The sequence below is a fragment of the Roseovarius mucosus genome, from assembly GCF_002080415.1.
GTDB classification, from domain to species: Bacteria; Pseudomonadota; Alphaproteobacteria; order Rhodobacterales; family Rhodobacteraceae; genus Roseovarius; species Roseovarius mucosus_A.
In genome coordinates this window covers 3811351-4034063 of the sequence record NZ_CP020474.1, presented here as the reverse complement: position 1 = coordinate 4034063, position 222713 = coordinate 3811351, and the positions used below count along the sequence as shown (strand labels likewise).

Below are 222713 nucleotides of genomic sequence, written 5' to 3'. Positions count from 1 at the left end.
CCCTTGGCGTTCCGCCTTGCGCATGTTGCTGATCCGTTTTTGGCGGCATGTCTTGAGCGGGTGGGTGAAATCTCTAGTTGGGGCAAAACGCCTGCGTTCTCCGAGGGTCTGCGGGTAGGACGCGGTATCGCCTGCGGCACCTACAAGGAGACCAGCCATACGGCGGCCATTGCCGATGTGGCCGTCGATGCCCGTGGTCGGGTGCGGGTCACGCGAATGTGGTGCGTGCATGATTGCGGGCTGGTCATCAACCCTGATCAGGTCCGTGCGCAATGCGAAGGCAATCTAGTCTGGAGCCTTGCCATGGTGCTAACCGACGATCTGCCCACGGAAGACGGGCGCGTCACGGCCCAGACCTTTGCGGATGCCCCAATCCCGCGCATGACCGATACACCCACACTCACCGTTGATCTGATCCAAAGCGATCGTCCGCCACAAGGCGCAGGCGAAACCGTCATGGTGGCAGGCCCCGGCGCCATCGCCAATGCGATCCGCGCAGCCACCGGCCGACGCCTGGTCCGCCTTCCGGCGCGGGCCGGGGACCTCGCGTTATGATGGCGTTCGGCTACAAATGTGCCCTGACCTTTCGTGTTTTGCCCTGCCTCCGAAAGAGGGCGCCGGACCTTCGTTCTTTTGAACATCCCCCTGTTTTGGACTACCCTCTGGCTGGAAAGGGGTAACGTGCATGGCCCAACGCATTGAAGGACAGGATTTCGCTTCGGCCGCCATGATGCGCCTGGTCGCAATGGGGCTTGCACGGCAGGGCATTTCCATTCCCGTGCCGACGTCCCCGACCGCGCATGTTTCGCTTGGGGACAAGCGTGCGGTCCTCAGCGCTGTCTTGGCATGCCATGGCCCGTTGGCCATCCTGTCCATTGCAGACGCCGCATGCGCCATGGCCCCCGAGCCGGTCGTCCAAGCCTTGACCAATGCAAGGGACATACCTGATCTCATGGAGCGCTGGCACAGGCTGGAGCGCTTCAGCCATGGGCGACACAGGGTCGAGATAGAGCAGCTTTCTCCGCAACGCTTTCGACTGACCCACCGCGCGCGTGACCATGGCCCGCCGCCATCCATGGCAGAAAGCTTGTTGGTGCTTGGGCTTCTTACAATCCTGACCGAGATGACCGGATCGACGGATGTGACGATGAAAACTGACGCGGGCGCGGTCTGGCGCAACGAGGGTAAATGGCATGACGCGGGCACGTCACAAGGCGTCGGCAGTGTCGTCCTGACAGCGGCATCGGCAAGCAGAACGGTCGAAGTGCGTGGCAATAACCCGGAGACCGATCTAGTATCACGGTTGCGAGGCCGTCTTGTTGCAGACCCGGTGCGCCGCTGGACAGTGGCCAGTCTTGCGGCCGAAGCTGGCGCCGCGCCCCGCACCCTTCAGCGCCGCCTGACCGAAGGATTGGCTTCCTTTTCCCGCCTTGTGACCGATGCGCGGATCGAGGTCGCTGCAACCCACCTGTGCAAATCCAATGGCCCAGCACTTGCAGAGATCGCCTTCATCGCAGGCTTTGCCGATCAGGCCCATTTTGCTCGCACATTCAGCCGAACCGTAGGCACAACCCCGAGCAGCTATCGCGCAGACTTTGGCCAGTAGCAGATCTGAAGCCCGCCATCTGCCTGAACGTATTACAAAGTTTCACCTGCAGAATGAGCCTTACACATTGCGGACACTCAGGTCTCATTTGCTGATCGGCCGCTAAGGGCCGGGAGCGTCGAGACAATCGGAAGCGCATAGGGCGTTCAAGCCGAGGAGGAGCGCACCAGTTTGAGGTGAGGATAGTGGCTATTTGCTCCACAATGCCCAAACGTCGGACATGCGGACAGTTTCACCATTGATTATGGAAATGTGGCTGGAGCATCTAATCCCATGATTGTCATGCTATCGATTTCTTTCATGGTTCCAGACAGGACGCGTTACTCCACACGCACATTCGCGGAAAACTGGTGGAGATCATGGGTGTGACAGATCACCAAGCCATTCGCAGCGTTGTGGTAATATGCTATTAGCTCAGGTGACAGCCGAACAAAGAGCCGGTCACAGCTGACCGATCGCGACAATAATGGACAAGCTTTCTGTCATGCAAGCCTTCCGCCGCATCGTTGAGCGGGGCAGCTTCGCACGTGCGGCGGAGGATCTTGGTGTCTCGCCTGCACTGCTGAGCCGCGAGATAAAGCTGCTTGAGGAAAGTCTTGGGACCACGCTGCTGACGCGCACCACCCGATCCATGTCCCTGACCGATGCCGGGCGGCTCTATTATGACGAGGCCAATGCCATTCTCGGCGCCATGGCCCAGGTCGAAGACCGCATCCGGGACGGCGCGGGCGTGGTGCGCGGGCATCTCAAGGTGAACGCCTCCAGTTCCTTCGGGCAGACAGTCATCGCACCCATGTTGCCAGATTTTCTCGATACCTATCCCGATCTGCGTCTGTCACTGTCGATGGACGACCGGGTGCTGGACATGGTCGAAGGTGGGTTTGATGTCTCGATCCGCATCCGACCCGCCATGCCGGACTCGGCGCTGGTCGCCCGCAAGATTGGAACGATGCGACAGCGCATCTTCGCAGCGCCCGCCTATCTGGAAAAGGCTGGTGCTCCGCAGGTCCCCGAGGATATCGCGCAGCACCGGGTCATCGGCTTCCTGCTCGCGGATCATCTGACGTCATGGACCCTGCACGGTCCCTCGGGCACAAAAATCATCGACCTTGATCCACCAGTCCGCGTCGGCAACAGCCTTGTTCTGCGCGATCTTTTGATCGCGGGTCAGGGCATCGGCACCTTGCCGGATTTCGTCTCGAAAGAGCCTGAGGCGCAAGGTGAACTTGTTCGTATCCTGCCGGACTGGGAACTTCCTGCACCGGAGATCTTCGCCGTGACGGCCTCGCGGCTGAGCATGGACGCGAAGGTCACGGCGTTCCTCGATCACCTGCGCGCGGCGCTGTAACCCTGACATTCTTCAACCAGCGTAAAGAATGAAGTGAGCGCCGGCTGGTTATTCCGGCGCCGAATATCCCCCATCCTCTCGGACAATGAAACTGCAATCCCCGAGAGGATCCCATGACCCGCGTTCTTGTTCTCTACTATTCCAGCTACGGCCATGTCCGCGCGCTTGCTCAGGCCGAGGCCGAAGGTGCGCGCTCCGTGCCCGGCACCCTTGTCGATCTGCGCCGCGTGCCCGAAACCGTCCCGGAAGAGGTAAGGCAAAAGGCTGGCTTCGCCCCGGATGACACGCCCTTGGCGACTCCGGCCGATCTGGAGGCCTATGACGCCATCATCTTCGGCACGCCCACGCTCTTCGGCATGATGGCCGGACAAATGAAGTCCTTCCTCGATCAGGCAGGTGGGCTCTGGGCGCGTAATGCGCTTGTGGGTAAGGTTGCCGCTGTCTTCGCCTCCACAGGCTCGCAGCATGGCGGGCATGAGGCAACGCTGCTGTCCACGCAAATCCCGCTCCAGCACTTTGGCATGCTGATCGTGGGCATGCCCTACAGCTTTGCCGGTCAAACCACAGCCGATGGGATCGTCGGCGGCGCGCCCTATGGCGCGGGAACGATCGCAGGTGCTGACGGTTCGCGCACGCCTACCGAGACCGACCTGGCCGGAGCGCGCTTTCAGGGCGCGCATGTGGCGCGCATCGCGGCGAAGCTCGCCGGGACCGTCAAAGTTGAGGAGGCTGCGTGATGGCGTCATTGACCATCGACTTCTTCCACGATGTCGTCTGCTGCTGGTGCTTCAACATCTCTTCGCGGATGCGCAACCTTGCGGCAGAGTTCGATCTCGACGTGCGACACCGCACTTTCGTCTTGCAAGCCAGCCGCGCCGAAATGGCCGCGCGCTGGGGCTCACCTGAAGACGCCCGCGACACGATCCTCGGTCACTGGGCGGTCTGCCGTCAGGTCAGCGATCGGCCGGAGCTTGTCGGAATCAACGAGATGCGGGCCGCGACCTTTGACTACCCGCACGGTATGACCGCCGCGTTGGGGTGCAAGGCTGCGGAACGCCTTGGTGGTCAAAAAGCCCATTGGGACATGTTCGACCTGCTGCAGCGCGCCCATCTGACCGAGGCGCGGAACGTTGCCGATCCTGCCACAGTATTGGATGTGGCGCGAGAACTGGGGTTCGAGGCATCTGCCTTCGCCGAGCTTTTCGATGACCCAGGAACGCTTAGTTCCGTCGAGACTGACCGGCAACAGGCCCGCAAACTACAGGTCCGGTCCATTCCCACCCTGATCGTTCGCGAAACCGGCACCCGCCTCGTCAATGGTCCACGCGAGGATCTGGCCGCACAACTGCGCGCAGCCCTCCGCCTCATCGCCTGAAAGAACGCGTTTCATGCCCGAGAGATGGCCAACATTTTCCAATTCCTTGAGATCGAGACAACCGATGTCACGCACCACCGATGTTCTTCTTACCGCGCTCGCCCCGGCCATCTGGGGCAGCACCTATCTTGTCACGACCGAGGCATTGCCTGCCGGCTATCCCGTGACGCTGGCGGCGCTGCGCGCGCTTCCTGCCGGGCTGTTGCTGCTCGCCATCACGCGCTGTCTGCCGCCGCGTGTCTGGCTTGGTCGCGTCTTTCTACTTGGCGCATTCAACTTCGCGCTGTTCTGGGTGCTGCTCTTCGTGGCCGCCTACCGGTTGCCGGGAGGTGTCGCTGCGACGCTGGGGGCGTTGCAGGCGATGATGGTAATCCTGATGGCCCGGGGCTGGCTTGGAACACCGATCCGGGCGGGTGCTGTCGTTGCAGCGGCGACCGGTGTTCTGGGTGTGGCGCTTCTGCTCATCGGACCCGAGGCCGCGCTCGATCCCGTTGGCATCGCGGCCGGCTTGGGTGGTGCAGCTTCCATGGCGGCGGGCACCGTTCTCAGCCGGAAATGGCAGCCGCTAGTTTCAGCACTGAGCTTCACGGCCTGGCAACTTACCGCGGGCGGCGTCCTTCTTCTACCGCTTGCGCTGATCGTCGAACCGGCGCTTCCGCCTCTCTCTGCCATAAACCTTGCCGGTCTCGCCTGGCTTGGCCTCATTGGTGCCGCTGCGACCTATGCAGTGTGGTTCCGGGGGGTTGCCCGACTTGAACCGGGTGCGGTCTCGATGCTCGGCATGATGAGCCCGGTGACGGCAGTCATCCTGGGTTGGATCTGGCTGGGCCAGTCCTTGTCGCTTTTGCAGGGCGTTGGGGCTACGATCGTTCTTGGGTCTGTCTGGTTCGGACAGCGAGCGAACCGCGCGCCTTCCACGCATGCGCCCCCGCGCCCTGTATCGCCGCAAACGAACGCCGCATGACTGACGCACAGGCAAGGAGATGTCACATGGTCACTCACACACTCACCCCCGAGCTTGCAGGCAGGGTCCGGCTTGCCGGACTGCTCTATCTGGTCATCATTATCGCGGGCCTTGGCGCCGAACTTGTTCTGCGCGGTCCTCTGATCGACCTTGGCAATGCAGAGACAACCGCCACTGCAATCATTGAGGCACCGGGCAGGTTTCGGTTGGCCATCGCCGCCGACCTGCTCATGGCTTTGTGCGACGCAGGACTGGCGATCTTGTTCTACCTGATTTTCCGCGTCATTGCGCCCGGTCTGGCCCTGTCTGCAATGGTGTTCCGCCTGATCCAGACCGTGCTGATTGCCGCCAATCTCATGGCGCTGCAGACTGCGTGGTTGCTGCTGGCAAAAGCGCCCGGCATGGCCGACGCTCACAAACTTGCACTCGTGTTTCTTGATTTGCACGGCCATGGCTACGACCTGGGGCTAGTGTTTTTCGGTGCTAGCAGCCTCATGATGGGGGGGCTTGTATGGCGGTCGGGGCTTTTTGCAAAGGCCTTCGGAGTAGGACTGGCTGTTGCAGGGCTCGTTTATCTGGTCGGGAGTGGGCTGCGGTTCTTCGCACCTAGCCTGTCTTCTGCTTTTGCACCCGCGTATGCGATCACGATCCTTGCAGAGGTGGCGTTCTGCCTACGGTTGCTTCTACAACGGAATCCAGTTTGAAGCGGCTTCCCTGACCGAAAACTCTGTGTGGGATGCGAATGACAGGTATGCTGTAGCCGCAGCGCAGCATCTGAGTGATGTGTGAAAGTCGGCTTTGGGCCGGTCACGTCTTGAAGGGCGACTAAGGTTCCCGACTTTGCAAAGCCCGCTTCCTGCGCCACTGCGGCCATTCGTGACCTTCGCAGCGAAAGTCTGCTCCGGGTCGTTAGTCGACATATCAAGCACGCTCTGCGGTCTTCTCGGTCACCGCCGTCAAAGAGCCCAGATAATGCACCATGAGCTTTCTTGTCAGCGGAACAATCAGCCTGATGTCAAAGCGAAACACCCACGCCAAAAGGCGCGCCCGGAGGCTTTTTCCACGACTGTCTCAAAAGGCTGGAAACAACCAGCTGCGCCGATTTGCGGGTGATCATGGCGCCGATGTTGAATTTCGCGAGGAATTGATCCACGTTCCTGAGCCACTGCGAGCCGCTGGTTTCAACAATTCCGCCTCTTTTTCATGAGATTATCATGTTTCAGAGGGGGCCGCGCCAAATGGAAAAACGGGTCAATTCGACGCGAAAATCAACAATTTGCATATCGACTGAGCGCAATGGCAGATCCTCAGCCGCCGGGGCTCTGTCGCAAAACCCGGATGGGGGACACCGTCAGGATCTGATCAATCAGAGGGGACGTATCCTCTCCAAAGCGACCTGCGCTGTTCAGTCCCGCCCCGATCAGTTGGACGACATCCGGCGAACCGGCAAATGCCGAATGGCTTCCGGAGCTAGAATCGTTGATGTCTGACAGGTCGATCACGGTCAGCCCGAATTCCTCAAGATCCCTGAGCGGGGCAGCCCCCACACGGGGCACACCACCGGCAAGGCGGGCAGAAACACGCAAAGCGGCGTCCCGCTCTGAGATTAGCAAAAAGATCGAGCGCCGGATTTCGGGGGATAACCGGTTGAGCTGTGCTCGGAACAGATCAATGTCGATATCGGGCGCGGCCAGAACGATGGTATTCAGATTTTTTCTACGGCCCAGCTCACCGCTTCGATCACGCTCCACAAGACCTTCCATAGTCAAGAGACTGCCCATGGAATGCGCGAAAACATCAACGCTATGCGCCTTGGTCTGTCCCAGAATCTCGGCTATTTCAGGCACCATATCCCGGGCAATCAGAGCGCTGTTGAGATCGTGAACATACCGGATCGTGCGTGCCGCAGATGCCCAGCTCAGCAAGACAGGCACGCCCTCAAAGTTGCTATCCTCGACAAACTGACCCAACCGCAACAGGGAATCTGTTGGCGTATTGTTGAACCCGTGGACAAAAAGCAGGATCGTCCGCTTGTCGGCGGGGCGGCTTTCAAGCTCTCGGTTGATCGCGTCAACAAAGGCAGCATCACCGGCATAGGTCACCGGATCAACGGCCATGAACTCTGTTCGCGGGTCAGGCGGCAGGCGTCTTGCCCGTTTCAACCTGCCAATTGAGTGGTTCGGAGGAACCAGCACATCCACAGAGGCAAGGCCAAGTGTCCGCGCGCGGTTGGCCGACAAGAACGCTCCGGGTTCCTCGGACGGCGCGCGGCCGCTTGTGATAAAAATTCGGTGCCGCGTGCTCTCGGCCTCAACCGCCGGGCGGAGTGCCGGATTGTCGATGCCAATGATTTCAGGAGGACGGCTACAGGCCGCTAGGATCAGTGTCATCAAGACACCGATAATCAAGGTGCAGCGACGGTACACAAGGACAGGCGCAGGAACTCTGGATTCGTGTGCAAGCCCCATGTCGCCCCCGCTAGGTTGGAAGTTTCCCAAGCACATTCGGTCAGGCTCCCGAAGTTGTCCAGACGAGGATTGACCCAACCGGGTTGATCCTTAGGGCGGCGTTGGGCCGTCGACCCTGTTTACGCAGCGCGGATCAACGGTCCCGATGGTCCTGACCTTCGCATCACCATCAATCCGGGCATTTGGGCTGGATTGTCAGGTGGCCATGGTGCCATGTAATGCGGTAGACTGTCACTCCGAGGTACAGGGATGCGCGACAAGGAAAATCGCCCCGATGGCGTGATTCAACTGCTGCCGAGACTGTTCGGGCCGCTCTCTCCCGCGGGCATTCTGGTTGGAGCCGTGCTCTTTGCCGTGTCGCTCACGCCGTCGATGGTGCCGCGCGGCCCCGAGATACAGGGAGCACTTGGGGGTCTTGTCTTTGCGATTGGTTATGCGGCGGCATACGTTGTCAGGTCAGGCGTTTACTGGCTGGGTGTGCAACCGGCTTTCCGGCCATCGCGCGTGCAAATCTACGCGATCTATGCGCTCGCGCTGATGATCTGCGGCTTTGGCCTCTGGATGGGCACAGAGTGGCAGAACTCGATCCGCGTAGTCTGGGGCCTGCCCGAACTCGACGGCTTTGCCACGACCTTTGTTGTCGCAATTGCCCTGGCCGTTGCCGCGCTACTAATTTTCGCGGGGCGACTTTTTGAGCTGCTCGCGGCCAAATGGTATCGTCGCACCGCGCGGTATCTGCCACCGCGTGTCGCACGGGGGGTCGGGCTGCTGCTGGCGCTGGGGATCTTCTGGGCTGTGATCGACGGGATTGCCTTTCGCTTTGCCCTCAGGACGATCGACACCACGTCGCGGATCGCCGATCTGGTGATCCCGCCTGATCTTGCACCGCCGACGGACGCGGACACGCCGGGGAGTGCGGCCTCGCTGATCGCATGGGAGGATCTGGGGCGTTGGGGGCGCGGCTATGTGATCTCGGGCCCCGACCGCGCCGAGATCGCGGCGTTCTGGGAGGAACCGGCCCGCCAACCGATCCGGGTCTATGTCGGGCTCACCGCCTCGGGGACGGTTGAAGAGCGCGCGAAGCTCGCCTTTGACGAATTGGTGCGGGTGGGCGGATTCGAAAGGAAATACCTTGTCATCGCCACGCCCACCGGGTCCGGCTGGCTCGACCCCGGTGCGATGAATACGCTGGAGTATATCACGCGGGGGGACGTGGCCACGGTCGCGATCCAGTATTCCTACCTGTCCAGCCCGATGTCGGTGATCATCGACCCTGAGAACGGGCTCGCGGAATCCCGCGCACTCTTTGATCTGATCTATGGGCACTGGACCGCGCAGCCACCGACAAACCGCCCCCGCCTCTATCTGCACGGTCTGAGCCTTGGGGCTTTCCTGTCACAGGAAACCGTTCCCCTGCTGAATATGTTCGGGGATCCCTTTCACGGCGCTCTGTGGACCGGCTCGCCGTTCCTCAGCGACATGTGGCGGATGGTGCAGGACCGGCGCCATCCCGACAGCCCGGCATGGCGTCCAAAATTCGGAAACGGGTCTTTGATCCGCACCGCCAATCAGGATGGCGGGCTGGAGCGGTTTGAGGCCCCATGGGGACCGATCCGCCTTGTGTTCTTGCAATATGGCAGCGATCCCATCGTCTTTTTCGACTATTCTCTGGCTTGGCGGCGTCCCGACTGGCTCAGAGCGAACCGCGCGCCTGATCTGGGGCCGGACATGCGCTGGGTGCCTCTTGTCACGATGTTGCAGGTCGGTTTTGACATGGCGGTTGCGGTTGGAACGCTGGGCTATGGCCATGATTACGCCGCACGCCACTATATTCCCGCCTGGGCCGAAACGCTGGAGCCTGCAGGCTGGACCCCCGAAATCGAAGCGCGGCTCATCGACCATCTGAGGGATCTCACCCCGCGCTAAAGCAATTTCAGAAAAAGTTGATAGACTTTTTGGGTTTGAAATTTCGCCAATTCAAAGGGTTAAAGCGTGTTGGCGTTTCAGCGAAATGCTGAAAGGCTTTAGGCGGGAAAGCGGAGCCTAACCCGCAGACCCGGCCCCGCATCTTCGAGGGTCAGCGCCGCGTCATGCACCTGGGCGATGCCCGCCACCAGGCTCAGCCCCAGACCGTTTCCGGGGGTCCCGCGACTGCGATCCAGCCGGTAGAGACGGCGCAGCACCAGATCCCGCTCTGCCTCGGGAATGCCGGGGCCGTTATCCGTGACCGACAGGTCGATATGGGTCTCTGCCTCTGATAGGGCAACGGTGATCGTGGTGCCTTGCGGGGTGTGGTGCATCGCATTCTCGATGAGATTGGCCAGAACCTGCCCCAAGAGGGTGCGGTCCCCCATCACCGGGCGCACGGGCGCATCCGGCAGGGCGCAGATCAGCATTTGCCCATTCTCGGCCGTTGCAGGATCGTAAACATCACAGAGCGTCTGGCACAGTTCTGACAGGTCCACCGGCGCAAACCGCCCTCGTGGCGAGCCGCTTTCGATTTGCGACAGTTGCAAGAGCGCGTGAAAGATCGCCACGATCCTGTCGAGTTCCGCCTGAGCCCGGCCCAGCATCTCCCGCGCCTCCTTGGTCAGATCCGGGCTCTGGCTCAGATCGTCCAGATGCACGGCGGCGCACTGGATCGGGGTCTTGAGGTCATGGGCAATATCCGAGGACACCTGCCGCAGGCTCTCGACCGCATCCTCTTGCGCGCGGGCCATCTGATCGACCTTGGTGGCGATGCGCGCCAGATCGTCTGACCAGCCTGTGACATCCCCCACCCGCGCCTCTCGGTTTCCCGATGTCAGGTGATCCAGCGTTCCGCTGATGACCGCCACATGTCGTGCGCCGCGCCGCGCCAGCACCCACCCGCCCGACAGCGCCACAAGAACCGTGGGCAGCAGCGAGATACCCAGAATGTTGAGAAACGCGTCCCGCAGCGCGTCGATATGCGCAAGGCTGCGCGCCACGGTCAACTGGCCAGCCTGCAGCGATGTGGTCAGCGCCAGAAATCGCCCCTCAATCTCAGGATTGCCCGGAAGATAGGATATGATCCGATATCCATCCGCATCGCGCGCCACCAGCGCATTGCCATAATGCCGCCCGTTCGGGGCGAAATAGCTCAGCACGACCCGCTCAGGATCGGTGCTGCGTGCCTCGGCCTCGACCAGTGCGGCGAGGGCGGCGGCAGACGGGGCCGCGCGAAAACCCGCCATATCCTGCGTAAGATCGGCGCGGAGCGTCTGCTCGAAAGAGGACCGCGTGTAGAGGTAACTCGCCCAAAGCCCCAGCAGCGATACCAGCGCGAACAAGAGCACAAGCCCCGCCGCCAGCCGGATCGGCATAGAGCGCAGCAAAAAGGCGCGCCTCAAGGTCATGCGTCGATCCGGTAGCCGGCACCGCGCACCGTCTTGATAAGTTCGGTTGTAAAGGGTTTGTCAACCTTGGCCCGCAAGCGGCTGATATGGGTTTCGACCACATTGGTCATCGGATCGAACGAGATATCCCAGATCGCCTCGAGCAGCATCGTGCGTGTCTGCACGCGCCCCTTGCGGCGCATGAGATGTTCGAGAATGGCAAACTCACGTGGCAAAAGGTCAATCTCCTGCCCCTCTCGCGTCACCTTGCGGGCGATCAGATCCATTTCCAGAGGGCCTGCGCGCAACACGGTCTCTTGCTCCAGCGCATGCGGACGCCGCGCCAGCGCCGCAACCCGTGCCGATAACTCGCCAAAGGCAAAGGGTTTGACCAGATAATCATCCGCCCCCGCGTTCAAACCGCTGACACGTTCGTCGACGCTGCCAAGCGAGGTCAGAAAAAGAACCGGCGTTTGGTTGCCCGCGCCGCGCAGGGTCTTGACCAGTGTCAGCCCGTCGATTTCCGGCAGCATTCGGTCGATGATCAGAACGTCATAGGGTCCGCTCGTTGCCTGAATCAACGCATCCCGCCCGTTGCTGACCAGGTCGACGCTCTGCCCTTCCTCGCGCAGACCCCGCGCGATATAGGCCCCCGTCGTTGCATCGTCTTCGACCACAAGCAGCTTCATGTCATCCTCGTGATTTCCTTGGCCTGTGAACCGGCTATCCCCGTTGAAACCGATTTGCACCCGTTTTTGGAAGCGCCTGCCCTACCTAAACTATTTGTATAGTTGGGCACATCCGGCTGTGAGACCCGCGCATCATATGGGCACCATCGCACGCAACACAACGGAGCTTTCAATGATGTCCTCCACACCTCTTTCCCGTCGCCTTGCAGGGTCCGCAGCCCTTGCCGCCGTCTTGGGCGCAACAGGCCTTTCTCTCGGCATCGCCAGCCCAGCGCTGGCTGTCCCTGCGGGGGGATATGGCGATCTTGTCGCCGCCGTCTCGCCCGCAGTGGTCTATATCGAAGTCACCGCCAAGGCACAGCCGACCAACATGTCCGGCCAATTGCCCGAAGACCTGCCCGAAGAGCTGCGCCGTCAATTCGAGCGGATGATGCCCGAGGGTGAGATGCCAGCCCGTCAAGGTCTTGGATCGGGCTTCATCATTTCCGAAGACGGCAAGATCGTCACCAACAACCACGTGGTCGAAGGTGCCGAGACCGTGACCGTCAAATTGGCCGATGGCCGCGCCTTCGAAGCCACCGTTATCGGCAGCGACCCGCTGACTGATGTGGCCGTTCTTCAGCTTGACACAGAGGAACCCCTGCCCTTCGTGCGTTTCGGCAAGTCGGACACGATGCGGGCCGGGGATGAGGTGGTTGCAGTTGGCAATCCCTACGGTCTGGGCGGCACGGTGACATCCGGCATCGTCTCGGCCCTGTCGCGCAACATCAATTCTGGCCCCTATGATGACTATATCCAGACCGATGCCGCCATCAACCGGGGCAATTCCGGCGGGCCGCTCTTCAACAATGCAGGCGAGGTGATCGGCATGAACACCGCCATCTTCTCGCCGGATGGTGGGTCGGTCGGCATTGGCTTTGCAGTCCCGTCGGACCTCGTGCAGCACATCGTGGCGGACCTGTCGGATGACGGCATGATCACCCGTGGCTGGCTGGGCGTGCAGATCAAGCCGATGCCCGAGGATATCGCGCAGGTGCTGGGTTATGACACCCCCAGAGGCGCTGTGATCGAGAATGTGACGCCCGACAGCCCCGCGGCCAAGGCGGGCCTCATGCAAGGCGACATCATCCTCAGCTTCAACGAGACCGCGATTGCCGAGTTGCGCGATCTGACCCGCGCCGTGGCTGCGACCGATCCCGAGGCCGTCGTGCCGGTCACCGTGCTGCACAAAGGCACGGAAAAGACCCTCGACGTGACGATTGGCACATTGGCTAATCCGAACGCCTGAGGAAAATCCGTGTCGGCGCATCCATGCGGCGCCGACACGGACAACCCACCGGACATCTTGCGCAAACCCGCCCCTCCCGATCCGTGCCAGCTCATTTTGGAAAGAGGAATGTCGCCCCAAAGCGTATCCCCCAACCATCGGGACCTGCGGCTGGGCTGTCGGCCCAATAGCGAACGCCGCCGAACAGGCTGACAGGCTTGCCCCCGATCCGCACCAGTTTTGAGGCCACTGCATTGACTGGAACCGCCCAGTCCTCGGCCTCCCAGTCATAGGCAGTCTCAGTCTGCAAGGTGAAGGTCCAAGCATTCTCTGTGGTGTATGAGATGAAGGGTTGCACAAAGGTCCTGTTGATATCCGCGCGCGCGTCATCACCGGCAAAGGACCAAATGTGGTTGGCCAGCCCCCCCACTGTCCAGGGCCCGCGTTGAACCAGCACGACGCCAGTCGGCCCTGCCCCCCATTTCTCGGAACCGAGCAGATCATCGGTCGCAGTCGGAAAGAGCACGACAGACCCCAGTCCCCAAATGACACCGCCCGCCGTGGGGGCCTTGGGCGAGAAGAAGAAACTCTGGAGAATGTCGCCAAGGCCGCTCTGCGATCCTGATCCAGGCACGACATCATCCTGATGGATGATCGGGACAATCGTCCGCGAAATCAGGTTCCAATTCTCGCCGATAGAAAAGGGAATAACCGGCTGGACGTTAAGAACCAGTCGCGATCCATCGCCATTTGGTCCGATGCCGTCGTCCTGATTGAACTGGAACGGCACGCTGATGAGCGAGGCGACCGGATTTGCCAGTTGCTGGGCAAGCTCTTCGGCGTCTTGGGCCAAGGCCTGCCCGCCCCATGGGCCAGCAAGCAAGAGGCTGAGGCCCACAGCGACAAGATGTCGGCGCATGGATCGTCTCCTTTTTGAGGTTGATCTGCTCCGGGGTGTCCTAAGGCGGATGCTGCGCCTCCGGCGTTCTGCCGTCGTCCCGGAATGCAAGGTCAAGCGAACAAGGGGGTGGCAAGCGATGATCCTGCGCTGACCACCAGAGGTTTACTCGGAAATGACAGCCCCGACCGTAGCCGCGTAGGGGTCTGTATCCGCCGCATCAGATTTTGCCTTGGTGCCGGGCATGATTTCGAACCTTGGATCGAAATCTACCATCAACGCCGCAAGCTGTCCGAGGATTGCCAGATCGCCCTCGGCCGTTGCCGTGCCATCGGCAAGCTGTTCGTCCAGCGGCTTGATCCCCGCCATCGTCACCTCCAGATCGGCACGGTTGATCGTTAGCGTCAGGTCCGCCGCCGGGTCCTGGAACCCCTGAATGTTGGTCAGCGTTGCGTTCCGTAACTCGACGATGAACTGCTCACCATTGTCCGGCGTCACAAGATTGATGCTGAATTCCAACCCCTCCGCCCTTTGGCTGTCCATCCGGATGCCAAGGAAGTTGAGAAAAAGCTCGGTCGACATGGCCCGAATGATATCCGGCCCGGTCGAGCTTGCGGTTGCGCCCTGAGGAATACCTGTCCGAAGCTCGTAGGCCGCCGCGAGGAAACTGTTGCGCAGCCCAGGATTCTCTTGCTGATAGCCAAGCTGTTCAAAGACGTCGGCCAGCAGGTCCTTGGCCTCGACATTGCCCGGCTCCGCCTGAACCAGCTTGTTCATGATCTCCGAGGCAAGCAGGTAGTCGCCCGCGTCAAACAAGGCGCGCGAGCGCGCAATGATCTGCGCGGAGCCACCCATCATGTCGACATAAAGCGGGGCCGAGTCGGCGGGCGATAGCGGGATCAGCGTCGCGGGGTTACAATCCCAGAACCCGAGAAAGCGCTGTGCCACACCACGGGCGTTATGTTCAGGAGAGCCGTGATAGCCCCGGCAATGCCATTTCGCCTGAAGCCCCTTCGGCACCTCATAGACATTGTGGATCTGGTTGATGGTCACACCCTGATTGGCATAATGCAGCACCTGATTGTTGGCGTTGGCATAGAGATCGCGCTGGTCGCGGAGCACCTCCTGAATGCGCGCGTTGCCCCAACGTGGCCAGTGATGCGAGGCGAACATGACTTCGGCCTCTTGCCCAAAGCGGAACAGCGCATCGGCGATATATTTCGACCAGTTGAGCGGATCGCGCACCGGAGCACCGCGCAGCGTGTAGATGTTGTGCAGCGTCGCGGTCACGTTCTCGGCCATCCACAGCGCCTTCATCTCGGGGATATAGGTGTTCATCTCCCGAGGGGCTTCGGTGTTGGGCGTATTCTGAAAGATCATCCGCAACCCGTCGATCTCGACCTCCTCGATGGGCTCGGTGATCGAGCGCGTGGGCGCGATCAACCCGGATGCCCCGGCAGGCACAACATGGCCAAGGCCCTGCGTCACAAACCCGTGCGGGGCCACCGGCAAAAGCAGGCCGTATTGGTAGAACAGCCGCCGGTTCATCGCATTCCCGGCATAGACGTTTTCCGAGATGGTAAAGTCCATGAAGCCGCCCGGAGCGATGATTTCGACCCGGCCCGAGGTCACGTCTTCATCGCTGACAATGCCACGCACCCCACCAAAGTGATCTCCGTGCGTATGCGAATAAATCACCGCCTTGAGCGGGAGACCCTCCCCAACCTCGCGCTGGAACAACTCCCAAGACGCCCGCGCTGTCTCGGCCGCTGTCATAATGTCAAAGATGATCCAGCCCGTCTTGCCGCGCACGAAGGTAATATTGGCAAGATCGGGGCCACGGACCTGATAGATGCCCGGAATAACTTCGTAGAGCCCATAGTTATTGTTCAGCCGCGCGATCCGAAGAAGCGAGGGATGGATGCTGTCAAAGGACTCTTGCGTCTCGTTGAATAGAAATCGCTCGTGATCCCAGGCGACGTTGCCCGCATCCGCCATGATCTTGAGGTCAGGCAGGGGGGCAAGGAAGCCGCGCGCCTGCTCTTCGAAATCCCGCGTATCCGAGAGCGGCAGATTTGCCACTGACGCCTCGAGCGCCCGGATGGTGTGAACGCTGGGCGCCTTGCCTTTGGGGTGGAAATGACCCGCAAGCGGTGGCGGCGCTTCCTGAGCCAAGGCTGGCCCCTCGTTGAATAGCGCACCGCTCAGCGCAAAAGCTGCGCCCGTAACGGGGATGGCTCCGATGAATTGGCGCCTTGTGGTCATTGTGCTCTCCTTATTGCGTTATCCTCAAGTGTCAGAACCGTGCGGTCAGACCGATCAGCGGCCCTCCGAGATCAATCTCGACGTCGCGTCCCTTGATCTCTCTGTCGATCGTCATGTGGCGCCAACCGCCCTGCACCGACCAACGGTCGTTGATCTGGTAGCCCAACATCCCAACGGCCTGCCAAGTGCGGTCGTCCCCGCCCCCCGAGCCGCCAAAGTCGGCCAGGACGGTGAGATACCAACGCGAGTTGAGGGCGACACGAATGCGCCCGCCCAGAACTGGGTCAATCCAAGTGTCGCCCAAGTTGAACCTCTGCCCCGGCAGCGTGCCCGGTGCGAGCCTAACATCCAGATCGGCGCTCACAGCACGGAACCCGCCCATCAGATCGACCGACACCTGTGCGCCCTCCTTTAGCCGATAGGCCGCATAGCCGCTTGCCACCCGCAGTTCAGTTTCCACCGTCGCACGCGAAAAGAGAGCGCCGAACGGGGCATTCTGGCGCTCAGAGAGATCGGTATAAACAAGATCGGCGATCAGGCTCCAAGGCCCGCGCCGCGCCTCAAACACCCCCATAAAGGCGAAATCAGTTGCCGAGAGGACGTCACCAACACCCGCATCGGCGTCAATCGTGCCAAAACCAGTCTCGATAGATGTAGAGGCCCCGGGCGTCCAAACATACGGAGAGAGGGTGAATTCCCAGGATGCTTCTTGCGCTGCCCCCACCGACGCCAGTGGCGAAACCGTCAACGCGGCAATGATGCACGCTCTCCAAGACATCCTCCACGCTCCCCAGTTGCGGTCAAAACGTGTCGCCTGCTCGTTTCCGATATGAAAGCTTTCCCCCTCGGCTGCGGACCCGTCTCGCCGCCCGAAAGCCCAATTGATATCTGTCAACGAAATTCAGACGTCATTCGTATTTAATGAATCATACCGACTTTATGGGGAGGGTTTGCGACGAATGAAGCAATCAGATGAAAAAGCCACCATTCAGCTCTCCAGTTTGCCCACTGAGGGCTGGCTCCACGAGCAGCCATTGGCATTCCAGACCCGCATGGCGATGGCCGGTCGTTGGATGACGGTTCCGCGCGGCGGAATGATCTATACGATTGGTGATGCCCCGGACGCGCTCTTTGGTTTGGGCCAGGGCCTTCTCGATGTTTCGATTGCAATCGGGGGCGACGAGGAAGTGACCATCTATCGGGCAAAGCCCGGCTTCTGGATCGGCGACTCGGCGCTTTTGGCGGAGAAGAACCGGGGCGTGACCGTTTCGGCGGCTACGGATTGCCGCGTTTTCCGCATCCCGATCAACGCCGTGCGCCGCAACCTTGCCAACAATCCCGAAGATTGGCCATGCTTTTTCAGGCTCAGCCACAACAACACGATGCTTGCCCTGAGGGTCCACGCCGAGACGCTTTCTCTACCCCCGCGGGCCCGGTTCGCCCGGATGCTGCTGCGTCTGGCAAGTGACGATGGAACCGTCCGAGTGACACAAGAAGACCTCGGAAGAATGGCGGGCATGAGCCGTGCCGCCTTTCGCCGCGCTTTTGCAACGCTGATCGAGGTCGGCGCGGTGCGCACGGACTATGGCGGTCTGCGGATCGTTGACCACGCCGCCCTAGAACGCGCCGCCCAACCAGACTGAAATGCGTCAATACACCAGGCTCTCTCCGGGGTGCGAAGTTTGGCGGCATGCACGTGTCGGAGGCCAAGCGGCTGAAGGCTCTTGAGGCCGAGAACGCCAAGCTCAAAAAGCTGCTGGCCGAGCAGCCGATGAATGTATCAACGCTGAAGGGATAGCGGCAGCGGCGAGCCTGCGGTTTGGTTGGCATCAATCCGCGTGTCTATCGGCAACTGCCTACCCGATCAGAAGATGCTGACCTGCGGGGCTATCCCTGCATGATGGTCGCTCACAATGGGACCGAACGGACTTCAAACGCTATCCTGAAATGGCAGGAGAGCCGCAAGCTCGAGGGACCGCCAAAACCTGAACAAAGCTACCTCATGAACGAGGACTCTCAGGGCAGCAGGCCACATCCAAAGAATTTACGGGCTGATTGCTTAATACCGCGTGACGGTAAGCTAATTGTTCAGACACGCGAGTTGCAAAAGCTGATTGAGCAAAGCGGCTGGGCCTCGGACTAGTATCGGACAGCCAAAAGCCGGTAAGCGCGTCTTCTATGTGGGGCTTTAAGGGGGGTAGTATTCAAAAAAACTGATTTTACCCAATAAAACTATGGGTAATGGCGGAGCCGATGGGATTCGAACCCACGAGACCCTTCCGGGCCTACTCCCTTAGCAGGGGAGCGCCTTCGACCACTCGGCCACAGCTCCGTTGACGCGTATAGCCGCCCCTGTAGGAGAGTTACAAGGCCAAATTTCGACTGTCTGTCCGATCCTTTGCGCATGCCCTGGAAAAGATAAAACCGCCCCTCGTGAGGGGCGGTCAGCTCTATGGGTCTCTGGTTCCAGAGTACCTTGGGCCCTCTTTACAGAGCGCGTGACACCCTCAATTCGCCATCAATGCCGGGACAATCGTGACAATCGACGGAAAGAACCACAAAATTCCAAGCGCCCCAACCTGTATCAGCACAAAGGGGATAACCCCGCGATAGATATGGCCCGTTGTGACCTCCTTTGGTGCCACGCCGCGCAGATAAAACAGCGCAAATCCAAAAGGCGGGGTCAGGAACGAAGTCTGCAAATTGACCGCGATCATGATCGTCACCCATTTCGGATCAAACGTGCCGCCATAGATCACCGGCCCCACGATGGGGATGACGATATAGATGATCTCAAGGAAATCGAGCACGAAGCCCAGCACGAAAAGCACCAGCATCACGATCAGGAAAACCTTGAGCTCATTGTCAAAGCTCTTGAGGAATTCCTGAATGTAATGTTCACCCCCAAAGCTGATGACCACGAGGTTCAAGAGTTGCGAACCGATCAAGATGGTAAAGACCATGCTTGTGACCTTGGCCGTCTCGCGCACCACGGGCGTCAGCACACCACCGGTGTAAAGCACCCAGCAGGCGAACAAGAGCCCGAACACCGCATAGAGATAGGCGGCATAGGCAAAGAAGAACGCCACCCAAGATTCAAAACTCACTCCGCCCTGATTGATCCGGAGGTCAAAGTTGATGCCGATCAGGATCGACAGAACCACCGCCAAGGTGGCAAGGATGATGATCTTGGGCGACCGGTCCTGATCGCGCAGCTTGCGATAGGCCGCAAGCATGATGGCCCCGCCTGCCCCCAGCGCTGCCGCCGGGGTCGGGTTGGTGATCCCACCGAGGATCGAGCCCAGAACCGCCACGATCAACACCAAAGGCGGAAAGACAACGCGGATCAAATCGTTCTTGGCCATCCGCACCGCACCGTGGGCACAGCCGTAGCAGGCCATGGCCAATGGGATGAGCAACAACAGCACGGTTACCCCCGCAGAGGTCGACGGGCGGATGAGCGCGATATCCACCAAAAGCCCAAGCAAGATACCAAGCGCCCCGATCAAGAGCGGAGCCGGATTGGCCGAAGGAGCGACGCCCCGTGCCACCGCCAGCGTCAGGGCCAGCATCACCATCAACGTGGCCACCCCTGTGCCGATGGGGGCGGCATCCACCTCTTTCTGTGCACGCAGCGCGGCAATTTCTTCTGGAGTCAGTCGCACGCTTGCCGCCACCCCACCGGCGGCATCAATCGTCTGCTGCTCGGCCACCGCCGCATCCCATTTGGATTGCCCGTGCAATTCGATCATCGCCGCCTGACACTCGGGGCTTACATTGGTACGCAGCGACGCGGAACTGCCCTGATCGCTGAAACTGTCCACAATCAGGCTCTGACTGCCGACCACCCCCAATGTCGAGAACAGCATCACCCCGGCAATCAAGGCCACCGGAACACCCAGAAACCACGTGAACCCCTCACCGCGGGTAATCACCTCGCCGCGTGGGCCACTGGCGATCTGCACCGCCGGGGCCTTGGACGGGTTCACCAGCGCGTAGCCAAAAGCGTATAGCCCATAGAGCAAAGCCAACATGACACCCGGCAAGAGCGCCGCCTGAAAGAGCGTGCCGACCGAGACCACTGCCGGTTCGCCCAGATAGGTCAGCGCATCGGTGCAGCCCACGGCTTGCGCCCGGTTTTCCTGCGCCACGGAATAGAGATCCCCGGCCAGCGTGCCCAAAAGCACGATCACAATAGAGGGGGGGATAATCTGCCCCAGCGTCCCCGAGGCCGCGATAACCCCCGTCGCCAGTTGTGGGCTATAGCCCGCGCGCAGCATCGTGGGCAGGCTCAAAAGGCCCATGGTTACCACGGTTGCGCCCACAATCCCGGTCGACGCCGCAAGGAAGGTCCCCACCACCACGACCGATACCGCCAGACCGCCCGGCAGCGGGCCAAACACCCGCGACATCGTGGTCAAAAGATCGTTGGCGATCTTGGAGCGTTCCAGCGTGATGCCCATCATCACGAACATCAGCACTGCCAGCAGCGTCTCGATAGAGGCCCCCGCCAGAACCCGTTCGTTGATCCGGTTCACAAGGAACGACACGTTGCGATCCAGCGCCACTTCCCAGCCCTGCGGAAACACCGGCTGCGCGGCACGCGGCAAATCCGGGTATCGGAACACCGAAATCGCATCGGGCCTCACACCGCTGGCCACGATGGCATTATAGGCTTCACTCGATGTGTCGATGGCCTGATGGATGAGCAGCCCTGCGCTGTCCAAACCGGCAATAATGCCAAACGCCACGACACCCGCACCCCCAATGGCAAAGGCCACGGGAAAGCCGGATAGAATGCCCCCAAAGAGGCATAGAAATACGATGATCAGCCCGATCTCGACCCCGTCAAGTCCGAATAGCATTGGTCCCTGCCCCTTTAATGTGTGCCTTCAAAGGCTTCTTCGCCCTGACCCAGCGTGTCGCGGTCGAGGTATTTGCCCAGACTGTCGGGGCCTTCCTTGAACTCCAGATAAGAGCGCCAGAAAAACGCCATCGCATGCAGGAACACCATCCCCGCAAAAAGCACCAGCAACACCTTGAAGAGGAAATAGCCGTTGAAACCGTTGGGGCTGAACCCGATGGTTTCAACATTCCAGCGCAGCGCGCGGGATTTCATCAAGAGCCGGTCCAGTGTCTCACTGGCCGAAGGGTTGGGCACGATCAAATGCCGCCACATGAAGAACCAGCCATACATCCACGTCAACACCGCCATCGGCATCATGAAAATGAGACTGCCCACCATATCAATGATCTTTTTGGTGGTGTGACTGACCGGCGCATAGATCAGGTCAACCCGCACATGCCCGCCTTGGACAAAGGTGTAGGTGGCGCAGAGCGTCACGATCAGCGCGTTGTAAAGTTTAAGTTCTTCGGAATACCAACTGATGTCGAGTTGCAGCGGAATACCGATGCCAAACACCATATCCGGGCGCGCAAAGATGCGCTGGATAAACACGATAAGGATTTGCTGGATCACCATGATCAGCCCGGCCCAAGCGGCAAAGCGGCCAACCGTATTGGCCATCCCCTCTAGCCCGCGCACACAGCCCCATAGAAAAGCGTTCTTCCACATACCCACGGCGGTAATCACAAGAAACACCGTGAATGCCACAAAGAAGAACTCGACCGAGCCACCGTAATAGACGACCCGCATGATCGCCTCTTTATCGGACCAATCCAGCCAGCTTGCGGGATGGCTGATGGCATAGGCCAAATTGTAAAAGGCCATGCCGATATTCTGGAAAATCCAGAGAACTGCGTCCAGCATCCTGTCCCCCTGACACGCGGTGCTGCGGGCCCGCGTGGCCCGTTATCCGATTGTGACAGGCCCCGGCAACCGGGACCTGTCAATCAAACCAACCTGCCGGGACTTAGCCCAGAACGCGGTCGCGCTGCGCGGTATAGGCCCCGTCAGACTTGTTGATCCAAGCTGACGAAGACCTCATGGATGCCATGTAGCTGTCATAGACGCGCTTGTAGATCTCATCGCCCATGTTTTCCTGATGCACGGCGTCAGACGCTTGGCCAAAGGCATCCCAGACGCTATCGGGGAACTCCAGCGTCTTGACGCCATTGGATTGCAGGCGTTGCAAGGCCGACGAATTGTTGGACAGGAACTGTGCCAGATTCCACTGATGCGCTTCGGCACAGCCGATCTCGATGATCTTCTGTTGGGCCGGGGTCAGGCTCTCGAACACTTCGCGGTTCATACCGATCGACAGGCCCGCGCCCGGCTCGTGGAACCCAGCGGTGTAATAGAACTTGGTGATCTCTTGGAACCCGGCCTTTTCATCGGCCCAGGGACCGATCCACTCGGTGCCGTCGATGGCACCCGAGGCCAGCGCCTGATAGACTTCGGCACCCGGAATGTTCTGCACGCTTGCCCCCAGCTTGCCCAGCGCAAGACCGCCGAGGCCGGGCATCCGGAACTTGAGACCGTTGAAATCCTCTGGCCCGTTGATCTCTTTCGAGAACCAGCCACCTGCCTGCGCGCCGGTGTTGCCCGCAAGAAAGGATTTGAGACCAAAGATCTGACCCAGCTCGTCGTGAAGCGCGGCACCGCCGTCATGGTAGTACCAGTTCACCAATTCCTGCGCGGTCATGCCAAAGGGCACCGAGGTGAAGAAGCCATAAGCCGGGTGCTGGCCAACGAAATAGTAATCGGCCCCGTGATACATGTCAGCCTGACCCGCGGTCACAGCGTCGAACACTTCGAACGCGCCCACCAGTTCACCGGCACCTTTCACGTCGATCACGATGCTGCCATCGGCCATGCCGTTGATATTGTCGGCGGCCCGCTGCGCGGCGTCAAACACGCCCGCAAGGCCCCTGCCCCATGTCGTGACCATGGTCAGATTGCGCGCACCCTGCGCATAAAGCGGCGCGGCCAGCGTCGAAGCCGCAACAGCAGCACCGCCACCCAAAGCGGTATTTTTCAGAAAAGAACGACGATCCATTTGGTTTCCTCCCCATTTTTATGACAGTGCCGCCACCTCTTTGGCAGCACCCGGACCCTGTGTAGTGGGCAGACCTTAGCGACGGGTTTTGCATCTGCAAATACCGACTACTGCGTAGAAACCGTAGCGAGTCTCAAACTTTCCGTGATGATTTCCGGGGTCACACACTGACTTTGCATGCAATTGTGCACGCTGCTCGCTCTTTGTGCTTGAAACCGGATCGGCGCGGGTGTTGAGATTCGCACATGACACCCAAGCTGTTCACCACCCTACCGGGCTATACCGGGGCCCTGTTCCGTGCGGACCTCTTCGCAGGGATCAGCGTGGCTATGGTGGCGCTGCCGCTCAGCATCGCCATTGCCATCGCGTCGGGCGCGGACCCGGCATCAGGGCTGACAACGGCGATCATCGCGGGCTTCCTTATTTCGGCCTTGGGGGGCAGCCGGGTTCAGATCGGCGGACCCACCGGTGCGTTTATCGTGGTGGTTTACGGCGTTATCGCCGAACACGGGCAGGACGGGCTTATCATCGCCACGCTGATGGCTGGCGTGATCCTTGTGGTCGCGGGTCGATTGCGCGCCGGCAGCCTTGTGCGTCACATCCCTGAGGCGGTGATCAACGGCTTTACCATCGGTATTGCCATCATCATTGCCACCAGCCAGATCAAGGATTTTCTGGGCCTCACCACAACAAGCCTTCCCGCCGAATTTCTTGAAAAGATCGAAACGCTCTGGCAGGCCCGCGACACGTTCAACCCACAAGCGCTGGTGATCGGATTGGCAACCATGGTGCTGATCGTGGGGCTGCGTCGCGCAGCACCTCGGTATCCGGGGCTGATCGTGGCGGTCGGGCTGACCTCGGCTGCAGTGGCGCTTTGGCATCTGCCAGTGGATACGCTTCTCTCTCGCTTTGGTCCGCTGCCCAATACGCCCAACCTGCCCGTGGTGCCGGATCTCAGCCTTTCGCGGATGATCGACCTTCTGCCATCCGCCCTTATCATCGCCTTTTTGGCGGGCGTGGAATCGCTTCTTTCCGCAGCCGTGGCCGACCGGATGATCGGCGACAAATCCCAACCCAATGCCGAGGTCGTGGCCAATGGCGTGGCCAATATTGGCTCGGCGCTCTTTGGTGGGCTGCCTGCCACGGGCGCGATTGCCCGAACCGCCACCAATGTGCGCGCCGGTGGGCGCACGCCCGTTGCGGGCATGATCCATGCGCTGGTGATCTTGCTTGTGATGCTGCTTGCAGCGCCCTTGGCAGGGTATTTCGCCATGCCCGCCCTTGCCGGGCTCTTGATATTGATCGCATGGAATATGTCAGAGCCGCATAAATGGCGCGGTTACATGGCCGACCGTCCCTCGGACCGCGTGCTGCTTGTGCTGACGCTTGTGCTGACCGTTCTGGCAGACCTGACAGTTGCCATCGGGGTGGGCGTGGCCTTGGGGCTTGCGCTGCGCCTGCGCCGCGGCGATGTGCCCCCCGCCGATTGGCACCCGCCCGAGCACTGATACACGAGAGGCTGGAAATGCCGCGCATTTGGCCCTATCGCTGATCCATGCAACGCCTCTTCGCCCGCATCCGGCTCAATTATGGCCAAAAGCTTTTTCTGATCGCCACCCTGCCGCTGATCCTGACGGCGCTGGCGATTTCTGTCGTCGTCACGCTTCAATCGCGTCAACTGGCCGAACGCGAGATCGAAACACTTGAGGCGCAACTGATCGAGGCCAAGCGTGCGGAGCTCAAGAATTACCTCTCCATTGCCAGAACCGCCTTTGTGAACATCTACGGGCGCGCGGCCCCGAATGACGAAGCCGCGATGGAACAGGTCAGCCAGATCCTCGCGGGCATGCTCTATGGTCAGGACGGATACTTTTTTGTGTTCAACTATGACGGCATCAACCTTGTCAGTCCCCGCCGCACCGAACTTATCGGCCGCAACTGGACGGGGCTGGAGGATGAAGGCGGCCAGCCCATCACCGATGAGTTGATCCGGCTGGCGCGCACGGGCGGTGGCTATCACAGCTATGAATGGCCAAAACCCTCGACCGGCGAGCGTGCGCAGATGGTGACCTATGTCATCGGGCTCCAGGACTGGCGATGGGCGGTGGGCACGGGCGTTTTCATCGACGATGTGGTGGCCACTGTCACGGCCTCTCGCCAGATGGTCGAAGCGCGGGTAGAGCGCACCTTCTTCTATATCGGTGCCGCGATGCTGGCAGCGCTGTTGCTGGTCTTTGTCTCCGGTCTTTTTATCAACATCCGCGAACGTCGCCTTGCCGATGCCAAGCTCAAGAAACTGACACAGCGGGTGTTTGATGCCCAAGAAGAAGAGCGCCGCCGCGTTGCGCGCGAACTCCATGACGGTATCAGCCAAATTCTTGTTGGCGTGCGCTATGCGCTCGATACCGCCAAGCGGCGGCTGGCGGCAGGCGACGCCCGCGCCGCCGACACGCTGGAACGCGGTATCACCCATCTCTCAGGGGCCATTCAAGAGGTTCGCCGCATCAGCCGCGACCTACGCCCCGGTGTGCTGGATGATCTGGGCCTTGGCCCCGCCCTCAAAACCCTTGCCGAAGAGTTTGGCAAACGCACCGGCATCACGACCGAATTCAGCACCGTGGTTTTCCGCAACCGGCTGGATGACGAAGCCAAGATTGCGCTCTACCGTGTCGCTCAAGAGGCGTTCACGAATATCGAGCGTCATTCCGGCGCCACCCGCGTGACCGTTGATGTGCGCGGCCATACACATGGCGCCACGCTGCGCATTGCGGATAATGGCTGCGGCCTCGACCGCGCCAAACCCTCGGGCACGCCCGGCGGCGGGCTTGGCCTGCGCAACATGCAGGAACGTGTCGAACAGTTGGACGGCACGCTGACCGTGATCTCGGGGAAAACCGGAACGACCATCGAAGCCAATGTGCCCCTCACACACCTTCTGCCGCCACAAGAGCGGCCAAACCCCAAGGAAAAGGCCCGCGCATGAGCCCAAGACCGATCCGGATCGTAATCGTGGACGACCACCCAATGGTCGCCGAAGGCATCCAATCCATTCTCGAAAGCTATGAGGATGTCGAAATCCTGGCCACGCTGGGCAACGGTCAGGCCATCATCGACCGGGTCGAGAGCCTTGCGCCCGATGTGATCCTGCTTGACCTCAACATGCCGGGGCTGGGGGGGCTGACCACGACAGAAATCATCCTCGAGAAACGCCCCGAGACCCGCATCCTGATCCTGAGCATGCATGACAGCCCCGAGTATATTTCCTCAGCGCTCAGCCATGGCGCGGCGGGCTATGTGCTCAAGGATGTGCCCACGGATGAGATCAAACGCGCCATAGACGCTGTGATGACCGGGCAACGCTATCTGTGCACCGGGGCCAAAGGCTCGCTTGAGCCCTATGAAAACCCCGAGCGCGAACAGCTGACCAACCGCGAGCAGACGATCCTGCTGCAACTCGCCCAAGGCAAATCCAACAAAGATGTGGCGCAAGCGCTCGATATTTCCGTGCGCACGGTCGAGACGCATCGCAAGAACATCAAGCGCAAGCTTGGTATCGCCTCAACGGCGGGGCTGACCCGCTATGCGCTCGAACATGGCGTTTTGCAGGGCACCGGGGTGCGCCTTTGATCCCTGCGGCCAGATTGGGGGCCAGCCCCCAAACCCCCGAGGTATTTCAGGCCAGATGAAAGCCGCGCGCATGGCACCAGCATCACGGGGCGATTCCCGAAAAATGCGAGCCTGACATGCACTCAAAACGGGAAACACACGTCCGCGCCTCTTTTTGCGCAACAAATGCAAAGATTTCATCCCGTTTTGCGACATTTTATCCACCAAATCGGCTTGACGCCCCCTGCCCCCGCACCTAATGTCCCGGCCACGCAGAACGGAGTCGCCCGCATGGACACACTCGTATTCATCGTAGGTAAGTGGCGCATGGGCCGGTAACGGACACCCTTCGGGTCCCCCATGCGCCCCCGGAAAACCGGGGGCTTTTTTATGCGACTTGAATTGACGTCATATACGGAGCACGAGCACATGACACGTCAGATGACCGGAGCGAAAATGGTGGTCCAAGCCCTCAAGGATCAGGGCGTGGATGTCGTATTCGGGTATCCCGGCGGTGCCGTACTACCCATTTACGACGAAATCTTTCAGCAAAATGACATCCGCCACATTCTGGTGCGTCACGAGCAGGCCGCAGTGCATGCCGCCGAAGGCTATGCGCGCTCGACCGGCAAACCGGGCGTGGTGCTTGTCACCTCTGGTCCGGGGGCAACCAACGCGGTGACAGGCCTGACTGATGCGTTGATGGATTCCATCCCGCTGGTGGTGCTGACCGGGCAGGTGCCAACCTTCATGATCGGCAATGATGCCTTTCAAGAGGCCGATACCGTCGGCATTACCCGCCCCTGCACCAAGCATAACTGGCTGGTAAGCGACACCGCCCGCTTGGCGGATACGCTGCATCAGGCGTTTCATGTTGCGACCACCGGCCGCCCCGGCCCGGTTCTGGTCGATATCCCGAAGGACGTCCAATTCGCCTCGTCCACCTATACGGCACCGCATCAGGCGCGCGTGTCGCATTACCAGCCCCGCGTAAAAGGCGACATCGAAGGCATCACCGATCTGGTCGCGGCCTTGGAAAAGGCCAAGCGCCCCGTGTTCTATACCGGTGGCGGTGTCATCAACTCTGGCCCAGAGGCCACGCGCCTCTTGCGCGAATTGGTCGAAGCGACCGGCATCCCCACCACATCCACCCTGATGGGTCTGGGGGCCTATCCTGCCAATGGCAAGAACTGGATCGGCATGCTGGGCATGCACGGGCTTTATGAGGCCAACATGACCATGCATGGCTGCGACCTCATGATCAACATCGGCGCGCGCTTTGACGACCGGATCACCGGCAGGCTCGATGCCTTTAGCCCGGATAGCATCAAGGCGCATATCGACATCGACCCCTCGTCGATCAACAAGGTGATCCGCGCCGATATTCCGATTGTCGGCGACATCGCCAATGTTCTGTCCGATGTGCTCGAGGTTTGGAAGGCGCGCGGTGCCAAGGTCAACCGTGAGGCAATCGCCAAATGGTGGGAGCGCATCAATGAGTGGAAAAAGGTGGACTGCCTCAAGTTCACCCAAAAGGGCAAGACCATCAAACCGCAATACGCGCTTGCCCGGCTCGAAGCGCTGACCAAAGATCACGACCGCTATATCTGCACCGAGGTGGGCCAGCATCAGATGTGGGCGGCGCAGTATCTCGGCTTTAACGATCCGAACCGCTGGATGACCTCTGGCGGGCTTGGCACCATGGGATACGGCTTTCCGGCCTCTATCGGCGTCCAGATCGCCCATCCCGAGGCGCTCGTGATCAATGTCGCGGGCGAGGCGTCTTGGCTGATGAACATGCAGGAAATGGGCACGGCGATGCAGTACCACCTGCCCGTCAAACAGTTCATCCTCAACAACGAGCGTTTGGGCATGGTCCGTCAATGGCAGGAATTGCTGCACGGAGAGCGCTACTCCTCAAGCTGGTCGGAATCCTTGCCCGATTTCGTAAAACTGGCCGAGGCCTTTGGGGCCAAGGGCATCCTGTGCAACGACCCTGCCGATCTTGATGACGCGATCATGGAAATGCTCAATTATGACGGGCCGGTGATTTTTGATTGCCTCGTGGAAAAGCATGAAAACTGCTTCCCGATGATCCCGTCCGGCGAGCCGCATAACAAGATGATTTTGGGTGAGGCCTCGACCAAGGACGCCATCAAAGAGGGCGGTGCCGTTCTGGTGTGATGGTGGGTTCACCCATCCTGCGCCCATCCCCTAGGGTGGGCGCCCACCCAACAGCCGCCAAAGCCCGACAAGAAGGAACTGCATAATGTCCCCCCTGCAAATCAAAAAAGGCTCGTCCAAACACTCCGCCTATAACCTGCGCCCAACCTTTTCGGATGTGCAGGAAACCCATACTTTGGCGGTTCTGGTCGATAACGAACCCGGCGTTCTGGCCCGTGTCATCGGTCTTTTTTCCGGCCGAGGCTATAACATCGACAGCCTGACAGTGGCCGAGGTGGACCATACCGGCCACACCAGCCGGATCACCATCGTGACCACCGGCACGCCGCAGGTGATCGAACAGATCAAGGCGCAGCTTGGCCGTATCGTGCCCGTGCACAAGGTCAATGACCTTACCGTGGAAGGCCTCAGCGTCGAGCGCGAATTGGCGCTGCTCAAGGTCGAGGGCAGCGGCGACAAGCGCGTCGAGGCGCTGCGTCTGGCCGATATCTTCCGCGCCAATGCCGTGGACAGCACGCTCACCAGCTTTGTGTTTGAAATCACCGGCGCGCCTGAAAAAATCGACGCCTTCGCCGAGTTGATGCGTCCTCTGGGTCTGGTGGAAATGGCCCGCACCGGCGTGGCCGCCCTGCCGCGCGGTCTCTGACAGGGGCCACAATCGCAGGCTTGTCGCGGGATAGACGCGCCGCGTCGCAGATAGGCGCGTTCGAGGTTGGGGCTCTGGCAGAGTATGCGCCAGCCCCAACCCCGGAGACGCCCAATGCCCGCGCTGACTGATCTCACGAATGTCCGCACGCCCGTAGAGCAGGCCAACGGCCTGCCCAACGCCCATTACATCGACCCCGCCGTGTTTGAGGAAGAAAAGCATGCGCTTCTCTTCAGCCAATGGGCTGGGCTTGCCGTGGGGGCCGATGTGCCGGAACCGGGTGACGCCAAGCCGCTGGAATTTCTTGGCATGCCGCTCCTGCTTTTGCGCGACAAGGACGGTGAGGTCCGCGTTTTCCAGAATATCTGCCGCCATCGCGGCATGATCCTTGTCGAGGAACCGCGCAAGATCGAGGGGGCCATCCGCTGCCCCTATCATTCGTGGTGCTATTCCACCAAGGGCGCATTGGTCTCTACCCCGCATGTCGGCGGACCGGGGCATAACACCCACGCCAGCATCAAGCGCGACGAGTTGGGCCTGACCGAGATTCGCAGCCATATCTGGCGCGATGTGGTCTGGATCAATGTCTCGGGCGATGCCCCCGCGTTCGAGGTGGCCATGGCCGATCTCATCGCCCGCTGGGGTGAATTCGATCTGCCGGTCTATCATGGCGGTGCTGACAGCCGCTTTACGCTTGAGGTGCAAACGAACTGGAAGCTCGCCGTCGAAAATTACTGTGAGAGCTATCACCTGCCTTGGGTCCACCCCGGCCTCAACAGCTATTCCCGGCTCGAAGATCATTACCACATCGAGAAACCGGGCGCGTATTCGGGTCAGGGCACCATGGTCTACCGCCAATTGACCAATGAAGCCGGCCAGACCTTCCCTGATTTCGCCGAAGTGGGCGCGAAATGGAACGAACAGGCCGAATATGTCGCGGCCTACCCCAACGTCCTTTTGGGCGTGCACCGCGACCACGCTTTTGTCATCATACTAGAGCCGAAGGGCCCCGAGCGCACCGTCGAACATATCCACCTCTATTACTCGGTTCCCAATGCCGATGGTGGGCTACGCCTGCGCAATACCCAGCTTTGGAAAACCGTGTTCGAAGAGGATATCTTTGTCGTCGAAGGCATGCAGCGCGGCCGCCACGCCCCCTATTTCGACGGCGGGCGTTTCTCTCCGGTGATGGATAGCCCCACGCATTGCTTTCACGATTGGGTCGCAGGCCGCGTCGAGGCACATCGCGCCATGGGCCGCGCGGCGGAATGACTGATCTCGACAGTGCGATGATCCGCGCCCATGCAACAGGCGACCGGGCAGCGCTGATCTCGCTCTATACGCAGGCGGCGGACCGGGCCAATACGCTTGATGCCGCCTGCTTTTTTCTCACCCATGCCTATATCTTCGCACTCGAAGCCGGGGCGCTCGAGGCCACGCCTCTTCACGCCCGCCTTGTCGCCCATGGTCGCGAGGCATAGCGCGCCCACCCCGTTTCTTTATGGCTCAAATACTCCAGGGGGTCCGGGGGGCAGCGCCCCCCGCCTCGCAAATCAGCGTATAGAGATGCCATGTCGCATGGCCCAAGAGCGGCAGCGCAAAGAAAAGCCCCAGAAACGCAGGCAACATCGCCAGAAATGTCAGCCCCGCCACTAGGGCCGCCCAGACCAGCATCGGCAGCGGATTTTCGATCACCACCCGCAGGCTTGTCAGCATCGCGGTAACAAAATCAACCTCCCGGTCCAGCAACAGGGGCAGCGACACCACCGTCAGGCTATACAGCAACAGGGCAAAGACCGCGCCCACGCCTGTGCCCACCGCCAACATGCTCAGCCCCTCCGGCGTGAAATAGACCTCCAGCGAGCTTGAGACATTGGTCATGGTCGATAGCCCCAGGAACAGGGCGAAAATCATATGCGCCAGAAAGAACCAGAACAGGAACACCATGATGATGATGGCGCAGATCGAAGGCAATTGCCGCCGTCTCTGATGGGCGATGACGCCGAAAATCTCTGACGCCACCAGCGCCCGCCCCATGCTCAGGCGATGGCTGACTTCGTAGAGCCCCACCGCCGCGAAAGGCCCCACCAAGGGAAAGCCCACAGCAGCAAAGATCAGCCAGTAACTTTTGCCCGTAACCCATGTAATCCACGCAAGAATCAGCCCGATTCCCACATAAACCCCGGCAAAGATCACCGCAAAGCCCGGCGCGCGGCGCATATCCGCCCAGCCCCGGCGCAGCGCCTCTGCCAGCATGTCAAAACGGACATCGCCCATCTCCGGCACGCCCAGCGGCTTGACCTCGTTCTGCGGCATGGTGCCCTTCCTCCCTTTTCGGGAGAGCCTAGAGCAATTTCACGGCCATAGGATAGGGCTTTTCTGTGCAGAGCCCGGTTGTGAATTGCAAAGCAGGTTACCGCGCCGCATCCGGGTTCAGCCGCAGCACCGCAAGATTGAGCATGCCCGCCACGCTGACCCATGTCAGATAGGGCACAAAGAGCAGCCCCGCGATCCAGTCTACCGACCAGAGCGCCACCAATGTGAGCGCCACCGAAGCCCAAAGTGCGCAGAGCACAATCAGCCCTAACCGCATCCGTTGCAGCCCGAAAAAGACCGGCGTCCACAGCCCGTTCAGCGCGATTTGCAACGACCAGAGCGCCATAGCAATGCCGTTGTCGGGGCTTACCGCCACCCGCGCCCCTGCCGCCGCCATGCAGATATAAAGCGTGGTCCAAGCCACCGGAAACAACCAGTTGGGCGGCGTCCACCACGGCTTTTTCAGCCGGTCATACCAATCGCCCGGCGGAAACAGCCCGCCTGTCGAGCCTGCTGCGAAACAAGCCGCCAGAAAAATCCCGAAAATGAGCCATATCATGCGGTCTCTCTAACCCGCCCGACATCTCGGCTCAAGCCCGCTTCGCGCGCGACGTCCTGCGCTTTAAGACGCGCCAGCGCCTCATAGAGCGTATCGCTCCAATCGGCGGCGCGCGGTGCGTCCTGTGCCGCAGCACGCACCAGATATTCCGTTTCGGGCAGCGCCTTGGCATAGATCACGGGCGAGCCGGGCAGGATCACACTGCCCGCCGCCCGCAGCAGCGCCAGCATCAACCAGCCCAGTTTTTGCGTGCCATTGGTGCGCGCGCGGCGCGTGATACTGTCGTGGCCTGCGCCGCGCACCTGCGCGCCGATGCCCGCGTAGATATAGCGCGCGGCATAAATTCCGGGCCGCGCAGAAAGTGGCAGCACAGCAATCCCCGCCTCAGAGCGGGCATAAAGCGTGTCCGCCTCCATCAGCAGGCGGCGCACCATCCGTCGCACCTCGGCATCCGGGGCAGGTGTGCGCAAGAAGGTCTCCGGCGTCATGCCAGCCTCAGACAGCCACTCGAGCGGCAGGTATAGCCGCCCTTCGCGCGCATCCTCGCCCACGTCTCGGGCGATATTGGTCAATTGCATCGCCACGCCCAGATCACAGGCCCGCGCCAGAGCATCGCGCTCGCGCATCCGCATGAGCACGCACATCATCGCCCCCACCGCAGAGGCGACCCGCGCCGAATAGGCCCGCAGCTCTGACAGGGTCTCGTAACGGCGCCCTTCGGCATCCCAAGCCAACCCTTCGAGCAGCGCTTCGGGCAAAGCACGTGGCATGTCAAACCCGTCTATGATCGCGGCAAAGGCACGATCAGCCGGCGCATTGCGGGGCCTGCCCGCATAGACCAAATCCAACCGTTCATGCAGCGACAGCACCGCCGCCGCCTTTTCGCGATTCTCATCCACCGCGTCATCCGCCAGACGGCAGAACGCGTAAAGCGCCAAGGCCGGATCACGCACCCGTCGCGGCAAGAGCTTGGAGGCGGCGTGAAAAGACCGCGACCCATGGCGGATCGCCTCGGTACAATGCGCCAGATCCTGCGGCGCAATCATGGCATCACCCCGACCGGCACCGCATCCGGCACCAGTTGCGCCAGAACTTCGGCGCTCGAAATCACCCCCGGCAATCCAGCCCCGGGATGCGTGCCCGCGCCCACCAGAAAGAGGCCCCGCACCTCTTCGCTGACATTATGAGGCCTAAACCACGCGCTTTGCAGGATGCGTGGCTCGATAGAAAAGCCAGCGCCATGCGGGCTAAGATATCGGTCGCGGAATGTCTCGGGCGTGAACACCTCAGAGGCAGACAGATGCGCCCCAAGCCCCGGAAGCAACTGATCCTCCAGCACCTTTTGCACCTTTTGGCGATAGGGCTCGGCTTCGACGGCCCAATCCACCGGATTTGAATGGCCCAGATGCGGCACCGGGCTGAGCGCATAAAACGTATCGCCACCTTCGGGCGCCACACCCGGATCGGTCACAGAGGGGCGGTGCACATAAAGGCTCATGTCATCGGCCAGAACGCCGCGCCGAAAGATGTCGCGCACCAGCCCTTTGTATCGGGGACCGTTGAGAATGGTGTGATGGCCTGCATCGGGCCACATCTCCCGCGTGCCTGTCGTGCCGAAATACCAGACGAACAGGCTCATCGACCAGCGCGACCGCTTCAGTCGCGCCGTGGTCCAGCGCCGCTTTTTGTGATTGCGCAAAAGATGATCATAGGTATGGCCCGCATCGGCGTTAGAGATCACGATATCGGCGCTGATCACTTCGCCGCCGCTTAGCCGCACCCCCGTGGCCCGGCCCTCTTTGATAACGATTTCATCAACCTCGGCCCCCTGCCGGATGACCCCGCCCTGTCCCTCGATCACGCCTACCATGGCGCGGGCGATCGCATCGACGCCACCGATGGCATAATGCACGCCAAACGCCGCTTCGAGATGGCTCACAAGCGCATACATCGACGTTACGTTGAACGGATCACCGCCGATGAACAGCGGATGAAACGACAGCGCCATACGCAGGCGTTCGTCTTTCATCCGCCCCGCCGCATGGGCATAGACTGACCGATCCGCCCGCAACCAGGCGAACTTTGGCAGGACCTTGATCAGATCTCCCAGCCGGTGCATTGACCTGCGCCCCAGATCCTCGAACCCGAACCAATACCGCGCCTCGCTATCCTTGACGAAGCGGTCATAGCCCGCCAGATCACCCGGCGAGAGGCGAGAGACCTCGGCGCGCATGGCATCGCGGTCCTGCCGCGCGGTAAAGGTGCTGCCATCCGGCCAGCGAATTTCATAGAACGGATCAAGGGCGCGCAGATCGACATCTGTGTCAAAATCCCTCCCACAGGCGGCCCAGAGTTCGCGAAAGAGTTGCGGCACGGTCACGATGGTCGGCCCAAGATCAAACCTGTGCCCGTCCTTGGTGATACTAGAGCCGCGCCCCCCGGGGCTATCCAGACGATCCAGAACCGTGACCCGGTATCCCTTGGCCCCAAGCCGCATGGCCGAGGCCAGACCGCCCAACCCTGCCCCAATGACCAGCGCATGCGGGGCATCGGCGCGTGTGGCCTGTTCAATCAGGCGCGGATCGACTCTTGTCAACATAGGTTTAGACTACAGGTGTCTAGTTTAATTGACAATCCTTTCTCGCACCTCTTTTCTTGGGGTCAAAACCATGTCAAACTTGCCTTACAGTCCCTCAAGGAGCGGTGCCATTCAAACCGTCAGCCTCAGCTTCTTTCGCTTTTCCCGCGGCATTGACCGGCTCTGGGCGCTGACGATGATGGGCGCTGCGCGCTTCATGCTGCCGGGCGTGCCGGGTATCGGCTTTTGGAAATTGCTGGGATCGGGCACGGGCGAGGGGTTCACCCCCATTCCCAACACCGGTGTCTATGCGATTCTCGCGGTCTGGCCCGATGCCGCCACAGCCCGTGCGCAGACCAAGGGCGCAGGCGTCTTTCGCCGCTATCTCGCGCGCGCCAGCGAAAGCTGGACGCTCTTTCTCTCCCCCACTTCGGTGCGCGGGCAATGGGCCGGTGATACGCCGTTCGAGATCACCACACCCGTAGAGAAAGGCCCCCTTGCCGCGCTGACACGCGCCTCTGTGCGCCCGCGCAAGGCCTTGAAATTCTGGCGGCGCGTGCCCGATATCAGCGCCGTGATCGGTGCCGACCCCAACGTCGCCTTCAAGATCGGCGTAGGAGAGGTGCCTCTCCTGCATCAGGTGACATTCTCGATCTGGCCCGACAGCCAAAGCATGGCAGACTTCGCCCGCCGCGATGGCCCACATGCCCGCGCCATCGCCGCCGTGCGCGACGGCGATTGGTTTCGCGAAGAGCTTTACGCCCGGTTTCGCGTGATTGGCGAACGGGGTACATGGGGCGGGACGAGCCCACTCGAGCATATCAAGGAAGAACAATGACCGCAGCCTTTCCGTTTTCCGCCATCGTCGGTCAGGACGACATGAAACGCGCCATGATCCTTACGGCGATCGAGCCGGGGCTTGGCGGCGTGCTGGTCTTTGGTGACCGGGGCACCGGCAAATCCACGGCTGTGCGCGCTCTGGCCGCGCTCTTGCCGCCCATCCGCATGATTGACGGCAGCCCGATCAACGCCGAACGCCCCGAGGATACGCCCGACTGGTCCACCGCCCCCTTGGGCGAGATAGTCGAGCGGCCTACCCCAGTGGTCGATTTGCCCTTGGGCGTGACCGAGGATCGGGTGACCGGCGCGCTCGATATCGAGCGGGCGCTGACCTTGGGTGAAAAGGCGTTTCAACCCGGTCTTTTGGCCCGCGCCAATCGCGGCTATCTCTATATAGACGAGGTGAACCTGCTTGAGGATCACATCGTCGACCTGCTGCTCGACGTGGCCCAATCCGGCGAAAACGTGGTGGAGCGTGAGGGTCTCTCGATCCGCCATGCGGCGCGTTTTGTGCTGGTGGGCTCTGGCAATCCCGAAGAGGGCGAGTTGCGCCCACAGCTTCTGGATCGTTTCGGTCTCTCGGTCGAGGTGCGCTCGCCCCAGAACATCGAGGAGCGCATCGAGGTCATTCGCCGCCGCGACGCCTATGAACGCGACACCGAGGCCTTCATGGTGACATGGCAGGCCGAGGATGCCTTGATCCGCGACCGGATTCTGGCGGCGCGCAGCGCGCTGCGAACCGTTCAATCCCCCGACGAGGTCTTGCGCGACTGCGCGACGCTCTGCATCGCCATCGGCGCGGATGGGCTGCGCGGCGAGCTGACACTGTTGCGCGCCGCGCGTGCGCTTGCGGCCTATGAGGGCGATGCCGCTGTGACCCGCGCACATCTGACCCAGGTCGCGCCGCTCGCGCTCAGCCACCGGCTACGCCGCGATCCATTGGACGAGGCGGGCAGCGCCACACGCATTGCCCGCGCCATGGCCGAGGTCTGGGGATGACGCCCAGCCCCGCATGGGCGCGCGCCCTGCGGGCGCTCACCCTTTTGGCGATTGATCCTGAGGGGTTGCGCGGGCTGACGCTGCGCGCCCGTGCCGGTCCGGTGCGGCAGGCGTTCGATACGGCGCTCGCGCGTTTGCCCGGCCCTGCCCGGCGCATCCACCCCGATCTTAGCGATACGCAGCTTTTTGGCGGCGCGGATATCGCCGCCACGCTCGCCGCCGGTCACCTGATCCACAGCGCTGGACTGGCCGATAGCCCGGCGCGCCTGATCCTGACCATGGCCGAACGCACACCGCCCGCCCTTGCCGCCCGGCTGGCACAACTTCTGGATCAAAGCCCGCTTCATACGCTCGTTCTGTTTGACGAGGGGATCGACGCCGAGGAAACCGCCCCGCAAACCCTCTGCGAACGGCTGGCGCTGCATGTGACACTCGACGACATCCGCCATGACGCGGCCCCTGCCCTCATGCCCGCCGCCGCTGATCTGGCAGAGGCCCGCGCGCGGCTTGGCGGCGTTACCCACACACCCGAGGATATCGCCACGCTCACCGCGCTGGCCGCCAGTTTCGGCATCGACAGCCTGCGCGCGCCTTGGCTTGCCCTGCGCGCCGCCCGCGCGCTGGCCGCATCAGAGGCCCATCCACAGGTCACGCAGGATGATCTGCGCGAGGCGGCAGAGCTCGTCTATCCCGCGCGCGCCACGCAACTGCCGCAAGATCCCGAACCAGAACAACCCGACACACCGCCCGAACCCGAAGATCAAAGCCAAAGCGAAACACCCGACATCCCAGATGACTTGCTCATCGCTGCGGTGGCAGCCCTTTTGCCCCCCGCGCTGCTGGATCAACTGGCCCAACGCGGTGCCACGCGGCGTGCGGCAGGCTCGGGTGCCGGTGCCCGGCGCAAGGCGCATCAACGCGGTCGGCCCCTACCTGCACGGCAAGGTGCACCGGATGGGCGCGGGCGCATTGATCTCATTGCGACGCTGCGCGCCGCAGCCCCGTGGCAGCCGCTGCGCCGCCGCGCCCGCCCCGATGCACCGGGCGTGATCATCCATGCCGCTGACATCCACCTCAAACGCTATGAGGATCGCGCCGACCGATTGGTGATCTTCGCGGTCGATGCCTCTGGCTCTTCGGCGCTGGCACGGCTGGCCGAGGCCAAGGGCGCGGTTGAGCTCTTGCTGGCCGAGGCCTATTCCCGGCGCGACCAAGTGGCGCTGATCGCGTTTCGCGGCATGGGCGCCGACCTCATTCTGCCGCCCACCCGCGCGCTGGTGCAGGCCAAGCGGCGTCTGGGCAGCTTGCCCGGGGGTGGCGGCACCCCGCTTGCGGCGGCTCTTGGCGCGGCGCTCACCCTTGCCCGCCAGTCCGAGGCGCATGGGCTAAGCCCAACGCTTGCCCTGCTGACGGATGCCCGCGCCAACATTACGCTCGACGGGCGCGGTGACCGCGCCGAGGCGGCCAAAGACACCAGCACGATGGCGCGGCTCTGGCGCGCGCAGGGCCTGCCCGCCATCGTGATTGACATTTCCGCCCGTCCGGGGCCAGAGCCCGCCCATCTCGCGGCGGAAATGAACGCCCGCCACCTGCCCTTGCCGCGCGCGGATGCCCGGCGAATTTCGACGGCTGTCACCTCAGCCCTCGGGGTCTAGGCGATGGACTGGCAGCGCGATCTGGCGACTTGGCCGCTCAACGCCCAGTCGCGCCGCATTCACCATCCCCCCCACCAATGGCATCTGCAGGAAATGGGCAACGGTCCTCTTGCCCTTTTGCTGCACGGGGCGGGGGCCTCGACCCATAGTTGGCGCGATCTGATGCCGCTTTTGGCGCTAAGCCACCGGGTCATTGCGCTGGATCTTCCCGGTCAGGGGTTCTCGCGCGCGGGAGACCGGCGGCGGCTGGGCCTGCCCGGCATGGCCGGGGATATCGCGGCGCTTTGCCAGTCGGAGGGGTGGCACCCCGATCTGATCCTCGGCCATTCCGCAGGCGGGGCCATCGCGCTGGAACTCGCCACGCGGCTGAGGACGCCCACAGACCAGCCGCCCGATATTGCCTGCGTCAACGCGGCCCTTGGCCCGTTCGAGGGCGTGGCGGGCTGGCTCTTTCCGGTTCTCGCCAAGGTTCTGGCACTCAATCCGCTGACGCCCACGCTCTTTACCCTTGGCACCGACAAACTCACCCGCGCCCGCCGCCTGATCGAGAGCACCGGATCGCGCCTCACGCCCGAGGGGCTGATGCTCTATGCGCGGCTGATCGGGGACCGTGCGCATGTCGATGGCACCTTGCAAATGATGGCCCAATGGGATGTCGCCCCGCTTCTGACCCGGCTGGGCGCGATCCCCAATCGCTGCCTCTTGATCACGGGCACCAGCGATCTGGCCGTCCCGCCAGAAACCTCCGCGCGCGCCGCCGCGCAGATGCCACGGGCGCGCACGCTGTCTTTGGATGGCCTTGGCCATGTGGCCCAAGAAGAGGATGCCGCGCGCGTTCTGGCCGCAATCCTTGATCCGGGCAACTGGCCCGACTGATGCGCTTCGGGTTTACGGTGAAACACCGAAACGGTGTGGCTGTTTGATTTGGCGCGATGTCCTACAGGGAAAGCCTGTCAACTTTCTCTGAAACTGCGTTAAGCGCTCAGGCGATGCCATGCGCCGGGGCCGCGCGTGGCAATGGGCTTTCGTGAAACCGCGCACAGCCGCGACCCCGCCCCTTGGCAGCATAGAGCGCCAGATCGGCATCGGCCATCATCCGCACGGGTTCGGGGCTGTCATAGGCACAGCTAAGCGTGATGCCGATACTGCCGGAAATCCGACAGTGCTGCGCGCGATAGGGAACCGGCTTTTCCAGCCGGGCAATCATCCGATCTGCCAAATCGCCCACGGGTGCCCGCTCTGTCATGCCAAGCAGCAGGATCACGAATTCATCGCCCCCCACACGGGCAATCAAATCATCGCTGCGCACCTCGTCGCGCAGGCGCCGCGCCACCTCTTGCAGCACATGATCGCCCGCCGCATGGCCCAATGTGTCATTCACCTGTTTGAAAAAATCGAGATCGAGATGCAGCAGCGCGAAATCCTGCTCACTCTGCATCAACCGATCCAGCACATGGTCAAGGGCGCGGCGGTTCCGCAGCCCCGTCAACATATCCGTAAACGCCTGCTCTTCCGCGGCAATGCGTGCGCCCTGCAAGCGCAGGTTCAGCTTGCGCGAGGCGTCCATCGCGGCGGATTTTGCCTCGATCAAATAGAGCATCTCGGTCGTCAGATCCGTCGCCGCAAAGTCAGCGCCGGTCAGGTCAAAGTCGCGCACCGCCTCGACCACGGAAATCCCGAACGAGAGATTCACCACCGCCCCGCCCCCCGGTAATGGCAAAAGCACGCCCTTGAGCGCCGTATGGGGGGCCGCGCGCAGCCGCAGCCGAAGCCGCGCCCCGGCGGAGGCCAGAAGATCCGCCATATTCCCCGCCTGATGCGGGCGGCGCAGTTCGATCAGATCCAGAAACCGCATGCCCTGCAGCGCGCGCGCACCAAAGAGCTTGGCAAAGGTTGGCCCCGCCTGCACCAGATGGCCCTCGGCATCCAGAACCGCATGCATCGGGCAAAGCCCCGCAAGCAGCGGCAAAAGCCCCCTATCCTGAACAGTCATGCCGCGCTTTCCCCAAGCCCCAGAGCAAAGGCCCGCCCATGCGCGAACCCCTCATCCAACAAACGCACCTCAATGATTTCATAGTCCGCGCCATCCCCCTGATGCTCGACCAGCGCAAGCGCGCCATAGTCATCCGCCATGGCGCGCAAAAGCCCGACCACCACCGGGCCAAGCCGCAGATCATGCCCCTTGGGCAGCCCCACATGCAGAGCATAAACCCCCGCCCCCCGGTCTTGTAATTCCAGCGCAGGCAGCCCCAGATCGGCGACTGCAAGGCGCGCGCGCTCTGGCAGATCATCAAGAGAATGCAGAAACTCCACATAATCCACCCCCCCAAAGCGCAACAGACGGCGCAGCGCCTCGGTCGCGGGGTGCGAGACCAGATAGGTACCGATATCCTCAAGCAGATCGTCACGCCTGCGCGCCAATCGCGCGCCAACCGCGATCAACACCTGTTCGGTGATGCGCGCCTCGTAGACCATCATCGCTTCAAACTCGGTAAAACCCAGGTCCAACCGTTGAATCGTGCCGATCCAGACATCGCGCCCATAGGTATCCCTGACAAATCGCTCAATCGCGCGGTTGACCAGCCCGTGCATGACACCCTCCTCTCAGATGCCTGCATCCTGACAGCCAAGGGTTAAAGCCCCCTGAACATCTAAAATCCTCAGTATATTGCAGCCCCTATCGCGCCCTTGTCATCTCAGAGCGCTGCGGCTACATCTGAGGCATCCGTTGGGGTGCCCCTTGGGGCTGAGAGGTCTTGCACCAACCCATCGAACCTGATCCGGCTCGCACCGGCGGAGGGAACGGAAACCGCGCAGCGGCGCGCCATCCCCCTGCCCGCGAGCCCTGTTTGAAGAGGCCGCGCATGTCCGCCCCGCCCAGTCTGACCCTTGATGGCCACGCCCGGATTGGCGCTGTACCGGTATTTGGCCCACTGCGGCTGACCTTGTCCGCCGGGCGCATCACTTGCCTGCTCGGCCCTTCGGGCGTGGGCAAAACCACGGTGCTGCGCCTGATCGCCGGGGTGGATGAGGTGACAGAGTTTACTGGCACGATCACAGCCTCTGATGGCGGGCCACTGTCAGGGCGCATGGCGCTGATGGCACAGGGCGACATGCTGATGCCGTGGCTCGATGTGCTGGGCAATGTAACGCTTGGGGCGCGGCTGCGCGGGATGTCGCGCGACGTGGCGCGCGCGCGCGAGATGCTGGCGCGGGTCGGTCTGGCCGACCATGCAGACAAGCGGCCTCATGCGCTCTCGGGGGGGCAGAAACAGCGCGTGGCACTGGCCCGCACGTTGATGGAGGACCGCCCCATCGTTTTGCTGGACGAGCCGTTTTCGGCGCTCGATGCCCGCACCCGCGCGCAGATGCAGGATCTTTCGGCCACCCATCTGGCAGGACGCACAGTCCTGATGGTCACACATGACCCGGCTGAGGCCGCGCGCATGGGCCATGCCATCCACATCCTTACCGAAACCGGGCTAGAGGATGTGACCCCGCCCGCAGCCCCGGTGCCACGCGCCGTGGATGACCCCGAAACTCTCGCGGCGCAGGGCCGTCTTTTGGCCCGCCTGCGCGCCCCCGCCTGACAGGAGAAAAAGATGCACCCCACCGAACACCTCAAATCCCTTGTGGCCACCGATTGGCAGGCCGCCACCCGGCACCCCTTCACCGATCAGCTTGCGGCGGGCACGTTGCCCAAGGCCCGCATGCTCGCCTATCTGCAACAGGATTACCTTTTTATCGAGGATTTCGTGCGGCTTCTGGCCTCTGCCATCGCCCATGCGCCCAGCCTGCCCGATGCGATCCCGGCGGCACAGTTTCTCGGGCTGATCTCGGGGCCAGAGAATACCTATTTCCTGCGCGCAATCGCGGCGCTTGGCGGAACAACTGAGCCGCCTGTAACGCCCCATCCGATCACAGCCGAATTTCAGGCACTGATGCGCGCGGCGGCAAAATCAGGCAGCTATGCGCAGATGATTGCGGTCCTCAGCGTGGCCGAATGGACCTATCTGGATTGGGCCAGCCCGCACGCGAACCGCGCCGCAGACCTGCCGTTCTGGTTCGGGGAATGGATCACCCTGCACAGCGGGCCGGGGTTCGAGGGGGTTGTGACCTATCTGCGCGGTCAGCTTGATCAGGTCTGGCCCAGCCTCACCCCCGAGGATCAAGCCGCCGCGCAATCCGCCTTTGTTACGGCAACACGTCTCGAACGCGCCTTCTTTGACGCGGCCCTTGCCGGATACCCCGCCGCATGAGCCGCCTTGTCACCATCGCAAGTTCGACAGCCCTTGCACTCGTGCTTTGGCAGGCGCTGGTGACGCTCGCGGCGCTGCCGCCCTTCATTCTGCCCGGGCCGGGCCGCGTGGCGGAAACCCTCTGGGCCAGCCGCGCGCTGATTGCCCATCATGCCACCATAACGGCGGCAGAGGTGTTGATCGGTCTGGCCCTGGGCGCAATCTTGGGCGGTCTTTCGGCGATTGGTCTGGCCTCTTCGCCCATGGCGCGCCGGCTCATCCGCCCGATCATGGTATTCTCCCAAGCGATCCCGGTCTTTGCCCTCGCGCCCATCCTCACGCTCTGGTTGGGCTATGGCCTCTGGTCCAAGGTCGCGATGGCGCTCCTCATCATCTATTTCCCGGTCACATCGGCCTTTTTTGACGCGCTGATGCGCACGCCGCCGCAGTGGCTCGACCTCGCGCGCGTCATGGGGGCGAACCGCGCGCGGCTCATGTGGCATATCCGCGTGCCCGCCGCCCTGCCGGGCTTTGCCTCGGGTCTGCGCCTCGCGGCCGTCTATGCCCCCATCGGGGCGATCATCGGCGAATGGGTGGGGGCCTCCAAAGGGCTGGGCTATCTCATGCTGCTGGCCAATGGCCGCGCCAAGATCGACCTCATGTTCGCGGCCCTCATCGTGCTGGCAGTGCTGACGCTCCTCCTGCACGCCGGGGTGGACCGTGGGTGTCGAAAGTGGCTGGATGGCAAGGCGGTGGGGTGAGGAGAAGCGTTTCGCGCGGTATCGCGGCCTAACGTTGGATTCCGCTTTGTGTCCAAACTGCATGATGCTAAGCTTTGCGCGAATGGCCGGATTTCAGGAATGGGCCCAAACCTGCCAAAATCAAGTTGAGTTTCGCCGAGGGCTTGTGGACAAGATTCTGCAAAGATTTCGAAAGTCGAACCGTAATTATCAAGAACGACCGTTTTTGGCCATACAAGTCAGCCGTCGTCCTGAGGCTTTGCAAATACGGCGTTGGTATAGGTATGATAAGCTTAAAAAGCTTAAGGCCACCCTTTGGGCGGCCCAGCTAGAGCGTCGGGGGTCCGTCACGAACAAGCGCGCTGCCGACCGTATCCCGACGTTTCAATGCTGAGTTTAGTGAGAAGCACAGTAAATGTCAAGATTTCTGTCAGCGGCTGACATGCAGGTAATACAAAACTTGCTCTCAGCTGAAAGGCTAGCGACCTTCCAGGGGCTAACGAAGTCAGGGGCTCCCGAGGATGCGATAGAGCTCCATCAAACTACCATGAGCTTGGGTGTATCGATCATGGCCGTCACAGGGTTAATCGAAGTTTCCCTGCGTAATGCCGTTTGCCACGCCATGAACAACAAATTTGGAGGGAGCCATTGGTTACGCACACCTCCCCCAAACACGTTCAGGTGGGCGTCCTTGGAAACCGGGTCCATCGGGAAGGCCACGCAGCAAGCACAACGAGCAGCGTATTCGAAAATGACTGGGGATCAAAAGACCGCCTTGGATGTCCAAGCATATTCCAATGGTGTGCCACAAAATGTAAATCACCGAACGATTGCCAAAAGGCGCCAATCCATGATCACCGTGCCCGACAGTCAGGTGATCGCTCAGCTCACTATCTTCTTTTGGAAGCGGATGTTTTCAGAGAATTACGAAAAGACGCTCTGGAAGCAAGTTTTGAAAAAGGTCTTCCCCAACAAGACGCTTGATCGATCAGATATCGCAGACCACCTCGAAGTCATTTACGAAATGCGAAACCGGCTGGCCCACCATGAGCCGGTGTATGGAGCTCGCCTTAGAAAAACTCTTGAATCCATCGATTTCGTCACACTCAATCTTTACAGCACAAAGCCTTCAGTTGAGAGTCCATTCGCTAAACTGATCATGCCCCAGCGTGATTTGCTGCATGGGCAAGTGGCGATTTTTGAAGCTACATTCATGCGTCTTGCGCGATGAGATAGGCTACTTTCACTCAGAAATTCACTCCCAATCCCCCACTTACCTTTATCTTGCCCCAAATACCCCTACCGCGCCCGCCGCCCCACGCTCCGCCGGAATACCGACGCGGGTAAAGCACCCCGTTTCCGGCCCGATATCAGAAATCCGTCGGTGCCCCACCCTCAGCCTTACGCCGCGCCACGAAATCTGCCAGTTCCTCGCGCACCGCGTCCTCCATCGGGGGGGCCTCGAACCCGGCAATGATGTCCTGAAACACCTGATGCGCGCGCGCCGGGGTCCAGACTGCACCTGCCGCCTCCCATGCCTCGTAATTGCGCCAATCACTCAGGAAGGGTTGATAGAACGCCGTCGTATAGCGGTCCTGCGTGTGCTGGATGCCAAAGAAATGCCCCTTGTCTCCCACCTCTCGGATCGCCTCGATTGCGATATCGTCAGGTCCGGTGGCGGTCAGCATCGGGTCCATATAGCGCTGAATTTGCTGCAATATTTCGCAGTCCATGATGAATTTCTCAGGGCTTGCAATCAGCCCACCCTCGAGCCAACCGGCCGCATGATAGACCATATGCGCCCCCGCCTGCACCGCCGACCAGAGGCTGTTTGACGTCTCCCACATCGCCTGCCCATCGGGCACGTTCGCGGCGCAGACGCCAGAGGCACGCATCGGCAGCTTGTAGAACCGTGCCAATTGCCCGGTCATCTGTGTCGCGCGCATATATTCGGGCGTGCCAAAGGCAGGTGCCCCGGATTTCATGTCGACATTGCTGGTGAAGGTGCCAATCGCACAGGGCGCGCCGGGGCGGATAATCTGCGCGAGAACCACCGCGCAAAGCGCCTCTGCGATCGACTGCGCAACCGCCCCCGCCATCGTCACCGGCGCCATGGCCCCGGCCAAGGTGAATGGCGTCACCACCAGCCCTTGACCGCGCCGCGCCAGGCGCATCCAGCCATCCAGCATCGGATAGTCATGCTTCAAAGGAGAGGTCGAGTTGATGTTGGTATACATGCGCGGGCTGGCCTCGAATTTCTCGTGGGTCAGCCCCCCCGCGATGCGCACCATTTCCATCACATCATCGACCCGCTCTGCGCCCAAGCTATAGGCGTGCATCGCCTTGTCGGTCAGCGTCAGCTTGTCATAGAGCACATCAAGATGCCGGACGCTGGCATGAATATCCTGCGGTTCCACCGGGTAGCCGCCTGCAAAGTGGATACAGTTGAAATACTGCGTCAGTTTCAACAGGTTCTGGCACATCTCGCGCGTGCCCGCGACCTTGCGCCCGATCTTCATATCCCAATAACTCGGCGGTGAAGACACATTGCCGAAATTCAGATGATTGCCGCCCATGGTAATCGTGCGGTCGGGATTGCGCGGCGTGATGGTCCAGCTTTCCGGGGCCCTGCCAATGATCTCCATGACGAAATCTCGGCCCATGCGGACATTCTCGCCATTGATCTGGCAGCCGCCAGAGGCGCGCAGGATCGCCACCGCTTCAGGGTTGAGAAACTCAATCCCGATCTCTTCGAGGATCCGCATCGCGCCATCATGGATGGCCAGAACGCCCGCATCCGTCAATGGCTCTGTCGGGCGGTCGCGGTTGATGGGCGGGTTCCACGGCATCTGTTCGATCACGGCACTGCCGCGCCGGGCAACCCCGCCTGCGCGCCCGCCACTGCGTGTCCTGCGTTTGAGATCTTCGGCCATCTGATGCCCCTCCGGTGCTCGTTTGAGCTAACGAAACACCGCTCAGGGCAGCCTCACATGCCGCTTAGCGACGTATCCTGTCGTTTTTGCTTTTCACGGATCACGATTGCAGCGCCATGCGCCGCCGTCCCGTCTGCCAGAGGTAAATCGCCAGGCTCACCACCACAATCGTACCGCCCAAAAGCATCATTGGTGTGGGCCCCTCACCCGTGCCCAGCCAGACCCAGAGCGGACCCATCACCGTTTCAAGCAAGAGCAGCAGGCTCACATTCGAGGCATGGGTATAGCGCGACGCGAGCGAGAGCGAAAAGAACGACACCGGCAGGATCACAAGCCCACAAATCGCAATGGCCCACACTTCGCCCTGCATCATCGCGGCAGGTCCGGTCACGATCACGCCCGTGGCCCCCGCCAGAACCGCCCCCAACCCGATCACCAAGAGGATCGGAACCTGCGGCTGCGCCCGCAGGATCACAAAGTTAAGCGCCAGCACCATCGCCACGCCCAATCCCGCAAGCGCCCCCCAAAGGGCGGCGCGGTCCAGCGTGACATCGCCGTGACCTCCGCCAAAGACTGCCAGCGCAATACCTCCCATCACAACGGCAATGGTGATCCATGTGGCCAAGCGCGTCGGCTCTCCGATGATGGCCCGCGCAAAAATCGCGGCAAAGACCGGCACCGTCGCCACGGCAAAGAGCACGACAGCAACCGGCGCATTGGCGATGCCAAGACTGAAAAGCGTTGCATTGGCATATTGGCACACCACGATACCAATCGCGTAACCACTGGCCAGAATGCTCAGGTCGCGCAGCCGGTGCTTGGAGGTCAGAGCCCAGAGGATCAGAAACACCAGCCCCATGAGCAACCCGCGCCAGCCGACCATCTGATAACCGCCCATGCCCGACCACCGCATGAAAAGCGCATCCGGCGTCAGCATCAGCGCGCCGAACGTCGCCAGCGCCAGCCCAAACAGCGGGTGTTGCCTCATGCGGTCAGCCAAGCCGGGATATGCCCGATGTCAGGCAGGACGATATCAGCCAGCGGCTCAAGATCGCTGCAAGTGGCGGTGCCGGTCAGCACGCCCACGCATTGCATCCCGGCCGCACGCCCTGCCACAAGGTCATGTGTGCTGTCCCCCACCATGACCACACGAGCAGGCTCGAGCGCCATGGCGCGCGCAAAGGCCAAAAGCGGCCCCGGCGCGGGCTTGGCCCCATAGCCGGAATCAAACCCGGCGATAAAATCGAAATGCCCAAGCACACCGGCCGCCCCCAAGTGCGCGCGCGCGCCGTATTCCGTGTCATTGGTCATCACGCCCAGCCTTAACCCCCTCGCCGCAAGCCCTTCGAGATAGGGCGCGAGCGGCACAGCCGGGGCCAGAGGGGCCGAGCCTGAGGACATCATCAGATGTTCTTCTATTTCTTCTATGGCGCGGCCCGGCAAGGCCCGCCCAAGACATTCGGCCGCCTCGCGGTTGGTGCCCGCGATGATCGGGCTTGTGGGGTGAAAGCGCCGCGCCACCAAATCATAATGCGCCTCATCCGCCATTCGCGCCATGACATCGGCATCGCCCGCCGAGAGATCAGAAATCACCCCATGGGCCCAGACGCTCCAGGTGGCGTGGAAATCAAACAGCGTGCCGTCCTTGTCAAAGAGAATTCCGTCAGCCCTGCTCATGTCCAGCTCATCTGCGCCCCGCCCGGCAGCGCCGCGCGCGCCATCATCGGCGTTTCGTATTTCAACCCCTGCGCATCGCAGAAGCCTACGATCCATGCGTCATCCATCATCAGGAAATCCAGCACGGCCCCCAGAAATTCGGGTTCCGTAGCACGCGCGCGCACATCCTGTTCCGAGGCCCCCGTCGCCCCCAAGAAGACCGGCAAAAGATCATCTTGCGTCGCAAGCCAGCCCAGCGCCTGCAAGGCAATTGTTTCGGCGGTTTCCTGCTGCATCGTGATCCCGGTTAATTTCTGGAAAGGTTTTCTTAACCTCTGCCATGGATAGTGAACCAATCGTAAAGGGCAAGAGCAAAGGCGTCGCGTCCATGTCAGGAAAAATTCTGATCGTCGACGATCTTGCAACCAACAGGATCGTGTTGAAGGTCAAATTATGCAGCGCACATTACGAGGTCGTGCAGGCGGCGTCGGCAAAAGAAGGTTTGCGCCTTGCTGCCGTCGAGCGGCCCGATCTCATTCTGGCCAATGCGCAGCTGCCTGATGCCACTGCGGCAGACTTCGTCAAATCCCTGCGCCGCTCGGATGAAACAAGGGCCACGCCGATCATGATTCTCCAGATGACGCACTGTTCAGCAGAACGTCGCCTAGCCCTCAGCGCCGGGGCGGATGACGTCCTGAGCAAGCCCGTGCCCGAAGCGCTGCTTTTGGCCCGCCTGCGCAATCTGCTGCGTCAGCATCATGGTGAACAGGAACTCAGCCTGCAAATCGGCAGCACGCAGGCTTTGGGCTTTGCCGAGGCCCCTCCAGGCTTTGACGCGCCCGGTCGCATCGGCATCATCGCGCGTACCCGCGCCGGGGCCTTTGGCCTGCAAACTCTGCTCGCGCGCTATTCACCCCATGTCACGTCCGTTATCGACGCAGATCGCGCCCTTTCGTTCTCAGATGCCCCACAGCAGGCCGATGTCTATTTGCTGCAGATCACCGGCGCCGAGGCCGAAGAGGGCCTGCGCCTTCTGGCTGACCTCAAGGCCGCCCCGCGCAGCCGTGCCCGCCCGATCATCGCGCTTGTAGAGGCCGATGCCGCGGCCCTTGGCGTGACCCTGCTCGACATGGGCGCGGATGACGTGATCACAGGCCCTCCCGACGCACGAGAGCTGATTTTGCGCCTCTCCGCACAGCTGCGCCGCAAACGGCGCGGCGAACGACTGCGCAGAGCATTGCGCGACGGGCTGAATGCGGCCATGCTCGATCCGCTGACCGGAGCGCATAACCGACGCTTTGCCCTACCGTTCCTGCAACAGCTGATCGAAACCAGTCAGCTTTCGGGCGAAAGCTTTGCCGTCATGTTGGCCGATCTCGATTTTTTCAAACAGGTCAACGATCGCCACGGGCACGCAGCCGGTGACCGGGTGCTTTGCGAGGTCACGCACCATCTGCGCGCGCATTTGCGTGAAGGCGACATGCTTGCCCGGATCGGTGGCGAAGAGTTTTTGATCGTGACCCCGGCCACCAGCCGCAGGCGCGCCCAACGCACCGCCGACCGGCTCTGCGCCATGATCGCGCAGACTCCAATTCCGCTGGCCAGTGGCCTTGCCCCACTGCATGTGACCATCTCAATCGGTGTGACCATGGCAACACCAGCACCCACCCGTCCGGCAGCAAGCGTCGGGCAATTGTTGGAAGAGGCGGATCGCGCGCTCTATGCGGCCAAGGCGCAGGGGCGCAACATGGTCACATTCTGCGCCCGCTCTGCCGCGTAGTCACCGCTCTTTCCCCAGCCGAAACGCGCGCGGCGACTGCCCCCACGCCTCGACAAAGGCGCGGCTAAAGGCGCTGCGGCTGGCAAATCCCACCATCTGCGCTACCCGCTTGACCGGCACGCGCTGATCCACCAAGAGCTGCGCCGCGCGCGCCAAGCGCAGCGCGCGTAGAAAACCCATCGGCCCCTGCCCATAGGCCGCCTGAAACCGCACCGCAAAGCGCGACCGGCTCATTCCCGCGGCCTCAGCCAGACTTTCCAGAGCATGCGGCGCACCGGGATCGTCGAGCATGGCACAAAGCGCGCGCCAAAGCCCCGGATCAGCCAAGGCGCCCAGCCACATGACCCCCGGATCACCCGCCTCAAGCCGCCCTCGCAACATCTCGATCACACATTGCAAGAGCAACACGCGCACCATGGCCCGCCCGCCGGTGCGGTGCTGCACGACCTCACCCAACAGCGTCTCCATCGCCCGCGCGGCACCCGGTGTCGTGGTCAAATCCAGACTGAGCGGCGCGCGCATCAGGTCAATCAGCCCATGCGTGCCCCGCAATCCCAGATGCAGTCGTGCGCAAAGCACCACCATCGTGCCCTCGCCCTCGCCCCGCGCCACATGCTCTTCAAGATCAAGCCCGGCAGGCCTGCATTCAGGCACCATTGTTGCGCCGGCACCGGTGTGGCTCAGCGAATGCCGCGCACAAGACGGCACCAGCACCAGACGCCCCGGGGCCAGCAGGATCGGCGCATGGCCTTGCAGGCTTAGATACCCCTCGCCACTCAGCACGTAATGCAAGGTCGCCCCCGGCACCCGCCCCAACCCAAGGCTACACACCCCCTCCAGCGCGCAAAGCGCAAAGGGCTCGGGCTGTATATCGAGCTCGCTCAGGATACGGTCATGGGTCTCTGTGATCTGCATGGTCGATAGACTGGCACGGCTGCGGTCGTATTGGCACAGAAATAATTGCTCACGCCCGAATTCGGGACGCAAAGGCACATAGCCCCTGTCAGACATTCTTTATTCAACACCCACTCAGGAGAGACAGACCATGTGCAACAATCATGACCACGACCACGAGCCGAAACTCACCCGCCGTCAGGCGCTGACCGGCACCGTGGCCATTGCCGCCGCTGCAACCGGCCTTGCCGCCACCGGCGCACAGGCGCAGGAAAACCCCTACGCGGAACCTGCAGAGCCCGCCCTTCCGCCCAGCGATATGAAAATTGACCTCTCCCGCGTCGCCCTTGTCGTCACCGATCCGCAGAACGATTTTCTCAGCCCCAATGGCGTAACCTGGGGTGTGGTCGGTGCCAGCGTCGAGCGCAACAACACCGTCGCCAATATCGAAAGCCTGTTCAAAGCGGCCAAGGCTGCGGGCATCACGGTCGCCGTGTCGCCGCATTATTACTATCCCGTCGATCACGGCTGGAAATTCGAAGGCGCATTGGAAAAGCTGATGCACAACATCGGCATGTTCGATCGCAAGGATCCCCTGTCACTGGAAGGCTTCGAAGGCTCCGGTGCCGATTTCCTCGATCTTTACAAACCCTATATCCATGACGGCAAGACCATCGTCACCTCACCGCACAAGCTCTACGGGCCAGAGCATAATGACCTTGCCCTGCAACTGCGCAAACAGGGCATCGACCAAGTGATCCTCGCGGGCATGTCCGCCAATCTGTGCACCGAAGCCCATATGCGCGAACTGCTGGAACAAGGATTCGAGGTGGCCGTGATCAAGGACGCCACCGCCGCCGCGATGCTGCCCGAAGGCGATGGTTATCTCGCGGCGCTTATCAATTTCCGCTACATGGCCAACGCCGTCTGGACCACCGAAGAGGTCGTGGCGATGCTGGGCTGACGCCCGCCGCCACAGCGCCCGCCTGCCGAGGAGGACAGGCGGGCAGGCCCGCGCGGATCACGGACCGCGCGGGCATTTTCATTTGCCGCGAACCGTCGTAACCATGGCAGAAAGAGGCACCAAACAGGATAGCGGCACATGACAAAGACCATGATCGGAGTGATCGGCGGCTCCGGGCTTTACGAGATCGACGGGTTGCAAGGGGCCGAATGGCGCGCAGTAGAAACCCCGTGGGGCGCGGCCTCTGATGCGATCCTGACCGGGACGCTTGATGGGGTGCCGATGGCCTTTCTGCCCCGCCATGGGCGTGGCCATGTGCATAGCCCTTCCTCTGTTCCGTACCGCGCCAATATTGACGCGCTCAAACGGCTGGGTGTCACGGATGTCATCTCGGTCTCGGCCTGCGGCTCGTTCCGCGAAGATCTGGCACCGGGCGACTTTCTTGTCATAGATCAGTATATCGACCGCACCTTCGCGCGCGAGAAATCCTTTTTTGGCCCCGGCTGCGTGGCGCATGTCAGCGTCGCGCATCCCACCTGCCCCCGCCTCTCGGACGCCTGTGAAACCGCAGCACAGGACGCGGGCATCACCGTGCATCGGGGCGGCACCTATCTGGCGATGGAAGGCCCGCAATTCTCGACACTGGCCGAGTCAAACCTCTATCGCACTGTCTGGGGCTGCGATGTCATCGGCATGACCGGCATGCCCGAGGCCAAACTCGCCCGCGAGGCGGAACTGTGCTACGCCTCTGTCGCCATGATCACCGATTATGACAGCTGGCATCCGGATCACGGCGCGGTCGATATCACCGCCATCATCGCGACCCTCACCGGCAATGCCGACAAGGGGCGCGACATGGTCCGCCGCCTGCCCGCTCTCCTCGGCCCAGACCGTGCGCCTTGCCCGCATGGCTGCGACCGCGCACTCGACTTTGCCCTTATCACCGCCCCCGAGAAACGCGACCCCGCCGTTCTGGCGCGGCTCGATGCGGTTGCGGGTCGGGTGCTGGGCTGATCGCCAGCGTTCACTCTTTAAAACGCAGGGTGTCACCTCACGGGACGCCCGCGCGCGCCATGCCCGATAACGCGGGCATGGCCTATCGCATCGAGAAACTTACCAATTGTCACCATTACCCATTGGGCCTCACCCTCAGCGCCCTCGCGGATCAAGGCCATCGCGCTTTACCGGATCACGCACTCAGCCCTTGCATCTACGTACCACCCGCGCCACAACATGCGCCGCACATAGCCGGAGCCACCCCATGCCGCCCCTCAAGACCGTTCAGGATTACATCCGCACCATCGTCGATTTTCCGCATGACGGTATCCTCTTTCGCGATGTGACCACGCTCTTTGCTGATCCGCGCGGCTTTCGCATGGCCATCGACCAGATGCTGCACCCCTACGCAGGCCAGCCGATCGACAAGGTGGCAGGGCTCGAGGCGCGCGGCTTCATCCTTGGCGGTGCCATCGCGCATCAGCTCTCGGTTGGTTTTGTGCCGATCCGCAAAAAGGGCAAGCTGCCCGGCGCAGTCATCTCCGAGGAGTATCAGCTCGAATATGGCGAGGCGGTGGTTGAACTCCATGATGACGCCATCCAACCCGGCGAGCGCGTGCTTTTGGTCGATGACCTATTGGCCACCGGCGGAACGGCGGCGGCAGGCATTCGCCTCATCGAGCGTCTGGGCGGAATTATCACCGGGTGCGCCTTTGTCGTTGATCTGCCCGACTTGGGCGGCCACAAGCGGCTGACAGATATGGGCATGGACGTGCACACCCTCTGCGCCTTCGACGGGCTCTAACCCCAACCCGCCACGGGCCAAAGCGATCAGCCTATTTCAACGCTTCCCAAAAGAGCGCCAGATGCCGTTGCACGATCTCGCCGTAGCGCCCGCTCTCGCGCAGCTTGGCCAGCCCCGCATTGAGCCGGTAAAGATGCGTCGTGCCGCGCCAATGGGTTTTGGAAATCACCGCATAGAGCGCCTCACGCGATAGCGGCTGATCGACCGGCACCACCTGCCCGCGCAGCCCCATGGCAACGATCTTGGCCGCACCTTCAAAGACATCAAGACTGACGGCATCCACCGCGCCCGCCATCAACAGAGCAAAGCATTCCTCGGGGCTACCGGGCTGGGTCAGGCTGATCTTGCCGTCCGCCATCCAGCGCCGGTCGGCCCGGTCCAGATCATGGGTAAAGCGCCCCATCGGACGGCAGAGCCGCTTGCCAAGAATATCAGCATCCTCGCCATAGCGAAAATCGCTATCGGCGCGCCGGAACAACATGACCGGCAGGTCCATCAAGGCCTCGGAAAAGTGAAACTCTTTGCAGAGCGTCACCTCTGGCGTCAGGCCGCAGTCGGGCTTGATCCAAGGAAAGCCCACATCATAACGTTTCTGCCCCAGCAGCGGCTCCAGATGCTGGCTGAGATCCGGGTCCCACACGATTTCATAAGGAACCGGCGAGGGGCTCAGCTCCAGCGCGGCATTGACCAGTTCCGTGATCATGCCGCCGCCGGGCCAATCCTGATCGGCAAAGGGCATATCCCCCCCGGCAGTGAGCAAAGTCAGCTCCGCCCCGCTTTGCCGCAGCGGCGTGGCATCTGGCACCGGATTCTCTGCCGGGCATGGAAGATAGAGGTCGCTCCCCGCAATCAGCGTTTGCCCCTGCCCCGCAAGCACGGACTGATTGGCGTAGTAAATCAGTGTCCATTGCTCGGCGTCGTCGTAATGCGTCTCGGCCACCTTAGCCAGCGTATCGCCGGGCTGCACCCGGTAGGTCACATCGCAGAGCGCGCGCGCAGCCTGCGGCAGCATCAGACCAATCCCCAGAATTGCGGCTGCGATCCCGCCCCGCATCACCTCAGAACCCCGCCCAAACGCGGCTCATATGCGCCTCGATGATGCTTTGATAGCGTCCGTTCGCGCGAATATCGGCCAGCCCCCGCTCGAACACCGCCAGAAATGCTGGCCCATCGGGATGCGACCGATGCACCACCATATGCATGCCCTCGATCGAAATCGGCTTACCTTCGGCCACGCCAACACGCTCGCCCAGACCCATGTCCTTGATCTTACCCCGTCCCAGAAACTCGTTAAGCACAACGCCGTCGACCTCGCCCTCGACCAAGAGCCGCAGGCAGTCGCCGGGCGATTGGGGCGTCTTCAACGTGATCACCCCGTTCTTGAGCCAGTTCCGCCCGCGTTGATCCAACATGAAGGTGGGATAGCCCGCAGGCCGACACAGGGTCTTGCCCTGCATATCCGCGTCCGATTGAAAGGCCATTGGGCGCGACTTGTCGACAAAGAGCAGCATCAGCACTTCAAACATCGACCCAGAGTAGAGCAGATTGGCACAGCCATAACTCTCGGGGTCATTGGCGCATTCCGGTTTGAGCCAAGGAAACCCGATATCCAAAAGCGCATTGGACAAGAGCGGCTCTTGATGCGCCGCCCAGTCATCAACCCAATGGATGGCAAAACCCTGCGTCGGATTGGCCGACTGCATCGCCGCCTGCACCACCTCGGTCAGCATCCCACCATTCGGCGCGTCCCTGTCGGTGAAGGGCCAGAAATCGCCCCCTGTCAGGATATTGATCTTGCGCCGGGTGGCGGCATTGCCGGGGGTTACAACCAGCGGCGCAGCGGCGGCAAGTGGCAAAGCTGGCGCGGTCGTACCGCCCTCCAGACCCGTTGGCCTGCCGTCAATACAGCGCAGCCGCAACTGCATACCCGCCCGCAGGTTGTTGGGGTCTTCGCCGATCTGATCTATGTTGGCAGAGTGGATCGCGGTCCATTTGCCCGCATCCTGATAAAAACTGGCTGCAATCAGCGTCAGGCTATCGCCGCGTTGCACCACATAGCTGCCGCCACAGCCCTGCGCCTGAGAATGCCCGGCCAAAACCCCGGCCAGAAGCAACACCACCCCACCAATAGCGTTCCTCATTAAACATTCCCCCAGATACGGAGGCACTAAGGCCAATCCGGCAGATTCGGTCAAGACGTTTCCGTCCCGCCGCCGCGCTTTGCAAGCTCAATGCGCGCCGCTCTGCCCAAGCCGGGCCGCCAGCCGCAGCGCGTGGCTTGGCTCTTGGCTGACCATGGGCAGGACCGGATCATAACTGGCCCGGATCAGCGCCCCAATCTCGGGCCGCAACACCACAGCGCCCCCCGGCAGGGCCGCCAGAGCCGAGCGATCCTGAAACGCGGCATCCGACCATAGCAGCACGCTCTGCACGATCTGGCTCAGCGCCAATGTCTCGGCGGGAACCGCACTCAGATGCACGTCCATCCTCAGAAAGACGAAACAGGCCCGGATCGCGCCCCGCTCGTCAAAGCGAAAAATGCGGTATTGATTGGCCTCGGTCGCCTCCAGCTTGGCCACCAGCGGGCCAAGATCGGGGATCAGCCGGTCCAGCCCCGGCACCTCAGGCAATTCCCGCCAGTCGCGAAAGAAAAAGAGCATGAGGTTCGCCCCCAGTTCCGGGTCGGTCTCGGCCATTTGATGCCCCGCCAGCGCCACCACCGCCTCGACCGCGCCCTTGACCACGCTCAGCGTCGCGTCATCCGTGCCAAACACCACCGGCACAATGGGCCGCCCCCAGCGAGCAAAGAGAAATTGCCCATCCGCACGCGTAAACAGCGCCGCGATCTCGTCAGGTGTCAGGGTGTCGGTCATGGGCAGGTCTCCGATTTTTGCGCCCATGTATCAAGCCAAGTTGCGTCTCGCAAATCCAGCATTCTTCTTGGTGAAAATACTCACCTTCAACGCCCGCCCCCGACGCGTCACTTGCCGAAAAGATCACTCTGCCCTTTCGGCCCAGGTGCGGCCAGCCCCAGATGCGCCCAGCCACCTTGCGCCAGCATCCGCCCGCGCGGGGTGCGTTGGATCAGGCCCTGTTGCAAGAGAAACGGCTCGATCACCTCTTCCAGCGCATCGCGGCTCTCACTCAGCGCCGCACTGATGGTCTCGATTCCCACCGGCCCGCCCTGATAAGCCTCGGCAATCAGGCGCAGATAGCGCCGGTCGGCGCCATCCAGCCCCAGATGATCCACTCCCAGCCGGGTCAGCGAACTATCGGCCAGCGCGCGGCTGATCTTCCCGCCCCCTTCCACCACGGCAAAATCCACCACGCGGCGCAGCAAACGCCCAGCAATACGCGGGGTGCCGCGCGCGCGGCGGGCAATTTCGCGCGCGCCATCAGGATCGGTGGGAATGTTCAAGAGCTTGGCGTTGCGCGTCACGATCTCGTGCAGCTCGTCAATCTCGTAGAATTGCAACCGCGTCGGGATGCCGAACCGATCCCGCAAGGGCGTTGTCAGCAGGCCCAGCCGCGTCGTCGCGCCCACCAAGGTGAAGGGCTGCAATTCGATCCGCACGGTGCGCGCCGCTGGCCCCTCGCCGATCACCAGATCCAATTCGAAATCCTCCATCGCGGGATAGAGCACCTCTTCCACCGCTGGGTTAAGACGGTGGATTTCGTCGATAAAGAGCACATCGTTGCGCTCCAGATTGGTCAGGATCGCCGCCAGATCCCCGGCCTTGGCCAGCACCGGGCCAGAGGTCATGCGAAAGCCCACCCCCAATTCGCGCGCCATGATCTGCGCCAGCGTCGTCTTGCCCAGGCCGGGGGGGCCGTGAAACAGCGTGTGATCCATCGCATCGCCGCGCTGCCGCGCCGATTGGATGAACACCGCCAGATTGGCCCGCGCCTCGCGCTGCCCGATGAATTCCGACAGGGCTTGGGGCCGCAGGCTGCGGTCCTGATCCTCTGGCAAAGCTGCGCCGCGCAGGGTCGGGTCTGGCTCAGTCATGCTTTACCCTTTCGGTGCCAGCCGCCGCAACGCGGCGCGGATCAACTCCGCTGTGGTGGCCTCGGGCGTCTCACCCGCCACCTGCGCCACGGCACCCGCCGCCTCGCCGGGGGTATAGCCCAGATTGGTCAGCGCCGACAGCGCCTCGGCCTGTGCCCCGGGGCTGGGGGGCACAGGGGGTGTGGGCACAGATGCAGTCTCGATCACCTCGCCTGTGTCCGGCGCGGCGGGCATAGGGGCCGGGGCCGCGCCCATCGCCATCACCAGCGGGGCCTTGTCCTTCAATTCGTTGACCACGCGCTGCGCGGTCTTGGCCCCGATGCCCTTGGCCGCCGTTACGGAATTCCAATCCCCAATCGCAATCGCCCGGCCAACGCCATCCGGTCCAAGCGCCCCCAGAATAGCAAGCGAGGCCTTGGCCCCCACCCCCTGCACGCTCATCAGCAGGCGGTGCCATTCCTTTTCCACCAGCGTGGGAAAGCCGAAAAGCTGCAAGAGGTCTTCGCGCACCAGCAAATCCGTATAGAGCGCGGCCATGCCGCCGACTGCAGGCAGCGCCGACAGCGTCCGCTCGGAACAATAGACCAGATAGCCGACCCCGCGCACGTCGATCAGCACATGATCGGTTCCGCGATAATCAATCCGTCCGGCGACACGCCCGATCATGCGCTGGCCCTCGCCACCGCCCGCGCCAGCATGTCTGAGGACCGCGCGTGATGCGCATGACAGATCGCAATCGCCAGCGCATCCGCCGCGTCCGGCCCGGCCAGCACAACGCCCGGCAATTGCACCTTGACCATATGCGCCACCTGTTCCTTGGCGGCATGGCCCACGCCCACCACCGTTTTCTTGACCGTGTTGGGCGAATATTCCCCCACCGTCAGCCCGTATTGCGCCGGCACGAGCAAGGCAATGCCCCGCGCCTGTCCCAGTTTCAGCGTGCCCGCCCCATCCTTGTTGACAAAGGTCTGCTCGACCGCCGCCGCCTGCGGATCAAACCGGTGCAGAATATCCGTGAGCTGCTCATAGAGCGACAAGAGCCGCGCCGCGAGATCAGGGCCGCTTGAATGGCAGATGCCATTGGCCACATGGCTTAGCCTGCTGCCCGACACCTCAATCACGCCCCAACCGAGGTTGCGCAACCCCGGATCAATGCCCAATACCCGCATCTCACTGCCCTGCCCGTTCTGGTTTTTTTCAGCAATAGCACGAAACGAGAACAAGCACCAAGCAGAATGCGCGTTCATAAACTGCCCGTTTTGCCATCGCTGCGTTGCAGAAATGTCGCGCTTTGGGATGGCACGCATGTGCGGCGAAATATTAAACCCTTTAAAAACAATGTGGTTACGCCTTGTTATACCCATGCATAAAACGCATAAGAACTATGCAATAAACTCGCCTTGCGAGAACGATAGGTGGGGATTACCTGCGGCTCAGAAACAGACATGCTCTGTCCCCTCATTCACTAGGAATAAAATCATGGCCGCTCTTGATAGCACCCGCTCACACGCTTCTCACGCCGGTTTCGGCGCAATCTTTGCCCGCGCCTTCTCGGTTCTTGCTGCATGGAACGAACGTCGCGCCACCCGCGCCGCCCTGTCGCGCCTTTCGGATCGCGAACTTGACGACATCGGCCTGAGCCGTGGCGACATCGATCTGGTGGCACGCCAGATCTGATCACTGCCTCAGATCACATGAAAAAGCCCGCGCCGGTATCAACCGCGCGGGTTTTTTTCTGTCCAGTTCGCCTGCGTTCAGCGCAGGATCGGCCGAATATAGGTCGAAAGCAGTTCACTGACCGGATCAGTCTGCATCACAACGGCGCCCGCCTGTTCCACAATGCTGCCTTGCGCCAATTGCGCCAGCCGATCACCATAGAGCGGCGCGCCCAAATGCGCGATGATCACCGCCTTGAAAAAGGTAAAACCAAGCGCGAGATAGAAAAGACCGCGTAGGGGAAGTCCGCTCTTGCGCCGCTTGGGGCGGAAAATGATCAGACCGTCTTTGCCGACTTTGCTGACATAGCCCTGCGCCAGTCGCGTGCGCTTGCGGCCAATCGCCTTAAGGCGCGAGTCGAACCCCTGAAATGCGTCACTCATATCGAGACATCCCATTATCACGACCCCCACCGCGATGAGGAAAAGCTAGGTCCAAATTGTGGCAAAACCAAGGCAACCGTGCGGGTCAGCCCCAATCCTGACGCATTTTTATAGACTTTTAGATAGGGTCAACGTGGTCCAGTCACCAATCTCTTCGCGATGCTCAAGACTGTTTCCAAGCGCGCAATAAACGTCGCGCACTTCATCCGCTTGCTCGTTCAAAATACCCGAGAGAATCACCTTACCGCCCGGCGTCAGCGCCGCCGTGATCCCCGGTGCCAGCAGGATTAACGGCCCTTTCAGGATATTGGCAAAAACCAGATCATAAGGTGCCGCAGCACTCAGGCGCGGATGCTCCAGCCCTTCGGCTTCGATACACTCCACCCGCCCCTCCAGCGCATTGGCCGTGACATTGGCGTTCGCCACTTCAACCGCCACCGCGTCGATATCGCTGGCCAGCATCACACCGGGCCAGATCCGTGCCGCCGCCATCGCGAGCACCGCCGTGCCGCATCCCAGATCGAGCACCGACCGCCCAACAAAGCCGGTATGCGCCAAACGATCCAGCGCCTTGAGACAGCCCTGCGTCGTGCCATGATGCCCGGTGCCAAAGGCCATCGCCGCCTCGATCAAAAGCGGCTCGCAATCCTGGGGCACCTTATCGGCATCATGGCTGCCATAGACAAAGAACCGCCCCGCCACGACGGGCGTTAAATCCCGGCGTACCTTGGCCACCCAATCCACCTCGGGCAGTTCGGAGATAACAAAGGGCTTGGCCCCGTGCATCTTGGCCAAAAGCGCCAGCGCCACCTCATCGGGGGCCGTCTCGAAATAGGCACCGATTTCCCAAAGGCCCGATCCATCCTCCATCTCGAACGAGCCAACTCCGGTTGGTTCCGGCTCCAGATGTTCCAACGCTTCGGCCAGCGCCTCGGCATTGGCGCGTCCGGGCAGGGTAGTGAGGGCGGTATAGGTCGGCATGCAGTTTCCTTTTCAGAGGATCGGGATCATTCGGCGGGGGCAGGCAGAAACCGGGCAAAGATCGTCTCATTGCCTGGCTCCGGATGGCGCGGGATCAACAGCGCAAGGCCAAAGGAAATTCCCGCCATGCCCGCCGCCCCAAAAAACACCGCCGCAGGCGACACCAGCCACAGATAGCCCAGTGCCGCAGGCAGAAAAACCGCCGCAATATGGTTGATGGTAAAAGCCACGGCCGCGGTGGGCGCAATATCACCGGGATCGGCAATCTTCTGAAAATAGGTCTTGAGCGCCAGAGCCAGCGAAAACAGGATATGGTCGATCACATAGAGCGTCGCCGCCAGCACCACGCCCCAACCAAAGAAATAGATGCCACCATAGGCCAGAAACACAATCGCCAGCCCGGCATATTCAAACATCAGCGTGCGCCGCTCGCCAAAGTGGAACACGGCCTTGCCCATCAGCGGTGCGAAAATCATGTTGACCACAAGATTGATGAGAAAGAGCGCTGTCACCTCATGCACCTCAAAGCCGAATTTCTCGACCATCATGAAGCCCGCAAAGACGATGAAAATCTGCCGCCGCGCGCCCGCCATGAATTGCAACGCATAATAAAGCCAATAGCGCCGCCGCAGCACCATCTTTTTGAGTTGCGGATTGGGGGCCTCGAACCGGGGATAGGCCATCAGACAGAACACCGCGATCACCGCCGTAAAGCCGCCCGAGACCATGTAAACGAAATTATAGCTCAGATCAAAGGCCTGCCACGTCAGCACAATAAGAACATAGGCCACCAGCGTCGCCGCCGATCCCCCCGCCATCAACCAGCCCAGCATCTGCGGCGCACGCAGCTTGTCCAGCCATTGCAATTGCAGCGATTGGTTCACCGTCTCGAAATAGTGAAACCCGATGGAGCTGAGCATGGTGATCGCAAGAATTCCACCGAGACTTGGGAAATGGGCGGTAATCGCGGTCGCCACCCCCAAAAGAAGCAACGACACCAGCGCGAGCACCTGCTCATGCATGAACATGATCAGCGCGATCACGCCAATTGCCAGAAATCCGGGGATTTCGCGCACCGTATGCAGCCAGCCGATATCAGAGCCGTTGAACCCGGCCACTTCGATCACGAAATTATTGAGCAGCGCCGACCACGTGGCAAAGGCCACCGGCATCGCGGCAGCCATCAGAAAGAGCAGCGTGACAGGCCTGCGCCAGAACGGCAGCTCTTGCGCTCTGCCCAAGGGAAACTGTGGTCTCATGGGTTCCCTTTACGCCCAAGACGCTGGCTTGGCGAGAGGCTGCGCCATGGTCCCCTTCAATAAAAACTCTGCGGATCAATATCGACCGTCAGGCGCATTTGCGCAGGCAACCGCACCTGCGCAATCCACTCGGACACCGCCGCCTGTATCGCCGCCCCCTTGGGGGCCTTGACCAACAGACGCACCCTGTGCCGCCCCCGGATACGGGCAATGGGTGCTGGTGCCGGGCCAAAGACCTGCGCCCCAACCGCCCGAATGGGCCCGTCACGCCGCGCCAGCGCCTCGCCCAGATCGAACACCGCCTGCATATCGGGGGAACTGAGGATAATCCCCGCCATGCGACCGTAGGGCGGCACCCCCGCCTGCCTGCGCCCCTCGGCCTCGGCGCGCCAAAATCCCTCTTCATCGCCGGCCAGAATGGCGCGAATGACCGGATGCTCGGGCTGAAACGTCTGCAAAAGCGCGCGCCCGGCCCGCTCTGCCCGGCCTGCACGCCCCGCCACCTGCCGCATCAACTGAAACGTCCGCTCGGCGGCGCGCAGGTCAGAGCCTTGCAGGCCCAAATCGGAATCAATCACCCCCACCAGCGTCAGCAGCGGAAAATTATGCCCTTTTGCAACCAGTTGCGTGCCGATGATGATGTCGGCCGCCCCTTGGGCAATCTCGACAATCTGCTCTTTCAAGGCCCGCGCAGAACCAAACAAATCCGACGACAGCACCGCAATCCGCGCCTGTGGGAATAGCGCTGCCGCCTCTTCTGCCAGCCGTTCCACCCCCGGACCGACCGCCGCCAGCTTGCCCGCGACACCACAGGCGGGGCAGGCCTCGGGCATGGCGGTACTCTCGCCACATTGGTGGCAGATCAGCCGCTTTTGGAACCGATGCTCGACCATCCGCGCATCGCAGTGATCGCATCCGATCTGATGCCCGCAGGCACGGCAGATCGTCGTCGGCGCATAGCCGCGCCGGTTGAGGAACAAAAGCGCTTGCTCTCCTGCCGCCACCCGCGCATTGACCGCCGCCTGCAATGTGGGCGAAATCCAGCGGTTTGACGGCAGCGTTTCCGCCCGCATGTCGATCGCCGCCAATTCCGGCATCACCGCAGCGCCGAACCGGGCATCCAGATCAAGCCGCTCATATTTTCCGGCCTCTGCATTGGCCCAGCTTTCAAGGCTTGGCGTGGCCGAGGCCAGAACCACCCGCGCCCCACACAGGCTTGCCCGCAAGACCGCCATATCGCGCGCATGATAAAGCGCGCCGTCCTCTTGCTTGTAGGAGGTGTCGTGTTCCTCATCGACCACGATCAGCGCGAGGTTCTGAAACGGCAAGAACAGCGCCGAACGCGCGCCCACCACCATCTGTGCGCCCCCCTGCCCGACCATTTTCCACACCCGCCGCCGCTCGGTCATGGTGACGCCGGAATGCCATTCTGCCGGGCGCGTGCCAAACCGCACCTCGACCCGCGTCAGAAACTCTGCCGTCAACGCGATCTCGGGCAAGAGCACCAGCGCTTGCCCCCCTTGGCGCAGCGCCTCGGCCACCGCCTCAAGATAGACCTCCGTCTTGCCCGATCCGGTCACACCGCGCAAAAGCGTCGTGCCATAGCTGCCTGCCTGCAACCCCATGCGCAACCGCGCCGCCGCCGCCGCCTGATCCTCGGTCAGCGCCTTGGCGGGCAGGTCAGGATCAAGCGGGACAAAGGGCGTATCGCGCGGCGTGTCTTCTTCGAGCACAGCCCCTTGCGCCACCAACCCCTTGACGACCGAGGATGTCACCCCCGCCAGATCACTCACCTCTTTTAGCGTGAACCCAAGCCCGCCATGATCGCGCAGCACCTCCAGCACCCGCGCGCGGGCATCGGTCAGGCGCGCAGGCTCTGTGTCGCCCAGACGGTAAATCTTTTGCATCGAGGGCGGATCGCTCAGCCCCGGTGCGCGTGTGGCCAGCCGCAGCATCGCAGGCAGCGGCGTCAGCGTATACTCGCCCGCCCGGCGCAGAAACTCCTGCATCTCGACGCGCATCGGGGCCACATCGAGCACACGGCCAATGCCGCGCGCCTTCTTGAGGTCAAAGCCGCCACGCCCCGGCCCCCAGACCACGCCCAATACCCGGCGCGGGCCCAGCGGCACCTCGACAAAGGCCCCGGCCATCACGCCCCCCTCAGGGGCCAGATAGTCTAGCGGCCCCTCCAAGGGCTGCGCGGTCAGCACGGCCACCAATGTGCCCTCGTCGTAAAAGTCGGGCGAAGCTTGGGTCAACGGGCGGCTCCTGTCGCATGAGGGGTTTCGGCTTGCGCCCCCATGAGGTAAACGCTTCGCCAAGCAAACCCAACCCGCCACAGAGGGCCCTCCCATGAAATTCTTTGTCGATACCGCCGAAACCGATCAAATCGCCGAACTCAATGACCTTGGCATGGTGGACGGCGTCACCACCAACCCGTCGCTCATCCTGAAATCCGGGCGCGACATTCTCGAAGTCACCAAAGAGATTGCCGAAATGGTCGATGGCCCAGTCAGCGCCGAGGTTGTGGCGCTTACCGCCGACGAGATGATTGCCGAGGGGCGCAAACTTGCGGCCATCGCAGGCAATATCGCCGTCAAGGTGCCGCTCACATGGGATGGCCTCAAGGCGTGCAAGGTGCTCTCGGGCGAGGGGCATATGGTCAATGTGACGCTGTGCTTTTCCGCCAATCAGGCGCTCTTGGCGGCCAAGGCGGGGGCCACGTTCATTTCCCCCTTCATCGGGCGGCTGGATGACATCAACCTCGACGGGATGGAATTGATCGCCGATATCCGCACGATCTATGACAACTACGGGTTCGAGACCCAGATCCTCGCGGCCTCGATCCGCACCGTCAATCACGCCTTTCAGGCCGCTCATATCGGCGCAGATGTGATGACAGCGCCCCCGTCCGTGATCAAGAAAATGGCAGAGCATCCGCTGACCGATCAGGGGCTCAAGACCTTTATGGCCGATTGGGAAAAGACCGGTCAGAAAATCCTCTGATCTCGCTTTCGTGGACAAAGGACAGACGGATCAAGGGGGGCTCTCGAGCGCCCCTTTTTCTTGCGGGGATCAGCCGCATAGACGCCTCTCGCCGCCCCTTCTATACATCGGGCATCGTGGCCCACTAGGGCACGCCCCCGCCACCCGAAAGACACATGAGGACAGTCATGAAACAGCTTGCCTTGGCCATTTTGGCGACATTGTCGCTTTGCGGCGCGGCCCAAGCCCATAGCGTCAAGAAAGACGCAATCGAAATCATCCATCCCCATATCAACGAACCCTTCGCCGGGGCCAGATCAGCGGCGGCCTATATGGCCATCAGCAATGAGGGCGAGATCGCGATTCGCCTGATTGGCATCGACACCGCCGCCGCCAAAGTAACCTCCCTGCACACCACCGAACATGGCAGCGACGGGGTGGCGCGGATGCAGCCGATTGCCGGGATCGACATCCCCGCAGGCGAAACCGTGGTGCTGGAGCCGGGTGGCATGCATGTGATGCTCATGGGCCTGACCGCCCCACTCAAAGAAGGCGATATGGTGCCCGCGACCTTCCTTTTCGAGCAGATGGGTCCGGTTGAGGTCGAATTCATGGTCGATCCGACCGATGGCGTGGATCATTCCAAGATGGGTCACTGACCCCCACACGGGCGCCTGCATGTTGCATCCGATCAAATTCACATCGCCCCGGCCCCAAGCCGGGGCCTCTGCTCTGCGTCGAAGAGGTCCTAAGTCAAGCCCGGGACGGTTTTTGATCGGGCGCGACACACGTTAGACAGAAAAAGAGGGGGCACTAGGCCCCCTCGAGTCTCGCGAACCGGGTGTCATTCACTGCCCGACTATGGTTGTTGCCTGCTTCCGATCCGCGTCCGGGGCGAGCGCACCCGCCCCGTGTCTCTGATTCATGGATATGTTTTCTAGCGTATCACTCGTCGAGAATACCGAAATAACGGCCTACATCGGCAGCCGCGTTGACGAATTTTTTTGCCATCTGAATATCCATGATGACGCACTCGTCATTGACTTTAAGGATTATGCTATCGGTTCCTTGACCTGACTTCACGTCACATCCCGAATAAAACGAGCACCGACCAAACTCGACGTTCATGCTGCATCGTTCATCCTGATCCTTGATCGTTTCGTCAAAGTATGTCGTTGTCGCCATAACTTGTCCCCTCGCGGTCAGCACTGAATGTTAGCTACACCCGCTTGTCGCACCACAGTTGTTGCACCTCATGCAGGTCCTGTTGCGCACCAGCGTGTAGTTAGCGCAACCTTTCGACTCTTACGGGACATCGTATTCCCGGCAGAATAACTTCTCGATCATCAATGATCGTGGCTTGAGGGCGATACTGATAGTGGTACTCGTAATAGTAATGTGTCTGCCGATAAATTGACCCGTCAGTCATTACCAAGACCGTGCTCCCATCAAATCCAGTAGATTCTCCATCCACAATTTTTGTTACCGTTCCCATGTCCCAATCTCCTCAGCTACACCCGCTTGTCGCACCACAGGTGTTGCACTTCATGCAGGTCCCGTTGCGCACCAGCGTGTAGTTGCCGCAATCGCCGCAGGCCTCGCCTTCGTAGCCCTGAAGCCGCGCCTTGGTGCGGGCATCCATGCTGACCGAGCCAGAGGCGACCGCCGTTGTCGTGGTCATCGCCGCCGACACGGTGGCTGTTGCCGTCTCGGGCACCAGCGTGGCCAGCATGGTCATTGGGTCCATGCCATCGCCTGCGGCGCGGGCGAGGGTCTGACCGCCCTGAAACACCACCAACTCTTGCGGAAGACGCTTGCGCAGATAGCCCGTTGAACTGATCTGCTTGAGCACTTCCAGCGAACGGCTGGCCGCGGCCTCGCTCATCTCCGAGACATTGCGCACGCCTTCTTCCTCGCCGCGCCCCAGATCGTCAAACGACGCGCCCGAGGGTTTGACATGCGCCAGATCGGTGCGATCCAGATAGCTTACCGCCAATTCGCGGAAGATATAGTCAAGGATCGAGGTGGCGTTCTTGATGCTGTCATTGCCCTGCACCATGCCTGCCGGCTCGAACTTGGTGAAGGTGAAGGCATCGACGAATTCCTCCAGCGGCACACCGTATTGCAGGCCAACCGACACGGCGATGGCGAAATTGTTCATCATCGCCCGGAACCCTGCACCTTCCTTGTGCATGTCGATAAAGATTTCACCCAGCTTGCCATCTTCATATTCGCCGGTGCGCAAGTAAACCTTGTGACCGCCGACAATGGCCTTTTGCGTATAGCCCTTCCGGCGCTCCGGCAGCTTCTCGCGGTGCGATTTCTGGATTTCCTTGATGATCACCTTTTCGACGATCTTCTCGGCCAGCACCTGCGCCTTTTGCTGCGGCGTGCCGGATTCGAGGATTTCGGCGGCCTCGTCATCATCCTCAACCAAACTTGCCGCAAGCGGCTGGCTCAGCTTCGATCCATCGCGATAGAGCGCATTCGCCTTGACGCCCAGCGACCACGACAATTCATAGGCTTTCTGACAATCCTCGATCGTGGCGTCATTGGCCATGTTGATGGTCTTGGAAATCGCCCCCGAGATAAACGACTGCGCCGCCGCCATCATGGTGATATGGCTCTCGACGCCAAGATAGCGCTTGCCCTTCTTGCCGCAGGGGTTGGCGCAGTCAAAGACGTGGTAATGATCCGCCTTGAGATAGGGCGCGCCTTCCAATGTCATCGTGCCGCACACATGGTCGTTGGCCAATTCGACATCGCGCTTGGAATAGCCCAGATGCGCCAGAATATCGAACGTCGGATCGTTCAGCTTTTCCGTCGGGATGCCCAGAACATTGGTGCAGAACTCCGCGCCCAGCGTCCACTGGTTGAACACGAACCGGATGTCAAAGGCAGAGCCGAGCGCGGCATCCACCTTGGCCAATTCATTGGGACCAAAGCCGTGGCCAATCAACGACGTGTGGTTGATCCCCGGCGCATTGCCGATAGTGCCATGGCCCACCGCATAGCTTACGATTTCCTCGATCTGCGCCGGACCATAGCCCAGCTTTTCCAAGGCGGCAGGCACCGACTGGTTGATGATCTTGAAATAGCCACCGCCCGCCAGTTTCTTGAACTTGACCAGCGCGAAATCAGGCTCGATACCGGTGGTATCGCAATCCATCACAAGACCGATGGTGCCCGTGGGCGCGATGACCGAAGTCTGGGCATTGCGGTAGCCGTGCTTTTCGCCCAGCTTCAGCGCCTCGTCCCAAGATGCCATCGCCAGATCAACGAGCCGCGCATCCGGGCAATTCTTGTGGTCGAGCGGCACAGGTTTCACCGCAAGCCCTTCATACCCTTCGGTCGCGCCATAGGCGGCGTTGCGGTGGTTGCGGATCACGCGCAGCATATGCTTGCTGTTGCGCTTGTAGCCCGCAAAGGCCCCCAACTCTCCGGCCATCTCGGCACTTGTGGCATAGGCCACGCCGGTCATGATCGCGGTCAGCGCCCCACACAACGCGCGGCCCTCGTCGCTGTCATAGCCAAAGCCCATGTTCATGAGCAAACCGCCGATATTGGCATAGCCCAGACCCAGCGTGCGGAACTCATAGCTGAGTTGCGCGATTTCCTTGGACGGGAACTGCGCCATCGTCACCGAGATTTCCAGCGTCACGGTCCAGAGCCGCGTGGCGTGCATATAGGCATCGGCATCAAACTTGCCGTCCCCAAAGAATTTCAACAGGTTCATCGACGCCAGGTTACAGGCGGTATCGTCGAGGAACATGTATTCCGAACAGGGGTTGGAGCCCCGGATTTCGCCATCCTCCGGGCAGGTGTGCCAGGCGTTGACGGTGTCGTGATACTGAATACCCGGATCGGCACAGGCCCAGGCCGCGTGGCCCACATCTTCCCATAGATCGCGCGCCTTGATCGTCTTGGCAACGGACCCATCGGTGCGGTTGATCAGCGCCCAATCGGCATCATCCTTGACCGCCTTCAGAAACGCATCGGTGACGCGGATCGAATTGTTGGAATTCTGACCCGACACGCTGGCATAGGCCTCTGAATCCCAGTCTGTGTCATAGGTCGGGAATTCGATGCTCTCATAGCCTTGCCGTGCGTAATCCAGCACCCGCTTGACATAGGTCTCGGGGATTTGCACCTGCTTGGCACCACGAATGGCCGCTTTCAGCTGCTCGTTCTTCTTGGGATCAACCGCATCCTCAGAGCTGCCATCCCAAGCGCGGATCGCAGCGAAAATCTGGTTGAGCTTCTGCTCGTGCATCTTGGACCCGGCCACGATGCTGGCAACCTTCTGCTCTTCCTTGACCTTCCAGTTGATGAATTCCTGAATATCGGGATGGTCGGCGTCACAGATCACCATCTTGGCCGCGCGCCGCGTGGTGCCGCCCGATTTGATCGCCCCCGCCGCGCGGTCACCGATTTTCAAGAACCCCATAAGGCCAGACGACTTGCCACCACCCGACAGCTTTTCGCCCTCGGCGCGCAGGCTGCTGAAATTGGTGCCAGTGCCAGAGCCGTATTTGAACAGCCGCGCTTCACGCACCCAAAGGTCCATGATGCCGCCATCGCCCACCAGATCGTCTTTGACCGACTGGATAAAGCAGGCATGCGGCTGCGGATGCTCATAGGCCGAGGTGGATTTGGTCAGCTCGCCGGTTTGGAAATCAACGTAGTAATGCCCTTGGCTCGGACCGTCGATACCATAGGCCCAATGCAGGCCGGTGTTGAACCACTGCGGGCTGTTGGGCGCAGCCATCTGGCGCGCCAGCATATAGCGCATCTCGTCGAAATAGGCGCGGGCATCGGCCTCTTTGGTGAAATAACCACCCTTCCAGCCCCAATAGCACCAGGCACCCGCCAGCCGGTCAAATACCTGCTTGGCGCTGGTTTCGCCGCCAAAACCGTCATTGTCCGCTGCCGGAACGGACCGCCACAGGAACTCGGGCACCCCCTCTTCCTTGACCTTTTCGATGCGGTTCGGAATGCCCGCCTTGCGGAAATATTTTTGCGCGATCACGTCGCTTGCAACTTGGCTCCAGCCGCGGGGCACCTCGATGTCATCCAGCCGGAACACCGTTGTGCCATCCGGATTGCGGATTTCGGAACTCGTGGTCACGAACTCAAGCGCTGCATAGGCGTCTTGTCCGGCGGTGGTGAATTTTCTTTCGATCTTCATGTCTTCTGCCCCATCGCAATCGTTTTTCAGGCCTTTGGCCCCGTGTGATTTTCAGGCGTCTCGCCTGATGTGAGTCGGTCGTTTCAACCTTGAACGGTGGCGGTTTGGCGCCCTGAAACGCCCTCTGGCCATGCCGTGCGGAGTGGTCGCTATCTCGTCGTCCTGAGTGTTGGTGTCATGTCCCTGCCGGGGCGAGCCACTATATGTTGTGGCCTTGCTGCCCGTCCACACAAACTGACGTATATTGCCATAGGCGGTCAACGAAAACTTTTCGGATTTTGGCAGAAAAATCGTTTGACTATGTCTCAGGTCACGCCCCCCCGGACGCGGACATGATTCATCCACAGGCGGCCCCGCAAAGAAGCCGTTATTTCCGGCACATTTGCCGGGCATAGCTGCAAAAGAGGTTGAAGTTTGGCGCGCCAGGCGTTTGTCGAAAATTGCGGCGCGCGCACCCAAAGGCGCAGACCCCAGAGGGTCTTTGTTATGCACTTGTGGGTAAAATGGTCGGGGCGATAGGATTCGAACCTACGACCCCCTGTTCCCAAAACAGGTGCGCTACCAAACTGCGCTACGCCCCGGACCGTGCGCCTGCATACTGAGGATTACTGGGCTTGAAAAGCCAAAAACAGGCCTCGCGCTGCTTTATTGGCTTTCAGAGCAGGGCCAAGCGGCCTTGCTCTGATCAATCGCGGCGTGCCGCATGGTCCAGCCCTCGGAAATACCGATTTTTCGCGCCAGACCACCATTGATTTCCAACACTGCCAGAATGTCCTGGCCCCCAAAAATCGGCGACTCGTCCAAGGGCTGTGCTTCGTGATGCACTTTTTTCACGGTGCCAGTCTCGTCCATGAAAATCATGTCGAGCGGAATCAAGGTGTTCTTCATCCAAAATCCGACCGCTTGCGGTTCGGGATAGACAAAGAGCATGCCCGCGCTCATCGCCATACTCTCGCGATTCATCAGGCCTTGGGCACGCTCCGCCTTGTCATCGGCAACCTCCACACTGAAGCGGGCGCTGCCGGCATCACTGCGCAACATCACCACATCCTCACGGCAGGTTTCAGCCGCTGCTGTGCTCGCCAAACCGGCAAGCACAACCGCCGCTATCATTCGGACAATTTTACCGCCGTTTCCCATCCACATACCTCGGTTGCCATCCGCCCCCTTTTACCATCAATCACGCGGATTGCCAGCGCCTCACCGGGCTGAACATCCGCAAGACCAGAGCGGCGCAAAACCTCGATATGCACGAAAACATCTTCGTCGCGACCAAAGGTATTGGCAAAGCCAAATCCTTTGCCTTTGTCGAACCATTTCACGCGCGCGGGTTGCAACGGAGCATTGCGAATGATCTCGGGATCAATCTCATCGAGATCAGCAAGCCCTGTGTGTTCAAGATCATCGGGCGGTGAAATCGTATGCACCGCCACTGCTTGCCGACCGCGCTCGGTCTGCTGAACATCCAATTCCACCCCGGCGCGATCCGCAACCGAACTTTGCCCAAAGTTCCTAAGAACATTGGCATGAAGCAAAATATCCGGGCCGCCTTCATCGGCAATTACAAACCCAAACCCTTTAACAGGGTCAAACCACTTAACACGCCCCTTTATTCTGCGAATATCATCATCCTGTGTCGTCACTTTTTCCTACCTAACAGCCTTCATCCCCAAGACTGCATTACACTTGCGTTATATTCACCCCCGCTTGCAAGTGGTTAATAATCAATAACTTCAATGCATTGCATTTCACGCAACGTGAAATTCATGGGTTCAGTCGTTGAATTTTCCAGCTTTCCCCTATGTCCGAGCGCCGCCAGACAAACCGATCATGCAGGCGAAACGCCCCATCCGCCCAGAATTCGATTTCGACCGGCGTGATCTTGAAACCGCCCCAAAACGGCGGTCGCGGCGGATTCGGTCCTTTCTGCGCGGTGATCTTCGCGACTTTCGCCATCAAGGTCGTCCGGCTGTCGAGCGGCTGCGATTGTTCCGACGCCCAAGCACCAAGCCGGCTCTTGAGCGAGCGCGACGCATAATACGCATCCGCACCCTCACCCTCCTCGCGACCCACCATACCACGAATGCGGACCTGACGGCGCAAGGATTTCCAATGCAGCACCATCGCCGCCTTGGGGTTGGCCGCGAGCTCCCGCCCCTTGGCGCTGTTGTAATTGGTGTAAAACACAAATCCGTCGTCGGAGATTTCCTTGAGCAACACCATCCGCACATTCGGCAACCCGTCGGCATCCACCGTGGACAGCGCCACAGCATTGGGGTCGTTCGGTTCTGATTTCTCTGCCTCGGCCAACCAGCCTCTGGCAATCTCAAAGGGGTCGTCGCCTGCAAAGTGTCCGTCGCGTTCCATGAGATCTCTTATTCCTGTCTGCGAATTCTCGCGCATATGTTTCCATATGTGTCAAACTAGTGTTCCCAACGGCATTTGACACCGCGCCAGCAAAAATGACCAGCCCTTGATGCAATCCCCCCAATCGCCTAAAGGTCAGAAAAATCTGATGGTCGGGGGCTGGGAATGTCGAACAATCTGATGGCGGGAAAACGCGGGCTCATCATGGGGCTCGCCAATGACAAATCAATCGCCTGGGGCATTGCCCGCGCCTGCGCCAATGCGGGGGCGGAACTGGCGTTCAGCTATCAGGGCGATGCTCTGAAAAAGCGGGTTGATCCGCTGGCGGCTGAGCTGGGTTCGACCATCGTATTGCCCTGCGATGTCGGCAATATGGCCTCTGTCGATCAGCTCTTTGTCGATCTGGGCACCCATTGGGACAGCCTCGACTTTGTTGTTCACGCCATCGGCTTTTCCGACAAGAACGAATTGCGCGGGCGCTATGTTGATACCAGCCGCGACAATTTCCTGATGACGATGGATATCTCGGTCTATTCCTTCACCGCCGTGATGCAACGCGCCGAAAAGATGATGGGTGAGGGCGGATCGGCCCTTACCCTCACCTATTATGGCGCCGAACAGGTCATGCCGCATTACAACGTGATGGGTGTCGCCAAAGCGGCGCTTGAGGCCTCTGTCAAATATATGGCCGAGGATCTGGGCAAAGACGGCATTCGCGTCAACGCCATCAGCGCGGGGCCGATCAAGACGCTGGCCGCCTCGGGCATCGGCGATTTCCGCTATATCCTGAAATGGAACGAATTGAATTCACCGCTGCGCCGCAACGTGACCATCGACGACGTCGGCCGCTCCGCGCTTTACCTGCTCAGCGATCTGGGCTCTGGCGTGACCGGCGAGACGCTGCATGTCGATGCGGGCTATCACATTGTTGGCATGAAGGCCGTAGACGCCCCCGACATCGACGCCACCTGAGAGGTTCGTACATGACCGCGCTCGATCTTTTGGCTTTCAACGCGGTTCTGGCCGCCGCCATTCTCAGCCCCGGTCCCGCCCTGCTCTTTGCCCTGCGCACCGCCCTTGCCGATGGGCGCGCGGCGGGTATTGCGGCGGGCCTGGGCCTTGGCCTTGTCGCAGCACTCTGGACACTGGCGGCGCTCTTGGGGCTAGAGGCGCTTTTTACCCTCTTCCCTTGGGCCTATATCACCCTCAAAATCGCGGGCGCGGCCTATCTGCTCTGTATCGCGTGGACCACGTGGCGTGCCGCGCGCCAGCCCGTGAATGAAGGCCCACGCAAACCGCGCGGGCGGGCCTTTCTTGACGGGGTGCTGATCAACCTCGGCAATCCCAAATCGGTGCTGTTCGCGGCCTCTGTGCTTGTGGTGATCTTTCCCAAGGGCCTTACAGCCTCGGAAATCGCCCTCATCACTGTTAATCATATGCTGGTCGAATGGCTATTTTACGCAGGCTTTGCCACGCTTCTCAGCGGCGCTGCGGCGCGTCGCGCCTATCTGGGAGCGAAACCGATCATCGACCGCACGGCGGCCCTATTGCTGGGCGCGCTCGGGCTGAAACTTCTCTTGAGCAGGTAACACCATGATGGACCGCCTCCCCCATGAAAAAGGCTTTCACGTAAGCTGGGACCAGTTGCACCGCGATGCCCGCGCGCTTGCATGGCGGCTCCAGAGCGAGGCCCCCGAAGGTGGGTGGCGCGCAGTGGTGGCCATCACGCGGGGCGGCATGGCCCCCGCGATGATCGTCGCACGCGAATTGGACATTCGCACCGTCGATACGATCAGCGTCAAATCCTACAACCATCAGGCCCAGACCGCCCCTGTCGTGATCAAATCGCCCGACATGTCGATCATCGGCGACGGCGCGGGCGTGCTCATCGTCGATGACCTTGTGGATACCGGCCGCACGCTTGAGGTGGTGCGCCAGCATATGCCGCGCGCCCATGTTGCCACCGTCTACGCCAAGCCGATGGGCCGCGCGCAGGTCAACACCTTCGTGACCGAGGTCAGCCAGGATACGTGGATTTTCTTTCCGTGGGATATGGCCCTGCAATATGTCGAACCCTACCGGGGCGCCTGACATGATCAATCCGCCCCGCACCGCCTGCACCTTTTCGCCCCCTGTCATGGAGGCGCGGCGCTGGCTGGACGGGGTGACATTCCCGCCCCATCGCCCGCTCATCAATGTAAGCCAAGCCGCCCCCGTGGCCCCGCCCCCCGAGGCACTGCGCCGCGCGGTGGCCGAAGCGGCACTGAATGAGCCGCAGGCGCATCTTTATGGCCCCGTGCTGGGCCTGCCCGACCTGCGTGCCGAAGTGGCGGCGCAGTGGTCCGCCACCTATGGCGGCAGCATCGCACCCGCAGAGGTCGCCATCACCTCTGGCTGCAATCAGGCCTTTTGCGCGGCGATCACGACCCTCTGCGCCGAAGGGGATGAGGTTATCCTTCCAACCCCATGGTATTTCAATCATAAAATGTGGCTCGATATGGCGGGCGTGCGCGCTGTCCCGCTGCCTGCGGGCGCGGAACTTTTGCCCGATCCGGATCACGCGGCGGCGCTCATCACGCCCCGCACCCGCGCCATCGTGCTCGTTACCCCCAACAATCCGGGCGGCGTGGAATATCCCGCCGACCTCACACATGCGTTCTACACCTTGGCCAAAGAGCGCGGTCTTGCCCTTATCGTCGATGAAACCTACCGCGATTTCGATGCCCGCCCCGGCGCGGGGCACGACCTCTTTCACGATACCGACTGGGCCGATACGCTCATCCAACTCTATTCCTTTTCCAAGGCGTACCGCCTGACCGGCCACCGCGTGGGCGCAATGGTCGCCTCTCCGACCCGTCTGGCCGAAGTCGAGAAATTCCTCGACACCGTCACGATCTGCCCCAACCAACTGGGTCAGATCGCGGCGCTTTGGGGCATGCGCAATTTGGGGCAATGGCTGGCAGGCGAGCGCGCCGAAATCCTCGACCGGCGTGCAGCGATCCATGACAACATGCCGAAACTCACAGGCCAAGGCTGGCGGCTTTTGGGATGCGGTGCGTATTTCGCCTACATGGCGCATCCTTTCGCGATGGGCTCGCATCACTTGGCGCAGGCGCTTGTGCCCGAGGCGGGCGTTCTCTTGCTGCCCGGCACCATGTTCCGCCCGTCTGATGACCCGCAGGGCGCGCGTGAGTTGCGCGTAGCCTTCGCCAATCTTGACCGTGCCGGGATCGACACGCTCTTTGACCGGCTGGCTGCCCTCCGCTGGCCTCTTGTCCAGACCGGCCACAGCGCGTAGACAGTCGCCCAAGCAGGGCACAAGCCACAAACGGACAGGGGGCCACCATGGCAGGCAACAGCATATCCAAAGGCGCGATGTGGGTTCTGATGGGCCTTCTGATTGTGGGCCTTGCCGGATTTGGCGCAACCAACCTTTCTGGCAATGTCCGCAGCATCGGCCATGTTGGCACCGCCGAAATTGATGTGACCACCTACGCCCGCGCCCTGCAAAACGAAATCCGCGCGCTAGAGGCGGAGCGCGGCAGCGCCATGAGCTTTGCCGAGGCGCGCGCCGCCGGGGTTGATACCGACGTGCTGGGCCGTCTGGTGGCCCGCGCAGCCCTAGAGCATGAGGCAGACCGCCTTGGCCTGTCCATCGGCGATGAGAACCTGCGCGAGCAAATCCTCGACATTCCCTCCTTTCAGGGGCTCGATGGCAGCTTTGATCGCGAGGCGTATCGTTTTGCCCTCGATCAGGCCGGCCTGAATGAAGGCCAGTTCGAAGAGAACATCCGCGCCGAAACCGCGAGCACACTGGTGCAGGCCGCAGCCCTCGCCGGTCTGCAAACGCCAAGCACCTATATGGACACGATGATGACCTATCTGGCCGAGCGGCGCAGCTTGGCCTTTGCCGTGCTTGACCGCGCCGCGCTGCAATCTGGCCTGCCCGTCCCGTCCGAGGACGACCTCAAGACCTATCATCAAGGCAATCTGCCCAATTTCACGACACCCGAAACCAAAACCATCACCTTTGCATGGGTCACGCCCGCGATGATCCTTGATAGTGTCGAGGTCGACGAAGCCGCCCTGCGCGAGGCCTATGCCGAACGCGAGACCGAATTCAACATGCCCGAGCGGCGGTTGGTCGAACGTCTGGTCTTTGCCGATTCCGCGGCCGCGACCCGCGCGCGTACCCGGATCGACGACGGGATCGCGCTTGAAATGCTGGTCTCTGAGCGCGGGCTGGATATGGCCGATATCGACATGGGCGATGTCAGCCGCGAGGATCTGGGCGCTGCCGCGGATCCCGTCTTCTCCGCTCAGGCGGGCGAGGTGGTCGGACCGATCGACACAAATCTTGGCCCGGCCCTCTTTCGCGTCAACGCCGTTCTCGCGGCGCAGATCACAACCTTTGAAGAGGCGGAACCGCGCCTGCGCGAGGAACTGGCCGCCGACCGCGCGCGCCGCGTCATCGAGGCCAAAATCGACACGGTCGATGATCTACTTGCTGGGGGCGCCACGCTCGAGGATGTGGCCAAGGAAACCGATCTCGAACTTGGCAGCATCGACTGGCACCCCGGCCTGACCGAAGGCATGGCAGGCTATGACAGCTTTCGCGCCGCAGCGCAGGCCGTGGCAACGGGCGACTATCCCGAGGTTGAACAACTGGCGGATGGCGGCATCTTTGCCCTCCGTCTCGACGGGATCGTAGAGCCCCGCATCCAACCGCTTGAGGATGTGCGCGACGCCGTCCTGCGTGGCTGGCGCGCTGAGGCGACGGTGACTGCCCTGCGCGCGCAGCTCGAACCACAGCTCGCAGAACTGCGCGCCGGTGCCAGCTTTGCCGATCTGGGGCTGACGGCAACGGAAGTGACCGACATGACCCGCCGCGATTACCGCCCCGAGGCCCCCGCAGAATTCATCGACACGGTGTTTGACATGGTCCAAGGCGAGGTGCGCGTGATCGAGGGCAATGGTCGCCTCTTTGTTCTGCGCCTTGACAGCATCGCGCCGCCCCTGCCCGCGGAAGAGGACGAGGATCTCGCCCGCCTGCGCGCCGCCCTGCAAGATCAGGCCGCCGCCGATCTGGGACAGGATCTGTTTCAAGTGCTGGCCAATGACATCCGCAGCCGTGCGGGCGTCGAACTTGATCAGGCGGCCCTCAATGCCGTGCACGCCAATTTCAACTGAGGACCGCCAAAATTGGAACTGACCCCGTCCTTTGAGGAATTTGCGCGCGCCTATGAATCGGGCGAAAATCAGGTGGTGCATGCGCGGCTTGCGGCCGATCTCGACACGCCCGTCTCGCTGATGCTCAAGCTGACAGGTGCCGCGCGCGATGCCTTCCTGCTTGAATCGGTGACGGGCGGCGAATTGCGCGGGCGGTATTCCATCATCGGCATGAAACCCGATGTGATATGGGAGTGTCACGGCACCACCAGCCGCATCAACCGTCAGGCCCGGTTCGATCACGACGCCTTCGAGGATCAGCACGGCGACCCTCTAGCCAACCTGCGCGCCCTCATCGCCGAGAGCCGTATCGCCCTGCCCGAGGGCATGCCCGCCGCCAGTGCCGGGCTCTTTGGCTATCTGGGCTATGACATGATCCGGCTGGTCGAACACCTGCCAGATGTGAACCCCGATCCGCTTGGCCTGCCGGATGCGGTGATGCTGCGCCCCTCGGTGATTGCCGTTCTGGATGGCGTCAAGGGCGAGGTCATGGTTGTGGCCCCCGCATGGGTCAGCAGCGGCCAATCGGCGCGCGCCGCCTATGCGCAGGCCGCCGAGCGGGTGATGGACGCGGTCCGCGATCTGGAACGCGCCCTGCCCCAATCCAGCCGCCGCTTGGGTGAGGCCCATGAAGATGCCGCCCCGGTCTCGAATTTCACCCGTGACGGCTATAAGCAAGCCGTTGAAAAGGCCAAGGATTACATCCGCGCAGGCGATATCTTTCAGGTGGTGCCCAGCCAGCGCTGGACCCAGACCTTTCGCCAACCGCCCTTTTCCCTCTACCGCAGCTTGCGGCGCACCAACCCGTCGCCTTTCATGTTCTATTTCAACTTTGGTGGCTTTCAGGTGATCGGGGCCAGCCCCGAAATCCTCGTGCGTGTGTTTGGCCAAGAGGTGACGATCCGCCCCATCGCAGGCACACGCCCCCGTGGCGCTACCCCCGAAGAGGATCGCGCCCTTGAGGCCGATCTTTTGGCCGACAAAAAGGAACTGGCCGAGCATCTCATGCTGCTGGATCTGGGGCGCAACGACGCCGGTCGCGTCTGCAAGATCGGCACCGTGCATCCGACCGAGAAATTCATCATCGAGCGCTATAGCCACGTGATGCACATCGTCTCGAATGTGGTGGGCGAGTTGGCCGAGGATCAGGATGCGCTCAGCGCCCTTCTCGCCGGTCTGCCCGCAGGCACCGTGTCGGGCGCGCCCAAGGTCCGCGCGATGGAGATCATCGACGAGTTGGAGCCCGAGAAACGCGGCGTCTATGGCGGCGGTGTCGGCTATTTCAGCTCGGGCGGCGATATGGATGTCTGCATCGCCCTGCGTACCGCCGTGGTCAAGGATCAGAACCTTTATATTCAGGCAGGCGGCGGCGTTGTCTATGACAGTGACCCAGAGGCGGAATATATGGAAACCGTCCATAAATCGAACGCCATCCGTCGCGCAGCTGCCGATGCCGCACGTTTTGGTGGCGACAGCAACGGCTAATCCCGTTTGACACAGGTCAAGGCGCGCGCGTGCAAGCGGACGTAGGTCTTTCCAATCATATTCCACTTTAGGAATGTAATGGAGGGAAGCCCAATGAACCGCATCACACGATTCGCCGCCCCGGCCCTCGTGGCCTTGGCCTTGGCACTCGCGCCGCTCGCAAGCGCGGCTGGCGGTGCCCTGACCCTACAAGAGCCCGTAGCTGTCGACACACTGAGCAAGAGCAAACAGACGGCCCCCGGCCTCTATATGATTGCCGCCGACGCTGCCCGCGTGCTGGCCGATCATCCCAACGTCGCCCTCATTGATGTGCGCACCCCGTCCGAGGTGACCCTGATTGGCTATGCCACGGCCGCTGCTGCGAATATCCCGTCAAAACTGATGGACCCTGCCCTGACCTTCGACGCCAAGAAAGGCGCTTACAAGATGGTGGACAACCCCGCCTTTGTTGACGAGGTCAAGGCATGGCTTGCCAGTGATGCCGCTGCAGGTGTGGATACGCTCTTGGTGATGTGCCGCTCTGGCTCGCGCAGCGCCGAGGCCATAGGCAAACTGGTCGACGGCGGCATTGACGTGACGCTCTACAACGTCGTGGATGGGTTCGAGGGCGACACCAACGAGGCCGGCGCGCGCGCCGTCAACGGCTGGCGCAACGCCGGTCTGCCCTGGACCTACAAGATCCGCCAAGGCCTGCGCCCCGGCTATAACTGAGACTTGCGGCGGGCCTTGCCCTCGGGCAAGACAGGGGCATGGCCCGCCTCATCCTCTTCAACAAACCCTATGACGTGCTGTCGCAATTCACCGATCGCGGCACCGAGGGCAGCCCGCGTGCCACGCTCTCGGATTTCATCGACATCCCCCGCGTCTATCCCGCCGGTCGGCTGGATCGCGACAGCGAAGGCCTCTTGTTGCTGACCGATGATGGCCAACTTCAAGCGCGCATCGCAAATCCCCGTTTTAAAACAGAAAAAACATATTACGCGCAGGTCGAAGGCCTGCCGGATGACACAGCCCTCGCAGCCCTGCGTGCCGGTGTCACGCTGAGCGACGGCCCGACGCGGCCCGCGCGGGTCGAGCGGACAGAGCCTCCGACCCTCTGGCCGCGCACCCCGCCCGTCCGCTTTCGCAAATCCGTGCCCGATTGCTGGCTGAAACTCACGATCTCCGAAGGGCGCAACCGGCAGGTGCGCCGCATGACCGCCCATATCGGTCACCCCACCCTGCGCCTCATCCGGTGGCGCATCGGGGACTGGACACTCGACGGCCTCGGCCCCGGAGAGTGGCGGGGCTAAGGCCGCGCGCTCAGATGAACTCTGCCTTCGCTTCCGGGGCGGCCCGCGCAATCGCCAGAGCCTCGCCCAGATCGACATCTTTGGACAAAAGCGCGCGCCCGATGATCGTGCCGTCGATATTGGGAATGTAGCGCAGCCGCGCCACGTCATCGACCGTCCGCACCGTGCCCCGCGCAATCACCGCATGCCGCGTCTTGGCTGCCAGCCCGGAAATCACCCCGAGACTGCCATCGCTATCCTCGATATCGGCATCAATATCTGTAATCAAAATCCCCGCCAGCGGCACACCGTCAAAGGCTGCGATCAACTCACCCGGACCAAAGGCAGAGGCCGTGCGCCAACCATCGGTCATCAACTGCCCCTGATAGATATCCACCGCCACGACGATCTGATCCGGGTGATACTTGGCCAGCGCCTTGACCGCTTCGGGGTTCTGAACCGCCATTGTGCCCAGCACGATCCGCCCCGCCCCCTTGTCGATCCAGCGCTCCACCGCTTCGCGTCCCCGAAACCCGCCCCCAAGCTGCACCGGAATACCCACGGCCCGGATGATCTGCTCGATAAGCGCATCATTGTCACCCGCGCCGCGCAGCCCGTTCATATCGGTGAGGTGCATCCAATCTGCCCCGGCGGCCACAAAACGGCGCGCGGTTTCGACCGGGTCCACATGCCAGAAGACCGGCTCATCCAGCCGCCCGCGCGTCAGAGTGACACATTTTCCGTCCAGTATTTCCAAGGTCGGATAGAGGATCATCGCCAGCACCTTTCGCTATGGTTGTGGTCCCAACCTGCGGTCATAGCGTCCCCCCGGCTGTCCCCGGTGCGGCATGATGCGGACCTTTCGCGGCCCAATGGGCCAGATCGGCGCAGCGCTCAGTATTTTCCGATGTCGACGTTCTTCAGCTCAGACAACACCTTGCCCGCGGCATCGACCGCCCGAATATCCACCGTATACCGATTGCCGCGACCGCCAGAGCATGGTGGCAAATATCCCGGGCTTGCGTAATCCCCGGTCGCGCGCGCAGGCTTGATGACCCGCACGCCACCGGGCAGCTTTGCGGTCATTCCGGGCACCGCAGGCAGATCGGCCGTGGCTCCTTTGACAGGATAGCCGATCGTGCCATGGCCCCCATTCTGCGACAGCGGGCCGTAAGACTTGTCGTTGTAATAGGCAATCAGCCAGACCGTGCCCGCAGGAATACCAGATACCGTCATCGGGGGCGTGCTGCCTTTGCCACCGGACAAAGGGCAATGCTGACCGGCGGGCACCTTGCGACCATCCCAGCCACCGCCCAATTGCACGGTCATATCCGCAAAGGCCGCCGATCCCATCAATGAAAGACCAAGTGCCAAAATCAATCTTTTGGACATCATAAAAACTCCATTTCGCATGACTATGGCCCAAGCGTAGCCGCGAACGGCAGCCCCGGTCAACGACCGCACAAGGCAGGCGCCCGGATCATTCCGCCCGAAGCACCGCCGACACAGGCGCCAAGGCCACGCTTGCGGCCCGGTCTGCCAAGCCCCAGAGGAGCAGGGCGCTGATCGTATCCGCCCGCAACCGGCCCAGCATAATCACGCCATCCTCCTGCTGATCCGCCCGCATCGCGGCCTGATCCAGAAACCGCCGGATGGCGGCAGCATTCTGTCCCTGCCCGTCAAAATCCCGAAACAGGCTGGCCGAGGGCACGCCCTCGCGCGCGATCAGCTTTTGCGCCGTGTTCAGCCCGTTGGGATGCATCACCAGCCCATGCCCGCTCTCTTTCAGAATCGGGGCCAATTGCGCCGTGGCTTCGCGGCTCGATTGCAGGCCCGCGCCTGCCCCTTCCAAAACCGCCACCGCCTGCGGCACCTGCGTAAACCAGGCCTGCATCGCCACTTCGGCATCCTCGGGCCGCGCCCCTTCGGGCAAATCGGCCATGGCCAAAACCTCGAATCCGGCGGCGCGGTAGCGTTCTGCCGCGTCCGCCGCCCCGGACCAGGTCACATCGACCGCGAAATTCAGCGGATAGGGAAAACTCTGAAGCGCCTCGATCCCAATCGGGCTCTGCCCGTCATCCATCAGAATGATCGCCATCAGCGGCTTGCCCTCGGGATTGTCGAACGCCACCCGATTGCGCACCAAGGCACCCTCCGCCGCCTCAGGCTCTGCGATGGCCTCGGCAACCTCGGGCGCAGGATCGCCAAGGCTGGGCAGGCGGTTGGTTGTCACCCCTTCGGCCCGGTTGCCGATCGTGCCCAGCGCAGGCAGGGTCTTGGCCACAGTCTCCGCGTCCGCTTCCGGCACAGGGGCCACTTCTGCCTGTGCCTCGGCTTCCGGCGACAGATCCGCCACGCCCTCGCCATCCGTGGCGTCAGGGATCAGCACCGGCGCAGGCTCCTCGGATGGAAAAATAGACTCGCTCTGCCCCGCCTCTGGCGCGCTCAACCCAGCACTCTCCTCGCTTGGAGGGGGTGCGGGCGGCTGCGCGGGATCGGTCGAAACCGCCACCGCGCCCTCGCTGTTCGGCACCACAGGCGCTGGCACTAGCGGGCTGGGCAGAACCGGCTCGTCGCTCTCGACCGCCACACCGCCACTATCGGCCGCCACTTCGGGGGCCTCAGCCAAGGCGGCCGCCTCCCCCGTTTCCGGCACCGCTGCCGGCGCAGTCTCGACTGCACCGATGCCAGCGCTGTCATCGGGCGCAGGCGGTGCGGCCTGCGACACTCCTGCCGTCTCGGGCGCGGCCTGCGTCTCGGGCAAGGCCGCCTCTGCATCCTCGCGCCGCAGATCGAACCCCGATCCCGCAGGCACCTCCAAACTCACCGCTTCGGGCCGCACCGTACCCGGTGCCCCGCTCAGCACAGACAGTGTGCCCAACGCCAGCCCCGACACCAGCGTTCCCGTCATCATGCCTGCCAATACTCCGCGTGCCACTGCCTTTGCCCCCACATCTGCCTGTTTTGCCTGTTATCCGGCCTAGCGCCCCTTGACGGTGCCGCGCAAGACTGAACAAGTATACCGCGACCGGCCCCTTGGCCTCCAGCCCCCTTTGCATGAGGACAGGCGCGAATGCTGCTCTTGATCGATAACTACGACAGTTTCACCTATAATCTCGTCCATTACGTAGGCGAATTGGGTGCCGAAACCCGCGTTGTGCGGAATGATGCGCTCAATGTGCAAGAAGCGATGGCGATGCGCCCCGATGGCATCCTGCTTTCGCCCGGCCCCTGCGATCCGGATCAGGCGGGCATTTGCCTGCCGCTCACCCTTGCAGCCGCCGAGGCGGGTATTCCGCTTTTGGGCGTCTGCCTTGGGCATCAGACCATCGGTCAGGCCTTTGGCGGCAAGGTTATCCGCCATTCCGAAATCGTACATGGCAAGATGGGCCAGATCCTTCATGAGGGCAAAGGCGTCTTTGCTGGCCTGCCCTCTCCCTTTGAGGCGACGCGCTATCACTCGCTTGTGGTCGAACGCTCCAGCCTGCCCGACTGCCTTGAAATCACCGCAGAACTGGCAGACGGCACCATCATGGGCCTGCAACACCGCGACTTGCCCATTCAGGGCGTGCAATTTCACCCCGAATCCATCGCATCGCAACACGGTCACGCGCTGCTCAAGAATTTCATCGACATGATGCAGGTTCCGGCATGAGCGAGCAGCTCAAACCGCTGATCGCTGCCGCTGTCGACCGCCCCCTCAGTCGCACAGAGGCCGAAACCGCCTTTGAGATCCTGTTCGAAGGCGAAGCGACACCTGCCCAGATCGGGGGCTTTCTCATGGCTTTGCGCACGCGCGGCGAGACGGTGAATGAATACGCCGCCGCCGCCGCCGTGATGCGCGCCAAATGCAACGCCGTGCGCGCGCCAGAGGGGGCCATGGACATCGTCGGCACCGGTGGTGATGGCAAGGGCACGCTCAATATCTCGACCGCGACGGCCTTTGTTGTGGCGGGCGCGGGCGTGCCCGTGGCCAAACATGGCAACCGCAACCTCTCCTCCAAATCCGGGGCGGCGGATGCGCTCACGGAAATGGGGATCAAGGTGATGGTCGGCGTGCCGGTGGTCGAACGCGCGCTGACGGAAGTGGGCATCGCGTTTATGATGGCCCCCATGCATCACCCGGCCATGGCACATGTCGGGCCGGTGCGCACCGAATTGGGCACCCGGACAATTTTCAACATCCTTGGCCCCCTTACCAACCCCGCAGGCGTCAAGCGCCAACTCACCGGCGCGTTTTCCCGCGATCTTATCCGCCCCATGGCCGAAACCTTGGGCCAATTGGGTTCAACCCGCGCCTGGCTTGTGCATGGCTCGGACGGCACCGATGAGATGACCATCACCGGCGTGTCATGGGTCGCGGCCCTCGAAGACGACGGCAGCATCCACGAGACCGAATTGCATCCCGAGGATTTTGGCTTGCCCGTGCATCCATTCGAGGCCATTTTGGGGGGCACCCCTGCGGAAAACGCCGCCGCCCTGCGCGCGCTTCTTGATGGTGCGCCGGGCGCCTACCGAGATGCTGTGCTGCTCAACGCCGCCGCCGCCCTGACGGTTGCCGGACATGCCAGCGACCTGCGCGTCGGCGTGGCCCAAGCCGCAGAAAGCATCGACAGCGGCGCAGCCCGCGCAAAAATCGCTGCCCTTGCGAAACTGACATCGGAGACTGCATGACAACGCCGACCATTCTGGACAAGATCAAAGCCTATAAACTCGAAGAAATTGCCGCAGCCAAGGCCGCGCACCCCTTGGCCGAGATCGAGACGCTGGCCCATGAGGCTCCGCACGTCCGCCCCTTCTCGGATGCGCTGCTCAAGGCCACCAAAACCGGCTATGGCCTCATTGCCGAAATCAAAAAGGCCAGCCCCTCCAAGGGCTTGATCCGTGCCGATTTCGACCCCGCCGCGCTGGCGCAGGCCTATGCGACCGGCGGGGCCACCTGTCTTTCGGTGCTGACAGATACGCCCAGCTTTCAGGGCGCGCCGGACTACCTTGAACAGGCGCGCAATGCCTGCGACCTGCCCGTGCTGCGCAAGGATTTCATGTATGATCCCTATCAGGTGGCCGAAGCGCGCGCTTGGGGGGCCGATTGCATCCTGATCATCATGGCCAGTGTCTCGGATGCGCAAGCGCTCGAATTGGAAGAGGCCGCAACCCATTGGGGCATGGATGCGCTGATCGAGGTCCATAACCGCGCCGAACTCGACCGCGCCAACCATCTCAAATCCCGGATGATCGGCATCAACAACCGTGATCTCAACACTTTCGAGACCACGCTCGACACCACGCGGCAACTGTCCAAATTCGTGCCGCCCGAACGCATGATCGTCTGCGAAAGCGGCCTCGCCACGCCCGAGGATCTGGCCGACATGGCCCGTTACGGCGCGCGCACCTTCCTGATCGGCGAAACCCTGATGCGCGCCGAGGATGTGGCACAGGCCACGCGCAACTTGCTGGCCAATCCGCTGACACCGGGCGGATTCTGATGTCCGGGCTCAGCCATTTCGACGGCCAAGGTCATGCCCATATGGTCGATGTTTCGGACAAGGATGTGACTGCGCGCGTGGCCGTGGCCGAAAGCCACATCAAGATGGCCCGCGAAACCTTTGATATCATTGCCGAAGGCCGCGCCAAGAAAGGCGATGTTCTGGCCGTCGCCCGCCTTGCCGGGATCATGGCCGCCAAGCGAACGCCCGACCTTATCCCGCTCTGCCACCCGCTTGCCATCACCAAAGTCACGGTGGACCTCACCCTTGACCCCGATCTTCCCGGCGTGCGCATCGCCGCAACGGTCAAGACCACAGGCCAGACCGGCGTCGAGATGGAGGCGCTGACTGCCGCCTCGGTCACCGCTCTCACGGTCTATGACATGACCAAGGCGGTGGATAAGGCGATGGAAATCGGCGGCCTTCGCGTGATCCTAAAAGATGGTGGAAAATCAGGACGGTATGAGGCGACATGATCACTGTTGACGCGGCCCTCGCGCATCTCTTCAGCCTTGTTCAACCGCTCGACATCGAAGAGGTGCCGCTCGCGCAGGCCGCAGGCCGCATCCTTGCCCGCGATGTGGCCGCGCGGCGCGATCAGCCGCCCTTCGCCGCCTCTGCCATGGACGGCTACGCGGTCTGCGGCGCTGATGCGGCCCCCGGCACCACCCTCACCGTGATCGGCGAGGCCGCGGCAGGCCATGCCTACGCCGGGTCCGTGTCGTCCGGCCAAGCGGTGCGCATCTTTACCGGCGCGCCCATTCCAACAGGGGCTTCCCGCGTGATAATCCAAGAGGATGTGACCCGCGACGCCGACCAGATCACCCTTGGCCAAAATCTTGACCGCAAGGATCATATTCGCCCCTTGGGCTGCGATTTCCGCAAGGGTCAGACCATCACCGCCCCCCGCCGCCTGCGCCCCGCTGACATTGCACTTCTCGCCTCGATGAACATCGCCGCCGTGCCGGTGCGCCGCAAACCACAGGTGGCGCTGATGTCCACCGGCGACGAATTGGTCATGCCCGGAGAGGCCCCCGGCCCCGATCAGATCATCGCGTCCAACACCTTTGGCCTTAAGGCGATGCTCGACGCGATGGGGGCAGAGGCGCGCATCCTGCCCATCGCCCGCGATACCGTGGCCTCGCTCACCGCATGTTTTGCCCTGACGCGAGGCGCTGATCTGATCATCACCATCGGCGGTGCCTCGGTCGGCGATCATGATCTCGTGGGGCGCGTGGCGGGCGATCTGGGCATGGACCGCGCCTTTTACAAGGTCGCTATGCGCCCCGGCAAACCCTTGATGGCCGGGCGTCTGAACGGCGCAGCCATGGTCGGCCTGCCCGGAAATCCGGTGTCGGCCATGGTCTGCGGTCATGTGTTCATCGCGCCCATGATCAATGCCATGCTGGGTTTGGGCACCGCCCCCGCGCCGCGTCTGCGCGCGCCCTTGGCGATTGCCCTGCCCGCCAACGGCCCGCGCGAGCATTACATGCGCGCGGCCCTCACGCCTGAGGGTATTCATCCCGAGGATAAACAGGACAGCTCACTCTTGACCATCCTCGCCAATGCCCAGGCGCTGATGGTGCGCCCGGTCAGCGATCCTGCGCGTGCAGCCGGGGAAATGATGGATTATCTCCCACTCTGACCGCGCGTGCCAAAGCTGATCACCTCCACCTCGGTCACGACCATATCAAGCGGCTGATCCGTGGGTTCAAGCGGCAGTTCCGCCGCCTCTTGCGCACCATAGGCAAAGCCGATGGCCAATGTCCCGCGCCGGGCACGCAGCATCTCGAGCGTGCGGTCATAAAATCCGCCGCCATAACCCAGCCGCCCGCCCCGGCGATCAAAGGCCACCAAAGGCACAATCAATATTTCTGGCTCGAAAAAATCGTCCACCTCGGGCACCATCGCGCCAAACGGCCCCTCGCGCAGCGCGCATCCCGGCCCCCAGCGCGAAAAATCAAGCGGCAGACCAGCGCCGCGAATGACAGGCACGCCAACCGGCCCATGCGCTGCCGCCTCTTCCATCGCGGTCAGCGGATCAATCTCGGACCGGATCGGCATATAGCCTGCCAGCGGCACGCCCCGATACCCCGCCAATACCCCCGACAAAAGCGCCGCCGTCCCCGGCATCCGGGCGCGATGCGCCTCGGCGCGCCGCTCAAACGCGGTCTTGCGCGCTGCGGCCTTTACCTCTGTCAAATCGGTCATATCAGAAACACCGTCGCCAGCCCCAGAAACGCGAAAAAACCCACCACATCCGTCACCGTGGTGACAAAGGTGCCCGAACCCAGCGCCGGATCAACGCCCATCCGGTCCATGATCACCGGTATGGCCGCCCCTGCCAACCCGGCAACGACAAGATTGATCACCATCGCGGCACCGATCACATAGCCCAATTCCGGCCCGCCAAACCAGACCACCCCAACCGCGCCCATCACCAGCGCGAAAATCAACCCATTGATCAACCCTACCAGCGTTTCGCGCCGCAGCACCCGCCAGACATTCGCGCCGGTCAGGTCTTTGGTCGCCAAGGCGCGCACTGCCACCGTCAGGCTTTGTGTGCCCGCATTGCCCCCCATCGAGGCGACAATCGGCATCAGGACGGCCAGCGCCACCAGTTGCGCAATCGCCAATTCGAACTGTGCAATCACCAACGAGGCCAGAATCGCCGTGCCCAGATTGACGGCAAGCCACGGCACCCGCTGCTTGGAGGTCTCGATCACGGAATCGTTGATCCCGCCCTCGCCCACACCGGCCAGACGCATGATGTCTTCTTCGTGCTCTTCATCCAGCACCGCCATCGCGTCGTCGATGGTGATCACCCCGACCAGACGTCCATCCTCATCCACGACGGGGGCCGAAATCAGGTGATACTGGTTAAACATATAGGCCACATCGCCGTCATAGCGCGTGACCGGAATAGTGTGGAATGTCTCCTCCACAATGTCTTTCAGCGGCACATCCCGACGCGAGGCCATGATCCGCCCCAGCGTGACATTGCCCACCGGGTGCAGCCGCGGATCGACCAGCACGATGTGATAGAACTGCTCTGGCAATTCCTTGGCATGGCGCATGAAATCAATCGCGTCGCCGACGGTCCAATGCTCGGGGGCCATCACCACTTCGCGCTGCATCAGACGGCCAGCGGAATATTCCGGATAGGTCAGCGATTGTTCGACCGCCGCACGGTCGCTGTCTTCCAGAACGCTCAGGATCGCTTCTTGCTGCTGATCCTCCAGATCCTCGACCAGATCGACCACATCATCGGAATCAAGCTCGCGCACCGCGTCGGCCAGAACCTGCGGCGTGAGAAGGTTGATCACCTCTTCGCGGATCGATTCGTCGAGTTCCGACAGAATATCGCCGTCGAACTCCTGCCCGTAAAGCGCGATCAAGCGCCGTCGGTCATAGGCGTTGCTCTGTTCCAGAAGGTCGGCGATGTCAGCCGCATGAAGCGGCTCCATCTCGGCCCAGAGCATTTCACGGTCCTGCGTCTCGACCGCGTACATGATCCGCGCAATCAAGGACCGCGTGAGCGGCGTATCATCCTCGTCCTGTTCCACCTCGGGGGCCAGATCGTCTTCGTGTTCTGCCATGTTGCCCCCCTGCGTTTCTGTTGCGCGCAGGATTAAAGAACCGTCTTGCGGAAAACAATCACAATGGGCCGATTTACCCCGGCCTTGTGCCCCCTTATCCTGCCCCCTGCGCAATCCTTAGCCCACGGGGGGCAAATGTCGTCACTCACCCTGATCACCGGCCAAGTTCTCGCCTTCGATCGTTCACCGTTCGACGGCGACCCCGCCGGGGCCTCGACCCTGCATGAGGCGCTCTTGATCGAAAATGGCCGGATCGCTGCCGTCGGCACCGCGCAGGAGCTACGCGCGCAGGCCCCACAGGCCACCGTGACCAACATGGGCAGCCGCCTCATCAGCGCCGGGTTTGTCGATGCGCATGTGCATTACCCCCAGACCGCGATCATCGCCAGTTGGGGCAAACGCCTGATCGACTGGCTCAACACCTATACCTTTCCCGAAGAAATGCGCTTTGCCGATCCCGCATATGCAGCCGACATCGCGGGCCGCTATTTCGACCTCATGCTCGCCCATGGCACCACCACCTGTGCCAGCTACGCCACCATCCATCCCGCCAGCGTGACCGCGTTTTTCGAGGCGGCGCAGGCGCGTGGCCTGCGCGCCGTGGCGGGCAAGACCTGTATGGATCGCAACGCGCCCGAGGGGCTGCGCGACACCGCGCAATCGGCCTATGACAACAGCAAAGCACTGCTGGAACGCTGGCAAGGCGTGGACCGGCTCTCTTACGCCATCACGCCCCGGTTCTCGCCCACTTCAACGCCGGATCAGCTTGCGGCCTTGGGTGCGCTCTGGTCGGAATACCCCGAATGCCTGATGCAAACCCACCTGTCCGAGCAGGTGGACGAGGTCGCCTGGGTCAAATCCCTCTACCCTGAGGCGCGCGATTATCTCGACACCTACGAATCGCACGGCCTTTTGGGGGCGCGCGGGCTTTATGGCCACGCCATCCACCTTGAGACGCGCGAGCGCGACCGCCTGCGCGAGATGGGCGCAGCCCTCATCCATTGCCCCACCTCCAACACCTTTATCGGATCGGGCTGCTTCAATCTTGCCGCGCGTGTGGCCGAAGGGCAGCGTGTGGGCCTTGCCACCGACACCGGCGGGGGCTCGTCCTTTTCCATGCTGCGCACCATGGCCGCCGCCTATGAAATCGGGCAATTGACCGGCACAGCACTGCACCCGGCACAGCTTCTCTGGCTCGCCACCGCAGGTTCGGCAAAGGCGCTGCACATGGGCGCGCATATCGGCACTATCGCACCGGGAATGGAGGCCGATCTGGTTGCCCTCGATCTCGCCTCAACCCCCGCCATCGCGCAACGCAGCGCGCAAGCAAACGACATCTGGGAGGCGCTCTTTCCCACGATCATGATGGGCGACGACCGCGCCATTGCCGGCGTTTGGGTGGCGGGCAAGGCGGTGCGTATCTGACCTTTTGTCAACGCTTGCACAAAGCGCCCCGCGCGGAATCAAGCCCGAAGGGTGCCACGCGATCGCCGGGCCGTCCCCGGCCCAGCGACTGCCCGCCTCACACCACTTTCGACAATATCTCCAGCGCCGCCTCATGCTGCGCGCGCCCGGCGGCGGCAATCGCCCGCCCACCCTGATGTGCAGGGCCGCCCTGCCAGTCGGTGACAATACCGCCCGCCGCCTCGATCACGGCAATCGGTGCCTGAATATCATAGGCCGCCAAACCAGCCTCGATCACCAGATCGACATGCCCCGCCGCAACAAGAGAATATGCATAACAATCAAGCCCATAGCGCGTTAACTTCGCGCAGGCCGCGACCTCGGCAAAGCCTGCGGCCTCTGCCGGGCTGCCCAACTCTGGAAATGTGGTAAAGACGATCGCATCCGACAAGGCCCGCGCGCCCAGCACCCGCAGATCCCGCGCGCCCATCGGCCCGGTCATCCGTGCCGTGCCCCAGCCGCCTTCAAACCGCTCGCCAATATAGGGCTGGTCGATAATCCCATAGATCGGGCCAGTCTCGTCAGAAACCGCGATCAGCACGCCCCATGTCGGGGCCCCAGACATAAATGCCCGCGTGCCGTCGATTGGGTCCAGCACCCATGTCAGGCCGCTGGTGCCCGAAACCGCGCCATATTCCTCGCCAAGGATTCCATCCTGCGGACGCAACCGCCGCAGAACCTCGCGCATGGCACGTTCGGTGGCACGGTCGCCCTCTGTCACCGGATCAAACCGCCCCTCAGGCAGCTTGTTATCCGCCGTCAGCCCGGCACTGCGAAAAAACGGCAAAACAGCCTCACGCGCGGCATCTGCCACAGCGTGGGCTGTCCTGACGATATCTGTCTTGTCCATTCCGGCCCGCCTTTCCTACCGCTTGCGCAGAGGGATAGACCCAAGGCCGGCTCGGCTCAAGCCACCTCGCTCAAAACCCGGGCAAGGTCGAACAAACGCCGACGCTGGTTTTCGGGAATGGCGTAATACGAACGCACCAGATCCAGCGCCTCTTTGTCGCCCATCAGGTCGGCCCGTGCTGGATCGCTCTTTTCGCGCTCCACACCGCCCTCTTGATCCAGGCCTTCAAAGAAAAAGCTGATCTCGACATCCAGCGATTCGGCAATGTCCCAGAGCCGCGACGCGCTTACGCGGTTCGCACCTGTCTCATATTTTTGAATCTGTTGAAATTTGATTCCGACGCTCTCTGCCAGCTGCTGCTGGGTCATTCCCACCAGCCAGCGGCGGTGCCGAATACGTTTGCCGACGTGCACATCAACGGGGTGCGGCATATAGTGTTCCTTCTTACCTACTCTGAGAATTACCGTAATTCGATCACCCGAAACAAATGCCCCGAGCAAGACGCCACGCATCCCAGCAGCGCGTGCCAGACCCTACCAAGATGGTGTTAAAATTCAAGAAATATCGCTATCCATTTGCGTGACCTATCCCAATGAAACACAATCTAAGCGGGCACCTATCCTTTTGGATAGGGTGTTTTCCACTTTTTGTGCTTGGCTTGCACAGGTTTGACAGGGCGAATCGAATTCGTCTAACCACGATCATAGTTTTATCTCGCCTCGTCAGAATCACAAGGGTTCAACATGCGCGCCTACCACCTGCCCGCGAAGGGCGCAGAGCCCCTCTTGACCGATCTGCCCCGGCCAACCCCGGGTCCGGGCGAAATCAGAGTGCGGATCGCGGCCTGCGGGCTCAACTTTGCGGATCTGCTGATGATCAAGGGGGCCTATCAGGACACGCCAGAACCGCCCTTTACCCTAGGAATGGAGGTGGCAGGCACGGTTGACGCCCTTGGCCCCGGCACCGATGGCCCCGCCCCCGGCACCCGCATCGCGGTCTTTGGCGGTCAGGGCGGGCTTGCAGACTATGGCTGTTTTCCCGCCGCCCGCGCGGTGCCCCTGCCCGATGCCATGAGCTTTGCCGATGCAGCGGCCTTTCAAGTGGCCTATGGCACCAGCCACGTTGCGCTGGATCACAAGGCGCGGCTGCAACCGGGGGAAACCCTGTTGGTTCTGGGGGCCGCCGGGGGTGTGGGCCTCACGGCTGTTGAAATCGGCAAGCAGATGGGCGCGCGTGTGATCGCCTGTGCTCGCGGCGCCGACAAACTCGCCGTGGCCCAAGAGGCCGGGGCCGATCACCTGATCGACGCGGCAACCCAAGATATCCGCGATGTCTGCCGCGCGCTTGGCGGCGTCGATGTGGTTTATGATCCGGTGGGGGGCGATCAATTCACCGCCGCACTGCGCGCCTGCAACCCCGAAGCGCGCATCCTGACGATCGGCTTTGCCTCTGGCGATGTGCCACAAATCCCCGCCAATCACCTTCTGGTTAAGAATATCACTGTGATGGGCCTCTATTGGGGCGGCTATCTCAAATTCCGCCCCGAGGTGGTAACCCAGAGCATGGCCACCCTCTTTGACTGGTATGCAGCCGGGCGCTTGCGCCCGCATGTCTCGCATCTTTTGCCGCTTGAACAGGCCGCAGAGGCGCTTGATCTGCTGCGCTTGCGCAAATCGACCGGCAAGGTCGTGGTCACGCTGACATAAGCACCGGCGATGTCAGCGCGCCAAATCCCTGCCGCAACATCCGCATCAATTCGGCGCGCACCGCATCGCGGCCCGCATTGCCGTACAGGTTGATCTTTTGAATCCCCAGATCCGGCAGCGCCCCGCCGGGATGGATCGCCTCGAGATGTGGCGGGATGCTGCTCTCGAGCAGCGCCCCAACCGCCAGATCGGCGCTCACCAATGCCTCAACCGCGCGATCATCCTCGGAATCAACCGCCAACTCCCAATCCACGCCCGCCGCATCCAGCTTGCGCAGCACGATGGGCCGGAAAATGCACTGACGGCAAAACGCCAACCGCAGCGGGCGTCGCTTCCACGACACGCCGCCTTGCGCACCGGTCCAGCGCAGATTCATCTGCGTCAAGGTCTCGCCCCCCTCGCCCACGCCTTCCTCGGTGGTCAGGATCACATCCACCTCCCCCCGCGCAAGCGCCTCGCGCAGCCGCAGCGTGCTGGATGAGCGCAGGTTGACCTTGACCCGTGGAAAGGCCGCGTTGAACTGCTTGAGCACACGTGGAACCACCGGATAAACGATGTCATGCGGCACACCGAGCGCCAATTCCCCCTCGAATGTCTCTTCGGTCAGCCGCCCCATCACCTCGTCATTCAGATCGAGCATACGCCGCGCATAGCCCACCAATTGCTCACCCGGCGCGGTCAATGACACCCGACGATTGGCGCGCTCTAAAAGCGTAAGATCCAGCATTTCCTCTAACCGCTTGATCTGCATCGAGACGGCTGATTGCGTCAGATTCAACGCCGTCGCCGCGCGCGTCACACCGCCATGGTCGGCCACCGCCACCAACGAGCGCAACGTAGTGATGTCGAGGTTTCGCATATATCACATTCCTTGATGATGAGTCGGCCAAACATTCATTTTCAAAATTGAACGAATCCGGGCAAAAGATCAACATCCGAAATGAAAACCCCAAGCCACATCACCAAAGGGAAAGGAAAGACCATGACCGTCCATGCCCAAACCTCCGTCCTCCGGTCCGCCCTGCGCGCCCCGCGGCTTGCCGAGATGCTGGCTGTCTGGACACAGCGCCGCGCCCTCTATCGGCTCGACGATGCCGCGCTTGAAGACCTTGGTCTAACCCGCGAAGCCGCGCTGCGCGAAGCAAGCCGCCCCTTCTGGGATTTGCCCCGTCGGCTGCATTGCTGACCTGCTCAAGCACAGTGTCAGGGCCCGCCCTGACACGGCCGCCCCACGGATATCTGAGGTGCCGCGCCGCGATACCGCCTCTCGCGTCAAGCGCGCGCCAAAAATCCCCGCATAAAACCTGTCTAAAACAAGCATGAACGCTTGAAATGTCGGACAGGCCTACCGATATTACTGGCAATGTCCCACAACGGGATCGCCATTCACATATCGGAGGGTTACATGGCAGAGTTAAACACGATCCGGACGGCGACGGGCACACGCACCGCCCAGATTGACGCGGGCCTACGCGCGCACATGAACAAGGTCTACGGCACGATGTCCGTGGGCATGCTCATAACGGCGCTTGCGGCATGGGCCATCGCGGGGCTTGCCGTGACAACCGATCCTTCCGCCGCCGCCGCACAACTTCCCAATGGCAAGATGCTGACGGGCCTTGGCGCAGCGCTTTACCTTTCGCCGCTCAAGTGGGTGGTGATGCTGGCCCCGCTGGCGTTCATCTTCCTTGGTTGGGGCGCGCTCGTGCGTCGGGCTTCGGCTGCCGCCGTGCAGCTTGGCTTCTTCGCCTTCGCCGCACTCATCGGTATTTCGATGAGCTCGATCTTCCTGATGTTCACCAGCTTCTCGATCGTCCAGACCTTTATCGTGACCGCCATCGCCTTTGCGGGTCTCTCGCTCTTTGGCTACACCACGAAAAAGGACATCTCGGGTTGGGGCTCTTTCCTCATCATGGGCGTGATCGGCCTTGTTGTCGCCATGGTAATCAACATTTTCCTGCAAAGCCCGGCCATGATGTTCGCCATCTCGGCCATCGGCCTCTTGATCTTCGCCGGTCTTACCGCGTTCCACACGCAAGAGATCAAGAACACCTATGTCGCCCACGCGGCACATGGGGATCAGGAATGGTTGGACAAATCCGCCTACGACGGTGCGCTGAGCCTCTACATCAGCTTCCTGAACATGTTCCAGTTCCTGCTGATGTTCATGGGGCAACAGGAATAGCAGCGGCCTGAACCGCAAACGCTAAAATGGAACCCGCCGGATCACTCTCCGGCGGGTTTTTTCATGTTCAGAAGCAGTCCCTGACCCAGATCAAGGCCCGCTCAATGGAGGTGCGGTACCATCAACGAACGCACCAAAAGGGAAAGTCTCCGCCATGTTACGCCTCGGCCTCATCCTGCATCTTTTCATCGGCTCCACGCTCTCTGGCTCTGCGGTGATCGCAGCCCTCGTCATGGGACAGGACACGCTGAAACCGATCCTGGTCGCCGCCCTTCTGGGATTTATCGCTGCCTTCCCGGTGTCCTACATCGTGGCCAGAAAGCTTTACGAACTGCGCTGAACCAAGGTGCCGCTCAGCCCAACCAGGTGCGCACCGCCGCCTCAAACTCGCGCGGCTTTTCGGCATGGAGCCAATGGCCCGCACCGGGAATTTTGGCAAACTGTGCCGCAGGGAACAGCGCCTTGATCCGGTCGCGGTGCTCGCGGGTCACATAGGCCGAGTCTGCCCCAGTGAGAAACATCACCTTCCCCTCATAAGGCCCTGAAATATCCGGAAAGCTCAGGATCTTCGGCATCTCGCGCGCCAGCGTTTCTAGGTTCAGCAACCACCGCTTTTCCGCCACATCCAACGCCTGAAGGAAAAACGGCACCAGCGCCGGATTGTCCACCGTGGCCTGCAATTGCGCGGCCGCGTCTGACCTTCGCTCAACCGTTGCCAGATCGACCGCCTGCATCGCCTTGATATACTGCACCTGACTGTGGCCATAGGACACCGGCGCAATATCCGCAACGATCAGCCGATTGACCAAGGCCGGTTGCGTCAGCGCCAGCACCATCGCCGCCTTGCCGCCCATTGAATGGCCCAGCACATCATATGGGCCGTCCAACCCCTTGATCACCTCAGCCAGATCGACAGCCATATCCTCATAGGAATGCGTTTCAAACCAAGGGCTTGCGCCGTGATTGCGCATATCCACCGCGATCACATGGCGCGTATCCGACAGCCGCTTGGCAATGACCCCCCAATTGCGCGCAGACCCGTAGAGCCCATGCACAATCACCAATCCCGGCCGCTCAGTCGGCGCGCCATGTTCGATCCGGTTCAACATATCCCCTCATACCGCCACAATCACAGCGTTTCCAGCCCTATTGCCGCGTAGCCCAGCAAGCGGTAAACTACCTCAAGAGGGATTTCCAAGTGATTGATACAGAAGAATTTAATACCAAGACTACGCGGCTACAGCAGGCCCTAACAGACCGGATGCGCCTGCGCGGTCCCACGCTTGAACGGCAATTGCGCCGTGCCGGGCGGCGCTTGCCCCGCCGTCAGCGCCGCGCCGGGGCAATTGTTCTGGGCGCACAGGATTGGATGGCCCATGCCAAACTCGCCCGCGTGCTCGACATGGGCCAAGTTGATCGCGCCTTTTCGGATCTGCACGCCTATCTGGATACGCTCGACCCACACGAGGCGCGCAAGACCGCCGTTCTGCGCCTCGTCGGGGGGATCGTACTTAACCTGATGCTTCTCGCAGGTTTGATCTATGCGCTGATCCGCTCGCAATCCCCGCTTTAAAAGCGCCCACCAATATCCTGAAATAAAATGGAAACCCCGCGCAAGCCTTGGCTCACGCGGGGCATGTTCCTGCGCAGAAATCAGAGGTTCGGATAGAGCGGGAACCGCTTGCACAGCGCCTCGACCTCGGCTTTCACCTTGGCTTCGACCGCGCCATTTCCATCGGCCCCGTTGGCCGCCAGCCCATCAACCACCTCAATAATCCAATCCGCGATCTGACGGAATTCCGCCTCTCCAAACCCGCGCGTCGTCCCCGCAGGCGAGCCTAAGCGAATGCCGCTGGTTACGGTCGGTTTCTCGGGATCGAACGGCACACCATTCTTGTTGCAGGTGATATGTGCGCGGCCCAACGCCTTTTCGGTGTCATTGCCTTTCACGCCTTTGGGGCGCAGGTCGACCAGCAACACATGCGTATCCGTGCCATGCGTCACCGTGTCCAACCCGCCCTTGATCAGCTGATCCGACAGCGCCTGCGCATTGCGGATCACCTGCTGGATATAGCTCTTGAACTCCGGGCGCAGCGCCTCGCCAAAGGCCACAGCCTTGGCCGCAATCACATGCATCAGCGGACCACCCTGAATACCGGGGAAAATCGCCGAGTTGAATTTCTTGGCCAGCGTCTCGTCATTGGTCAGGATCATGCCACCGCGCGGACCGCGCAATGTCTTATGCGTCGTGGTGGTGGCCACATGTGCATGGGGGAACGGGCTCGGATGCTCTTTGGCGGCCACCAGACCGGCAAAATGCGCCATATCAACAAGCAGATAGGCCCCAACGCTATCGGCAATCTCGCGCATCCGGGCAAAATTGATCTGGCGCGGAATGGCCGATCCGCCCGCGATGATCAGCTTGGGCTGATGCTCGGTCGCCAGCGCTTGCACCTGATCGTAGTCAATCAGATTGTCCTCGCGCCGCACGCCGTATTGAATGGCGTTGAACCATTTGCCCGATTGGTTCGGCGCTGCCCCATGGGTCAGGTGACCGCCCGCATCAAGGCTCATGCCAAGGATCGTATCGCCCGGCTGCAACAGCGCCGTGAAGACGCCCTGATTGGCCTGCGAGCCGGAATTGGGCTGAACGTTGGCAAAGCTACAGCCAAACAATGCGCAAGCCCGCTCGATCGCCAGATTTTCCGCGATATCAACATATTGGCAGCCGCCATAATAGCGCTTGCCGGGATAGCCTTCGGCATATTTGTTGGTCATCACGCTGCCCTGCGCTTCCATCACGGCGGCAGAGACGATGTTTTCAGACGCGATCAGCTCGATCTCGTCGCGCTGCCGCCCCAGTTCAGAGCGGATCGCACCAAAGAGGTCGGGATCGCGTGAGGCCAGAGATTCGGTGAAAAAGCCTTGATCTGCAACAGGCTGGTGTCCGTCATGGGGCATAGGGGCAACTCCGGAAAGGGGTGAATTGGTCATTTTCCTAAAGGAAACTCGTCCGGTTTGAAAGAATGTAAAGCGACGATTTCACCTGTATCACCGGCATGGCTGGTCTTGGCGGGGGAATTATGGTTCGATCCGCCGCATGCCATCGCCTTTTGGAAACAGGACACCCCATGCCCCGCAAGATCGCCTTCGTCGCCAGCGATGCGCCCATCGCCCAGACCGCGCGCGCCACCCTTGCCAGCCGCTTTGGTCATGCGCCCGAGGATGAGGCCGATGTGATCGTGGCGCTTGGTGGTGATGGCTTCATGCTGCACACGCTCCACCGCACACAGGCGCTCGATATTCCCGTTTACGGCATGAATCGCGGCACCGTTGGCTTTTTGATGAACGAATACAGCGAAACAGACCTGATCGAGCGCCTCGTCGCCGCCGCAGAAGAGGTGATCAACCCGCTGGCCATGCGCGCCGAATCCCTCGACGGCACCCTGCACGAGGCATTGGCAATCAACGAAGTCTCGCTCCTGCGCGCCGGCCCGCAAGCGGCCAAGTTGCGCATCACCATCGACGGGCGCCTGCGCCTCGAGGAACTCGTGTGCGACGGCGCGCTTGTCGCCACTCCGGCAGGCTCGACCGCGTATAACTACAGCGCCCATGGCCCGATCCTGCCTATTGGCTCGGATGTGCTGGCGCTGACGGCGGTGGCGGCATTCCGCCCCCGTCGCTGGCGCGGCGCGCTCTTGCCCAAGACCGCCGTGGTGCGGTTCGATGTGGTCGATCCCGAGAAACGCCCGGTCATGGCCGACGCCGACAGTCGCTGGGTTGAAAACGTGCTCTGGGTCGAGATCCGCTCGGAAAACCGCATCAAGCATCGCATCCTGTTCGATCCGGGCCATGGCCTGGAAGAGCGGTTACTGCGTGAGCAGTTTACCTAATCGAACTTTATTGTGGAACTATCCCCTGAAATAAGCCACTTTATTTACAAAATACATCAATACACCCCAAGCCACTGAAACGATAGATCGGCCTGATGATCCCGCCCATAGGCCACCGCTGCCAGGCTCTTGATATCGCCCGCACGCGGCACATCCCGCAGCATCGCCCCCGAGGCGCGAAAGACGGTAAAGGGCACGCGCAGCTCTTGCCACGCCGCTCCGCTTGGGATCGGGGCCTGATAATATTGCCAGGGTAGCATCGTGCCGCGCGTGCGCAGATGGATGAAATAGCCCTCGCCATTGCCCTTGACGCGCACCACAACGCCCTGCGCACCTTCGGGCAGAGGCGTCACCAAATCGCCGCGTATTTGAATGAAACCGCCCCGGTTGGCCGTGCTCACCGTGCCGCTCAGGTGCAGATACCGTGCCCCCTCTGGACCCGCGATCTGAGCCTGCCCCTCGGACACGCCCCCCATCACCTGATCGCTGACATAGCGCCAGTTCTCAGCCGGGGGTGGGATATACTCCAGCATGCCGCCCTCCTGCGCCACAGTGGGCGCTGCCAACAGTCCGATCAGCAGGGCCAGAATACGCCTCATTCCGCCCGCTCCGCCGTGCGCGCCAATGCCGCCGGATCACAGAGCACGATGCCCATGCCCTGTCGTTCGATCAAACCGGCCTGTTCCCAATCGCGAATCTGCCGGTTCACACTCTCGCGGCTCAGCCCGACCAGATCACCCAGATCCGATTGCGAAAACCGCTCTGCCAACCGCAACTTGCCCCCCGGCAAGGTCTCGCCCCATTTTTCCGACAGATGCAGCAATAGCCGCGCCAGACGCGCCTGACCATCCGCCAACACATGCGCAGTATACATCCCCGAGGTCTGGCGCAGACGCTGGCACAGCATGCCGATCACGTCGAGCGCCGCGTCGGGTTCCTCGCGCAGGCGTTGCAACACCAGCGCCCCCTCCAGAATACGGCCCCGCACTGCGGTGGCCGCCACCGCATCAGCACTGCGCGCGCCGCCATCCAGCGCCGCCAACTCGCCCAGCATGTCCCCCGGCCCCAGATGCGTCAGAATAGACCGCCGCCCATCAACCGAACTGCGGCTGATTTCGACCCGCCCCTTGAGGATCAGCATCATTGTGCTGTCATGGGCACCCGCTGCATAGATCATCTGGCCCTTGGGATAGTCAACCGCACGGCCATGCCGCTCCAGAATGCCGACCAGCCCCGGTGCGTCGCATTGTGGCGTGGCCCGAATTGACATCTGCCAGACTCCTTTTTTAACCATTCCTGTGAGATGCCTCACAGAACCTTCGCGCACAAGCTGCCATACAGTAAGGGTATCTCGCGTGTAGGGGTGTCCCAAGCCCTTTTCTTATCGCAAACCCTTACCCTTTTGTGCGGGATACACCGGTCAAGTGCCACCCGGACTTCATGACGGGAACTTATCGGCCGGTCTCGCTGTCTGGCCTGACGTTTGTGAGTGCGTCGCGCCAGACAGCATTTCTTCCAGATGTCCCTTCTGGGGGATGAGGGTTCCGGCTTCCTCCGGAACCCTCTTTTTTTGATTATTTCGCCAAACCAAGGCTTTGCAGGGCGCTCTTGATCTCGTCCAGAATGGCGGGATCGTCGATGGTTGCAGGCATTTTATACGACTGACTGTCTGCGATCTTGACCATGATCGCCCGCAGGATCTTGCCCGAACGTGTCTTGGGAAGCCGGTCCACCACCACTGCCAGCTTGAACGCGGCGACCGGGCCAATCTGGTCACGCACCAGCTTGACACATTCTTTCACGATCTCCTCATGCGCGCGGTTAACGCCCTTGGTCAAACACAGAAAGCCGACTGGCGTTTGCCCCTTCAACTCATCTGCCGCGCCGATCACTGCACATTCGGCCACATCGGGATGGCTGGCCAGCACCTCTTCCATCGCGCCAGTGCTCAGACGGTGGCCCGCCACGTTGATCACATCATCCGTGCGCGCCATGATCCACAGATAGCCGTCCTCGTCCTTCATCCCGGCATCGCCGGTCTCGTAATAGCCGGGAAAGGTGTTGAGATAGGATTTGCAAAAGCGCTCTTCAGCATTCCACAGCGTTGGCAGGGTGCCCGGCGGCAGCGGCAGTTTGACCGCAATCGCGCCCAAGGTGCCCGGTGCCACCTCATGCCCGCCCTCGTCGAGAATCCGCACGTCATAGCCCGGCATCGCCACCGTCGGCGACCCGATCTTGACCGGCAGCGCCTCACAGCCGGCCGGATTGCCCGCAATCGCCCAGCCGGTTTCGGTCTGCCACCAATGGTCATAGACCGGCACCTGCATCACCCGCTGCGCCCATTCGATCGTATCCGGATCGGCCCGCTCTCCTGCCAGGTAAAGCGCGCGCAGATGCGACATGTCGTAATTCTTGATCAGCTCGCCTTTGGGATCATCCCGCTTGATCGCCCGCAGCGCCGTGGGCGCGGTAAAGAAACTGCGCACTTTGTGTTCGGACATCACCCGCCAGAACGTGCCCGCATCGGGTGTGCCCACCGGCTTGCCCTCGAACACAATCGTCGTGTTGCCATGGATCAGAGGCCCATAGCAGATATAGCTGTGCCCCACGACCCAGCCCACATCGGACGCGGCCCAGAACGCCTCGCCGGGGTTCACGTTATAAATGTTCTTCATCGACCAGTTGAGCGCCACCAAATGCCCTGCCGTGGCACGGATCACGCCCTTGGGTGCGCCGGTGGTGCCCGATGTATAAAGGATATAGGCCGGATGATCGCCCGACACCGGCACACAGTCCGCAGGCTCCACCCCATATTGAAACGCATGCCAATCGTAATCGCGCCCCTCGATCAGCTTGGCCACCTCTTCTTCGCGCTGAAAGATCACGCAAAACTCGGGCTTGTGACTGGATTGCTCAATCGCACCATCCAAAAGCGGCTTGTAATGCACCACCCGCCCCGGCTCGATCCCGCAAGAGGCGGCGATAATCGCCTTGGGCTGGCAATCGTCGATCCGCACCGCCAATTCATGCGCGGCAAACCCGCCAAACACCACCGAATGCACGGCACCCAGCCGCGCGCAGGCCAGCATCGCCTCCAATGCCTCGGGCACCATCGGCATGTAGATGATGACGCGGTCGCCTTTTTCCACGCCTCGGGCGCGCAACGCCCCTGCCAGCCGCGCCACGCGGCTACGCAGTTGCGAATAATTGATCTTTTGCTTGATGCCTGTCACGGGGCTATCATGGATGATCGCGGTCTGCGCGCCCCGCCCCGCCGCCACATGCCGGTCAACCGCATTCCAGCAGGTGTTGACCTCTGCATCCTTGTACCATTCATAGAGCGGCGCGTTGGCCTCAAACAGCGCCTTGCTGGGCTTCTTCACCCAATCAATCGCCTCTGCCGCCTCCATCCAAAAGCCTTCGGGATCTGCAAGCGACCGCTCGTAAACCTCAGTGTATCCCATGGTATCCTCCTCCGATCCGTTGAATATGTGTTACGGATCACCCTGCCTTGGGGCAAGCATCATGCAGGGGCACGGGACAGATGGCCGCAGAAATTTTGCAGAAATGATCAAAGCCGCCCTGCAAATTTTTGCAAAGCGGCTTTGTTTGTTCATCTCACCGGAAATTGCCAGCGACTTTGCAAACCTGCAAAGAATTCGCCTGCAAACCCTGATTCTACCCGTAATGCGCCACCGGCGTCCCCGCGATGGCCGCCATATTGAGCAGCCCCCGCGCGGTGATCGACGGCGTGACGATATGCGCCCGGTTGCCCATCCCCATCAGGATCGGCCCCACTTCCAGACCGCCCGCTTTCATCTTGAGGATGTTACGCACCCCCGACGCCGCATCGGCATAGGCAAAGACCAGCACATTCGCCGCGCCCTGCATCCGGTTGCCCGGCAACAGCCGCTCGCGCAATTCGGGGTCAAGGGCGGCATCAATCGTCATCTCACCCTCATAGGTGAAATCGCGCGGCGCCTGATCCAAGAGCGCAATCGCCTGCCGCAACCTTTCCGCACCTTCATCCGGCTGGTTGCCGAATTGCGACTGCGAACAAAACGCCACCTTGGGCGCAATGCCGAACCGCCGAACATGCCGCGCCGCACCAATCGCGGTCTCAGCCAATTGCGCCGCATTCGGCGTCACGCGCACATGGGTGTCCGCAATAAAGAGCGGCCCGTCTTCGAGGATCATCATGCTCAATGCGCCATGCGGACGGCGGCTGACGTCTTCCAGAACATTGGTCACATATTTCATATGCCAGCGGAACTCGCCAAAGGTGCCGCAGATCAGGCTATCGGCCTCATTGCGATAGACCATTACCGCGCCAATCGCGGTGGTATTGGTGCGCATAATTGCCCGCGCCAGATCAGGCGTGACCCCTTTGCGCGCCATGACCCCGTGATAGGTCTCCCAATAGTCGCGATAGCGCGGGTCATCCTGCGGGTTCACGATATTGAAATCCCGCTCTGGCCGGATCGACAGCCCAGCCCGCTCGCACCGCCGCGCGATCACTTCGGGACGTCCGATCAGGATCGGCTGCTCTGTCGTTTCCTCCAGAATAGCCTGCGCCGCGCGCAAAACCCGCTCATCCTCACCCTCGGCAAAGACGATGCGCCGCGAAGCGGTGGAGGCCGCCTGAAACACCGGCCGCATCAGCAGCGCCGATTTGAACTTGCTGGCATCCAGACCCGCCTTATAGGCCTCCAGATCCGCCATCGGCCGCGTCGCCACGCCGCTCTCCATCGCCGCCCGCGCCACGGCGGTCGACACAACCCCGGACAGGCGCGGATCAAACGGCTTGGGGATCAGGTAATCCGCGCCGAATGTCATCTGCTCGCCATGATAGGCCGCCGCCGCCTCTGCACTGGTCGAGGCGCGTGCCAATTCTGCAATGCCCTGAACACACGCCACCTGCATTGCGTCGTTGATCTCGGTTGCGCCCACGTCCAGCGCGCCCCGGAAAATGAACGGGAAACACAGCACGTTATTGACCTGATTTGGGAAATCCGAGCGCCCGGTCGCAATAATCGCATCCGGCACCGCCTCACGCGCCAAATCTGGCATGATTTCGGGGTTTGGGTTGGCCAGAGCAAAGACAATAGGCCGCTTGCCCATCTTCTTTACCATCTCCGGCGTCATGATATTCGCGCCCGATAGCCCAAGGAACAGGTCCGCGCCCGCGATGACATCGTCAAGGCTGCGCAAATCCGTCGCCTGCGCAAAGGCCGCCTTTTCCCGGTTCATGTCTGCCTCACGGCCCACATGCACCAGCCCGTGAATATCGCACAGCCAGATATTCTCGCGCTTCACGCCCAGCTTGACCAACATGTTGAGACAGGCAATGCCCGCCGCCCCACCACCGGTCGAGACCACTTTGATTTCCTCAAACGTCTTGCCCGCAACATGCAACGCATTGGTGGCCGCCGCGCCCACCACGATTGCCGTGCCATGTTGATCGTCATGGAATACCGGAATATTCATCCGCTCACGGCAAATTCGTTCAACGATGAAACAATCCGGTGCCTTGATATCTTCAAGGTTGATCGCCCCAAAGGTCGGCTCCAACGCACAGACAATCGCCGCCAGCTTTTCCGGGTCGCTCTCGTTCACTTCGATGTCGAAACAGTCGATATTGGCGAACTTCTTGAAAAGGACCGCCTTGCCCTCCATCACGGGCTTAGAGGCCAGCGCGCCGATATTGCCAAGCCCCAGAACCGCCGAGCCATTGGTGACAACCGCCACCAGATTGCCCCGCGTGGTGTATTTCGAGGCATTGGCCGGATCGGCCTTGATCTCCAAACAGGCCTCCGCCACGCCGGGGCTATAGGCGCGCGACAGATCGCGTCCATTGGCCATCGGCTTGGTCGCGCGGATCTCCAGCTTCCCGGGCCGGGGCTGCGCGTGATAATCGAGCGCCGCCTGACGGGTGGCTTCCTTTTGGCTGTCGGTCATGGTCCTCATCTCCCTGCGGGCAATATAGTTTAATATTAAACTACCGCTACGGCATGCTCATACCATGCCCCCGCGATTTTTCAAGCCCGAGCTTGCACCGCCGCGCCGCGCCGCGCAATGCCGATTGCATGCCTGCATCGCAGCGTTGCCCTTGGCGGCGTTTTCTGGAATGACGGATTACACCGCAGCGCAAGAGGCCCGTCATGTTTCCGAATCTCACCATCGTCGATCACCCGCTCGTTCAGCACAAACTGACCCTGATGCGGCAAAAGGAAACCTCCACAGCCGTCTTCCGCCAGCTCCTGCGCGAAATCAGCCAGTTGCTCGCCTATGAGGTCACGCGCGAATTGCCAATGACCACCCGCGCCATCGACACGCCGCTTATGGAAATGGACGCGCCAGTCTTGGCCGGGCGCAAGTTGGCGCTCATCTCGATTCTGCGCGCGGGCAACGGCCTGCTCGACGGCATGTTGGAACTGATCCCCTCGGCGCGCGTGGGTTTTGTCGGGCTCTACCGGGACGAGGCAACGCTGCAACCCGTGAAATACTACTTCAAGGTGCCTGAACAACTTGGCGAGCGCCTCTCGATTGTGGTCGATCCGATGCTGGCCACCGGCAATTCCTCTGCGGCGGCTGTCTCTATGCTCAAGGATGCAGGGGCCCGTGACATCCGTTTTCTCTGTCTGCTCGCCGCCCCCGAAGGCGTCGCGCGCATGCAAGAGGCGCATCCTGATGTGCCCGTCGTCACAGCCGCGCTCGACAAGCGCTTGAATGACAAGGGTTATATCCTTCCGGGACTAGGGGATGCGGGTGACCGCATGTTCGGCACTAAATAAGCCAATCACTGTTTACTAAACGGCAAAAATAAGGCAACCTGCACCCAATTGATGTTGGGGGCGTAATGAGATTTTCATCACTTGCCATTCTGGCCTCGACAGTGCTGCTGCTTGGCACGGTCGACCTTTCCGCGCAGTCTCTTCGCGGCTCTTCGGAGCCGGCGGAGTTTCCACCCTCCAGCTTTCAGGGTCGGCAATATGTCGACAGTGCCGGCTGTGTGTTCGTGCGCGCGGGCGTTGCGGGAAATGTAACCTGGGTGCCACGCATGACACGTGGCCGCGACCATCTCTGTGGCTTCCAGCCTAGTCTTGCGCCCAGCGTTCAGGCCGCCGCCCCTGCCCCGGCGCAACCCGTGGCACAGGCCGCCCCACGCACGCAGCCAGCCGCCCCAGCGCCAAGCGTCGCCACGGCACCAGCCCCAGCGCCGCGCACGGCCACGGCACCTGCCCCCGCACCACGCGTCGCCACGGCACCGGCCCCCGCACCGCGCGTCGTCCGGCAACCGGCCCCCGTCGCTGCGGTCCAACCACAACGCCGCACCGCCTCTGCCCAAGCGCCGCTCAGCGCGCTTCGGCCCGAGGCTGATCCGCGCCCCTTGGCCCTTCGTCCCGTGACGGCCCGCGCCGCGGCACCGGCGACCGCGCCCAAAACCACACCAATTGCCAAAACCTCTGGCAAGGCCGTGCGCCTGACACAGCCTGACCCGGCACAAAGCGCTTGCGCGAACCTAACTGCGGTCTCGGCGGCCTATACTGTGCAGCATAATGGCTCGCCGGTGCGCTGCGGCCCGCAAAGATCACCGCATGTGACCTATGCCAGCGGCAGCAACACGGGCCGCACGCTTGCCCCACGCCCCGGCACCCCGGCCACCCCTGAAACCGTGCCCGCCTATACCCGCGTCGCCCCGGCGCGTGTCTATGCCAGCCAAAAGACCAGCCTCGTCGGTATCTCGGTTCCCCCCGGCATGCAGCCGGTGTGGGAGGATGACCGCCTCAACCCCTACCGAGCGCACCAAACCTTTGAAGGGCGCGAACAGATGTTGGTGATGTGGACAAACACCGTGCCGCAGCGCCTTATCGACCGGCGCACGGGTGCCGATGTGATTCACCAATTCCCCGGCCTGCAACCGCCCTACACCAGCTTCGAGGCGCAGCGCGCCGCCGGTGTCACCGTCGCAACCCAAGGGCGCCACGTGCCCGCCCCGATGACGACCCGGCAACTGGCGCAATTGCGCACCGAGCCTGCGCAAGCAGCCCCGCGCACCACAGTCTCGACCCGCTCAGCGCCTGCGACGACCGCCCAGACTGCGCCCAGCCATCGCTACGCTCAGGCCGGTCTCTTTGCCGATGCGGCGCAGGCTCAGGCCGCCGCACAGCGCATCGCGGCCGCAGGGCTTCCAGCGCGGCGTGGCACTGTGACACGCGACGGACGCGCCCTGACCCTCGTGCTGGCTGGTCCTTTTGCCACACAATCGCAGCTCGACGCCGGGGCTGATCGCCTGCGTGCGATGGGCTTTGCCAATGTGAGCTTGCGCAAATAAAATCCGGGCGGCGGCCTATCCCCGCCGCCCGATCAACCGCGCCATATCCAGCATACGGCAGGAAAATCCCCATTCGTTGTCATACCAGCCAAAGACGCGCAGCAATCCGCCCACCGATACAGAGGTTTGCGGCCCTGCTACGATCAGGCTCTCGGGACGCGCGCGCAGATCCGACGACACCAGCGGTGCCTCGGTCCAGCCCAGCCATATATGACGTTCCGCCGCCTCTTGCAAAAGCGTGTTGACCCCCGCGACCGTCACATCGGCCTGCAATTGCACCACCAGATCAATACAGGACACGCTCGCCACCGGCACCCGGATCGCCCGCGCCTCGATCCGCCCCTTCAACCCCGGCAGAACCAGCCCGGTCTGATGCTGGGCGCTTGTCGTCGTGGGCACCATCGACAGGGCGGCGGCACGGCTGCGCTCGGGCGCATCGCGGGGCTTGTCCACCGTAGGCTGGCTGCCGGTATAACAATGCACCGTCGTCATTTGCCCGCTGACAATGCCATAGGCCTCATCCAAGAGCCGCGCCAAAGGTGCCAGGGCATTCGTGGTGCACGAAGCGTTGGAGATGATCCGATGCGACCCAAGATCGCCCTCATTGGCCCCGATCACAAGCGTCGCATCCGCCTCTGCCGATGGGCCCGAAACCAACACGGCCCGCGCCCCCGCCACCAACCCCCGCTCGGCCACGGCGCGCGTGCCGCCCATACCGGTACACTCCAGCACCAGATCAACCCCGCTCAAATCGAGCGTGCTCAGATCACGAGCCGCATGAAACGGGATTTCCTGCCCATCCACGATCAGCACACCGGGACGGGTGGTTACGACACCGGGCCAGGGGCCAAAGACGCTGTCATATTGAAACAGATAGGCGCAGGTCTCTAGCGGCTCGATATCGTTGATGCACACCAGTTCAAACGCGGCCCCCTCGCGCATCAAGATCCGCAGGATTGTGCGACCGATCCGGCCAAACCCGTTGATGGCAATGCGAATGGGGTCCTCTGACATGGCATCCTCCGAGCAGACAGGTCAATACGTCTGACATTGCTGCGCGCCGTCTGGAAACACCAGCCCCGAAACACAATTTGATCAAATTCAGCGCATCGGCCTGCCGGTCAGACAAAAACCCTAGGGCCGGGCGGCGTCACCCCATCCTGCAGGGTCGTAGACGTCTCCAGCCGCGCCATTGCCAGAACCAAACCCCGCGCCTCGGCCAGCGGCAGCACGTGATACCGTGGCCCTGCATGCTCTTGCGCGTAATCCAGCAGGTTGCACGACGCCGGGCAAAGCGCCATCAACCCGTTTTCGGCAAAGATCACCTGTTCGCTCTCGAAATGCAACACGACCACCTCTGCGCCCTGCGTGGGCGGCACCCGCGTGACCCCCGGCACCGCCTCGAGCGCCACACCGGGCAAGAGCGCAAAGGGATCCCCCCAGAGCGTTTCAGCAAGATCGCTTTCAAGCATCAGCACCTGATGTGGCATAACCCGCACCGGCGCGCGGTTTCCCAGCACCCCGCGCCCCACATCCAGCGGCCAAAACCGCGAAGGGCAAGCGCCTTCACCCGTCCAGACCGGAATCCGCGTAACGCCACAGAGCGGTTGCACGCCCGCATCAAAGGTCACAACCCGGTCACCCGCACAGAGCGCCTGAACCGGACGCCAGCCATGGCCCGTGGCCACCCGCGTCCCGCTCAAAAGCCCGCTTTGCACGCCCGCAGGCTCTTCGACCTGCGTCCGCGCCGCCCCGCGTTCACTGATGCCAAACCAACCCAGCATACCCGCGTCGATCCCTTTCCCGATACAACCCATCCTGTTTCGTCAACAGGCCAACACTCCGATAAGCTGACTAAGCCATGGTTAACATGACCCGTTTTTGCTCGGATTCCGGCAGGAATAAGGCACCGTTGCGGCCAAGTGGACAACGCCGCCAAAGCCGTGCGATTGGCACAAACACCCCATGCAATCTTAACAAACGATCAAGGACGGTCAGAACTGATACCCGAATCGCGCGATGTCTTCGGCGGCACAATCCGCTACGATCTGCGCTGTGCGGCTGTCGTAATAGTCCTTATACGGCCCCCGCTCCGACGTATTGAACGGTGCTACCGTCACCGCGAATCCCAGATGCGCCCAGAGCGGGGCGGCATCGGTCTCCAAATGCTCTAGCCGGATGAAAAGACGGCAATATTCACGCCCATCCGCCGCCGTCACATAATGCCGCGCCGGGGTCGCGCGCAGGGCGGCCTGTGTCTCTGGCGCGGCCAGAAACGCAGGAAACGGCAGGTCCTTGGCCAGATGCACCGCCGAATGATCAAACTCTTGGCCGCGCAGCCAGTGATAATAGCTTACCATCCGGTCCCAAGGGTTGCGCACCAACGTAAAGACAAAGAACGCGCTCAGCGTCTCTTGGCTTACCAGCCCGTCGATATCGGCCAAGGTCGAATGTTTCCAAAGCCGCCCGCGCGCCTCAACCCCCTTCAACCGCGCCCGCCTGCGCCGCGCCTTGGGCGTGTCACCGATCAGGATGTCCTCGGCCTGCGCCCGCCCCTCCAGCGCCAACGCCATCGCGGTGCCGCCAGTCTTGGGGATATGCACAAAGATAAACTTGCGTCCGGGCGAAATAATCATGTCGCTACCCTAGCCGCTGCGCCGCGACGTGAAAGCCCTTTTCGCGCGCACCTCAACGCATTGCGTCAACCAACACCTGCGCCTCATGCGCCCGCAACCCAGAGCGCGCGCTTGGCCCATAGCCTGCCCCACCCTCGGCAAATATCACCGGAAAAAGACGCCGCAATTCGGCCTCTGTCGCGGCATCGAAACTGCCATGCGTCACCGGCCCGGGATGATAGCTCTCACTCCAGAGCCCGTTACCCCGCACGATCTCGTGCTGGTCAAACAGCAGATGCACATACACCACCGGCGCACCATCAACCCGCCGCGTGATAGAGCACTCATTGATCAGCGCCGCCGCCTTGACCAAAACCTGATGCGTGCCAAACAGCAATTCCGCATGTGGCGACGCCAACAGGATGCGGTGATTGGGCGACAGCTCCAACGCGTCATGCCGCCCCAGCGCATTGGCCGCAAGCGCCACCGGCGCATCCGCGCCCTCTGCCCGTCGCAGGCTTCGCCCGATCCAGCGCAGAGCTTGGGGGCCGTGATCCAGCGTCAGCACCAGATCCCCCGGCTTTAATGTCTCGATCGCGACTGCGCCCTCGGGCGTGTCAATCTGCGTGCCTTCGGTAAAACAGGGGGCCACCGTATTGATCGTGATGAACCCGACATCGGTGTTGCCGAACGTGTCTGCCACTGTATAGGACAGCATGTTCGACGCGCCCACCTCCTCTCCAGACGACACAAGAACAAAGCCCGTCGCCGTGATCTGAAGCGTCTCCCCGGTGCTGAGGATCACCGTATCGCCGGCAACCACCGGCTGACCATTGACCTCGGTGATCGTCAGCGTGCCGCCCGCCGCATTCGAATCATTCGCCAAAAGATCCGTTTCAACTTGCGAAAACCGCGTCACATCGATGATATCGTCGCCCGCAATAAGTGATGTCTGGATCGAGTTCCCGGCAATCAACAGGTTGCTGTCCAGCGCCCCATCGCCACCATCGGCAATACCGATCTTGATCGTGTTCACCTCGCCCGGCACCACCGGTGCCTTGAGGGTCAGCGTTACCGTGAACCCGTCCATCTCGGTGTTGTAGGTATCTGCGGACGAGGAATTGTCCATGTAGAGGTTAGAGTTACTTATATTGTTGATGTTGTTGATGGTGATGTCGCCTGTGCCCACCGTCAACTCGGCCTGCACCCCGTTGACCCAGACCCCGACCGAGTCGTTGAATCCGGTGTTGACCCATTCAAGATATTCCTCGGACGAGAACACGATCTGCATGGTCAGCGTGCTGCCTTCGGGGATGAACTCCGCCTCGAAAATCGCCGCGTCAAAGGTCTCCTGCCCCGAGATCGTCGATAGATCGGCATCCCCCGCCAAGCCATGATCGGTCGAGCTGTCCAGCAAAAGGTTCGGATCCCCCAGCAAATTAAGCAGGCTGACCTCGTTGGTCACCGACGTGGCCATGCCCGTGGATAGGATCACGCCCGTATCCGACGGTGTCAGCTCCGGCGAAACCGCGTCGCCATTGCTGTAAATCCCCGAGGCGCTGGCGGCCCCTGTATAGCTGGCCGAGACAATCGTGATGCCGTGACCGAACACGGCTTCGGCCATGTCCATTGCACTGGCAGAGGTATCAATCGGCAGTTCTGCGGCTGTGGCCATCTCATATCTCCGTCGGACTCAACGGAAAGCCTGCCGCGTAAACCCCAAGGACCGTTTAATGCCAGAGCACCCTCATGCCCCGATTACCTTGGATTTTAACGAACCCAGCCTCCCGCGAGAGGCTTGCAAGCGCCGTGCCAACCGCCATATTTGGCGCAGAAACAAAAGGGGGAACCCGATGGGCTATCTGCGCACAGGCATTTTGATGGCGGCGATGACCGCACTCTTTCTGGGCATAGGCGCGCTTTTGGGCGGCATGGGCGGCGCGCTCTTTGCGCTGATCGTGGCCCTCGCCACGAACGCCTTTAGCTGGTGGAATTCAGACCGGATGGTGCTGCGCATGCACAATGCCCGCCCCGCCTCTGGCCCCGAAGGCGCGGCGCTTACCCAAATGGTGCATGACATGGCCGATGCCGCCGGCATGCCGCGCCCGGCGGTCTATATCCTCGACAACGATCAGCCCAACGCCTTTGCCACCGGGCGCAACCCGGCCAATGCCGCTGTCGCCGCCACCACCGGCCTCTTGCGCCATCTCAGCCGCGAGGAAATCGCCGCCGTCATGGCGCATGAGCTGGCCCATATCCGCAACCACGACACTACGATCATGACCGTGACGGCCACCTTTGCCGGGGCCATCTCGATGTTGGCCAATTTCGCGATGTTCTTCGGCGGCAACCGCAACAACGGCATGGGCCTCATTGGCACGCTGGCGCTGATGATCCTCGCCCCCCTTGCGGCGGGCCTTGTGCAGATGGCGATAAGCCGTAGCCGCGAATACGAGGCCGACCGCATCGGGGCCGAAATCTGCGGCAACCCGCTCTGGCTCGCATCGGCGCTCGAGAAAATCTCGGGCCTCGCCGCCCGCATCGACAATGACGCCGCCGAGCGCAACCCGGCCACAGCGCATATGTTCATCATCAACCCGCTGCACGCCCATGCCCATGACAAACTCTTCTCCACCCACCCCAACCCCGCCAACCGCATCCGCGCCCTGCGCGAGATGGCAGGAGAGCGCGCCCAAAGGGGACCTTGGGCGTGAGGGGGAACCCCGGAGTCTTAATCCCAAGACCGCAGTTACGATAGCGGCCACACGCCCCAAATCCCAATGCGCGGAATCAAGGTGCCGCAGGCACCGCCGCGCAGCGGTCATGCCGAAGGCATGCCTCTGGCATGGTCCGCCCCCTCGGGCGGGCGCTTTTGCGACCTCACGCCAAACTGATACTGCGGACGGATTTGGTAGGCATAAACTGCCAGCCGATGAGGTTGAAGCGCCCACCCGGCGGACAGGCCCCGCGCGGCAGCACCTTGTGTCCGCTCATCGACGATACGAGTGCCAAGCGCGAGGCTGCCACGGCGCATCGGATCACGATAGCAATGCTGAACTACGCACCAAGGCCACCAATGCGCAGGAAGCGGAGTTTGCAAAGTTTGGGCAGTTTCCTGACACCAAACCTTCAAGCTGAGGGCTGCAAATTCCGGGTGAGAGCCCATTGTGTCGCTTGTTTTAGAACTCACACACGATAGAATAATTTCATTATGGATTTCCCCCCTTGGTTGCCTAAATCTGATTATTCAAAACGAGGCATGCTTCTTGAGCTAGCGCGATGCATTTTTGAGATGCATTACAGGGAAGAAATTCATGCCGTTAGAGGCCCCATGAGAACCTTCGACAACATGTGTAATGGTGATCTGGAAAGCGCAGCTTCGGTTTTGCAAATGTCAGGATTTATTCAATACATAGACGACATTTGTCGGCGAAGCGTATTTCTTTGTGAACCCTACGAATTTGAAGGGGTCGCAGACTCAAAGATGGCCAACGAAATTGATGCCGAAATAGTAAGAGAAGCTGTGATTAGGCTTGCTAATGGCAATGTTCGGTCGAGTTTGGGGATCCAGAAACTTGCTAAAGAAGCAACAAACGAACCTAGATCATGAAGGTCTGAAAACGCCCGCATTGCGTGAGTTCGCGATCTGCGCAGCGAAGGTCGACTGTCGCAAATTCGCATCAAAAGCCGTGTCCACTCCGGGCCGGAACCCGTCACACACGGATAAACCCCAAGGCTCCACTAACCCCCATTACCCCTCCCCCTTCAACACTTCCGGCCACCGTGCATCCCCCCGCGCGATGAACCCCGGCACATCCGCCTGCCATTTCGCGGCAATGTCATCGTTGTAATTGAGGTAGAGCTTGCCCTCCACAATCGCCCAATTCTCTGGCTGGGTGGAAAAGAGCTGGCCCTTCTCCGCCACCGCCCAGGCGCAGAACCCGCCATATTGCGGCGCGTAGCGGGCGGGGTCAGCGGCAAAGGCATCGCGGTTCTCGGCACTGGCGAAATGCCATGTCGCCCCGTTCCAGTCGAAACTATGCGCAGGCAATCCCGCCACCGGGCGGCCTTCGGTGAAATACCCCACCGGATCAGTGCCGCCCAGCGCCACGCCCTCTGTCGCAAATACCGGCACCGCTGCCAGTTCCTCTAACCCGGCCCGTCCCCAGACAAAATAGCCCAGCGCACCGGCCCCAACCAGAACCGCCCCCGCCAAAATCCTGCGCCGTGTGATCATCCTACCCATCCCGTCCTAAGCCATCCTGCGCCATAGCTAAGCACGCCGCCCTGAAATCCAAATCACGAAATCGCCAGTGCCCCCTTGCCATTGCCATTCCCGCCGCAAATCCCCTAAAAGGCTGGCAAACCAACCGCCCGGAGGCCCGATGCCAGACGCCCAGCCCTTCCTCTCCGCGTTCCACCCGGTCGAAGAGGGCTGGATCGACTATAACGGCCATATGAATATGGGCTATTACACCGTGCTCTTTGACCGCTGCGCCGATGAGGCGTTCGAAGAGATGGGCTTTGGCCCCGACTACCGCGCCACCCGCAACCTCACCACCTTCAGCGCTGAATTCCACATCCGCTACCTGCGCGAGGTGAAATTGGGCGATCAGCTGCGCAGCAGCTTTTATCTGCTCGACCATGACGGCAAACGCTTTCACTTCTTTCAGCAACTCTATCACAGCGACGGCTGGATCGCCGCCACCGGCGAGGGGCTGACCCTGCATGTAGACCTGAACGGCCCACGCGTCGTGCCCATGCCCGAGGATGTCGCCGCCCGCGTGGCCGCCATGGCAAAGGCGCATGCCGCCCTGCCCCGCCCCGATGGCATCGGCCGTCGTATCGGCCTCAAACCCAAAGGCTGACACAGGCAATGTCCGCCGTGCTGCTCATCGAACAGGCCCTCAACGGGCTGCAATTCGGGGTTATGTTGTTCCTCATGGCCGCCGGGCTAACGCTCATTTTCGGCGTGATGGGGCTGATCAATCTCGCCCATGGCTCGCTCTATATGATCGGGGCCTTTGCCGCCGCTTGGGTGGCGGGGCTGACCGGCTCGTTCCTCTTGGCCCTCGCCGCCAGCCTCGCCGCCGCCGCGGTGGCGGGCGTGCTCATTGAGCTGCTCGTCATCCGCCGCCTCTACGACCGCGACCACCTCGATCAGGTCTTGGCCACCTTTGCGCTGATCCTCATCCTGTCCGAAGGCACCCGCTGGGTCTTTGGCTCTTTCCCGCTCTATCTCGATACGCCCGACTGGCTGTCGGGCACGCTGCGCCTGCCGTTTGGCATCGACTATTCGCGCTACCGCCTTGCGATGATCGGCGCAGGGCTGGTGATCGCCGCCGCGCTCTTTGCCATGATCTCGAAAACCCGCCTCGGCATCCGCATCCGCGCAGGCGAAAATGACCGCGAGATGATCGCGGCCTTGGGCGTCAATATCTCGGCGCTCTATACGCTGGTCTTTGCCCTCGGTGCTGCGCTTGCGGGCCTTGCCGGCGCACTCATCGGCGCCATTCAATCGGTGCAGGTGGGTATGGGCGAGCCGGTGCTGATCCTTGCTTTCGTGGTCATCGTGATCGGCGGCATCGGCTCGATCAAGGGGGCCTTTATCGGCGCGCTGCTGGTCGGCCTCACTGATACCTTGGGCCGCGCCCTCCTGCCTTCAGCTTTCGCCACCTTCCTAGAGCCAGCAGCGGCCAATTCGGTCGGCGCGTCGCTGGCCTCTATGGCGATCTACATCCTCATGGCGGGCGTGCTGATCTTTCGGCCCCGTGGCCTCTTCGGGGCCGCGACATGAGCCGTGAAACCCTGCTCAACGCCGCCCTCATGGCCATACTTCTGCTTTTCCCCCTCTACGCTTGGGCCACGGACGAGCCGTTTCTCATCACCCTCACCACCCGCGCCGTGATCCTCGCCATCGCCGGGGTCGGCCTCAACATTGCGCTCGGCTTCGGCGGCCTCGTCAGCTTTGGTCACGCACTCTTCTTCGGGCTGGGCGGCTATGCCATGGGCATCCTCGCCTTTCACGCCCAGACCTACACCAGCGTCACCGACTGGCCCCTGACGATTCCCGGCACCAAATCCATGCCGGTGATCTGGATCATCGCCACACTCACCTCGGCTCTCGCCGCCCTCGCCGTGGGCGCGCTTTCGTTGCGCACAACAGGCGTCTATTTCATCATGATCACCCTCGCCTTTTCGCAGATGTTCTACTATTTCGCGATCTCCTGGCCCGCCTATGGCGGTGAAGACGGTCTCTCGATCTATGTCCGCAACGGCTTTCCGGGCCTCAACACCATGGACCCGATCCAGTTCTTTGCGCTCTGCTATGGCCTGTTGGCGTTGATCCTTTTCTTCACCGCCCGCCTTGCCCGCTCTCCTTTCGGCCTCATGCTGGGGGCCGCGCGGCAGAACGAGGCGCGCGTTGCCGCCGTGGGCCACCGCCCCTATCGGCTCTATCTCATCGCCTTCACGCTCTCGGGCGCGATCACCGGGCTTGCGGGCGCGCTCTTTGCCGATCTCAATCGCTTTGTCAGCCCGGTGATGTTCTCGTGGCAAACCTCGGGCGAGATCATGGTGTTTGTGATCTTGGGCGGTGTCGGCCGCGTCTTTGGCCCGGTCGCGGGGGCCGCGCTCTTTATCCTGCTCGAACACAGCTTGGGCGGCCTCAGCGACTATTGGCACATCTACTTGGGCGCGATCCTGCTTGGCACCGTGCTTTTCGCACGCGGCGGGCTCTTTGGGCTACTTGCCGGACGGGGGCAGCCGCATGACTGATCCCATTCTCGCCATATCTGGCCTCAGCAAAAGCTTTGGCGCGCTCACCGCCAGCCGCGACATCACACTCGATCTCAAACCGGGCGAAATACACGCCCTGATCGGCCCCAACGGCGCGGGCAAATCCACCTTGATTGCCCAAATCGCAGGCGCGCTGCGCCCCGACGCAGGCCGAATTCTCTTTGCCGGGCAGGATGTGACCGCCCTCGATACAGCAGCGCGCGCGCGGCTTGGCATGGCACGCACGTTTCAGATTTCGGCCCTGCCGATGGAGTATACCGTGCTGCAAAACGCCATTCTGGGCGCGCTTGGCCAGCGTGGCGATGTCGTGCGCTTCCTGCGCCCCGTGTTGCGCGATGCCGATCTGCGCACCCGCGCCGAAGCGGCCCTGGATACCGTGGGCTTGTCAGACGCCCGCAACACCCGCTGCGCCGAGCTGTCGCACGGCCAACGCCGCCAGTTGGAGGTGGCCATTGCCCTTACGCTCCGCCCCCGCGCCTTTCTCATGGATGAACCCATGGCCGGTCTTGGTGCCGATGGCACCCGCGCGCTGACCACGCTTCTGGATGGCCTGCGCGCCGAGGCCCCGATCCTGCTGGTCGAGCATGACATGGACGCGGTCTTTGCTCTCGCAGACCGGATCAGCGTGCTGGTCTATGGCCAGATCATCGCCACCGGCACCGTAGACGAGATCCGGCGCGACCCCGAGGTGCGCAGCGCCTATTTGGGTGACGACATGGACGAGGCCACGGCATGACACTCCTCTCCCTCCGCCAGATCACCGCCTCTTACGGCGCAAGTCAGGCGCTCTTTGATGTTAACCTCTCAGTCAGCGAAGGCGAGGTGGTGGCCCTTATGGGCCGCAACGGCATGGGCAAATCCACCACGGTCAAGGTGATCTGCCGCCTCCTGCGCCAGAGTGGCGGCACCGCCACCTTTGCCGGGCGAGACCTCAGCGGCATGCCCGCGCACCGCGCCGCCCGCGCGGGAATCGGCCTTGTCCCCGAGGGGCGGCGCTGCTTCGCCAGCCTTACGGTGCGCGAGAACCTGATCGCAGCCGCCCGCCCCGGCCCTTGGGACATGGCCGCCGTCACCCGGCTCTTTCCGCGTTTAGCTGAACGGCAGGATCAGATCGCCGCGTCCCTCTCGGGCGGCGAACAACAGATGCTGGCAATCGGACGCGCGCTGATGACCAACCCCCGTCTTTTGATCCTCGACGAGGCGACCGAAGGATTGGCCCCCGTTGTGCGTCAGGAAATCTGGGCAGCGCTCGCCCGCCTCAAATCCGAAACCGGCATGGCGCTTTTGGTGATCGACAAATCCATCCGCGAACTCGCCCGCGTCGCCGATAGCGCCGTGATCCTTGAAAAGGGGCGCTCCGTCTGGACCGGAACCTTTCGCGCGCTCACCCCAGAGATCACCGATACCTATCTTGGTGTCTAGAATATCGCCGGACCTTACAAAACTCGCCCCGATTTGTAAGCTCTGTAAGGTTTGCGCTCAAGAATTTCTCGACGGCTGCGTCACGACTGGTCTAGTCTGCCAGCAGGCGGGGGTTGGGGACCTTTGCCGCATTGGGGACAGAACAGATGTTTTCTCTGATTTTTAAGCGGTTGGCGCTTGGGCTGGTTACCATTTGGCTGGTCTCTGTCCTCATTTTCCTTGGGGTCGAGGCCCTGCCCGGGGATGCCTGCACCGCCGTTCTCGAACGCGATGCCCATGGCGAGGCCTTGGAAAAATGTCGTGAAGTCATGGGCTTAAACGCGCCTGCGCTCAGCCGCTATCTCTCGTGGGCGGCCTCTGCGGTACAGGGCGAATTTGGGGTTTCCGCCAATGGACAAGAACGCATAAGCAACCTGGTAGGCTACCGCCTTCGCAATTCCCTGATGCTCGCCGCTGGAGCGCTAAGTGTTGGAATTCCCTTGTCAATTTTTCTTGGTGCTGTGGCTGGACTGCGGCGCGACACATGGCTCGACATCCTCTTTTCAACTGGTGCGATCCTCGCGATGACGATCCCCGAATTCGTCGCCGCCACGATTTTGATCCTAGTCTTCGCGATCTGGCTTGGCTGGGTTCCGGCTATCGTCCTCACGCCGGCCGATGCCCAACCTCTTGAATTCTTTCCGGAATTCATCCTGGCAGCGGTGGTTTTGACCTTGCTTATGGTGGCCCATATCATGCGCATGGTGCGCTCTTCGGTAATCGACGTGATGGCCAGCGACTATGTGCAAATGGCCACACTCAAGGGCGTTCCCTACTGGCAAATCGTTTTTCGCCATGCGCTGCCCAACGCCCTCTTGCCCGCGATCAACATCATCGCGCTCACTGTGGCATGGCTTTTGGGCGGGGTGGTTGTGGTCGAAGTTGTCTTTAATTATCCGGGGCTTGGTCGATTGCTGATTGATGCGATTTCGGGTCGTGACCTGCCTGTGGTGCAGGCCATCACCCTTATTGTCGCCGCGACCTATGTGGCGATCAACCTTATCGCCGACATCCTCAGCCTCGCGCTCAACCCGCGCCTGCGCAGCCACCATATGAGGCAAGGGTGATCCGGCTTTTGGAAATCCTGCGCGCCATGACGCACCGCCCATCCGGCGCCATCGGGCTTGGCATTGTTGTCTTTCATCTCTGTCTGGCAATCATCAGCCCTTGGATTGTTCCCTTTGATTACAAAGAGATGAACGCACTCCAAACGCTCGCCGGTCCCTCATCCGAACATTGGTTCGGCACCGATCATCTGGGCCGCGACGTATTCAGCCGAGTGCTCTTGGGCGGGCGCGAAGCACTGCTGGTCACCGGCATCGCCACCCCCATCGCCCTTCTCTGGGGCGGTCTCTTGGGCGTCTACCTCGGCCTGCGCGGTGGATGGGAGGACGAAATCACCCTGCGCCTCGTCGATGCCTTTCTCGCCCTACCCGGCATCCTGCCTCTCTTGGTGCTCATCACCGTCTTTGGCAGCGGCGGCGAGGTCTTGTTGCCGACATTGGCGTTTTTCTTTGGGATTCCAGTGATCCGCGTCGCCCGCGCCGCAGCCCATGAGGTGGTCGCCCGCGATTTCATCGCCGCCGCGCGCGCACGCGGACATCGCCCGATTGACATCGTGCGCCGCGAACTCTTGCCCAATGTGACCGATGTCCTGTTGGTTGAAGGCGCAATGCGCTGGTCTTGGATGCTCTTGGGCTTTTCAGCACTGTCGTTTCTGGGCTTTGGCGTGGCTCCGCCCCGTCCCGATTGGGGGCTGATGGTCTCGGATGCGCGTGTTTATATGTCGCTGGCACCATGGGGGGTGATCGCCCCGGTTGTGGCCCTGTCCAGCCTGATCATCGGGATCAATCTCACGGCGGACGCGCTTGCCAAGACGCTTGGCCTTGATCAAAGCCGGGCAGCAGTGGTGTGACATGAGCCAGCCCCCCCTCCTCGATATCCGGCGGCTTTGCATTGGCTTTCGTGGGCGTTCAGGTCAGGTCTTGCCTGTGCTCCACGAGGTCGACCTGACTGTGTGTCGCGGAGAAACCCTTGGGATCGTTGGCGAAAGCGGCTCTGGCAAGAGTACGCTGGCGCTGGCCGCGATGGGCTATCTCAAGCACGGTCTGCAAAAGCTCTCGGGCGAGGTGATCTATGACGGGGCGGACATGTTCGCGCGTTCGGATCGGGAGCTCGCGAAAATCCGCGGGGGGCAATTGGGCCTCATTCCACAAAACTCGGGGCAATCGCTGACCCCGACATTGCGCATCGGGCGGCAAATTTACGAGGCTCTGCGCCTGCATTGCAACCTGCCTAGGTCGGAACATCCCAAACGGGCCCGCGATCTTTTGGCCCAAGTACGCCTGCCCGATCCTGACGCCATCCTGCGGCGCTATCCGCATGAGCTTTCTGGCGGGCAACAACAGCGTGTGGCGATCGCCATGGCCCTCGCTGGCGAGCCAGACGCGCTTTTGCTGGACGAGCCAACCACCGGCCTTGATGTCACCACACAGGCGCATATCCTTGACCTGTTGCACGATCTGGCGCGCACGCGCAACATGGCAATGGTCTATGTCAGCCATGATCTGGGCGTCATCGCGCGGGTCTGCGACCGGGTGCAAGTGCTCTATGCCGGTGAAGCCGTGCTGACAGGACCAACCCGAGACCTGCTGCGCCGTCCCGCACATCCCTATGCACGCAGCCTTCTGGCCTCTATCCCCCGCCTCGGAGACCGGACCCTGCCGCGCGCGTTGGAGGGACGGCCGCCAGGGCCTGCAACCGCCCGCTTGGGCTGTGCTTTTTCCCCGCGCTGTGCCTTGGCAACCGAAACCTGTCAGACAGTGCGCCCCCCCTTGGTAGAAGGTGAAGCGGGGCAAATGACCCGGTGCCATTACCCCGATCAGGTTGCGGCGATGCCCCCGGCGCAGGCAGGGCAGGCACTGACATGCTGCACGGGGGACAGTCCCCTTGCCCTATCGCTCGACAGCGTCGCAATCCGCTATGGCCGTCCCGGTGTTTTCGCGCGGCTCACAGGGCAGCCATTACCGCCCGCGACCGTGGATGGGATCACGCTGAACCTTCGGCGCGGCGAGACTTTGGGATTGGTGGGTGAATCCGGCAGCGGCAAATCCACCATCCTCAAATCCATCGCCGGTCTCTTGCCGCCTGCCAAGGGTCAGATCAGTCTTGGGGATGGCACGGCACTGCCCTCGATGGTCGAACACCGCCGCCCCGATCATCTGCGGCGCCTTCAGATGATTTTCCAGAACCCCGACGACAGCCTCAATCCGCGCCAGACGGTGCAGGACATTCTGGCACAGCCCCTCAGGCTTTATTTCGGGCTCAAGGATCGCGCCCTGCGCGACCGCGCCGCCGAATTGCTCGAAACGGTACGGCTTGGGGCACATTACCTTGACCGCCGACCGGGGCAGCTGTCGGGGGGCGAAAAACAGCGCGTGGCCGTAGCACGCGCCTTTGCCGCCGAACCTGACGTCGTGCTCTGCGACGAGATCACCTCGGCGCTCGATGTCTCGGTGCAGGCGGCAGTTCTGGAATTGCTGAACGATCTCAAAGGCCTGCATGGCACGGCTTTTGTCTTTGTCAGCCATGACCTGACCGTGGTACGGGCCCTGTCTGACCGGGTTGCAGTGCTCTATCAGGGGCGGTTATGTGAAATCGGTCCGGTTGCAGCGGTCTATACCGCGCCTTCACACCCCTATACCGAGGCGTTGCTGGGTGCAGTGCTGGAACCGGACCCGGATCTTGCACCCCGGCTTCTGGCACAGGATACGGTGGAACTGTCGCCCCCCGCGCGCGGGTGTCCGTTCCAACGCCGCTGCCCGGTCAAGCGCGGTGAGATTTGCGAAACCGAAACGCCGCCCGCGCGCGACGCTGGCAATGAGCATCTCATCCACTGCCATATTCCGGTTGCCGAATTACGTGATTTTCAATCCCTGACCCAGAAATCTTGAACGGATTTCGACAGGTTTTCTTTTTCAAAGCACGGCTCTCCCCAACGAAAAAGCCCGGTCAAAGGACCGGGCTTTTCCAAATTTCATCCGCAAATCTTACTGATCGCGGCTCTCCGGGGTTTCGACGAAATTATCAAACTCGTCGCCACCGACCACATCATTGTCGATCACAGGTGCGGCCAGAGCCGCAGCCGCAGCCGCCTCTTCCTGACGCGCCTCGATCACGATGCTGTCGCGCGCTGTCGCAATGCGGCGCATCTCTTGGGTCGCACCACCCGTGCCCGCCGGGATCAGGCGGCCCACGATGACGTTTTCCTTGAGACCGACCAGCTTGTCACGTTTGCCCTGAACAGAGGCTTCGGTGAGAACGCGGGTAGTTTCCTGGAAGGATGCCGCCGAGATGAACGACCGGGTTTGCAGCGATGCCTTGGTGATACCGAGAAGGATCGGTTCACCCATAGCCGGACGTCCGCCCTTGGCCTCAGCCTTGGCATTGGCCTCGTCAAACTCGACCTTGTCCACATGCTCGCCCTTGAGAAGCGTCGTGTCGCCCGAGTCCTGGATTTCCCATTTCTGGAGCATCTGACGCACGATGACCTCGATGTGCTTGTCGTTGATCTTCACGCCCTGCAGACGGTAAACCTCCTGCACTTCGTCGATCATGTAGTTGGCAAGCGCTTCGACGCCCATGATGGCAAGAATATCATGCGGCGCGGGATTGCCGTCCATGATGTAATCGCCCTTCTGGACATAGTCACCTTCCTGCACCGGGATGTGCTTGCCCTTGGGCACCATGTATTCCACGGGCTCAAGGCTTTCGTCGGTGGGTTCGATCGTAACGCGACGCTTGTTCTTGTAGTCACGGCCATAGCGAACATACCCGTCGATTTCCGCGATGATGGCGTGATCCTTGGGGCGACGTGCCTCAAAGAGTTCAGCCACACGCGGCAGACCACCGGTGATGTCCTTGGTCTTGCCACCTTCACGCGGAATACGCGCAATCACATCACCCGCTTGCACCTGCTGGCCTTCTTCGACCGACAGAATGGCATCCACGGACATCGGATAGGTCACAGGGTTGCCCGCGTCATTGCGCATGGGCTCACCATCTTCACCCACGATGAACACTTCGGGTTTCAGCTCGTTGCCGCGTGGTGCTGCCCGCCAATCGGTCACGATCTTTTGGGTCATGCCGGTGGCTTCGTCGGTCACGTCCCGCACAGAGACACCCGAGGTCAGGTCCACGAATTTCGCGGTGCCCGATTTCTCGGCGAGGATCGGCAGGGTGTAGGGATCCCACTCGAACAGTTTCTGACCGCGCGTAACCTTGGCCCCTTCTTTGACAAAGAGCTTGGTGCCGTAGCCGACCTTGTGGCTGGCAAGTTCAACACCCTTGTCGCCAATGATCCGGAGTTTCATGTTCCGGCCCATAACGAGGGTCTCGCCATTGGCGTTTTCCAGCGTCTGGGGTTGATCATAGGTGATCGTGCCCTCTTGGCTTGCCTCAAGGAAGGACTGTTGCCCCCCCTGCGCCACGCCGCCGATGTGGAAGGTCCGCATCGTAAGCTGTGTGCCGGGCTCGCCAATCGACTGCGCGGCGATGATGCCAACAGCCTCGCCGATGTTGACCATGGTGCCGCGCGCAAGGTCACGACCATAGCACATGGCACAGACGCCATCCTCGGCCTCACAGGTCAGCGGCGAACGCAGGCGCACAGTCTGGACAGCCGCTTCTTCCAGCGAATCCGCCATACGCTCGTCAATCAACTGGCCACGCGCGATCAAGACCGCATCGCTGATCGGATCAAAGATATCCTCAGCCGCAACCCGGCCAAGGCAACGCTCTGCCAAGGAGGCCACGACTTCGCCGTCGTTTACCGCCGCTTCAACCGTAACCGCGCGCTCGGTGCCGCAATCATGCTCGCGCACGATACAGTCCTGCGCGACGTCCACCAGACGCCGGGTCAGATAGCCCGAGTTTGCGGTTTTCAGAGCCGTATCCGACAGACCCTTACGGGCACCGTGGGTTGAGTTGAAGTATTCAAGAACGGTCAGACCTTCCTTGAAGTTCGAGATGATCGGCGTCTCGATGATGTCGCCGTTCGGCTTGGCCATCAGACCGCGCATACCGCCCAACTGCTTCATCTGAGTGACCGAGCCCCGCGCGCCCGAGTGCGCCATCATATAGACGCTGTTGGGTTCGCGGACAGCACCGTTCTCGTCCCGCAGTTCCGCCGAAATGGTGGACATCATGGCCTCGGTGACCTGATCGTTACACTTCGACCAGGCATCGACGACCTTGTTGTACTTCTCACCTTGGGTGATCAGGCCGTCCATATACTGCTGTTCAAAGCCTTTGACCTGGCTGCGGGTCTCTTCGACGATGCTCCACTTGTTGTCAGGAACGACCATGTCATCCTTGCCAAAGGAAATCCCCGCCTTGAACGCCTCGCGGAAGCCGAGGGTCATGATCTGATCGCAGAAAATGACGCTCTCTTTTTGGCCGCAATAGCGATAGACGGTGTCGATGACCTGCTGCACTTCTTTCTTGCGCAACAGACGGTTGACAAGGCTAAAGGGGGCCTTGGCGTTCTGCGGCAGAAGTGCCCCAAGACGGGCCCGGCCCGGCGTGGTGACAACCCGAACCATGACCTCGTTGCCATGCTCGTCGATCTGCGGCACGCGCACCGTCACCTTGGAATGCAGATGCACCTCGCCTGCGTCAAGCGCATGCTGCACCTCACCCAAGGACGAGAAGACCATGCCTTCACCTTTCATCCCGTCGCGCTGCAGCGTGACGTAATAAAGGCCAAGGATCATATCCTGAGACGGAACGATGATCGGCGCGCCGTTGGCGGGCGAGAGCACGTTGTTCGTGGACATCATGAGCACCCGCGCCTCAAGCTGCGCCTCAAGGCTCAGCGGCACGTGCACGGCCATCTGGTCGCCGTCAAAGTCGGCGTTGAAGGCCGAACAGACCAGCGGATGAAGCTGGATTGCCTTGCCTTCGATCAGCACCGGCTCAAACGCCTGAATGCCCAAACGGTGCAGGGTCGGTGCGCGGTTGAGCATGACAGGATGCTCGCGAATGACCTCATCCAGAATGTCCCAAACCTCGGGACGCTCTTTTTCGACCAGTTTCTTGGCCTGCTTGACAGTGCTGGACAGGCCCTTTGCCTCAAGCCGCGAGTAGATGAACGGCTTGAACAGCTCGAGTGCCATCTTCTTGGGTAGGCCGCACTGATGCAGTTTCAGTTCCGGACCGGTTACGATCACCGAACGACCCGAGAAGTCGACCCGCTTACCCAGAAGGTTCTGACGGAAGCGGCCCTGCTTGCCCTTGAGCATGTCCGAGAGCGATTTCAGCGGGCGCTTGTTGGCCCCGGTGATGACGCGGCCGCGGCGGCCGTTGTCAAACAGCGCATCGACCGATTCCTGAAGCATCCGCTTTTCGTTGCGCACGATGATATCGGGCGCGCGCAGCTCGATCAGCCGCTTGAGGCGGTTGTTCCGGTTGATCACCCGGCGATAGAGATCGTTGAGGTCCGACGTGGCAAAACGGCCCCCGTCCAGCGGCACCAGCGGGCGCAGTTCTGGCGGAATGACCGGGATCACCGTCATCACCATCCATTCCGGACGGTTGCCGGATTCGATGAAGGACTCAACCACCTTAAGGCGCTTGATGATTTTCTTGGGCTTCAATTCGCCTGTGGCTTCCTTGAGGTCAGCGCGCAGTTGCTCGGCCTCGGCCTCGAGGTCGATATTCTGGAGCATCTCGCGGATCGCCTCGGCGCCGATATTGGCGGTAAAGGCGTCCATGCCATATGCGTCCTGCGCATCCATGAACTCTTCTTCGGTCAGCATCTGGCCATAGGTCAGATCGGTCAGACCGGGCTCGATCACCACGTAGTTTTCGAAATAGAGCACCCGCTCCAGATCACGCAGCGTCATGTCCAGCATAAGACCGATGCGCGACGGCAGCGATTTCAGGAACCAGATATGGGCGCAGGGGGCGGCCAGCTCGATATGGCCCATACGCTCGCGACGGACCTTTTGCAGCGTGACTTCAACGCCGCATTTCTCGCAGACAACGCCGCGATATTTCATGCGCTTGTATTTGCCGCAAAGGCATTCGTAATCCTTGATCGGGCCAAAGATCCGCGCGCAGAAAAGACCGTCACGCTCGGGCTTGAACGTGCGGTAGTTGATGGTCTCGGGCTTTTTGATCTCGCCGTAAGACCAGCTCAGGATACGCTCCGGGCTGGCAAGGCTGACCTTGATTTCGTCGAACACCTTGGCAGGGGCCACCGGGTTGAACGGGTTGTTTGTCAGTTCCTGGTTCATTTTCAAATCCTTGAATTCGGGCGAGAGGAGGATGTGTGGCGCAGCAAACGGTGCGTTTTACCCACCCTACGTCGTGCCGTAGGGTGGGTGACAACGCACCATGCGATCCGCTTACTCATCCTCCTCCGCATCCAGGAGTTCCATGTTGAGGCCAAGACCCCGGACCTCTTTGACGAGAACGTTGAACGATTCCGGGATACCGGCCTCGAAATTGTCCTCGCCTTTGACGATGCTCTCATAGACCTTGGTCCGGCCTGCCACGTCATCCGACTTGACCGTCAGCATCTCTTGCAGGGTATAGGCGGCGCCATAGGCCTCAAGTGCCCAGACCTCCATTTCCCCGAACCGCTGGCCGCCGAACTGGGCTTTACCGCCCAGAGGCTGCTGCGTGACAAGGCTGTAGGGCCCGGTCGAGCGTGCGTGGATCTTGTCGTCGACAAGGTGGTGCAGTTTGAGCAGATACTTGATGCCCACGGTCACAGGGCGCGAGAACTGCTCGCCCGTGCGCCCGTCGAACAGCACCGACTGACCGCTCGTGTCAAAGCCTGCACGCCGCAGGGCGTCGTTGACATCCGCCTCTTTCGCCCCGTCAAAGACCGGGGTGGCAATCGGCACACCGCTGGTCACAGTGCCTGCAGACTCGATCAGCGTGGTCTCATCCATGCCCTCGATCCCTTCGGCATAGACATCATCGCCATAAGCAATGCGCATCGCCTCGCGCACAGGGGTCAGATCGCCGGAGCGGCGATAGTCCTGCAATGCCTCGTCGATCTTGAGACCGAGCGAGCGCGCGGCCCAGCCCATGTGGGTTTCCAGAATCTGACCCACGTTCATCCGGCTCGGCACGCCGAGCGGATTGAGACAGATATCAACCGGTGTCCCATCCGCAAGGAACGGCATGTCCTCGATCGGGATCACCTTGGAGACCACACCCTTGTTGCCGTGACGACCGGCCATCTTGTCACCCGGCTGCAGCTTGCGCTTCACCGCGATAAAGACTTTGACCATCTTCATGACACCCGGCGGCAGATCATCGCCGCGACGGACCTTTTCGACCTTGTCTTCGAACCGTGCATCCAGCGTGCGCTTTTGCGCCTCATACTGATCATGCAGCGCCTCGACGATTTTGGCGTCGGCCTCGTCCTTGAGGGCAAGCTGCCACCACTGGCCCTTGGTCAGCGTCGAGAGCAACTCTTCGGTGATGTCCGAATTCGCCTTGACGCCCTTGGGGCCTTTCACGGCAACCTTGCCCATGATCAGAGTGCGCAGACGGGCATAGATGTTGCGATCCAGGATCGCCAGCTCGTCGTCGCGGTCGCGCGCCAGACGCTCGACCTCTTCGCGCTCGATCTGAAGCGCGCGCTCGTCCTTTTCCACACCGTGACGGTTGAACACCCGCACTTCGACGACTGTGCCGTAATCACCCGGCTTGACGCGCAAGGAGGTATCGCGCACGTCGCTGGCCTTTTCGCCAAAGATGGCGCGGAGGAGTTTTTCCTCCGGCGTCATCGGGCTTTCGCCCTTGGGGGTGATCTTGCCCACAAGGATATCGCCCGGCTCAACGTCAGCACCGATATAGACGATGCCCGCTTCGTCGAGGTTGCGCAGAGCTTCCTCGCCGACGTTCGGGATATCGCGCGTGATCTCTTCCGGCCCGAGTTTGGTATCGCGGGCGGCGACCTCGAATTCCTCGATATGGATCGAGGTAAAGACGTCATCGCGCACGATCCGCTCGGAAATCAGGATCGAGTCTTCGTAGTTATAGCCGTTCCACGGCATGAAGGCCGTGATCACGTTCTTGCCAAGCGCCAGTTCGCCCATATCGGTGCAAGGACCATCAGCGATGACCTCGCCCTTCTGGACGGTATCGCCCACCTTGACCAGCGGCTGCTGGTTGATGCAGCTGTTCTGGTTCGAGCGCTGGAACTTGCGCATGCGGTAGATGTCCACGCCCGGATCGCCGATTTCAAGATCAGCGGTGGCGCGGATCACGATCCGCTGTGCATCGACCTGGTCGATTACCCCGGCCCGTTTCGCCATGATGGCAGCGCCGGAATCGCGGGCAACGACACCCTCGATACCGGTGCCGACCAGCGGCGCCTCGGCGCGCAGTGTCGGAACCGCCTGACGTTGCATGTTAGAGCCCATCAATGCGCGGTTGGCGTCGTCATTCTCAAGGAAGGGAATGAGCGAGGCCGCGACCGAGACAAGCTGCTTGGGGCTCACGTCGATCAGGTCCACACTCTCGCGTGGGGCGAGCATGTATTCGCCCGACTGACGGGTCGAGACCAGATCGTTAACGAACCGCCCGCCCTCGTCGAGATTGGCGTTGGCCTGCGCCACGGTGTGGCGCATCTCTTCTGTGGCGGACATGTATTGCACTTCGTCCGTCACCTGACCGTCGATCACCTTGCGATAAGGTGTTTCGATAAAGCCATATTTATTGACCCGCGCAAAGGTGGCGAGGCTGTTGATCAGACCGATGTTCGGCCCTTCCGGCGTCTCAATCGGGCACATCCGGCCATAGTGGGTCGGGTGCACGTCGCGCACCTCAAAGCCCGCGCGTTCGCGTGTCAAACCGCCCGGCCCGAGCGCCGAAAGACGGCGCTTGTGGGTCACTTCCGAAAGCGGGTTGGTCTGGTCCATGAACTGCGACAGCTGCGAAGAGCCGAAGAATTCACGTACCGCAGCCGCTGCCGGCTTGGCGTTGATCAGATCCTGCGGCATCACCGTGTCAATCTCGACCGATGACATACGCTCTTTGATCGCACGTTCCATCCGCAGAAGACCAACGCGATACTGGTTCTCCATCAATTCGCCGACCGACCGGACCCGGCGGTTGCCGAGGTGGTCGATATCGTCAATATCGCCCTTGCCGTCACGCAGTTCCACCAACGCCTTGACGCAGGCGACGATATCATCGCGATCCAATGTGCGCTGAGTATCCGGCTTATCGAGATTCAGACGCATGTTCATCTTGACCCGGCCCACGGCAGACAGGTCATAGCGCTCCGCATCAAAGAACAACGTATCAAAGAGCGCCGCCGAGGCCTCTTCGGTGGGCGGCTCGCCGGGGCGCATGACGCGGTAGATGTCCATGAGCGCGCTCTCGCGGTTCATGTTCTTGTCCGCTGCCATGGTGTTGCGGATGTAAGCGCCGACGTTAATGCCGTCGATATCGAGAACCGGAATGTCCGTGATCCCGGCGTCAAGCAGGTCTTGCAACGTGCCACCCGAAATCTCGCCATCCTTGCCATACTCAAGCGTCAGCTCATCGCCCGCTTCGACATAGATTGCGCCGGTCTCTTCGTCGATGATGTCGCGCGCCACGAACTTGCCAACGATATGCTCGAACGGCACCAAAAGCTCGGTGACATTGCCCTCGTCGATCAACTGCTTGACCGCGCGCGGCGTGATCTTTTTGCTCGCTTCAAAGATCACTTCGCCGGTATTGGCATCAATCAGGTCATAGGTCGGACGGGTGCCGCGCACGCGCTCGGGGAAGAACTTGGTGACCCAGCCCTTTTTCTTTTTCAGCTTGTAATCAACGGTGTCGTAATAGGCATTCATGATACCTTCTTGATCGAGACCAAGCGAATACAGCAGCGTTGTCACCGGCAATTTGCGGCGACGGTCGATACGGGCGAACACGATGTCCTTGGCGTCAAACTCAAAGTCCAACCACGACCCGCGATAGGGAATGATCCGGCAGGTAAAGAGCAGCTTGCCCGAAGAATGGGTCTTGCCCTTGTCATGGTCAAAGAACACGCCGGGGCTGCGGTGCATCTGGGATACGATCACGCGCTCGGTGCCGTTGACCACAAAGGTGCCATTGGGCGTCATCAGGGGCATATCGCCCATGAACACGTCTTGTTCCTTGATATCCTTCACCGATTTGGCGCCGGTATCTTCGTCGATATCGAACACGATGAGACGCAGCTTGACCTTGAGGGGTGCTGCATAGGTCATGTCGCGCTGCATGCATTCATCGACGTCATACTTGGGCTTTTCCAGCTCATAGCTGACGAATTCCAGCACGCTGGTTTCGTTGAAATCCTTGATCGGAAAGACCGACTGGAAGACGCCCTTGATGCCCTCGCCGTCCTGCGGCTGGGGCTGGTCGCCGGATTTCAGGAACAGGTCATACGAGGATTTCTGAACCTCGATCAGATTCGGCATCTCCAGCACTTCGCGGATTTTGCCGTAATATCTGCGCAAGCGTTTCTGGCCAAGGAAGCTTTGAGCCATGGTCGATGTCACCTTTCATTTCTCACCGGTCGCGCGTGCTGTTGGGGCTCAGCACCGCGTCCATCCGAGACGGCTGGGTTTGATCCATTCATGGCCATCGTCCCAATGACAGCCTCCCGATCATATAAACCTCGCCTTAGAAAAGCCCCGTCTTGTGCAGGGCCTCTCTGAGACAGGTTTGGCCGGAACCGGGAAACCCCGGTTCCAGCCTTAAAATCCTGTGCGGGTTGCCCCGACACGGATTACTTGATTTCGACCTCTGCGCCAGCTGCTTCCAGCTTGGCTTTGATGTCGTCGGCCTCGTCTTTCGAGACTTGCTCTTTGACAGCTTTGCCGCCTGCGTCGACCAGGTCTTTGGCTTCTTTCAGGCCCAGACCGGTGATTGCGCGCACTTCCTTGATCACGTTGATCTTGGAGGCACCAGCCGACTTCAGGATGACGTCGAACTCGGTCTGCTCTTCAGCATCCGACCCGCCAGCATCGCCCGCCGGGCCAGCCATCATGATCGCGCCGCCAGCAGCGGGCTCGATACCATATTCATCCTTGAGGATGGTTTTCAGTTCTTGTGCTTCGAGAAGCGTCAGACCAACGATCTCTTCTGCCAGTTTCTTCAGATCAGCCATTTTTGACTCTTTCCGTTTTCTAGATGTGTTCCAACGTCGGGAAGACAACCCCTACGCGGTGATTACAGTTTGCCTTACGCGGCCTCAGCCTTTTCGATGATCGTCGAAAGGATGCCCGCGATATTCGAAGCAGGCGCGCCAATCGCACCGGCGATGTTCGAAGCAGGTGCGCCGATGCAGCCCACGATCGAAGCAATAAGCTCTTCACGCGAGGGCATTTTCGACACGGCTTCGACGCCGGCCCGGTTCAGAGCCGTGCCACCCATGGCCCCACCAAGGATTTCGAACTTTTTGTTCGCCTTGGCAAAGTCCTCGCACACCTTGGCGGCTGCCACGGGGTCCTCGGAGAAGGTAAGCACGGTCATGCCCGTGAGGTAGTTCGCAATGCTTGCGCACGGCTTGCCCTCAAGGGCGATCTTGGCGAGCTTGTTCTTGGCTACACGAACTGATGCCTCTGCCGCACGGGCGCGGGCACGCAGATCCTGCATTTCGGCAACTGTAAGACCCGCGTAGTGGGCGACCACTACAACGCCAGAGCTTTCAAAGATCTGGCCGAGTTCCTCGACCACTTTCTCTTTCTGGGCTCTATCCACAGTTTCACTCCAAATTTGGGGGTCTCCCCCCGGCTCAGTTTTTGCCGCTCCCGAAGGGTCGGCGTTCGGGTCCAAAACACGGGTCCCGAGGCCAAGATCACCCGAGGACGCAAGCCCCGGCTGGAAATCTCATCTCGTTCCCCATCTCAGGAAGGATTTATTCAGGCGGATGCCTGAACCCTCCGTCTCGGACAGGACAAGGCCAAACTCGGCCCTGCCGTTTATCCCCGGATCAGTGATCCGGGAACAAATTCTTACTCGACAACAGCGCTGTTGACGTCGACCGTCACGCCTGCGCCCATGGTGGACGAGAGCGAGATTTTCTTGACGTAAGTGCCCTTGGCACCGGTCGGCTTGGCACGCTGCACAGCAGACACAAAGGCGCGCACGTTCTCGGCCAGTTTGGCCGCATCGAACGACGCCTTGCCAATACCGGCATGCACAACACCGGCTTTTTCAGCCTTGAACTGTACCTGACCGCCCTTGGCATCCTTGACCGCCTGCGCGACATCCATCGTCACCGTGCCAATCTTGGGGTTCGGCATCAGGTTGCGCGGGCCCAGAACCTTGCCCAGACGACCCACGATGGGCATCATGTCGGGGGTGGCGATGCAGCGATCAAAATCGATCTTGCCGCTCTGGATGGTCTCCATCAGATCCTCTGCGCCGACGATATCGGCACCGGCAGCCTGAGCCTCATCAGCCTTGGTGCCGCGTGCAAACACTGCAACGCGCACGGTCTTGCCGGTGCCATTGGGCAGGCCGACAACGCCGCGCACCATTTGGTCGGCGTGGCGGGGATCAACCCCGAGGTTCATCGAGATTTCGACGGTTTCGTCGAATTTAGCGGTCGCATTACCTTTGATCAGGGCAATCGCGTCTTCGACGCTCATGTTGTCCTTGCCGTCAAAGGCTTCACGCAGGGCGCGGGTCCGTTTTCCAAGCTTTGCCATCTTACTTCACCTCGATGCCCATGGACCGCGCGCTGCCCAGAATGATCTGCATAGCGGCGTCGATGTCGTTCGCGTTCAGGTCTTTCCACTTGGCTTCCGCTATTTCGCGCACCTGCGCGATGGTCACGGTGCCAGCAGACGCACGACCCGGGGTCTTGGACCCGGATTGCAGCTTGGCCGCTTTCTTGAGGAAATAGGACGCAGGCGGCGTCTTGATCGCCAACTCAAAGGACTTGTCCTGATAGTAGGAAATCACGACAGGGCACGGTGCGCCCGGCTCAAGATCCGCAGTCTTGGCGTTGAACGCCTTGCAGAATTCCATGATATTGATGCCGCGCTGACCCAATGCAGGGCCTACGGGCGGGCTGGGGTTGGCTTGCCCGGCTTTCACCTGCAGCTTGAGCGTCCCGATAAGTTTCTTGGCCATATGGCCTCTCCTTTTGGTCCAACACCATCGGGGCGCGCCCCTCTGGCTCTCGTGTTGTGTGGTGCGGTTCGGTGGCCGCGGCCACCTTACCTCCCACGGCTCTGATCCGGGCCACCGCTAGGTGGCACCGGACAACCCAAATCACATCTGTTTCGTGACCTGAGTGAATTCCAGTTCAACCGGCGTTTCCCGGCCAAAGATCGACACCGAGACCTTGAGGCGCTGGTTGTCTTCGTCCACTTCCTCGACCATGCCGTCGAAATCCTCGAACGGGCCGTCGTTAACCTTAACCTTCTCGCCGATCTCGAAGTGGATCAGGGTGCGCGGGCTTTCTTCACCCTCTTGCACTCGGTTCAGGATGGCGTTCACCTCGGCGTCCCGCATCGGCATCGGGCGGCCCTGCGGCCCCAGAAACCCGGTCACACGGTTAATCGAGCTGATCAGGTGATAGCCACGATCCGACATCTCCATATGCACCAGCACGTAACCGGGCATGAAGCGACGCTCGGCGGTCACTTTTTTTCCACGACGGATCTCGATCACCTCTTCGGTGGGAACCAGAACTTCGTCGATTTCATCCTCAAGGCCGTTCTCGGTGACGGACTGTCTGATTTGCTCGGCGATCTTCTTCTCGAAATTCGAGAGAACACTGACCGAGTACCACCGCTTTGCCATCGTCGCCCTATGCCTTTGTTCTTACCGATACAGTGATCGGATTTCCGTATTCTTTCAGACCCTTGAGCCTGCACCACCTAAAACAAAAATCGGCGCGCAACACGAATCGCCGCGCGCCATGTTTCAGAGTGTGGGGTCAACTACCCCTGATTGCCTGCGAATTCAAGAGCCTGAACAAGATTTTCGCCGTCTCAGCCGAACAGGCTCAGCACCCCTTGCAAACCACTACGGATGCCCAAGTCGACCAAGGCAAAGAAGATCGCCGTAATCGTGGCCATGATAAACACCATGACCGTGGTCAGCATCACCTCACGGCGGTTAGGCCAAACGACCTTGGCCACTTCCGAGCGGACCTGCTGAATGAATTGAACCGGGTTCGTGCGTGCCATCTGCGCTGTCTTCTCTGAATTTGATGCTCAGCGCGACATACGCGGGCTGGCCCGCGAATTCAAGGGCAGAAGGCAGCGGCCCCCTGCCCTGCTGTCTCAGCGTGTCTTGGGCGCGATCCGCTCGAACGGATCCGGACGATCGGCAAAAACATCAGGCTCTGGTTCGCGGCGCAGACGCAGTTCGGGCAAAGCGCGACGCTGTTCCAGCAAACGCGCCATCCGCCGCGTCACCCGCGACCGAAGATGCGTCATGCGTTCGGGGCCAAAGAGAGCATATCCGAGAAAGACCATCCAGAACCCAATGAACAAGGCGATCAACACCGGCATGGGCTGCCACAGGACCAAAGCGAAAGCGGCCAGCCATCCAGCATGATGCAGCTTCAGTTTTAAGGCACGAGGGCGCAAGTTCATAACGCGCGAAAGAACGGCGGCGCGCCGTTTGGGCGTTTGCGCCCGAACCGGCTCCAGATGTTCAACAGGCACATGCGGCGCGAGGTCTGGAAGAACGTGCCGGCGTGTCTTGCGCCTCTCTTCTGTCAGAATTTCGCGAATTGTGGACATCGCATTTTCCACTGCCTGTTCGGTCGAGACAGCATCAGCGGGTGAACGACCCGGCAATTCGGAATTGTGATGTGAAAAATACGTCTTTTGGTTCGGAACCCGCGGCAAATGCGTTTCCATGGCAGCTATCCCCTATTTCTTCCACGCCCCCACGCGGATCGGTCTCAGTCCCCCCGGACGTCGAAACCGATTAATGGTCGTGATGGGGCGCAATTGCGGCAAAAACATGGCAAACCGCCGGCGAAAATGCGGCATGTCCAAATAAAACCGTATTTGAGGCTGATTTTAAGCGCTTTTGACGCGCCCTGATCCGCCTCAGGTCACGACAAACGGTCAACGCGTGTTGAAAATTGGCAGGGGCAGCAGGGTTCGAACCCGCGACCTACGGTTTTGGAGACCGTCGCTCTACCAGCTGAGCTATACCCCTAAGGCCGAGCGCCGGATTACGCCAGCTTGGACCGGGAATCAAGCGCCCTGAGGCGGATTTCGTCATGAAATCCACAATTTCCTGTTCAGGCGGCCGGACGTGCCCCGAAGCGGGGGCTTTGTACGACGCCAGTATCAAAAAGCTGCGCAATCTCTGTGTCGCTGAGGCCAGCCACATCGCCCAAAACTTCTTCGGTATGCGCGCCAAGTTGCGGCGCGGGCTGGGGTGCTGCTCTTTCATGGGCCGAAAATGCCGCAGGATGCCCGGGCACCGGAAACCGGCCCAAACCCGGCTGCATCAAGAGTTTGAACATAGGATTATCTTCGCTCAGATCCGGATCTTCGGCCAAAGCCTCGCGCACGGTCCGAAAAACCGACCAGGTCAGGCCTGCCGCATCAAACGCCTCGGCAAAGCTGCTCAATTCGCGCGTCGCAAACCATGGGCGCAGGATCGCCGTGATCTCGCGGCGCAGGTGCCAGCGATTGCCCTCATCATTCAGATCGCGACCGCTGCGCGCGGCCAAGGCTGCCATCGCGGCCTCGGTGCCCGTGGCCTTGACCAGCCCGCGCCATTGGCGATGGGTCAGACCGATCACAATCACCCGCCGCCCGCAAGCACAGACGAAATCCTGGCCATACGCCCCGTATAGCGCATTGCCAGACTTGCCGCGCTCCTTGTCATTGAGGGCGGCATCACCGATCAGCCCCAGATGCCCGATGGTGGCCGCTGCCACATCCTTGAGCGACAGTTCAACCTCTTGCCCCCTGCCCCGGCGCAAACGCTCGCGCTCTGCCGCCAAGAGCGAGGACACCACCAAGTGCCCCGCAGCAATATCCCAAGCGGGCAAGGCATGGGCCACAGGCTCGGGCCAGCCCACAGGCCCCGTCATCTCGGGTATCCCAAGGGCGGGGTTGACGGTATAATCCACAGCCGGGCGACCGTGACGATCCCCCATGAGCGTGACCATCACCAAATCCGCGCGGTATTGGCTGAGGGTTTCATAATCCATCCAGCCGCGCACCCGAAGGTTTGTCAGGAAAAGGCCCGCATCCTCGCCCGGCGCAGTGATGATCCGCGTCACGAGGTCCTGCCCCTCGGGGCGGGTCATATCCACGGCGATGGATTTCTTGCCCTTGTTCAGCCCCGCCCAAAAGAGGCTTTGCCCAGACGGGGCCAGCGGCCAACGACCCGCATCAAGCCCGCCTCCCATGCGGTCAAACCGGATGACCTCGGCCCCCATCTGTGCCAGCGTCATTCCCGCCAGCGGCACCGCAACAAAGGCCGATCCTTCGACCACGCGCATTCCTTTGAGTATCCCGCCCATGCCGTGCCCTCCCGCGTGCCGGTCCCTGCACCGCGGCCAAAGGGCCGCATGCCGATATCATTTCAGACTGACAGGGATTGAAATAAAGTCAATATTTCAATGGCTTATGTGAATACAACGGTATGCCGCGCGGCCTTTGCTCCTGCAGCAAATCGGGCTGCGCTTGATTTTGATCGAGAATTCAAGGACCGGGGCGCGATCCGGCATGCTGGTGCTGCACCTGAAAACCGTTTTCCACAGGTTGGAAGAGGCGCGGCAGAATGACCCACCACGCCGCTTTCCCTCAATCCATCAGAAAGCCACCCGATTGCCGCGCCCAGAGGCGGGCATAAAGCCCGTCCTGCGCCAGCAGTTGCGCATGCGTGCCCTGCTCGACGATTCGGCCCTCGTCCATGACGATAAGCCGGTCCATTGCGGCAATGGTCGAGAGGCGATGCGCGATTGCGATCACGGTCTTGCCCTGCATCAGCCGGTAAAGCTGTGTCTGAATGGCGGCCTCTACCTCGGAATCAAGCGCTGACGTTGCCTCGTCCAACACCAACAGCGGCGCATCCTTAAGCGCCGCGCGCGCAATCGCGATGCGCTGACGTTGCCCACCCGAGAGCTTGACGCCGCGCTCGCCCACATGTGCCTCTAGGCCCCTGCGTCCGCGCGCATCCTCCAGCCCGGCTATAAACTCCGTCGCCTCGGCCAGATCAGTGGCGGCGCGAATTTCGGCGTCGGTCGCATCGGGGCGGCCATAGGCGATATTCTCGCGCACGGACCGATGCAAAAGCGCGGTATCCTGCGTCACCACGCCGATGGCCGCGCGCAGACTGTCTTGGGTCACCTGCGAAACATCCTGACCGTCGATCAGGATGCGCCCGCCGCTCAGGTCGTGAAACCGCAGCAAGAGGTTGATGAGCGTCGATTTTCCAGCGCCAGAGCGCCCGACCAGCCCCACCTTTTCCCCCGGTGCCAGCGTCAGATCAAGACCGTCGATCACCGGCACCTTGCGTGTGCTGCTGCTGTCGTAGACAAAGCGCACCGCTTCGCAGCGCACGGCCCCCTTATGCACCATCAACGGCGTCGCCGTCGGGCTATCTTGCACCGTGCGCGGCATGGCAAGCGTGGCCAACCCGTCGCGCGCGGTGCCGACATTTTCGAACAGCGCGGCGAATTCCCACATGATCCAATGCGACATGTTTCCAAGCCGCAAGGCAAGCGGAATGGCAACCGCGAGTGCGCCAAGATCAATCCGCCCCTGCACCCAAAGCCAAAGGCCAAGCCCCGTGACCGCCCCGGTCAGCAGGGCATTGAGCAGGTTGACCGACATATCCTGCACCGCCACAAGACGCATTTGCCGATGCACGGTCTGAAGGAACCCATCCAAACCGGCGCGGGCATACGCCTCTTCGCGTGCAGCATGGCTGAACAGCTTGACCGTGGCGATATTGGTGTAGCTGTCAACAATCCGTCCCGTCATATCAGCCCGGGCATGCGCCTGTTCCTGTGCAACCCGCCCCAGACGTGGCACGATGACGCCCAAAAGAGCACCATAGGCCAGAGCCCAGATGGCAAAGGGTGCGGCAAGGCGGATATCTTGCGTCCCCGCCAGAACGAGCGTTCCGATGAAATAGGCCAGAATATAGACCGCCACATCCATCAGTTTCATCACGGTTTCCCGCACGGCCAAGGATGTCTGCATCAGCCGGGTGGCAATGCGACCGGCAAACTCTTCTTGGAAATAGCCCATCGACTGCCCCAAGAGCCAGCGATGCCCCTGCCAGCGGATGCGCTGCGGGAAATTGCCCATCAGGGTCTGATACATGATCAGCGCGCCCATGACGCTGAGCAGCGGCAGCACGATCAAAAGCAGCACGCCCATGCCGCCAAGGCGCGCGGCCTCTTCGCCCAGAAACCGCTCTGGTCCAAGCTCCGACATGCGATTGACCAGCGTGCCGAGATAGCCGAGCAGAACAATTTCAACAGCCGCAAACACCGCCGAGATCACCGACATTGCGATGAGCCATGGCGCCACAGGGCGCGCGTAATGCCATAGAAACGGCCAAAATCGCGCCGGCGGCTGGCTGGGTTGCAACGCGGGATAGGCGTCGATACGCGCCTCGAAATACTGAAAAATACGCTTCATATCCGACTCCGAAATGCAAAGGGGGCGCGCAGTGACCCGCACGCCCCCTGTCAGTCAGAGCGGATCAGACGTTACTCGATGATCTTCGACACGACGCCGGCGCCGACGGTGCGGCCGCCTTCGCGGATGGCGAAGCGCAGGCCGTCTTCCATGGCGATGGGCGCGATCAGCTCAACCGTGAACTTCAGGTTGTCGCCCGGCATCACCATTTCGGTGCCCTCGGGCAGCATCACCGTGCCGGTCACGTCCGTGGTGCGGAAGTAGAACTGCGGGCGGTAGTTGGCAAAGAACGGCGTATGACGGCCACCCTCTTCCTTGGTCAGGATATAGGCCTCGGCCTCGAACTTGGTGTGCGGCTTGACCGAACCGGGCTTGCACAGCACTTGGCCGCGCTCGACACCTTCACGGTCCACACCGCGCAAGAGTGCGCCGATGTTGTCGCCCGCTTCCCCACGATCCAAGAGCTTGCGGAACATCTCGACGCCCGTGCAGGTGGTGGTCTTGGTGTCGCGGATGCCCACGATCTCGATGCTGTCGCCGACGTTGATCACGCCACGCTCGATACGACCGGTCACAACCGTGCCACGGCCCGAGATCGAGAACACGTCTTCGATCGGCATCAGGAACGGCTGGTCCACGGCGCGTGCGGGCGTCGGGATATAGCTGTCGACCGCTTCCATCAGCGCGCGGATCGAGTTCTCGCCGATCTCCGGCTGGGTGCCGTTCATCGCATGCAGCGCCGAGCCGCGCACGATCGGAATATCGTCGCCGGGATAGTCGTAGGAGGTCAGCAGCTCGCGGATCTCCATCTCGACCAGCTCGAGCAGCTCTTCGTCATCCACCTGATCGACCTTGTTCATGTAGACGACCATGAAGGGGATGCCCACCTGACGACCAAGCAGGATGTGCTCGCGCGTCTGCGGCATCGGGCCGTCAGCCGCGTTCACAACCAGGATCGCGCCATCCATCTGGGCGGCACCGGTGATCATGTTCTTCACATAGTCGGCGTGGCCGGGGCAGTCGACATGCGCATAGTGACGCGCCTCGGTCTCATACTCCACATGCGCGGTCGAGATCGTGATCCCGCGCGCCTTCTCTTCAGGCGCCCCGTCAATCTGGTCATAGGCCCGGAACTCGCCGAAATACTTGGTGATCGCCGCCGTCAACGTCGTCTTGCCGTGGTCAACGTGACCAATCGTGCCGATGTTCACATGCGGCTTGTTACGTGCAAACTTTTCCTTTGCCATATCTCAGGACGCCTTGTCAGTTGGGGGGCCAGGGTGGCCCGAGGGTTACATCGCGCGCCGTTTATTGGGTTGCGCCGGGAAAATCAAGCCTTACTCGCCGCCTTGGCGTCACTCTGCGGAAACGGGTGCGACAGTCGGTTCCTCAATCACCTCAGCGGCGGCTTGGGCCAGATCGGCCGCGCTTGGGGCTTCTGTCGCGCTCGCTGCGGGCGCGCTATCCGCATCCGGTGCGGGCGGTTCCACCGAACGCGCCTCGGGGCGCTCCTTGTCATTCGCGGGCACGCCATCGTCTTCGAACCAGCCAAACTCGTTATTCTGTTGCACCAACCAGTTCTGGATCTGCTTGGCGGCATTGCGGCTGAGGTTCTCGAGTTGCTTTTCCTTGCTCTGGGTCAGCCCCGAGCCAAGGAACGTATTGCCGGAAAAGCTCTCGACCACTGTCACCAGATGCGGCTTGGCGTTGAGCTTGCCGCCCTTGGCATCATCCCAAGCGGTGACATTGAGGATCAGCGCCGATTTCGGCGACGCAACCAATGGCACGCCCGGAATGGCCAGCACATAGCCTTCGACACTTACCCCCAGATGATAGAGTTTGGTGCCCTCATAGCGCCCGAACCGATCCGTCATCGCCTCGGTCATCGCGGCGATCCATTCCTCCTTGGACGCCTCGCGCGATGCGGGGCCCTTGGTTAGGTTCGGGGCCACCACAACATTATGCCCCAGATGGAAATTGCCCAAATAGGCCGGGGCCTCGTCAAGATCGTTGGGATTGGTGCAGGCGGCCATCAGGGCAAGCCCGAAGAGCGCGAAGAGACGGATCATCAAGCAATTCCCCAGAGGTGACAGTTCGGGCAGGGATAGCCCAGACATCGCCGACACGCAATCATTTGCCCCCGCCCCTCCTGCGCCCTATCTAAGACCCAGTTGCCCAGAGGTGCCCGATGTCCCCCATTCCCCGCCAGACGCCCCAGACTTTGCCCGCGCATGTGCCCTTGGTGACAGAGCCGATGGGCGTGCTGGCCAGCCTGAAGGCCGCGCGGCGCAACATTCTGTCGATCATCCCCGAGATTGCCACACGGCAGCCCATGGTTTCAGGGCGCACCGGCAAACGCTGGCACATGGTGATGGACCCCGGCGCGATCCGCCGGATGCTCTTGGAAGAGCTGGACAATTACCCCAAATCCATTGTCACAAAGAACCTTCTGCGCCCCGCCATTGGCGAGTCGCTCTTTATTGCCGAGGGCGCGCATTGGCGCTGGCAACGGCGCACGGCCGCGCCGGTCTTTTCTCATCGCAACGTGATGAACCTCGCGCCGATCATGACAGCCGCTGCCGAACAAAGTGCCGCGCGTGTGGCGGCAGCAGGCCCGCGTGCGGTGGATATGGCCGCCGAAATGGTGCGCACCACCTTTGATGTCATCGCCGACGTGACCTTTTCCGGCGACGGCATGTTCGATGTGGACGCCGTGCATCGCGGTATTGATGCCTATATTTCAGAGGCGGGCAAAATCTCGCTTTTTGATATCTTGGGCTTTCCCGATTGGGTGCCGCGCCCGGGGCGCGTGATGTCGGGTGGCTCGGTGGCTGAGATGAAGCGCGTGGCAGACGAGGCCGTCGAGGCGCGGCGCGCGCGCGGGTCAGAGGGCGTGCCAGACCTTCTTGATCTTTTGCTAGACGGCGAAGACCCCGAGACGAAACGCCGGATGAGCACGCCCGAGTTGCGCGATAACCTGCTGACTTTCATTGTCGCGGGGCACGAGACAACAGCGCTGACGCTGGGCTGGTCGCTCTACCTCTGCGCCTTTGATCAGGCTGTGCAGGACCGCGCCCGCGCCGAGGCGCAAGCCGTGCTGGGGGGCCGTGCCGCGACGGGCGCGGATGTGGCCCGCCTGCCCTATATTCGCCAGATCATCGACGAGGCGCTGCGCCTCTATCCGCCTGCGGGCATCATCTCGCGCACTGCGCAAGTTGCCGATACGCTGTGCGGGCGTAACATTCGACCCGGTGATACGGTGATCATCCCGATCTATGCGCTGCACCGAAACCACCAGCTCTGGCCAGAGCCAGACGCGTTCAACCCCGACCGTTTTGCCGATCGCAAGACCATCGAGCGCTATGCCTATCTGCCCTTTGGCGATGGGCCGCGTATTTGCATTGGTGCCAGTTTTGCCCTGCAAGAGGCGGTGATCATTCTCGCAACGCTGCTCTCGCGGTTCAGGTTCACCCCGGTGCCGGGGCGTGACCCCGACCCGGTGATGATCCTGACGTTGCGGCCCCAGGGGGGCGTCTGGCTTATGGCAGAGCCGGTGTGATCCGGGTTGGGATCACGCTGGCATACGTTCTTCGACGATCCCCGCCCACCAGCTACAACCCGCCGGAATAGCCTCGTCATTGAAATTGTAATCGGGGCTGTGGACCATGGCGGTATCGCCGTTACCGACCAGAATATAGGCGCCGGGGCGCTCTTCGAGCATGAAGGCGAAATCTTCGCCGCCCATGACCAAAGGTGCCTCTTCACACCCGCCGCTGACCTTGGCCGCAACGCTCGCTGCAAACTCTGTCTGTTCCTCGTGGTTGATCATCACCGGATAACCCCGGTGATAGCTTACTTCGGCCTTGCCGCCGAAACCCGCCGTCACATGCTCGCAGAGCGCGCGAATGCGCTGCTCGGCCAGATTGCGCATCTCGGGGCTCATGGTGCGGACAGTGCCACGCAGATGCACGCCTTGCGGGATCACGTTGAAAGCGGTCGAAGAGGTCTGAAACGACGTGACCGACACCACTATCTGATCCACAGGATCAGCGTTGCGGCTGGCGATGGTTTGGAACATCGTGACCAGATGCGCGGCCATGACAGTGGTATCCACGGTTTCATGCGGCTTTGCGGCATGTCCACCCTTGCCAGTCAGCGCGATGTCGAACTGGTCTGTCGCCGCAAAAAACGCACCGGGGCGAATGGCAAAGCTGCCCACCGGGCGGCCCGGCCAGTTGTGCATGCCGTAAACTTCCTGAATGCCGAAGCGGTCCATCATGCCATCCTCGCACATCTCGCGCCCGCCTGCCCCACCTTCCTCGGCGGGCTGAAAGATGACCACGGCGGTGCCATCGAAATTGCGGGTCTCTGCCAGATATTGCGCGGCCCCAAGCAGCATCGCGGTATGCCCGTCATGGCCGCAGGCATGCATCGCACCGGGGGTCTTGCTGGCATAGTCCACGCCAGTGGCCTCGTGAATGGGTAGCGCGTCCATATCGGCGCGCAGGCCGACCACCCGGCCCGATGCGGTGCTGCGGCCCTTGATCACCCCCACCACGCCGGTGCGACCAATGCCTGTCACCACCTCGTCACAGCCGAACGCCTTGAGCTTTTCGGCAACCAGTGCGCTGGTGCGATGCGTCTCATAGAGGATCTCGGGATGGGCATGGATATCGCGGCGCCATTCTGTTATGTCGGTGTGCAATTCGGCAAAGCGGTTCTTGACGGGCATCGGTCAGCCTCCTGTTCGCAAATTCGGGATTTTCCCCAAGGTGGCGCAATCCCGATGCGACCACAAGGGGCACTGCCAGACAGACGTATTTGCCATATACAACAGCGCGTGACTGAGCTATGCGTCGCGGCTTGACGCGCAAGCCGCACCCCTTTTTCGGAACCGACCTCCCCCATGATCCTGCCTGCCCTCTCCAATGCTCTTGCCGCGCGCGGCTATGAAACCCTGACGCCTGTGCAAGAGGCGGTAACGGACCCCGCGCTGTCTGGCTCTGATCTTCTGGTCTCGGCCCAGACCGGATCTGGTAAAACCGTAGGGTTTGGCCTTGCGATCGCGCCCACCCTGCTGGGGGGTGAGGACCGATTGCCGCCTGCCGCCGCACCGCTGGCCCTGATCGTGGCGCCAACGCGAGAGCTGGCGCTTCAGGTCATGCGCGAGCTGAGCTGGCTTTATGCCGAAGCCGGCGCGCGTTTGGTCACTTGCGTTGGCGGGATGGATGCCCGTGACGAGCGGCGCGCGCTGGAGCGCGGGGCGCATATTGTTGTCGGCACGCCCGGACGTCTGTGTGACCACATCAATCGCGGCGCGCTCGATATGACAAGCCTGCGCGCCATCGTGCTTGACGAGGCCGATGAGATGCTCGATCTCGGCTTTCGCGAAGACCTCGAATTCATGCTGGCCGCAGCGCCCGAAGATCGCCGCACGCTGATGTTCTCGGCCACCGTGCCGCCGATGATCGCCAAGCTGGCTGAGAAATTCCAGCGCGATGCGCAGCGTGTGACCACCCTGACCGGCGCGAAACAGCATGCCGATATCGCCTATCAGGCGCTGACTGTGTCACCGCAGGATGCCGAGGGCGCCGTGATCAACCTGCTGCGTTATCACGATGCCCAGAATGCGATTGTGTTCGCCAATACCCGCGCCATGGTGGCCCGCCTGACGGCACGCCTGTCCAATCGCGGCTTTGCCGTGGTCTCGCTCTCAGGCGAGTTGAGCCAGTCCGAGCGCACCCATGCCCTGCAGGCAATGCGCGACGGGCGGGCCCGGGTCTGTGTCGCCACCGATGTCGCCGCGCGGGGCATCGACCTGCCCAATCTCGATCTGGTCGTGCATGCCGAACTGCCCACCAATTCCGAAGGCCTCTTGCACCGCTCGGGCCGCACAGGTCGCGCCGGACGCAAGGGCATCTCTGCCCTTATCGTTCCGCTCAAATCGGCAAACAAGGCAGAGCGCCTGCTCAAATTCGCCAAGATCACCGCAGAATGGACCACGCCCCCCACGCCCGAGGATATCGAGGCCAAGGATCGCGAGCGCCTGTTGTCCGATCCGGTCTGGTCCGAAACGCCGTCCGAGACCGAAGGTGCCTTTGCCGCTGAATTGCTGGCGCTGCACAGCCCCGAGGTGATCGCCGCCGCCTATCTGCGTCTTTACAAATCGCGCTGGTCCGCACCCGAGGAACTGAGCGCCCCCGGCGCGCCCGCTCCGGCGCGCGAGCGGTCGGCCTTTGGCCCAAGCCGCTGGTTTGCGCTGTCGGTTGGCAATGACGACCGGGCCGAGGCGCGGTGGTTGCTTCCGCTTTTGTGCCGTGCTGGCAATCTCGACAAATCCGCGATTGGGGCCATCCGCGTGCAGGCTGCCGAAACCTTTGTCGAACTGGCAGAGGCCGCCGTTCCCGGATTTCTTTCGTCGCTCGGTGAGGGCGGGCAACTGGATGAGGGCATCACCGCCCGCGCCCTGGATAGTGCCCCGGCGTTTGCCCCTGCCCCGCGCGCCCCGCGCGAAGATCGTCCCGAACGTGCGGCCCGCGCCCCGCGAGAGGACCGCCCTGCGCGCGCGCCCCGCGAGTATGGCGGCTCGCGCGACCATTCTGCCCCACGCACCGCCCCAAAGCCGCGCCCGAAACCGGCAGGTGCGCCGCCCGCGGCAATGACCCGCGCGGTCGAGGATGGCACGGTAACCCCGTATCGCAAACCGCGTGCAGAGGCGGGCGATGCGCCGCGCCCGGCCAAAAAGCCTTGGTCCGGTGACAAACCCGCTGGCAAACCTGCCAACAAGCCCTTTGGCAAGCCCGCCGGGGATCGCAAACCCGGTAAATCCTTTGGCAAGCCCGAAGGTCGGCCCTATGACAAGTCGGATAGCAAACCCGGCGCAAAGCCCTATGGCAAGCCGGGGGCGAAACCGTCGGACAAACCCTTTGACAAGCCGCGCGCGCGCCCTGCGCCCCGTGACGCGGAACCAGCCGCGCCCAGACCCAATCTTGCGGCCGATACGTCCAAACGGTTTGTTCCACCCGGAGCAGCGAAAAAGCCCGGCAAACCCGGCACAGGCAAGACCTTTGCTGGCAAACCCGGCGCGGGAAAGCCTGCCGCTGGAAAGCCCAAAGGCAAAGGTGCTGCACCCAAAGCCCGCGCGGGATTTGGCGGCAGCACCCCACCGAAGCGCGGCAAGCCGTGATGTGCTGACATAGCTCTGAAAAGCAACAGGCCGGGATTTTCCCGGCCTGTGTGTTTGAGAGCGCTGCGAACCCTAAACCAAATCTTCGGGCAAGAGGGCCTCGGGGATGTTCTGGTAACAGACGGGCCGCAGGAAGCGGCGGATCGAGAGGGTGCCCACAGAAGTCGCGCCGAAATTGGTCGAGGCCGGATATGGCCCGCCGTGGACCATCGCATCGCAGACTTCAACGCCGGTTGGAAAGCCATTGGTCAGCACCCGGCCCGCCTTGCGTTCCAACACGGGCAACAGGCAGCGCGCAAGAGGCGTGTCGCCTGCGTCCATGTGCAGGGTGGCGGTCAACTGGCCCTTGAGGCTCTGCGCGACGGCTGCCATTTCCTCGGCATTCTCGGCCACAACGATCAGGCCAAGGGGCCCAAAGACCTCTTCGCCAAGCGCATGATTGCCCAGCCAGTCGCGCGCAGCGACCCGGTAGAGAAAGGGCTTGGCCTGACGTTGATCACAAATCGCGGTCAACAGGTCTTGCACCCCCGTCTGCGCCGCCATCTGCGCCGCACCCGCCACGTAGGCCGCAGCAATTCCATCGGTCAGCATCACTTGCGCACCGCTCTCACTCAGCGCCGCGCGCGTTGCTTCTGCAAAGGTCTCTGCCTCTGGTCCTTTGAGGACAACCGCAATGCCCGGATTGGTGCAAAACTGCCCCGCGCCCATCGTCAGCGATCCAGCCCAGCCGGTTGCGATGGCCGCCCCGCGCGCCGCCATTGCATCGGGCAACAGAAACATCGGATTGACGCTGCCCAATTCGCCGAAAAACGGGATCGGATCGGGGCGCGCCGCGCAGAGATCAAAGAGCGCGCGACCCCCTGCCAGAGAGCCGGTAAAGCCAACCGCCCGGATCAACGGATGCTGCACCAACGCCTGTCCAACCGCACGATTGCCACCCTGCACAAGGCTAAACACGCCGCTTGGCATCGCAGATTTCACAATCGCCGCATGGATGGCCTCGGCCACCACTTCGGAGGTGCCGGGATGCGCGCCGTGGCCCTTGACCACCACCGGACAGCCCGCCGCAAGGGCAGCCGCGGTATCCCCGCCTGCCGTGGAAAAGGCGAGCGGGAAATTCGACGCGCCAAAGACCGCCACCGGACCGATGGGCCGTTGCATCATCCGCAAATCGGGGCGCGGCAAGGGTTTGCGGTCTGGCAGCGCAGCATCATGGCGACGGTCGAGGTAATCGCCCTTCAGGATATGCTCGGCAAAGAGCCGCAATTGCCCGGTGGTGCGCCCACGCTCGCCCTCAAGCCGCGCAGCAGGCAGGCCGGTCTCGGCGCAGCCGATCTCGGTGATCTGTGCGCCGCGCGCCTCGATTTCATCGGCGATAGCATGCAGAAACGCCGCGCGCGTGGCCCGGCTGGTGGTGCCAAAGGTCCAGAACGCCTCTTCCGCGGCCCGCGCCGCCCTATCGACAAGGTCCGGCGTGCCGACCGAAAACGCATGGCCTGCGCCCTCTGCCGGATCAGACAGCACTGTCTCTTCGGTGCCAGTCCACGTGCCTGCAATCAGATGCTTGCCATGGGGGGTAAAGGTCATGGGAAATCCTTTCGGTCCGAGGGAAGATACGACCGCGATCAAAGGCCTGATGCGGGGTTTTCATGGCTTACCGATTTTTTTCCCGACATGCCAGTATTTTTCTTTTAGGAAAATTATTGCAAAAAAGAACCAAAGGCCTCATGCTTAGAACAGAATCAACAGAGAGGGGACCACCAATGAAAAAAGTGACGCTTTTTGCTGCCTTGCTGGGCATGACCAGCATCGCAGGCACCGCTCAGGCGGACAAACTCGATGACATTATTTCCTCGGGCACATTGCGCTGCGCTGTCGTGCTCGATTTCCCGCCAATGGGGATGCGCGATGCCAACAACGTGCCGATCGGCTTTGACGTTGATTATTGCAACGATCTGGCCGCCGCTCTTGGCGTAGAGGCAGAAATCGTCGAAACCCCCTTCCCCGAGCGTATTCCGGCGCTGATGTCTGGCCGCGTCGATGTGGGCGTCGCCTCGACCTCGGACACGCTGGAGCGGGCCAAGACGGTCGGTTTCTCGATCCCCTATTTCGCCTTTGAAATGGCCGTAACCGCCAATTCCGGCACCGGCATCACCTCTTACGAGGGGATGAAGGGCCACACCGTCGGCGCGGTTGCAGGCACCTACGAGGCCATCGCGCTTGAGGCACAGGTCAAGGAATGGGGCGAGGGCGAATTCCGCCCCTACCAGACGCAGGCCGATGTGTTCCTGGCGCTGAGCCAAGGCCAGCTTGACGCGACCGTGTCGACATCCACCGTCGCACAGGCCAACGTGCAGTCGGGCAATTACAAGGACATCACCGTTGTAGGTTTTGCCCCTTTCGACACCGACTATGTGGCGCTATTTGCCAAGCGGGACGAATACGGCTTTCTCAACTATCTCGATCTTTTCGTGAACCAGCAGGTGCGCACCGGTCGATATGACGAGCTTTACGAGAAGTGGGTTGGCGGCGAAGTACCGAAACTGATGGTGCCGAACGCCTATCGCTGATAGCTTGCGCTAGGATTGGCGGCGCGGACACCCCGCGCCGCCATTTGCTATTTCCCCTAGGGGCGGGGTGTCCTGATGTTCAACTATACCTTCCAATGGAAGCAGGCCCTGAACCGCCTGCCGCAGATGCTTGACGGGGCGCTGGTCACGATGGAAATCGCGATCCTCTCGATGGCCTTGGGCATAGCACTTGCCATCCTGCTTACCGTCTTCCGGTTATCGGGGTCACGCCCGCTGATGGCCTTTGCAACCACTTGGGTGGAAATTGCGCGCAATACGCCTGCGCTCTTTCAAATCTATATGGCGCATTTTGGCGTGGCCAGCTTTGGCATCCATTTCAGCCCCTTCGTGTCGATCCTGATCGGCATCACCTTCAACAATGCGGGCTATCTGACCGAGAATTTTCGCGGCGCACTCAAGGCGATCCCAGATACGCAGGGGCGCGCGGGGCGGTCTCTGGGCCTGACGCAGTTGCAATCCTTTCGCTACATCATCCTGCCGCAGATGCTGCGCATTTCCTTCCTGCCGATGACCAATCAGATGGTCTGGGCGATCCTGATGACCTCATTGGGCGTCACCGTGGGCATGAACAGTGATCTTTACGGGGTCACGCAGGATCTTAACGCACTGACGTTCCGCACATTCGAGCTGTTCGCGCTGGCCGCCGTGATCTTTTACCTGATCACCAAAACCATCACCATCGGCGGCCGCCTGATCGCGGCGCGTCTGTTCCGGTACTGAGGGGAGACGCGCATGTTCGACACCGCCCTCACCGCCAATGATCTGGTCTTTCTCGCCAAGGGCGCAGGGATCACGATCCTTGTCACGGCAATTTCCGTGGTCATCGGCACCCTCTTGGGCATCCTCTTTGGGGTGATCCGAATGCAGCTTGGCCCCGTTCTGGCCGCACCGCTGACCTTCTTTCTCGACATTTTCCGCTCTGTGCCGCTTCTCATTCAACTGGTCTTGGGCAACGCCTTTGTCGGCATGGTGCTGCAACTTCAGATTTCCGGCTTTACCGTGGCCTGCATCGTGCTGTCGCTCTACACCTCGGCCTATTGCGCCGAAATCGTGCGTGGCGGGATTGATGCGGTGCCGGAAATCACCCGTCGCGCGGCGCGGTCCCTTGGCCTGACATGGGGGCAGGACATGCGCTATATCGTGCTGCCGCTGGCCACGCGCGTCGCCCTGCCCTCGTGGATCGGTCTGGCGCTTGGGGTGATGAAGGACTCGGCGCTGGTCTATGTGGTGCAGGTTACCGAACTGTTGAAATCCACCCAAATCCTCATCACGCGCCTGCAAGAACCACTGTTCCTGCTGTTGATCTGCGGCGCGTTCTACTTTGTCATCAGCTTCCCGCTTGCCCGTTTCGGCGGCTATCTCGAAAAAAGGTGGTCCAATGATTGAGATCCAGAATGTCCGTAAATCCTTTGGCGATCTGGAGGTTCTCAAGGGGATCGACCTGACGGTGCAGCGTGGTGAGGTGGTGACCGTAATCGGCGGCTCTGGGTCAGGTAAATCTACCCTGCTGACCTGCATCAACGGGCTAGAGCCGATTGATAGTGGCCGGATCACCATCGACGGCACCGAGGTGCATGCCAAATCCACCAATCTCAACAAGCTGCGCCGCAAGGTAGGCATCGTTTTTCAGCAATGGAACGCCTTTCCGCATCTGACGGTGTTGGAAAATGTCACCCTTGCCCCGCGCAAGGTGCTGGGCATGGCCAAGGCAGAGGCCGAAGCGATCGCCGAAAAGCAGCTGCGACATGTCGGTCTGGGCGATAAGCTGACAACCTATCCCTCGCGTCTCTCGGGCGGGCAACAGCAGCGCATGGCCATTGCCCGTGCACTGGCCATGTCACCCGATTACATGCTCTTTGACGAGGTGACATCCGCGCTTGATCCGCAGCTTGTGGGCGAGGTTCTGGAAACCCTCAAGATGCTGGCCGAAGAAGGCATGACCATGATCTGCGTGACCCATGAGATGGGGTTTGCCCGCGATGTGTCGAACCGCGTGGCGTTCTTTCATCAGGGCATCATGGCCGAAATCGGCGCGCCGGATCAGCTCTTTGGCGATCCGCAACACCCCGAGACGCAGAAGTTTCTGGCCAATGTTCGGTAAGAGGGAAAGGCCGGGTTGGGGCGGTTGACGCCTCCCAACCCCGCACCCTTTAAAATCGCGCGGCGTCAAACGCCTGCAGTTCTATCGCCGGATCACGGTGTGCGGCAAGCGCCGCCACCAATTCAGCCGTGCCCGCCGATTGCGTCAGCCCCAGATGCCCGTGACCAAAGGCATAGATCACCCGGTCGGCGCGCGGCGCGCGCGAAATGATCGGCAGGCTATCAGGCAACGAGGGACGAAAGCCCATCCATTGCGTGCCGCCCTGTGGATCAAACCCCGGCAGGAAATCGCGGGCCTTGCGCAGCAGCGTTTCCGCGCGTTTGTAGTTGGGCGCAAGGCGCAGGCCGCCCAGTTCCACAGCCCCACCCACGCGCAGCCCCTCGCCGATCTTGCTCACGACAAAGCCGTGATCGGCAAAGGTCAGATGCGTGCGCAGATCGAAACTGGCGGTGGAAAAGGTGGTGTTGTAACCGCGCTCGGTTTCGAGCGGGATCGTGTCCCCCAGCGTGCGCGCCAGATGGTGCGACCAAGCACCGGCAGCCAGAACCACCTGATCGGCACGGATCGTGCCAGTGGCGGTCTCAATCTCGACGCCGTCGCTCGCCTGTCGCAGCGCGCGAATATCTGCGGTCGCGATCACGCCACCAGCGGCCACAAACTGTTGCGCCAGATATTCGGTCCACCGCGCCGGATCGACGGTGTTCATCCAGTCGGGGGTATAGCCCGCATGTGTAAACCGTGGGCTGAGACCGGGTTGAATCTCGGCCAAGGCAGCGGGGCTTTCCAAGAGGTCAAAGCGCACGCCATGCTGACGGCGCAGGGTCCATGCGGGCAGGCTCGCGCGATAGGCCGCCTCGCCCTCATAGACCTGCAACTGCCCTTCGCGGCGCATCAACGGCTCGCCGTCGACATTGGCGATCAAACGCTCCAAGGCCGCACGCGAATGGTGCATCAGGCTCGCCTGTGCCGCCACAGCCGCCGCGTAGCGATCCTGCCAACTCGCCCGCCAGAACCGCAGCATCCACGGCATAAGCGGCAGCGCATAGGCCGGTGGGATCGACAAAGGCCCCAGCGGATCGAGCAGCCATTTCGGTGCCTTGCGCAGGATGCCCGGCGTCGCCAGCGGCTCGATATCGGTATAGGCGAACGCGCCTGCATTGCCACGCGAGGTTTCTGCCGCCACGCCCTTGCGGTCCAGAATGCGGACGCGGTGACCCTCCCGTTGCAGCGCAAGCGCGCTGGTCACGCCGATGATGCCGGCACCGATGACGATGATGTCTGAGCGGGCCATGCGGCACCTTTGTTATAAGGGTTAGAGACGGATACCGTTGCGAAACGGATCGTTGGGATCAAAAAGCAATGTGCTTTCGGCCATCACATAGGCGCGCCCAGTGATCGAGGGGATCACGCCGCCGTTCGGGCCGGGGGTATAGGACAGCCGATAGGTGCTGCCGATCACGCTTTCCTGCATGATCTCTTGCCCTGCGTCCAGCCGCCCCTCAGCCGCCAGACAGGCGAGCCGTGCCGAACATCCCGTGCCACAGGGCGAGCGGTCATAGGCGTTGTCAGGGCAAAGGACAAAGTTGCGGCTATGCGCCGCCGCATCATCAGAGGGGCCGTAAAAGATCACGTGATCCACGTCTATTCCCTGCGCCTGCACCGCGTCGCGCACAGCGATGGTGGCATCAGTCAGCGCGCGGATATTGCTGGAATGGACCGGAACGGGGCTGGGATCGACAAGGAAAAAAAGATTGCCGCCATAAGCGACATCGCCAGTGACAGCGCCAAGTCCCTCAATCTCGACCGTGACGCCGGTATGGGTGCGGCGGCTCTCGATATTGGTGACGGTGACGGTGTTGGCGTCGATAAGATCGACGGTGACGATGCCTACGGGCGTCTCGATCCGGTGAATGCCCGGTTTGATCCGGCCCATATGTGCCAGAGTGACCACAAGGCCGATGGTGCCATGGCCACACATGCCAAGCACCGCCTCGGCGTCGAAATAGATCACGCCGGTCACGCAAGTCGGGTCTGTTGGCGGCACCATCAGGGCACAGACCATCGCCACCTGTCCACGCGGCTCGAGACTGACCGACTGGTAAAAATCGCGATGCTCCGAGGCCAACAGTCGAGCGCGCTCGGACAGGGCACCAGACCCAAGGTCCGGCCCCCCGTCCAGAATAACGCGCGTTGGCTCGCCGCCGGTGTGGCTGTCGATCACATGCATTCAGCGATCACCCCGCCCTGTTTGACCCAATTGGCGAACCATGCGTTGAATTGATGGAACTGCGCCTCGCAGAACCGCGCCTGAGAGGGCGAGAGCGCATCAGTCTCGTTGATGTTGAGGCGGTATTCCTCTTCGCCCTTCAGCACCATGAGGTGCTTGAAATAGAGCACCAGATCGACGCCTTCGTCGAACTTGGCAATCACGGAAAACGCATCGGCCAATTCGCGCGCGCGCATGTCCGCCTCGGGGCAACCCGTCGCTGCGCGGCGTGACAGTGCCACCTGCAAAAGCGCCTCTTTGGGGAACATCGTGCCGATGCCGGTAATGGCCCCGACCGCCCCGCATTTGACAAAGCCGTGGTAAACCTCGGTATCCACCCCCACCATCAGGATCACGTCATCATCCTGCGAGGTGATGTGTTCAGCGGCGTAGCTCAGATCATTCTTGCCGCCAAACTCTTTGAAGCCGATCAGGTTCTTATGCTCGGCGCGCAGGGCAAAGAAGAGATCGGCCTTGGTCGAATAGCCGTAATAGGGGCTGTTGTAGATGATCGCGGGCACATCTGGGGCCGCCTCTAAAATGGCCTTGAAATGGTTGCGCTGTGCGGCGACAGACAGGCCCCGCGACAGAACGCGCGGGATCACCATAAGGCCCGCAGCCCCCACCTTTTGCGCATGCGCGGCATGGGCCACGGCGGATTTCGTGTTGATGGCGCCAGTGCCCACAACCACGGGCACGCCGGCCTTGGTCAGGCGTTCGACGCCCTCCATCCGCTCGGCGTCCGTCAAAAGCGGCCAGTCACCGCAGGACCCGCAATAGACCACGCCCGACATGCCTGCCGCGATCATTTCCTGCCCCTTGCGCACCAGCGCGTCAAAATCGGGTTTGCGGTCCGGGGTGCAGGGGGTCAGCAGGGCGGGGATGGTGCCGTGAAAGACGTCTTTGTTCATCGAAAAACTCCTTTGGATGCGTGGCGTTGTGCCTGTGGAGGCGGATCAGTGGCCAGCAAGGGCTGGAGCCGCGGCAATCCACGGCGGTGAGGTTGTGGGGGCCATGCCAGATTGCGCGGTCTGCGCACATTGCGCGAGCGAGCCAAACCGCACGGCACGATTGCTGAGACCCGGCGCGTAATGCGCATATTTGCCAGAGTTGGTCATCAGAACCTTTGCCGAAGGCGGAAAAACCGGCTCGGAAATCGAACACCAGCAGATATCGGGCACGATGGTCACACCGGCGGCCTCAAGCCGTGCTTTGACGCCGCTCGCGGTGATGGTGTTTAGCGTGCCGCGACCAAGGGTGATGATCGTGGCTACGGCGGGATTGACCTGCCGCCCCTCCATCAATGCCGCAAAGGCGCTGCATTCGGCGGCGGAAAAATGCGGACTGCCAAGCGCCACCAGATCGACCTTATCCGCACCTTGATTGAACCCCGACCAAAGCCGGGCAAAATCAGCCGCCGTGATGCGGGCGTGATCGGCATCGGGCGTGGGCGGCATGTCCGCCTCGGGCGTGACCCCCTCAATATGCATCATCGGCGAGGCAGAGGTGGTGCCATAGGCCGCGCAAAGCGCCTTGAGATCATCCTCGGAGGGATTCAGCCCCTCCAGCCCGCGCAAGAGCGGGATGCGGTCAGGGGCGACCTGACCAACGATCCAGCCCAGCATCGGCCAAAAGGCATCGTCGATCCCTTCAGGCACGTCGATGTCGATGATCCGACGGGCTGCGCGGTTCTGGTCGAGATAGACGCCAGAGCGTGCGGCACGCCCTGTCAGCGCAATGCAGAGGTCCATGAAATCGGCATGCTTCACGGTGCGCGCGCCCAGAACCGTGTTGGCGTAGATCACCGCATTGCTTTCGGCCCAGGCAATATCCTCGCCCGCGACCGGCTTGTCCTCAAGCAGATAGGGCGCACAGGTGAAACTGGGACGCGCACCCATTTCGACATAGGCATCGGCCAGCTGGCTGGCGGCAAGGCCGAAATCTTCGGCCACGCCCTGCGCGCGCCAATTGGCGTGATCGACGGAAATGGCGTTCATCGTGGTGGGCACCCGCACCCGCCCGCCCTTGTCCGCCATGGCGCGGGCAAAGGTCAGAAAGGCAGGGCTGGCATAGATGCAACCGTCGATATGCACGCGGGTCACATCGGTCAGGCTGGGCGCGCCTTGGGCGGCGGCCAGCGTGGTGATGATCTCCATCGCCAGTTGCGCCGCCTCGCCATGCTCCCCGGCAAGAAAGGCGCGGTCGCTATCCGACAGGGTCAGCCCCTCGGAGGCCACAGAGGTCAGCGGCATCTCCAGATCACCTGCGCGCAGATGGGTGGCGGTGATCTTGGCATGGGATTGCTGGGCCAGACGGTCGTAGTCGGAGGCCGAGAGGCGCAGAACGGCAATCGGTCGATCAAAGAGCCGCGTGGCGACAAGCGCGCCCAAAGTCAGAATATCCTCGCCCTCGCGAAAGATCAGCGCCTTGGGCGCCGTGCCAGCAAAGGCCAGCCCCAAAAGTACGCCACTACCCGTGCAAGAGCCACGACTGGTCGGCATCATTACAACGTGACCGGCCAGCGATTGCCCCCGCTGCGGGTGATGCGCGTCAATGATCCGCCCGCTCTGGGGATCAACACCGCCCCAGACGCTCAGCCCCTCATCGCAGAGCAGGATTGGCCCCTGAACCTCGGCGGCAACAATCAGGTCTGGCATGAGATCACCCTTTGTTGAAGTTTGTTTCCTGAGAAATTCGGTCCGGACGACGGAAAAGTCCGATATTCCGTCTCCCCCTGCAATATCAGGATTGCTACTGTTGTGCCCAACACAAATATATGCTTAAACAATCATGACTGGTAAGAAAAGAAAAATTATGGCCGAAACAGAAAAAACCTCCGTCGAGAGTGCCGCGGATGATTGGGACGTAGAGCGCCATCAACTGCGCGCGGATTTGGGCGCACGCATGAAGGCCGTGCGGCAGGCCTGCGGCTACACGCTCGAAGTGGCGGCGCAGCGCACAGGTCTGGCGCTTTCGACCATCCACAAAATCGAGAACGGGCGCGTTTCACCCAGCTATGAGAACCTCATCAAGATCGCCCGCGCCTATGATATTGGCATGGAGCGGCTCTTTTCCGCCGATCATGACGCGACACAGACCACGCGCATGACCGTGACGCGCGCAGGCCAAGGACGCAAGGTGCGCGCCAAGAATTTCGAATACGAGGTGCTGTGCAACGCGCTGGCCGAAAAAAAGATCATCCCGCTGGTGACACTGGTCGAGAAACGCGCCCCCCTCACGCGCGACGAGTTGGAATCGCATGACGGCGAAGAGACGCTCTATGTTCTTTCGGGTCGCGTTGAATTGACGGTCGAGCATTACGAGCCGGTGATCATGGAGCCCGGCGATTGCGCCTATTTCGACAGCACCATCAAACACGGGTTGCGCGCGATTGATGATACCGAAACCAAGGTGTTCTGGGCCTGCACCTATACCGACGTGGACAAATAGCCCCCAATCCTGAAGGAGACCGCCCGCATGGCCGAGCCGACCGTGATTTCCGTTGATAGCCTTTTGGCGCGCGTGACGTCGATTTTCGAGTCCTGCGGCGTGCGCCCTCAGAGCGCAGTATCCGTGGCACGGGTCATCGTTGCGGGTGAGCGGGATCATTGCAAGTCGCATGGCATCTACCGGATCGAAGGCTGCTTGCGGGTGATCGCAGCGGGCAAGGTGGTGCCCGATGCTGTGCCGGTGCTGCAGGATACAGGCCGCGCGATGATCGAAGTGGACGCGGGCGGCGGATTTTCCAACCCGGCCTTTGACGCGGCTGTCGATGCCTTGGCCGCACGTGCGCGCGAGACCGGGCTGGCGGCTCTGGTGATCCGTGATTGCCTGCATTTCTCGGCGCTCTGGCACGATGTCGAGGCTTTGGCCGCGCGGGGCCTTGCGTCGCTCTCGATGTGCCCCAGCTATTCCTCGGTCGCGCCCACGGGCGGCAAAGAGCCGCTCTTGGGCACCAACCCGATTGCCTTTGGCTGGCCGCGCCCCGGCCCGCATCCTTATGTGTTTGATTTTGCCACAAGCGTCGCCGCGCGGGGCGAGATCGAATTGCACCGCCGCGCAGACACGCCCATCCCCGAAGGCTGGGCAATGGACAAGGACGGCAACCCCACCACCGATCCCGAGGCGGCATTGGCGGGCGCGATGCTGCCCTTTGGCGGGCACAAGGGATCGGCGATTTCGACCATGGTCGAATTGCTGGCCGGTGCCATGCTGGGTGAATTCATGAGCAAGGAAGCGCTAGAGTTTTCCGGCGGCACCAGCCTCTTGCCGCGTCATGGCGCATTGGTCCTAGCGCTCGATCCGGCGACCTTCGCCGCACGCAGCGGGCGCGATCCGATTGCCGAAGGCGAGCGCCTGCTGAGCGCCATCAGTGGCCAAGGCGCGCGCCTGCCCTCTGAACGGCGCTTTGCGGCGCGGGCAAACGCCCTGAGCGGCGGCATTGCCCTGAGCGATGCAGAACTGGCGCAACTGGCGCGGTTCGAATCCGAAGGGCTGGCTGCGGTCACAGTCTGAGTGCGGGGGCGCGTCCCGCCGCCCTGCCCCTTAAATGATCCGTGGCCATGTATCCGAAAGCCGATAACCGCCCGGCCACGGATCGCTGGGGTCCAGCATATGCTGTGCCGTGCCGGTGATCCACGCCCGCCCACTAATCTCGGGGCGAATGGCCTCTTGCCCGCCAACCTGCACCCGACCCAGAATCCGCCCGTGAAATTCTGACCCGATGATCGACACGCCGGTAAAGCGGTCGTCTTCGCCCATCTCGCCGCGCGCCGCGAGGATCGCCATGCGCGCCGAGACCGCCGTGCCGGTCGGCGACCGGTCCAGCTTGCCGGGCTGAATGGCGACCACCGATTGCGCGCGCAGGGCGCTCCCCTCGCGCGTGATCGGCCCGGCAAATAGGCAGAACGAATGATGCGCCCAATCTGGCTTTTCGGGATGCTCGAACCGGAACTGGGCATTGGCCGCATTGGTGATGCGGATGCCAAGCTCTGCAATCCGGCGCGCGTTATCCTCGACCAGATCGACGCCAAGCGCCACGGGATCGACCACCACGAAACTATCCCCGCCAAAGGCCGTATCCACAGTAATCTGCCCGACACCCGGCACATCAAGCGGCACGCCCAAACGGCTGGCAAAGGAGGGCAAGTTCTCGACAAAGATGCGCTCGGCCTTGCCGTTGGCGCACTCGGCGCGCACCCGCACAAGCCCACCCGGCGCCTCAAGCACCATATGCGTCACCGGCTCTTGCATCGGGATGATGCCGCTGTCTAGCAGCACGGTCGACACGCAGATCGAGTTTGATCCCGACATCGGTGGTGTATCCTCGGGCTCCATGATGATCCAGGCGGCCTGTGCCTCTGGGTGCTTGGGCGGCACCAGCAGATTGACATGCCGGAACACGCCGCCACGCGGCTCGTTCAGCATGAAATTGCGCAGGGTCTGATCCTCGGCAATCCATTTGCGCTGCTCCCAGATCGTATCGCCGGGGGGCGGGGTTACGCCGCCCACGATGACATCGCCCACCTCGCCCTCGGCATGACAGGAAACGACATGGATGATCTTGGTGCTGCGCATGGTCCGGCTCAATCTTTCTGGCTACCTAGGCTTTGATCCGCCGGGGCAGCATGCCTGTGTCAAAGCGTCGGGTCACCGCCGCTCTGCGTCGGTTATGCCCGGGGTGCCTGCATGGGTCAATGGAGGCGCGCGGGCAGTCTACCCGCCCCTGATCCACGTCAAGGCAGTTGCGATTTGCCCGCCTATGCTAGAGGAACAGGAGGCGGCGCAAAATCCGCCGCCCCCGGCATATGTGCCCTTAGCAAAGGAACCCCGTTTGGCCCCGGCTGACCAGAAACCTGCCCGACACAACGCGCCTGCGACCGCGCAGAAAGACCCTGCATCTCCTTCGCCGTTGCCAGTGCCGCGCCGGGACGCTCCTGTTCGGAAATCCGGGCGGCGGTGGATATGGGTGGCAGCGGCGCTTGTCGGCATGGCCATTGCTGGGCTCATCACCGCTCAGGCGTGGATGGCCCGCCCGCCAACCGTCTTGGTCGAGACGGCAGCGCTGGCCCCTGTCACCCGCGTCTTGGCTGTGAATGGCCGGATCGCGGCTGTCAATTCGGTTGAGGTGACGTCAACGGTCACCGGCACGCTTGTGGCGTTGCCTGTGATCGAGGGCGACCGTGTCGAGGCGGGTCAGATCTTGGCCCAAGTCGATGCCGAGGCGCAGAGCGCTAGCGTGCGACAGGCACAAGCCGCCCTAGACGCCGCGCGCGACGCACTCCGCGAAGCGCAGGCTGAATTTGATCGCGCCACGTCGCTCACCACCACAATCGCCCGCTCTGTGCGCGACACCTATGGCTACAGGCTCGAGGCCGCGACCCAAGAGGTCGCCCGCCTTGGTGCGGCGCTCGATCAGGCGCGCGTTTTGCTGGCCAATCACACAATCCGCGCGCCTGTCGCGGGCAGTGTTGTAATGCTCGATGTCGAGCAGGGCCAACTTGTCAGCCCCGCCACGCCCATCCTGACGCTTGCCGACCTCAGCGCGCTTTTGGTCGAGGCCGATGTGGACGAGGCCTATGCCACCCAAATCGCCGTAGCGCAGCCCGCCCTTCTTCAATTGGCGGGCGAAACGCAGACCCGCGCGGGACAGGTCAGCTATGTCTCAAAACGGGTCGATATCGCAACCGGCGGGCTGGCGGTCGAGTTGTCCTTTGACACGCCCGTCCTTGCGCCGGTGGGCCTGACCGTGGCGACCAATATCATCGTGGATCAGCGCGACGCAGCCCTGACCGTGCCCCGCACCGCATTGGTTTCTGACGCAGGCGCACCGGGCGTTTTCGTCATTCGCGACGGCACGGCGAGGTTTCAGCCGATTTCAGTGGTCGAGTGGCCCGCCGCTCGGCTGATCGTGACGGCGGGGCTGGCCCAAGGCGATACTTTCATCACAGAGGCCACCGGCATCGCGGATGGTCAGGCCGTCACAGCGGGGCCGCCCTGATGCTCTATGCGCTCAAGATCGCCGCACGCTATCTGACCGCCAGCAAGGCGCAGACCGCGCTTTTGGTGCTCGGGGTGGCGGTGGGTGTCTTTATCTTCATCTTCATGTCAGCGCTCATCGGGGGGCTGGCGCAATTCATCCTGTCGCGCACCGTGGGTGATATCGCCCATGTCACAATCGAGGCGGAACCGGATGATCCCACGCTTTTGTTCACGCCCGAAGGCCATGTGCTGATGGTCGCAGAACGGGGCCGCACACGCACCGCCTCTTTGGCCGAGGCCGCAACGTGGCTGCCGCTGATTGAGGCGGTGCCGGGGGTCAAGGCGGTCTCGCCACAGATCACCGGGGCGGGGTTTCTGACGCGCGGGGCACAAGTGGAGCAGGTCAGCGTGACCGGGATTGAGCCGGGGCGCGAATCCGCGATCCTCGATCTGGACGGGTATATGGTTGAGGGGCGCGCAAGGCTGGGCGCAGGTCTGATCGTGGTGGGGCGCGAGCTGGCCGATGATCTCGACCTGTCGCTCAATCAGCCGCTGCGCCTGCAAAGCTCTGAGGGGGTGACGGCCCTGCTGACCCTCTCGGGTATCTTTGAGACGGGCAACGGGGCCTTGGACGGGGCGCGCGCCTTTGTCAGCCTGTCGACTGCACGCACGCTCTTTGCCATGCCACAGGGCGTGAGCCAGATCGAAATCAAGCTTTTGGACCTCAACGCCGCAGATGCCACGGCGCTGCGCATTCGCACCCTGACCGGGCTCGATGCCGTGCCCTGGACCGATGGGGCCGAACAGTTGATGGAGGCGCTGAGCGCACAGGCGCAGACCGGCTATTTCCTCAAGACCTTCGCGCTTATCACCATTGTGATCGGCGTGGCCTCGGCGCTGCTGCTCTCGACCTACCGTCGCCGCCCGGAAATCGGGATCATGCGCGCGATGGGCGCGGGGCGCGGATTTGTCGTGGTGGTTTTCGTGACCCAAGGCGCGCTCATTGGGCTGATGGGGGGGATGATGGGCGCGGGGCTTGGGTATCTGGCGCTCCTGCCCTTCCCGCCGCGCGACGCGTTCAAGGCGGGCACCCTGCCGATGGACATCACCCAAGGCTCGTATGGGCTGGCCATTACCCTCACAGTGATCGGGGCCGTCCTTGCCTCGATCCTGCCTGCGCGCGCGGCGGCGCGGGTCGATCCTGTCACGGCGATTGGCCAATGAGCGCGCTTCTGGAGGTGCGCGATCTGGTCAAGACCTTCGGCACCGGAGAGGCCGCAACGCGGGTCTTGCGCGGGCTTTCGCTGCGGCTTGAGACAGGTGAAATGGCGGCTTTGCTGGGGCCATCCGGATCGGGCAAGAGCACGCTTTTGACCATTCTTGGCACTTTGATGAAACCCACCTCGGGCCGTCACGTCATGCTGGGCGAAGACCTGATCGCCGCCGATGACCGGGCCCTGACAGAGTTTCGCAATGCCCATATCGGATTTGTCTTTCAGTTCCACAATCTCTTGCCGGATTTTACCGCGCTGGAGAATGTGATCTTTCCCACCGCCGTGCGCGAGGGCCGGGAAACCGCGCCGGCGCGGGCGCGGGGCCGTGATCTTTTGGCGCGGATGGGCCTGGCGGAGCGGATCAATTTCCCCGCCACCAGCCTGTCGGGCGGGCAAAAACAGCGCGTCGCCGTGGCGCGGGCGCTGATGAACAGCCCCGAACTCGTGCTGGCGGACGAACCGACTGGCAATCTCGACCGTGTGTCAGCCATGCAGGTGATGGAGTTGATCACCCAGATCAACCAAGAGGAAGGCACCACCTTTCTGATTTCGACCCATGACGACAAGATCGCATCGCTCTGTCGTCGGCAGATCGTCGTCGGGGATGGGATGGTGACGGGCTGACCGGCAAAGGACCAGCCCACTCACCATAGAGTCACGCCGCTTTGCCATCCTTGAGACCATGTTGCGCGCGCAGGCCCAGCATCTGCCGCGCCTCGCGCCAGGTGGCCACAGGGCGGGCGTGGCGCTCGCAGATCTCGACCACCCGCCGCACCAAAGCGGCATTAGAGGGCGCGAGGGTATCACGATCCAGCCGCACGTTATCCTCAAGCCCGGTGCGGGCATGCCCGCCTGCCGCAACGGCCCAGTCATTCAACGTGACCTGATGCCGCCCGATCCCCGCCGCGCACCAGGGCGCATCCGGGCCAAACAGGCGTTTGACCGTGTGGATGTAATAGTCGAACACATCGCGGTCGACCGGCATCGCATTCTTGACGCCCATCACGAACTGCACATAGGGCGTGCCAAGAAGTTGGCCTTGATCGGCCATGTCCTTGGCCTTGAGGATATGGCTTAGGTCAAACGCCTCGATCTCGGGCTTGACCTCATACTCACGCATTTCCCCCGCCAGCCAGTTGACCAGATCGGGCGGGTTCTCATAGACCCGTGTGGGAAAGTTGTTGGACCCGACCGAGAGCGAGGCCATGTCAGGGCGCAAGGACAGCATCGCGCCGCGCGTCTGACCCGCACCAGAGCGCCCGCCGGTGGAAAATTGAATGATCATACCGGGGCAATGGGTCTCGATCCCCTCTTTGAGGCGCGCGAATTTCTCAGGGTCGGAGGAGGGCGAGCCATCGTCATTGCGCACATGGGCATGCACGATTGTGGCCCCGGCCTCAAACGCCTCATGGGTCGCTTCGACCTGTTCGGTCACAGTGATCGGCACCGCCGGATTGTCGGATTTCTGCGGCAAGCTTCCCGTGATTGCCACGCAGATGATGCAGGGATTGGTCATGTCGGAAACTCCTCTCAGGCCGCTTGCGCGGCCACGCGCGGCATCCGCGCAAGGGCATCAAGGAAAAACGGGCGAAACCCTTGCGGATGCTCGCTCATCGGGAAATGGCCTAGCTCATCCATCACCGAAACCGTCGCGCCGGGAATGGCGGCCGCCGTGCGTTTCGCATCCTCGGGCGTGCAGGTCAGATCATAGGCCCCGACCAGCAGATGCACCGGAGTTTTGCCAGTGTCGATCTGCGCCAATCGCCCGATCAAACTGTCATCGCGCGTGTAAAAGCTCAGATCCCCCCGAAACACGCCCGGCCCCGACTGCATGAACATCCAGAGCGTGTTCCAGCGTTCGGCATTTGGAGCATAGGGCGAGATATTGGCCGACACGAGCGCCGCGCCCATCTCGCCGCCATGGGCATCGGGACGGTGGAACCAGTCGATATCATACCATGCGGGCTGAAAATCCGATGCCTCGATGGCGATAAATCCGCCGAAATGCTCCGGGTGCAGCGCCGCCAGTTGCAACGCAATCCGCCCACCCATGGAACAGCCCGCCAGAATGGGGCGCTCCAGCCCCAATCCGGCCACTACCGCCAACACCGTCTCGATATAGTCTTCGGTCGTAAGCAGGTATTCTTCGGTCTCGAACCCCTCTGGCGGCAGGGATTTGCCATGCCACGGCATGTCAAAGGCGATCAGGCGATGGTCCGCTGTCACCTTGGCATCGTTCATCAGATGACGCCATTGCCGCGTATCGGCCCCGGCGGTGTGCAGGCACAGAACAGGCCGCCCCTGCCCCGCCTCTTCGAAATAAATGCGGCGCGGCGCGCCCGCGATCTCGACCGTGATGTAACGTCCAGTGATGGGCTCGATGCTCATGCGGCAGCCTCCTCTTTGCACCGCGCAAGCGCCATGACCTCTTTGAAAAACCGCAGGTTCTTGACCAGGCTCAGAATGTCGCCGTCGATCCGCCCACGCCCGATTTTGGCCAGCCCAAAGACATCGTGAAATCCGGGCGCGGGGCGCGCCTGCCAGAACTGCTCCAGTGCGTCAGCGTCAGTGCGCAACGCAAAGCGCCACGGCGTTTTGCGGCTTGGCCCGGCTACAACCGACACGATCCGGCCCGTGTCAAAGGTCAGATAAATTTCGTCGCCCTCAATCTCGATCAGCACCGTCTCGGAAAAGAGCCGCCCAAGGCGCAAGAGATGGGGCTGGTCCTCTAGCCGTGTCGCAATCTCGCGAAATCTGTCGATCACCTCTGCCTCCCTCATAATGCTAGGTCTGTGCTAGAGGTGGCATTTAAGGGGGCGATTGATCTATGCCGGAACGGGTATCACGCGATACCGCCTGCGGCATTGGTTTGACACCCGCCTTGATCGACAACGAGGACCACAGGGTGCGCCCCGGCCTGCCCCACGCCATATGAAACCCCGTTTGGAGGAGAACCCATGGGAATCGTAAATCTGGAGAACATCACCGATGTGGTGATCGCAAGCCTCGGCAAGCACGGTGAGATCACTGAGCGTCAGCGCGACATCATGACCGCGCTCATTCGCCACCTGCACGCCTTTTGCAAGGATGTGAACCTGCAACACGGCGAGTTTCTTGAGGGCTGCGAATACCTCAAGCGCGCAGGCCAGACCTGCGACGAGAACCGGCAGGAATTCATCCTTTTGGGCGATATTCTCGGCGTCGAAGTGCTGGTGGACATGCTGTCCAACCCGATTGACGGCCCCGAGAGCGAGTCGACCGTGCTGGGGCCGTTTTACCGCGAGAATCCACCTGTGCTGCCCAAGGGGGCATCGACCATCCAGAAACATTACGACACCGAGGAAACCGCCTATTTCGAGGGCTATATCCGCGACGCAGCAGGCAACGGCATTGCCGGTGTCACGCTTGATGTCTGGGAAGATGCGCCCAATGGCATCTACGAAAACCTCGATCCCGATCAACCGGAATACAACCTGCGCGGCCGGTTCGAGACCGATGAGAATGGTCACTACGCCTTTGTCGCCGTGCGCCCCGTGCCCTATCCGATCCCCGATACGGAAACGGCGGGCGAATTGCTGCGCTACATGGGCCATCATCCCTACCGCCCCGGACATATGCATTTCATCATCTCGAAAGACGGATATCGTCAGTTGATCAGCCAAATCTATGACGGTGACAGCAAATGGCTGGATGATGACAGCGTGTTCGCAGTCAAGGACAGCCTGATCGGCAAGTTCAAACCGGCCCCCAAAGAGCTTGGCACAGACCTGCATTTCGAATTCGACTTTGTGCTCAAGGCAGACGCTGCGGCGCAGGCCGTGGCCGCCGAATAACCCACCCTCCCTGCCTGGAACTTCAAGGCCCCCGTCACGCGGGGGCTTTTTTTATGCCCGCAACAGGCTAGGCTAGTTTTTGGGGCTGGAGGGTGCCATGAATTTCAAGCAACTAACCTATTTCATAGCGGTGGCAGAAGAGTTGCACTTTGGCCGCGCCGCGGAACGGCTCGACATGGCGCAGCCGCCGCTTAGTCGCCAGATCAAACAGATCGAAGAAGAGTTGGGCGCGATCCTGTTCAACCGGGGCCGCAGTGCCATCAGCCTGACACAGGCCGGCGAGCGCTTGCTCGAACGCGGGCGGTCGATACTTGCACAGCTCGAGGATACCAAACTTGAAGTGCGCCGATTAGGTCAAGGGGCAGAGGGGCGGCTGCGTGTCGGGTTTGTTGGATCGGCCACCTTTGGCATCCTGCCAACCATCATCAAATCCTTTCGCGCCAATTATCCCGAGGTCAATCTGAGCCTTAACCCGATGAACAACGCGCAGCTGCATCGCGCGCTTGTCTCGCGCGAGCTTGACGTGGCCTTTGCCCGGCCAGCGCTGCGCGATCCGGAATTCGTTACCAAGGAATTGATGGAGGAAAAGCTGATCTTGGCCCTGCCCGATACGGTCGACACCGGCGGTCGCACCGTGGCCAAGCTGGAGCGGCTTGAGACGCATAATCTTGTGCTTTACCCCGAACACCCCCGGCCCAGCTATGCCGACTTTGTGCTCAAGGCTATTGAGGGCGCAGGGTTCACCGCCCCTCTGCGCCTGTGGTGCATGGATTTGCAAACAGCACTCAGCCTAGTGGCGATTGGCGAGGGCGTGTGCATCGTGCCGGAATCGGTCTCGACCGCGCCGCGCAAGGGCATGAAGTTTCTGCGCATTGAGCCAGAGATTGCCCGCACCAGCCTATCAGTCAATCACCGCCTCGACGAACAGGGCGTGCATGTGCACAACTTTGTCAAAATCGCTCAGCGCGTGGCCCGCAAGCAGTTTTAAGGCGTGTTGCGCTCGACCGAAACCGCACATGCCCCGGGCTTGGCCCGGGACCTCGCCGAGGGGGCGTGGGGGCCCCGGCTCGGGGGCCGGGGCGATGTGACCCCGGTCAGGCGTCACAATCTCTACGCGGGGGCAGAACGCCGGCCGCCTCGGTTGTTAACACGGCACCGTGCGATAGGTGCCGTCGCCGTTGGAATAGGCGCATTGATTGCGCGCGGTGTTGCGCGCCACCAACGTGCCCGCCGCCGCCCCAGCGAGCGCCGAGACGACAGTCCAGCCGGAATCGGCATCAAAGGCCGAGGCGAGCAAGGCACCACCAGCGGCACCCGCGGCACCGCCGACCAGTTCGCGGTCACTGACGCCCTCCATGCAGCCTGCCAAGGCAAGGCTGGTGACGCTGGCAAGAATGAGACTGCGGTTCATGTTCTTTCCCTTTCCGTTCTTGGTTCAAACACATTGTCCAAGATAACGCAGGGGGATGGGTTTTGTTCCATCGGACGAACCCGTATCGGCAGCGGATTGCCGATCAGAGCATGGGTGGCGGCGGCCTGCGCCGCGCCCCGGACAAGGCATTACCTGCGATCGCCCCCAAAAGGATCGTTCCACCGATCAAAGTGTTGGTTGTCGCCGTCTCGCCCAGTATCAGCCAGACCCAGACCGGCCCCAGCACCACCTCGGCCAGCGACAAAAGCGTGAGTTCGGCGGCAGGCACTGTGCGCGAGCCAATCGTGTAAAGGATCAGCCCAAGCCCCACCTGAAACACCCCCATACCCAGTGAAAGCGCCGTATCCGCACTGGATATCCGCAGCGATAACCCCAGCCAGAAACAAATCGCCGCCATGAGCGCCATGCCGAAAAGCCCCGAGAGAAAGATCGCCGGCATCATCTCGGTTGCCTTGCCCCATCGCAGGGTGATGGTGAAGGTCGCAAACCCTACTGCCGATCCGATGGCGGCCAGATTGCCCACAAGCGCCGCTCCCCCGAACTTGTCCCAAACCATGACCGCAATGCCACAGGCCGCCACCACGATAGCCACCCAAGTTTGCGGGCGCACATATTCGCGCAGGACCACCCGTCCGAGGATCGCAGCCAAAAGCGGCGAGCAAGCAAAGAGCATCATCGCATTGGCGACAGAGGTGGTCTGAATGGCAAAGATTGCGCCGGTATAGGCCGCCACCAGCGACAGCCCACCAATCACCCCCGGCCAGCCCATCTGTAGCGCAAGACGCAGTGCATCTTGCCCCGTGCGCAATCGGATCACCACATAGAGCAGCAGGGTCATCGACGCGGAGCGGTAAAACAGAATTTGCCAGACCTGTGCTTCGTCAATCAAGCGAATGCCCAAGCCAACGGTAGACCAGACCAGCCCTGCAAGAAAAACAAGGACATAGCCACGCATATCGCGTTCAGGTTGGATCGTGACAGTGGTCATCGGCTGGTTTCTTCCTCGGGAATTTGCGGCGGCAGAGGGCTGCCGGGGGCAAAGATCGCCTCGGCCGTGACCGGCGTGGCATCACTATGACGCGAGGCTCGTAGTTCGCGCCATCCAAGGTACAGACCAGAGGCGGTGATGATCACCATGCCTGCCAGCGTATTCAGCGCGGGCACTTCATCCCAGAGCACATAGGCCAGCAGGGCGGCAAAGGGCAGATAGGTATAGTCAAACGGTGCGACGAGGCTGGCATTCGCCACCTGATAGGCGCGCGAGACAAGCGTGTAGGCCGCCATCCCGATGGCCCCCAACAGCGCAAGACGCGGCAGGTCGTCCAACGCCTGCGGCGGCATCTCCCAGCGCAGGTGATAGGTCGCCGGGGTGATCTCGATCACCTGATTGACCAGCCAGCCCATGGGCAGGATCAAGAGCCCCGCAAAGGTCAGGGTATAAAGCCCCACCGTAAGCGTGCTTTCCCGGTCGCCGATCTGGCGTGCGATGATCTGAGAAATTGCGTAGGTCACGGCGCACAGAAGCGGCAGGATCGCAACAAGGGAAAAGTTCTCGCCCGTTGGATTCATCGCGATGAGCACACCCACAAACCCCGCCACCAAGGCGACCCCGCGATGCCAGCCGATGGTTTCGCGCAAGAACACCGCCGCGAATAGCGCGGTGATAAGCGGCGCAGAGAAAAAGATCGTGCTGACCTCGGCCAGGCCCATGAACGGGAAAGCCGCATAGAACATCGAAAATCCCGAGGCAAAAAGGAACGCACGGATCAGATGCAATGGCCAAAGAGGCGTCAGCAGGCGATGCGGCTTGCCCAACCATAGAATGAGCGGTGTCATCACGAGAAGTGTCACGATGGAGCGCACGAAAATCAGCAGCCATACCGGATAGATCGTCAGCAGCGTTTTCATCATGGCGTCCTGCCCGACAAAGAGCAGCATGGCGATCTCGACGCAGAGTATCCCTTGCAGCGCGCGCGACGGCGCGGGGGCGGGCTGAGCCGAAAGCGTGGCCATGGGGTTCCATTTCTAGGCTGTTGGCACGAGGCCACTTTTCTGCAGGCTGAGAGGATCGGAACCGACTGTCGCGTCAATTTGCGACGTGAATGCGTAAAAACAGAGCAACCCGTTGCCAGAGCCGACACGGCGGATGAGGCGGTACCACAGCGGTTTGGACGGGATGTCTTGCAGGAAAGACCGCCTGCAGATAAACGCGAAACAATCTTGCGCAAAGCAAATATCTTATGGAATAAACGGCCTGTAAACTTATAGACAAATGCCGTGCGCCTATTGTAAAAAAATTCTCGCACCATCCCTTCTTCCCCGAAAAAGGACAGGCCAGATGCCGGACCGGCTCATGATCGGCACCAGAATCCGCGAGCGGCGGGTTCTGAACGGCATGCGGCAATCCGATCTGGCGCAGAGGGCCGGGATTTCGCCGTCTTACCTCAACCTGATCGAACACAATCACCGCCGGATCGGGGGCAAGACTCTGCTCAAGCTGGCAGAGGCGCTCAAGGTTGAACCGTCACAACTGACCCAAGGCGCTGAGGCCACGCTGATTTCCGGGCTACGCGAAGCGGCGGGCAAGCCCCGCAACGATGGGCCAGAACTGGACCGAACCGAGGAATTCGCCGGGCGCTATCCCGGTTGGGCCAGTCTCTTGAGCGATCTGCATCGGCGCACGCAGACGCTGGAGCGCACCATCGAGACCCTGACCGACCGGCTGGCGCATGATCCTTTTCTTGCGGATTCCCTGCACGAGGTGATTTCGGCCGTGACGGCCATTCGCGCCACGTCCTCGATCCTCGTGGAAACCGAGGCGATTGAGCCGGAATGGCAGGCGCGATTTCACCGCAACATCAACGAGGACAGCGCCCGCCTGACCGAAGGCGCGCAAGCGTTGGTGCGGTATCTCGAGGCGGCCCCCAATACCGAGGCGGAATTGACCTCGCCGCAGGACGAGATGCACGCCTATCTTGCAGCGCGCGGCTATCACCTGCCCGAACTGGAACGCGAAATGGCGGGGCCGCGGGATGTGGCGCGTTTGATCGACGCCGCCGCATCCGAGGGCATGTCGAGCCCAGCCCAAAACCTGACGCGCGAGGCGCTCTTGCGGTATATGGAGGATGCTGCAGCGCTTCCGCTTCGGGCGTTTCTGGCACGGGTCGCCACGCTCGGGCTGCGCCCCGACCGGTTGGCCGAGGCAACGGGCGCAGATATGGCGCGGGTGTTCCGGCGTCTGGCCAGCCTGCCGGAAACCGACGTCGGCGAAGTCGGGCTGGTGATTTGCGATGCCTCTGGCACGCTCACCTTCCGCAAGCCGATTGCCGGGTTTGCCACACCGCGTATGGCCGGTGCCTGCGCGCTCTGGCCGCTGTATCAGGTGCTGAGCCAACCACAGGTGCCCCTGCGCCTGCGCCTGCGACAGGCCGGACGCGGAGCCGAAGTGATCGAGGCCTTTGCCGTAGCCGCGCAGACCGGGCCTGCCGGTTTCGACCGCCCGCCCCTCATGCAGGCGTTGATGCTGATGCTGCCAGACCCCGGCGAGACAGGCGGCGCGGTGCGCCCGATTGGGGTGAGTTGCCGCATATGTCCACTGGCCGATTGCGCCGCACGACGCGAGCCGTCGATTGTCGCCGAAGGGATGTGACAGAATGGGCGCAGAGAAAATCAGACGCACGGCAGTGACCGCGCGCGCAACGGAGGGGAGGCCGGTTGCATGACGAAGAGGGTTCTGGTGATCGAGGACGAGCCGAACATCATCGAAGCTGTCAGCTTTATCCTCTCGCGGGATGGCTGGGAGGTAAAGACCCACGCCAATGGCCATGATGCGATGGACGCCGTGCGCGCCCGCGCGCCCGACCTCATCATTCTTGACGTGATGCTGCCCGGCAAAAGTGGCTTTGACATCCTTCAGGAAATCCGCGCCGATGCCGTCTATGGTGATACGCCGGTTCTGATGCTGACGGCGCGCGGCCAGACCAAGGATCGCGAGATGGCAGAGCGCGCCGGGGCCAGCCAATACATGACCAAGCCGTTCTCAAATGCCGATGTGCTGGCAGCGGTGCGGGCGCTGGTCGTGCCATGAGCGCCGAGCGCGGCCCGATGTTTCTGGCGCGGCGCACCTATCGGTTGCGGCGACTGTCAGACGCGGCGCGGATGCTGCCGATTGCCGGGGCGGTGCTGTTCTCGGTGCCGCTCTTGTGGGAAACCGAAGGGGTGCGCACCACGCGGGCCATGTTTTATATCTTTGGCCTTTGGATCGTGCTTGCCGTGATCGCAGGCGTGATTTCGGCGCGGCTGCGCCCAACGGACACCGAGGAAGACCCGAAGGGTTCACAGGAGCGCTAGATGACGACCTTGAACGTCCTCATCCTTGTTTGCATCCTCTACGTGGTCTTTCTCTTCGCCGTGGCCTTTGCTGCGGATCGCGCGGCGCTGCGTGGACGCGGAAGCTGGCTGCGGTCGCCCTATGTCTACACGTTGTCCCTGTCGATTTACTGCACGGCATGGACATTCTATGGCGCCGTCGGCTTTGCTGCACGCTCGGGGCTGGAGTTTGTGACAATCTATCTAGGGCCGACATTGATCATGATCGGCTGGTGGTGGACCCTGCGCAAGATGGTCCGCGTGGGCCGTAGCCAGCGGATCACGTCAATCGCTGATCTGATATCTTCGCGCTACGGCAAGTCCAACCTGCTTGCGGTGATTGTAACGGTTCTCGCGGTGATCGGCACGACGCCCTATATCGCGCTGCAGTTACAATCCGTCACCCTCTCCTTCGCGGCGTTTGCCGAAACCGATCTCACCGCCACAACCCTGCCTGACATGCACTCCACAGCCCTTTGGGTGGCGGGGGGGCTGGCGCTGTTCACCATTCTCTTTGGCACGCGCAATCTGGATGCGAACGAGAGACATCATGGCGTGGTCATGGCCATCGCGCTTGAGGCGGTGGTCAAGCTCTGCGCGCTGTTGGCGGTAGGAATATTCGTAGTCTGGGGCCTGTCGGGCGGAGTGGCTGCAACGCTCGACCGGATTGATGCCTCGGCCATTGCCCACTTTGAAGTCTCGGGCAGTCGCTGGATTGGTCTGACGATGTTGTCGGCAGTGGCCTTCCTGTGCCTCCCTCGTATGTTTCAGGTGATGGTGGTCGAGAACGAGGACGAAGACCATTTACGCACCGCAGCATGGGCGTTTCCCACCTATCTCATGTTGATGAGTCTCTTTGTCGTGCCCATCGCTGCGGTGGGGCTGGAATTGATGCCTGAAGGAGCGAACCCCGATCTTTTCGTGCTGACATTGCCCTTGATGGACGGACGCGACGGGCTGGCGATCCTGTCGTTTCTGGGTGGCTTTTCCAGCGCCACCTCGATGGTGATCGTCGCGGCGATTGCGCTCTCGACCATGGTGTCAAACCATGTGGTGATGCCACTTTGGCTTTATTTTTCGGGCGGGGCGGCAATGGTGTCCGGGGACGTGCGCCACGTGGCACTTTTGGCCCGTCGGCTGAGCATCGCGGGTGTCGTTCTGCTGGGATATGTCTATTTCCGGCTCTCTGGGGGCGGAACCGCCCTAGCAGCGATTGGATTGATCGCTTTTGCGGGCGTGGCGCAATTCATGCCCGCGCTGATGGGGGGGCTTTTTTGGCGAGGGGCCACGCGCACGGGGGCCTTGGCGGGCCTTATCGTGGGGGCGGTGGTTTGGATCTACTGCCTTTTTCTGCCCAGCTTTGGCCCCTCAATGGTGCTGCCCCAGGTGGTATTTGACGAGGGTCTCTTTGGGCTGCACTGGCTGCGGCCCCGCGCGCTCTTTGGCTCTGAGGGGATGGACCCGGTGGTGCATGCGGTGCTGTGGTCACTGCTGCTCAACACCGCCGCCTTTGTCCTTGGCTCGCTGCTCAGCTTTCCTCAACCTGTGGAACGGTTGCAGGGGGCGCAATTCGTCAATGTGTTCGATCATTCAGGTACGCCCGGCGGCTGGACCGGCGGCATGGCGCAAAGCGAAGATCTGTTGATCATGGCACAGCGCATCATGGGGGCGACCGAAGCGCAGGCGCTATTTGCAGAAGCAGCGCAGCGGCAAGGCTTGGCAGGCTATCTGCCCGAACCCAGCCCCACATTTCTGCAAGAGCTGGAGCGCGAATTGTCAGGCTCTGTCGGGGCTGCCACGGCCCATGCGATGATCAGTCAGATCGTCGGCGGCGCCGCGGTCTCGGTGGAAGATCTGATGGCGGTCGCAGATGAAACCGCACAGATCATGGAATATTCCAGCCAGCTTGAGGCAAAATCACAGGAACTGGTCCGCACCGCGCGGCAACTGCGACAGGCCAACGAGAAACTGACGCAGCTTTCGGTGCAAAAGGACGGATTCCTAAGCCAGATCAGTCATGAGCTGCGCACGCCGATGACCTCGATCCGCGCATTCTCGGAAATTCTGCGCGATACCGGCGATCTTACCCCTGAGGAACAAAGCAAATATGCCTCGGTGATCCATGACGAGGCCGTGCGCCTGACCCGGCTCTTGGATGATCTTTTGGATCTGAGCGTGCTCGAAAACGGCCAAGTCGTGCTGCATGTGCAGACCGGTTCGCTGGCTGATCTGCTGGACCGGGCGGAACGCGCCGCCGGGGTGCAGGGTGGCACGCTTCGTGTCATGCGCGACCGCATGGCCGAGGCGGTGGCCCTGACCACAGATCTGGACCGGCTGGTGCAAGTATTCATCAATCTCATCGCCAATGCGCGCAAATATTGCGACGGGCAACCGCCGATTTTGACGATTCGTACGGCGGTCGTCGATGGGGAACTGGTGATCGACTTTACCGACAACGGATCAGGCATCGCCCCCGCACAACAGGCCGTGATTTTTGAGAAATTCTCGCGTATCGGCCAGCACAAAGCGGGCGGCGCGGGCCTTGGCCTTGCGATCTGCCGCGAGATTATGGCGCGGTTGGGGGGCGCGGTCAGCTATTTGCCCGGGCAAAAGGGCGCCGCATTCCGCGTGACCCTGCCACTGAGCGCCCGCATGGCAGCGCAATAGGCCAAAGTTTCTGCTCCGCTTAAATGAAATCGTAACCAAGCCTGCCTAGGGTCCACCCGAGAGCTTCAGAAAGGGGCGATGGCGCAGGGTATGGGATCGCAGGATCACAGTTCGGTCATTCAACGGATGGCGCAGGCCGCAAGAGACGGATCCGACAGCCGCCAGATGACACCGGTCAAGGCGCTGCGCCTGTCCTTGGCGCGTGCGGCAGATACGCTCTTTGGCCTTGGCCTGACTGTGGCCACGGTCGAACAGATGCGCGTACCGCTTGCCCACGTGGGGCGCAGCTTGGGTGACGCGGGGCTCTTGGTGCTGCTCGAGGGGGATGGGGGCGCACGCGGCGCGCTCTGTCTTGATTCGCAATTCCTCGCCGGGCTGATCGAGGTGCAGACCACCGGGTCCGTGCGCCCCGGATTGGCACGGCCGCGCGCCGCCACACGCACAGACGCGGCGATGGTCGCGCCGTTGATTGATGCAGTTTTAACCGAATTTGAAAGTCAGCTGGCGCAAGAGCACGACGCGCCGCCACCGCGCCGTTTTGGGTTTGGCGTCATGGTCGAGGATCTGCGCGGCCTCTCTCTCTTGTTGGTGGCCCCGGATTTCGAATTGCTACGCCTCACCGTCGATCTGGGACCGGGGGCAAAAACGGGGCGTCTTGATCTGCTCTTGCCCGTGATCGCGTCACCGGCGCGTGCCTCTTCGGGCAAGATCGCAAACACCAAGATCGAGGCCCCTGCAAATCTTGAACAGGTTGTGAACAACGCACCGGTCATGCTTGACGCTGTCATGGCCCGGTTGCGCCTGCCCTTACGCGACATTCTGGCGCTCAAACCCGGTGATCTTTTGCCCTTCCAGCGTGAGACGCTGAACGACACACAACTTGTCGGCACGCGCGGCCGTATCGTTGCCACGGCAGAGCTTGGACAGATGAACGGATTGCGAGCACTGCGCCTGATTTCGGGCGCAGCGGCACCCCTGCCACCTTCTATCGAAACCGAGCCGGAGCCTGTACCGACAGAGCCGCGTAGAGGCACCGATCTAATCCCCATCGAGAGCCAAGACCGGCCTCGGGAGACCATATGATCCGGCGCCATGACGCCGATCTGCCCCCCTCTTGACCTGTATCAATGACCAAAACATGGCCGTCTGATAGGATACTCAAAATCATGGAGGCTTCGGATGCTAGACACAGAACGATATCGGTTGGCCTTGATGGCGCGGCTCGGTGAGTTGGACAAACGCCTGCATGCCATTGAAGCAGAACTCGACTCGGCGAAATCCAAAGATTGGGACGATGCCGCGATCGAGCGCGAAGGTGACGAGGTGCTTGAGCATTTGGGTCATCAAGGCCAGGACGAAATCAGCCGAATCCGTGCGGCGCTTGATCGCATTCGCAAAGGTAGTTTCGGCACCTGCACCCGCTGTGAGGAAATGATCGCCGTCGAGCGTTTGGATGTTCTTCCAGAAGCACCGCTTTGTCGGGTCTGTGCCGCACAGGTTTCTTGATCCAGTCACGCAGTTGTTACGAGGTCTCTATACTATCGCCAACGACAGCAAAAACACGCTATAGTTGTAATTTCACCAGGGAGGATGATCATGACCAACACGCGCACCGAGCTTGACCGCCTTGAGCATCAGATTGGGCAGGCCAATCCCGACATCCGCCACAAACTGGAACCGCAATTGCGCCGGATGATCGCGCGCTTGCATGACGAAGGCATAGCCGTTCCGGACCAAACCAAGAGCCTGCACGAGATGCTGTTATGCGAGGCCATTGAGGCGCAGTTCGACAACATGCCGGTCTGAATCCGCCGCTTTTTCCCTCCTACGCTTGCGCATGGGGAAATTCCCCGTAGAACTTGTGCGTAGAAGCGTTTCAGGGGTGAGGCAGTGTGACAGGGCAAATACGCCAAGACTTGCGTAACGGGGTGGCGGTGCTGCTGCTGGATCGCCCCGTGGCCAATGCCCTATCGGCTGAATTGCGCGCAGAACTGGCGGGCGCATTGGATCACGCGGCAACCGCCGCTGAGGTGCGCGCCGTGGTTCTTGCGGGGTCTGGAAGCGGGTTTTCTTCGGGTGTCGATCTTACCGAATACGACGGGTCGCTGGCAGAGCCGTGGATTGACGCGCTTTGCACGCGGATCGAGGACTTTCCCAAGCCAGTGATCGCCGCGTTGCACGGGCCAACCTTTGGTGCGGGCTTGGCGCTCGCCTTGGCAGCGCACGCGCGTATCGCACAGGCCGAGGCGCGATTGGCGTCGCCTGAAATCACGCTTGGCATGGTGCCCGGAGGCGGCGTTACCCAACGATTGCCGCGCCTTTTGGGGGCGCAGGTGGCGCTTGAGGTGATGTTGGCGGGGCAGACCCTGCGCGCCACCGATCCGCGGCTGCGCCGCCTTTTTTCCCAAGTCACCGCCGATGATCCCCTGCCCGCCGCGGTCGACCTTGCCGGCAAGCTGGCCGACCAAGGCCACTGGCGTCGCAGCCAAGAGGCCACGCGCGGCCTGTCCGACCCGGCGGGCTATCAGCGTGCCATCGCCACGGTGGCTGAGCGGCTCAAGGGCCAGAACGGTGCCGCGTCGGATATCTTGCGCGCGGTCGAGGCGGCGCAGCTTTTGCCCTTTGCGCAGGGGTTAGCCTTTGAAGCGACGCTTTTTGAGGATCGTTTACGCAGCCCCGAAGCCCGCGCGCAGCGGCACATCTACGCCGCCGAACGCCGGGCCTCGGGCATGCCCGAGCGCGCGCAGGCAGCCATCCGCGACATAAGCCGGATCGCCCTCGCCGGGGCGCGGTTGGGGGATGTGGCGCTGCTATTGCTAGAGGGCGGCAAAGTGGTGCGCAGCGATGCGCCCGACCTGCGCGCCAGCGTGTCACGCGCGCTCGACGGATTGGTCACGCACGGCAAGATAGAGGCCGCCACCCGGGCTGCACATATCGCGCGGTTGACAAGCGGGATGGCACCCGTTGATCTGGCGCTCTGCACACGCGGCTCAGAGGTTGCCGACGAGACGCTTAGCGTGCCTCTCGATGACGGGCGGGGGTTGGCGGGCGCGCCGCTGGGGCTACGGCTTTACCGACCGGCGCAAACCTTGCGCCTTGCGGAACTGGCCGTGTCCGATACCGCCGATCCTGCGATTGCGGCCAGTCTCGCGCAGCTTTGCACCGGGCTGGGCGTGACACTCGTGCGCGCGGCGCAACCTGCGGCGGGACCGGGGCTGGGTCACATTCTCATGGGCGCGGTTTGCCTCGCGGGGCTGGAAATGGTCCGCCTTGGCCTGACGCCCCAGCGGGTAGATCAGGCGGCACAGCGCCTTGGATTTCGCGCCGGACCCTTCCTCATGATGGATTTTGACGGGCTGCCGGTGGTCGCGAACCGGCTGCGTGCGGTGGCGGAATGGCTTGGGTGCCCTGCCCCCGGCGCGGATGACCCTCTGGCCGAGCGGCTGGCCAAAGGGGCCGTGGGCCGGGCGGTTGGGCGCGGGTTCTATGACCACCCGAGCGAGGGCCCACGCCCGCCCAAAAACCTAGCCGGACCGGGGCGCGATCCGGCTGAGGTATTGGGCACGGTGGCCCCAAGACACGCCTTGCAAGCCGCATTGGTTGGGGCCGCGGTGCAGCTTTTGGCGCGCGGTGCGGTGCAACGCGCCTCGGATCTCGATGTTCTGATGGTGCGCGGCTATGGCTATGACCGCGCGCGCGGTGGGCCGTTGTTTGCCGCCGATCAGCGCGGAATGCTCGCGATGTTGCAGGATTTCAAGGCTCTGGCCAGGATGGACACCCCGCTCTGGCAGGTGCCGCCTATGGTGGTCGAGATGGTCAAGAACGGTGAGGGAATGTTTGGCCGACGTCACGACTGAGGCGATCACCCCAGAAGAATGCCCACCACGACCATCATCAGGCCGATCACGGACAAGAACAATGCGCCGGTATTGAGCGGCACGATCCGTTGCACCACAGCCCGCAAGTCATCATCCGAAAGACCAGCCTTGCGCGCGCGCCAAACCTTGACGATGCACCACATCAACGTGGCCAGACCAGCCAGCGACAGGGCGGCCCCAGACCAGATCATATACTCCATCGCCACCTCCTTCACATGATATCGCCCCGGCGCTAGAGCAATTTTTCCGCCATTGCAAGCCGCGCCGCAGATGACCCTTGCACCGCATCCGGCACAGCGTTAGTCAGAAACCCCAACCGACCGGAGATCAGGCCATGGATGATATGAATTCTGACAGCAACTACCGCGTTACTGCCGATGAGTTGCGCCAGTTCATCGAGCGGTTCGAGCGGCTAGAGGCCGAAAAAAAAGACATCGCCGACCAGCAAAAGGAAGTGATGGCCGAGGCCAAAGGGCGCGGCTATGACACCAAGGTCATGCGCAAGGTGATTGCCCTGCGCAAACGCGACAAGGACGACATCGCCGAAGAAGAAGCCGTGCTTGAGATGTATAAAGAAGCGCTTGGGATGATGTGACCCCGCGCCATCCGCTGATTCAGTCAGAAGGCGTGCCCCAGTGGCGCGCCTTTCGTCTTTTTGGCAGGTCCGTGGCGCTCTGATAGGTTCCGGCAACCCTTCGGTTCGGGTATCACCCAAGACCCGCAGCATCATCGACTTGATGCCCCACCACAGGCAATTTGCACCTCAATGCAATACTGACATGTGGTGAACGCCGTGACCAAGATCGACCAGATCGAAACGATGATCCTCGATATTCCGACCATCCGGGGGCATGTCCTGTCGATGGCAACGATGCGGGTGCAGACCGCCGTTCTGGTGCGGATGCGGTTCTCGGATGGCTCCGAGGGGATCGGCGAAGGCACCACCATCGGCGGGCTGACCTATGGCCCCGAAAGCCCAGAGAGCATCCAATCCGCGATTGATACCTATATCACCCCCGCGCTTTTGGGCCGGTCGGCGGATGATGTAAACGGTGCCCTCCAATTGGTCGACCATCTGGTCAAGGGCAATCGGATCGCCAAGGCGGCGGTGGAAATCGCGCTTTGGGACGGGCTTGGCAAGCGTTTGGGCGTCTCTGTCGCGCAGCTTTTCGGGGGCGCGGTGCATAGCCGTTTGCCTGTGGCCTGGACGCTGGCCTCTGGCAATTCCGAAACCGATATCGCCGAGGCACAAGAGATGATCGCCGCGCGCCGCCACAACATCTTCAAGCTCAAGATCGGCAAGCGCGCCGTCGCCGAGGATGTGGCGCATGTGGCACGGATCAAGGCCGCCGTGGGCGACGCCGCCAGCATCCGCGTCGATGTGAATCAGGCGTGGTCGTTGCAGGATGCCCGCTGGGGCCTCAGGGGCCTTCAGGATGTGGGCTGCGAATTGGTCGAACAGCCAGTGCGCGCGCGGTATCTCAATGCGCTGCGCGAATTGACCCGCGCTCACGAGATTGCGGTGATGGCCGATGAGGCGCTGAACGGGCCCGAGGATGCCGTCAGCATCGTGGCACGGGGTGCTGCGGATGTCTTTGCCGTCAAAGTGGCGCAATCGGGCGGGATCAAACGCGCGTCCGAGGTGGTGGCGATTGGGCAGGCGGCGGGACTGGGCCTTTATGCCGGGACCATGCTGGAAACCGGGCTTGGCACAGCCGCTGCGCTGCAACTCTTTGCCGGGATTGAGGACTTGCGGTGGGGATCCGAGCTTTTTGGCCCCCTGCTTCTGACCGAGGATATTCTGGCCACCCCTATCGTCTATCGGGATTTCACCGTCGAGGTGCCGCAGGGCGCAGGCCTGGGCGTGTCGCTCGACCCCGACAAGATCGACTTTTTCCGCCGCGACCGCGCGCGGAGCCTAAAAACCGTGGCCGGTGAATAACTGGCCCAAGACCCAAGACATTTCCGGAGGAGGAAAGACCATGTTTACCCAATCCAATCTCGACGAACTGGAAGGCCGTCTTGACGGCATCGTGCAAGAGGATGCCGAGGCGGGGATTTTCCGCGCGCGGCGCGACATGTTCACCGATGAGGAACTGTTCGAGCTTGAGATCAAGCATATCTTTGAGGGCAACTGGATTTATATGGCGCATGAGAGCCAGATCCCCAATCCCGGCGATTATTTCACCCTGCACATGGGCCGCACGCCGGTCGTGATCACGCGCGACAAGGACGGCAATCTGAATGCGTTGGTCAATGCCTGCTCGCATCGCGGCGCGCAGCTTTGTCGGTTCAAGCGGCGCAACCAAAAGACCTTTACTTGCCCGTTCCACGGCTGGACCTTTTCCAACACCGGCAAGCTCTTGAAGGTCAAAGACCCGAATGGCGCGGGCTACCCCGAGCAATTCAACAAAGACGGCAGCCATGATCTGACCAAAGTGGCCCGGTTCGAGAATTATCGTGGCTTCCTCTTTGGCTCGCTCAATGCCGATGTGGCCCCGCTGGAAGAGTATCTCGGTGAGGCGCGCAAGATGATCGACATGGTTGTCGATCAATCCGACGAGGGGCTCGAGGTGCTGCGCGGATCGTCCACCTATACGTTTGACGGCAACTGGAAATTGCAGGCCGAGAATGGCGCTGATGGCTATCACGTCTCGGCGGTGCATTGGAATTACGTGGCCACCACCTCGCACCGCACGGCGGATGGCAAGGAAGACAAGATCAAAGCAACCGACGCCAGCAAATGGGCCAAGCAGAAGGGCGGCTTTCATTCCTATGTGAATGGGCACCTCCTCTTGTGGACCACATGGGCCGACTCGACCAACCGGCCCAACTATCCGCGTCTTGCCGAATGGACCGAGAAATATGGGGCCACCAAGGCCGAATGGATGGTGGGCGTGCTGCGCAATCTCTGCCTCTATCCCAACGTGTTCCTGATGGATCAGTTCAGCAGCCAGATCCGGGTGTTTCGTCCGATCAGCGTGGATAAGACCGAAGTCACGATCTATTGCATCGCCCCCAAAGGCGAGAGCCAAGACTCGCGCTCGCGCCGCATTCGCCAGTATGAGGATTTCTTCAACGCCTCCGGCATGGCGACGCCCGACGACACCGAGGAATTCCGCGCCACGCAACGTGGTTATGCCGGTGCCGCCCATGCCAAGTGGAATGACATTTGCCGAGGCGCGACCCAGTGGATTCACGGCCCAGATGAGGATGCCAAGGCGCTTGGTGTGAACCCGATCCTGTCGGGGGCCCGCACCGAGGATGAGGGATTGTTCGTGATCCAGCACAAGCAATGGTCCGAGCGCATGGCGCAGGCCATCACCAAGGAACGCGAAACCGCCCCCGGCAGCGCCGTTGCGGCAGAGTGAGGAGAGATGACCATGACCACCGCAACGCTAGACCGCCAGAGCACCGAGGCCACCATGAACTATGAGGAAATCCAAGCCTTTCTCTACGCCGAGGCGCGCGCGCTTGATGATCGCGACTGGGACAATTGGCTGACGTTCTACCATGCCGATTGCCCGTTCTGGATGCCCGCCTGGGATGATGAGGATCTCCTGACCGAAGACCCGCAAAACGAGATGTCGCTGATCTATTATCCCGACCGCTCGGGCATCGAGGATCGCGTGTTCCGCATTCAGACAGATCGGTCTTCGGCCACCTCGCTGCCAGAGCCGCGCACCAATCACAACCTTGCCAATATCGAGGTGCTGAGCCGCGAGGCAGGCACGATCACGCTGCGCTTTAACTGGCACACGCTGACCTATCGCTATGGCAAGACCGATCAACACTGGGGCACGTCCTATTACACGATTGATGTAACAGGGAAAAACCCGCTGATCACCGATAAGAAGGTCGTGCTCAAGAACGACCAGATCCACCATGTGATCGACGTTTACCACATCTGAGGCCAAGACCGGCGCGTGCCCGATGGGGACGCGCCACAAGAGGGGAGGAGCCCGCCATGACCAGCTATAATATCGCCCTGAATTTCGAGGATGGCGTGACCCGTGTCATTCAATGCGAGGATGACGAGAAAGTCACCGAAGCCGCGTTTCGGCAAAAGATCAACATTCCGATGGATTGCCGTGACGGGGTGTGTGGCACCTGCAAATGCTTTGCCGAAAAGGGCAAATATGAGCTGGAATTCTACCTCGACGAGGCGATGACCGAGGATGAGGCGGCTGAAGGCTATGTGCTGACCTGTCAGATGATGCCGCAGAGCGATTGCGTGATCCGGGTGCCTGCCTCCTCTGCCATGTGCAAGACCGCGCCCGAGGCGATATCGGCAGAGGTGTTGGGCGTTGACCGCTTGTCCGAGACCTCCTTTGGCCTGCGCGTCAAACTGGCCAAGCCGATGGGCTTTCTGCCCGGTCAATATGTCAATATCTCCGTGCCCGGCACCGAGGCGCACCGCTCGTATTCCTTTTCCTCTGCCCCCGGCGCGCACGAGGCCACATTCCTCATTCGCAACATTCCGGGCGGGCTGATGAGCCGCTATTTGGGCGAACGCGCCACGGCTGGCGATGCCGTCACGCTGACCGGGCCGATGGGGGCGTTTTACCTGCGGCCCATTGAGCGCCCGCAGCTGTGGTTGGCGGGTGGCACTGGCTTGGCACCCTTCCTGTCGATGCTGGAACAGGTGGCCGTGCAGGGCTCGGATCAGCCGATCACGCTCTACTACGCCGTAACCCGTGCCGCCGATCTTGTTGAACTCGACCGTGTCATGGCCTTGGCCGAGGCTATTGGCAACGTGACCGTGATCACGGTGCTGGCCGATCAAAACGAAGAGCACGCGCGCAAGGGATTTGTCACCGATCACGTGACGGCAGAGGATCTGAATGGCGGCGATTGCGATGTCTATCTCTGCGGTCCGCCCCCGATGGTGGACGCGGTGCGCGCGCATTTCGCACAACTGGGTGTCACACCCGCCGCGTTCCATTTCGAAAAATTCAACCCGACCGAGACAGAGGCCGCCGCCGCATGACACCGCGTTTTGCAGATAAGGTGATGGTCGTCACCGGCGCGGCCCAAGGGATCGGTCGCCGGGTGGCCGAACGCGCCGCCGCCGAAGGCGCGCGAGTGCTGGTCGTGGACCGCTCAGAGCATCGCGACACGGTGGTTACAGCGATCCGTGACGCAGGCGGCGAAGCCCAAGCGCTCAACGTCGATCTGGAAACATGGGAAGGCTGCGACGCGGCCATGGCGGCGGCGATTGATATCTGGGGTCGGATCGACATTCTGATCAACAACGTGGGCGGCACCATCTGGGCGAAACCCTATGAGCATTATGCGCCCCATGAGATTGACGCCGAGGTGCGCCGCTCGCTCTTTCCGACGCTCTATTGCTGCCGGGCGGCGATCGAGCGGATGTTGCCGCAGGGATCGGGCGTGATCGTCAATGTCTCGTCGATTGCCACACGTGGCCTCAACCGCGTGCCTTATGCGGCGGCCAAGGGTGGGGTGAATGCGATCACCGCCAGCCTTGCCTGGGAAGTGGGGGAACGCGGCATTCGCGTGGTCGCCACCGCGCCGGGGGGCACAGAGGCCCCGCTACGCGTGGTGCCGCGCAACCCCAATGCCGCCGAAGAACAGCGCGAAGACTGGTATCAGACCATCGTCGATCAGACGATCCAATCGAGCCTGATGAAACGCTACGGAACACTCGACGAACAGGCAGGCCCGATCCTGTTTCTGGCGTCGGATGAGGCCTCTTACATCACCGGCGTCACAGTGCCGGTGGGCGGGGGCGATCTTGGATAGGCCCTGAGGAGGGGTCTCAACACCAACTGGAGGAACTACCCTATGAAACGCGCATTTCTGGCGGCCCTCGGGCTTGCCACTGGCTTTGCTATGCCCGCAACAGCCCAGGACATCAAAGTTGGCCTGCTCTTGCCCTTTTCCGGCGTTTACGCCGCCCTTGGCAATGATATCGAGGCCGGATTCACCACAGCGCTTGAGCAATTCGGGTCTGAGACCGCGGCGACATTCGAGATCGTCCGCGAAGATACCGAAGTGAAGCCGCCAGTGGCCTTGGCCAAGGCCAAAAAGCTGATCCTGCAGGACAAGGTCGATGTGATTTCGGGCATCGTCAGCTCTGGCGTCTTGGGGGCTGTGCGCGACATGGTGCATGGCGCGGGCGTGCCGCTGATCGTTGCCAACGCAGGCAATGACGAGGCCACAGGCGAGGCCTGCTCGCCCTATATCACGCGCATGTCTTTCTCTAACGGGCAGGTCAACCGCCCGATGGGTCAGTGGATGTATGATCAGGGCATCCGCAAGGTCTATACGCTGGCCCCCGATTATGCCGCAGGTCGCCAGATGATCGACGGGTTTGTCCAGACCTTCACCGCTGCGGGCGGCGAGATCGTCGGACAGGATTTCACCCCCTTCCAGAAGACGCAGGATTTTGGCCCCTATATGGCACAGGCCAAGTCAAGCGGTGCCGAAGCGGTGTTCGTGTTCTATGCAGGCGGCGAGGCGATTTCCTTTGTCAAGCAATACGATAGCTTTGGTCTCAAGGCCGAGTTGCCGCTCTATGGTTCGGGGTTCCTGACCTCGTCGCTCTATGTCAATGCCCAAGGTCCGGCGGCAGAGGGTGTGATTACCGCCCTGCATTACGTGCCCACCATCGACAGCCCCGCCAACGCGCAATTCGTCGAGGCCTTCACGGCCAAGACAGGCCGCGTGCCGTCGGAATTCGCCGTACATGGCTATGACGCAGGCCGCGCCTTGATCGAGGCGGTCAAGGCGGGTGCCACGGATCGCGAGAGCCTTGCCAACGCCCTGCGCCAAGTGCGGTTCGACGGGCCGCGCGGCGCATTGTCGATTGATCCCGCGACCAACAACATCGTGCAGCCGATCTATGTCTACGAGACCGTCGCCGGCACCGATGGGCTGACCCAAAAGGTGCTGGCCGAGCTGCCCGCCGAGGCCGATCCGGTCAACGGCTGCGAGATGGCGGCCCCCGTCAGCAACTAAGACAGGCGGCCCGGCCATATCCTTGGCCGGGCCCTTTCGGGAGGAGGTTCCGCAATGTCACTCGATCTTGGTTTCTGGACACTACAGGCGCTCAATGCGTTGCAACTGTCCATGCTGCTGTTTCTCTTGTCTATCGGCCTGACCGTGATCTTTGGCCTGATGCATTTCGTCAACTTGGCGCATGGCGCGCTCTATGCGCTTGGGGCCTATTTCGCGGCCTCGGTGGCAGCGGTTGGCGGCTATTGGGCCGGGTTCTTTCTGGCCCCGGTGGCGGTCGCGGGGGTGGGCGTGCTGCTTTATTCCGGCCTCATCCAGCGGATGCGCAAATCGGGTCCGATGGCACAGGTTCTGGTGACATTTGGGCTGATCTTTGCCCTGCTCGACATTACCCGGATCGTCTGGGGCGATCTGGCGCTCGGGCTGGAAGTGCCAGAGCTTCTTGCCGGGCGCGTGGCGCTCTTGGGTGTCGAATATCCCGCCTACCGGCTGTTTATCATCGCTTTGGGATTGGCAATCTTTGGCGCATTGGCCTTTGTCCTCAGCCGCACACAGATTGGCGCGATGATCCGCGCGGGCGTTGACAATGACGCGATGGCGGCCTGCCTTGGGATCAATGTCGAGCGGCTGTTCTTTATCGTCTTTTGTGTGGGCTGCGCGCTTGCAGGGCTGGCGGGCGCGGTGGCGGCACCGCTCTTGAGCGTCACACCCGACATGGGTCTGCAAATCCTTATCCCCACGCTGATCGTGATCGTGATCGGGGGCTTGGGCTCGCTCAAAGGGGCCATCGCGGGCTCTCTCATCTTTGGGTTCGTGCAGACCTTTGGTGCGGTGCTGGCACCGCAACTGGCCTCGGTTCTGATTTACGCGCTCTTGGCGGCAGTGCTGGTGATCCGGCCTGTGGGCCTCTTTCCGGCGAAAGGATAAGGCGATGTTTCGACACACACCTCTGCGATACGGCGCGCTCGTGCTCTTGGCATCGGCGGCCCTTTTCCAGGCCTTTACGGCGGAATATTTCGGGCTGGAAATCCTGACCGAGATTCTCATCCTCGCCATGCTGGTGATCGCGCTCGATATGGTCGCAGGCTTTGGCGGCATGGTCTCGCTCTGCCACGGCGCATTGCTTGGCGTCGGGGCCTATGGCTATGCGATCCTGTCCACCAAGGTTGGGCTGACGCCAGTGGCCGCTATGGGTGGCGCGGTTGCAATAACCGGGGCCATCGCTTGGGTCATCGGTGCCATCTGCGCCCGCAGCCATGGCATCTATTTCATCATGGCGACACTGGCCTTTGGGCAGATGGGCTATTCCTATGTGTTCGAAGCGCCGCTTTTTGGCGGCGATGACGGGCTGGGTGGGATTGAACGGCTCGATCTTGCGCTGATCGGGCTAGACCTGAATGACGGGCGCAGCTTTGCTCTCTTCTGCCTTGCCATGCTGGCCGCGATCTATGGCGCGGCCGTGCTGATCCTGCGTTCTGGGCTAGGCCGGTCCCTGTCGGGCGTCATGCACAACGAACAGCGGATGCGCGCGCTTGGCCTCACGGTCTGGCGGGTCAAGGCGGATGTCTTTGGCCTCTCTGGCCTGATTTCCGGCTTGGCGGGCGTGATGGCAGCACAGCACGTCATGTTTGTCTCGCCCGGCCTTCTGTCTTGGACAGTCTCGGGCGAGGCGTTGGTGGTTGTGATCCTGGGCGGGCTTGGAACGCTGGTCGGCCCCTTGCTGGGCGCTGCGGTCTTTGTGCTGCTCAAGCATGAGGTGGGCGCGCTCACAAGCTATTGGCATCTGGTGGTCGGGGTCATCCTGATTGCCGTGGTGATGAGCCGCGCCAATGGCATCTTTGGCTGGATCGAGGCGCGGTTTGGCGCGCGGATAGAACGGCGTGCGGCGGATGCGGTGCGCGATATCGACCCAAGGGAGGTCAAGACCGATGCTTGAGACACGCAATCTCGACAAGAGCTTTGGCGCGGTGCATGTCACGCGCGGGGTCTCGCTCAAATTGGAGCGGGGCGAGCGGCGGGTGATCCTTGGCCCTAACGGCGCGGGCAAGACGACGCTCTTCAACCTGCTGGTGGGCGAACTTAGCCCCGATAGCGGATCGGTACATCTGGCGGGCGAGAATGTAACCGCCCTGCCCGTGGCCCGGCGCGCGCGGCAAGGTCTGTCGCGCAGCTATCAGAAAAACACGCTCTTTGACGGGCTGACCGTCGAGGAAAATCTGGGGCTGGCGGCGGCGATCCACACCGGCAACGCAACCCGGCTTTATACCGACAGCCTCGCACGTCCCGAAGTGCGCGAAATCGTGGCCGAGGTGGCCGAACAGGTCAATCTCATGCCCTATCTGCATGCGCGTGTGTCTGAGGTTAGCTATGGCGTGCGGCGGCAGCTGGAGGTGGGCGTGGCGCTGGCCACCCGCCCTCTCGTTCTCTTGATGGATGAACCAACAAGCGGTGTCGGCCCGGAAATGGCCAAGGGGTTTCACGACCTTCTGAACAACCTGCCGCGTGATCTGACACTTTTGATCATCGAGCATGACATGGATCTCGCCTTTGACGTGGCCGATACGATCACCGTGCTGAACTATGGAGAGGTGGTGTTTGACGGGCTGCCCGAGGCCGCACGCGGCTCCAAGCTGCTCAAGGAAATCTATCTGGGGAGTTGGGAAGATGCTTGAACTGAATGCCGTCAATTCCGGCTATGGCGAAACCCAAGTGCTTTATGGCATGGGTTTGCGCGCCGAGGCAGGCCGGGTTCTGGCCATTCTGGGGCGTAATGGCGCGGGCAAATCCACCACGCTGAAGACAGTGATGGGCCTCTTGCCGCTGCGCGACGGGCAGATCACCTTTGATGGGCGGGCCATGCCCAAACGGCCCTATGATATCGCCAAGGCGGGCATCGCCTATGTGCCGGAAACGCGGGATATCTTCCCCTCTCTGACGGTGCGCGAGAACCTTGAAATCGCGTCCAAGCGGTTTGACGGGGCATGGACAATGGACCGGGTGCTGGACCTCTTCCCGCGCCTTGGTGAACGCCTTGAGAATGGCGGCACGCAGCTGTCGGGGGGCGAACAGCAAATGCTGGCGATTGCCCGCGCGCTTCTGATGAATCCACGACTCTTGATCTTGGACGAACCCACCGAGGGGCTGGCCCCGATCATCGTCAAGCTGATCCATGACAAGCTGATGGAGCTCAAGCGCGAGGGGCTGTCGATGGTTCTGGTCGAGCAGAATTTCGGCTTTGCCACTTCGCTTGCGGATGATGTGGTGGTGGTCAGCAAGGGCCAAGTGGTCTGGACCGGCACCGCCGACGATATCCGCGCCGATACCGAGGCGCAGCATCGCTGGCTGGGTGTCTGAGGGGGCATGCGCCCGCCCGATCAACGGGCGGGCGAGATGCCCAAAGGCGGCTTAGCCGCGCCCGCGATAGGGCGGCACGCCCTGATCGGGAATCCACACGCCCTCTGGCATCGGGCCCGTCTGCCAGAACACATCAATCGGGATACCGCCGCGCGGATACCAATAGCCACCAATGCGCAGCCACTCTGGCTCCAGAAAGCCCACCAGCCGCCGCGCAATGGAAATCGTGCAATCCTCGTGGAAGGCCCCATGATTGCGGAAACTGGTCAGGTAAAGCTTGAGCGATTTGCTCTCGACCAGCCATTGGCCCGGCACATAATCAATCACCAAATGCGCGAAATCCGGCTGTCCGGTCATGGGGCAGAGCGAGGTAAACTCAGGCGCGGTGAACCGCACGTTATACTGCACATCCGCCTGCGGATTGGCCACACGCTCCAACAGCGCCTCTTCGGGGGTCTGCGGTATCTGCGCCGCGCCGCCCAACTGCTTGAGGTCTTTGTAAATATTCTCGCTCATCGCTTTCTCCTTCACACCCCGCGCTTGTTGCCCCAGAGCATCACATGCAACTGCGGCAAAACCTTTGCGTCAAACCATCCGTCACCCGTCACCCGCTCTACCAACCAGCGCATGCGCGCGTCGATGCCCGCCTGATCGACCGTGGCGGCATCATCCTCGGGCGGGGGCGGCGTGTGATTGCCCGGCTGCAAATAGAGGGGCAATTGCGGATAGCGCCCCGCCACCGCCCGCGCCCATTCATAATCCGCCTCGTCAAATACGACGATCTTGAGGACGCTCGCAGCACCCTTGGCCGCTGCAACGCAATCGTCAAAGAGCGCCCAGTCTACCTCCATGCCCGACGACGGCGGCTTGGGGCTGAGCACCAGCATATCAAGCGCCGCGAACCAGTCGCGCGCGACAGAGCCTTGGGTTTCCATCGCAAAGCGATAGCCGCGCGCATGGCCCAGATCAATCAACGCACCCAACGGCTGAATCGCCGGATTGCCGCCCGAGAGCGTCACCATGATGGGCCGACCGCCCGAGAGGCGCGCGACCTCGGCCAACACCGCGTCAGCACTCATCGGCACCCAAGTCTCGCGATAGGCCGACTCGACCGCGTGCAGGCTGTCACACCAGACACAGCGGTAATCGCAGCCCCCGGTGCGCACAAACACCGTCGGCTGACCGATCAGCGCGCCCTCGCCCTGAATGGTCGGGCCAAAGATTTCCGAGACCCGGATCGCCTCGGTCACGGGCGATACTCCGCCCATGTTTTCGGCGTCTCGCTGACCTTGACCGCCGTCACCTCGGGCCAGCGCGCATGGCACCAGTCAAAAAGATGTTTGGCCATCCGTTCAGCGGTCACGCAATCATCCCCCAGCACATCATTCAGATGCCGGTGATCGAGCGTGTCATCAATATACCGCTTCAGATCCCCCAGATCGAGGTAATCGCGCACAAAGCCATGCGCGTTCAACTCGGCGGCGGTCAGTTCGACCACCACGATGTAGTTATGCCCGTGCAGCCGCGCGCATTGATGCGTCTCAGGCAGGCCAAACAATTGATGTGACGCGGAAAAGTGGAATTCCTTGGTGATCCGATACATCACGCCCCCCGCCCGGCCACAGCCGCCAACCAGAAATCCCGGTCCTCATACTCGGTCGGATCAACGACCCCCGCCAGATGAAACGCCTCGCGCCGCTCGACACAGGTGCCACAGCGCCCGCAATGTTTGGCCCCGCCCTTGTAGCACGACCATGTTTCGGCAAAGGGCGTGCCATGCTTGGCCCCATCGGTGACGATATCGCCCTTGGACCCCTGCAAATAGGGCGTATAAAGCTTCACCTCGGCATAGCCCTCCAGCGCCGCATCCTGCATCGCCTGAAACGCGTTGATAAAACCGGGGCGGCAATCGGGGTAGATGAAATGATCGCCGCCATGCACCGCCGTGGCCACGGCATCGGCCTTTTCCGCCGCCGCCATGCCAAAGGCTATGGCCAGCATGATCGCATTGCGATTGGGCACGATGGTGATTTTCATGGTCTCTTCGGCGTAATGCCCATCCGGCACCGCCACATCATCGGTCAGCGCGGAACCCGACAGCGCCGCCCCGATCTGGCGAATATCCACCACCTTATGCGGCACACCCAGACGGCGCGCGCAAGCGGCGGCATATTCCACCTCTTTCACATGGCGTTGCCCGTAATCAAAGCTCAGAAGCCCCGCCAATTCATGCTCAGCGGCCACCTTATGGGCGAGCGATACGGAATCGAGTCCGCCCGAGCAGATAACAATCGTCCTCATCTTTTATCCTTGTTTTTTAAAGCGGGTAGGCTGCGACCGCTCGACCCCGCGCATCTAGCGCCTTTGGCGGGTGAAAACAAGGCTGCGCTAGGTGGTCAGACGCGCCCGCAATTCGGTCTTGAGCACTTTGCCGTAATTGTTCTTGGGCAACTCGGCGACCGTGATATAGCGTTTGGGCCGCTTGAACCGGGCGATCTGGCGCAGGCAATGCGCGTCAAGCGCTGCCTCATCGAGCGTCCCGTCACAGACCACAAAGGCCACCACCACCTCGCCCCATTCGGCATCGGCCATGCCCACCACCGCCGCCTCGATCACGTCAGAATGGGTCAAGAGCACCTCTTCCACCTCGCGCGGATAGATGTTGGACCCGCCCGAGATGATCATATCCTTGGATCGGTCCTGCAAGGTCACATAGCCGTCATCGTCCATCCGGCCCAGATCACCCGTCCAGAGCCAGCCGTCGCGCAGCGCCTTTTCGCTCGCCGCCGCGTTCTGCCAATAGCCCGGCATCACCGCATCGCCGCGCACGAGGATTTCGCCCACCTCCCCCGGCGGTACCTCTGCCCCCGTGTCATCCGCAATCCGCACCTCGACCACCGATTGCGCGCGACCTACCGAGGCCAGCCGTTCGCGCCAACGCGGATGGCTGCGATCCGCCACGTCGGCGCGGCTCAGCGCGGTGATCGCCATCGGGCATTCCCCCTGCCCGTAGATTTGCAGGAAGATTGGCCCGAACACCTCGACCGCCTCGAGAATATCTGCCAGATACATCGGCCCCCCGGCATAGACCACGCTGCGCAGACCCGCGCCGGTCTCGCCGCGCGCCCGCGCCTGTGCGGTCAACCGCTTGACCATCGTCGGCGCGGCGAACATATGCACCCGGCCATGATGCCGCGCGAGATCGAATATCTCGGCCTCGTCAAAGCCGCCCGACGCCGGACAGACATGACGCGCCCCGCGCAGCACATGGACCATGGCGTAGAGCCCGGCGCCATGGCTCATCGGCGCGGCGTAGAGCGTGGCATCGTCGCCGGTCACCTCATCGACATCCGCCAGATAGCTGAGCGACATCGCGACCAGCATCCGATGCGTGATCCGCACCCCCTTGGGCCGCCCAGTGGTGCCAGAGGTGTAAAACAACCACGCCAGATCGCCGGGCGCGCGCGTGGCAACTTCGGCCACCGCTGCGCCCTGCGTGACCGCCTGTGCCACGACCCCCTGCTCGGCCAAGGCATCGCGCCGAACCACATCCGCCAAAACCACCCGCGCGCCTGCATCTGCGATGATCCACGCCGCCTCTGCCCCGTGCAGCTTGGCATTGATCGGCACGGCAGCGGCCCCGGCATACCAGATACCGTAAAGCGCCAAGAGATAGTCCGGCGCATTGCCCATGAAAATCGCCACCCGGTCGCCAGCCGCCACGCCTTGCGCCGTCAACCCGCCCGCCACCTCGCGCGCGGCGCGGTCAAACCCGGCATAATCCGCCACCAGATCAACGCCGGTGAAGAGCGCCGCCCGCCTGGGCCAAGCCTGCGCTGCCCGCTCCAGCCAAATCCCGATATTCATCGCCCAATCCTCCGCGTCGCTACCAAAGCACCGACGCGGCCCCGGCACAATTCCGTAGAAACACGCAAACCTCTTGGCGCACCGCGTCCAGCGCGCCATAACGGGCCATGGACATCAAGGAACTCGCCTTCGATCATGCCCCTGTGGGCCTTGCTCTGCTGGAACACCGCATCATCCGGCAGTGCAATCAGAAATTTGCCGCGATCTTTGGCGATACCCCCGCCGATTATACCAACATCCCGCTGGCCCGCTATTACCCCTCGATCGAGGATTATCGCCGCATCGGGGCGGATGCGCTCGCCATCATGCGCAAAACCGGGCGTTATGCGGATGAACGGGTGATGAAGCGCCGCAATGGCACGCTTTTTTGGTGCCGGGTGCGCGGCCAGTCGCTAACGCCCGAGGCCCCGTTTCAGCGCGGCATCTGGTCGTTCTCCGATCTCTCGGACGAACGCCCCCTTGTCGAGCTGACCCAACGCGAACGCGAGGTGGCGATTCTCACCTGTCGGGGGATGACGTCCAAGGAAATCGGCCTTGATCTGGGTCTCAGCTACCGCACCGTCGAGGTTTATCGTGCGCGCCTGCTAGAGAAATTTCAGGCCCGCAAACTGGCGGAACTGGTGGCAAAACTTTCTGGGATGCCGCTCTGATGGCGTGCAGCTCTCGTAAAATTGCCCCCCTGCCCCCAGATTATAGGGTAATGGCCGCTTTTCTCAGCCTCCGCCTTGCCCTATAAGCGGCCAAAACAAAATGCCATGAGCCCGGAACGGGACATCATCGCGCTGTGGTCGAGGAAGATATGTCGAACAAATCCCATGAATCGGACGTGGCCTTTATCAAGGCATTGGCGGAACTGCTGAATGACAACGATCTGACTGAACTGTCGGTCAAGCGGGAATATGGCGAGGACGACACGCTTCAGGTTCGCGTCAGCCGCCGGGGTGAAACAGTTACCACCCACTACGCGCCCCCGCCTGCGCCTGCCTATGCCCCACCCCCGGCTGCCGCCCCGGCCGCGGCCGCCCCCGCCGCCGAAGACCCGGCAAGCCACCCCGGCGCAGTCACTTCGCCGATGGTTGGGACGGTCTATATGCAGGCTGAACCGGGTGCCCCCGCCTTTGTCAGCGTAGGCACGCAGGTGTCCGAGGGCGACACGCTCTTGATCATCGAGGCGATGAAGACGATGAACCATATTCCCGCCCCGCGCGGCGGCACCGTCAAACGCATTCTCATCGAAGACGGCGCAGCGGTCGAATATGGCGCGCCTCTGATGATCATCGAATAAGGCCGCGTGCAATGTTCGAGAAAATCCTGATCGCCAACCGGGGCGAAATTGCCCTTCGCGTGATCCGCGCTGCCCGTGAGATGGGGATCAAGACCGTCGCCGTGCATTCCACCGCCGACGCCGACGCCATGCATGTGCGCATGGCAGATGAATCCGTCTGCATCGGCCCGCCCTCCTCTTCCGAAAGTTATTTGTCGATTCCGTCGATTATTGCCGCCTGTGAGGTGACGGGGGCGCAAGCGATCCATCCGGGCTATGGCTTTTTGTCAGAGAACGCCAATTTCGTGCAGATCGTCGAGGATCACGGCCTGACCTTTATCGGCCCGTCTGCCGAACATATCCGCATCATGGGCGACAAGATCACCGCCAAGGATACGATGAAGGCGCTTGGCGTGCCCTGCGTGCCCGGCTCTGAGGGCGGTGTTGCCAATCTCAAGCAAGCGCAGGCGCTCTGCGCCGAGATCGGTTTTCCGGTCATCGTCAAGGCCACAGCCGGTGGCGGCGGGCGTGGCATGAAGGTGGCGCAAAGCGCCGCCGAGTTGGAAAAGGCCTTTCTCACAGCGCGTTCCGAGGCCAAGGCAGCCTTTGGCAATGACGAGGTCTATATCGAGAAATACCTGACCACGCCGCGCCATATCGAAATTCAGGTGTTCGGCGATGGCAAGGGCGGCGCAGTGCATCTGGGAGAGCGCGACTGCTCGTTGCAGCGTCGGCACCAAAAGGTGCTGGAAGAAGCCCCCGGCCCCTGTATCACCGCCGAGGAGCGCGCCCGTATCGGCAAGATCTGTGCCGATGCCTGCGCGAATATCCAGTATCGCGGTGCAGGCACCATCGAGTTTCTCTATGAAAAAGGTGAGTTCTTCTTCATCGAAATGAATACGCGGTTGCAGGTCGAACATCCCGTGACCGAGGCGATCTTTGGCGTGGACCTTGTCCAGGAACAAATTCGCGTGGCCGAAGGCATGCCGATGTCCTTTACTCAGGATGATCTGATCATCAACGGCCACGCCATAGAGGTGCGTATCAACGCTGAGAAGCTACCTGATTTCGCACCGCGTCCGGGCCGGATCACCCAATTTCACGCGCCCGGCGGTTTGGGCGTGCGGATGGATTCGGCGCTCTACGATGGCTACAAGATACCGCCCTATTACGACAGCTTGATTGCCAAGCTGATCGTGCATGGCAAGGACCGGCACAGCGCCTTGCGCCGTCTGGCCCGGGCGCTTGGCGAGTTGATCGTGGATGGCGTCGACACTACCGTTCCGCTCTTTCACGCGCTACTGCAAGAAGATGATATCCAGTCCGGAAATTACAATATCCATTGGCTGGAACATTGGCTGGAAACAAATCTGAGGGATTGAGGGCGCGGCACGCGCCGCCGCGCAACGCACATCCGCCCCCTCGGGCGGGCGCTGCGCGGCTCATCGTTTGGGGCCAAACTCAGCGCAAGACCTGCCGCTGCGAACCGCCCCCTAGCTCTTCCCTGAAATCACCCGTGCTGCCGCCTCAAGTCCGCCCGCGCCATGCGGAATATCAAGCGCAGTCAATCCTGCCTCGATTGAACCCAACGCACCCAAAACCATATGGGCGTTCACGTGTCCCATATGGCCTATGCGAAAAAATCCGTGCCACGCCGGATCACCCGGTTCTGCCATTCCAAGGCCAATCCCAAGCGTTACGCCTGCATAGTCTTGGACCCAGGACCGCAGGCGTGACCCATGCGGTGCCCCGATCCGAAGCGCTGTCACGGCGCGGCTGCGCAGAGCGGGATCACTGATGTTAAGCTCAAGCGGCCCGCTCTGCCCCCATGTCTCACAGGCGGCCCAGATGGCACGGGCCAGCGTTTCATGGCGGGCCCAAACCGCCTCGATGCCGCCCTCAGCCGCGATCAAGTCAAGCGCCGCGCGCAGGCCGTAAAGATGATGCGTCGGGGCTGTGCCGCCGAAGTATTGATAGAACATCTGCGGATCGGCGCGATGGGTCCAATCCCAATAGCGACTGACCAGCGGCAACCGCTTGCGCGCCTCCGCCGCCTTGTCCGAGAAGAACACAAACGCCAGACCGGGCGGCACCATCAGCCCCTTTTGGCTGCCTGCTACCATCACGTCGACGCCCCATGCGTCCATCTCGAACCGGTCACAGGCGAGAGAAGCAATACAATCAGCCATGAGGAGCGCAGGATGCCCCGCCGCATCCAGGGCCGCCCGCACTCCGGCGATGTCATTGAGCACCGAGGTCGAGGTATCGACATGGGTCGCCAGAACCGCCTTGATTTCGTGACGCGCATCGGTGCGCAGCACCTCTTCCAGACGGTTAAGATCAATGGGCGAGCGCTTGCCGAAATCGAGCATGTCGACGATGATCCCCTGCCCCTGCGCCACCTCGGCCCAGCCATGCCCAAACCGCCCCGTGGCCGGAACCAGCACGCGGTCGCCGGGGTGCAGCGTATTGGCCAATGCCGCCTCCCACGCCCCATGCCCGTTTGCGATATAGATCGTCGCATGTTGGCGCGTCTGCGCCACGGCACGCAGATCCGGAATAAGACTCGCCGTCATCTCAATCAGATCGCCCTCGTAGATATTCGGGGCAGCACGATGCATGGCCCGCAACACCTCTTCGGGCATGACCGAGGGACCGGGAATGGCCAGATAGGCGCGACCGTGGGCGAGGCTCATTTGGGGGATCTCCTGCTTCTTCGCGCCGCACCTTACGCCCTTGGCACGCGGCGTCAATCGCGGCAACGCTTGCTTGGCCCTGTGCGGCGGCGGCGTTTGCACGCCGCACCTCAGCAAGAAAATCCAAATTTTCTTGTATGAGAGAAGCTATGGAGTTCCTGCGCGTCTAGCCCTTACGCCGATACGCCTTGGCCAGCTGCACGGGGTCCGTCCCGCAGAGATAGCGGATCAGCGTCCAGAGATTGCGCGCGCCCCGCCGCACCCACCCCTCGCGCCGATACCGCGCCGAAGAGGTTGTCACAGCCAAGGGCATCACCGAGATGCGCCCTTTCAGTGCGCGCGCCATGGCCACATCCTCCATCAGCGGTATATCTGCGTATCCGCCTGCCACGTCATAGGTCGCGCGCGGGATTAACAGCGCCTGATCCCCGTAGGGCAGGCCCAACACCCGGCTGCGCAGATTGGCCCAGCCAGCAACCAGCTGAGGCATAGGCCCGGTTGCATCAAACGACAGCCGAAAGGCAGCAGGCCCGCCTTGTTCAAATTGCGCGCTGACGGCATTTGCCCATCCGGCAGGCAAGACCGTATCGGCATGCAAGAACAGCAACCATCCCCCACCGGCCACGTGCGCCCCGCGGCGCAATTGGCCGCCACGGGATGCGGCCCCCTTCACGACAACCGCCCCGGTGGCCTCGGCGATTTGCAACGTGGCATCGTCCGATCCGCCATCACTGATAATCAACTCTCGGATCAAGCCCGCCTCAAGCCCCTCCATCAGCGCGGCAAGGCACGCAGGTAGAACCGAAGCAGCGTTGAGTGTCGGAATCACCACCGAGAGTGCTGCGCGCATGATGACCCCTGTTGTGTCTGTTCTCGTGACCTATATTACAGGCGTACAACACGGGGGAAGAGGCATGACGCGCCGTATTCTGGAGATCACCGGCAAAGACGCCCTGCAATTTTTGCAGGGCCTTGTCACCAACGACCTGCAAAAATTGGATCATGGGCTCGTCTATGCTGCGATCCTGACACCGCAGGGCAAATATCTGGCGGATTTTTTGCTGTCGCGTCACGACGATGCGATCCGGCTTGATGTTGACGCAAGCCTTGCCCCGATGCTTTTGCAGCGGTTGACGATGTATAAACTGCGCGCCGACGTGACGATTAAAGAAACCGATCTCAAGGTGCGGCGGGGCACAGGCCCGGCTCCGCTTGGCGCACTCGTAGACCCGCGCCATGCCGATTTGGGGTGGCGTCTTTATGGCGAAACCGGCGGCGACGATGGCAGCGATTTCGACAGAATTCGCGTGGCGCATTGTATTCCCGAAACCGGAATCGAGCTGACCCCCGACACCTTTATTCTAGAGGCCGGGTTTGAACGCCTCAATGGTGTGGATTTCCGCAAGGGCTGTTACGTCGGTCAAGAGGTCACGGCCCGGATGAAACACAAGACAGAATTGCGCAAGGGTCTGACACTTGTAGCGGTGCATGGCGCGGCCCCTGTTGGGAGCGAAATCTTCACCCCTGAAGGCAAGGCTGCAGGCACGCTTTATACGCAGTCGGGCGGTCGCGGCATCGCTTATCTACGCCTCGACCGTGCGGCGGCAGGAATGACCTCAGGCGAGGCGCGCGTTGATCCCTTGTCGATCCCTACGCAATAGGGCCGGGGATCACCGCCAACACCCTGTTTCACATCACAAAATAGGAGATAATGGTGGGTGATAAGGGATTTGAACCCCTGACATCTTCGATGTGAACGAAGCGCTCTACCACTGAGCTAATCACCCGCCGTGGGGGCTTTTAGCGTCACTCTTCGCCCTGTGCAACACCCTCTTTCATATCTTCGTCACTGTCGTCGTCGTCAGCTTCGGTGTCGGGTCCGGCACCGGGTTTCGCTTGTCGGATTTTGGCGATGATGATGCGGGCATTGGCCATGTCACGCACCCGGTTGATTTTGATCTTGCCCAGGGGCGGCAGGTTGATTTCGCGCCCCTCCGCCAGAACTTCGCCCAAGACTTCTAGCACCGCCTCGACCACGGGCTTGGCATTCTTTTTCTTGATGTCACCCTTGGCCAGAACCTTGTCGATCAGTTCCTGCTTTTTCAACTCCGGCCCGCTGTCTGTCGGGATAGCCTCGGCGACGGCCAAGGTGATGACATTTCCGGTGTCGGTCTCGGCGCTCACAGTCTCGGCCACAACCGCGATCTCCGCCTCGGGTGCAGCCTCCTGAGGTGGGGCGACCTTTCGGGTAGTCCGGGGTTTGGCCGCACCAGTCTTGGTCGTGGTTCGGGTCGTCGTCTTGCGCGGGCTCTTGGTTTTGGCCTTGGTCGTCATGATGCGCCTCTATTGTTTCGCTGCTGGAAACACGCTAGCGCGCGGCGCGGCGTAACGCCAGTAAGAGTTGCACCGCGTCGCAGACAGACTGCTTAGCTGTCCATCTTGAGTGCGGAAATGAACGCCTCTTGCGGGATGTCCACCTTGCCGAATTGGCGCATCTTCTTTTTGCCGGCCTTCTGCTTTTCCAAGAGCTTCTTTTTCCGCGTGGCGTCGCCACCATAGCATTTGGCGGTCACATCCTTGCGCAACGCCGAGAGCGTCTCGCGGGCGATCACCTTGCCACCGATGGCCGCCTGTATGGGGATCTTGAACATGTGGCGCGGGATAAGATCCTTGAGCTTTTCGCACATCGCCCGCCCGCGCATTTCAGCGCGGTCACGGTGGACCATCATCGAGAGGGCATCCACAGGTTCGTCATTCACGAGAACCTGCATCTTGACCAGACTATCCTCACGATACCCTTCAAGGTGATAGTCAAAGGATGCATAGCCCTTGGTCACGGATTTCAGCCGGTCGTAAAAATCAAACACGACCTCGTTGAGCGGCAAGTCATAGACAACCATCGCCCGCGCCCCGGCATAGGTCAGATCCATCTGGATGCCGCGCCGATCCTGACAAAGTTTGAGCACATCGCCAAGGTATTCATCCGGCACCAGAATCGTCGCCTTGATGCGCGGCTCTTCGATATGACCCACATAGGTCAGATCGGGCATATCGGCAGGGTTGTGCAGGTCGCGCCGCGATCCGTCCTTCATGTAGAGGTGATAGATCACCGACGGGGCCGTGGTGATCAACTCGATGTTATATTCCCGCTCGATCCGGTCGCGGATCACTTCGAGGTGCAAGAGCCCGAGAAAGCCACAGCGAAACCCAAAGCCAAGCGCCGCCGATGTTTCCATCTCATAGCTAAAGGAGGCGTCATTCAGCGCCAGCTTCTCGATTGCGTCGCGCAGATCCTCGAACTCGTTGGAATCTACAGGGAAAAGCCCGCAGAACACCACCGGCACAGAGGGTTTGAACCCCGGCAAGGCCTTGTCGCACGGGCGTTTTTCATGAGTGATGGTATCGCCCACCTTGGTATCGCGCACCTGCTTGATCGACGCGGTGATAAAGCCGATTTCGCCGGGTCCAAGGCTCTCGACCTTTTCCATCTGCGGGCGGAAGACGCCGATCCGCTCGACATTATAGGTGGCCTCGGTCTGTATCATATGGATGCGGTCGCCGCGTTTCATGCGTCCGTCCATGATCCGCACCAGAACGACCACGCCCAGATAGGCATCATACCAGCTATCCACCAGCATCGCCTTCAACGGCGCATTCTCATCGCCTTTCGGCGCGGGCAAATGTTTGACGATAGCCTCGAGCGTTTCAGCGATGCCGACACCAGTTTTTGCCGACACGCGAATGGCGCCGCTTGCGTCAATGCCAATCACATCCTCGATCTGCTCGGCCACCCGGTCGCACTCGGACGCGGGCAAGTCGATCTTGTTGAGAATGGGAACAATTTCGTGACCTGCGTCAATCGCCTGATAGACATTGGCCAGCGTCTGCGCCTCGACGCCTTGCGTGCTGTCCACCACCAGAAGGCTGCCCTCGACCGCGCGCATGCTGCGGCTGACCTCATAGGCGAAATCCACATGTCCGGGCGTGTCGATCAGATTGAGCACATAAAGCTCGCCATTCTGCGCCTTGTAGTCGATGCGCACCGTATTGGCTTTGATCGTGATCCCCCGCTCGCGCTCGATGTCCATGGCATCCAGCATCTGCGCCTTCATATCACGGTCCTGCACCGTGCCGGTCGATTGGATCAACCGGTCAGCAAGGGTGGATTTGCCGTGGTCGATATGAGCCACGATCGAAAAATTGCGGATGTGAGCAAGGTCTGTCATAGCTTTGGCATATGTATGGGAATAGGCGTTTGGTCAAGGTGGGATGATGTGCCCAAACACGCGCAAATGCAGCCCCGCAACAGCGACGGTGCAGTCTAGGCTTTTTTCCCGTCAGTTCGGGGGCTAAGGGATCACAGCCCTCTCTTGAACCGGAGTTTCCCGTTATGCCTTGCGCCCTTTGTGCCGCCGATGCCCCGCTTCGTCCTTATGCCGTGTCGGGCGGGCCTGAGGCGGCCAGTGTCGATCTCTGCGCTCTTTGCGCCGATCAGATCGACGGCACGCTTGAGCCTGAGCATTGGCGCTGTCTTGCCTCGTCGATGTGGTCCGAGGATACCCCGGTTCAAGTTCTCGCGGCGCGCATCTTGGCCCGCCTCTCTGATCACGATTGGGCGCGGGATTTGGTCGATCAACTTTGGCTTGATGAGGACACCCGCGCATGGGTGGACAACCTGCCCCAAGATAGCGGGCATCGCGACAGTAACGGCGTGCCATTGGCGCAGGGCGATACCGTTGTTCTGATCAAGGATCTGCCGGTCAAGGGGGCCAATTTCACCGCCAAACGCGGCACGGCAGTGCGCGGCATTTCCCTTGTTCTTGACAACCCGGCCCATATCGAAGGCCGGGTCGAGGGGCAGCGTATCGTGATCCTGACCGAGTTCGTGAAGAAGCGCTGAGCGCTACCCCCGAAACACCGGCGCGCGCGCCGCCAGATTGGCCGAAATCTGCTCCATCTGATCCGGCTTGCCAATCAGGGCCGCCTGCTCGCGGCTCTCAGCCATCAGAATTGCGGCCTCATCGGCCCCGCTCTCGGCCACACCGATCAGGCGCTTTGCGGCGCGAATAGCCGAGGGGCTGCGGCCCGCAATCTCAGTTGCCAGATCTTGCGCCGCCGCCAGCGGATCATCCGCCAGTTCCGTGACCAGCCCCCAGGCCAAAGCCTGCGTCGCCGAAATCGGCCGCGCCGTATAGGTCATGCGCCGGATCACATCAGAGCCGGTCAAGTGCGGAAGGAGCGCCATGCCGCCCATGTCGGGGATCAGTCCCCATTTCATCTCCATGATCGCAAGCTCTGTATCGGGTGCCGCAATCCGGATATCCGCCCCAAGCGCAAGCTGAAAGCCCGCGCCATAAACAACCCCATGCAACGCCGCGATAACCGGCACTGGCACCTGCCGCCAGACCATCGCCACCGCTTGAAAGAGATTGCCCGTGCCATGGCTGCGCGGCAGGATAAGCCCCTCTGGATCCCCCGCCGCCAATTGCGCAAAGCTCATCACATCAAGACCGGCACAAAATGCCTTGCCCTCGCCGGACAACACCACGGCACGAATATCTGCCTCAATCAGCGCCTGCCCTGCGGCCACGATGGCCTCGGCCATAGTAGGATCAAGCGCATTGCGTTTATCCGCGCGGGTCAGCGTCACATGTGCGATGTGATCCCTGATCTCGGTCGTGACTCGGACCATGGCCATTCCTCCCTTTTGCGCCATGAAACACCACTCCCCTTGCTCAGACCAGCACTACGTCGCGGCACACCCTTGCAAGGCGGCGCGGCATCCCTTTAACTGCGCGCCATGACATATCCGCGCTATACCCCCTTGATCGAGAGCCTGCCCGCATCTGTCCCCTTTGTCGGGCCAGAGGAACAGGAACGCCAACGCGGCGCGCCTTTTGCCGCGCGCCTCGGGGCCAATGAAAATCTCTTTGGCCCCTCACCCCACGCGCTCGCCGCGATCCGGGCCGAGGCCGAGAATGTTTGGAAATATGGCGACCCCACCAGCCATGATCTGCGCGCAGCGCTTGCCGATCACATGGGCGTAGCGCTTGAGAATGTGCTGGTGGGTGAGGGCATAGACGGTCTTTTGGGCAATCTCGTGCGCCTGCTGATTGGCACCGGCGATGCGGTCGTCACCTCTGACGGGGCTTATCCCACCTTCAACTACCATGTGACTGGGTTTGGCGGGGCGCTGCACAAAGTGCCCTACCGCGATGATCACGAAGATTTACCCGCGTTGGTCGCCCGCGCGCATGAGGTCGGAGCGAAATTGATCTATTTCGCCAATCCCGACAATCCGATGGGCACTTGGGTGCCGGGTGCGGATGTGACCGCAGCGCTCGACACCCTGCCCGACGGCTGCATTCTGTGCCTGGACGAGGCCTATGTTGAATTCGCACCCGAGGGCACGGCAGCCGATATTGCCCCCGACGATCCCCGCGTCATCCGCATGCGGACATTCTCCAAGGCCTATGGCATGGCCGGGGCCCGCATCGGCTATGCGGTAGGGGCGGCTGCACTGATCAAAAGCTTTGATAAGATCCGCAATCATTTCGGCATGAACCGTATGGCACAGGTCGGGGCACTGGCCGCTCTCCACGACACCGGCTGGCTTGCGCATGTGCAGGCCGAGGTGCGGCGCTCTCGGGACAGTATTGCGCAGGTCGCCAAAGAAAACGGGCTAAGCGCGCTGCCCTCTGCCACCAATTTCGTCACGGTCGATTGTGGCTGCGACGGGGCCTATGCCCGTCGTGTTCTGGCCGGACTGGTGGCACGTGGTGTGTTTGTGCGCATGCCCTTTGTCGCGCCGCAGGATCGCTGCATCCGCATCAGTTGCGGTCGGGCAGAGGAGATGGAGGTTTTGGCCAAAACCCTGCCAGAGGCGCTGCGCGACGCAGATCAAACCGGCTGATCTAAGGCGCGGCCCTCAATCATTGTCGCTCGATTGCGCCCCGGCACGTTGCCGGGACACATCCGATGCGGGAACGGTCGTCAAAAGCGCCAAACCATCCAGTGTTGTCCACACATCTCGGTCAATGCGCCCGTCGAACTGGCCCGGCGCAGCCGCTGCGCTGGATTTTGCCAAACTGATCGTCACCTCTGCCCCAGAGCGGTCGCCCGCCCCGCGCATCGCGGACAAATCCGGCACTGGCTCTGACTCAGTCAGACAGATCGTTTGTGACCCAAGGTCCAAATCCAGCGGCGCACCCAATCGCTCGGCCACCCGTGCCAAGAAGGGCACAAGCAGCAATGGCTCGACCACATCCTGAAGCGTTACCGGCAGCACGCATGGCCCCTCTGGCAATCCGGCGTGGTCCATCAGTACGATGCCCTTCAGCAAGGGACAGGTGGCATCGCGCCGTTCCAGAACCCGCAACAGCATCGCTGTCCCCGGCAAGCCAGCCCGCGCAAGCCAGCCGCAGGCCCAGCCCGCCTCTTCCGCCTCACCCCAGCTTAGCCCCGCACCGCGCGCCGCCTTGGTCGCGAGTGCCGTAATTTCGGACAGGGAGAGTTGCATCACCTCCCTTGCCCAGTCTGGCGGCTCTGAGCCCGCGCGCGTCGGGTCTTGGGCGCACTCGGTCATAGGCTCGCCCCCATTGCCATATCCTGCGGATAGGGCGCACCCTGAAAGAGACTGATCCGCACCCAGCGATCCGAGCGGGGATCGAACCGCGTCGCGCCAAAGAACGCCAGCTTGCAGCGCAAAAGATCAATCGGCAGTACATCGGCGGCAATCAGATTGTCGCGCACCTCGGCCAAGGGGCGTGTCGCCGCCATCTGCACGCGGCGCAGCATAAGCCTATGCTCTGGCGCGGCCAGCAAGACCTTTGCAATCGGCGCATCCTCGGGCCACTCCATGAGTGCCCGCGCCAAGGCCGCCGCCTGCCGCGAGATATCCAGTGGCAATTCGCGCTCTGCGCCCGGCTCTGCCGCCCGTTCGCCCAAACGCGGCTCGAGCTTTTCCTCGGAGACATACCAAAACCGCGCGCAGCCCTCGGGCGTGTCATGATCCAGCGCCATTGCCCAGCCATACCGTTCAGACAAAATCGCCCGCGCCCGCGCCACCGTCATCGCACCGTCGATGCCAAAGGCGCTGTCTTCGTCGGCGGCCATGCAGTCGGCCAGACCATCCACCAGATCACCATGCGGTTCTATCATTGCGGCAGCCAGCGCCTCTTGCGCCTCAAGCGGTAGCAGCCTCTCAGCCCAGCGCCAGAGCGCATCCCACGGATGATCGCCGTGGGGGTCCCAACCCGCGCGCAGATGCGCGCAGACCGCAGCCAAACCGTCGCGCAACTCCAGCAACCGCGCCTGTTGCACCGGGTGTCCGCTCTGCCAGCCTTGCGCATTCACCTGCGCGGCCTTCAGCGCCACCTCGAATCCCGCCAAAGTCTCGGGTGTGGCCGTCGCTTGGGCGCGCACCCGCGCCAACGCTTCTTCCCGCGCCATCATCCAGTTGTTGAGCAAGACCGGATGCCGCACCAAAAAGGGGGCCATCCCAAGGCCGGTAGAATTACCTACGCCCAGCATGCGCCGCAGCTCCGGGGCCAATGGCACCGCAAGCGCGCCACCCCGCACCCGAGCCAGATGCTCGACCAGATCAACCGTGTAGGCCCGTGTCAGCCAGACCGACAGCATTTCGGCCTGAAACGGTGCGCGCATTTCGGGGCGCCCGGCAATCCGTGCGCGATCCGCAGCGCCGAACTTGCCCGAGCCATAGACCGCAGTTGTGCGCATCAAATAACCGGTCTCGGTCAGCTCTGCTGCATCAGGCTGCTGCCCCGCCGCCAACCGTGCGACCACATGGTCAAAGAGGCGAACAGACTTGTTTGCACGGCTCAGGCTCAACTCACGCGGACTGACGCGCCCCGCCTCTTGCACAGGCACATTCAACGCCAGCCGCTCCAAATCCTCGGCATCAGGCGTTCCATCAAAGAGTGTGAAGGTCGCGTCCCACGCCGTCGCGATTACCCGATCCGAGCGCATCTCGTCCGGCAAGTCATGCCCAAAGGCCACAAGACTATAGGTCCTCTCAGGACCAATGGCGCGGTAGAGCGCCCGCCCCTGCCCACGCGCGTCAAATTCCCAGACCGGGCGGTCAAACTGCCAGCCCTCTTGCTGCACGCGCCGCAACATCTGGCGCAGAAAGGACAGCCGCGTCGGATGCGCAGCCCCCATCCGTGCCAGACGCATCACAACATCCGGGCTTCGCCGATACTGCGCCGCCTCGGGCATCGGATTGAGCGCGCCGCAAGTCACAGCGCGGCCTCGTTCGGCCCGAAACTCTCGCGAAAGAACCGCAGCCAATTGCCACCCATGATGGCCTCGACTTCTGCAATGCTCATTCCCACGGCGCGCAATCCGTCAGAGATCGCGCCGAAATGCCGGTTATCCTGAAACCACTCTAGCATCGGCGGAAATCCGGGAGCGTCAGCGCTGCCCTCGCCGTAATCGACCGCCTTGGTCCAACGCCCCGACCGCATCCAGTCCACCACCGAGTCGGGCTGATCCTGACAGAGGTCGCTCCCGATTCCGAGCCGCTCGACCCCCATACGATCGACCGTGCGCGCCACCATCTCGCAAAAGGATGACACGGTGCAGCCCCCGCCACCCTGCAAGTGATGTGGATAGAGCGAGAAGCCCAGCATGCCACCCGATTCCGCCAAGGCACCCAGCACGCGGTCAGATTTGTTGCGCCGCGCAGCATGCCACGTCGCGGGATTGGCATGGGTGATCGCAATCGGGCGGGTTGAGTGGGCAATCGCCTCAAGTGTAGAGCGCTCGCTCGAATGGCTCATATCGACCACCAGCCCGACGCGGTTCATCTCTGCCACCACCTCGCGCCCCATCCTGGTCAAACCCGTATCCTCTGCCTCATAGCAACCCGTCGCCAGCAGGGACTGATTGTTATAGGTCAATTGCATGAACCGAAGTCCCAGCCGGTGCAGAACCTCGACCAGCCCGATATCATCCTCGATACAGCTTGGGTTCTGGGCACCAAAGAAAATCGCCGTGCGCCCGGTCTCTTTTGCACGGGTCACGTCCTCGGCCCCAAACCCCTGAAAGATCAGATCCGGAAACCGCTCGAACTGCCGGTTCCACGCCTCGATGTTCAGGACTGTTTCGCGAAAACTCTCATGATAGGTGATGGTGACATGCACCGCATCCACGCCACCCGCGCGCATCTGGCGGAATATCTTTTCCGACCAATTGGCATATTGCAGCCCGTCGATCACCACGCTCATTCCGGCAGCCCCCGTGCCACATAGGCAGTTTTGATGGTCGTGTAGAACTCGGCGGCATATTGCCCCTGTTCGCGCGACCCAAAACTGGACGCGCCGCGCCCGCCAAAGGGCACGTGGTAATCCGTGCCCGCCGTGGGCAAGTTCACCATCACCGTGCCCGCCCGCATATTGGCACGAAAGTGGTTGGCGCGCGCCAAGCTGCGGGTCATGATTCCAGCGGTCAGACCGAATTCGCTGTCATTGGCGATGCTCAGCGCCTCGTCATAACTGGCGGCTTTGATCACACAGGTGATTGGCGCGAACATTTCTTCGCGGTTAATCGCCATATCGTTGCGCGTGCCCGCAAAGACCGCCGGCGCCATGTAATATCCATCGGTCGCGCGTTCCAACCGTTCTCCGCCACACAAAAGCTCTGCCCCCTCTGCCTTACCCTTTTCGATATAGGCCAGATTTTGCGCGAGTTGGTCGGCGCTGACAACTGGTCCGATCTGTGTGCCTGCGTCCAACGCATGCCCAACCTGAAGCGCCCGTGCCGCATCCGCCAGCCGCGCCACGAATTCATCATGCACCGCCGCATGCACGATCAATCTTGAGGCGGCCGTGCATTTCTGCCCCGTGCCGCCAAAGGCCGCCCCCGCCGCATGGGCAACCGCCATATCGAGATCGGCATCATCCAGGATCAGCATCGGGTTCTTTGATCCCATCTCCATCTGCAGCTTGGTCATGTTGGGCACCGCAGCCGCGGCAATGCCCCGCCCGACGTTGACCGAACCGGTAAAGCTGATGGCATCAATGCCGGGATGCGACACCAGCGCTTCGCCCACCGCGCGCCCCGGCCCCATCACAAGGTTGAAAAGACCGCGTGGCATATCCTGTCGCGCAATGATCTCGGCCAGCGCCACCGCGCTTGCCGGCGTCAGATTGGCCGGTTTCCACACCACCGCATTGCCAAAGGCCAAAGCGGGCGCGATTTTCCACGCAGGCGTCGCCACCGGGAAATTCCACGGGCTGACAATCGCCACGACGCCCACAGGTTCGCGGCGCACATCAATGTCAATCTCGGGGCGCACACTCTGGGCGAAATCCCCCATCTGGCGCTGCACTTCGGCGGCGTAGTAGCAAAAGAACTGCCCGGCACGATAGACCTCGCCCGCACCCTCGGCACGCGGCTTGCCCTCTTCTCGGGCGACCATGCCACCAATCTCAGGGCTGCGCGCCATCAACTCGGTGCCAATGGCAATCAGCACATCATGCCGCTTTTGTATGCCAGCCGCCCACCAGGCAGGCTGCGCCGCCCGCGCCGCTGCAATCGCCTCGTCCAGATCGGCGCGGTCGGCCTGTGCATAGGTGCCGATCAAATCCGATACGTCCGACGGGTTGCGGTTCTCGATCCGCGTGTCTGACCCGCGCCAATCGCCTGCAATGAAATTTCCGGTCTGTGGCACCGTCATACGCTCGTCCCTTTCCGTCGATCCGTCACTTTGCGGGGCTTCGCCCGCCTCGCCAGACGATCCGCGATTGACCGAATTAAGGCAAACAAATATAACTGCATCCAACTTCAGTTTCCCTGAAACATCCAACAGGCCAGCCATGATCCGGACCGAAGCCCTGCGCGCCTTTGTCACCGTCACCGAACATGGCAATATCCGCGATGCTGCGGAAATCCTTTGCCGAACACAGTCGGCGGTCTCGATGACCCTCAAGCAGCTTGAGGCGGAATTGGGGGGGCCGCTGTTTGAAAGCGACCGCAAAAGCAAGCTGACAGACCTCGGAACCTTCGTGCTCGATGTTGTGGGGCCCTTGTTGCGCGACCATGACCGTGCGCTAGAGCTGATCACCGGCTATGCGCGGGGGTACTCGGGCCGTCTGCGGATTGCGGCGGTCCCCTCGGTGGCGGCGCTGATCCTGCCCGCCATTCTCAAGACCTTTGTAGAGGCCCGCCCCGAGGCCGAAATTGATCTTTACGACACCGACAGCGCCAGCGTTCGCGAAATGCTCTTGCGCGGGGACACTGATCTTGGTCTGGCCAGCCCCGCAGCAGAGCCCGACGGGCTGCGCGCGATTCCTCTTTTCACCGATGCCTTGGTCTTTGTGTGCAACTCGGCACATCCGCTTGCAGCCGAGACGCGCCCGCTTGCGTGGCATCAACTGAGCGGCGAGCGCTTGATTTTGAACGAAACCCTCAGCGCACTATCGACGCCCGAGTTCAAAACCCTCGCGGCGCGTGCGCGCCTCTCGGTGCGCAACCTGACATCGCTTTTGGCGATGGTGCAGGCCGACGCGGGCGACACGATCCTGCCCGGGCTGGCCACCCGCGCCTTGCCCGACGGCGTTGTAACGCGACCGCTGGCCGATGCCGCCTGTCTGCGGCGCGTTAGCCTGCTGGTGCGCGACGGACGCACACCCAGCCCGGTAGCGGCTGCCTTCATCGACATGCTCTGCGACGCACTGCCCGATATGGCGCAGCGCTTTGGCCTGCGCGAACCCTGGAGCTAGGGGCGTCGGCGTTACTCCGCCTGCGCCGCCTCGATCAAGGCGCGCAGGTGCGGCCCCAAGCCCTCGACGATGCGCGCCACACCCTCGGCATTTGGATGAATGCCATCCGCCTGAAACCATTGCTGCAAAGCCGCAGGATCGCCGCCGCCCAGCCCCGCAAAGAAATCCGGTGCATAGAACGCACCATAAGCCTCTGACAGTTCTGGATAAATCGCATCGAAAGAAGATTTATACTCGGCCCCATAATTGCCCGGAGCCGAGAGGCCAACCAGCAAAACCTCGACCTCATTCGCCTGCGCTATTCTCAGGATACTCTCGAGATTGCGGCGACTGACCGCCGGATCAATGCCGCGCAAAAGATCATTGCCACCCAAGGTAACAATCATCGCATCCACCTCGGGCGTTAGGCTCCACTCCACCCGCGCCGCCCCGCCCGCCGTGGTATCGCCGGACACGCCCGCATTGATCAATTCCGCCTCAACCCCTTGATCCTCCAACCATTTCCGCATCTGCGGGACCAACCCATCCTGCTCTGGCAGGCCGTAACCTTGGGTCAAACTGTCGCCAAGGGCCAGAACCGTGACCGGCTCTGCCGCCATCACGGGGCTGACAAGGCAGAGAAACGCCGCTACCACCTTGCCCAAGGGCCGTGCGGCCCCATATGTCAGAAAACCTTTGTAAATCAGGCGCAAACGCATGAGTTCTCCTATCCTGTCCCTCACCGACGTCACGCTGTCACTGGAGGGGAATGCCGGTCTCGTGCGCATACTTCACGGGATTTCACTCGATGTCCACAAGGGCGAGACCTTGGGCCTGATCGGGCCCTCCGGCTCTGGCAAATCTTCGCTGTTGATGCTCATGGGCGGATTGGAGCGCGCCACCTCTGGGCGCATCACGGCCTTGGGCCAAGACCTTTCGGCGATGAACGAAGATCAACTGGCGCGCTTGCGACGTGAGAATTTTGGCGTGGTGTTCCAGTCTTTTCACCTTATTCCAACGATGACAGCGCTCGAAAATGTAGCAACTCCCCTCGAACTTGCGGGCGTTGCAGATGCCCATGGCCGCGCGCAAGAGGAACTGTCAACCGTAGGGCTTGCGGCGCGCGCAGGCCATTACCCCTCGCAGCTATCGGGTGGCGAGCAACAGCGCGTGGCCCTTGCCCGCGCCGCAGCACCCCGCCCGGCCATCATCCTCGCGGATGAGCCGACCGGCAATCTCGACAGCACGACAGGGGCGAGCATCATCGACCTGCTCTTTGGCCTGCGTGACCGGCATGGGGCGACACTTGTGCTTGTCACCCATGACCCCGAGCTTGCGGCACGCTGTGACCGCGTGATCAGCCTGCGCGATGGCCGCGTCGAGGCCGCCGCATGAGCCTGCGCATAGCGGCCCGCCTTGCCCGGCGCGAATTGCGCGGCGGCCTGCGTGGCTTTCGCATCTTTCTGGCGTGCGTGATCTTGGGCGTGGCGGCAATCGCCGCAGTGGGCACCCTGCGCGAGAGCATCCGCGCAGGCATGAGCGAACAGGGCGCAGCCATTCTCGGCGGTGACGCGGAACTGGAGCTGACCTACCGTTTCGCCAGCGAAGACGAATACGCGTGGATGGCCCGCAACGCCGATGCCGTCTCGGAAATTGCGGATTTCCGCTCTATGGCGATTGCCCCTGGCGGACGCCGCGAACTGACACAGTTGAAAGCCGTGGATCACGCGTATCCATTGGTGGGCACTGTGGTTCTATCCCCCGACATGCCACTGGATGTGGCATTTGGTGGCGCGGGCGGTGTGCCCGGCGCAGTGATGCAGCCGATTTTGGCGGCCCGGTTGGGCATTACGGTGGGCGACACCTTTCGCTTGGGCGAACGCGAGTTTCGACTGATGGCTGAACTTGTGAAAGAGCCGGATCAAACGCGCGCAGGATTTGGCCTTGGCCCCCGGACTATTGTCAGCCGCGCCAATTTGGACGGCTCTGGCCTGCTCAGCGCAGGCTCGTTGTTCACCACCAAATATCGCCTCGATCTTCCAGAGGGTACTGATCTGGCTGCATTTGAAGCGCGCGCGCTGCAAGAGCTTGATGGCTCCGGCTTTCGCTGGTCGGATGCCCGAAACGCCAGCCCGCGTGTCGCAGAATTCGTGACCCGCCTTGGGGCGTTCCTGGTTCTTGTCGGGCTCTCCGGGCTTGCGGTCGGGGGGGTTGGCATCTCGGCAGCGCTGCGCGCCTATCTTGCAGGCAAAGTGCAGGTCATCGCGACATTGCGCACCCTTGGGGCCGATCAACGGACGATTTTCCTGACCTATTTCATTCAGGTCGGCGTGCTGGCGCTGCTTGGCATTATTGGCGGCCTGATCCTCGGCGTGGGGCTGCCGGTACTCCTCGGGCCTGTGATCGCGGCGCGGCTACCCGTGCCTGCCATTTTTGCCCCCTATGCCGCCCCCATGGCAGAGGCCGCGCTCTACAGCGTGCTCAGCGTGCTGATCTTTACACTCTGGCCCCTTGCGCGCGCGCGAAACATCCGCGCGGCCGCCCTCTACCGTGAAGCAGCGGGCGCAACACGTCGCTGGCCCGGTTGGCCTTGGATCGCGACAACCCTTGGGCTGATCGCGCTGCTTCTTTTGGCTGCAATGCTCTTTTCCGGCAACACCCCGCTCACCCTATGGACAGCGGGCGGTATCGGTGCTGCGCTCTTGGTTCTCACCTTGGCGGCCATGCTTGTCCAACGGCTGGCCCGCAGCCTGCGCCCGCGCCTGCGTGGTCGACCTGCCCTTGGCTGGGCGCTTGGCGCAATTGGCGGGCCGGGTACGACGGCAGGGCCTGTCATGCTCTCGCTTGGCCTTGGTCTGGCTGTTCTGGCAGCCGTGGGGCAAATCGACGGTAACCTGCGCCGCGCCATCGCCGCCGACCTGCCAGAGCGCGCGCCCTCCTTTTTCTTTGTCGACCTGCAAAAAGATCAGATGGACTGGTTCCTGGACCGGCTAGAGACCGACCAAGCCGTCAGCCGCATCGACAATGCGCCGATGCTGCGAGGCATCATCAGCCGTATCAATGGCCGGCCCGCAACAGAGGTGGCACCGGGGCATTGGGTGGTCGAGGGCGACCGCGCCGTGAGCTACGCCGATGCCCTGCCCGCCCGCACCACAATCACCGCCGGCACGTGGTGGGGTGAAGGCTATAGCGGTGCACCGCAACTCAGTTTTGCCGCTGAAGAGGCGATGGAAATGGGCATCGGCATTGGTGATGAAATCACCGTCAACATTCTGGGCCGCGACATCACAGCCCCCATCACCTCGCTGCGAGAGGTGGATTTTTCCAGCGTCGGGATGGGCTTTGTCCTTTTGATGAACCCGGCGGCGGTGGCCGGCGCGCCACATACCTTCATCGCCACAGTCTATGCCGATGACCAAGAAACCGAGGAAAACATCCTGCGCGACGTGACCGACCGGTTCCCCAATGTGACCGCGATCAACGTTCGCGATGCGCTAAGCCAAGTGACCGACCTCTTGGCGGGTCTGGCCTCGGCCACCTCATGGGGGGCGTCAATCACACTGCTTACCGGTTTTCTGGTGCTCATTGGCGCGGCAGCGGCCGATCAGCGCGCGCGCACCTATGAGGCAGCCATCCTCAAGACCCTCGGGGCCACACGCGGCCGGATCCTCACCAGCCTCGTTTTGCGAGCCCTTATCCTTGGGGGTGCCGCCGGGGGGGTGGCCTTGGGCGCTGGCATCGGTGGTGGTTGGGCCGTCAGCCATTTCGTGATGGACACCTCATTTACCGTGATCTGGCCCTCTGCCATAGGGATCATCTTTGGCGGCATGTTGGTCACGCTATTGGCGGGGCTGGTCTTTGCCTTGGGCCCGCTGCGCGCGCGTCCGGCACGGACCCTGCGCGCGCGCGAATAAGCCCGCGACGAGCAGGTTTCTTTTTGGCTAAAATACTCTGGGGGTCCGGGGGTGAAACCCCCGGTCTTTAAGGCCAATGCCGCGTTGATTTCAGTCCCCAAGGCTGGCACTCCACCGGAGTCCCGACAGGAGATGACATGACCGATTCGCTGCCTATCCCGCTCTCTGCTCCGCTCACGCCAGCGCAACAGACCATGCTGGTCAATCTCGTGCGCCGCGCCGCGCGGGCCGAAATCATGCCACGGTTTCGCACGGTGACACGGGCCGACGCCAGCACCAAATCCGGGCCGCATGATCTGGTGACCGAGGCCGATCATCAGGCCGAGGCGATGCTGGCGCGGGGGCTGCAACGGATGTTTCCCCATGCGCTGATCGTGGGCGAAGAGGCGGTGGCAGCCAAGCCGACCCTGCGCGAGGATGTGTCCGAGGCGGAACTGGCCTTTATCATCGACCCGGTGGACGGCACCTGGAACTTCGTGCACGGCCTGCCGCTTTTTGGTGTGATCATCGCCGTCACCCGCTTTGGCCGCCCGGTGCTGGGCCTGCTGTATGACCCTGTCTCGGATGACTGGGTTATCGCCGATGAGGCTGCGCCTGCGAGAATGGCGACGGTTCAGGGTGCAGAGCGTCTTGTGCGCGTGTCAGGCGGCGGGGCTTTGGCAGAATTGCAAGGCTATATTCACTTCTCTCTTATGCCGAAGGACCGGCAAGAAAAGCTGGCCCCCCTGTTACCCGCGCTCGGGCGGTGTAACGCCCTGCGCTGTTCTTGCCATGAATACCGTCTTTTGGCGCAAGGGGCCGTCGATTTCGTCATGTCAGAGGTTCTCAACCCCTGGGATCATGCGGCGGGCGTGCTCATCTGTCAGCAGGCCGGCGGCGTGGCGCGGATGCTGGATGGGCGCGATTACAATACTTCAATCACTCAGGGAACTCTCCTGAGTGCTGCAAATGAGGCAACTTGGCTCAGTTTAAAGGATCATTTCGCCTGTCTTTTGGAAAGCTGAAGCCAGAAAATCTTTTCATTTGCCTTTGATACGCCATTTCTGCATGACTTAATGGTGGCTTCGGCCAGTTTTAATCTCATCGGATTTCAGGCATGACATCGAACCGGCACACGGCGGATAAAGTCGACGTTGTCACCCTGTCCGACGCGGACCGGGCGGCGACCCTCGACCGTCTTTATGATGTCGCGCTCGATCCCGTGCGCTACGAGGCGCTTCTCGACCATTGGGAAAGCGCGATTGGCCCTCTTCGTGCGCAAGTCGATTTGGATGCGCCGCGTCTGTTGGACGAACCCCAGATTTCAGAACATTTTCGCCGCGCCACCGCATTTCTTGATCGCCTTGCGCCTGAAGACGCGGATCATGATGGCCTCGACGCCATGCTGGCCCCGTTTGACCGTGTGCCTGCCCTCTTGCTGGATCGCTGCCGTCACATCCGAGCCGCAAATCCCGCCGCGCATCAGGCCATGGCCCTGCCTGAAAACGCGCGCCTCTTCGATCTGCCGATCCATGAGGCCGATATGGACGCGCTCGCGGGTGCCCTCGACATTCTTTTCGACAGCCGGGAAAAAGATACCGCCGTGCTTCGGGTGCGTTCGGTGCAGGCGGGTCATCTGATCGTATTCCGGTTGCAGCGCTGTGTTGCCCCCGATGGCTCGGTTCTGGTTCTCGCCGCCTCAAATGAAATAAGCATGCCCCCCGGGTTTTGTGAGATTTTGATCGAAGCCTTCGATCTGACCCAGACCGAGGCGGATATCCTGTGCCATTTGGTGGATTGTCGCGGCGTCAATGAGATTGCCGCCGAGCGCGGGCGCTCCGTGGATACGATCCGGGCGCAAATCAAGTCGCTGCTCGCCAAGACTGAGACCCACTCACAATTAGAACTGGTGCGTCTCGCGCTCTCGATGATCGACATGACCGCTATGACCGTGCGCGCGGCACCGGGTCCACGCGTGGTCAGCCGCGGTTATGCAGCGCTTTCAGAGCGGGATTTCAAATCACTGGTCATGCCCGACGGTCGGCGCGTGGATTATCTCATCCTTGGGGCACCAAGGGGGCGGCCCGTGCTTTACCTCCCCTTAGATTTTGGGTTGGTCCGGTGGCCTGCTTCGGCCGAAGCCTGCGCCACGTTACGTGGCCTCAAAATCATCGTGCCGCTGCGCCCGGGATATGGCCTGTCGGATATGGTGGCACAGGGGGCGGATTATGATGCGGCGCTCTACGATGACACCATGCGCGTCCTGCGCGCCGAGAAGGTGACGCGCTGTCCCATCCTTTGCCTGAGTGGCGATGCCTATTACGCGGTGAAGCTGGCCCGCTTGAATCCTTTGGCCTTCAGTGGGATCGTGGCCTGCTCTGGCATGTTGCCCCTTACCCGCCGCGAACAGTTCGAGCGTATGCACAAATGGCATCGCTTCATCATGGCTGGTGCAAAGTATACACCGCATCTCTTGCCCTTCATGGTCAAGGCGGGATTTCTGCTCGCGCGCAAGATAGGCAAGCGCAACTTTCTGCACGCGGTTTATGGCAACTCGATCGCCGATGTTGCGACGATCGAAGACCCGGAAGCGTTCGAGGCGCTTGCCACCGGGTCCGAAGTCGCCCTTTCCGACAACCATTCAGCGCATGCGGCGTTCTCGCGACAGCTTGTGTCTGGCCAACTCGATGATTGGAGCGCAGACGTCGAGGCTTTGCGTGGCGAGCTGCCGCTTGTGTTCATGAACGGCGCGCAAGACCCGCAGGTGCCGCTGGCCACATTCGAGGAATTTCGCCGGGATTACCCTTGGATCGAATTCCATCTGCTTGAGGATGCGGGGCAACTGGCGTTTTTCCGGCATTGGCGCCCGGTTCTGGATCGGCTCACATTACTGCTCGCCGATTAATTGCTTGCCGATTAATCGCGGCCTTTACCCCATTTGGGGTATGACAGACTCAAGACACTCACATTAGCGTGAAGTTAAGTGATAAGGGCGGCTCGTGTGAGTGATGGCGCATCCGTTTCTGTCGCTTGTCCGCTTTCCTTTGTTAGGGGCGGATAATTTAAAAAGAGTAATTTTAGCAGGACAAAAGGCGGCCTTTACAGGCCGTCTTTTTCTTCTTGCTGCCAAAGGCGGTTATTCTGCGGCCTCGGCGTAGTCCTCCAGCGGTGGACAGGTGCAGATCAGATGTCGGTCACCATAAACATTGTCCACCCGGTTGACCGGCGGCCAATATTTATCCACCCGAAAGGCCCCCGGCGGGAAACAGCCCTGTTCGCGGCTATAGGGACGGTCCCAATCCTTGACGAGATCCTCCATCGTGTGCGGGGCGTTCTTGAGCGGGTTGTTTTCCGCGTCAATCCGACCCTCCTCGATGTCGCGGATCTCTTCGCGGATGGCCAGCATCGCGTCGCAGAACCGATCCAACTCGGCCTTGGTCTCGCTCTCGGTCGGTTCCACCATCAAGGTGCCCGCCACCGGCCAGCTCATCGTCGGCGCATGGAAACCACAGTCGATCAGCCGCTTGGCGATGTCATCCACGGTCACGCCCGCGCTCTCGGCAAAGGGGCGCACATCAAGAATGCACTCATGCGCCACCCGACCACCCCGGCCCTTGTAGAGCACCGGAAACGCCCCTTCGAGCCGCTTGGCGATGAAATTGGCGTTGAGGATCGCCACCCGCGTCGCCTGCGTCAGCCCGGCCCCACCCATCATCAGGCAATAGGCCCATGAAATCGGCAAGAGCGAGGGCGACCCAAAAGGTGCAGCACTGACCGGCCCCTGAGATCCGCCCGTTTCGGGGTGCCCCGGCAGATGCGGCACAAGATGCGCCTTGACCCCAATTGGCCCCATGCCGGGCCCGCCACCGCCATGCGGGATGCAGAACGTCTTGTGCAGGTTAAGGTGGCTCACATCGCCCCCCAAATCACCGGGGCGCGAGAGACCGACCATGGCATTCATATTGGCGCCGTCGATATAGACTTGGCCACCATGGGCGTGGGTGATCTCACAAACCTCGCGCACCGTTTCCTCGAACACACCATGGGTGGACGGATAGGTAATCATGCAGCCGGCAAGGTTATCCGCATGTTTTTCCGCCTTGGTCCGGAAATCCTCGACATCAATATCGCCATTCTCGGCGGATTTGACGACGACCACATCCCAGCCCACCATCTGCGCGCTCGCCGGATTGGTGCCATGCGCGCTGACCGGGATCAGACAGACGCGGCGATGCCCCTGCCCCTGCGCCCGGTGATAGGCGGCAATGGTCAAAAGCCCCGCATATTCCCCCTGCGCGCCAGAATTGGGCTGCATCGTAATCGCAGCATATCCGGTGATATCGCAGAGCTTGGCGCTCAGATCGTCGATCATCTCTTTGTAGCCCAGCGCCTGATCAGCGGGCACAAAGGGATGCAAAAGCGAAAACTCGCGCCAACTGACCGGCATCATCTCGGCTGCGGAATTCAGCTTCATCGTGCAGGACCCCAGCGGGATCATCGCCCGATCCAGCGCCAGATCACGATCCGCCAGCCGCCGCATATAGCGCATCATCTCGGTCTCGGCGCGGTTCATGTGGAAAATCGGATGGGTCAGATAGTCGCTCTCGCGCTGCAACACATCGGGGATGCGGTATTCGGGTGTGAAATCGGCATCCTCCATGATGATGCCAAAGGCGCGCCAGACCGATTCAATCGTCGCGGTGCGGCTGCGCTCATCGAGCGTGATCCCGATCCGTGTCTCGCCCACGCGGCGCAGGTTGATCCCTTCGCGGACCGCCGATTGCAGCACGCCGCGCTGCAAAAGACCAACATCGACCGTGATCGTGTCAAAGAAATCGCCCGGTTCCACATGGAAGCCCGCCGCCTCCAGACCCTTGGCCAGACGCACCGTCTTGCGGTGGATGCGCTGTGCGATGGCGCGCAGCCCCTTGGGGCCGTGAAAAACGGCATACATCGACGCCATGACCGCCAAAAGCGCCTGCGCGGTGCAGACATTCGACGTGGCCTTTTCGCGGCGGATATGCTGCTCGCGGGTTTGCAGACTCAGGCGATAGGCGCGGTTGCCGTGGCTGTCAATCGACACACCCACGATCCGCCCCGGCATGGCGCGTTTATAGGCATCCTTGGTCGCCATATAGGCGGCATGCGGCCCACCATAGCCCACCGGCACGCCAAAGCGCTGCGTCGAGCCAACAGCGATATCCGCGCCCATGGCACCCGGCTCTTTGAGCAGCGTCAGTGCCAGAGGATCGGCAATCACGATCCCAAGCGCACCGCGCTCGTGCAGGGCTGCAATCTCGGGGGTGAAATCGCGCAGGGTGCCATAGGTGCCGGGATACTGGAAAATCGCGGCAAAGACCTTGTCCGCCTCCAGATCATCCGGGCTGCCCACGATCACCTCGATATCCAAGGGCGCGGCGCGGGTCTGGATCACGGCGATATTCTGCGGATGACAATTCTCATCGACGAAAAACGCCTTGGCCTTGGATTTGGCCACGCGCTGCGCCATGGTCATCGCCTCTGCCGCCGCCGTCGCCTCGTCCAGAAGCGAGGCATTGGCAATCTCAAGCCCGGTCAGATCGCTGACCATGGTCTGAAAGTTCAACAGCGCCTCAAGCCGCCCTTGGCTGATTTCCGGCTGATAGGGGGTATAGGCGGTATACCACGCGGGGTTTTCAAAAATGTTCCGCTGGATCGCGGGCGGCGTCACCGTGCCGTGATAGCCCTGCCCAATGAGCGAGGTCAGGACCTTGTTCTTGGACGCGGTCTGCCACATGTGGAACTGTAGTTCCTGCTCGGACTTCGGCTTGCCGAAATCGAGCGGCTTTTCCTGACGGATGGATTTCGGCACCGTCTCGTCAATCAGGGCCTCAAGAGACCCGACGCCCAGCACCTTGAACATCTCGGTCATTTCCTCGGGTGAGGGGCCGATATGGCGGCGATTTGCGAAATCATAGGGCAGATAATCGGTCGCATTGAACGACATGGGTTTGTCCTCATCAGATCGCGCAGGTGGCATCACGCCAACCCGCGGCTTCTTTTTGGCAAAAATACTCCCGCCGGAGGCTCGAAACTCTTTGGGGGCGTCCGCGCCTCCGGCGGGCGGATTCAGGCGATATGGGCCTGATAGGCGGCCTCATCCATGTAATCATCCATCTGGCTGGGATCGGCGGGCTTGATCTTGAAGAACCAGGCATCGCCCATCGGATCTTCGTTGACCTTGCCGGGATTGTCGATCAGCGCATCGTTGACCTCGACGATCTCGCCGTCAATCGGGGCAAGGATATCCGAAGCCGCCTTGACGCTCTCGATCACCACCACCTCGTCATCCTTGCTAACCTCGGTGCCCACTTCGGGTAGGTCGACAAAGACCACATCGCCAAGTTGCTCGCTGGCGTGTTCGGTAATGCCCACGACCACGACGTCATCCTCGACGCGCAGCCATTCATGTTCTTCGGTGAATTTCATCGCTTTCCGGCTCCTGTTGCTCAGCGTTTGAAAGTTGCGGGGGTAAAGGGCAGCTTGGCCACCCGGACAGGCATGCGCTTGCCGCGCACCTCACCGTATAGCTCTGTGCCCTCGGCGGCCAAGCCCTGCGGGACATAGCCCATCGACATTGGCGACTCTATGGTCGGACCAAAGGCACCGGAGGTGACATGGCCAATGGCCTCGCCACCTTCGGCGGCGGCGAAAAGCGGTGTGCCCTCGCGCATCGGCGCGCGGCCTTCGGGGCGCAGGCCCACACGGGCGCGCGAGGCACCTTCGTGCAGTTCTTTTAAAATACGGTCCTCTCCGGGAAATCCGCCCGCGCGTGCGCCGCCTGCACGACGAACTTTCTGGATGGCCCAACTCAGGCTGGCCTCGACAGGGGTTGTGCCGGTGTCGATGTCATGGCCGTAAAGGCACAGACCCGCCTCAAGCCGCAGGCTGTCGCGCGCACCCAATCCAATCGGTGCCACATCTTCGTGGGCCAGCAGGCACCGTGCCAATGACACGGCCTGATCTTCGATCACGGAAATCTCATAGCCATCTTCGCCCGTGTATCCCGAGCGTGAAATCCACAACTCGCCAAACTCCGACGCGAAAACGCCTACGTCCATAAAGCGCATCGCAGCGACATCTGGAACTATGGCGGCCAGCACCGTCTCTGCTGCCGGCCCTTGCAGAGCCAAAAGCGCGCGGTCGGTGATTTCCTCGACCTCGACCCCCATCAGCCCGGCGCGCATATGCGCTATATCCGCAGCCTTGCAGGCCGCGTTGACCACGACGAACATGTGATCGCCCCGGTTGGCCAGCATCAGATCATCCAGAATACCGCCCGCGTCATTTGTGAACATGCCATAGCGTTGCCGCATCACACCCAGACCCAAAAGGTCTACGGGCACCAGCGCCTCCATCGCCTCGGCCACGGCGGCATACCCGCCCGGCGCGCGCAGGATCACCTGCCCCATATGGCTTACGTCGAACAGGCCCGCTTTGGCGCGGCACTGCAGGTGTTCCTTCATCACGCCCATGGGATATTGCACCGGCATGTCATAGCCTGCGAAGGGCACCATCTTGGCCCCCAACTCGCGGTGCAACGCATTCAATGGCGTTATTTGCAGATCAGACATCCGCATCCTTCCCTTTTTCATGGGTCCGGATCAACTGTCGATCAGTCCGGCACCGCCTATGCGCAAGCCCATTACAAGCTGCGCCACGATGCCCCCTCTGTCCTTTTGCCTGAGATCGCTATCCCGTCGGCGGCCCGGTCAAAGCCAGGCTCTCTCCAGAGTTTCGAGGATCGGGCAGGTCCTTGCGCCTGAGAGTTTCCGGGGCGGTTGCTCCTTCGGCACTGGCTTGCGCCAGTTCTCCCTATCCGATCTAATGTGCACGCTAGTATACAGCAGCCCTCATTTCAAGCCTGTTTGAGACAGGGAACCGTTGAAAAAATCGCGAAGAGCGCGTCGTTGTTGCAGACGAGGGCATCAAGGGTCACCTCATCCAAATGCGCGTAAAAGGCCTCGACCGCATCGACAAGCGCCACCCGCAAGCGGCAGGCCTTGGTCAAAGGACAGGTGTTGTCCACATCGGCAAAGCATTCTGCGACGGGCGTGTGCTGCTCCAACTGGCGAAACACGTCACCGACAGTGATTTGAGACATGGGACGCCCCAGACGTACCCCGCCGGTGCGCCCACGTTGGGTATAGAGAAAGCCCAGCTGCGACAGACGATTTATCACCTGCGCCAGATGGCTTTCAGAAATGTTGCAGCGCTCGGCAATCTCGGCCTTGGTGACGAGACGGTCGCTGTTGGCAGCACAAAACATCAAGAGCCGGATGGCAATATTGGTGCGTTTGGTAATCCGCATAACAGTCATTCCCCTCATTGAGTGGATCAAGTCTTGCGGTGAAACAGCCGCGCGGCCATGATCCAGATCAAGACAGGGGCAAAACAGTGATTGGGAATTCATATTTCTTTGGCTACGGCAGCCTTGTGAACCGCGCCAGCCACAGTTTTGAGGCGGCCATACCTGCGCAATTGACCGGCTGGCGGCGGATCTGGAGACACACCACTCTGCGACCGGTGGCCTATCTGACGGTGGTGCCAGACCCCGAGGCAGAGATCGACGGGCTGATTGCCCCGGTGCCCGATGCCGATTGGCCTGCACTTGACGCGCGTGAGGCGGCCTATATCCGCGCACCCGCCGCGCATCAGGTCCGCCACCCCCTGCCCCATGCCCCCGAGATCGCCGTCTATACCATTCCCGACGGGCTGCATGCGGCCCCGAGCCATGCGCATCCGATCCTGCTCAGTTATCTCGATGTGGTGGTGCAGGGCTATTTCCGCGAATTCGGCGCGGCGGGCGTGCAGCGTTTCTTTGATACGACGCAGGGCTGGGATGCCCCCCTGCTTGATGATCGCAGCGCGCCCAGATATCCCCGCCACCAACCACTCACGGCGGTCGAGCGAGCGCTGACTGACCAGCATCTTGAACGGCTTGGCGTGTCGATCCTCGCCAGAGACAGGTAACCAAGGCGCGCGCGTGAAAATCCACATCCTCTCAACCACAGCCCTCTCGCTCCTGCGTCTCAGCCGCAAGCTTTGGTTGCGCGTGACGCTGTTTGCCCTTCTGGCGATCCTGGCCTCGGGCGCAGCGATATTGCTCGAGGACCAGATCCCGAACAGTCTCAAAGCGCGCTTTACGCCAGATGCCGTCATGCCGATCCTGACGATCCTTGCTTCGGGGATGCTTGCGGTCAGTACATTCTCGCTCAATGTCATGGTCACGGCGCATAACGCCGCTGCCGGTCAAACCACGCCGCGTGTGCATGCGATCCTGCTGGCGGATACGACCACGCATACGGTTCTGGCAACTTTCATAGGCGCCTTTGTCTATGCGCTAAGTGCGATCATCCTCTTTCAAGCGGGGTTTTATCCCGAAGGGGCCAGCGTGCTCGTGTTGGTCTTTACCGTGGCGGTTGTTGTGTTGGTGGTGGTGGCGCTTTTGCGCTGGATTCACCATCTCAGCGATTTGGGCAGCATGGATGCCACTTTGTTTGCGGTCGAACAAGCGGCACGCGACAGCCTCATGCGCGACCGCAGCCTCCCCTCCCTTGGGGCGCAGCGCCTGTCCGAAGATACAGTTTTACCGGATGAGGCCCGCCCGTTGACGGCACCCCAAACAGGGTATCTGCAACTTATCGACATGCACGCCATCAGCGAGAAGCTGGGTACGGATCAAACCCGTGTCTATTTCTATGTCCGGCCCGGTGCCTATCTGGTTCGGGGCCAGACCATCGGCCATGCGAGCGGGCTGGCCGAGGATGAGCGGCGCGCCATCTGCCAGAACCTGACCATCGCCGCCACTCGCAGCTTTGAG

General features: G+C 61.6%; 210 protein-coding genes, 4 tRNA genes, 1 pseudogene and 2 riboswitches (2 of these 217 only partly in view). Of the genes and pseudogenes, 111 read left to right on the top strand and 104 right to left on the bottom strand.

Features of this window, described 5'->3' with window-relative positions; genetic code table 11:
* The 8 genes from ROSMUCSMR3_RS19300 to ROSMUCSMR3_RS21350 all read left to right on the top strand — a co-directional run.
* Positions 1-555, top strand: partial view of a xanthine dehydrogenase family protein molybdopterin-binding subunit gene (locus ROSMUCSMR3_RS19300; protein WP_081508427.1) — the end only. The gene continues 1506 nt to the left of window position 1, outside the view; the window shows 555 of its 2061 coding nt (coding positions 1507-2061); its start codon lies beyond the left edge, outside the window; the stop codon is at positions 553-555.
* Positions 556-685: 130 nt separating this feature from the next.
* Entirely contained in the window at positions 686-1606 is a 921-nt protein-coding gene (locus ROSMUCSMR3_RS19295) for a helix-turn-helix transcriptional regulator (RefSeq protein WP_081508426.1), read from the top strand.
* A gap of 466 nt (positions 1607-2072) precedes the next feature.
* Positions 2073-2954, top strand: coding sequence for a LysR family transcriptional regulator (locus ROSMUCSMR3_RS19290; RefSeq protein WP_081508425.1), 882 nt, complete (start codon positions 2073-2075; stop codon positions 2952-2954).
* Between the two features lie 113 nt (positions 2955-3067).
* Entirely contained in the window at positions 3068-3691 is a 624-nt protein-coding gene (gene wrbA / locus ROSMUCSMR3_RS19285) for an NAD(P)H:quinone oxidoreductase (RefSeq protein WP_081508424.1), read from the top strand.
* On the top strand, positions 3691-4329 hold the full coding sequence (locus ROSMUCSMR3_RS19280; RefSeq protein ID WP_081508423.1) for a DsbA family oxidoreductase: 639 nt from the start codon (positions 3691-3693) through the stop codon (positions 4327-4329). Before wrbA ends, ROSMUCSMR3_RS19280 begins: the two co-directional genes overlap by 1 nt.
* 64 nt (positions 4330-4393) lie before the next feature.
* On the top strand, positions 4394-5293 hold the full coding sequence (locus tag ROSMUCSMR3_RS19275) for an EamA family transporter (protein WP_081508422.1): 900 nt from the start codon (positions 4394-4396) through the stop codon (positions 5291-5293).
* Complete coding sequence (locus ROSMUCSMR3_RS19270) at positions 5290-5997, top strand: DUF4386 domain-containing protein (RefSeq protein WP_237183490.1); 708 nt, start codon at positions 5290-5292, stop codon at positions 5995-5997. Before ROSMUCSMR3_RS19275 ends, ROSMUCSMR3_RS19270 begins: the two co-directional genes overlap by 4 nt.
* Positions 5998-6272: 275 nt before the next feature.
* Positions 6273-6500, top strand: a complete 228-nt coding sequence (locus tag ROSMUCSMR3_RS21350) for a hypothetical protein (RefSeq protein WP_157667360.1) — start codon at positions 6273-6275, stop codon at positions 6498-6500.
* A gap of 100 nt (positions 6501-6600) precedes the next feature.
* Here the strand turns inward: ROSMUCSMR3_RS21350 and ROSMUCSMR3_RS19265 are convergent, their stop codons facing one another.
* A complete protein-coding gene (locus tag ROSMUCSMR3_RS19265) occupies positions 6601-7683 on the bottom strand; it encodes an alpha/beta hydrolase (protein WP_237183489.1) in 1083 nt (360 codons plus the stop codon).
* Between the two features lie 327 nt (positions 7684-8010).
* Between ROSMUCSMR3_RS19265 and ROSMUCSMR3_RS19260 the strand changes: the two genes are divergently transcribed.
* Positions 8011-9687: an alpha/beta hydrolase gene (locus ROSMUCSMR3_RS19260; protein ID WP_081508420.1), complete on the top strand. Its 1677-nt coding sequence runs from the start codon at positions 8011-8013 to the stop codon at positions 9685-9687.
* A gap of 98 nt (positions 9688-9785) precedes the next feature.
* Here ROSMUCSMR3_RS19260 and ROSMUCSMR3_RS19255 read toward each other — a convergent pair whose 3' ends face one another.
* The gene (locus ROSMUCSMR3_RS19255; RefSeq protein WP_081508419.1) at positions 9786-11138 is read right to left on the bottom strand and encodes a sensor histidine kinase; all 1353 of its coding nucleotides are present in this window, start codon (positions 11136-11138) and stop codon (positions 9786-9788) included.
* Positions 11135-11806: a response regulator transcription factor gene (locus ROSMUCSMR3_RS19250; RefSeq protein WP_081508418.1), complete on the bottom strand. Its 672-nt coding sequence runs from the start codon at positions 11804-11806 to the stop codon at positions 11135-11137. The genes ROSMUCSMR3_RS19255 and ROSMUCSMR3_RS19250 overlap by 4 nt, the downstream gene beginning before the upstream one ends.
* Before the next feature lie 175 nt (positions 11807-11981).
* On the opposite strand from ROSMUCSMR3_RS19250, the gene ROSMUCSMR3_RS19245 reads away from it, so the two are divergent.
* On the top strand, positions 11982-13094 hold the full coding sequence (locus ROSMUCSMR3_RS19245) for a Do family serine endopeptidase (protein ID WP_420541223.1): 1113 nt from the start codon (positions 11982-11984) through the stop codon (positions 13092-13094).
* A 91-nt stretch (positions 13095-13185) separates the two neighbouring features.
* Here the strand turns inward: ROSMUCSMR3_RS19245 and ROSMUCSMR3_RS19240 are convergent, their stop codons facing one another.
* The 3 genes from ROSMUCSMR3_RS19240 to ROSMUCSMR3_RS19230 all read right to left on the bottom strand — a co-directional run bounded on the left by ROSMUCSMR3_RS19240 (position 13186) and on the right by ROSMUCSMR3_RS19230 (position 17014).
* On the bottom strand, positions 13186-13992 hold the full coding sequence (locus ROSMUCSMR3_RS19240; protein ID WP_081508416.1) for a hypothetical protein: 807 nt from the start codon (positions 13990-13992) through the stop codon (positions 13186-13188).
* A gap of 144 nt (positions 13993-14136) precedes the next feature.
* Positions 14137-16236, bottom strand: coding sequence for an alkyl/aryl-sulfatase (locus tag ROSMUCSMR3_RS19235; RefSeq protein ID WP_081508415.1), 2100 nt, complete (start codon positions 16234-16236; stop codon positions 14137-14139).
* 31 nt (positions 16237-16267) lie between these two features.
* Positions 16268-17014: a hypothetical protein gene (locus ROSMUCSMR3_RS19230; protein ID WP_081508414.1), complete on the bottom strand. Its 747-nt coding sequence runs from the start codon at positions 17012-17014 to the stop codon at positions 16268-16270.
* 181 nt (positions 17015-17195) lie between these two features.
* Here ROSMUCSMR3_RS19230 and ROSMUCSMR3_RS19225 point away from each other — a divergent pair, with 181 nt between their 5' ends.
* Together ROSMUCSMR3_RS19225 and ROSMUCSMR3_RS21345 are read left to right on the top strand one after the other, a co-directional pair.
* Positions 17196-17879 carry a Crp/Fnr family transcriptional regulator gene (locus ROSMUCSMR3_RS19225; RefSeq protein ID WP_081508413.1) on the top strand — a complete coding sequence of 228 codons (684 nt, stop codon included), beginning with the start codon at positions 17196-17198 and terminating at the stop codon, positions 17877-17879.
* A gap of 32 nt (positions 17880-17911) precedes the next feature.
* Positions 17912-18028, top strand: a pseudogene (locus ROSMUCSMR3_RS21345) (IS3 family transposase); the annotation flags it as partial.
* Positions 18029-18478: 450 nt separating this feature from the next.
* Here the strand turns inward: ROSMUCSMR3_RS21345 and ROSMUCSMR3_RS19210 are convergent.
* From ROSMUCSMR3_RS19210 to ROSMUCSMR3_RS19195, 4 genes are all read right to left on the bottom strand, one after another.
* Positions 18479-18568 (bottom strand) — tRNA-Ser (locus tag ROSMUCSMR3_RS19210).
* Between the two features lie 175 nt (positions 18569-18743).
* Positions 18744-21101 carry a TRAP transporter large permease gene (locus ROSMUCSMR3_RS19205; RefSeq protein ID WP_008282135.1) on the bottom strand — a complete coding sequence of 786 codons (2358 nt, stop codon included), beginning with the start codon at positions 21099-21101 and terminating at the stop codon, positions 18744-18746.
* A 14-nt stretch (positions 21102-21115) separates the two neighbouring features.
* Positions 21116-22006, bottom strand: coding sequence for a TRAP transporter small permease subunit (locus ROSMUCSMR3_RS19200; protein WP_081508411.1), 891 nt, complete (start codon positions 22004-22006; stop codon positions 21116-21118).
* Between the two features lie 103 nt (positions 22007-22109).
* Positions 22110-23195, bottom strand: a complete 1086-nt coding sequence (locus ROSMUCSMR3_RS19195) for a TRAP transporter substrate-binding protein (protein ID WP_008282133.1) — start codon at positions 23193-23195, stop codon at positions 22110-22112.
* A gap of 245 nt (positions 23196-23440) precedes the next feature.
* Here ROSMUCSMR3_RS19195 and ROSMUCSMR3_RS19190 point away from each other — a divergent pair, with 245 nt between their 5' ends.
* The 7 genes from ROSMUCSMR3_RS19190 to ROSMUCSMR3_RS19160 all read left to right on the top strand — a co-directional run bounded on the left by ROSMUCSMR3_RS19190 (position 23441) and on the right by ROSMUCSMR3_RS19160 (position 31112).
* Positions 23441-24703, top strand: coding sequence for a SulP family inorganic anion transporter (locus ROSMUCSMR3_RS19190; protein ID WP_081508410.1), 1263 nt, complete (start codon positions 23441-23443; stop codon positions 24701-24703).
* Between the two features lie 47 nt (positions 24704-24750).
* Positions 24751-26178 carry a cache domain-containing protein gene (locus ROSMUCSMR3_RS19185; protein ID WP_081508409.1) on the top strand — a complete coding sequence of 476 codons (1428 nt, stop codon included), beginning with the start codon at positions 24751-24753 and terminating at the stop codon, positions 26176-26178.
* Positions 26175-26822: a response regulator transcription factor gene (locus ROSMUCSMR3_RS19180; protein WP_081508408.1), complete on the top strand. Its 648-nt coding sequence runs from the start codon at positions 26175-26177 to the stop codon at positions 26820-26822. Before ROSMUCSMR3_RS19185 ends, ROSMUCSMR3_RS19180 begins: the two co-directional genes overlap by 4 nt.
* A gap of 408 nt (positions 26823-27230) precedes the next feature.
* Positions 27231-28985, top strand: coding sequence for an acetolactate synthase 3 large subunit (locus ROSMUCSMR3_RS19175; protein ID WP_081508675.1), 1755 nt, complete (start codon positions 27231-27233; stop codon positions 28983-28985).
* Positions 28986-29070: 85 nt separating this feature from the next.
* A complete protein-coding gene (gene ilvN / locus ROSMUCSMR3_RS19170) occupies positions 29071-29631 on the top strand; it encodes an acetolactate synthase small subunit (protein ID WP_008282128.1) in 561 nt (186 codons plus the stop codon).
* A gap of 114 nt (positions 29632-29745) precedes the next feature.
* A complete protein-coding gene (locus ROSMUCSMR3_RS19165) occupies positions 29746-30903 on the top strand; it encodes an aromatic ring-hydroxylating oxygenase subunit alpha (RefSeq protein WP_081508407.1) in 1158 nt (385 codons plus the stop codon).
* Entirely contained in the window at positions 30900-31112 is a 213-nt protein-coding gene (locus tag ROSMUCSMR3_RS19160) for a hypothetical protein (RefSeq protein ID WP_081508406.1), read from the top strand. Before ROSMUCSMR3_RS19165 ends, ROSMUCSMR3_RS19160 begins: the two co-directional genes overlap by 4 nt.
* 25 nt (positions 31113-31137) lie before the next feature.
* Here ROSMUCSMR3_RS19160 and ROSMUCSMR3_RS19155 read toward each other — a convergent pair whose 3' ends face one another.
* The 4 genes from ROSMUCSMR3_RS19155 to ROSMUCSMR3_RS19140 all read right to left on the bottom strand — a co-directional run bounded on the left by ROSMUCSMR3_RS19155 (position 31138) and on the right by ROSMUCSMR3_RS19140 (position 35105).
* A complete protein-coding gene (locus ROSMUCSMR3_RS19155; RefSeq protein ID WP_081508405.1) occupies positions 31138-31947 on the bottom strand; it encodes a DUF2189 domain-containing protein in 810 nt (269 codons plus the stop codon).
* A 97-nt stretch (positions 31948-32044) separates the two neighbouring features.
* A complete protein-coding gene (gene tspO / locus ROSMUCSMR3_RS19150) occupies positions 32045-32506 on the bottom strand; it encodes a tryptophan-rich sensory protein TspO (RefSeq protein WP_008282124.1) in 462 nt (153 codons plus the stop codon).
* A complete protein-coding gene (gene crtB, locus ROSMUCSMR3_RS19145) occupies positions 32503-33552 on the bottom strand; it encodes a 15-cis-phytoene synthase (protein WP_081508404.1) in 1050 nt (349 codons plus the stop codon). Before crtB ends, tspO begins: the two co-directional genes overlap by 4 nt.
* On the bottom strand, positions 33549-35105 hold the full coding sequence (locus tag ROSMUCSMR3_RS19140) for a phytoene desaturase (protein ID WP_081508403.1): 1557 nt from the start codon (positions 35103-35105) through the stop codon (positions 33549-33551). The genes crtB and ROSMUCSMR3_RS19140 overlap by 4 nt, the downstream gene beginning before the upstream one ends.
* Positions 35106-35175: 70 nt before the next feature.
* Between ROSMUCSMR3_RS19140 and crtA the strand changes: the two genes are divergently transcribed.
* The 4 genes from crtA to bchO are packed head-to-tail and all read left to right on the top strand — an operon-like array spanning position 35176 to position 39454.
* Positions 35176-35922, top strand: coding sequence for a spheroidene monooxygenase (crtA, locus tag ROSMUCSMR3_RS19135; protein WP_008282121.1), 747 nt, complete (start codon positions 35176-35178; stop codon positions 35920-35922).
* The gene (gene bchI / locus ROSMUCSMR3_RS19130; protein WP_081508402.1) at positions 35919-36923 is read left to right on the top strand and encodes a magnesium chelatase ATPase subunit I; all 1005 of its coding nucleotides are present in this window, start codon (positions 35919-35921) and stop codon (positions 36921-36923) included. Before crtA ends, bchI begins: the two co-directional genes overlap by 4 nt.
* Positions 36920-38578, top strand: a complete 1659-nt coding sequence (locus tag ROSMUCSMR3_RS19125) for a magnesium chelatase subunit D (RefSeq protein ID WP_081508401.1) — start codon at positions 36920-36922, stop codon at positions 38576-38578. Before bchI ends, ROSMUCSMR3_RS19125 begins: the two co-directional genes overlap by 4 nt.
* A gap of 3 nt (positions 38579-38581) precedes the next feature.
* On the top strand, positions 38582-39454 hold the full coding sequence (gene bchO / locus ROSMUCSMR3_RS19120) for an alpha/beta fold hydrolase BchO (RefSeq protein ID WP_081508400.1): 873 nt from the start codon (positions 38582-38584) through the stop codon (positions 39452-39454).
* Positions 39455-39560: 106 nt separating this feature from the next.
* Here the strand turns inward: bchO and ROSMUCSMR3_RS19115 are convergent, their stop codons facing one another.
* Both ROSMUCSMR3_RS19115 and ROSMUCSMR3_RS19110 read right to left on the bottom strand, forming a co-directional pair.
* Positions 39561-40571 (bottom strand): GGDEF domain-containing protein, encoded by a 1011-nt coding sequence (locus ROSMUCSMR3_RS19115; protein WP_081508399.1) that lies wholly within the window; start codon positions 40569-40571, stop codon positions 39561-39563.
* On the bottom strand, positions 40568-41170 hold the full coding sequence (locus tag ROSMUCSMR3_RS19110) for a heme NO-binding domain-containing protein (RefSeq protein ID WP_081508398.1): 603 nt from the start codon (positions 41168-41170) through the stop codon (positions 40568-40570). The genes ROSMUCSMR3_RS19115 and ROSMUCSMR3_RS19110 overlap by 4 nt, the downstream gene beginning before the upstream one ends.
* A 127-nt stretch (positions 41171-41297) precedes the next feature.
* A riboswitch (TPP riboswitch) is annotated at positions 41298-41397 on the top strand.
* Between the two features lie 45 nt (positions 41398-41442).
* Between ROSMUCSMR3_RS19110 and ROSMUCSMR3_RS19105 the strand changes: the two genes are divergently transcribed.
* From ROSMUCSMR3_RS19105 to ROSMUCSMR3_RS19090, 4 genes are all read left to right on the top strand, one after another.
* On the top strand, positions 41443-42168 hold the full coding sequence (locus ROSMUCSMR3_RS19105) for an ABC transporter ATP-binding protein (protein ID WP_081508397.1): 726 nt from the start codon (positions 41443-41445) through the stop codon (positions 42166-42168).
* A gap of 12 nt (positions 42169-42180) precedes the next feature.
* Entirely contained in the window at positions 42181-42837 is a 657-nt protein-coding gene (locus tag ROSMUCSMR3_RS19100) for a TenA family protein (RefSeq protein WP_081508396.1), read from the top strand.
* On the top strand, positions 42834-43577 hold the full coding sequence (locus ROSMUCSMR3_RS19095; RefSeq protein WP_081508395.1) for an ABC transporter permease: 744 nt from the start codon (positions 42834-42836) through the stop codon (positions 43575-43577). The genes ROSMUCSMR3_RS19100 and ROSMUCSMR3_RS19095 overlap by 4 nt, the downstream gene beginning before the upstream one ends.
* 394 nt (positions 43578-43971) lie before the next feature.
* On the top strand, positions 43972-44787 hold the full coding sequence (locus tag ROSMUCSMR3_RS19090) for an Abi family protein (RefSeq protein ID WP_081508394.1): 816 nt from the start codon (positions 43972-43974) through the stop codon (positions 44785-44787).
* 139 nt (positions 44788-44926) lie between these two features.
* On the opposite strand, the gene ROSMUCSMR3_RS19085 is transcribed toward ROSMUCSMR3_RS19090, so the two are convergent.
* The 4 genes from ROSMUCSMR3_RS19085 to ROSMUCSMR3_RS19070 form a co-directional block, all read right to left on the bottom strand.
* Positions 44927-46489 carry a trimethylamine methyltransferase family protein gene (locus ROSMUCSMR3_RS19085; protein WP_081508393.1) on the bottom strand — a complete coding sequence of 521 codons (1563 nt, stop codon included), beginning with the start codon at positions 46487-46489 and terminating at the stop codon, positions 44927-44929.
* A 100-nt stretch (positions 46490-46589) separates the two neighbouring features.
* Positions 46590-47477 carry a DMT family transporter gene (locus tag ROSMUCSMR3_RS19080; RefSeq protein ID WP_008282108.1) on the bottom strand — a complete coding sequence of 296 codons (888 nt, stop codon included), beginning with the start codon at positions 47475-47477 and terminating at the stop codon, positions 46590-46592.
* Positions 47474-48166, bottom strand: coding sequence for an HAD family hydrolase (locus tag ROSMUCSMR3_RS19075; protein WP_081508392.1), 693 nt, complete (start codon positions 48164-48166; stop codon positions 47474-47476). The genes ROSMUCSMR3_RS19080 and ROSMUCSMR3_RS19075 overlap by 4 nt, the downstream gene beginning before the upstream one ends.
* On the bottom strand, positions 48163-48441 hold the full coding sequence (locus ROSMUCSMR3_RS19070; RefSeq protein ID WP_087148889.1) for a DUF3572 domain-containing protein: 279 nt from the start codon (positions 48439-48441) through the stop codon (positions 48163-48165). Before ROSMUCSMR3_RS19070 ends, ROSMUCSMR3_RS19075 begins: the two co-directional genes overlap by 4 nt.
* A 92-nt stretch (positions 48442-48533) precedes the next feature.
* Between ROSMUCSMR3_RS19070 and ROSMUCSMR3_RS19065 the strand changes: the two genes are divergently transcribed.
* Entirely contained in the window at positions 48534-49925 is a 1392-nt protein-coding gene (locus tag ROSMUCSMR3_RS19065; protein ID WP_237183488.1) for a diguanylate cyclase domain-containing protein, read from the top strand.
* On the opposite strand, the gene ROSMUCSMR3_RS19060 is transcribed toward ROSMUCSMR3_RS19065, so the two are convergent.
* Complete coding sequence (locus ROSMUCSMR3_RS19060; RefSeq protein ID WP_237183487.1) at positions 49926-50936, bottom strand: helix-turn-helix transcriptional regulator; 1011 nt, start codon at positions 50934-50936, stop codon at positions 49926-49928. It lies immediately after the preceding gene.
* Positions 50937-50970: 34 nt separating this feature from the next.
* Between ROSMUCSMR3_RS19060 and ROSMUCSMR3_RS19055 the strand changes: the two genes are divergently transcribed.
* The 3 genes from ROSMUCSMR3_RS19055 to ROSMUCSMR3_RS19045 all read left to right on the top strand — a co-directional run bounded on the left by ROSMUCSMR3_RS19055 (position 50971) and on the right by ROSMUCSMR3_RS19045 (position 53584).
* Positions 50971-51783, top strand: coding sequence for a cysteine hydrolase (locus tag ROSMUCSMR3_RS19055; protein WP_081508390.1), 813 nt, complete (start codon positions 50971-50973; stop codon positions 51781-51783).
* Positions 51784-51921: 138 nt separating this feature from the next.
* A complete protein-coding gene (locus ROSMUCSMR3_RS19050; protein ID WP_081508389.1) occupies positions 51922-52797 on the top strand; it encodes an S-methyl-5'-thioadenosine phosphorylase in 876 nt (291 codons plus the stop codon).
* A gap of 247 nt (positions 52798-53044) precedes the next feature.
* Complete coding sequence (locus ROSMUCSMR3_RS19045) at positions 53045-53584, top strand: adenine phosphoribosyltransferase (RefSeq protein WP_008282101.1); 540 nt, start codon at positions 53045-53047, stop codon at positions 53582-53584.
* A 31-nt stretch (positions 53585-53615) separates the two neighbouring features.
* On the opposite strand, the gene ROSMUCSMR3_RS19040 is transcribed toward ROSMUCSMR3_RS19045, so the two are convergent.
* From ROSMUCSMR3_RS19040 to ruvC, 6 genes are all read right to left on the bottom strand, one after another.
* Positions 53616-54638, bottom strand: coding sequence for a transporter substrate-binding domain-containing protein (locus ROSMUCSMR3_RS19040; protein ID WP_081508388.1), 1023 nt, complete (start codon positions 54636-54638; stop codon positions 53616-53618).
* A gap of 4 nt (positions 54639-54642) precedes the next feature.
* A complete protein-coding gene (locus ROSMUCSMR3_RS19035; protein WP_081508387.1) occupies positions 54643-55725 on the bottom strand; it encodes a transporter substrate-binding domain-containing protein in 1083 nt (360 codons plus the stop codon).
* 87 nt (positions 55726-55812) lie between these two features.
* Positions 55813-56484 (bottom strand): hypothetical protein, encoded by a 672-nt coding sequence (locus ROSMUCSMR3_RS19030; RefSeq protein WP_198385554.1) that lies wholly within the window; start codon positions 56482-56484, stop codon positions 55813-55815.
* Positions 56485-56564: 80 nt separating this feature from the next.
* Positions 56565-57593, bottom strand: a complete 1029-nt coding sequence (gene ruvB / locus ROSMUCSMR3_RS19025) for a Holliday junction branch migration DNA helicase RuvB (protein ID WP_081508385.1) — start codon at positions 57591-57593, stop codon at positions 56565-56567.
* Positions 57594-57596: 3 nt separating this feature from the next.
* Positions 57597-58259 carry a Holliday junction branch migration protein RuvA gene (ruvA, locus tag ROSMUCSMR3_RS19020; RefSeq protein WP_081508384.1) on the bottom strand — a complete coding sequence of 221 codons (663 nt, stop codon included), beginning with the start codon at positions 58257-58259 and terminating at the stop codon, positions 57597-57599.
* The gene (gene ruvC, locus ROSMUCSMR3_RS19015) at positions 58256-58762 is read right to left on the bottom strand and encodes a crossover junction endodeoxyribonuclease RuvC (RefSeq protein WP_037298364.1); all 507 of its coding nucleotides are present in this window, start codon (positions 58760-58762) and stop codon (positions 58256-58258) included. Before ruvC ends, ruvA begins: the two co-directional genes overlap by 4 nt.
* A 310-nt stretch (positions 58763-59072) precedes the next feature.
* On the opposite strand from ruvC, the gene ROSMUCSMR3_RS19010 reads away from it, so the two are divergent.
* The gene (locus ROSMUCSMR3_RS19010) at positions 59073-59270 is read left to right on the top strand and encodes a DUF1127 domain-containing protein (RefSeq protein WP_008282093.1); all 198 of its coding nucleotides are present in this window, start codon (positions 59073-59075) and stop codon (positions 59268-59270) included.
* Between the two features lie 77 nt (positions 59271-59347).
* Here ROSMUCSMR3_RS19010 and ROSMUCSMR3_RS19005 read toward each other — a convergent pair whose 3' ends face one another.
* From ROSMUCSMR3_RS19005 to ROSMUCSMR3_RS18990, 4 genes are all read right to left on the bottom strand, one after another.
* Positions 59348-59692, bottom strand: a complete 345-nt coding sequence (locus ROSMUCSMR3_RS19005) for a hypothetical protein (protein WP_037298290.1) — start codon at positions 59690-59692, stop codon at positions 59348-59350.
* Positions 59693-59800: 108 nt separating this feature from the next.
* Positions 59801-60673, bottom strand: a complete 873-nt coding sequence (locus ROSMUCSMR3_RS19000) for a 50S ribosomal protein L11 methyltransferase (RefSeq protein ID WP_081508383.1) — start codon at positions 60671-60673, stop codon at positions 59801-59803.
* Positions 60674-60699: 26 nt separating this feature from the next.
* Entirely contained in the window at positions 60700-61932 is a 1233-nt protein-coding gene (locus tag ROSMUCSMR3_RS18995) for an MFS transporter (RefSeq protein WP_037298287.1), read from the bottom strand.
* 56 nt (positions 61933-61988) lie between these two features.
* Positions 61989-64190 (bottom strand): primosomal protein N', encoded by a 2202-nt coding sequence (locus ROSMUCSMR3_RS18990; protein WP_081508382.1) that lies wholly within the window; start codon positions 64188-64190, stop codon positions 61989-61991.
* 94 nt (positions 64191-64284) lie between these two features.
* Between ROSMUCSMR3_RS18990 and fsa the strand changes: the two genes are divergently transcribed.
* Entirely contained in the window at positions 64285-64938 is a 654-nt protein-coding gene (gene fsa, locus ROSMUCSMR3_RS18985) for a fructose-6-phosphate aldolase (RefSeq protein WP_081508381.1), read from the top strand.
* A 167-nt stretch (positions 64939-65105) separates the two neighbouring features.
* Positions 65106-65576, top strand: a complete 471-nt coding sequence (locus ROSMUCSMR3_RS18980; RefSeq protein ID WP_081508380.1) for a copper chaperone PCu(A)C — start codon at positions 65106-65108, stop codon at positions 65574-65576.
* 286 nt (positions 65577-65862) lie between these two features.
* Here ROSMUCSMR3_RS18980 and ROSMUCSMR3_RS18975 read toward each other — a convergent pair whose 3' ends face one another.
* The 6 genes from ROSMUCSMR3_RS18975 to pdxH form a co-directional block, all read right to left on the bottom strand.
* Entirely contained in the window at positions 65863-66102 is a 240-nt protein-coding gene (locus ROSMUCSMR3_RS18975; protein ID WP_081508379.1) for a hypothetical protein, read from the bottom strand.
* Positions 66103-66424: 322 nt separating this feature from the next.
* Positions 66425-70105 (bottom strand): vitamin B12-dependent ribonucleotide reductase, encoded by a 3681-nt coding sequence (locus ROSMUCSMR3_RS18970; RefSeq protein ID WP_081508378.1) that lies wholly within the window; start codon positions 70103-70105, stop codon positions 66425-66427.
* A 504-nt stretch (positions 70106-70609) separates the two neighbouring features.
* Positions 70610-70686: transfer RNA gene (locus ROSMUCSMR3_RS18965), tRNA-Pro, on the bottom strand.
* Between the two features lie 64 nt (positions 70687-70750).
* Complete coding sequence (locus ROSMUCSMR3_RS18960) at positions 70751-71218, bottom strand: DUF192 domain-containing protein (RefSeq protein WP_081508377.1); 468 nt, start codon at positions 71216-71218, stop codon at positions 70751-70753.
* A complete protein-coding gene (locus tag ROSMUCSMR3_RS18955) occupies positions 71215-71748 on the bottom strand; it encodes a cold-shock protein (protein ID WP_081508376.1) in 534 nt (177 codons plus the stop codon). Before ROSMUCSMR3_RS18955 ends, ROSMUCSMR3_RS18960 begins: the two co-directional genes overlap by 4 nt.
* Before the next feature lie 121 nt (positions 71749-71869).
* Positions 71870-72472 (bottom strand): pyridoxamine 5'-phosphate oxidase, encoded by a 603-nt coding sequence (pdxH, locus tag ROSMUCSMR3_RS18950; RefSeq protein ID WP_081508375.1) that lies wholly within the window; start codon positions 72470-72472, stop codon positions 71870-71872.
* A 165-nt stretch (positions 72473-72637) separates the two neighbouring features.
* Here pdxH and fabI point away from each other — a divergent pair, with 165 nt between their 5' ends.
* The 8 genes from fabI (at position 72638) to ROSMUCSMR3_RS18910 (ending at position 80478) form a co-directional block, all read left to right on the top strand.
* Positions 72638-73444, top strand: a complete 807-nt coding sequence (gene fabI / locus ROSMUCSMR3_RS18945; RefSeq protein WP_081508374.1) for an enoyl-ACP reductase FabI — start codon at positions 72638-72640, stop codon at positions 73442-73444.
* Between the two features lie 11 nt (positions 73445-73455).
* Complete coding sequence (locus tag ROSMUCSMR3_RS18940) at positions 73456-74061, top strand: LysE family translocator (RefSeq protein ID WP_081508373.1); 606 nt, start codon at positions 73456-73458, stop codon at positions 74059-74061.
* A gap of 4 nt (positions 74062-74065) precedes the next feature.
* On the top strand, positions 74066-74563 hold the full coding sequence (gene gpt / locus ROSMUCSMR3_RS18935; protein WP_081508372.1) for a xanthine phosphoribosyltransferase: 498 nt from the start codon (positions 74066-74068) through the stop codon (positions 74561-74563).
* A 1-nt stretch (position 74564) separates the two neighbouring features.
* Entirely contained in the window at positions 74565-75770 is a 1206-nt protein-coding gene (locus ROSMUCSMR3_RS18930; protein ID WP_081508371.1) for an aminotransferase, read from the top strand.
* Positions 75771-75817: 47 nt separating this feature from the next.
* On the top strand, positions 75818-77662 hold the full coding sequence (locus ROSMUCSMR3_RS18925; protein ID WP_081508370.1) for a peptidyl-prolyl cis-trans isomerase: 1845 nt from the start codon (positions 75818-75820) through the stop codon (positions 77660-77662).
* A gap of 12 nt (positions 77663-77674) precedes the next feature.
* Positions 77675-79186 (top strand): anthranilate synthase component I, encoded by a 1512-nt coding sequence (trpE, locus tag ROSMUCSMR3_RS18920; protein ID WP_081508369.1) that lies wholly within the window; start codon positions 77675-77677, stop codon positions 79184-79186.
* A gap of 93 nt (positions 79187-79279) precedes the next feature.
* Complete coding sequence (locus tag ROSMUCSMR3_RS18915) at positions 79280-79897, top strand: sulfurtransferase (protein ID WP_081508368.1); 618 nt, start codon at positions 79280-79282, stop codon at positions 79895-79897.
* A 38-nt stretch (positions 79898-79935) separates the two neighbouring features.
* A complete protein-coding gene (locus ROSMUCSMR3_RS18910) occupies positions 79936-80478 on the top strand; it encodes a pseudouridine synthase (RefSeq protein ID WP_081508367.1) in 543 nt (180 codons plus the stop codon).
* Between the two features lie 10 nt (positions 80479-80488).
* Here the strand turns inward: ROSMUCSMR3_RS18910 and ROSMUCSMR3_RS18905 are convergent, their stop codons facing one another.
* The 3 genes from ROSMUCSMR3_RS18905 to ROSMUCSMR3_RS18895 all read right to left on the bottom strand — a co-directional run bounded on the left by ROSMUCSMR3_RS18905 (position 80489) and on the right by ROSMUCSMR3_RS18895 (position 83368).
* The gene (locus ROSMUCSMR3_RS18905; protein WP_081508366.1) at positions 80489-81232 is read right to left on the bottom strand and encodes a 1-(5-phosphoribosyl)-5-[(5-phosphoribosylamino)methylideneamino] imidazole-4-carboxamide isomerase; all 744 of its coding nucleotides are present in this window, start codon (positions 81230-81232) and stop codon (positions 80489-80491) included.
* A gap of 119 nt (positions 81233-81351) precedes the next feature.
* Positions 81352-81849 carry a hypothetical protein gene (locus tag ROSMUCSMR3_RS18900; RefSeq protein WP_081508672.1) on the bottom strand — a complete coding sequence of 166 codons (498 nt, stop codon included), beginning with the start codon at positions 81847-81849 and terminating at the stop codon, positions 81352-81354.
* An 88-nt stretch (positions 81850-81937) separates the two neighbouring features.
* Entirely contained in the window at positions 81938-83368 is a 1431-nt protein-coding gene (locus ROSMUCSMR3_RS18895) for a divergent polysaccharide deacteylase family protein (protein ID WP_237183486.1), read from the bottom strand.
* A gap of 171 nt (positions 83369-83539) precedes the next feature.
* Between ROSMUCSMR3_RS18895 and ROSMUCSMR3_RS18890 the strand changes: the two genes are divergently transcribed.
* Genes ROSMUCSMR3_RS18890 through glp form a run of 5 tightly spaced genes read left to right on the top strand, consistent with a single transcriptional unit; the run spans position 83540 to position 87588 of the window.
* Positions 83540-84112: an anthranilate synthase component II gene (locus ROSMUCSMR3_RS18890; protein ID WP_375554811.1), complete on the top strand. Its 573-nt coding sequence runs from the start codon at positions 83540-83542 to the stop codon at positions 84110-84112.
* Positions 84109-85131, top strand: coding sequence for an anthranilate phosphoribosyltransferase (gene trpD, locus ROSMUCSMR3_RS18885; RefSeq protein WP_081508364.1), 1023 nt, complete (start codon positions 84109-84111; stop codon positions 85129-85131). The genes ROSMUCSMR3_RS18890 and trpD overlap by 4 nt, the downstream gene beginning before the upstream one ends.
* The gene (gene trpC, locus ROSMUCSMR3_RS18880; RefSeq protein ID WP_081508363.1) at positions 85128-85943 is read left to right on the top strand and encodes an indole-3-glycerol phosphate synthase TrpC; all 816 of its coding nucleotides are present in this window, start codon (positions 85128-85130) and stop codon (positions 85941-85943) included. Before trpD ends, trpC begins: the two co-directional genes overlap by 4 nt.
* Positions 85943-86419 carry a cyclic pyranopterin monophosphate synthase MoaC gene (gene moaC / locus ROSMUCSMR3_RS18875; protein ID WP_081508362.1) on the top strand — a complete coding sequence of 159 codons (477 nt, stop codon included), beginning with the start codon at positions 85943-85945 and terminating at the stop codon, positions 86417-86419. The genes trpC and moaC overlap by 1 nt, the downstream gene beginning before the upstream one ends.
* A complete protein-coding gene (glp, locus tag ROSMUCSMR3_RS18870; protein ID WP_081508361.1) occupies positions 86416-87588 on the top strand; it encodes a gephyrin-like molybdotransferase Glp in 1173 nt (390 codons plus the stop codon). Before moaC ends, glp begins: the two co-directional genes overlap by 4 nt.
* Here the strand turns inward: glp and ROSMUCSMR3_RS18865 are convergent.
* On the bottom strand, positions 87573-88154 hold the full coding sequence (locus tag ROSMUCSMR3_RS18865; protein WP_008282064.1) for a 5-formyltetrahydrofolate cyclo-ligase: 582 nt from the start codon (positions 88152-88154) through the stop codon (positions 87573-87575). The two genes, glp and ROSMUCSMR3_RS18865, sit on opposite strands and share 16 nt — an antisense overlap.
* Positions 88151-89542 (bottom strand): magnesium transporter, encoded by a 1392-nt coding sequence (gene mgtE, locus ROSMUCSMR3_RS18860; protein ID WP_081508360.1) that lies wholly within the window; start codon positions 89540-89542, stop codon positions 88151-88153. Before mgtE ends, ROSMUCSMR3_RS18865 begins: the two co-directional genes overlap by 4 nt.
* A 135-nt stretch (positions 89543-89677) precedes the next feature.
* Between mgtE and guaD the strand changes: the two genes are divergently transcribed.
* Positions 89678-90967: a guanine deaminase gene (gene guaD / locus ROSMUCSMR3_RS18855; protein ID WP_081508359.1), complete on the top strand. Its 1290-nt coding sequence runs from the start codon at positions 89678-89680 to the stop codon at positions 90965-90967.
* Between the two features lie 97 nt (positions 90968-91064).
* On the opposite strand, the gene ROSMUCSMR3_RS18850 is transcribed toward guaD, so the two are convergent.
* Both ROSMUCSMR3_RS18850 and ROSMUCSMR3_RS18845 read right to left on the bottom strand, forming a co-directional pair.
* Entirely contained in the window at positions 91065-91856 is a 792-nt protein-coding gene (locus ROSMUCSMR3_RS18850) for an inositol monophosphatase family protein (RefSeq protein WP_081508358.1), read from the bottom strand.
* A gap of 56 nt (positions 91857-91912) precedes the next feature.
* Entirely contained in the window at positions 91913-92287 is a 375-nt protein-coding gene (locus ROSMUCSMR3_RS18845; RefSeq protein WP_008282060.1) for a helix-turn-helix domain-containing protein, read from the bottom strand.
* A 312-nt stretch (positions 92288-92599) separates the two neighbouring features.
* Between ROSMUCSMR3_RS18845 and ROSMUCSMR3_RS18840 the strand changes: the two genes are divergently transcribed.
* On the top strand, positions 92600-93562 hold the full coding sequence (locus tag ROSMUCSMR3_RS18840; protein ID WP_008282058.1) for an NADPH:quinone oxidoreductase family protein: 963 nt from the start codon (positions 92600-92602) through the stop codon (positions 93560-93562).
* Here the strand turns inward: ROSMUCSMR3_RS18840 and ROSMUCSMR3_RS18835 are convergent.
* Positions 93549-94421 carry a LysR family transcriptional regulator gene (locus tag ROSMUCSMR3_RS18835; RefSeq protein WP_008282057.1) on the bottom strand — a complete coding sequence of 291 codons (873 nt, stop codon included), beginning with the start codon at positions 94419-94421 and terminating at the stop codon, positions 93549-93551. The genes ROSMUCSMR3_RS18840 and ROSMUCSMR3_RS18835 overlap by 14 nt on opposite strands.
* Positions 94422-94544: 123 nt before the next feature.
* Here ROSMUCSMR3_RS18835 and ROSMUCSMR3_RS18830 point away from each other — a divergent pair, with 123 nt between their 5' ends.
* The 3 genes from ROSMUCSMR3_RS18830 (at position 94545) to ROSMUCSMR3_RS18820 (ending at position 96087) form a co-directional block, all read left to right on the top strand.
* Complete coding sequence (locus ROSMUCSMR3_RS18830; RefSeq protein ID WP_037298278.1) at positions 94545-94748, top strand: DUF1127 domain-containing protein; 204 nt, start codon at positions 94545-94547, stop codon at positions 94746-94748.
* Between the two features lie 219 nt (positions 94749-94967).
* Complete coding sequence (locus ROSMUCSMR3_RS18825; protein WP_008282055.1) at positions 94968-95747, top strand: Bax inhibitor-1/YccA family protein; 780 nt, start codon at positions 94968-94970, stop codon at positions 95745-95747.
* Positions 95748-95901: 154 nt separating this feature from the next.
* Entirely contained in the window at positions 95902-96087 is a 186-nt protein-coding gene (locus ROSMUCSMR3_RS18820; RefSeq protein ID WP_081508357.1) for a CTP synthetase, read from the top strand.
* A gap of 13 nt (positions 96088-96100) precedes the next feature.
* Here ROSMUCSMR3_RS18820 and ROSMUCSMR3_RS18815 read toward each other — a convergent pair whose 3' ends face one another.
* Positions 96101-96856, bottom strand: a complete 756-nt coding sequence (locus tag ROSMUCSMR3_RS18815) for an alpha/beta fold hydrolase (RefSeq protein WP_081508356.1) — start codon at positions 96854-96856, stop codon at positions 96101-96103.
* Positions 96857-96945: 89 nt separating this feature from the next.
* Between ROSMUCSMR3_RS18815 and ROSMUCSMR3_RS18810 the strand changes: the two genes are divergently transcribed.
* Complete coding sequence (locus ROSMUCSMR3_RS18810; RefSeq protein ID WP_081508355.1) at positions 96946-97320, top strand: hypothetical protein; 375 nt, start codon at positions 96946-96948, stop codon at positions 97318-97320.
* An 80-nt stretch (positions 97321-97400) separates the two neighbouring features.
* Here the strand turns inward: ROSMUCSMR3_RS18810 and glyA are convergent, their stop codons facing one another.
* A complete protein-coding gene (gene glyA / locus ROSMUCSMR3_RS18805) occupies positions 97401-98708 on the bottom strand; it encodes a serine hydroxymethyltransferase (RefSeq protein WP_008282051.1) in 1308 nt (435 codons plus the stop codon).
* Positions 98709-98878: 170 nt separating this feature from the next.
* On the opposite strand from glyA, the gene ROSMUCSMR3_RS18800 reads away from it, so the two are divergent.
* Complete coding sequence (locus ROSMUCSMR3_RS18800; RefSeq protein WP_008282050.1) at positions 98879-99640, top strand: NAD kinase; 762 nt, start codon at positions 98879-98881, stop codon at positions 99638-99640.
* 56 nt (positions 99641-99696) lie between these two features.
* On the opposite strand, the gene ROSMUCSMR3_RS18795 is transcribed toward ROSMUCSMR3_RS18800, so the two are convergent.
* From ROSMUCSMR3_RS18795 to ROSMUCSMR3_RS18780, 4 genes are all read right to left on the bottom strand, one after another.
* Positions 99697-100239, bottom strand: coding sequence for a CIA30 family protein (locus ROSMUCSMR3_RS18795; protein ID WP_081508354.1), 543 nt, complete (start codon positions 100237-100239; stop codon positions 99697-99699).
* Complete coding sequence (locus ROSMUCSMR3_RS18790; RefSeq protein WP_081508353.1) at positions 100236-100910, bottom strand: Crp/Fnr family transcriptional regulator; 675 nt, start codon at positions 100908-100910, stop codon at positions 100236-100238. The genes ROSMUCSMR3_RS18795 and ROSMUCSMR3_RS18790 overlap by 4 nt, the downstream gene beginning before the upstream one ends.
* Positions 100911-101214: 304 nt before the next feature.
* Entirely contained in the window at positions 101215-103104 is a 1890-nt protein-coding gene (gene prpE / locus ROSMUCSMR3_RS18785; protein ID WP_081508352.1) for a propionate-CoA ligase PrpE, read from the bottom strand.
* 214 nt (positions 103105-103318) lie between these two features.
* Entirely contained in the window at positions 103319-105598 is a 2280-nt protein-coding gene (locus ROSMUCSMR3_RS18780; protein ID WP_081508351.1) for an NADP-dependent malic enzyme, read from the bottom strand.
* A 203-nt stretch (positions 105599-105801) separates the two neighbouring features.
* Between ROSMUCSMR3_RS18780 and upp the strand changes: the two genes are divergently transcribed.
* Together upp and ROSMUCSMR3_RS18770 are read left to right on the top strand one after the other, a co-directional pair.
* The gene (gene upp, locus ROSMUCSMR3_RS18775; protein WP_008282044.1) at positions 105802-106434 is read left to right on the top strand and encodes a uracil phosphoribosyltransferase; all 633 of its coding nucleotides are present in this window, start codon (positions 105802-105804) and stop codon (positions 106432-106434) included.
* Positions 106435-106499: 65 nt separating this feature from the next.
* Positions 106500-107975: an SPOR domain-containing protein gene (locus ROSMUCSMR3_RS18770; protein WP_081508350.1), complete on the top strand. Its 1476-nt coding sequence runs from the start codon at positions 106500-106502 to the stop codon at positions 107973-107975.
* A 15-nt stretch (positions 107976-107990) separates the two neighbouring features.
* On the opposite strand, the gene ROSMUCSMR3_RS18765 is transcribed toward ROSMUCSMR3_RS18770, so the two are convergent.
* From ROSMUCSMR3_RS18765 to ROSMUCSMR3_RS18750, 4 genes are all read right to left on the bottom strand, one after another.
* Positions 107991-108989 (bottom strand): type I glyceraldehyde-3-phosphate dehydrogenase, encoded by a 999-nt coding sequence (locus ROSMUCSMR3_RS18765; RefSeq protein ID WP_081508349.1) that lies wholly within the window; start codon positions 108987-108989, stop codon positions 107991-107993.
* A gap of 107 nt (positions 108990-109096) precedes the next feature.
* A complete protein-coding gene (locus ROSMUCSMR3_RS18760; RefSeq protein WP_237183485.1) occupies positions 109097-109759 on the bottom strand; it encodes a Hint domain-containing protein in 663 nt (220 codons plus the stop codon).
* A gap of 210 nt (positions 109760-109969) precedes the next feature.
* Entirely contained in the window at positions 109970-110611 is a 642-nt protein-coding gene (locus ROSMUCSMR3_RS18755; RefSeq protein ID WP_081508347.1) for a sulfotransferase family 2 domain-containing protein, read from the bottom strand.
* 52 nt (positions 110612-110663) lie between these two features.
* Positions 110664-112265, bottom strand: coding sequence for a choice-of-anchor L domain-containing protein (locus tag ROSMUCSMR3_RS18750; RefSeq protein ID WP_081508346.1), 1602 nt, complete (start codon positions 112263-112265; stop codon positions 110664-110666).
* Positions 112266-112443: 178 nt separating this feature from the next.
* Here ROSMUCSMR3_RS18750 and htpX point away from each other — a divergent pair, with 178 nt between their 5' ends.
* On the top strand, positions 112444-113304 hold the full coding sequence (gene htpX / locus ROSMUCSMR3_RS18745; RefSeq protein WP_081508345.1) for a zinc metalloprotease HtpX: 861 nt from the start codon (positions 112444-112446) through the stop codon (positions 113302-113304).
* 497 nt (positions 113305-113801) lie between these two features.
* Positions 113802-114200, top strand: coding sequence for a hypothetical protein (locus ROSMUCSMR3_RS21340; RefSeq protein ID WP_157667359.1), 399 nt, complete (start codon positions 113802-113804; stop codon positions 114198-114200).
* Between the two features lie 141 nt (positions 114201-114341).
* On the opposite strand, the gene ROSMUCSMR3_RS18740 is transcribed toward ROSMUCSMR3_RS21340, so the two are convergent.
* The gene (locus ROSMUCSMR3_RS18740) at positions 114342-114827 is read right to left on the bottom strand and encodes a YHS domain-containing (seleno)protein (protein WP_081508344.1); all 486 of its coding nucleotides are present in this window, start codon (positions 114825-114827) and stop codon (positions 114342-114344) included.
* Between the two features lie 148 nt (positions 114828-114975).
* On the opposite strand from ROSMUCSMR3_RS18740, the gene ROSMUCSMR3_RS18735 reads away from it, so the two are divergent.
* From ROSMUCSMR3_RS18735 to ROSMUCSMR3_RS18700, 8 genes are all read left to right on the top strand, one after another.
* Complete coding sequence (locus ROSMUCSMR3_RS18735; protein ID WP_081508343.1) at positions 114976-115458, top strand: thioesterase family protein; 483 nt, start codon at positions 114976-114978, stop codon at positions 115456-115458.
* A gap of 8 nt (positions 115459-115466) precedes the next feature.
* Complete coding sequence (locus ROSMUCSMR3_RS18730; RefSeq protein ID WP_081508342.1) at positions 115467-116387, top strand: branched-chain amino acid ABC transporter permease; 921 nt, start codon at positions 115467-115469, stop codon at positions 116385-116387.
* Positions 116384-117367: a branched-chain amino acid ABC transporter permease gene (locus ROSMUCSMR3_RS18725; RefSeq protein ID WP_081508341.1), complete on the top strand. Its 984-nt coding sequence runs from the start codon at positions 116384-116386 to the stop codon at positions 117365-117367. Before ROSMUCSMR3_RS18730 ends, ROSMUCSMR3_RS18725 begins: the two co-directional genes overlap by 4 nt.
* Positions 117360-118124 (top strand): ABC transporter ATP-binding protein, encoded by a 765-nt coding sequence (locus tag ROSMUCSMR3_RS18720; RefSeq protein ID WP_008282031.1) that lies wholly within the window; start codon positions 117360-117362, stop codon positions 118122-118124. Before ROSMUCSMR3_RS18725 ends, ROSMUCSMR3_RS18720 begins: the two co-directional genes overlap by 8 nt.
* Entirely contained in the window at positions 118121-118810 is a 690-nt protein-coding gene (locus ROSMUCSMR3_RS18715) for an ABC transporter ATP-binding protein (RefSeq protein WP_081508340.1), read from the top strand. The genes ROSMUCSMR3_RS18720 and ROSMUCSMR3_RS18715 overlap by 4 nt, the downstream gene beginning before the upstream one ends.
* Before the next feature lie 146 nt (positions 118811-118956).
* Positions 118957-119916: an ABC transporter permease gene (locus ROSMUCSMR3_RS18710; protein ID WP_081508339.1), complete on the top strand. Its 960-nt coding sequence runs from the start codon at positions 118957-118959 to the stop codon at positions 119914-119916.
* Positions 119913-120764 (top strand): ABC transporter permease, encoded by an 852-nt coding sequence (locus tag ROSMUCSMR3_RS18705; RefSeq protein ID WP_081508338.1) that lies wholly within the window; start codon positions 119913-119915, stop codon positions 120762-120764. The genes ROSMUCSMR3_RS18710 and ROSMUCSMR3_RS18705 overlap by 4 nt, the downstream gene beginning before the upstream one ends.
* A gap of 1 nt (position 120765) precedes the next feature.
* A complete protein-coding gene (locus tag ROSMUCSMR3_RS18700; protein WP_081508337.1) occupies positions 120766-122802 on the top strand; it encodes an ABC transporter ATP-binding protein in 2037 nt (678 codons plus the stop codon).
* 96 nt (positions 122803-122898) lie between these two features.
* Here ROSMUCSMR3_RS18700 and rpoC read toward each other — a convergent pair whose 3' ends face one another.
* From rpoC to ROSMUCSMR3_RS18630, 14 genes are all read right to left on the bottom strand, one after another.
* Entirely contained in the window at positions 122899-127146 is a 4248-nt protein-coding gene (gene rpoC / locus ROSMUCSMR3_RS18695) for a DNA-directed RNA polymerase subunit beta' (protein WP_008282026.1), read from the bottom strand.
* Positions 127147-127257: 111 nt separating this feature from the next.
* Positions 127258-131394, bottom strand: a complete 4137-nt coding sequence (gene rpoB, locus ROSMUCSMR3_RS18690; protein ID WP_081508336.1) for a DNA-directed RNA polymerase subunit beta — start codon at positions 131392-131394, stop codon at positions 127258-127260.
* Positions 131395-131636: 242 nt separating this feature from the next.
* Positions 131637-132017: a 50S ribosomal protein L7/L12 gene (gene rplL / locus ROSMUCSMR3_RS18685; RefSeq protein WP_008282024.1), complete on the bottom strand. Its 381-nt coding sequence runs from the start codon at positions 132015-132017 to the stop codon at positions 131637-131639.
* A 74-nt stretch (positions 132018-132091) separates the two neighbouring features.
* On the bottom strand, positions 132092-132610 hold the full coding sequence (rplJ, locus tag ROSMUCSMR3_RS18680) for a 50S ribosomal protein L10 (RefSeq protein ID WP_037298274.1): 519 nt from the start codon (positions 132608-132610) through the stop codon (positions 132092-132094).
* Between the two features lie 254 nt (positions 132611-132864).
* Positions 132865-133563, bottom strand: a complete 699-nt coding sequence (rplA, locus tag ROSMUCSMR3_RS18675) for a 50S ribosomal protein L1 (protein ID WP_008282022.1) — start codon at positions 133561-133563, stop codon at positions 132865-132867.
* 1 nt (position 133564) lies between these two features.
* The gene (rplK, locus tag ROSMUCSMR3_RS18670; RefSeq protein WP_008282021.1) at positions 133565-133990 is read right to left on the bottom strand and encodes a 50S ribosomal protein L11; all 426 of its coding nucleotides are present in this window, start codon (positions 133988-133990) and stop codon (positions 133565-133567) included.
* A gap of 141 nt (positions 133991-134131) precedes the next feature.
* Positions 134132-134665, bottom strand: a complete 534-nt coding sequence (gene nusG / locus ROSMUCSMR3_RS18665; RefSeq protein ID WP_008282019.1) for a transcription termination/antitermination protein NusG — start codon at positions 134663-134665, stop codon at positions 134132-134134.
* Positions 134666-134856: 191 nt separating this feature from the next.
* On the bottom strand, positions 134857-135054 hold the full coding sequence (gene secE, locus ROSMUCSMR3_RS18660) for a preprotein translocase subunit SecE (protein WP_008282018.1): 198 nt from the start codon (positions 135052-135054) through the stop codon (positions 134857-134859).
* 96 nt (positions 135055-135150) lie between these two features.
* Positions 135151-135465: a hypothetical protein gene (locus tag ROSMUCSMR3_RS21720; protein WP_237183484.1), complete on the bottom strand. Its 315-nt coding sequence runs from the start codon at positions 135463-135465 to the stop codon at positions 135151-135153.
* A gap of 501 nt (positions 135466-135966) precedes the next feature.
* Positions 135967-136042 (bottom strand) — tRNA-Trp (locus ROSMUCSMR3_RS18650).
* A gap of 85 nt (positions 136043-136127) precedes the next feature.
* Positions 136128-137366, bottom strand: a complete 1239-nt coding sequence (locus ROSMUCSMR3_RS18645) for a CoA transferase (protein WP_081508334.1) — start codon at positions 137364-137366, stop codon at positions 136128-136130.
* 283 nt (positions 137367-137649) lie between these two features.
* A complete protein-coding gene (locus tag ROSMUCSMR3_RS18640; RefSeq protein ID WP_008282015.1) occupies positions 137650-139497 on the bottom strand; it encodes an ABC transporter ATP-binding protein in 1848 nt (615 codons plus the stop codon).
* A gap of 71 nt (positions 139498-139568) precedes the next feature.
* Positions 139569-140744, bottom strand: a complete 1176-nt coding sequence (gene tuf / locus ROSMUCSMR3_RS18635) for an elongation factor Tu (protein ID WP_008281866.1) — start codon at positions 140742-140744, stop codon at positions 139569-139571.
* 108 nt (positions 140745-140852) lie between these two features.
* Positions 140853-141566 carry a hypothetical protein gene (locus tag ROSMUCSMR3_RS18630; protein WP_081508671.1) on the bottom strand — a complete coding sequence of 238 codons (714 nt, stop codon included), beginning with the start codon at positions 141564-141566 and terminating at the stop codon, positions 140853-140855.
* A 119-nt stretch (positions 141567-141685) separates the two neighbouring features.
* Here ROSMUCSMR3_RS18630 and ROSMUCSMR3_RS18625 point away from each other — a divergent pair, with 119 nt between their 5' ends.
* Positions 141686-143056 carry a cytochrome P450 gene (locus tag ROSMUCSMR3_RS18625; RefSeq protein WP_081508333.1) on the top strand — a complete coding sequence of 457 codons (1371 nt, stop codon included), beginning with the start codon at positions 141686-141688 and terminating at the stop codon, positions 143054-143056.
* A 12-nt stretch (positions 143057-143068) separates the two neighbouring features.
* Here the strand turns inward: ROSMUCSMR3_RS18625 and ROSMUCSMR3_RS18620 are convergent, their stop codons facing one another.
* A complete protein-coding gene (locus ROSMUCSMR3_RS18620; RefSeq protein WP_081508332.1) occupies positions 143069-144229 on the bottom strand; it encodes a M20 aminoacylase family protein in 1161 nt (386 codons plus the stop codon).
* Between the two features lie 174 nt (positions 144230-144403).
* Between ROSMUCSMR3_RS18620 and ROSMUCSMR3_RS18615 the strand changes: the two genes are divergently transcribed.
* Positions 144404-146683: a DEAD/DEAH box helicase gene (locus ROSMUCSMR3_RS18615; protein ID WP_198385553.1), complete on the top strand. Its 2280-nt coding sequence runs from the start codon at positions 144404-144406 to the stop codon at positions 146681-146683.
* 72 nt (positions 146684-146755) lie between these two features.
* Here ROSMUCSMR3_RS18615 and ROSMUCSMR3_RS18610 read toward each other — a convergent pair whose 3' ends face one another.
* Positions 146756-148270, bottom strand: a complete 1515-nt coding sequence (locus ROSMUCSMR3_RS18610) for an aldehyde dehydrogenase (NADP(+)) (RefSeq protein ID WP_081508331.1) — start codon at positions 148268-148270, stop codon at positions 146756-146758.
* Between the two features lie 176 nt (positions 148271-148446).
* Between ROSMUCSMR3_RS18610 and ROSMUCSMR3_RS18605 the strand changes: the two genes are divergently transcribed.
* From ROSMUCSMR3_RS18605 to ROSMUCSMR3_RS18590, 4 genes are all read left to right on the top strand, one after another.
* A complete protein-coding gene (locus tag ROSMUCSMR3_RS18605; RefSeq protein WP_008282008.1) occupies positions 148447-149253 on the top strand; it encodes a transporter substrate-binding domain-containing protein in 807 nt (268 codons plus the stop codon).
* A gap of 75 nt (positions 149254-149328) precedes the next feature.
* On the top strand, positions 149329-149994 hold the full coding sequence (locus ROSMUCSMR3_RS18600; protein ID WP_008282007.1) for an amino acid ABC transporter permease: 666 nt from the start codon (positions 149329-149331) through the stop codon (positions 149992-149994).
* Between the two features lie 12 nt (positions 149995-150006).
* The gene (locus tag ROSMUCSMR3_RS18595; protein WP_008282006.1) at positions 150007-150660 is read left to right on the top strand and encodes an amino acid ABC transporter permease; all 654 of its coding nucleotides are present in this window, start codon (positions 150007-150009) and stop codon (positions 150658-150660) included.
* On the top strand, positions 150653-151375 hold the full coding sequence (locus ROSMUCSMR3_RS18590) for an amino acid ABC transporter ATP-binding protein (protein ID WP_081508330.1): 723 nt from the start codon (positions 150653-150655) through the stop codon (positions 151373-151375). Before ROSMUCSMR3_RS18595 ends, ROSMUCSMR3_RS18590 begins: the two co-directional genes overlap by 8 nt.
* Positions 151376-151424: 49 nt before the next feature.
* Here ROSMUCSMR3_RS18590 and ROSMUCSMR3_RS18585 read toward each other — a convergent pair whose 3' ends face one another.
* From ROSMUCSMR3_RS18585 to ROSMUCSMR3_RS18570, 4 genes are read right to left on the bottom strand one after another with little or no spacing between them, the layout of a single operon-like run.
* Positions 151425-152666: an NAD(P)/FAD-dependent oxidoreductase gene (locus ROSMUCSMR3_RS18585; protein ID WP_081508329.1), complete on the bottom strand. Its 1242-nt coding sequence runs from the start codon at positions 152664-152666 to the stop codon at positions 151425-151427.
* A 21-nt stretch (positions 152667-152687) separates the two neighbouring features.
* Positions 152688-153602: a proline racemase family protein gene (locus ROSMUCSMR3_RS18580; RefSeq protein WP_081508328.1), complete on the bottom strand. Its 915-nt coding sequence runs from the start codon at positions 153600-153602 to the stop codon at positions 152688-152690.
* Positions 153593-154552 carry a dihydrodipicolinate synthase family protein gene (locus ROSMUCSMR3_RS18575; protein ID WP_008282002.1) on the bottom strand — a complete coding sequence of 320 codons (960 nt, stop codon included), beginning with the start codon at positions 154550-154552 and terminating at the stop codon, positions 153593-153595. The genes ROSMUCSMR3_RS18580 and ROSMUCSMR3_RS18575 overlap by 10 nt, the downstream gene beginning before the upstream one ends.
* Positions 154553-154597: 45 nt before the next feature.
* The gene (locus ROSMUCSMR3_RS18570; RefSeq protein WP_081508327.1) at positions 154598-156298 is read right to left on the bottom strand and encodes an aconitase X; all 1701 of its coding nucleotides are present in this window, start codon (positions 156296-156298) and stop codon (positions 154598-154600) included.
* Positions 156299-156455: 157 nt separating this feature from the next.
* Between ROSMUCSMR3_RS18570 and ROSMUCSMR3_RS18565 the strand changes: the two genes are divergently transcribed.
* Positions 156456-157091 carry a helix-turn-helix domain-containing protein gene (locus ROSMUCSMR3_RS18565; RefSeq protein WP_008282000.1) on the top strand — a complete coding sequence of 212 codons (636 nt, stop codon included), beginning with the start codon at positions 156456-156458 and terminating at the stop codon, positions 157089-157091.
* A gap of 27 nt (positions 157092-157118) precedes the next feature.
* The gene (locus ROSMUCSMR3_RS18560) at positions 157119-158156 is read left to right on the top strand and encodes an Ldh family oxidoreductase (RefSeq protein WP_081508326.1); all 1038 of its coding nucleotides are present in this window, start codon (positions 157119-157121) and stop codon (positions 158154-158156) included.
* Between the two features lie 30 nt (positions 158157-158186).
* Here the strand turns inward: ROSMUCSMR3_RS18560 and ROSMUCSMR3_RS18555 are convergent, their stop codons facing one another.
* Positions 158187-159218, bottom strand: coding sequence for a trans-3-hydroxy-L-proline dehydratase (locus ROSMUCSMR3_RS18555; protein ID WP_081508325.1), 1032 nt, complete (start codon positions 159216-159218; stop codon positions 158187-158189).
* 391 nt (positions 159219-159609) lie between these two features.
* On the opposite strand from ROSMUCSMR3_RS18555, the gene ROSMUCSMR3_RS18550 reads away from it, so the two are divergent.
* Genes ROSMUCSMR3_RS18550 through ROSMUCSMR3_RS18540 form a run of 3 tightly spaced genes read left to right on the top strand, consistent with a single transcriptional unit; the run spans position 159610 to position 162520 of the window.
* Positions 159610-160641 (top strand): efflux RND transporter periplasmic adaptor subunit, encoded by a 1032-nt coding sequence (locus tag ROSMUCSMR3_RS18550; protein ID WP_008281996.1) that lies wholly within the window; start codon positions 159610-159612, stop codon positions 160639-160641.
* The gene (locus ROSMUCSMR3_RS18545) at positions 160641-161846 is read left to right on the top strand and encodes an ABC transporter permease (RefSeq protein WP_008281995.1); all 1206 of its coding nucleotides are present in this window, start codon (positions 160641-160643) and stop codon (positions 161844-161846) included. The genes ROSMUCSMR3_RS18550 and ROSMUCSMR3_RS18545 overlap by 1 nt, the downstream gene beginning before the upstream one ends.
* Entirely contained in the window at positions 161843-162520 is a 678-nt protein-coding gene (locus ROSMUCSMR3_RS18540) for an ABC transporter ATP-binding protein (RefSeq protein WP_081508324.1), read from the top strand. The genes ROSMUCSMR3_RS18545 and ROSMUCSMR3_RS18540 overlap by 4 nt, the downstream gene beginning before the upstream one ends.
* Positions 162521-162551: 31 nt before the next feature.
* Here the strand turns inward: ROSMUCSMR3_RS18540 and ROSMUCSMR3_RS18535 are convergent, their stop codons facing one another.
* From ROSMUCSMR3_RS18535 to ROSMUCSMR3_RS18525, 3 genes are read right to left on the bottom strand one after another with little or no spacing between them, the layout of a single operon-like run.
* On the bottom strand, positions 162552-163412 hold the full coding sequence (locus ROSMUCSMR3_RS18535; protein WP_081508323.1) for a 3-keto-5-aminohexanoate cleavage protein: 861 nt from the start codon (positions 163410-163412) through the stop codon (positions 162552-162554).
* Between the two features lie 14 nt (positions 163413-163426).
* Positions 163427-164284, bottom strand: coding sequence for an alpha/beta fold hydrolase (locus ROSMUCSMR3_RS18530; protein ID WP_081508322.1), 858 nt, complete (start codon positions 164282-164284; stop codon positions 163427-163429).
* Positions 164281-164676 (bottom strand): hypothetical protein, encoded by a 396-nt coding sequence (locus ROSMUCSMR3_RS18525; protein ID WP_081508321.1) that lies wholly within the window; start codon positions 164674-164676, stop codon positions 164281-164283. The genes ROSMUCSMR3_RS18530 and ROSMUCSMR3_RS18525 overlap by 4 nt, the downstream gene beginning before the upstream one ends.
* A gap of 177 nt (positions 164677-164853) precedes the next feature.
* Here ROSMUCSMR3_RS18525 and ROSMUCSMR3_RS18520 point away from each other — a divergent pair, with 177 nt between their 5' ends.
* Positions 164854-165729, top strand: coding sequence for a dioxygenase (locus ROSMUCSMR3_RS18520; protein ID WP_008281990.1), 876 nt, complete (start codon positions 164854-164856; stop codon positions 165727-165729).
* A 97-nt stretch (positions 165730-165826) separates the two neighbouring features.
* On the top strand, positions 165827-166717 hold the full coding sequence (locus ROSMUCSMR3_RS18515) for a LysR family transcriptional regulator (protein ID WP_081508320.1): 891 nt from the start codon (positions 165827-165829) through the stop codon (positions 166715-166717).
* A gap of 156 nt (positions 166718-166873) precedes the next feature.
* On the opposite strand, the gene ROSMUCSMR3_RS18510 is transcribed toward ROSMUCSMR3_RS18515, so the two are convergent.
* The 3 genes from ROSMUCSMR3_RS18510 to ROSMUCSMR3_RS18500 form a co-directional block, all read right to left on the bottom strand.
* Positions 166874-167140, bottom strand: coding sequence for a glycine zipper 2TM domain-containing protein (locus tag ROSMUCSMR3_RS18510; protein WP_081508319.1), 267 nt, complete (start codon positions 167138-167140; stop codon positions 166874-166876).
* Between the two features lie 103 nt (positions 167141-167243).
* Positions 167244-168149, bottom strand: a complete 906-nt coding sequence (locus ROSMUCSMR3_RS18505; protein WP_008281987.1) for a DMT family transporter — start codon at positions 168147-168149, stop codon at positions 167244-167246.
* Positions 168146-169174 carry a DMT family transporter gene (locus ROSMUCSMR3_RS18500; protein ID WP_008281986.1) on the bottom strand — a complete coding sequence of 343 codons (1029 nt, stop codon included), beginning with the start codon at positions 169172-169174 and terminating at the stop codon, positions 168146-168148. The genes ROSMUCSMR3_RS18505 and ROSMUCSMR3_RS18500 overlap by 4 nt, the downstream gene beginning before the upstream one ends.
* 325 nt (positions 169175-169499) lie before the next feature.
* Here ROSMUCSMR3_RS18500 and ROSMUCSMR3_RS18495 point away from each other — a divergent pair, with 325 nt between their 5' ends.
* From ROSMUCSMR3_RS18495 to ROSMUCSMR3_RS18460, 8 genes are all read left to right on the top strand, one after another.
* Entirely contained in the window at positions 169500-170810 is a 1311-nt protein-coding gene (locus ROSMUCSMR3_RS18495; RefSeq protein ID WP_008281985.1) for a helix-turn-helix domain-containing protein, read from the top strand.
* Between the two features lie 69 nt (positions 170811-170879).
* Positions 170880-171248, top strand: coding sequence for a response regulator transcription factor (locus ROSMUCSMR3_RS18490; protein ID WP_008281984.1), 369 nt, complete (start codon positions 170880-170882; stop codon positions 171246-171248).
* Positions 171245-171511, top strand: a complete 267-nt coding sequence (locus tag ROSMUCSMR3_RS18485; protein WP_008281983.1) for a hypothetical protein — start codon at positions 171245-171247, stop codon at positions 171509-171511. Before ROSMUCSMR3_RS18490 ends, ROSMUCSMR3_RS18485 begins: the two co-directional genes overlap by 4 nt.
* Positions 171512-174196, top strand: a complete 2685-nt coding sequence (locus ROSMUCSMR3_RS18480) for a sensor histidine kinase (RefSeq protein ID WP_081508318.1) — start codon at positions 171512-171514, stop codon at positions 174194-174196. It abuts the gene before it with no gap.
* A 78-nt stretch (positions 174197-174274) separates the two neighbouring features.
* On the top strand, positions 174275-175279 hold the full coding sequence (locus tag ROSMUCSMR3_RS18475; protein ID WP_081508317.1) for a FliM/FliN family flagellar motor switch protein: 1005 nt from the start codon (positions 174275-174277) through the stop codon (positions 175277-175279).
* Positions 175280-175375: 96 nt separating this feature from the next.
* Positions 175376-175702 (top strand): TraR/DksA family transcriptional regulator, encoded by a 327-nt coding sequence (locus ROSMUCSMR3_RS18470; RefSeq protein WP_008281980.1) that lies wholly within the window; start codon positions 175376-175378, stop codon positions 175700-175702.
* Positions 175703-175792: 90 nt separating this feature from the next.
* A complete protein-coding gene (locus ROSMUCSMR3_RS18465) occupies positions 175793-176002 on the top strand; it encodes a hypothetical protein (RefSeq protein ID WP_237183483.1) in 210 nt (69 codons plus the stop codon).
* Positions 176003-176088: 86 nt separating this feature from the next.
* Positions 176089-178053, top strand: coding sequence for an enoyl-CoA hydratase-related protein (locus ROSMUCSMR3_RS18460; RefSeq protein ID WP_081508315.1), 1965 nt, complete (start codon positions 176089-176091; stop codon positions 178051-178053).
* Positions 178054-178058: 5 nt separating this feature from the next.
* Here ROSMUCSMR3_RS18460 and ROSMUCSMR3_RS18455 read toward each other — a convergent pair whose 3' ends face one another.
* Complete coding sequence (locus ROSMUCSMR3_RS18455) at positions 178059-178274, bottom strand: hypothetical protein (RefSeq protein ID WP_008281977.1); 216 nt, start codon at positions 178272-178274, stop codon at positions 178059-178061.
* A gap of 134 nt (positions 178275-178408) precedes the next feature.
* On the opposite strand from ROSMUCSMR3_RS18455, the gene ROSMUCSMR3_RS18450 reads away from it, so the two are divergent.
* The 11 genes from ROSMUCSMR3_RS18450 to ROSMUCSMR3_RS18400 all read left to right on the top strand — a co-directional run bounded on the left by ROSMUCSMR3_RS18450 (position 178409) and on the right by ROSMUCSMR3_RS18400 (position 188409).
* Positions 178409-178669 (top strand): DUF2312 domain-containing protein, encoded by a 261-nt coding sequence (locus ROSMUCSMR3_RS18450; protein WP_008281976.1) that lies wholly within the window; start codon positions 178409-178411, stop codon positions 178667-178669.
* A 189-nt stretch (positions 178670-178858) separates the two neighbouring features.
* Entirely contained in the window at positions 178859-180016 is a 1158-nt protein-coding gene (locus ROSMUCSMR3_RS18445) for a muconate cycloisomerase family protein (protein WP_198385552.1), read from the top strand.
* A gap of 40 nt (positions 180017-180056) precedes the next feature.
* Positions 180057-181445, top strand: coding sequence for a benzoate 1,2-dioxygenase large subunit (gene benA, locus ROSMUCSMR3_RS18440; RefSeq protein ID WP_081508313.1), 1389 nt, complete (start codon positions 180057-180059; stop codon positions 181443-181445).
* Between the two features lie 12 nt (positions 181446-181457).
* Positions 181458-181985, top strand: a complete 528-nt coding sequence (gene benB / locus ROSMUCSMR3_RS18435; RefSeq protein ID WP_081508312.1) for a benzoate 1,2-dioxygenase small subunit — start codon at positions 181458-181460, stop codon at positions 181983-181985.
* Between the two features lie 56 nt (positions 181986-182041).
* Positions 182042-183064: a benzoate 1,2-dioxygenase electron transfer component BenC gene (gene benC / locus ROSMUCSMR3_RS18430; RefSeq protein ID WP_081508311.1), complete on the top strand. Its 1023-nt coding sequence runs from the start codon at positions 182042-182044 to the stop codon at positions 183062-183064.
* On the top strand, positions 183061-183840 hold the full coding sequence (benD, locus tag ROSMUCSMR3_RS18425; RefSeq protein WP_081508310.1) for a benzoate diol dehydrogenase BenD: 780 nt from the start codon (positions 183061-183063) through the stop codon (positions 183838-183840). Before benC ends, benD begins: the two co-directional genes overlap by 4 nt.
* Before the next feature lie 42 nt (positions 183841-183882).
* Complete coding sequence (locus ROSMUCSMR3_RS18420; RefSeq protein WP_081508309.1) at positions 183883-185058, top strand: ABC transporter substrate-binding protein; 1176 nt, start codon at positions 183883-183885, stop codon at positions 185056-185058.
* 54 nt (positions 185059-185112) lie between these two features.
* Positions 185113-185982, top strand: coding sequence for a branched-chain amino acid ABC transporter permease (locus ROSMUCSMR3_RS18415; protein WP_008281969.1), 870 nt, complete (start codon positions 185113-185115; stop codon positions 185980-185982).
* Positions 185983-185986: 4 nt separating this feature from the next.
* Positions 185987-186991, top strand: a complete 1005-nt coding sequence (locus tag ROSMUCSMR3_RS18410) for a branched-chain amino acid ABC transporter permease (RefSeq protein WP_008281968.1) — start codon at positions 185987-185989, stop codon at positions 186989-186991.
* Positions 186984-187727 (top strand): ABC transporter ATP-binding protein, encoded by a 744-nt coding sequence (locus tag ROSMUCSMR3_RS18405; RefSeq protein WP_081508308.1) that lies wholly within the window; start codon positions 186984-186986, stop codon positions 187725-187727. The genes ROSMUCSMR3_RS18410 and ROSMUCSMR3_RS18405 overlap by 8 nt, the downstream gene beginning before the upstream one ends.
* Positions 187720-188409 carry an ABC transporter ATP-binding protein gene (locus tag ROSMUCSMR3_RS18400; RefSeq protein WP_081508307.1) on the top strand — a complete coding sequence of 230 codons (690 nt, stop codon included), beginning with the start codon at positions 187720-187722 and terminating at the stop codon, positions 188407-188409. Before ROSMUCSMR3_RS18405 ends, ROSMUCSMR3_RS18400 begins: the two co-directional genes overlap by 8 nt.
* Positions 188410-188460: 51 nt before the next feature.
* Here the strand turns inward: ROSMUCSMR3_RS18400 and queF are convergent, their stop codons facing one another.
* From queF to ROSMUCSMR3_RS18375, 5 genes are all read right to left on the bottom strand, one after another.
* A complete protein-coding gene (gene queF / locus ROSMUCSMR3_RS18395) occupies positions 188461-188925 on the bottom strand; it encodes a preQ(1) synthase (protein ID WP_081508306.1) in 465 nt (154 codons plus the stop codon).
* Between the two features lie 11 nt (positions 188926-188936).
* Positions 188937-189677 carry a 7-carboxy-7-deazaguanine synthase QueE gene (queE, locus tag ROSMUCSMR3_RS18390; protein WP_081508305.1) on the bottom strand — a complete coding sequence of 247 codons (741 nt, stop codon included), beginning with the start codon at positions 189675-189677 and terminating at the stop codon, positions 188937-188939.
* A complete protein-coding gene (locus tag ROSMUCSMR3_RS18385) occupies positions 189656-190012 on the bottom strand; it encodes a 6-pyruvoyl trahydropterin synthase family protein (RefSeq protein WP_081508304.1) in 357 nt (118 codons plus the stop codon). Before ROSMUCSMR3_RS18385 ends, queE begins: the two co-directional genes overlap by 22 nt.
* Entirely contained in the window at positions 190012-190710 is a 699-nt protein-coding gene (gene queC / locus ROSMUCSMR3_RS18380) for a 7-cyano-7-deazaguanine synthase QueC (protein ID WP_008281962.1), read from the bottom strand. Before queC ends, ROSMUCSMR3_RS18385 begins: the two co-directional genes overlap by 1 nt.
* An 87-nt stretch (positions 190711-190797) precedes the next feature.
* Positions 190798-192276, bottom strand: a complete 1479-nt coding sequence (locus ROSMUCSMR3_RS18375) for an AMP-binding protein (RefSeq protein WP_081508303.1) — start codon at positions 192274-192276, stop codon at positions 190798-190800.
* A gap of 107 nt (positions 192277-192383) precedes the next feature.
* Here ROSMUCSMR3_RS18375 and ROSMUCSMR3_RS18370 point away from each other — a divergent pair, with 107 nt between their 5' ends.
* The 3 genes from ROSMUCSMR3_RS18370 to accC all read left to right on the top strand — a co-directional run bounded on the left by ROSMUCSMR3_RS18370 (position 192384) and on the right by accC (position 194922).
* Positions 192384-192926, top strand: a complete 543-nt coding sequence (locus ROSMUCSMR3_RS18370) for a LuxR C-terminal-related transcriptional regulator (protein ID WP_008281960.1) — start codon at positions 192384-192386, stop codon at positions 192924-192926.
* Positions 192927-193075: 149 nt separating this feature from the next.
* Entirely contained in the window at positions 193076-193561 is a 486-nt protein-coding gene (gene accB / locus ROSMUCSMR3_RS18365) for an acetyl-CoA carboxylase biotin carboxyl carrier protein (RefSeq protein WP_081508668.1), read from the top strand.
* A gap of 11 nt (positions 193562-193572) precedes the next feature.
* Positions 193573-194922, top strand: a complete 1350-nt coding sequence (accC, locus tag ROSMUCSMR3_RS18360; protein ID WP_081508302.1) for an acetyl-CoA carboxylase biotin carboxylase subunit — start codon at positions 193573-193575, stop codon at positions 194920-194922.
* 111 nt (positions 194923-195033) lie between these two features.
* On the opposite strand, the gene ROSMUCSMR3_RS18355 is transcribed toward accC, so the two are convergent.
* Complete coding sequence (locus ROSMUCSMR3_RS18355; protein ID WP_081508301.1) at positions 195034-196236, bottom strand: pyridoxal-phosphate-dependent aminotransferase family protein; 1203 nt, start codon at positions 196234-196236, stop codon at positions 195034-195036.
* A 166-nt stretch (positions 196237-196402) separates the two neighbouring features.
* Positions 196403-197086 (bottom strand): TIGR04283 family arsenosugar biosynthesis glycosyltransferase, encoded by a 684-nt coding sequence (locus ROSMUCSMR3_RS18350; protein WP_081508300.1) that lies wholly within the window; start codon positions 197084-197086, stop codon positions 196403-196405.
* Between the two features lie 64 nt (positions 197087-197150).
* On the opposite strand from ROSMUCSMR3_RS18350, the gene ROSMUCSMR3_RS18345 reads away from it, so the two are divergent.
* The gene (locus ROSMUCSMR3_RS18345) at positions 197151-197897 is read left to right on the top strand and encodes a YgfZ/GcvT domain-containing protein (RefSeq protein ID WP_081508299.1); all 747 of its coding nucleotides are present in this window, start codon (positions 197151-197153) and stop codon (positions 197895-197897) included.
* Between the two features lie 51 nt (positions 197898-197948).
* Here the strand turns inward: ROSMUCSMR3_RS18345 and ROSMUCSMR3_RS18340 are convergent.
* The 3 genes from ROSMUCSMR3_RS18340 to lepA all read right to left on the bottom strand — a co-directional run bounded on the left by ROSMUCSMR3_RS18340 (position 197949) and on the right by lepA (position 200462).
* A tRNA-Val gene (locus ROSMUCSMR3_RS18340) sits at positions 197949-198023 on the bottom strand.
* A gap of 19 nt (positions 198024-198042) precedes the next feature.
* Positions 198043-198570, bottom strand: coding sequence for an HU family DNA-binding protein (locus ROSMUCSMR3_RS18335; protein ID WP_081508298.1), 528 nt, complete (start codon positions 198568-198570; stop codon positions 198043-198045).
* A 92-nt stretch (positions 198571-198662) separates the two neighbouring features.
* On the bottom strand, positions 198663-200462 hold the full coding sequence (gene lepA / locus ROSMUCSMR3_RS18330; protein WP_008281952.1) for a translation elongation factor 4: 1800 nt from the start codon (positions 200460-200462) through the stop codon (positions 198663-198665).
* A gap of 164 nt (positions 200463-200626) precedes the next feature.
* On the opposite strand from lepA, the gene ROSMUCSMR3_RS18325 reads away from it, so the two are divergent.
* Entirely contained in the window at positions 200627-201136 is a 510-nt protein-coding gene (locus ROSMUCSMR3_RS18325) for a PhnA domain-containing protein (RefSeq protein WP_081508297.1), read from the top strand.
* A 3-nt stretch (positions 201137-201139) separates the two neighbouring features.
* On the opposite strand, the gene ROSMUCSMR3_RS18320 is transcribed toward ROSMUCSMR3_RS18325, so the two are convergent.
* Entirely contained in the window at positions 201140-201928 is a 789-nt protein-coding gene (locus ROSMUCSMR3_RS18320; protein WP_081508667.1) for a crotonase/enoyl-CoA hydratase family protein, read from the bottom strand.
* Positions 201929-202036: 108 nt separating this feature from the next.
* Here ROSMUCSMR3_RS18320 and ROSMUCSMR3_RS18315 point away from each other — a divergent pair, with 108 nt between their 5' ends.
* Positions 202037-203149, top strand: coding sequence for a pyridoxal phosphate-dependent aminotransferase (locus ROSMUCSMR3_RS18315; protein ID WP_081508296.1), 1113 nt, complete (start codon positions 202037-202039; stop codon positions 203147-203149).
* Positions 203150-203164: 15 nt separating this feature from the next.
* Here ROSMUCSMR3_RS18315 and ROSMUCSMR3_RS18310 read toward each other — a convergent pair whose 3' ends face one another.
* The 4 genes from ROSMUCSMR3_RS18310 to ROSMUCSMR3_RS18295 are packed head-to-tail and all read right to left on the bottom strand — an operon-like array spanning position 203165 to position 207934.
* The gene (locus tag ROSMUCSMR3_RS18310) at positions 203165-203821 is read right to left on the bottom strand and encodes a DUF3726 domain-containing protein (RefSeq protein WP_081508295.1); all 657 of its coding nucleotides are present in this window, start codon (positions 203819-203821) and stop codon (positions 203165-203167) included.
* The gene (locus ROSMUCSMR3_RS18305; RefSeq protein WP_081508666.1) at positions 203818-205473 is read right to left on the bottom strand and encodes a hypothetical protein; all 1656 of its coding nucleotides are present in this window, start codon (positions 205471-205473) and stop codon (positions 203818-203820) included. Before ROSMUCSMR3_RS18305 ends, ROSMUCSMR3_RS18310 begins: the two co-directional genes overlap by 4 nt.
* A gap of 20 nt (positions 205474-205493) precedes the next feature.
* Positions 205494-206483 (bottom strand): membrane dipeptidase, encoded by a 990-nt coding sequence (locus tag ROSMUCSMR3_RS18300; protein ID WP_081508294.1) that lies wholly within the window; start codon positions 206481-206483, stop codon positions 205494-205496.
* Positions 206480-207934 carry an aldehyde dehydrogenase family protein gene (locus ROSMUCSMR3_RS18295; RefSeq protein WP_081508293.1) on the bottom strand — a complete coding sequence of 485 codons (1455 nt, stop codon included), beginning with the start codon at positions 207932-207934 and terminating at the stop codon, positions 206480-206482. The genes ROSMUCSMR3_RS18300 and ROSMUCSMR3_RS18295 overlap by 4 nt, the downstream gene beginning before the upstream one ends.
* A 139-nt stretch (positions 207935-208073) precedes the next feature.
* Between ROSMUCSMR3_RS18295 and ROSMUCSMR3_RS18290 the strand changes: the two genes are divergently transcribed.
* Complete coding sequence (locus ROSMUCSMR3_RS18290; RefSeq protein ID WP_081508292.1) at positions 208074-208979, top strand: LysR family transcriptional regulator; 906 nt, start codon at positions 208074-208076, stop codon at positions 208977-208979.
* Between the two features lie 11 nt (positions 208980-208990).
* On the opposite strand, the gene ROSMUCSMR3_RS18285 is transcribed toward ROSMUCSMR3_RS18290, so the two are convergent.
* Positions 208991-209677, bottom strand: coding sequence for an arylesterase (locus ROSMUCSMR3_RS18285; RefSeq protein WP_081508291.1), 687 nt, complete (start codon positions 209675-209677; stop codon positions 208991-208993).
* Between ROSMUCSMR3_RS18285 and ROSMUCSMR3_RS18280 the strand changes: the two genes are divergently transcribed.
* The 4 genes from ROSMUCSMR3_RS18280 to ROSMUCSMR3_RS18265 all read left to right on the top strand — a co-directional run bounded on the left by ROSMUCSMR3_RS18280 (position 209676) and on the right by ROSMUCSMR3_RS18265 (position 215756).
* Entirely contained in the window at positions 209676-210353 is a 678-nt protein-coding gene (locus ROSMUCSMR3_RS18280) for an ABC transporter ATP-binding protein (RefSeq protein WP_081508290.1), read from the top strand. The two genes, ROSMUCSMR3_RS18285 and ROSMUCSMR3_RS18280, sit on opposite strands and share 2 nt — an antisense overlap.
* Positions 210350-212872, top strand: coding sequence for an ABC transporter permease (locus tag ROSMUCSMR3_RS18275; RefSeq protein WP_081508289.1), 2523 nt, complete (start codon positions 210350-210352; stop codon positions 212870-212872). Before ROSMUCSMR3_RS18280 ends, ROSMUCSMR3_RS18275 begins: the two co-directional genes overlap by 4 nt.
* Before the next feature lie 137 nt (positions 212873-213009).
* Positions 213010-213876, top strand: coding sequence for an inositol monophosphatase family protein (locus ROSMUCSMR3_RS18270; RefSeq protein ID WP_081508288.1), 867 nt, complete (start codon positions 213010-213012; stop codon positions 213874-213876).
* A 92-nt stretch (positions 213877-213968) separates the two neighbouring features.
* Positions 213969-215756 (top strand): LuxR C-terminal-related transcriptional regulator, encoded by a 1788-nt coding sequence (locus tag ROSMUCSMR3_RS18265; protein ID WP_081508287.1) that lies wholly within the window; start codon positions 213969-213971, stop codon positions 215754-215756.
* A 231-nt stretch (positions 215757-215987) separates the two neighbouring features.
* On the opposite strand, the gene gcvP is transcribed toward ROSMUCSMR3_RS18265, so the two are convergent.
* From gcvP to ROSMUCSMR3_RS18245, 4 genes are all read right to left on the bottom strand, one after another.
* Positions 215988-218837, bottom strand: a complete 2850-nt coding sequence (gcvP, locus tag ROSMUCSMR3_RS18260) for an aminomethyl-transferring glycine dehydrogenase (protein WP_081508665.1) — start codon at positions 218835-218837, stop codon at positions 215988-215990.
* Between the two features lie 122 nt (positions 218838-218959).
* On the bottom strand, positions 218960-219319 hold the full coding sequence (gcvH, locus tag ROSMUCSMR3_RS18255) for a glycine cleavage system protein GcvH (RefSeq protein ID WP_008281921.1): 360 nt from the start codon (positions 219317-219319) through the stop codon (positions 218960-218962).
* Positions 219320-219339: 20 nt separating this feature from the next.
* Complete coding sequence (gene gcvT, locus ROSMUCSMR3_RS18250) at positions 219340-220464, bottom strand: glycine cleavage system aminomethyltransferase GcvT (protein ID WP_081508286.1); 1125 nt, start codon at positions 220462-220464, stop codon at positions 219340-219342.
* A gap of 166 nt (positions 220465-220630) precedes the next feature.
* Positions 220631-220717, bottom strand: a riboswitch (glycine riboswitch).
* A 31-nt stretch (positions 220718-220748) separates the two neighbouring features.
* Positions 220749-221201 (bottom strand): RrF2 family transcriptional regulator, encoded by a 453-nt coding sequence (locus ROSMUCSMR3_RS18245; protein ID WP_008281919.1) that lies wholly within the window; start codon positions 221199-221201, stop codon positions 220749-220751.
* Positions 221202-221290: 89 nt separating this feature from the next.
* Between ROSMUCSMR3_RS18245 and ROSMUCSMR3_RS18240 the strand changes: the two genes are divergently transcribed.
* The gene (locus ROSMUCSMR3_RS18240; RefSeq protein WP_237183595.1) at positions 221291-221863 is read left to right on the top strand and encodes a gamma-glutamylcyclotransferase family protein; all 573 of its coding nucleotides are present in this window, start codon (positions 221291-221293) and stop codon (positions 221861-221863) included.
* Between the two features lie 13 nt (positions 221864-221876).
* A protein-coding gene (locus tag ROSMUCSMR3_RS18235; RefSeq protein WP_081508284.1) for a DUF2254 domain-containing protein crosses the window boundary here: on the top strand, positions 221877-222713 show its 5' portion. Its footprint extends 426 nt past the window's final position; the window shows 837 of its 1263 coding nt (coding positions 1-837); its start codon is at positions 221877-221879; its stop codon lies off the right edge, out of view.

What these genes read in the sequence shown, in the direction of transcription:
- ROSMUCSMR3_RS18820 (WP_081508357.1), top strand. Translation starts at nt 95,902, where the DNA reads ATGTTACGCCTCGGCCTCATCCTGCATCTTTTCATCGGCTCCACGCTC.
- moaC (WP_081508362.1), top strand. Translation starts at nt 85,943, where the DNA reads ATGTCCGGGCTCAGCCATTTCGACGGCCAAGGTCATGCCCATATGGTC.
- ROSMUCSMR3_RS18520 (WP_008281990.1), top strand. Translation starts at nt 164,854, where the DNA reads ATGGGAATCGTAAATCTGGAGAACATCACCGATGTGGTGATCGCAAGC.
- ROSMUCSMR3_RS18525 (WP_081508321.1), bottom strand. Translation starts at nt 164,676, where the DNA reads ATGAGGGAGGCAGAGGTGATCGACAGATTTCGCGAGATTGCGACACGG.
- ROSMUCSMR3_RS18620 (WP_081508332.1), bottom strand. Translation starts at nt 144,229, where the DNA reads ATGCCCGTCAAGAACCGCTTTGCCGAATTGCACACCGACATAACAGAA.
- ROSMUCSMR3_RS19185 (WP_081508409.1), top strand. Translation starts at nt 24,751, where the DNA reads ATGCAACGCCTCTTCGCCCGCATCCGGCTCAATTATGGCCAAAAGCTT.
- benC (WP_081508311.1), top strand. Translation starts at nt 182,042, where the DNA reads ATGACCAGCTATAATATCGCCCTGAATTTCGAGGATGGCGTGACCCGT.
- ROSMUCSMR3_RS18795 (WP_081508354.1), bottom strand. Translation starts at nt 100,239, where the DNA reads ATGAGGCGTATTCTGGCCCTGCTGATCGGACTGTTGGCAGCGCCCACT.
- ROSMUCSMR3_RS19160 (WP_081508406.1), top strand. Translation starts at nt 30,900, where the DNA reads ATGACTGATCTCGACAGTGCGATGATCCGCGCCCATGCAACAGGCGAC.
- ROSMUCSMR3_RS19050 (WP_081508389.1), top strand. Translation starts at nt 51,922, where the DNA reads ATGACAAAGACCATGATCGGAGTGATCGGCGGCTCCGGGCTTTACGAG.
- ROSMUCSMR3_RS19265 (WP_237183489.1), bottom strand. Translation starts at nt 7,683, where the DNA reads ATGACACTGATCCTAGCGGCCTGTAGCCGTCCTCCTGAAATCATTGGC.
- ROSMUCSMR3_RS19225 (WP_081508413.1), top strand. Translation starts at nt 17,196, where the DNA reads ATGAAGCAATCAGATGAAAAAGCCACCATTCAGCTCTCCAGTTTGCCC.
- ROSMUCSMR3_RS19190 (WP_081508410.1), top strand. Translation starts at nt 23,441, where the DNA reads ATGACACCCAAGCTGTTCACCACCCTACCGGGCTATACCGGGGCCCTG.
- ROSMUCSMR3_RS19195 (WP_008282133.1), bottom strand. Translation starts at nt 23,195, where the DNA reads ATGGATCGTCGTTCTTTTCTGAAAAATACCGCTTTGGGTGGCGGTGCT.
- ROSMUCSMR3_RS19280 (WP_081508423.1), top strand. Translation starts at nt 3,691, where the DNA reads ATGGCGTCATTGACCATCGACTTCTTCCACGATGTCGTCTGCTGCTGG.
- ROSMUCSMR3_RS18715 (WP_081508340.1), top strand. Translation starts at nt 118,121, where the DNA reads ATGACACTCCTCTCCCTCCGCCAGATCACCGCCTCTTACGGCGCAAGT.
- ROSMUCSMR3_RS18830 (WP_037298278.1), top strand. Translation starts at nt 94,545, where the DNA reads ATGACCGTCCATGCCCAAACCTCCGTCCTCCGGTCCGCCCTGCGCGCC.
- ROSMUCSMR3_RS18995 (WP_037298287.1), bottom strand. Translation starts at nt 61,932, where the DNA reads ATGAGACCACAGTTTCCCTTGGGCAGAGCGCAAGAGCTGCCGTTCTGG.
- guaD (WP_081508359.1), top strand. Translation starts at nt 89,678, where the DNA reads ATGTCGTCACTCACCCTGATCACCGGCCAAGTTCTCGCCTTCGATCGT.
- gcvT (WP_081508286.1), bottom strand. Translation starts at nt 220,464, where the DNA reads ATGTCTGATCTGCAAATAACGCCATTGAATGCGTTGCACCGCGAGTTG.
- ROSMUCSMR3_RS18450 (WP_008281976.1), top strand. Translation starts at nt 178,409, where the DNA reads ATGGATGATATGAATTCTGACAGCAACTACCGCGTTACTGCCGATGAG.
- bchI (WP_081508402.1), top strand. Translation starts at nt 35,919, where the DNA reads ATGACCGCAGCCTTTCCGTTTTCCGCCATCGTCGGTCAGGACGACATG.
- gpt (WP_081508372.1), top strand. Translation starts at nt 74,066, where the DNA reads ATGATGGACCGCCTCCCCCATGAAAAAGGCTTTCACGTAAGCTGGGAC.
- ROSMUCSMR3_RS18590 (WP_081508330.1), top strand. Translation starts at nt 150,653, where the DNA reads ATGATTGAGATCCAGAATGTCCGTAAATCCTTTGGCGATCTGGAGGTT.
- ROSMUCSMR3_RS18275 (WP_081508289.1), top strand. Translation starts at nt 210,350, where the DNA reads ATGAGCCTGCGCATAGCGGCCCGCCTTGCCCGGCGCGAATTGCGCGGC.
- ROSMUCSMR3_RS18865 (WP_008282064.1), bottom strand. Translation starts at nt 88,154, where the DNA reads ATGACCGATTTGACAGAGGTAAAGGCCGCAGCGCGCAAGACCGCGTTT.
- ROSMUCSMR3_RS19270 (WP_237183490.1), top strand. Translation starts at nt 5,290, where the DNA reads ATGACTGACGCACAGGCAAGGAGATGTCACATGGTCACTCACACACTC.
- ROSMUCSMR3_RS18735 (WP_081508343.1), top strand. Translation starts at nt 114,976, where the DNA reads ATGCCAGACGCCCAGCCCTTCCTCTCCGCGTTCCACCCGGTCGAAGAG.
- ROSMUCSMR3_RS19045 (WP_008282101.1), top strand. Translation starts at nt 53,045, where the DNA reads ATGCCGCCCCTCAAGACCGTTCAGGATTACATCCGCACCATCGTCGAT.
- ROSMUCSMR3_RS18570 (WP_081508327.1), bottom strand. Translation starts at nt 156,298, where the DNA reads ATGCCAGACCTGATTGTTGCCGCCGAGGTTCAGGGGCCAATCCTGCTC.
- ROSMUCSMR3_RS19165 (WP_081508407.1), top strand. Translation starts at nt 29,746, where the DNA reads ATGCCCGCGCTGACTGATCTCACGAATGTCCGCACGCCCGTAGAGCAG.
- gcvH (WP_008281921.1), bottom strand. Translation starts at nt 219,319, where the DNA reads ATGAAATTCACCGAAGAACATGAATGGCTGCGCGTCGAGGATGACGTC.
- bchO (WP_081508400.1), top strand. Translation starts at nt 38,582, where the DNA reads ATGGACTGGCAGCGCGATCTGGCGACTTGGCCGCTCAACGCCCAGTCG.
- fabI (WP_081508374.1), top strand. Translation starts at nt 72,638, where the DNA reads ATGTCGAACAATCTGATGGCGGGAAAACGCGGGCTCATCATGGGGCTC.
- benA (WP_081508313.1), top strand. Translation starts at nt 180,057, where the DNA reads ATGTTTACCCAATCCAATCTCGACGAACTGGAAGGCCGTCTTGACGGC.
- queF (WP_081508306.1), bottom strand. Translation starts at nt 188,925, where the DNA reads ATGAGCGAGAATATTTACAAAGACCTCAAGCAGTTGGGCGGCGCGGCG.
- ROSMUCSMR3_RS18345 (WP_081508299.1), top strand. Translation starts at nt 197,151, where the DNA reads ATGACGCGCCGTATTCTGGAGATCACCGGCAAAGACGCCCTGCAATTT.
- upp (WP_008282044.1), top strand. Translation starts at nt 105,802, where the DNA reads ATGTTTCCGAATCTCACCATCGTCGATCACCCGCTCGTTCAGCACAAA.
- ROSMUCSMR3_RS18595 (WP_008282006.1), top strand. Translation starts at nt 150,007, where the DNA reads ATGTTCGACACCGCCCTCACCGCCAATGATCTGGTCTTTCTCGCCAAG.
- ROSMUCSMR3_RS18605 (WP_008282008.1), top strand. Translation starts at nt 148,447, where the DNA reads ATGAAAAAAGTGACGCTTTTTGCTGCCTTGCTGGGCATGACCAGCATC.
- ROSMUCSMR3_RS18720 (WP_008282031.1), top strand. Translation starts at nt 117,360, where the DNA reads ATGACTGATCCCATTCTCGCCATATCTGGCCTCAGCAAAAGCTTTGGC.
- ROSMUCSMR3_RS18405 (WP_081508308.1), top strand. Translation starts at nt 186,984, where the DNA reads ATGCTTGAGACACGCAATCTCGACAAGAGCTTTGGCGCGGTGCATGTC.
- ROSMUCSMR3_RS19175 (WP_081508675.1), top strand. Translation starts at nt 27,231, where the DNA reads ATGACACGTCAGATGACCGGAGCGAAAATGGTGGTCCAAGCCCTCAAG.
- ROSMUCSMR3_RS18765 (WP_081508349.1), bottom strand. Translation starts at nt 108,989, where the DNA reads ATGTCAGAGGACCCCATTCGCATTGCCATCAACGGGTTTGGCCGGATC.
- fsa (WP_081508381.1), top strand. Translation starts at nt 64,285, where the DNA reads ATGAAATTCTTTGTCGATACCGCCGAAACCGATCAAATCGCCGAACTC.
- ROSMUCSMR3_RS18760 (WP_237183485.1), bottom strand. Translation starts at nt 109,759, where the DNA reads ATGCTGGGTTGGTTTGGCATCAGTGAACGCGGGGCGGCGCGGACGCAG.
- ROSMUCSMR3_RS18645 (WP_081508334.1), bottom strand. Translation starts at nt 137,366, where the DNA reads ATGGGCGGGATACTCAAAGGAATGCGCGTGGTCGAAGGATCGGCCTTT.
- ROSMUCSMR3_RS18925 (WP_081508370.1), top strand. Translation starts at nt 75,818, where the DNA reads ATGGCAGGCAACAGCATATCCAAAGGCGCGATGTGGGTTCTGATGGGC.
- ROSMUCSMR3_RS21340 (WP_157667359.1), top strand. Translation starts at nt 113,802, where the DNA reads ATGGATTTCCCCCCTTGGTTGCCTAAATCTGATTATTCAAAACGAGGC.
- accC (WP_081508302.1), top strand. Translation starts at nt 193,573, where the DNA reads ATGTTCGAGAAAATCCTGATCGCCAACCGGGGCGAAATTGCCCTTCGC.
- ROSMUCSMR3_RS19000 (WP_081508383.1), bottom strand. Translation starts at nt 60,673, where the DNA reads ATGCCGACCTATACCGCCCTCACTACCCTGCCCGGACGCGCCAATGCC.
- glyA (WP_008282051.1), bottom strand. Translation starts at nt 98,708, where the DNA reads ATGCCCCATGACGGACACCAGCCTGTTGCAGATCAAGGCTTTTTCACC.
- ROSMUCSMR3_RS19035 (WP_081508387.1), bottom strand. Translation starts at nt 55,725, where the DNA reads ATGAGGAACGCTATTGGTGGGGTGGTGTTGCTTCTGGCCGGGGTTTTG.
- crtA (WP_008282121.1), top strand. Translation starts at nt 35,176, where the DNA reads ATGTCAAACTTGCCTTACAGTCCCTCAAGGAGCGGTGCCATTCAAACC.
- ROSMUCSMR3_RS18505 (WP_008281987.1), bottom strand. Translation starts at nt 168,149, where the DNA reads ATGACCACTGTCACGATCCAACCTGAACGCGATATGCGTGGCTATGTC.
- ROSMUCSMR3_RS18420 (WP_081508309.1), top strand. Translation starts at nt 183,883, where the DNA reads ATGAAACGCGCATTTCTGGCGGCCCTCGGGCTTGCCACTGGCTTTGCT.
- ROSMUCSMR3_RS19245 (WP_420541223.1), top strand. Translation starts at nt 11,982, where the DNA reads ATGTCCTCCACACCTCTTTCCCGTCGCCTTGCAGGGTCCGCAGCCCTT.
- ROSMUCSMR3_RS18700 (WP_081508337.1), top strand. Translation starts at nt 120,766, where the DNA reads ATGAGCCAGCCCCCCCTCCTCGATATCCGGCGGCTTTGCATTGGCTTT.
- ROSMUCSMR3_RS19075 (WP_081508392.1), bottom strand. Translation starts at nt 48,166, where the DNA reads ATGAGCAGGGCTGACGGAATTCTCTTTGACAAGGACGGCACGCTGTTT.
- ROSMUCSMR3_RS18480 (WP_081508318.1), top strand. Translation starts at nt 171,512, where the DNA reads ATGACGACCTTGAACGTCCTCATCCTTGTTTGCATCCTCTACGTGGTC.
- ROSMUCSMR3_RS18940 (WP_081508373.1), top strand. Translation starts at nt 73,456, where the DNA reads ATGACCGCGCTCGATCTTTTGGCTTTCAACGCGGTTCTGGCCGCCGCC.
- ROSMUCSMR3_RS19290 (WP_081508425.1), top strand. Translation starts at nt 2,073, where the DNA reads ATGGACAAGCTTTCTGTCATGCAAGCCTTCCGCCGCATCGTTGAGCGG.
- ROSMUCSMR3_RS18780 (WP_081508351.1), bottom strand. Translation starts at nt 105,598, where the DNA reads ATGACCGACAGCCAAAAGGAAGCCACCCGTCAGGCGGCGCTCGATTAT.
- ROSMUCSMR3_RS18575 (WP_008282002.1), bottom strand. Translation starts at nt 154,552, where the DNA reads ATGAACAAAGACGTCTTTCACGGCACCATCCCCGCCCTGCTGACCCCC.
- tspO (WP_008282124.1), bottom strand. Translation starts at nt 32,506, where the DNA reads ATGATATGGCTCATTTTCGGGATTTTTCTGGCGGCTTGTTTCGCAGCA.
- ROSMUCSMR3_RS18790 (WP_081508353.1), bottom strand. Translation starts at nt 100,910, where the DNA reads ATGTCAATTCGGGCCACGCCACAATGCGACGCACCGGGGCTGGTCGGC.
- ROSMUCSMR3_RS18400 (WP_081508307.1), top strand. Translation starts at nt 187,720, where the DNA reads ATGCTTGAACTGAATGCCGTCAATTCCGGCTATGGCGAAACCCAAGTG.
- ROSMUCSMR3_RS18930 (WP_081508371.1), top strand. Translation starts at nt 74,565, where the DNA reads ATGATCAATCCGCCCCGCACCGCCTGCACCTTTTCGCCCCCTGTCATG.
- ROSMUCSMR3_RS18325 (WP_081508297.1), top strand. Translation starts at nt 200,627, where the DNA reads ATGCCTTGCGCCCTTTGTGCCGCCGATGCCCCGCTTCGTCCTTATGCC.
- trpD (WP_081508364.1), top strand. Translation starts at nt 84,109, where the DNA reads ATGAGCGAGCAGCTCAAACCGCTGATCGCTGCCGCTGTCGACCGCCCC.
- ROSMUCSMR3_RS18905 (WP_081508366.1), bottom strand. Translation starts at nt 81,232, where the DNA reads ATGATCCTCTATCCGACCTTGGAAATACTGGACGGAAAATGTGTCACT.
- ROSMUCSMR3_RS18825 (WP_008282055.1), top strand. Translation starts at nt 94,968, where the DNA reads ATGGCAGAGTTAAACACGATCCGGACGGCGACGGGCACACGCACCGCC.
- gcvP (WP_081508665.1), bottom strand. Translation starts at nt 218,837, where the DNA reads ATGTCGTTCAATGCGACCGATTATCTGCCCTATGATTTCGCAAATCGC.
- ROSMUCSMR3_RS18335 (WP_081508298.1), bottom strand. Translation starts at nt 198,570, where the DNA reads ATGACGACCAAGGCCAAAACCAAGAGCCCGCGCAAGACGACGACCCGA.
- ROSMUCSMR3_RS18280 (WP_081508290.1), top strand. Translation starts at nt 209,676, where the DNA reads ATGAGTTCTCCTATCCTGTCCCTCACCGACGTCACGCTGTCACTGGAG.
- ROSMUCSMR3_RS18310 (WP_081508295.1), bottom strand. Translation starts at nt 203,821, where the DNA reads ATGACCGAGTGCGCCCAAGACCCGACGCGCGCGGGCTCAGAGCCGCCA.
- wrbA (WP_081508424.1), top strand. Translation starts at nt 3,068, where the DNA reads ATGACCCGCGTTCTTGTTCTCTACTATTCCAGCTACGGCCATGTCCGC.
- ROSMUCSMR3_RS18490 (WP_008281984.1), top strand. Translation starts at nt 170,880, where the DNA reads ATGACGAAGAGGGTTCTGGTGATCGAGGACGAGCCGAACATCATCGAA.
- ROSMUCSMR3_RS18465 (WP_237183483.1), top strand. Translation starts at nt 175,793, where the DNA reads ATGACCAACACGCGCACCGAGCTTGACCGCCTTGAGCATCAGATTGGG.
- ROSMUCSMR3_RS21350 (WP_157667360.1), top strand. Translation starts at nt 6,273, where the DNA reads ATGAGCTTTCTTGTCAGCGGAACAATCAGCCTGATGTCAAAGCGAAAC.
- ROSMUCSMR3_RS18410 (WP_008281968.1), top strand. Translation starts at nt 185,987, where the DNA reads ATGTTTCGACACACACCTCTGCGATACGGCGCGCTCGTGCTCTTGGCA.
- ROSMUCSMR3_RS18290 (WP_081508292.1), top strand. Translation starts at nt 208,074, where the DNA reads ATGATCCGGACCGAAGCCCTGCGCGCCTTTGTCACCGTCACCGAACAT.
- ROSMUCSMR3_RS19205 (WP_008282135.1), bottom strand. Translation starts at nt 21,101, where the DNA reads ATGCTATTCGGACTTGACGGGGTCGAGATCGGGCTGATCATCGTATTT.
- ROSMUCSMR3_RS19105 (WP_081508397.1), top strand. Translation starts at nt 41,443, where the DNA reads ATGTCCGCCCCGCCCAGTCTGACCCTTGATGGCCACGCCCGGATTGGC.
- ROSMUCSMR3_RS19060 (WP_237183487.1), bottom strand. Translation starts at nt 50,936, where the DNA reads ATGTCTGACAGGGGCTATGTGCCTTTGCGTCCCGAATTCGGGCGTGAG.
- ROSMUCSMR3_RS19065 (WP_237183488.1), top strand. Translation starts at nt 48,534, where the DNA reads ATGTCAGGAAAAATTCTGATCGTCGACGATCTTGCAACCAACAGGATC.
- ROSMUCSMR3_RS18730 (WP_081508342.1), top strand. Translation starts at nt 115,467, where the DNA reads ATGTCCGCCGTGCTGCTCATCGAACAGGCCCTCAACGGGCTGCAATTC.
- lepA (WP_008281952.1), bottom strand. Translation starts at nt 200,462, where the DNA reads ATGACAGACCTTGCTCACATCCGCAATTTTTCGATCGTGGCTCATATC.
- ROSMUCSMR3_RS18900 (WP_081508672.1), bottom strand. Translation starts at nt 81,849, where the DNA reads ATGTCCAAAAGATTGATTTTGGCACTTGGTCTTTCATTGATGGGATCG.
- ROSMUCSMR3_RS18600 (WP_008282007.1), top strand. Translation starts at nt 149,329, where the DNA reads ATGTTCAACTATACCTTCCAATGGAAGCAGGCCCTGAACCGCCTGCCG.
- ROSMUCSMR3_RS18835 (WP_008282057.1), bottom strand. Translation starts at nt 94,421, where the DNA reads ATGCGAAACCTCGACATCACTACGTTGCGCTCGTTGGTGGCGGTGGCC.
- tuf (WP_008281866.1), bottom strand. Translation starts at nt 140,744, where the DNA reads ATGGCAAAGGAAAAGTTTGCACGTAACAAGCCGCATGTGAACATCGGC.
- ROSMUCSMR3_RS19200 (WP_081508411.1), bottom strand. Translation starts at nt 22,006, where the DNA reads ATGCTGGACGCAGTTCTCTGGATTTTCCAGAATATCGGCATGGCCTTT.
- ruvA (WP_081508384.1), bottom strand. Translation starts at nt 58,259, where the DNA reads ATGATCGGGCGTGTCGCCGGACGGATTGATTATCGCGGAACCGATCAT.
- queC (WP_008281962.1), bottom strand. Translation starts at nt 190,710, where the DNA reads ATGAGGACGATTGTTATCTGCTCGGGCGGACTCGATTCCGTATCGCTC.
- ROSMUCSMR3_RS18530 (WP_081508322.1), bottom strand. Translation starts at nt 164,284, where the DNA reads ATGAGCATCGAGCCCATCACTGGACGTTACATCACGGTCGAGATCGCG.
- ROSMUCSMR3_RS19095 (WP_081508395.1), top strand. Translation starts at nt 42,834, where the DNA reads ATGAGCCGCCTTGTCACCATCGCAAGTTCGACAGCCCTTGCACTCGTG.
- htpX (WP_081508345.1), top strand. Translation starts at nt 112,444, where the DNA reads ATGGGCTATCTGCGCACAGGCATTTTGATGGCGGCGATGACCGCACTC.
- ROSMUCSMR3_RS18515 (WP_081508320.1), top strand. Translation starts at nt 165,827, where the DNA reads ATGAATTTCAAGCAACTAACCTATTTCATAGCGGTGGCAGAAGAGTTG.
- ruvB (WP_081508385.1), bottom strand. Translation starts at nt 57,593, where the DNA reads ATGACTGAGCCAGACCCGACCCTGCGCGGCGCAGCTTTGCCAGAGGAT.
- ROSMUCSMR3_RS19260 (WP_081508420.1), top strand. Translation starts at nt 8,011, where the DNA reads ATGCGCGACAAGGAAAATCGCCCCGATGGCGTGATTCAACTGCTGCCG.
- ROSMUCSMR3_RS18565 (WP_008282000.1), top strand. Translation starts at nt 156,456, where the DNA reads ATGGCCGAAACAGAAAAAACCTCCGTCGAGAGTGCCGCGGATGATTGG.
- crtB (WP_081508404.1), bottom strand. Translation starts at nt 33,552, where the DNA reads ATGATTGCGCCGCAGGATCTGGCGCATTGTACCGAGGCGATCCGCCAT.
- ROSMUCSMR3_RS18560 (WP_081508326.1), top strand. Translation starts at nt 157,119, where the DNA reads ATGGCCGAGCCGACCGTGATTTCCGTTGATAGCCTTTTGGCGCGCGTG.
- ROSMUCSMR3_RS18630 (WP_081508671.1), bottom strand. Translation starts at nt 141,566, where the DNA reads ATGATCCGTCTCTTCGCGCTCTTCGGGCTTGCCCTGATGGCCGCCTGC.
- ROSMUCSMR3_RS19255 (WP_081508419.1), bottom strand. Translation starts at nt 11,138, where the DNA reads ATGACCTTGAGGCGCGCCTTTTTGCTGCGCTCTATGCCGATCCGGCTG.
- benD (WP_081508310.1), top strand. Translation starts at nt 183,061, where the DNA reads ATGACACCGCGTTTTGCAGATAAGGTGATGGTCGTCACCGGCGCGGCC.
- ROSMUCSMR3_RS18305 (WP_081508666.1), bottom strand. Translation starts at nt 205,473, where the DNA reads ATGCCCGAGGCGGCGCAGTATCGGCGAAGCCCGGATGTTGTGATGCGT.
- ROSMUCSMR3_RS18725 (WP_081508341.1), top strand. Translation starts at nt 116,384, where the DNA reads ATGAGCCGTGAAACCCTGCTCAACGCCGCCCTCATGGCCATACTTCTG.
- ROSMUCSMR3_RS18535 (WP_081508323.1), bottom strand. Translation starts at nt 163,412, where the DNA reads ATGACCAATCCCTGCATCATCTGCGTGGCAATCACGGGAAGCTTGCCG.
- ROSMUCSMR3_RS19030 (WP_198385554.1), bottom strand. Translation starts at nt 56,484, where the DNA reads ATGGGCGCAAAAATCGGAGACCTGCCCATGACCGACACCCTGACACCT.
- ROSMUCSMR3_RS18640 (WP_008282015.1), bottom strand. Translation starts at nt 139,497, where the DNA reads ATGAAGCGTATTTTTCAGTATTTCGAGGCGCGTATCGACGCCTATCCC.
- ROSMUCSMR3_RS18370 (WP_008281960.1), top strand. Translation starts at nt 192,384, where the DNA reads ATGGACATCAAGGAACTCGCCTTCGATCATGCCCCTGTGGGCCTTGCT.
- ROSMUCSMR3_RS19230 (WP_081508414.1), bottom strand. Translation starts at nt 17,014, where the DNA reads ATGTCTTGGAGAGCGTGCATCATTGCCGCGTTGACGGTTTCGCCACTG.
- ROSMUCSMR3_RS18510 (WP_081508319.1), bottom strand. Translation starts at nt 167,140, where the DNA reads ATGAACCGCAGTCTCATTCTTGCCAGCGTCACCAGCCTTGCCTTGGCA.
- ROSMUCSMR3_RS18285 (WP_081508291.1), bottom strand. Translation starts at nt 209,677, where the DNA reads ATGCGTTTGCGCCTGATTTACAAAGGTTTTCTGACATATGGGGCCGCA.
- ROSMUCSMR3_RS18415 (WP_008281969.1), top strand. Translation starts at nt 185,113, where the DNA reads ATGTCACTCGATCTTGGTTTCTGGACACTACAGGCGCTCAATGCGTTG.
- glp (WP_081508361.1), top strand. Translation starts at nt 86,416, where the DNA reads ATGATCACTGTTGACGCGGCCCTCGCGCATCTCTTCAGCCTTGTTCAA.
- ROSMUCSMR3_RS18300 (WP_081508294.1), bottom strand. Translation starts at nt 206,483, where the DNA reads ATGAGCGTGGTGATCGACGGGCTGCAATATGCCAATTGGTCGGAAAAG.
- rpoB (WP_081508336.1), bottom strand. Translation starts at nt 131,394, where the DNA reads ATGGCTCAAAGCTTCCTTGGCCAGAAACGCTTGCGCAGATATTACGGC.
- ROSMUCSMR3_RS18980 (WP_081508380.1), top strand. Translation starts at nt 65,106, where the DNA reads ATGAAACAGCTTGCCTTGGCCATTTTGGCGACATTGTCGCTTTGCGGC.
- ROSMUCSMR3_RS18895 (WP_237183486.1), bottom strand. Translation starts at nt 83,368, where the DNA reads ATGACGGGAACGCTGGTGTCGGGGCTGGCGTTGGGCACACTGTCTGTG.
- ROSMUCSMR3_RS19250 (WP_081508418.1), bottom strand. Translation starts at nt 11,806, where the DNA reads ATGAAGCTGCTTGTGGTCGAAGACGATGCAACGACGGGGGCCTATATC.
- queE (WP_081508305.1), bottom strand. Translation starts at nt 189,677, where the DNA reads ATGGGCGGAGTATCGCCCGTGACCGAGGCGATCCGGGTCTCGGAAATC.
- ROSMUCSMR3_RS19080 (WP_008282108.1), bottom strand. Translation starts at nt 47,477, where the DNA reads ATGAGGCAACACCCGCTGTTTGGGCTGGCGCTGGCGACGTTCGGCGCG.
- ROSMUCSMR3_RS18385 (WP_081508304.1), bottom strand. Translation starts at nt 190,012, where the DNA reads ATGTATCGGATCACCAAGGAATTCCACTTTTCCGCGTCACATCAATTG.
- accB (WP_081508668.1), top strand. Translation starts at nt 193,076, where the DNA reads ATGTCGAACAAATCCCATGAATCGGACGTGGCCTTTATCAAGGCATTG.
- ROSMUCSMR3_RS19110 (WP_081508398.1), bottom strand. Translation starts at nt 41,170, where the DNA reads ATGCACGGGCTGGTCAACCGCGCGATTGAGCGATTTGTCAGGGATACC.
- ROSMUCSMR3_RS18500 (WP_008281986.1), bottom strand. Translation starts at nt 169,174, where the DNA reads ATGGCCACGCTTTCGGCTCAGCCCGCCCCCGCGCCGTCGCGCGCGCTG.
- ROSMUCSMR3_RS18850 (WP_081508358.1), bottom strand. Translation starts at nt 91,856, where the DNA reads ATGGACAAGACAGATATCGTCAGGACAGCCCACGCTGTGGCAGATGCC.
- ROSMUCSMR3_RS18495 (WP_008281985.1), top strand. Translation starts at nt 169,500, where the DNA reads ATGCCGGACCGGCTCATGATCGGCACCAGAATCCGCGAGCGGCGGGTT.
- ROSMUCSMR3_RS18455 (WP_008281977.1), bottom strand. Translation starts at nt 178,274, where the DNA reads ATGGAGTATATGATCTGGTCTGGGGCCGCCCTGTCGCTGGCTGGTCTG.
- ROSMUCSMR3_RS19295 (WP_081508426.1), top strand. Translation starts at nt 686, where the DNA reads ATGGCCCAACGCATTGAAGGACAGGATTTCGCTTCGGCCGCCATGATG.
- benB (WP_081508312.1), top strand. Translation starts at nt 181,458, where the DNA reads ATGACCACCGCAACGCTAGACCGCCAGAGCACCGAGGCCACCATGAAC.
- ROSMUCSMR3_RS18350 (WP_081508300.1), bottom strand. Translation starts at nt 197,086, where the DNA reads ATGCGCGCAGCACTCTCGGTGGTGATTCCGACACTCAACGCTGCTTCG.
- ROSMUCSMR3_RS18580 (WP_081508328.1), bottom strand. Translation starts at nt 153,602, where the DNA reads ATGCATGTGATCGACAGCCACACCGGCGGCGAGCCAACGCGCGTTATT.
- ROSMUCSMR3_RS18355 (WP_081508301.1), bottom strand. Translation starts at nt 196,236, where the DNA reads ATGAGCCTCGCCCACGGTCGCGCCTATCTGGCCATTCCCGGTCCCTCG.
- ROSMUCSMR3_RS18585 (WP_081508329.1), bottom strand. Translation starts at nt 152,666, where the DNA reads ATGGCCCGCTCAGACATCATCGTCATCGGTGCCGGCATCATCGGCGTG.
- ROSMUCSMR3_RS19125 (WP_081508401.1), top strand. Translation starts at nt 36,920, where the DNA reads ATGACGCCCAGCCCCGCATGGGCGCGCGCCCTGCGGGCGCTCACCCTT.
- ruvC (WP_037298364.1), bottom strand. Translation starts at nt 58,762, where the DNA reads ATGCGGGTATTGGGCATTGATCCGGGGTTGCGCAACCTCGGTTGGGGC.
- ROSMUCSMR3_RS18610 (WP_081508331.1), bottom strand. Translation starts at nt 148,270, where the DNA reads ATGACCTTTACCCCCCATGGCAAGCATCTGATTGCAGGCACGTGGACT.
- ROSMUCSMR3_RS18845 (WP_008282060.1), bottom strand. Translation starts at nt 92,287, where the DNA reads ATGCCGCACCCCGTTGATGTGCACGTCGGCAAACGTATTCGGCACCGC.
- ROSMUCSMR3_RS18295 (WP_081508293.1), bottom strand. Translation starts at nt 207,934, where the DNA reads ATGACGGTGCCACAGACCGGAAATTTCATTGCAGGCGATTGGCGCGGG.
- ROSMUCSMR3_RS19070 (WP_087148889.1), bottom strand. Translation starts at nt 48,441, where the DNA reads ATGCAGCAGGAAACCGCCGAAACAATTGCCTTGCAGGCGCTGGGCTGG.
- ROSMUCSMR3_RS19100 (WP_081508396.1), top strand. Translation starts at nt 42,181, where the DNA reads ATGCACCCCACCGAACACCTCAAATCCCTTGTGGCCACCGATTGGCAG.
- secE (WP_008282018.1), bottom strand. Translation starts at nt 135,054, where the DNA reads ATGGCACGCACGAACCCGGTTCAATTCATTCAGCAGGTCCGCTCGGAA.
- ROSMUCSMR3_RS18555 (WP_081508325.1), bottom strand. Translation starts at nt 159,218, where the DNA reads ATGCGCAGCACCAAGATCATCCATGTCGTTTCCTGTCATGCCGAGGGC.
- ROSMUCSMR3_RS19055 (WP_081508390.1), top strand. Translation starts at nt 50,971, where the DNA reads ATGTGCAACAATCATGACCACGACCACGAGCCGAAACTCACCCGCCGT.
- nusG (WP_008282019.1), bottom strand. Translation starts at nt 134,665, where the DNA reads ATGGCAAAGCGGTGGTACTCGGTCAGTGTTCTCTCGAATTTCGAGAAG.
- ROSMUCSMR3_RS18770 (WP_081508350.1), top strand. Translation starts at nt 106,500, where the DNA reads ATGAGATTTTCATCACTTGCCATTCTGGCCTCGACAGTGCTGCTGCTT.
- ROSMUCSMR3_RS19085 (WP_081508393.1), bottom strand. Translation starts at nt 46,489, where the DNA reads ATGGCCGAAGATCTCAAACGCAGGACACGCAGTGGCGGGCGCGCAGGC.
- ROSMUCSMR3_RS19140 (WP_081508403.1), bottom strand. Translation starts at nt 35,105, where the DNA reads ATGTTGACAAGAGTCGATCCGCGCCTGATTGAACAGGCCACACGCGCC.
- rplK (WP_008282021.1), bottom strand. Translation starts at nt 133,990, where the DNA reads ATGGCCAAGAAACTTATCGGGACGCTCAAGCTGCAGGTGAAAGCCGGG.
- ROSMUCSMR3_RS21720 (WP_237183484.1), bottom strand. Translation starts at nt 135,465, where the DNA reads ATGAACTTGCGCCCTCGTGCCTTAAAACTGAAGCTGCATCATGCTGGA.
- ROSMUCSMR3_RS18750 (WP_081508346.1), bottom strand. Translation starts at nt 112,265, where the DNA reads ATGGCCACAGCCGCAGAACTGCCGATTGATACCTCTGCCAGTGCAATG.
- trpC (WP_081508363.1), top strand. Translation starts at nt 85,128, where the DNA reads ATGACAACGCCGACCATTCTGGACAAGATCAAAGCCTATAAACTCGAA.
- ROSMUCSMR3_RS18740 (WP_081508344.1), bottom strand. Translation starts at nt 114,827, where the DNA reads ATGATCACACGGCGCAGGATTTTGGCGGGGGCGGTTCTGGTTGGGGCC.
- ROSMUCSMR3_RS19010 (WP_008282093.1), top strand. Translation starts at nt 59,073, where the DNA reads ATGGCCGCTCTTGATAGCACCCGCTCACACGCTTCTCACGCCGGTTTC.
- ROSMUCSMR3_RS18270 (WP_081508288.1), top strand. Translation starts at nt 213,010, where the DNA reads ATGACCGATTCGCTGCCTATCCCGCTCTCTGCTCCGCTCACGCCAGCG.
- rplL (WP_008282024.1), bottom strand. Translation starts at nt 132,017, where the DNA reads ATGGCTGATCTGAAGAAACTGGCAGAAGAGATCGTTGGTCTGACGCTT.
- prpE (WP_081508352.1), bottom strand. Translation starts at nt 103,104, where the DNA reads ATGGGATACACTGAGGTTTACGAGCGGTCGCTTGCAGATCCCGAAGGC.
- ROSMUCSMR3_RS18625 (WP_081508333.1), top strand. Translation starts at nt 141,686, where the DNA reads ATGTCCCCCATTCCCCGCCAGACGCCCCAGACTTTGCCCGCGCATGTG.
- ROSMUCSMR3_RS19115 (WP_081508399.1), bottom strand. Translation starts at nt 40,571, where the DNA reads ATGACTGTTCAGGATAGGGGGCTTTTGCCGCTGCTTGCGGGGCTTTGC.
- ROSMUCSMR3_RS19180 (WP_081508408.1), top strand. Translation starts at nt 26,175, where the DNA reads ATGAGCCCAAGACCGATCCGGATCGTAATCGTGGACGACCACCCAATG.
- ROSMUCSMR3_RS18485 (WP_008281983.1), top strand. Translation starts at nt 171,245, where the DNA reads ATGAGCGCCGAGCGCGGCCCGATGTTTCTGGCGCGGCGCACCTATCGG.
- ROSMUCSMR3_RS19090 (WP_081508394.1), top strand. Translation starts at nt 43,972, where the DNA reads ATGTCAAGATTTCTGTCAGCGGCTGACATGCAGGTAATACAAAACTTG.
- ROSMUCSMR3_RS18320 (WP_081508667.1), bottom strand. Translation starts at nt 201,928, where the DNA reads ATGGTCCGAGTCACGACCGAGATCAGGGATCACATCGCACATGTGACG.
- rpoC (WP_008282026.1), bottom strand. Translation starts at nt 127,146, where the DNA reads ATGAACCAGGAACTGACAAACAACCCGTTCAACCCGGTGGCCCCTGCC.
- ROSMUCSMR3_RS18470 (WP_008281980.1), top strand. Translation starts at nt 175,376, where the DNA reads ATGCTAGACACAGAACGATATCGGTTGGCCTTGATGGCGCGGCTCGGT.
- ROSMUCSMR3_RS18245 (WP_008281919.1), bottom strand. Translation starts at nt 221,201, where the DNA reads ATGCGGATTACCAAACGCACCAATATTGCCATCCGGCTCTTGATGTTT.
- ilvN (WP_008282128.1), top strand. Translation starts at nt 29,071, where the DNA reads ATGTCCCCCCTGCAAATCAAAAAAGGCTCGTCCAAACACTCCGCCTAT.
- ROSMUCSMR3_RS18815 (WP_081508356.1), bottom strand. Translation starts at nt 96,856, where the DNA reads ATGTTGAACCGGATCGAACATGGCGCGCCGACTGAGCGGCCGGGATTG.
- ROSMUCSMR3_RS18545 (WP_008281995.1), top strand. Translation starts at nt 160,641, where the DNA reads ATGCTCTATGCGCTCAAGATCGCCGCACGCTATCTGACCGCCAGCAAG.
- ROSMUCSMR3_RS18910 (WP_081508367.1), top strand. Translation starts at nt 79,936, where the DNA reads ATGGCCCGCCTCATCCTCTTCAACAAACCCTATGACGTGCTGTCGCAA.
- ROSMUCSMR3_RS18840 (WP_008282058.1), top strand. Translation starts at nt 92,600, where the DNA reads ATGCGCGCCTACCACCTGCCCGCGAAGGGCGCAGAGCCCCTCTTGACC.
- ROSMUCSMR3_RS18615 (WP_198385553.1), top strand. Translation starts at nt 144,404, where the DNA reads ATGATCCTGCCTGCCCTCTCCAATGCTCTTGCCGCGCGCGGCTATGAA.
- ROSMUCSMR3_RS18375 (WP_081508303.1), bottom strand. Translation starts at nt 192,276, where the DNA reads ATGAATATCGGGATTTGGCTGGAGCGGGCAGCGCAGGCTTGGCCCAGG.
- ROSMUCSMR3_RS18800 (WP_008282050.1), top strand. Translation starts at nt 98,879, where the DNA reads ATGCCCCGCAAGATCGCCTTCGTCGCCAGCGATGCGCCCATCGCCCAG.
- ROSMUCSMR3_RS18540 (WP_081508324.1), top strand. Translation starts at nt 161,843, where the DNA reads ATGAGCGCGCTTCTGGAGGTGCGCGATCTGGTCAAGACCTTCGGCACC.
- ROSMUCSMR3_RS18915 (WP_081508368.1), top strand. Translation starts at nt 79,280, where the DNA reads ATGAACCGCATCACACGATTCGCCGCCCCGGCCCTCGTGGCCTTGGCC.
- ROSMUCSMR3_RS18975 (WP_081508379.1), bottom strand. Translation starts at nt 66,102, where the DNA reads ATGGCGACAACGACATACTTTGACGAAACGATCAAGGATCAGGATGAA.
- pdxH (WP_081508375.1), bottom strand. Translation starts at nt 72,472, where the DNA reads ATGGAACGCGACGGACACTTTGCAGGCGACGACCCCTTTGAGATTGCC.
- ROSMUCSMR3_RS19275 (WP_081508422.1), top strand. Translation starts at nt 4,394, where the DNA reads ATGTCACGCACCACCGATGTTCTTCTTACCGCGCTCGCCCCGGCCATC.
- ROSMUCSMR3_RS19240 (WP_081508416.1), bottom strand. Translation starts at nt 13,992, where the DNA reads ATGCGCCGACATCTTGTCGCTGTGGGCCTCAGCCTCTTGCTTGCTGGC.
- ROSMUCSMR3_RS18960 (WP_081508377.1), bottom strand. Translation starts at nt 71,218, where the DNA reads ATGATAGCGGCGGTTGTGCTTGCCGGTTTGGCGAGCACAGCAGCGGCT.
- ROSMUCSMR3_RS18315 (WP_081508296.1), top strand. Translation starts at nt 202,037, where the DNA reads ATGACATATCCGCGCTATACCCCCTTGATCGAGAGCCTGCCCGCATCT.
- ROSMUCSMR3_RS19040 (WP_081508388.1), bottom strand. Translation starts at nt 54,638, where the DNA reads ATGCGGGGCGGGATCGCAGCCGCAATTCTGGGGATTGGTCTGATGCTG.
- ROSMUCSMR3_RS18710 (WP_081508339.1), top strand. Translation starts at nt 118,957, where the DNA reads ATGTTTTCTCTGATTTTTAAGCGGTTGGCGCTTGGGCTGGTTACCATT.
- ROSMUCSMR3_RS19005 (WP_037298290.1), bottom strand. Translation starts at nt 59,692, where the DNA reads ATGAGTGACGCATTTCAGGGGTTCGACTCGCGCCTTAAGGCGATTGGC.
- rplA (WP_008282022.1), bottom strand. Translation starts at nt 133,563, where the DNA reads ATGGCAAAGCTTGGAAAACGGACCCGCGCCCTGCGTGAAGCCTTTGAC.
- ROSMUCSMR3_RS19235 (WP_081508415.1), bottom strand. Translation starts at nt 16,236, where the DNA reads ATGACCACAAGGCGCCAATTCATCGGAGCCATCCCCGTTACGGGCGCA.
- mgtE (WP_081508360.1), bottom strand. Translation starts at nt 89,542, where the DNA reads ATGGCAGAACACGAAGACGATCTGGCCCCCGAGGTGGAACAGGACGAG.
- ROSMUCSMR3_RS18755 (WP_081508347.1), bottom strand. Translation starts at nt 110,611, where the DNA reads ATGATTATTTCGCCCGGACGCAAGTTTATCTTTGTGCATATCCCCAAG.
- ROSMUCSMR3_RS18970 (WP_081508378.1), bottom strand. Translation starts at nt 70,105, where the DNA reads ATGAAGATCGAAAGAAAATTCACCACCGCCGGACAAGACGCCTATGCA.
- ROSMUCSMR3_RS18475 (WP_081508317.1), top strand. Translation starts at nt 174,275, where the DNA reads ATGGCGCAGGGTATGGGATCGCAGGATCACAGTTCGGTCATTCAACGG.
- ROSMUCSMR3_RS18265 (WP_081508287.1), top strand. Translation starts at nt 213,969, where the DNA reads ATGACATCGAACCGGCACACGGCGGATAAAGTCGACGTTGTCACCCTG.
- ROSMUCSMR3_RS19155 (WP_081508405.1), bottom strand. Translation starts at nt 31,947, where the DNA reads ATGCCGCAGAACGAGGTCAAGCCGCTGGGCGTGCCGGAGATGGGCGAT.